Raw genomic sequence first — 230,686 nt, 5'->3', positions numbered from 1 at the left:
GACCAAGAAATGCAAACAATTTATAAAGAACAACTAATTCGTATTCAAGACCGCTTGTTTACCGTTGGTGCTATTTTGGCAACCGATCCTGAAAAAGCAGTTTTAAAAAACGGAAAAGAGCGCCTGAATATTCCAAAAATTTCAGAAGAAGATGTGGCTTTTTTAGAACAAGCAATAGACGAAATGGAAACGGAATTGCCACAAATGACCCACTTTGTTTTACCCGGTGGTCATACAACCGTGTCATATTGTCATATTGCGCGTTGCGTTTGTAGAAGAGCAGAGCGTTTATCAACCCATTTGAATGACATTGAACCGACAGATGCAATGGTTTTAAAATATTTAAACCGACTTTCTGACTATTTATTTGTATTGGCACGGAAGTTGACCTTTGACCTTAAAGCCGAAGAGGTGAAATGGATTCCCGAAAAAAGTTAGGCGATTAAAAAAACACAACGTTCTTTTATTTAGAAATATTTAATGAAAAAAAAATTGCTTTTTTCATTATAAAATTTATTTTTGCACAGAATTACTAAAAATATACAAAAAAGATGTATTGGACATTAGAATTAGCATCGTATTTAAGTGATGCCCCATGGCCAGCTACGAAAGATGAGCTTATAGATTATGCTATCAGAACTGGTGCGCCTTTAGAAGTTGTAGAAAACTTGCAGTCAATCGAAGACGAAGGTGAAATCTACGAGTCTATGGAAGAAATTTGGCCAGACTATCCTTCGGATGAAGATTATCTTTGGAACGAGGATGAATATTAGAAATATATAGCAAAAAAAGGTCTCGGTAATTAGGAGACTTTTTTTGTTACTAAATAGCACGGAATATTAATATTAAAACAACTTATTTATGAGTATCATAAATAGTATCTTAAAAGCATTTGTTGGCGATAAGTCGCAGAAAGACGTAAAAGCGATCCGCCCAATTGTTGATAAGATCAATCAATACTATAATTCGTTTGAAAGTTTAACAAACGACGAATTAAGAGCGAAAACCATTTCTTTTAAAGAAAAAATCAAACAATCGCGAGCTGATCAAGATGCTAAAATTGCATCATACCGCGATGAATTAGAAAAAACCTCTGATATTGACAAACGCGAAACCATTTATGCGTCTATCGATACATTAGAAAAAGAAGCTTATACCTTATCGGAAAAAGCATTGTTCGATATTTTGCCGGAAGCTTTTGCTGTGGTAAAAGAAACAGCACGCCGTTTTACAAACAACAGCGAACTGATTGTTACAGCTACCGAACAAGACAAATTGTTTGCAGAAACAAAAGGTCATGTTCGCATTGAAGGCGATAAAGCAATATGGTCTAATACATGGGAAGTAGCAGGCAAAATGCTAAGCTGGAACATGATACATTACGATGTGCAAATGATTGGTGGTAGCGTGATTCACCAAGGAAAAATAGCAGAAATGCAAACAGGTGAAGGTAAAACATTGGTATCAACCTCACCTATATACCTGAATGCATTAACAGGAAATGGTGTACACGTAGTAACAGTGAACGATTATTTAGCAAAACGTGACTGCCAATGGAATGCACCTTTGTTTGAATTTCATGGATTAAAGGTTGATTGTATCGATAACCATCAACCCAACTCTGAAGGCCGCCGAAAAGCTTATCAAGCCGATGTTACTTACGGAACAAACAATGAATTTGGTTTTGATTATTTGCGTGATAACATGGCACATACACCAGAAGAATTGGTGCAACGCAAACACAACTTCGCAATTGTGGATGAGGTTGATTCTGTTTTGGTTGATGATGCACGTACACCTTTGATTATTTCAGGTCCTGTCCCAATGGGCGATCGTCATGAATTTTTAGAATTGAAACCAAAAGTTGATGCATTAGTAGCACAACAACGCCAATTATCAAACGGATTTTTAACCGAAGCAAAACGTTTAATCAAAGCAGGCGACACCAAACAAGGTGGTTTCAATTTATTGCGCGCTTATCGTGCATTGCCAAAAAACAAAGCTTTAATTAAATTTTTGTCTGAGGAAGGCGTAAAACAAATCCTTCAAAAAACCGAAAACCATTTCATGCAAGACAACAGCCGTGAAATGAAAAAGGTTGACGAAGGTTTATTGTTTGTAATCAACGAAAAGAACAATCAAGTTGAATTAACAGACAACGGTATCAAATCACTTTCACAAGGGATGGATGAAAACTTTTTCATTTTACCAGATATTGGAACCGAAATTGCCAAGATTGAAAAATTGAACATTTCTGCTGAAGAAATGTCAGAGAAAAAAGAAATACTTTTCCAAGATTTTGGAGTGAAATCTGAACGCATCCACACATTAACACAGTTATTAAAAGCCTACGCGTTATTTGAAAAAGATTCCGAATACGTTGTTGTTGATAACAAAGTAATGATTGTTGATGAACAAACCGGACGTATTATGGACGGGCGTCGTTATTCAGATGGATTGCATCAAGCAATTGAAGCAAAAGAAAACGTAAAAATCGAAGCAGCCACCCAAACATTTGCCACCGTAACCTTGCAAAACTATTTCCGTATGTACAGCAAATTGGCTGGTATGACTGGTACAGCGATTACAGAAGCGGGAGAGTTTTGGGAAATTTATAAATTAGACGTAGTAGAGATACCTACCAACCGCCCTATGGCACGTGAAGACCGCGAAGATAAAATCTACCGCTCTATCCGTGAAAAATTCAATGCGGTGATCGATGATGTTGTAGAGTTATCACAAGCAGGTCGTCCGGTATTAATCGGAACCACATCGGTAGAAAACTCTGAATTGTTAAGCCGAATGTTAAAAATGCGCGGTATCAAACACAACGTGTTGAATGCAAAATTACACAAACAAGAGGCACAAATTGTAGAAGAAGCAGGAAATCCCGGAGTTGTTACCATTGCAACCAACATGGCAGGTCGTGGTACCGACATTAAACTAGCTCAAGAAGTTAAAGACGCTGGTGGTTTAGCAATCATTGGTACAGAACGTCACGATTCTCGTCGTGTGGACCGCCAGTTACGTGGTCGTGCAGGTCGTCAAGGTGATGTGGGATCTTCTCAATTCTATGTTTCATTAGAAGATAATTTAATGCGTTTATTTGGATCAGAACGTGTTGCAAAAATTATGGACGGAATGGGCTTAAAAGAAGGCGAAGTAATTCAGCACTCTTGGATGACCAAATCTATCGAACGTGCCCAAAAACGAGTAGAAGAAAACAACTTTGGTGTTCGTAAGCGTTTGTTAGAATATGACGATGTGATGAATGCACAGCGCGAAGTGGTTTATAAACGCCGCCGCCACGCACTTCACGGTGATCGTTTAAAAGTTGATATTGCCAACATGATGTTCGATTTGTGCGATTATTTGGTAGAAGGAAACAAAGTAGGTAGCGATTTCAAAAATTTTGAGTACGATTTAATTAAAATTTTCGGAATGGAATCTCCGTTTACAGTTGATGAATTCAATAAATTAAACGATGCAGAGCTAACCGATAAATTATACGAAGTTGTTTATAAAAGATATCTTGCAAAATGCGAAGAAAGTGCAGTTGAAGCTTTTAAAGTAATCAAAGGCGTGCATGAAAATGGTGGTTACGAGCGCATGGTTGTACCTTTTACAGATGGTCTAAAAACCATAAACGTAGTTACCGATTTAAACAAAGCATACGAAAGCGAAGGTAAAACACTTATCAACGATTTTGAGAAAAACATTGTACTTTCTATTGTTGATGAAGCGTGGAAAAAACATCTACGCAAGATGGATGAATTAAAACAATCGGTGCAACTAGCAGTTCACGAGCAAAAAGATCCTTTATTGGTTTATAAGTTCGAAGCTTTCAATTTATTTAAAGATACTATGCAAAGTATCAATAAAGATGTAATTTCGTTCTTAATGAAAGGTGATTTGCCAAAACAACCAGAGCAAGAACCAACAAATAACGAACCCCAAATAAGAACAAACGGTTCATTTACGATTTAATGTTGTAATAATTAAATCACAGCAATATTAAATAAACCGCCTCAATTTTAAAACTTGAGGCGGTTTTTGAATCAATTTTAAAACTAAAAAAATAGAAAATAAATCTATGAAAAAAGCACTTATTATTACTCTACTAGCATCCTTTGCAACAAATGCACAAATTAGAGAAAAAGGAGAAATGGAAATTTCACCTTTTATTGGAATTTCATCTGCTAATTATTATGGCGATGTTAGTATTATGAACGAATCTGTTTCAAACCCTTATTTTGGAGCGAATATAGACCTATACCTAAACAATAGATGGAGTCTAAAAACCGGATTAGAATATCAATCAATGGGGTCTCAAGGAGAATCTTATACATTCGAATATTTTGAAGAAAACTTAAATTTTATTTCTGTTCCTATTCATGCCAATTACCACTTTTCAAAAAACAGAAAATGGTACTTAAATTTTGGACCTACAATTAATTTTCTTACGGACGCAAAATCAAACACATTTAATATAAAAGAAGGAGTTACTCCTGTCCAAATGGGCTTAGGTCTTGGAATTGGATACAAAATTTTTATTAATGAACGATTTAGCATTGGTATTGACCATCAGGAATATATAGGTTTTAGTAATAATTTAAAATCTAAATATAATAATGATCTATTTATAGGAAATATTTTTGGTAGTTTTAGTGTGAAGGCTGTATTTAAGATATCTTCAACACAAACAAATAATGATTAACCTATGAGGAAAAAGCTTGTCGCTTGCTTATTGTTTACGTCTTTAATAGCAAATGCCCAATTAAAAGAAAAAAATGATATTGAAATTGCCCCATGTGTTGGTATCAATAGCTCTAATTATTATGAAAGTGTTTCTTATACTGGTGGTTCAAATAAAGCATTATTTACTCCTTTCTTCGGAATTACTGCAGATTTTTATGTAAATAACCGTTGGAGTTTACGAACTGGTTTAGAGTACCAAACATTAGGAAGTTCTGTATATACTAGTGAACTTATTAATAATCCGCAAGACAACTATTATTACAGATATTTTTACGAAAGCGAAAAATTGAATTTTCTTGTAATTCCTATTCATGCAAACATTCATATTGGGAAATCAAGAAAATGGCATATTAACTTTGGACCTACCGTTAGTTTTTTGACAGGAGCTAATTTTGGTGGAGAAAAAGTAGAAATAGATCATTTAAGAAAAGAACATCTTGGGTTTGGAGTAGGGTTTGGTTATCGTTTTAATATTCACGAGAATTTAAGTCTTGGAATAGAGCATCAGGAGTATATCAGCTTTACCAATAATTTGAATACATTCAATTCTAACGGTAGCTTTATTGGAAATATTGCAGGTAATTTTAGTGTTAAAGCGATTTTTAAGTTAGATTCAAAATCAACAAATGAAGAATAATAAATGAAAAAGGGTTTACTGTTTTCGATCTTTACCTCTTTTTTTATGTTGATGTATATAAAACTTAAACATTTAAAAATAACATATTGAAGTTCTTTTGTATTTGAAAAGTAAATCATCTTTAAACGATTCCAAAATAATTATCGTAATTAAACAAAAACAGTACAAATGTTTCCATTTGTACTGTTTTTGTTTTAAATTTTAATCTATTTATAAGACTTATCTCGAATAATTTGGAGCTTCTTTTGTAATAGTCACATTATGAGGGTGCGATTCACCAATTCCTGACGATGTAAGCTGCACAAAACGCGCCGTTTCTTGTAACGTTGGAATATCTTTTGCACCGCAATAACCCATTCCGGCACGCAAACCACCAATAAACTGTGTCATTGATTCGTTTAATTCGCCTTTGTAAGGAACACGACCTTCAATTCCTTCTGGAACTAATTTCTTAACATCGTCTTCCACATCTTGGAAATAACGGTCTTTAGAACCATGTTTCATAGATTCTACGGAACCCATTCCACGATATGTTTTAAATTTACGACCTTCGAAAATAATGGTTTCGCCTGGAGACTCTTTTGTTCCAGCCAACATAGATCCTAACATTACACAGTCTGCACCTGCACCCAATGCTTTAGGAATATCTCCTGTATAACGTAAACCACCATCGGCAATAACCGGAACACCTGTTCCTTTTAAAGCTGCAGCAACTTCCATTACAGCAGAGAATTGAGGAAATCCGACACCTGCTACAACTCGAGTTGTACAGATTGATCCCGGACCAATACCCACTTTAACAGCATCAGCACCAGCTTCAACTAAATACAAAGCAGCTTCTGCAGTAGCAATATTTCCTACCACTACATCAATTTCTGGGAAAGCAGCTTTTACTTCTTTCAACGTATTTACCACACCTTTTGTATGTCCGTGTGCTGTATCAATAATCAATGCGTCAACACCAGCCGCAACCAATGCTCTTGCACGGTCAACAGCGTCTGCGGTTACTCCCAAAGCAGCAGCCACACGTAAACGGCCGAATTTGTCTTTGTTTGCATTTGGTTTTAAGGTCAATTTGGTAATATCTCGAAAAGTGATTAATCCTACCAATTTGTAATCATCGTTTACAACTGGCAATTTTTCTATTTTGTTTTCTTGAAGAATTTGTTCCGCATCTGCCAATGTAGTTCCCTCTAGTGCAGTAACCAATTTATCAGCAGTCATTACCTCTAAAATAGAACGATTGTTTTTTTTCTCGAAACGCAAGTCTCTGTTTGTAACAATTCCTTTTAAAATTTGATTTTCATCAACCACAGGAATTCCGCCAATACCATTTTCTTTCATTGCCGTTTTCGCATCGCCCACAGTTGCTGTTAAAGGCAACGTTACAGGATCGATGATCATACCCGATTCTGCACGTTTCACTTTGCGAACTTCAAATGCTTGTTGTTCAACCGTCATATTTTTGTGCAAAACGCCAATTCCGCCTTCACGAGCCATTGCAATTGCCATAGCACTTTCGGTCACGGTATCCATCGCAGCAGAAATTACGGGAACGTTTAAGGTAATGTTTTTTGTAAATCTTGATTGAATGCTTACTTCACGTGGTAATATTTCGGAGTAAGCAGGTATTAAAAGTACGTCGTCATAGGTTAATCCTTGACCGACAATTTTAGTTGTGTGTGCTTTCATGTTGCAATTGTAGTTGAATTGCATGCGAATTTAATGATTTTTTGCGATATAATAAAATTTTAATGATAAAAATTAAATATCTTCAAGGCTTCGTTATAGGATGCTTCAAAAGAGGTCATTTGCACATTGGTATCGGCTTTTTCGGCTGTGAAATAGCTCAACATTTTTTCTGTAGGCATGTTTCCTGTTAAATCATCTTTAGCCATCGGGCATCCACCAAACCCTTTAATAGCTCCATCAAAACGGATACAGCCTGCTTTGTAAGCTGCATCAATTTTTTCAAACCAAGCATCGGGAGTGGTATGCAAGTGCGCACCAAATTCTATATGAGGGTATTTTGGTATCAAATTAGAAAACAAATACTCGATATCTTCAGCAGTAGAAGATCCAACGGTATCGGAAAGCGAAAGAATTGTTACACCCATATTTGCCAGTTTTTCTGTCCATTCGCCCACAATATCCACATTCCAAGGATCACCATACGGATTTCCGAAGCCCATAGAAAGATACGCCACCACTTCTTTATTGGTTTTTTGGGCGATTTCTAAAATTTCTTGTAAGGTAATGATAGATTCTGCAATGGTTTTATGCGTATTGCGCATTTGAAAATTCTCTGAAATAGAAAAAGGAAAACCTAAATACTGAATTTCGTTGTGAACTGATGCTAGTTCGGCACCTTTTGTATTTGCAATAATAGCCAGCAATTTTGTTTTGGTTTCCGATAGATCCAACTGTGCCAAAACCTCAGCAGTATCCTGCATTTGCGGAATGGCTTTAGGCGAAACGAAACTTCCGAAATCTAACGTATCAAAACCACAACGCAACAACGATTGAATGTATTGAACTTTTTGTTCGGTAGGAATAAACATTTTAATGCCTTGCATAGCATCGCGCGGACATTCTATTATTTTTACTGACTTCATAAGTTTCAAAGATAATAGAAAGATAAAATATCTGCAAAAAAATAAACAATTAATGTTTACCTATTTAATCCACATAAATACAATAAGGGCAATAAAAACGGCTATCTGAAAGTAATTCATATATCCTTGAATGTAGGTGTTTCTTTTTAGGAATTTACTTACATAACCACTCAAAACTGCAATTAAACAGAATACAATTAATGCTTGCAACATAAAAATACTGCCTAATGTATAAACTTGCATTTTGATGTTTCCGAATTCGGGATGCAAAAATGAAGGGAATAGTGACAAAAAGAACAACATGATTTTCGGGTTTAAAATATTCATGATTAAACCTTGCTGAACCTGCTGAAATACGTTGCTTCGTGAAATTGGTGTTTTATCAACTTCAACTGTAATAGGATCGATAGGTGCTTTATATAAAAGGTAGATAATTCGAAGTAAATACAATGTTCCGAAAACTTTTATGGCGATAAAAAGCCACGGAATGGCTACAATTAAGGTTGATATTCCAAATGCCAGCAATGTGGTATGAAACAGCAAACCGGAACTTAAACCTATTGCGGCTGCAATACCAAACTGTTTTCCTTTGGCTAAACTTGTTGATAAAACATACATTATATCGGGTCCCGGCGAAATGGTTAACGCCAAACTTGTAAGAAAGAACGATATAATGATTTCAAGTGTCATTATCTGCGTTTTAAAATCGCTTGGTTGATTTCTTTAATCAAAGCAGGACCTTCGTAAATAAAGCCTGTGTAAATTTGAACTAAAGAAGCACCCGCATCTAATTTCTCCAACGCATCAGCAGCAGAATGAATTCCACCAACTCCGATAATCGGGAACGATTTATTGCTTTTTTCTGATAGAAAACGAATTACTTCGGTTGATCTTTTTGCTAAGGGTTTACCTGATAATCCGCCAACTTCAACTTTATTTGCAGATTGTAATCCATCGCGCGAAATAGTAGTATTTGTTGCAATTACACCTGCAATTTTAGTATCGTTGATAATATCGATAATGTCCAACAAATGCTCGTTAGTTAAATCGGGAGCGATTTTTAAAAGTATTGGTTTTTGTTTAGGTTGCTTAAGATTCTTGCTTTGCAAAGTTGCTAACAATTCCGTTAACGGTTCTTTGTCTTGCAACGCACGTAAATTTGGTGTATTGGGCGAGCTTACATTCACAACGAAATAATCAACATACGGATACAAAGCATCGAAACAAATTAGGTAATCATTTACCGCTTCTTCGTTTGGAGTAATTTTATTTTTACCGATGTTCCCACCAATCAAAACACCTTTGTTTTGCTTTAAACGTTCAATTGCTAAATCGATTCCGCCGTTGTTAAAGCCCATTCGGTTGATAATCCCAGAATCTTCCTTTAAACGGAACAAACGTTTTTTTGGGTTTCCTTCTTGCGGTTTTGGAGTAATGGTTCCTATTTCTATAAATCCGAAACCAAACGCATCCAATTCATTATAAATTTTTGCATCTTTATCTAATCCAGCAGCCAAACCAACCGGATTTTTAAATTTCAATCCAAAAACTTCTCGTTCCAATCTTTTGTCGTTCACCTGATAAATCGATTTAAAAACCGATTTCATACCCGGAATGGCGTGCATGGCTTTTATCATTGAAAAAGTAAAATGATGCACTTTTTCTGGATCAAAATTGAATAAAAGTGGACGAATGATGGATTTGTACATGATTGCATAATTTAAAGCTTTGCAAAAGTAGTTTTTTTGAAATCAAATTAAAAGATTAGTAACGCTGTTTTCTTTCAATTTTTTTATTTATGTATAAATTTAAGATGAAAAAAAATAATTGAATACCAATTACTATTAAATCTACTTTCGTTGAGGAAAAACGCAATCCCCAGCTAATAAATGAAATAGGAATTGTTACATAAATACCAATATCAGCAAATTCATTATAGAATATATCTTTAGGATATAATCCAAACAACGAAATCAATGCCACTAAATGATAAACTATTGTAAAAACAAAAGTACTTTTATTTTCAGGACTCAATCTATTCCGATAAAAATTACTCACACCCATCAATTGTACACGAATTTCCTTCTGACGAGTTATTCACATTAGTTTCATTATATGTTTGTGTTAAAGCTTCCATAAATACATCGACAGGTTGTGCACCCGAAATGGCATATTTATCATTCAGCACAAAAAACGGAACGCCTGTTACTCCGATATTTCGTGCTTCTAAAATATCCTGTTTTACTTCGTAATCAAGCGAATCAGAATTTAAAACATACTGCGCCTGATCGGTATCCAAACCCAATTCTTCAGCAATATTCACCAGTACTTTTTTGTCTGCAACATTTTTTCCATCGATAAAATACGCATGAAACAACAATTCTTCCGCTTCGTTTGCTTTATTGCTTTTTGCTGCAAAATGAAGCAGTTTGTGAGCTGGAAAGGTATTTGCAACAATTGCATTTTCTATATTAAAATCAATACCCACTTGATTGCCCATGTCTTTTATACGCATTTGCATTTGATCGATCTGTGCAAGGGGCATTCTTTTGCGTTCGGCAAGGTATTCGTTAATTGTTTTTGAACCCGATGTTTCGCTCAATTCCGGATCTAACTGATAACTTTTCCATTCTACTTCTACTTCATCTTTAAAAGGTAATTTTTCTAAAGCAGCTTCAAAATTTTTCTTTCCTATATAACAAAACGGACACATAATATCCGACCAGATTTGTACTTTCATTTTAATAACTTTTACTCAAAAGTACACCTTACAGATTAATTTTTTGTGAAATTATTGGTAAATATTTGTGCTGAAAAATAAATGTGTACTTTTGTTAGCTGAACTTAGAATTGAAATAAACCCTAAATATTTTTAAATAAAGAGGTTTATGATTATATTTGAAAAAATCACAATAAAGTAAAAAAATCTATGAAAATCCTACGCATTAAAAACATGGTTTGCCCGCGATGCATTATGGCTGTTGAAAAAACAATGGAGGATTTAGGGTACGATGTAAACGATGTGGAACTTGGGTTGGTGGAATTTCACGATCCAATCACTCATGAAGACAGAAATAGAATTGAAGCAAAATTGGTAGCGCTTGGTTTTGAAATTTTAGACGATAAAAAAAGCCAAACGGTTGAACGCATTAAAAACCAAATTATTGAGTTGGTTTCTAAAGACATGAACGATTTAACCATTACGCTTTCTGAATATTTGGCTAGTAAACTGCAAACAGAATATCACACATTGAGCGCGCTTTTTTCAACGCAAGAATCGCAAACTATTGAGCAATATTACATTCTTCAAAAGATAGAAAAGGTAAAGGAATTGCTGGTTTATGATGAATTAACGTTGAGCGAAATTGCCTACAAAATGAACTATAGTTCGGTTGGCCATTTAAGCAATCAGTTTAAAAAAGTTACTGGTTTGGCGCCTACGCATTTTAAGGAAGTAAAAAGTGCCAAGGAAGAAGTCTTACAAAATACCGAAACTAAATAAACCTCTTTTCCAGAGGTTTTTGTTGATTATTATTGTATCCAAGCAAGTTTTTATGTGTAAATTTAACCATCCAAAATCATATCACTATAAGAAATAATCGTTTCGTATCCTTTATTTTTAAAATACTTTGAAGGGTTTTCTTCTGAAGCCACCATCACAAAATCGCCGCCCCAACCGCCAAGGCTTTTTACCAATCCGTTAAAATCTGGAAACAATTCTTTTTGAATGGTAGGGGTTTCTAAAATGGCACTCAGGTTTTGTTCGTATTTTTTGAAAAAATCTATGAACCACTGTAAATCTTGAATTTGTAATAATTCATCGGTCATTTGCGAAACCTGTTGTATTTCTGCTGATAAATTCTTTTGCTTTTTTTTGAAATTTGCAATCGCATCTTTACTGTCGCGTTTTTTATTCAGATACACAAAATAAATATGCTTTTTAAACGATGGATTAAAACGTACCTGATCCACAATAGGTTTATTGTTTACTATTTGATAAGTTACCGGTGTATTTTTTTGAGCACAAGCAATATCAAACCCACTGCCACCAAACGATTTTTGTAGCAATTCAAAAGCATCAATCTGAAACCATTGTGCGATATTGTTTATTAAGGTTGATGATGTTCCCAAGCCCCAATTCCGTGGAAAAGTCAATTTGGTTTCGACCAAAAAACCGTTATTTTCTAATATAATAGGATTCATTAAATGTGCCTGATGCAAAATATCAATCAACGTATTTCGAACTTTATCATCACTTGACTGATTGTTTGAAATGATATCGTTTACAGCAATTTCATCGTTATACCAAACCGAGCCATCGGCATCATAACTTTTCCAGCTTAGTGTTTTGCTTTTTAATGGAAATACATTTAGATATTGACCAAACTTTGTGGGCAATGCAAAAACCTTTGCGCCTTCCAACACATAATATTCGCCTAAAATAAACAGTTTGCCGTTGCTGTAAAATTCCATGATTATTTTTTATTGTATAATTTCCATTCTCTAACAAAAGGTTCTGCATATAAAAGTTTTTTGATGAATAAAGTATCCGTAGATGGTGTTTCAATCTTAGGATATTTATAATATAACGATTCACCATTTTCTTTTATAATCCAATGTTGTAAATCTTCTGATGCATAAATTGTATCCTTACATTTATGAACAAAAGCAAAATCATAAAACCCTGTTTGTTTATCAACTTTTTCAAGTGATTTTATAGATTTTACCATAGAAGGAAAATAAAAGTTAGGGGTTAAGCGTATCGCAAACTCTTGCATTTCTTTTCCATACATCCAAAATGTCTTTTCACTTATTTCAATCGGGTAATCATTATTGTATAAAAACCTATAAATTATGGTAGTGGTTTTATAATTAGGAACTAGTGCATTTTTATCTACTTTTTCAGTCGATTTACAACAAGTCAACAGAATTAGGAAACAAAATATAATAATTCTTTCAAGCATAGTGTCTCTTATTTATGAAGAAAATTGCATCTAAAAAATTTACTTTCTCAAACTATTTATATAATCAACAACTGCGCTGTGCGAAACCGTTTTTTCTGCGAAATACTGTAAAACTGTCGTTTTTTCATCTACCGAAGCATTCAACTGATTCAAAATATTCATCAAGTGCATTTTCATGTGTCCTTTTTGAATACCCGTTGTTGTAAGCGATTTTACAGCCGCAAAATTCTGTGCCAAACCTGCCACGGCAATAATTTGCATAAGTTCGTTGGCATCGGGTTTTTCCAACAACTGCAAAGCGAATTTTACTATTGGATGCAAGTTTGTCAATCCGCCCACTGTTCCCAACGCCAACGGAAGATCCATCCAAAAACGGAATTCGTCACCCACAATTTCGGCATGAGAAAGCGATGCATATCTTCCATCTTTTGCAGCAAAAGCATGCACACCAGCTTCTATCGCTCTAAAATCGTTGCCTGTTGCCAAAACCACCGCATCTACCCCATTCATAATTCCTTTATTGTGGGTCACGGCACGGTATGGTTCAATTTCGGCAATGCGCACTGCCTGCACAAATTTCTCTGCAAACTCTTGTGGATTCTCTATTTCATTTGATTGTAAGTCGGCAATTTTACATGAAACCTCAGCACGAACCAAACAATTGGGAACGTAGTTCGACAAAATAGACATTACAATTTGCAAAGATTCTTTTTCTTCGGTAGAAAACAAATCAAAATTGGACACTTCTTCACGCAACACATTGGCAAATTCTTCTAAACATGAATTGATGAAATTCGCCCCCATACTGTCTTTGGTGTCAAACGTAGCATGTAACTGGTAATAATTTTCAAGTTCTAACGTTTTGTCAATCAACTCAATACTTAAAATACCACCGCCGCGTTTTTCCATGTTTTTGGTAATTGTTGCTGTTCGCGTTCTAAAAAGCGGTTGTAGTTTCTCAATAAATTGTACTAATTTCTCGCCTGAACCAGCAAACATAAAATGCACATTGCCAATTTTTTCGGTTGACAAAACAGTTGCTTTAAAACCACCGCGTTTGCTCCAGAATTTCGCTGCATTTGCTGCCGCTGCAACCACCGAACTTTCTTCGATTACCATTGGCACCGCAAAGGTTTTACCATTGATTACAAAATTGGGCGCAATTCCCATTGGCAGATAAAAATTGGTAATGGTGTTTTCTATAAACTCATCGTGCAGTTTTTGCAGTTCTTCATTGCTGTTCCAATACTGTTTTAACAATTCAACCACCGTTTGGTCGTTCTTAAAATAAGTTTCAACCAGCCAATTTATTTTTTGCTCTTTTGTAAGTTTAGAAAAACCATTAACAATACTCATGCGGATTTTTTTTTGCAAAGATACATTTTTTTGTGTTGGGGTTTTATGTTTGATTTACCAGAGATTTTTTTGCCACAGATGCACGGATGATTTTACCATTTTACAAAACAGAAAAAATTAAATCTCAAATTTTTCATTTGTTCTAACTAAATCATCCTTTTCGCATACATCAATTAAAAAAGAAACTATCTCGATGGTTTTTTCGGAAGGAAACATTGTTTCAATCACCTTAATCTTTCCATTCTAATAAATTGAAATTGTTTTTAAAGATCCATCGCAACAATGATTTTCAATAGTTTTATTTTCATTGAAATCAATATCTTCCAACAAATTAATTAAGTATAAAAATTCTTTTTCAGAAAGTTTACCAGTAAAATAACCCATTCTGGATAAATCCTTTTCAAAAGATTGTTCAATATAAAACTCCTCAACAAATAACTTAATCTGTTTATCATTATTTATTTCCAAATGATAAATAGGACAAGTTCCTAAACACATTTCGGTATGTAAGATGACTTTTTCAAAAGAAATATTCGTTTTATTCTGATCACAACCATATATATTTAAAAGCAAAAAAATAAGCAATAAAAGTCTTTTATACATGAATCCAATTTTTCATAAATCTACTAAATTTAATATAATCAAATAAAAAACTCAAAAAAAATACCTAAATTCCCCTTTTTAATTTTCATTTTTATTTATGAAGAAATTTTTACTGCCGCTTATAATTATCGCAGCACCAATCACCACGATACAAGCACAACAAAAAATAGAAGTTGCTCAAATTTGGAACGGAACTTTTAGAGCCAACCAATTAAACGCTTTAAATACGTTGCATACCAAAAACCAATACAGCGTTTTGGATTATAACCGAAATACGGGTACGTTTACGATCGATGCGTTTGATTTTACTACATTGGAAAAAGTGCAAACGTTATTTTCTACTGCCGATTTTCCGGAAATCAATCAAATCTCAGATTATTCCATCAATAAAACCGACGATAAAATATTAATTGCAACGGACTACACTCCTATTTACCGTCATTCGTTTACATCGGTCTATTATTTGTATGATATTGCTTCAAAATCGTTAATAAAAATCAGCGATAATCCTATTCAAGAGCCTTTGTTGAACAAAAACGGATCGAAAATAGCCTATGCGTTTGAAAACAATTTATATGTGTTTGATGTGGCATCCAAAAAAACAACGCAGATTACCAAAGACGGTGAGAAAAACACCATTATAAACGGTATTACCGATTGGGTTTACGAAGAAGAATTTGCGTTTGTACGCGCGTTTGATTGGAATGCCGATGGAACAAAATTGGCATATATTCGTTTTGATGAAAGCGAAGTGCCTGTGTTCTCTATGGATGTTTATGGCGAAAGTTTGTATCCGCAGCAACAAGTTTTTAAATATCCAAAAGCAGGTGAAAACAATTCAAAAGTAAGCTTGCATTTGTACGATGTTTCCAAAGCATCTACTCAAAACATAGCTTTAAATGCCGAAACTGCTTATTATATTCCCCGAATAAAATTCACCAACAATGCCAATGTTTTAAGTGTGCAAACCCTGAACCGCCATCAAAATCAGTTGAATTTATTGTTTGTTGATGCCAATTCGGGCAAAACATCGACCATTCTTACCGAAAAAGACAAAGCGTATGTAGATATTACTGATAATTTGACCTTTTTGAATGATAACAGTTTTATTTGGACGAGCGAAAAAAGCGGGTACAACCATATTTATCATTACAATAACGATGGTTCGTTGAAAAAGCAAGTAACTAACGGAAATTGGGAAGTAACCAACTACTATGGTTACAACAAAAGCAACGAAACTATTTACTACCAATCGGTTGAAAACGGTTCTACAAAACGCGATGTGTACAGTATTCAGCTCAACGGATCGGGCAAAAAACAACTATCAAGCCAAAGCGGAACGAATAGCGCTACGTTTAGTCCCGATTTCAACTATTTTATAAACAATCATTCGTCAAGCACCAAAGCACCTTCTTACACACTTGTGGATGCATCGACCGGAAAAAATGTCAAAGAAATTTTAAATAATGCGGCTTTAGAAGACAAGTTGAAGAAATTTGATTTGCCTACAAAAGAATTTACCACTTTTAAAAACGAGGTGGGCAATGAGTTGAACGGATACATGATTAAACCTAAAAATTTCGATGCTAAAAAGAAATATCCGGTATTAATGTATCAATATTCAGGACCGGGTTCGCAGGAAGTAGCTGATTCATGGCACGATTTAAACGATTATTGGCACATGATGCTTGCCCAAAAAGGTTACATTGTGGTGTGTGTTGATGGGCGTGGAACCGGTTTTAAAGGGGCAGATTTTAAAAAAGTAACGCAGAAAGAATTGGGAAAATTTGAAGTTCAAGATCAGATTTATGTTGCCAAACAATTAGCGAAAGAATCGTTTGTTGATGCCAACAGAATAGGTATTTGGGGTTGGAGTTTCGGTGGATTTATGAGCAGCAATGCGCTTTTTCAAGCAAACGATGTGTTTAAAACCGCCATTGCGGTTGCACCGGTTACCTCTTGGCGCTTTTATGATTCGGTTTACACAGAACGTTTCATGACCACCCCGCAAGAAAATGCATCGGGCTACGACAACAACTCGCCAATTACACATGCCGATAAATTAAAAGGAAATTTTTTATTGATTCACGGAACAGCAGACGATAATGTACACGTGCAAAACAGTATGCTTTTAATCAACAAATTAGTTTATCTGAATAAAAATTTCGACTGGTTGATTTATCCCGATAAAAACCACGGTATTTATGGTGGCAAAACCCGCGAACAATTATATACAAAAATGACCGATTACCTATTAGAGAAATTGTAGTTCAAAAAATTTAACTTATTTTTACGAAATAAAATTACAAAACGCAACATATAATGAATAATTCAAACGATTTAGAATTAAAAGAACACAAAAGCCTATTTGGACATCCAGCAGGACTATTCGTACTTTTTTTCACTGAAATGTGGGAACGTTTCTCTTATTATGGAATGAGAGGAATTTTAGTACTCTATATGGCAACTTCTGCCACCGCGATTGATCCTGGTTTAGGTTGGTCTAATAAAGATGCTATTTGGCTTTATGGCTGGTACACCATGTTGGTTTATGTAGCTTCGATACCGGGAGGTTGGATTGCTGATAAATTTTTAGGACAAAAGAAAACCGTAATGTTAGGAGGCTTGCTTTTATGCATTGGGCACGGAGTTCTGGCAATACCTCAAAGTTGGGCCTTTTTCACTGGATTATTTTTAATTATATTAGGTGTGGGCGGTTTAAAGCCAAACATTTCTACAATGGTCGGAGGATTATATAAAGATGGTGATATTAGAAGAGATAGCGGCTTTACGATTTTCTATATCGGGATAAACATTGGTGCCTTTTTAGCCAGTATATCTGTTGGTTTAGTAGCCTATTATTATGGGTGGCATTATGGATTTGGCTTAGCAGGAATTGGAATGCTTTTGGGACAAATTGTTTATATCTGGGGGCAAAAATACTTAAAAGGTGTTGGTGAGTTCACAGGTGGTAAAGAAGCTTCGGCAGAAGAAAGATTAGCTGCAAAAAGACCATTAAACAAAATAGAAAAAGATAGAGTAATCGTACTACTAATATCGTTTCTGATAGTTGTTGTATTTTGGGGAGCATTTGAACAAGCAGGAGGATTAATGAATCTTTATACCGATGCAAAAGTAGATAGAAGCATAAGTTTGGGAGGTTTAACAGAAATTCCCGCAGCAGTTTTTCAGTCACTAAACGCTGGATATATCATTATTTTTGGAACAATTGTTGGTGGTTTTTGGATTCGATGGAAAAAATCAGGCAAAGAGTCTTCTTCTTTATTCAAAATGGCGGTAGGAACAATTATCATGGGATTAGGTTATATTTTTATGATGTTTGCTTCGAAAGAAGCCAGCGCCGAAACTTTTGGAAAAGCTGCTATGATTTGGATATTTTTGGCATATTTATTTCACACCATAGGTGAACTTTGCACATCGCCCGTAGCACTTTCGTTTATCACTAAATTAGCTCCGTTGAAATATGCATCTATAATGATGGGTATATATTTTGCAGCCACAGGATTTGGAAATAAATTAGCCGGAACCATTGGCGAGTCTTCTCAATTAGAAGCGTACAAAGGAAAAATGATTGTAAATAAGCAAGAAGTTCTTCCTTTTATTTCAAAAGATTCGATTGAAGTAAAAAACACAGATAAGAAAATTGTTAAAATTTTTGAATATCCAATTAATGAAGATAAAAATTTCAATATAAAAGCAGAGGTATATCAAGAAAATGGTAAAGTGATATATAAAGATATCGAAACAAAAAAAATAATCAACAATTTATTTGAACTATCAACAGATGAAGGTACCAATTCCCATGAATTATTAGAAACACTAAAAGACAAAAAAATCAATAGTGACAATCCTTTCCATGCCAATATTATTTTCGAGAAAGATAAAGATAAAGCCCAAATATTAGAAAATAAAGGAGATGGAAAAGACTATCAAGTTTCATTTGTTCTAGAAGAAGAGCAAAGCGCACAAGAATACAAAACGTTTATGTGGCTTACTATTTTTACTGTATCATTTGGTTTACTTTTAATCATTTTCTTGAAAAAGTTGAAAAAATTAACCCACGGTGCAGAGGATAACGAACATGAATTCGCAGATTAATGCACCAATTAAAATAAAAACATTAATTACTAATTCAAAAAGCGACTTTTTTAGTCGCTTTTTTTGTGCATCATTTTAAATATTTCACTTTATTTGTAAGATTAAAAATTTGTTAATTTATGTCAGATAATTCAAAATCATTTTTTCAAACCATAAAATCCTTAAATAGAAACTTTTGGTTAGCAAGTAATATGGAGCTCTTTGAACGCTGGGCTTGGTATGGAATGTTCAATATATTGGGGTTGTACTTGGTTGGATCTACAGATGATCAGGGTTTAGGCTTTAATCATATCCAGAAAGGAAGTATTATTGGAGATGTTACAGCAATTCTTTATTTACTTCCTATTTTTTTTGGTGTAATTGCAGATAGAATCGGTTATAAACTTTCTCTAGTAATATCCTATGTAATAATGATTTTAGGTTATTATTTAATGGGTGAAGTAAACACTTATTGGAGTGTATATATGATTTTTCTATTTCTTGCAATTGGAGCCGCCTTTTTTAAACCTGTTGCCTCTGCAATTGTAGCTAGAAACACCGATGAATCTACTGGAACAATTGGTTTTGGAATTTTTTATATGATGGTGAATATTGGTGGGTTTGTTGGTCCTTTTATGTCTTCTACATTAAGAAATGCATATGGTTATAAAATAATTTTTATTCAAGCTGCTATTGTAATAACGATTAACTTATTAATTGTTCTGTTTTTATTTAAAGAACCAAAAAGAGAAAAACCAAAAGATTCTATAGGTAAAGCTATTGGTGATTCGTTGAAAGGAATTTTAGAAGCACTAAAGGATAAACGCTTAAGCATCCTACTTTTATTAATGGTTGGTTTTTGGGTAATGTTTAACCAATTATTTTATACTTTACCTAATTTTATTGATGATTGGGTGAATTCAAGTGCAATTAGTAATTGGATTATTGAAAATATTCCTTTTTTAAAACAATCGTTCGTTAATGAAAACAACGGACAAATTAACCCGGAACAATTTACTAATTTGGATGCGTTAATGATTATTTTCTTTCAAATTCCAATTTCATATTTTGTAACTAAAATGCGTCACATTAATGCGGTGATTAGAGGTGCAATTGTTGCTACAATAGGTGTAGGGTTAACATTTTACTCTGGGAACGTTTGGTTTACTATTATAGGAACCGCAATTTTTGCTATGGGTGAAATGATGAGCAGCCCAACCGTATCTTCATTTATAGCCTTAATCACCCCGAAAGGAAAAGAAGGTTTGTATCAAGGTACTTATTTTCTTCCACAAGCGGCAAGTAACTTTTTATCAGGAATTATTGCCGGAAGTCTGTATCAATCATGGTCGGATAAATTATCCTTGTTGAAAAAAGAAATGGCAGGCCGAAACATTGAAATGCCCGAAGTGGTTACCAAAGAACAGTTTATTGAAGAAGGTTCCAGAGCATTAAACATGTCTATTGGCGATTTTGAAAAACACTTCCATCTAAAAGCCGAAACCATTGATTGGGCTGTTGTGAAACAATCATTCGCCGATTTAGCGGCATCAAAGAGTATAAGTGTCAGCGAAATACACTTTCCTTTTTCTAAAAACGAATATTTTGCATTGGCAGAACAAAAGTTAGGCATGACACATTGGGACATGACCAACATGCTTTGGGAAACATACAACCCCAATAAAATTTGGTGGGTGATTGTAGGAATTGGTTTATTTTCAATTGTTTCCTTATCAATTTATGACCGATTCATCATTAAACCTTTAGAAAACCGTCAAAGAGCACTTAAAAACTAAAACATATTTTTTTTACGAATGCGTAATAAATTAAATAATTTAAGTAACTTTCCGACTTTAATAAAAACAATAAAACAATATTAATGGCAACAGAAACAGCTAATCCAGATTTTTTTAAATCGAAAGTTTTAGGACATCCTTCAGGATTATTCGTTCTTTTCTTTACCGAAATGTGGGAACGTTTTTCATTTTATGGAATGCGAGTTCTATTGATTAATTTCCTAACAATGGCAATCATTGGGGTAAACCCTGGTTGGGAATGGTCTGCCGAAAATGCCGGTGCTTTATATGGTACCTATGCAATGCTACTTTACATTACCCCAATTTTTGGTGGAATTATTGCTGATAAATACATTGGCTATCGATGGGCTGTAGTTATCGGCTCAATTATTATGACATTAGGGCACGCATCGATGGCATTTGATACAGAAATTTCACTATACTTGGGATTAGGCTTATTAGTTATTGGTACCGGATTTTTTAAACCAAACATGACATCTATCCTATCCGAAATGTATAAAGCATTCCCTGAAAAGAAAGACGGCGCTTATACCATTTTCTATATGGGTGTAAATGCAGGTGCGTTTTTTGGAATGATGCTTTGTGGATATTTAGCTGAAAACGTTGGTTGGCATTGGGGCTTTGGTTTAGCAGGTATTTTCATGTTATTAGGTACTTTACAATTTTGGTTGGCTAAACCACTATTCGGAAATATTGGCGAAGTACCATCAAAAGAAGCGCGTTTAAAAGCAGAGGAAGATGCTAAAAATTCTACCAACGAAGAGGATAAAAGAAATCCTTTCACTATGTGGGATAAAATTTTAATTGTAATTACATCTGTTATAGGTTTGCTTTACGCAATTAACGACCCACTTGCTAAGATTGGAAATATCGATTTGTTCAAAGCTTTAGAAATTAATGAAAAATTTACAGGACAGAATGTAGCGATTATAATTGCATTAATCCTTTTCTTAGTTTTAGTTATTGGTCGTATGCTACGATATACAAAAGTGGTGCGCGATCGTATGATTGCTGTAATTATCTTTGCTTTTTTTGTAATTTTCTTCTGGATGAGTTTTGAACAAGGAGCTACTTCATTAGTACTTTTTGCTCGTGATAATACCCAAAGAATCTTGTCAGGAAATTCTGCGTTGATATTTAACATTGTAAACACCATACTTACAATTGCACCACTATTAATCGTTTCATGGGTACTATATCTACTTGCAAAACAAACCATTAAGAGAGTTTTTTGGTCAAATATTGTATTGATCATTTGTTTCTTAGGTGTTTGGGGGGTTGCAGGATGGATGTTAAACAAAGATTGGACATCACACGCTTATGAAATTAAATACAATGCATTAAAAGTCGCTGATATTGATGAAAAAACAAATCAACAAAAGAAAGACGAAAAAGGAGCACTTGTTTACAAATATATTCCTGTATCAGAAGCTTATGAAGCAAATCCAAACGACGTAATTGAAGAAAAAACTTTTGTTATTGCTACAAAAGAAACCTATGTTGTGGGCGATCAAATAAAAGTACACGAAGAAGCGGGTGGTAAATTTGTAAATTTAACTACTGAGCAAGAAAACAAAATACGCGCAGATTACAATTCAAAAAACAGAACATCTAAAATTGTTCAGGCTGAAATCAAAGAAGTAAGAGACAATCAGGTGGAAATAACCGTTTCGTGGTTCTCAATTCTAAACTCGTTTTTCATCATAGCATTTGCGTCATTTATTTCAAAAATATGGGATTCTAAATACAACCCACCTGCAGCTGTTAAATACGGAATGGGCTTAATTGTTATGGCAATCGGTTTTGGACTTTTAGCTTTTGGTTCCTATGGTGTTCAAGAAGGTGTAAAAGTTTCAATGATTTGGTTAATCTTAGCTTATCTCTTCCATACATTGGGTGAGCTGTGTTTATCACCGGTAGGTTTATCGTATGTTTCTAAATTGGTACCTGCCCGCATGATTGCCTTTATGTTTGGTATGTGGTACTTAGCAATTGCAATTGGTAATAAACTTGCCGCAATTTTAGGAGGTCAAATCGAAAATATCACTAAAGAATATTCGTTATCAACTTTCTTCCTTATTTTTACAATTGTTCCAATTGTAGCAGGATTAATAGTGATGTCGTTAAATCCACTATTAAAAAAATTAATGCACGGTGTGAAATAGGCACACTTTTTGAAAATAACAAATCCGGTAGTTTTTATGAACTATCGGATTTTTTTTTATATTTACATTCAAATATTATAACAATGAGAAAAAGCATTCTACTAGTTTTATTTACAATGACTTGTTTTTTAAGTCAGGCACAAGAAATTAAATGGATGAGCATGAAAGATGCTCTGGCTGCACAGAAAAAAAATAAGAAACCTATTTTTATCGATGCATACACTGTGTGGTGTGGTCCATGCAAAATGTTAGATAAAAACACATTTTCCGATCCAAAAGTTGCTAAAACAATCAACGAAAAGTTCAATCCTGTAAAATTTAACGCCGAAGGAAACGAAGAAATTCAATTTGGGGGTAAATTATTTAAGAACCCAGGTTATCAAGAAGCTCGAAAAAACTCCAGAAACGGATTGCATGAATTTGCACAATTTATTGGTGTTCAAGCTTATCCTGATATGATTATTTTGGATAAAGACGGAAAAAAAATTAAAGACATTTTGGGTTATCGTACCCCAGATCAGTTATTGTCTGAGTTATAATTGATATTAAAACTTCCCTTGTTGCGCATATCGTGGCAAGGGATTTTTATCTTCTTCAAATACGCAGCATACTCTTCGTTTAAATATCCATAGTTACTGCTGTGCAAAATTACTTGTTTTGGTTGGGTATAAGCAATTAACCGCTCTATGTTTACTTTGGCGTTCTGATGCAAAACCAAATAATCTACTTTTTTAGAGGGATAAACCGCTAAACTGTCAATAATAAGCCAACTGTTGTTGTTGATTGTAAAACTATTGCACAATGAGTCTGTTTTCTTTTGCTTGATTCCATTGTGCAGCAAATAGTTCTTAATGCTGGATTGTGCAATTGGTGAAGCATTTCCAATTTGTGCTATACAAGTTCCTGATCTATTCAAAAAAACCACATTTGTTCGATCTGCAACCAATACCAATTCACTTGTTGAATTGTTCCTATATACCTTTTGAATACTTGCTAATTGAAAACTAATAAGCAAACACATAGACAATAAAATCTTTCGATTTTGTTTATTTTGGAAATACCAAAAAACGCTCATGACAAACAAGAATGCAGTTATAGCCTGCAAACTGCTAAAATGCACATCGAATGCTTTCATTGGAAATAAAGTATTGAGTTTAGCCAATGTATTAAAACACAAATTGCTTACAAATTCCAAAACAATAGTTCCATAGCTTGCGAATTTCAACCAAATAAAACTGACTATTAATTGCGAAAACCACGAGGTCAACAAAGCGGTTGCAATTGGTACAGCTATTAAATTGCCCAATAAGAACAAAATAGGCACTTGGTTAAAATAGTACACACTTATGGGCAAAATACCCAATTGTGCCACCAAAGATATACCGATTAACTGTGTAAAATAATTGATGATGGGGTTATTAAATGTGAAAAAACGCTGAATAACCGGAAAGCAAAAAACAATTGAGAAAACAGCCGCATAACTTAACTGAAATCCGATATCAAACAAGTAATTAGGCGCTACCAATAAAATCAACAGCATACTGCTTGCTAAAATGTTATAAGTGATAACCCTTCGCTCAAAAACAGTACCAAATAACACTAAAATACACATAAGCGATGCCCGTACCACCGACCCTGCAAGCCCCGCCATGAAACTAAACATAATTAAAAACAACACTAAAACCAGCACAATTAACTTTGCTGGAACGCGCATTTGTTTTAAGACGTAGTTTAACGTGGAAAACAAAATAAACACATGCAAGCCCGAGACTGCCAAGATATGCATGATACCAAAATCTTTGAATTGGTTTTGCAAATTGGTATCTAAATTATTTTTAACACCAAAAAGCAATGCTTCTACAAAACCTTTTGTTTGATCAGCATAACCCATCTTGGAAAACTGTTCCATTAAAAGGCTTCTAAAATCGGCAATTTTTGAAATTACAGAATGCTCCTTTCCTATCAAAACTGCCGGATAATAAGAAGCTATTTGGTAATGAATATTTTTTTGTTTCAGATAGTTTTTATAATCAAAATCATAGGGATTTCTAGGGTATGGCACTTCTTTTATGGAGCCTACAATTTTGTAAACTTCACCCACTTTTGGCGTTTTTTGTTTGTTGGAAAATGTAACCAATACAGTAGGTTGCTGCGGGTGTGAAACTAAATCGGCATATATGCGATGCGAATAAGTATTCGATTTTAACACACGAATTGTTTTTACAGAAAATTCCGATTCATTTAATTGTTGCACCTCGATTTTCTTATTTGCCAAACGATGAAACACAAAACCCAAGGCAATAAAAAGGTTACATACCGCAATAAGTGTAAAAAAATTATAGTTTTTATGGAATCCTTTATTGTATTGCATCAAAATAAAGAACCCAAATAACAACAAAGCAATTGCACCAAAAATCAAGGCAAACTGAAGCGATAGCCCAGTATATAAGCTACAAAAAATCCCACTAACATATGAAAATGTAATGGGATAAATTGGATATTTCATTACTTTATTCATTAAAATAAAGATATGAAAAATTGAATATTAAATAACTAACTATAATACTTGTCTGTCGTACACACGGTTTATTTGCACAAACCCTCTGCTGTAATAGGCTTCTTTTGTTGAATTGATAGAAACACCTTTTGAAGTAGCCGAGTGAATGAATTTAATATCATCACCGTTTACTTCGATTACGATACCTACGTGATTTATTACGCGAGATCCTCCGTTTTTAAAGAAGATCAAATCGCCTGGTTTTGCTTCTGAAGCTGCCACACGCTCACCGCGCGATGCCATTTCTCTGGAAGTTCTTGGAAGGTTGATGTTGAACTGATCGAATGCAGATTTAACAAATCCCGAGCAATCCATACCCGAGCGTGACATGCCGCCCCATTGGTATCTGATTCCCTGATAATCATTTGCCACATTGAGCAATTGTTCCGTTAAATAGCAATACTTCTTTCTTTCAACTTTTTTTGATGGTTTGTCTAACTCATCATCAATTGCGTTCATTTTTTTGTTAATGTTTGCAATTGTAGCTTCTTCTTTTGCTTTTTGTGATGTTGTGGTCACAGTAGTGGTTTTTTTAGCTGTTTGAGCCGATACCTCTGTGGTTAAACATACAGCAATCAACGTTGCGAACGTTAAAGCCAAATTTTTCATTAATTAATATTTTGAAATAGAATTTATAATCTTTGCTTTGGTATATCACAAATATAGGCGATTTAATTTTCTTAACCTTCTTAAACAACTCTTAAAGTTTTCTTAATTATGTTGATAACTCGCTCACTTGCACCACCCCCTCCTAACCTTTCACTTAATTCACGGTACTTAGCGAGCATTTCATCTCTTTTAGGATTGTTAATAACTTTATCAAATTCTTTTTTTATGGTAGCTGTATTGCAGTTGTTTTGAATCAATTCGGTAACAATTTCCTCATCCATAATTAAATTTACCAACGAAATATATTTCAATTTAATAATTCGCTTTGCAATTTGGTACGATAGTTCATTTCCTTTGTAAACCACTACTTGCGGTACATGAAACAAAGCGGTTTCTAAAGTTGCTGTACCCGAAGTTACCAAGGCCGCATAGGCATTGTTCAGTAAATTATAAGTATCGTTTAAAATAAGTTTTACGTTTTCTTGCTTAATGAACTGCTTGTAAAAATCGATACTTAAACTTGGCGCGCCCGCAATCACAAATTGAAACTGAGGATAATCATTTACAATACGCAACATTTCAATAAGCAAACGTGAAATTTCTTGTGTTCTACTTCCGGGCAATAAAGCAATGATTGGGCGATCGTCTAACTGATGTTTTGCTCGAAAATCTATCGCTTCATTTTTTTTAAATTGCTCAATAGCATCTAAAAGTGGATGCCCCACATAATGTACCTTATATTGATGTTTTTGTTCATAAAAATCTTTTTCAAAAGGCAAAATAGTGTACATGTGGTCCACATCGCGTTTTATTGCTTTAATGCGGTTCTCTTTCCATGCCCAAATTTGTGGAGAAATATAATAATGAGTGCTGAAACCATGTTTTTTTGCCCATTTTGCAATACGCATATTAAACCCTGGATAATCAATAAAAATAAGCACATCAGGTTTAAAAGTAGCTATATCTTTTTTGCAAAGCGCAATATTTTTCAGAATGGTTCTTAAATTAGCAAGCACTTCTGCAAAGCCCATAAAAGCCAAGTCTTTGTAATGTTTCACCAAAGTGCCACCTACTTGTTGCATTAAATCGCCGCCCCAAAAACGCACTTCGGCATTGGGTTCTTCTTTGTAAAGGGCTTTCATTAAATTGGCGCCATGCAAATCGCCCGATGCTTCGCCTGCAATAATATAATATTTCATTACCCTAAAATAATATAGAAACCTATTATAATGAATGAAAAAATCACACCTCGGGCACTAAAATAGTTTTCCCGGTTCAGAAAAAAGTAAAAAAGGGCAATATTGGGTATCGATCCTAAAGAAAATGCTTTAGAAGCCACACTACTCATGCTAAAAATCACCATTTCTTGCAGCGGATTCATCCCTGTAAATAAGCGAAAAAGAATGCATCCAAAAACGAACGAAAGCAGCAATGCTACAAATGTTCCCAATAAAAATTTTAAAAACTTGTTCATTATAATTCCCATGTGTTTAGTTGCTGCATGGCGTGGTATGCAGTTAAATCGTATTGTACAGGCACTACCGCAATGTATCCGTTTGCCAACGCCCATTCATCTGTATCATTGCCTTTGTCGTGGTTTACAAATGTGCCGGTGAGCCAATAATATTTTTTTCCGTGCGGATTAACGCGTTCATCAAACTTTTCTACCCAAGTAGCTTTTGCTTGTCGGCAAATTTTTATGCCTTTAATGTTCTTTTCTGCCAATTTCGGAAAGTTCACATTTAAAACCACGCCTTCTGGCAAACCATTCTTAATGGTTTCTTCGGTGATTTGTTTCACAAATTTCTTAATAGGCTCAAAATCGGCATTCCAACTAAAATCGGCTAATGAAAACCCAATGGCTGGAACACCACTCATACCCGCCTCTACTGCAGCAGACATGGTTCCAGAATAAATCACGTTCGACGCCGAATTGGATCCATGATTGATTCCTGATACACAAATATCGGGTTTTGCTTTGATGATTTGGTCTATCGCAATTTTCACACAATCAACCGGAGTTCCCGAACAAGCAAATTCTTTAATTCCGTCTTTATCAATATAAACTTGTTCCAAAAAAAGGGTGTTATTTACGGTAATGGCATGTCCCATCCCAGATTGCGGACTGTCTGGTGCTACTACAATCACTTGCCCAATTTCTTTCATAACACTGATTAAGGTGCGAATGCCCGGAGCGGTTATTCCATCATCGTTTGTAACTAAAATCAACGGCTTTTTCATTGGATTGATTATTTGCTTTGTTGTTTGTTAAAATCCTTCTCAATTAATTCTTGTAAAAGTAATCATTTTAATCAAAAATCCGTGCATAATACCAACAGACGAATAATTGTTAACAAAATTTTATTTAAGCTTTAGTAGTTTTTATACACAGATTTTATTTACTTTAGTTGAAAATTTATTGATGACTGCTATTTGGCAATTTATGAAAAGAAATTATAAAGTATTAATACTTGTTGTGGCACTGGCTGCAGCACTATGGAGTTTTATGCCTTCTAAAAAGGCAAATACGCCTGATCCGGAAAAAGAAGCGTTTTTAATGGGAGTTTTGAATTTTGTGTTGACCAATGCACACTACCACCCTGCCGATTTGAACGATGCCTTTTCTGAAAAGGTTTACAATAATTATTTAAAAGTAATCGACGGAAATAAACGCTACCTTCTTCAAAGTGATATCGATGGTTTTGAGAAATACAAAAACGATTTAGACGACCAGTTTAAAGAACAGCGCATTACTTTTTTCAACGAAAGTTATCCGGTTTTTCAATCGCGCATAAAAGAAGCTAAAATCTATTACAAAGAAATCTTATCCAAACCATTAGATTTCACCGTAACAGAATCTATCGATACCGATTATGAAAAACAACCGTTTGCAAAAACCAAAGAAGAGCTTAAAGAACGCTGGCGCAAACAGTTAAAACTAAATGTTTTATCGAGCATTGAAGACAAAATGAAGCTTCAAGAAAACGATTCTATTGGCAAAGAACCGAAAAAATCGTTTGTAGAATTAGAAAAAGAAGCGCGCGAAACCACTTTAAAATCATTGAACGAATTTTTTGAATTTTTTGAAGAAATATCTCGCGAAGAATGGTTGTCGGTCTATATCAATACTATTTTAGAGCAATTTGACCCACATACCAATTATTTGGCTCCGGATGACAAACAAAAGTTCGATGAAAGCATGACGGGTTCTATGGAAGGAATTGGTGCACAGCTTCGCAAAAAAGATCAAAATACCGAAATTACCGAAATAATTCCGGGAGGTCCTGCAATGCGACAAGGCGAATTGGAAAATGGCGATATTATTTTGAAAGTAGCCCAAGGCGATGACGAACCAGTAGATATTGCTGGGATGCGTTTGGATAAAGTGGTTAAAATGATCAAGGGCAAAAAAGGCACAGTAGTAAAATTAACCGTGAAAAAAGTAGATGGATCGGTGAAAATTATTGCAATTACCCGCGATCAATTCGAAATTGAAGACACTTTTGCAAAATCATCGGTTATTGAAACTCCTGAAGGCAAATACGGAATGATTCATCTTCCCAAATTTTATATCAATTTTGAAAATAAAGAAAACCGCGATGCTTTTAAAGATGTTGCCAAAGAATTGGAATATTTAAAAGAACAAAAAGTGGAAGGAATCATTATCGATTTAAGAAACAACGGTGGTGGTTCGCTACAAACGGTGGTGGATATGGTTGGCTTGTTCATTCCGCAAGGACCTGTGGTGCAGGTAAAAGCAAAATCGGGCGAAAGCGATGTGCTTTACGACCGCGACAACAAAACGCAATGGACAGGACCTTTAGTGGTTTTAATCAACAATTATTCGGCTTCGGCATCAGAAATTTTTGCAGCTGCCATTCAAGATTACAACCGTGGATTAATTTTGGGGTCTAAACATTCATTTGGCAAAGGAACTGTTCAAAATTTATTAGATTTAAACCGATTTGGCAACAAGAAAATTGGCGATTTGGGTGCTATGAAATTCACAAGTCAAAAGTTTTATCGCGTAAACGGCGGATCTACCCAATTGCAAGGTGTGGAAAGCGATATTATTTTACCAGACCGTTTCTTGTATGTGGATACAGGCGAACGCGATAACGACAATGCTATGGAGTGGGATAAAATTGCAAAAGCAAAATACAATATTTTTGACTATAAATTTGCGCCGGTGATTGATAGAAGCAAAAAACGAATCGCAGCAAACAAAGAATTTAGACTGATTGACGAAAGCGCTAAATGGGTTAAAGCACAACAGGAAGACAATACGTTTCCGCTGAAATATGAAGATTATTTAGAAAAATCGAAACAATTAGAAGAGCATTCTAAAAAATTCAATGCCTTGAAAGACTATAAAAACAGTTTAATCTTTAAATCGTTGCCCCACGAAGAAGCGTTGGTTAAAAACGACACCGTGTTGCAAAACAAACGCAAGCGTTGGTTTAAAAACTTAAACAACGATGTGTATGTAGAAGAAGCTGTAAATGTTTTAAATGATATAAAGACTCTTAAAAAATAACGCAAAGTGTTTAAAAAATTTGTTGCGGCAAATAAAAAAGCGCTCCAAAAATTCAAACGAAATTCTTGGGGCGTTTTTTCATTAGCCTTTATAGTAATTTTAACGTTCATAGCCCTTTTTGCGTATGTGATTGCACCCGACAACACTATAAATGCAAACAATGGCGATGTGTCAATCAGTACCCAAAAACCTGGTTTCACCGTGCAAACCATCAATATTCCACTGCAAAACACTGCCAAAACATCGGTATTTGATTTTTTTACCGGCAAAGCCATAAAAGAGCAGTTTATCCCCATACTGTCGTATCAATTTAAAGGCGATACGCTTTATTACAACGAATTTTCGATCGATCCTGCCACCTCTCAAACAAAGTATATACTCACAAACCGCTTCCCTACGACCAATCATCAATTGATTGAAGAAAACCATATTCAAACCAAAAAATATTGGCTGGGCACCGATAACCAAGGACGCGATTATTTAAGCAGATTGCTTGTTGGTGCACGTGTTTCATTGGCAATTGGTTTTGTAGCCGTTTTTATTTCCTTGATTATTGGCATTTCATTGGGAGCCGTTGCAGGCTATTTCGGTGGAAAAACCGATGCCTTTATCCTATGGTTAATCAACGTGATCTGGTCTATCCCTACCCTTTTGCTGGTTATTGCCATTACATTGGCTCTTGGCAAAGGGTTTTGGCAAGTTTTTATTGCCGTTGGTTTAACCATGTGGGTAGAAGTAGCCCGAGTGGTTCGCGGGCAAGTAATGAGCGTAAAACAAATGCAGTATGTAACCGCAGCACGTGCGCTGGGTTTCTCTGACATGCGCATTATTTTTAAACACATTATTCCTAATATCATGGCACCAGTTATTGTGATTTCTGCAGCCAATTTTGCATCGGCAATTCTGGTAGAAAGTGGTTTAAGCTTTTTAGGTTTGGGCGCACAAGTACCCGTGCCAAGTTGGGGCGGCATGATTAAAGAACACTATAACTACATTATTTTGGGTAAACCGCATTTGGCATTGATCCCCGGATTGGCAATGTGTATGGTGGTTGTTGCTTTTATGATGATTGGCAACGCACTGCGCGATGCATTGGATGTGAAGGGGTAGGTTTTACAAAAGCAAAATGTTATTCTAGCAGAGGAATTTTAGAATTGATTTGTATATTTGATTTTCAAACATTTTTTTTAACAATGTATAAAGAACATAAAGAATTCAAAATTGATAATACTAAAGATTTACCTTTATGGAGATATATGGATTTTTGGAAATTCTTAAAGTTAATTAATTCTTCAAAAATTTTCTTTCCAAGTGTTGAAATGATGGGTGACCAAAACGAAGGTAAAATCCCTGAAAAAATTTATGAATTAATGGTTCAACAAGATAAGGCACTGCGTAGAGAAAATAATTTTGCACAAAATTACAAAGATTATATTGAACAAAGGTTACGCAAAAAAATTCTAATATTATCCTGGAACGCAAATCATAATGAATCATTTGCGCTATGGAAAATGTATGCAAAAGAAAAATTAGGAATAGCAATAAAAACAACCTTTGAAAGACTTAAAAAATCATTTGAAGATGCTGAGGAAAACATTTACATTGGAGAAGTAAGATACTATGATAATAACAATCCTTCATACATTACAGGCAACGCATTTTATACCTTCTTAAACAAACACAACTATTATGAATTTGAGAAAGAAGTTAGATGTATCATTCAAATTAAAAATGATGACACTACAACTTCAAAGAACATCAGAGTTGATTTGAAAGAATTAATCGAAGAAATTTATATAACACCCTTTGCTGAAAAAACAGGACTTATTGAAATAATTGAATACTTAAGAGATAAAAATAAATTAGATTTTAAAATTTCTATTTCTGGAGTAAATGACAATTGGATTTAATAAACTAATTCCCCACTACGCACGAATCTCCCGATACCGCACGAATCCTTTCGTGTGGTTCTAAACAAAACGTATTTTAATTATATTTGATAGAAATCAGATATGAGTAGAAATTATAAATTCTACAACCCGATCGCGCGGATTTGCAATCCGTGTGTTAAATAAAAAGTTCATTGAAATAAAAGTTTAGTATCCCCGATCGCGCGGATTTGCAATCCGTGCGTTAAATAAAAAATAAAAGTGTAGTATGTCAACAAAATACAAAGCAACAGATAGTAGCAGTGCCTATTTTATAACCATAACAACAGTAAAATTGTATAGATAAAGTCACGGATTGCAAATCCGCGACATCGGGGCAATACAACATTCCAAACTTTAGGCAAAGATTACAATGCTTTTAAATCTGCCAATGCTACAATTGATAATCAAATGAGAGCAATGTATAACACAGTTTCAGACGCAGATAATTTTTTACCAGGTGTTGTAAATTCAGGAAGCACGAATCCTGTTAAGGTTACGGCAAATCAAGGCGATAAATTTTATAAAATTGTTCCTAAAGGAAATAATATAAATAGCCCATCTCCTTATTATTTGAGCGAAGCAGAGTATCAATGGATAAAAGCAAATCCATCACAATTAGAGCAAAAATTAGGATTACCCTTGAGTAGCGTAAATGCTGAATATGATGTATTCACAATAACTTCAAAGGCAAACAATAATGTATTGTTTCAATCAACGGTAGCTCCAACCAAACAATTTGCAAATGCAACACCTAATGTTGTTTATAATACGACAGGCGGACGAACACAGTCTTTAATAATAAATAATGGGAAAACTAATTTGTGGGAAAAATCGACAGCACCTATTGAAACCTTAACCCCGAATAGTCTACCTCAAATAGGAAATTAAAATGTTAGAAGAAGTAAAAATTAAATTAGAACAATACGAAATTTTAAATGATATACATCAATTTAAATTAATACTTGACGCTTCAAAAATCTTTATAGATTGTTTGCCAAATGGCGTTACTAATACATCTGAATTGAATTTAGGAATTGAATTATTTAGAAAGTTGATGAGTATTACAATGGTTACATCACTGCATCAGTATGAATATAATTATGATTTACAAAACGATATTCTGTATAAAAAACTTGCTGTGTTTAGGCTTTGTATTCCTGAAAGTCATAAGAATTTACGAGGGCTGACTGAAATGTTAGTAGGTATGCGAGAAAATGAGATGGATGACATAATAAAAAAAATGAGGTAATGAGGGTGAACGTACCCGATCGCGCGGATTTGCAATCCGTGTGTTAAATAAAAAGTCCCGATCGCGCGGATTTGCAATCCGTGCGTTAAATAAAAAATAAAAGTGTAGTATGTCAACAAAATACAAAGCAACCGATAGTAGCAGTGCCTATTTTATAACCATAACAACAGTAGAATTGTATAGATAAAGTCACGGATTGCAAATCCGCGACATCGGGAATTGAGGTAGTGTTTATCGGGTAGATATAGGCACGGGTGGGCAAGCTCAAAATGCTTTTGGCACGCAAGAGTTTATTAACGGAAAGGCACAAATTCAATTAGAAACAGGTGTTGAGTTTTGGGTAAATACCAATAATACTGATTTTACACAATATTTAATAAGATCAAGAATAAAATAGAAGATGAATTATAGTGAAGTAAAAAAAGAACTTAAAAAAGAGTTTGAAAGTTTTTTAAAGCCTTTAGGATTTAAATCTAAAAGTGACCCGCAGGGTTATAATTTTTCATGTATAAATGATATTCAATTTCTAAAGGTAGGGTTTGGTGTAGCAAATTATATTGATGAGTTTAAAACATCTTGCTCTATTGGACTTGGAATTTTTCCCATTCAAAAAGTAATGTTTAAAATTTTGGATGAAAAACCAGTAATTGAAAATGATTATGGAAGTACTTTGGGAATTAGAATTGCCGATTATTTTAACGTTACAAATTATGATTACAAAATCCAAACCGTAGATGATGTTAAAGAATGGGGTAAAGTGGTAAAAAAATTTTATGAAGAATATGCAGTCCCATTTTTTAAAAAGTATAATTCGGTTGATGCAATAGATAAATTGTTAAACGAAAACCCAACAGAAAAAGTAATTTATTTGGATGATCTGGGTTGGCGAATTATAAAGGGTTTAATAGCCGCAAAGCTTAATAATAACCCTAAATATAATGAGCTAAAAGATTATTATAAAGGTGAAGTCGAGGACAAATTTCAAGGTTATTTTATGTATGAAAAATGTATGAAAACCATAGATTTTTTGGATAGTCATTGTCAAGAAGAATTATTAAATATTGCAGAAGGAAAACAGAAATTCATTTAGAATCCAACCCGATCGCGCGGATTTGTAATCCGATCGCGCGGATTTGCAATCCGTGCGCTAAATAAAAGTGTAGTATGTCAACAAAATACAAAGCAACAGATAGTAGCAGTGCCTATTTTATAACCATAACAACAGTAAAATTGTATAGATAAAGTCACGGATTGCAAATCCGCGACATCGGGAATTGAGGTAGTGTTTATCGGGTAGATATAGGCACGGGTTGCAAATCCGCGCCATCGGGTTATAGATACTAAAGGAGCTTCTCTAGAAATAAAATATTTAGATGAAGCAGGTAATTTAAAAACTCAAACAAAATTTATAAATGAATAATTATGAATGAACTTGAATTAGCAAAATATATTAATACCTCGCAACCATTAAATAGGTATAGAATTTCTGATGAGATTAAAGAAATGATAAGTCACTTAGATGCTAAACAAAAAATTAATTTATTGGTTTTTTCATTTCGGAATTATGATAAAAATTACAATAAAGAATTGTGTTTAACATATACTACCTTATGGAATGAATTAGAAGAATCAGATTGGAAAAAATTAATAATAGATATGTTTCCAAGAGATGTTGAATTTATTAAAGGTAATTTAAAGGAAATTAATACATCTTCCTATTTTGATGTTTTTTTACTTAATGGAATTATCGGTGTATCACCATTTGAATTCATTTTTAATGAGGCAAGAATTAATGAGGAACAAAAGAGATCATTTATAAATTATTTAAAGTTCTATGGAAATGATTCGTTTTTTTATAATGAAAGAGAAATGATAGAAGATATTGTTAATTTTTATGAATTAGGTGTGTTTTCTGATATAGTAAAAATGAAAGAAAAGTTAATATTATGTCAATGTTTTAATACACAAGTATGTCCAATTGATTTAGATAAAAAAGTAATGGATATGATTAACGATAGGAGTTTAATTCGTGAAATCCCTCAAAATATTATTGATAGCGAAACTGAACAAGTTATATCCTATTCAATAATTTCAAGAGGTGAAATGATTATCACTTACAACAATAATACAGTAAATTTTTCAATTAAAGTTACAGGAGAATTAATATTCCAGCCTTCTACTTTTTATGCAGATTTATCTGTTTTTGAACGAGAAGTAAATCTTTCAGAAGATGTCAAAAAACATATTATAAATTTTATTGAGAATGATAGTGAAAAGACTATTGGAACCAAAATAATATTCGATTAAATGAGATTTCTAAAACTCATATCCCCGATCGCGCGGATTTAACTTCGTTCAGTCGGCTAAAGCCTCGAGTGCAATCCGTGCGCTAAATAAAAAATAAAAGTGTAGTATGTCAACAAAATACAAAGCAACAGATAGTAACAGTACCTATTTTATAACCATAACAACAGTAAAATTTTATAGATAAAGTCACGGATTGCAAATCCGCGACATCGGGGATCGATTTTGTTCAAAGTTTTCCTTTAGAAAATGACGGACAATTTGATAAACCTGTTTTTCATCAAGGTAAAATATACCTGCATGATTCTAATAATGTTTTGTATGTTTTAGAGTAGGATTTTTAAATCTGTTATAAAAGTACCCGATCGCGCGGATTTGCAATCCGTGCGCTAAATATAAAGAATAAAGAAGTTCATTGAAATAAAAGTGCAGTATGTCAACAAAATATTAAGCAACCGATAGTAGCAGTGCCTATTTTATAACCATAACAACAGTAGAATTGTATAGATAAAGTCACGGATTGCAAATCCGCGACATCGGGGTAAGATTAATGGAAATTCCTTTAAAACAGACAAAGGCATCATTCCTTATAACCAAATGATTGTAGTAAAAGTAACAGGTAGTTTTAATTTCCTAGATCAGCAATTTAAGCAAGGAGACATCTTAGTAATGCCTATGATCCAAGCATTTGCTATGAGCAATAGCAACAGGAATATTGTTGCAGAAAACTCGGCTTGGTTAGCAGTAGACGTGGCGTCTTTATTTATCGGTGTAGGTGAAGTTAAAGTTTTATTTACAGCGGGGAACTATGTGCGCAAAGCAATAATTCTAAGTGATATAATTGGTAGCTCAACAGGAGCGATAGCAACTGGGTTGAACAATGATGCTATTTCACCAGAAATGAGATCAAAAATACAACTACTCTCAATTGTTGCTTCGACCCCTCAATTACTAAAGAGCTTTAAAAAAGTTGATAATTTAATTACAGAACTTGATGGATTATATGAAATAAAAGGAGCAGAACAAGCATGGTCTTATTATTACAAAATAAGACAAGTTGTAAGGGCAGCAGGAAAATTTGATGACATTATTGAAAAATACCCAGTATTAAAATCTTTTTATAATAGTTTGGATAGCAACAGCTTAAAAGATGCGTTTAAATTGGATATTGGTGCAAAAGCAGATGACATACTTCTAGATCTTAACAAAACAGAAAATGCAGATATTTTAGAAGCTTGGAAAACCTATAGAATAAACCATATTAATGGTATTATATGTAACTAAAAATTGTAAACATGACTATAAAGAAATATATCACTCTAATATTCTTACTTTTTTCATCTGTTTTATTTGCGCAAGGGTGTTGGTTTAACAGTATGATGAATGCCATGAAAAATGGTAATCAAGAGCTTAAAACACTATTAAAGACAGATAAAGACGGTGTGTATCCATTTCAGAAGTTGTACGAAGCTCGGAAATTAGAGCTTTGCAAAGACCCGATCGCGCGGATTTGCAATCCGTGTGTTAAATAAAAAGTTCATTGAAATAAAAGTTTAGTATGCCAACAAAATATAAAGCAACCGATAGTAGCAGTGCCTATTTTATAACCATAACAACAGTAGGTTGGGTAGATATTTTTACACGGCTAAATCAAAAAAATGTAATTATAGATGCATTAAGATATTGTCAAGAACATAAAGGTTTAGAAATCTATGCTTATATTTTAATGCACAGTCATTTGCATTTGCTTTGTAAAAGTGCAGAAATCTTAACATTAGCAGAAATAATGCGAGATTTTAAAAAGTACACAAGTAAAAGAATAATAGAAACCATAATAAATGAGCCCGAAAGCAGAAGAGAATGGATGTTAAAATATTTTACCGAATCTTGCGCACATTTAAAACGACCACAGCAATACAAAGTTTGGCAAGATGGCTACCATGCAGAATCTGTTTATTCTAATTCATTTATAAAAGAGAAGATAAATTACATTCATCAAAATCCGGTAAAAGAGAAAGTGGTTGTAAATGCAGAAGATTATTATTTCAGTTCGGCACGTAATTATGCTGGTTTAGATAATGATCTGGAAATTGAGGTAGTGTTTATGGGGTAGATATAGGCACGGATTGCAAATCCGCGCTATCGGGGTGGAAGAAGCAATTGAGGGTTTACATTGAATAATAAAACAGCCCAAAAATTTGGAAAAAATAATCCAGAAGAACTTAAGGATTTAATTTTAGATAATTTTGATAAAATATTTGATATAAAATGATAAATAAAAAAATAGATAATTGTACCTATGTAAGGATTGTAAACAATTTATTGTTTTGTGATATTGATGGTATTTGTTATATGAATTGGGAAAAAACGCAAATACCAGTAGACACCATCCTGAATTCTTTCGGTGATAAAATATTTTATTACGAAAACGAATGCTTGTACGAAGTATTACCAAGTGGAACAATATTAGAAAAATTTAAATATGAACCATCTTCATACATTGAACCTATTGAAGATTATTATTTAGTTTTTAATAGAATTTCACGAAAAGAGAAAAATTATAAATTGACTAACAACGAAAAAAAAGTTATTTGGTTAGACGATGTAAATTGGGGATATAAAATTATCAAAAATATGCTTTTTCTTTTTGAAGAAAATAAAGTTTCTAAAACGAGAATAGAAGTCAAAGATTTTATTTGGCACTTCACTATTCCCAAAGGATTCAAAATATTTGGTTCTGTACAGTTTATAGACGATGTGTTGTTTTGCATAGCATATAAAGACAACCATTATCAATTGGTAACAGGTTTGGATATTGAAACAGGAACTATTTTGTATCAAAACCAATATGAGGTAACCAATGAGCGAAAATTCATTTCTGCTCATGCCTATAATCCTGTAGATAAATTGTATTATGGTTTAGGCGATGTGTATCAAATATTCAACCCCAAAACAGGTGAAATAGTATTAGAAAAGGCACTAAACGAATGCGATTCTAAAGTCATTCGTCCTTATGTTAATTCTATGTATGAAAATAAGTTGTGGTTTGTAAGTGGTAAATATGATGATGTCAAATTTGGTTGTTTGGATTTAGACACACAAGAGGTAGAATTTATACAAGATTTTCCACAAGAAAATGATGAGATGTTTGAAGCTCCTATTTATCATGAAAACAAACTATATCTAAAAGGTATTCACTATAATCAGTTGTATGTATTTGAATAAAAGTACCTCCACCCCGATTGCGCGGATTTGCAATCCGTGCGCTAAATAAAAAATAAAAGTGTAGTATGTCAACAAAATACAAAGCAACCGATAGTAGCAGTGCCTATTTTATAACCATAACAACAGTAGGTTGGGTAGATATTTTTACACGGCTAAATCAAAAAAATGTAATTATAGATGCATTAAGATATTGTCAAGAACATAAAGGTTTAGAAATCTATGCTTATGTTTTAATGCACAGTCATTTGCATTTGCTTTGTAAAAGTGCAGAAATCTTAACATTAGCAGAAATAATGCGAGATTTTAAAAAGTACACAAGTAAAAAAATAATAGAAACCATAATAAATGAGCCCGAAAGCAGACGAGAATGGATGTTAAAATATTTTACCGAAGCTTGCGCACATTTAAAACGACCACAGCAATACAAAGTTTGGCAAGATGGCTACCATGCAGAATCTGTTTATTCTAATTCATTTATAAAAGAGAAGATAAATTACATTCATCAAAATCCGGTAAAAGAGAAAGTGGTTGTAAATGCAGAAGATTATTATTTCAGTTCGGCACGTAATTATGCTGGTTTAGATAATGATCTGGAAATTGAGGTAGTGTTTATGGGGTAGATATAGGCACGGATTGCAAATCCGCGCCATCGGGGTTCGAACTTGAAAAATAGTTTGAATATAATAGAACCAAGCGACTTGACTAGTTCTAAAATAGATCAAATTTTATCCAAATTAATTAAAACTGAGTAAAATGAAATATAAAAAGGTTTGTAAAGAAGTAAATAAAATAAAATCTTTCGCAATTGGTGAAAATAAAGTTTTAATAGGCAGGCCTCATGAAGTTATTGATTTCGAAACAAATAATGTAATCATGAGAAGTGATGTTCTTTTCCAAGAACTTTATTCTAATAATTTGATGTTTTGGATTAATGACTTGTATGGGAAAGGATATTTGTTGAAAAAATATTATGAGGTTATCTCCGTGGATGAATATATTTATACTATTAAAGACCAATATATAATAACATCAACAAAAATCGGTGAGGAAAGATTTACACTTATTAAAAACATCGAAAATGAATTAGAATCATATAAATTGTATGGTTCGTCAACTATCTATTTTGTCTCTTCAGAAAAGTTTTTTAGAAAAAATTTTGAAAATAATTTTATTGAATGCTTTTCCTTTCCACAGGGAGAGTTTCTTTGGCAATTTGATTTGACACAATTAGGAAAATGGAATTACGATTATGAAGAAAAAGAAGAAAGAAAAAAAGAGGTAAAACAATTTGTTGGGGCATATAACAATATACTTTGGATATATCTTAACTCAAAAGAATTTATCGGATTAGACATTCAATCAGGAGAATTAAAATATGATATTACTGGTGTTGAAAAATCAAATTTGATAGGGAATGTAGATAGTTATATTGATAAGGAAAACAATTTTATTTTCTATGATACTGAATACATTTTAGATGGTGAGAAAGGGAAAATAATTGGGTTAATAGCAGATAGATTTTTTGAAGTTGACTTGCAAAGCGAAAATATTGAACCCAAATTATTTGGGCTTTGAGATAAAATGAAGAGGGCTGGTGTAAATAAGGATGATGTAAATAGTAAGAATGTTTTATATGGTAATAGTTTATATTTTTATTTACAAAATCAATTGAAATTTTGCATTTTGGATATAAATACTAAGGAAATTTTATATGTATCACAAGTAATTGATGCAACTATTAGTGAGTATAATACAAAACAAATAAAAGATATGCAGATAGGTAATGAAAAAGTTTATTTACTTGATTCTGGTGGAACCTTACATGTTTTCGAAAAAGATATATAGAATACCTGATTTGACTAAACTAAGTGACTTAAAATATCTCTTTGATAAAAGAAAATTACTACAAGAGTTTGGTCCAGGCTCTTTTAATAATATTAATGAGGCAACAGATGCAGTGAAAGTAAAATTTAAGACAATATTTTCCGGATCTAAAAAAGAAGAGATTTTTGATGCAATCTGGAGCAATCAGAAATTGAAAAATGATTTGTTTGACGTTAATATTACAAAAGCAGATGCTAAACTTGATTTTGATGATTTAATAAATGATACAAAATCAATATTATATAATTTTATAAAAGTGGAATAATGAATTATAATTTGATAAGTACTTTCAAGCATGTTGGAGATATCCATATTGAAGGCAAGAATATATATTTTGTAAAAAGTGATAGCATACAGTTATACCCTAATTACGAAGTTTTAAAATTAAGTGAATATTGGGGGATTTATTTTAGCAAAGGATTAATTAATGTTTATACAAATAGGAGTTATAATATATTTTATGATTATAATGGAAATAGAATTGAATCTTTTGATAAGATAAATTTCTATCATATTTTTTCTAAGAATGATTTTATATACTTCGATAGAAATGAAAAAAAAACAAAATATAATTCAGTTATTCTATTTGATGATAAGCTAGGTGAAAATTTTGTAGAACAAAATCAATTATTTTTTACAAATAATAATTTTGTAAAATCTTGCGATTATAAAATTGGTAAAATTCTTTGGCAATTCGATATTAAATTAATACCAAACAATCCGCATAATGATAACTATGGCAAACATGCGGATTGGCAAGTAAAGAAATTTATAGGTGTTTTAGAGAATAAACTATGGGTAGCTTTAAATCATCACACCATTATCGCTTTGGATTTAGAAAATGGTGAATTAGTTCATCAAATTCACAATATACCTACCTTTAAAATTGAGTGGTTACCATCTGCAATTCCTTTGTCAGAGGCTACTGTTGTAGATGAGAAAAATAATAAACTCATTGGGTTTATGTGGGAGTTTTATTGGGAAATCAATCCACAAAATGGCGAAATTATTTTATTGGATTTTACAGAAGATTTTTTAGTACAAAAAGTTCGTAATGATTTAAAGAGTTTTGTTTTAACAGATAGCCACATATACTTTGCAAGTCATCACGATATAAAAGTTGCTGCATTCAATCGTGCGTTAAAGAAAATAGATTGGTTTTATGAATTTGATGATGACGACAACGGATATCAATCAAGAATTAATAAAATAGATGGCAATGATGAAAAATTAGGGGTTTTAACACAAGGGAATATTTTATACATTTTTGAAAAGTAATAAAATAACCCCGATCGCGCGGATTTGTAACCCCGACCCGATCGCGCGGATTTAACTTCGTTCAGCCGGCTAAAGCCTCGAGTGCAATCCGTGCGCTAAATAAATAAAGAAGTCTATTGAAAACAAAAAAACGCTTCTCAAAACCTACCAACTCTCAGCAACAATAAAAAACAAAAGTAAGCTTTAAAATCAGTATTAATTAATGAACAAAATTTTATCAATCATTTGCTTGGGCATTTATTTTTTATCTGTTTCATCATTTGCTCAAAAAAATATGGAACTTCAACAAGAGTTAAAAAATATTATTGCCACTAAAAATGCAACCATCGGTATTTCTATAAAAAACATAGAAACTAAAGACTCTTTGAGCATTAACGGAAATTTGAATGCTCCATTGATGAGTGTTTTTAAGTTTCATATTGCATTAGCTGTACTGAACTTTGTTGATGAAGGAAAATTGTCTTTAAATCAGAAATTCTACATTAAACAAGAAGATTTACATGAAAACACATGGAGCCCAATTCGTGACGATTATCCGAATGGAAATATGTTTTTAACATTAGACCAATTATTAAAATATACGGTTTCGCATAGCGACAACAATGGTTGTGACATTCTTTTAGAATTGATTGGAGGTACAGAAACGGTTCAACAATTTATTAATCAACAAGGCATCAATGATTTTACTATAAAAGTAAATGAACAAGGAATGCAAACATGGCAAAACGCATATATCAACACTTCTACACCCTTAGCAACAACAGATTTATTGGAAAAGTTTTACACAGGAAAAATTTTAAAAAAGAAAACAACTAAGTATCTTTATAAAATAATGGCTGAATGCTCTAGAGGAACAACGTGGATGAAAGCTGGGCTACCAAAAGGTACAGAACTGGCTCACAGAACCGGAATATCCAATACAAATCAAGAGCATTTAAGAGCGGCTATGAATGATGTGGGGATTTTTAAACTTCCGAATGGCAATCCTATCATTCTTTCTGTTTACTTAAAAAATATTACGGAAGAGCGGGCTGCTACTGAAAAAATTCTAGCCGACATTGCAAAAGCTACTTGGAATTATTACACCAAAAAATAAAAATTATCTACAAATAGGCATCATTCGTTCTGAAGTTTGTGTTTTGAATCTTCCAATATCTTAAAACCTTACTCACATCTAATAATAAAAAAATCACATTTCTACTGAATCACAAACTGCTTTAAATCGTGGCGGTCGCCTTTAAAAATATTCAAATCTACTTTGGTTTGAATACCGTTTACGGTGCCTTTGTCGGTAAACTGCCAAAAGTGCCAATCGTCGTTCATTTTTTCGCTGAACAAACTGTATTTGGCAATCCAGATTTTATGTTCCGGGAAGTGATCTTTTAAATGATGTTCGTAAAAATTGGCACCCGAATAAATTATGGGTTTCACGCCGTAATGCTTCTCTACAATAAGCAACCAATTTTTCAAGCCTTCGCGCATTTTTTCTTTGGATTGCTCTTTTGGAAGTTCCTCAATATCCAACACTGGAAAAAAATCTCCTGGTTCTAACTTGGTGTTTTTTATAAAATTTTGAGCTTGTTGCGTGCTGTTTTCATCAGGACGGTAGTAATGATAAGCTCCGCGAACCAATAATCTACTTTTGGCTTTTTTCCAATTGTAATCAAATTTGGTATCAACGCCATCGATTCCCATGGTGGATCTTAAAAAAACATAATCAACCGCAAATTTCCCATACAGTGAATCAATTTCTTTCCAATCGATCTCATATTGATAATGCGATACATCGAACCCAAATAAACACTCGCTGTGTTTGTCTAAAATTTCTATGGCACGGATGTCATGAACGGTAACTTCTTTGCTGTCTTCTTTCTTAAAAATTCGTTCATACAAATCTGTCACAAAATAGCCAATTCCATCGCGGTAATGAAAAACCAAAAACAGTAGCATAAGTAAAGCATATGCTAAAACATGCCACTTCCAACGCGGTGTTTTTTTGCGTTTTCGGGTTGTTTTCTTACGCACGTATTTTTTAGGTTTTGCAGCTGTCATTTAGAATGTTTATGCTGCAAATTACGTTTATATTTTTTAAACAAGCAACTGCTTTTCAGGGAACTATTTTGTGCGGTTGAATCCAAAAAGGCGCGCACGGTCATCGGGTTTTCCACTGATTAAATTGGCAATTACTTGTGCGGCAATCATACTAAAAGTGATGCCATTTCCACCATAGCCCAATGCAAAATACATGTTGGGTTTACCCGGATACAAGCCAATATACGGCAAACCATCTCTAGTAGCGCTAAAAGTGCCTGCCCAAGACATATCGGTTACAAACGGAATTTCAGGAAACATTTTTTGAAACTTTTTTTCTAAAATGTTTGTTTTTTTGGTAAGTGCTTTGTCTCTTTTTTCAGGATTATTGTAGGCTTCGTCTTCTCCCCCAACAATAATGCGGTTATCGGCTGTGGTTCGCACATACAAATACGGTGTTTTGGTTTCCCAAATTAAAGCGCGTTTTTCCCAAATGAAAGAGGCGTCAACCGGATGTGAAACGATTGCAAAGGTGGACAATAAATCCATTACCTTTTTGGGTAGAAAAGTACCGGCTTCATATCCGGCGGCAATCACCACATTTTTGCAATTAATGATGTTTCCGTTTTCAGCAACCAATTCATAACCGTTTTTGGTTTCGTTATAATCAGAAATTAAAGTGTGGGAGTATAACTGAAGTTCATTATTCTGCAAATGATGATCTAAGAGATATGTTGCGGCCTTATAACAATCTACCTGAGCCGAAGTTTCGTTGTACAAAGCAGCCAAGGCATCAACACCTAAATCTTTTTTTAATGGCTCTTTTTCCAAAAATGTTACCGGCAACCCAGCTTCTTTTCTTGCTTGAAATTCTTTTTGTAAAAGTTTTTTTCCTTTTTGGTTAGATGCTAAAAGATAAGTGGGCACGCGTTCAAAATCGGGATTTTTCCCTATTGATTTAAAAACATTTTCAATATCTGTGATAGATTGCAAACAGTATTTATAGGCATCCTCGGCATCTTTTTTTCCTACTTTTTCAATTAAATCACACAAGGGTTCATCAATTTCATATTGCAGTTGCGATGTAGATGCGGCTGTGCTTCCCGTTGCAATTGTTCGTTTATCAATCACCACGCAATCAATTCCCAAACTGCAGAGCGAATGAGCCACCAATGCGCCTGTGATTCCTGAGCCAATAATTACTGTATGGGTTTCTATATTCGTTTTTAATGGCTTATAATAATTGTATAATGGGTTTAAAACCACCCAAAAAGGCATTCCAGAATGTAGATCCATACTAATTGTTTTTTTACGAATTATCTAAAAATGATATGAAAACAACGAGATTGGCGTTCTTTCACAAAATATATTTTCCCCTGTGACTGGTATTTTTTTAATACCGTTTCTAAATGTTTTTCTAATTTTGAATTGCTTCCTAAATGATGATTGAACCGCACATACGAAATATCAATTGCCCCACCAAAAGAATGCGAACTATCGTTTGAAGATGCATTGGAATTTACACGTCGCAATCTTTTTTGATCGGCTTCGGTACGCGTTAAAGAAGTCACCACAAAAAAGTTTTGTCCGGCAGCTTTCACAAAATCGCGCGCCAATGCGTTTAAAACTGTTCTTCCTTTAGGCACCAAATAGGCATGACTGTGGGTTAACTTATCAATACGATAGCCGTAACCACGCTGTTTTATCGCTACCAATTTGCCTTGCTTCACCAACTTGTTTAAGTGTGTTTTATCTTTAACCAAGCCCACGTTGTGACTTTTTGCAGCATTCAAATGCGTAAGATATTCTTTTGAAGGTTTGGTTTGTGCTGTTGCAATAAAAGAGCACAGCAATAAAAACAGGACAAATTTTATACGATACATGAAGGGCTTAGTTTTGCACAAAAATAGTACTAATAATATGCTATCACAACAAAACAAATCAATTATTTTGCTATTTTATAATGATATACTTCTGTTAAAAAAGTCTTCTTACGATCGGCTGGTAAATTCTCAATCGATTTTAAAAGGATATTTTTACAGGCAATGGCAAAATCGGTATGAAAAATCATCAGATAATAGCTATTAAAATAAGTTTCATTAATTGATAAGCTGGATAAATACTTAAATAAAAACTCTTCTATAATTTCATTTTTGTCTTCTCCATTGTCAATCTCGATATTATAGCTTAAAAATTTAAAAACCGTATTTACATGAAAAACATATTCATCAATCACGTGTTCATCAAAATAAATTTGCTTTTCGTACACAAATAAGTCGCTTAATTGTAAATTTCTTATGGTGTGATGCGATGCTTTAAAATCCATAATTCCTACAAAAACGTTGGAAACTTGGTATTTTAATTTCATTAAATCACCTTGATTTTGTGGTTCGATATAATCTCCATTGTAGGTTATTTTTTTATTGGAATTGTTTTCTAGTTTAAACTTTTTCAAGCTGTCAATCAGATAGATAAAATAAGGTTCTAACGATTGACGGATGTTTATTTTTACTTGAAGTTTCAAAATTTCATTTTGGCGTTTGTTGAATTCATATTGAATATAAAAAGCCATAAAAGTAAAAACCACGCTGCAAATTCCAATAATTGGAGCAGTGGTTCCGCCGATGGCATCACCTAATTCATTTTTACCGGTTAAATCTATTATCCAACTTTTATGGGTAAACAAATAAGCTAAAAGCGGCACCAGTACCAACATAATCAGTGCCATAACCAATCCCATAAAAACAACGCTTTTTTTCATCATTTATTTTTTATTAAAGATACATATAATATTGGTGAATTTGGTAGATGGTTGTGTTTTGGTGGGAAGCAAAAAAGGCAAAGAAAATTCTTCGCCCCTCAAAATTTAAAATGGTGTGGTAGCAATACGACCTAACCCAACAAAGGTTTCAGTTTATTTCCTTGGTCAATAAATATCCAAATATTAATTAGAAATAAAATGCCTGCAATTGCCAAACCTTCGGGAGCAAATGTTGCGTTATGACAAAGAATACCAATCAAGACCGGAAAAATCATTAAAGCGCCTAATAATCTGGTTTTCGGTATCAACACCAACACACCACCTAATAGTTCAACAGCTCCCACCAACGGCAATAACCATTTTAATGCAACCATTGCTTTTGCTATTTCTTGCATGGCGCTGTCCATCTCAGGTATTGGCATATAATGAACAAATTTATCCAGACCTGCATTGGCAAACATCAACCCAAACAAAACAAAAACTATATTCTTGAAAATTTTCATATCAACTTATTATTTCATTGAATATAAACCAATTGCATTTCCTTCTGAATCTGCTACAATAGCACAGAAACCATAGGAACCAATTGAAAATTTAGGTTGATGAATAGCGCCACCAGCGGCAACTACTCTGCTCTGTTCTACTGCACAATCTTCACAGCCAAAATAAACCAGCGTACTATTTCCTCCGCATTTCATTCCATCCATTTTTACAAGTGCACCAGATGCTCCTAAACCCTCTTCGGAACCAGGAAAACACATCATTTGCATTGAAACACCTTCAGGAGTTTCCATATCTTCTAACTTAACGTTTAAAACCGTTTCGTAAAATTTCACTGCCCGTTCCATATCTTCTACATAGATTTCGAACCAAGCAACTGGGTTGAATTTTTTATGTTCCATATTTATCAGTTTATACCCAAAAGTACTTCTATAGCAGAAAAATTCACTTGCCATAAGACAAGAAATTTATTTTATGTTATTTTTTGGCATTATTTTCCCATTCCGCTTTTAGCAAACTGTAGCAATGTGAATCTTCATAATTGCCATTAAATAAATAATCTTGTCGTAAAACACCCTCTTTTACAAAGTTTAAACGTTGCAGCAATTTTAGCGATGGTGTGTTCCAATCTGCAATTAAAGCTTGTATTCTGTGTAAATTCATTTCATTGAAACCATAGGCAACCACTTTTGGCAAAGCTTCGCTCATAAAACCTTTTCCTTTGTAATTATCGTTTCGCAATGTATAAAATACTTCTGCTCGATGGTGTGTGGTATTCCAAGTGTGAAAGCCACATACACCAATGGTCTTTTGGCTCGCTTTTTCAATCAACAAAAAGAAAAAATGAGACAAACGATGCGTTTCCATTCCTTTTTCATGCATTCTTTTGTATTGATTAAATGCGATTTCATCTGCAATACCTAAAAAATCCATGATTTGCTCTTTTGTTTGCGTAGCAAATAGATTATTAATGAATTGTGGAGAAATCCCTTTTAAAAGAAGTCGGTCTGTATTGATTTCGGGTGTTGTGAACATACATTAATTTTCAACTAAAGTAAAAAAATATAACGAGTCATAAAATTGACACAGTTTAATGGACGAAAATAATTAAACACCTGCATATCCGTATTTCATTGATTGTTTTTAATCGAATTTAAACAACATAATTGAATTGAACGACAATAAAATGCTGTAAGACTACAATTTAATGATTTATCATCTTAAAAACCAAAAATAAAATTTTAAATACTATTTCTAAAAACATTCCTACCTTTATCGTTTTTGATATACAAACACAAATTGCATTATGATATCAAATTTACGAACGGTGACTGTTACCCGATATATTACTCCTTTGCGCGAAGGTGGTTCGTTACCGGCACTTGCTGAAGCTTGTGACGATTTTAAATATGTGATAAAATTTCGCGGTGCTGGTCATGGTGTGAAAGCCTTGATTTCGGAATTGCTAGGTGGCGTTATTGCGCAATACCTTGGCTTACCCGTCCCTGAATTGGTTTTTATTGAGTTAGATGAAGCTTTTGGGCAAACCGAAGCCGACGAAGAAATACAAGATTTATTAAAATTTAGTAAAGGACTAAACCTAGGACTACACTATTTGTCAGGTGCTGTAACTTATGATGTTGCTACTAACGACTGTGATGAACTATTGGCTTCAAAAATCGTTTGGTTAGATAGTTTTATCACCAATGTGGATCGTACCTTTCGCAATACCAATCTGCTGATTTGGCATAAAGAATTGTGGTTAATTGATCACGGTGCTTCGTTTTATTTTCATCATTCATGGGACAATTGGCAGCAAACATCACAAACGCCATTTGCATTGATAAAAGATCACGCACTGATAAAAAAAGCAACTAAATTGCAAGAGGTGCATGAACAATTCACTGCAAAACTAAACAATAACGTGTTACGTGATTTTGTAAATATTATTCCAGACGAATTTCTAAATTGGGAAGAAGGTCCCAGCAATGAAGAAATTCGAGAAGTGTATTATCAATTTTTGTTGAATCGATTGGCACATGCCGATATCTTTCTAAAAACTGCCCAAAATGCAAGATAAAGTTGTTTATGAATATGCGGTAATCCGAGTTGTTCCAAAAATGGAACGTGAAGAGTTTATTAATACAGGCTTGATTTTATTCAGCAAAAGAAAACGATACATTCGGTTTGAATATCATATTCATGAAGAAAAAATCAAAAGCTTTTGCAACGAATTTGATTTAGTTCAGCTAGAAGAGAATTTAGAATCGTTTGCTAAAATTTGTTCAGGTGCAAAAGACGCCGGACCAATAGCATCTTTAGAAGCTGATGAAAAATTCAGATGGATTACCGCTGTGAAAAGCTCCAGCATACAATCATCGCGCCCACATCCTGGTTTATCGGCTGATTTGGATGCCACTTTTGATAAGTTGTATTGTGAATTGGTTTTGTAATTGATAATGTTCTATTGGCACCAATTGTAAATTTTCTTATTTTGGAAACAAAGAAAAAAATCACTTAACCATCAAAAATCTATATAAATTATGAAAAAAATAATCACTCTTTGTTTTACATTAACAACAACTTTAATGTTAGCACAAAACACGCAATACAGCAAAATAATTGATAGTTTGTTACAAGCATCGATAAAAGAGAATCATATGCCTGCTATGGCTGCGGCAATCATAAAAGGAGACAGCATTTTTTACGGAACCGCCGGGACTATTTCTAATGAAAGCACTGAAAAAGTAACTGCTAAAACCTTGTTTCATATTGGATCAAACACCAAAGCTTTTACATCTTTTTTGGCATTTCAACAAATCGAGGAAGAAAAATTATCATTAGAAACTCCTTTTTTCGCACTTTTCCCAGAATTAAAAACCGATAAAAACTCCGCATATCATTCCATCACCTTAAAAGATTTATTGTCGCACAATGCACAAGTGCAACCATTCACCGCAGGTGAGGAGTTTCTTTCATTAAAAATATCAGCAAAAACAGCCGAAGCAAAACGAATTGAATTTGCGCAACAAGTTTTAGCCAAACCCACCACAGAAAAAGGAACTTATTCAAACGCGGGCTATGTTTTGGCAGCCATGATGATTGAAAATACTGCGAAAAAATCCTATGAAAATTTATTGGAAGATTTCATGAAGCAACAGAATTGGGAATACAGTTTTGGATTTCCAAACAAAAAAAACTTGAATAATGCTTGGGGACATTGGGTTGAAAATAACAAATTGATAGCTTTACCACCCACACATTCCTACAAATTAGAAGATTTTATGCTTTCTGCCGGCGATTTATCAATGAATATTGTTGATTATGCAAAGTGGTTGCAGATGCATTTAAAAGGATTTCATACAGAAACAGGCATACTAAAATCAGAAAACTTTAAAAAAATGCACTTTGGCATTGATAATTACGGTTATGGCTGGGGAAATGCCGTTCAAGGAACTCAAAAATTGAGTTTTCACGATGGATCCACAGGAACTTTTTATACCCACGCCATTTTAATCCCTGAAAATCAATTAGGAATCACGATTTTTGCAAACGCTGCCGATGAAAAACATGTGGAAGCTGTTTACAAAATGCAACAACAATTAATCGCTTACTTCAAAAAAATAGCAAATAGCAATCAAAATAAACATTGATATTCTGCTGACCAAATACAGCTGCAAAAATAAGCAGATGAAATAGTATTTTTCGAAAATTTCTTATAGCGAATGGAATATGTTTATTAACTTTAAAGAAAAATGTGTTTAAGAAATTTCCTAAAACTTAAAATCTTTTCATTTTTATTATTGAGTTATGCAAGTTATGGTCAAAGTTGCTATTGTAAGGATAAGGAAGAGTTAAGCACTATCATAAATTGCGAAAAATACTATTTTAGTAATGGTAATTCTATTAATTGGACTTATGATTGCAATGGATCGTATTTGATTTTTGAAGATAGAGAAGCAAGTAAGATTTTGTTTGAATTGGAATCTTCTTTAATAGAGTTGACAGGAAGATTGGGGTATTCAAGTTGGGAAGAATTTGATGATTTTTTCATAATTGAAAACAGATTAATATCAGGATGTTGTGATCCAGAAGAATATATTTTATTTGATAAGAACTCTGGAAAAAAGATTAAAGAGTTTGGAAGTCTATTGTATCACACAAGTGTTTATAATATATATTTAGAATCTTATTCACAAAAACAGATTTCCATATTAATGTTCAATAAAGAAAAATCTATTTATAAAGCCTATTCCTTGTCAGATGTTGATTTGATTTATAAAAGTTTAGAAAATTCAAAGTTCTTATTTCTTGAAAACTTATTTAATGTAAAAGAAATCAAATCAAATGAGTTCATTATCGAAATTGATATTTATGATTCAAATAAAAGAAAGTGTGATGTAATAAAAATTCCTATTAATAAAAATGTTTAAAGAAAACCAAAAGTTACATATTCCCGAAAACGACACCATTATTTGGAAGTATCTAGACTTGTCTAAATTTCTAGATTTATTGCTGTCTAAACGCATGTTTATGGCTCGGTCTGATAAGTTTGAAGATCAATTTGAAGGAACTTTTAGCGAACCAACATACGAAGAAATTAAAAAGCTTTTGGCCGATAATCCAGAATATTTAGATGCCTACAAATCAAAACGAAAAAATATTGTGATTAGCAGTTGGCACGCCAATTCCTATGAAAGTTATGCCATGTGGCAGGTTTTCACCAAAAACAACGAAGGTTTGGCAATACAATCTACAATTGGCAGCTTAAAAAAAGCGTTGATTGAACCAAAAGCCGATCAGTTTATTGGCGAAGTAAATTATATTGATTATAAAAAAGAACACATTCCGTTTGATGATGATTTTTTTCCTTTTCTCTTTAAGCGAAAAAGTTTTCAATACGAACATGAAGTGCGTGTTATTACCGATGTGACCCACTTAGATATGCAAGTAAACGAAGGAGTGAAGGTGTTGATTGATGTAAACGAAATGATTGAACGTTTGTACATTCACCCAAAATCAGAAAATTGGTATAAGAAACTGGTAATTGAAATAGTGGAACGTTTAGGTTTTGAATTTTTAATTGAAAAATCTGATTTAGAAAGTGATATTTTAATTTAAAATTTATGTCTTCGATCGTGCCTGCACTATATTTACAAAGAAAACAGTTTGCATTTTGCGGGCTTTGAATTTCAAAACTTCCTTATTAGGTCCTTCAAAAAGTTCGTCTAAAGTCTGCATCCAATAAAAAAGCCAAGTGCCAAAATTGTGTGCCGTAACATTATTTTTCATTCTAGCATCAACTTTATTGTGTACTTCAATGGGGTTACCTTTATACTTTTGAACACCGAAAAGATGTTGTTCCCAGAAATCGGTAATTTTTTGTAAATGAGGTTCCCAATCGGTGATAATCGAATTAAAAATCGGTGCCAATTCGGCATCACTTCGCACTTTATCATAAAAAATTCGAACCAATTGCTCTAAATCATCTCGGCTTTCAATATCGTGCTTCATTTTTATTTTCTTTGTATAAAATTACAAACTATTTACAATAAAATTGCTTATAATTTTATAAAATACTTATTTTTGCATCCAAATTAAACAAAGAAAAAAATGGCAGGTACAAGAACATTTACAATGATTAAACCAGACGCTGTAGAAGCTGGAAGTATTGGTGGAATATTGAACATGATTGCTGAAGGCGGTTTTAGAATCGTTGCAATGAAATTAACGCAATTAACAGTTGCTGATGCTAAGAAGTTTTACGAAGTGCATGCAGAGCGCCCATTTTATGGTGAATTAGTAGAATTCATGTCTAGAGGTCCGATTGTTGCAGCAATTTTAGAAAAAGAAAACGCGGTGGAAGATTTCCGTACATTAATCGGCGCTACCAATCCGGCTGATGCTGCTGAAGGAACAATCCGTAAAAAATATGCAAAATCAATCGGTGAAAACGCAGTTCACGGTTCAGATTCTGACGAAAATGCAGAAATTGAAGCTGCTTTCCACTTTGCAGGAAGAGAACAGTTCTAATCAACTGATACAGATAATAAAGATCCACCCGATATAGGTGGATTTTTATTTTATTAAATATAATAACTATATTTGCAATTCTTAAATATTAACTTAAACAAACACTTTATGAAAAAAGTCAGTATTTTACTGTTTATAGCAGTATTGGGTTTCACTTCGTTAACAGCTTGTTCGTCTGATGACAGCGATACTGATGCCGCAGTAGAGCAAGAAAAAAATCACTTATTAGGAAAATGGAATGCTACATCTACACACATGAAAATAGAAATGGATGGGAAAATTCTTATTGATAATTTAGATGAGGAAGAAGGTTCTACGTATGGAATTATTAAAACATATGAGTTTAAAGCCGATAATACGGTAAATTATTATACCTATATTCCAGCATCTGGATCAGATGAAGCATCAGAAAGTGAAGGTACAACAACTTATGAGAGAAAAGGCAATCAACTTATTTTAAAAAACTCCCCATATCCTTATACAATTTTAGTATTGAGCGAAAACACATTACATTTATATAATATGTTTGAAGTGGAATCTGAAGGGAGTTATATAAAATCAGAAAGTATTGACAAATTCGAAAGAGTGAAATAATTCATAAAAAAATCCGAAAGTTAATTTTCGGATTTTTCATTTCAAACTCTTTATAAAATCAGCATTAACTTTAAAAAAATCATCCACCAAAATACTAGCTCCTTCTAAATTTTGAAGTTTTGAGTTCTCGCTGTTGTATCCCAAACAATAAATTCCCGCAGCACAAGCCGCTTTTACACCGTTTGTGCTATCCTCTATAACAATACATTCTTCTTTCTTATTTTTAGATAAAGACGCTGCATGTATAAAAATAGTAGGGTCGGGCTTTGATTTCACAAAATCTTCTCCACTCACTTTATGCGAGAAATAGTCGTTCAAGTTAAAGCGATTAAAAACTCTGCTAATCGTACTTTTAGAAGCCGAAGATGCCAAAATTAATTCCACATCACTTGCGTGCAAATCTTTAATTAATTCTTCCACTCCGCTAATCAATTCCAAATCGGGTTTTGTGTCGAATGCTTCATTAAAAAGCGAACGTTTGCGTTGTATTAAATCTTCCACTTCTTGATCCAAGCCAAATTGATCTTTCAACTTTTGAAAAACATTTCGTGTAGAATTTCCAGTAAAAGTAGCATATAATTCTTCAGAAACATCAATTCCTAACTCTTCAAAATGCTTAAAGTAAGCATATTTATGCACAGGTTCTGTATCAACAATCACCCCGTCCATATCAAAAATAACGGTTTTAACCATATAATAAAAATTTATGCAAATTTACGCAAAGCTTATGTAAAAAAAGTATTTCACAACCAACATATAAATTGTAACTTTGTAGGCTTATTTTTCAAATAAAAAAAATGCGTTTACATAGAAATTTAGTTTTTGCTGTAATTGATTCACTTTTAAGCATATTTAACGATGGTGAATATGCCGATAAAGAAGTGGCAAAAGCTTTGAAAAGAGATCCTCGTTGGGGTGCAAAAGACCGCAAGTTTGTTGCTGAAACCATATACGAAATTGTTCGTTGGAAAAGATTATACACAGAAATTGCCGAGGTAAAAGAACCTTTTACCCGTGACGATGTTTGGCGCACTTTTGCTGTTTGGGCAGTTTTACGTGGGATTACATTACCTGATTGGAAATATTTTGAAAACACTCCCGTTCGAAGAATAAAAGGAAAATTCGACGAACTTTCTAAAATAAGAAAATACCGTGAATCGATTCCTGATTGGATGGACGAATTGGGTGTTAAAGAATTGGGCGAAGAAGTTTGGACTAAAGAACTAGCCGCACAAAACCAACAAGCGCATGTGGTTTTACGAGTGAATACTTTAAAAACCAATAAGCAAAAACTCCGTGCACAATTAATGGATTTGGATATTGAAACAACGTTCAATGACAAATATCCCGATGCTTTAATTTTAAAAGAACGTGCAAATGTTTTTATGACACCGCTTTTTAAGGAAGGATTTTTTGAGGTGCAGGATGCATCTTCGCAAAAAGTGGTTCCTTTTCTAGATGTGCAACCAGGAATGCGAGTGGTTGATACCTGTGCGGGGGCCGGTGGAAAAACATTGCACATTGCTGCCAAAATGGAAAATAAAGGGCAAATCATTGCTATGGATTTATACGAAAGCAAACAAAAGCAGTTAAAAATTCGTGCCAAGCGAAACGGTGTTTTTAATGTGGAATATCGTATTATAGATTCAACCAAAGTAATAAAAAAATTACACGACAAAGCAGACCGTGTACTGATTGATGCACCTTGTTCGGGCTTGGGCGTTTTAAAACGCAACCCGGATAGCAAATGGAAATTGCAACCAGAATTTATTGATAACATAAAAAAAACACAGCAAGAAGTTTTAGAAAATTACAGTAAAATGGTAAAAGTGGGCGGAAAATTGGTTTATGCCACTTGTTCTATTCTTCCTTCTGAAAATGAAAAACAAATAAACCATTTTCTAAAAACCGAATTTGGTCAGAACTTTAAATTTATTAAAGATGAAAAAGTATTGGCATCGCAAACTGGTTTTGATGGTTTCTATATGTGTTTAATGGAACGTGTTAAATAATTAAAAATATGAAAAAAATTATCTCCTTTATTGTAACTATTTGTTGTTCATTTACAATTTTTGCGCAGGCACCAGCAAATTATTACAATAGTGCTACTGGAACAGGATACGCTTTAAAATCGCAATTAAAAACAATAATTTCAGCAAACCATATCGACTTAACTTACGGTGGCTTATGGGATTTATACAGTGATAATGCCATTAAAAATGGCTTTCGCGATAAATATTATGAAAACGACAATACCATTTTAGATATTTATTCTGAAAAACCCGTTGCTGCTGACCCTTATAATTACACCGTAATTATGGATCAATGTGGAAATTACAACAGCGAAGGCGATTGTTACAATCGCGAACACTTAATTCCACAATCATATTTCGATCAAAACAGCCCGATGAGAACCGACGCTTTTCACGTTTGGCCAACCGATGGAAAAGTTAATGGAGAACGTGGAAACTTACCTTTTGGAAAAGTTGGTTCTGCAAGTTATACCTCACAAAATGGAACAAAACGAGGCACAAGTGCTGTAACAGGATATTCAGGAACGGTTGTGGAACCAATTGACGAATTCAAAGGAGATATTGCACGTGCTTACTTTTATTTTGCTACTCGATATGAGGACTTTATGGATGATTTTTATACTGATCACCCAAATGCTGAAATACGTGCTATGTTTGATGGATCTACTAATAAAGTATTTAGCAATAATTTTTTAGACATGTTATATCAATGGCATTTGCAAGACCCGGTGAGCATGCGCGAAACAAACTTAAACGATTTTATTTATAGCGAGCAAGGAAATAGAAATCCGTATATAGATAATCCACAATATGTAACTGCTGTTTGGTTTCCAAATTTATTAACTAACACTCAAGCAGAATTGGTTGAATTTAACGTGTATCCAAATCCAGCACCTAAAAACACCATTTATATCTCTACAAAAGAAAAAATTGATACGATTACTATTTACAGTTTAGAAGGTAAGCTTATTATGAAATTCTCTAATCCACAATTTCACGATGAAGTTTTTACTATCAACCATTTAAAATCGGGAACGTATATCATTAAATTAAAAGCTGGAAAAAACATCACTGACAAAAAAGTTATTGTAAAATAGATATTGATATTTACTCAAAAAAACTTTTCTTAAACAAACGTCCCCTAAATAGCTAGTTGCTTTTTTAGGGGATGTTTATTTAAATAAAATATATGCGATAATAGAATGACATTTCTAATTGAGTTTGTAAAATTGTATGACTCATTAATTACTCAGCACTTTGATTCAAATCGAGTTCATGCTCATTACTAATAAAATCCACCAACAGTGGCGGAATAATTCTGGTTTTTTATAAATTAGTGTTTTAAAAGTATGTATAATTTATGGCGAAACTTGTGGCATTTTTATGGTTGTTTTTATGCTTTATCTCTTGTAACAAAAAACCGATATCGGTTGTTAATTTTGACGAATTAATTCATTATAAGGTTGATTCTTTGGCTGCTAATAAAAAGGAACTGACTGCTATTTTATCTGGAGAAGCTATTGAAACTATTGCTGACACCTTGGTTATTAATCAATTTACAGAATTAGGTTTTGTAAGATCTTTGGTTGATAAATCTAGTCACAAAAAAGTAAAACAAGTGTTGACATCAAACCAAAACACAACTGACAACAGTAAATGTATGCCCATTTATCGGGACTTTTTAATTCTAAAGAAGCAAAATAAAACCGTAGGAATTTTTAAAGTTTGTTTGGAATGCTCACAGTTTAACTATATTGACGCTTTTACTCATGAAGAAAGATTGATGAATGATGAGAATAGTTTAATACTTAAAAAATTGCTTGAATAAAAAAAGCCTTCCCTTCCGGAAAGACTTTTAACAATATAAAAACAATAAAATATTATAACTCTAATGCTTTTTTAGGATCATTGTTCATTAACAATTCCATTGGGTTTTCTAAAGCCTCTTTAACAGCCACTAAGAAACCAACTGACTCGCGACCATCGATAATTCTGTGGTCATAAGACAGCGCAATATACATCATTGGTGCAATTACCACTTGTCCGTTTACTGCAACCGGGCGTTCAATGATATTGTGCATTCCTAAAATACCTGATTGTGGCGGGTTGATAATTGGTGTGGACAACATAGAACCAAATACACCACCGTTGGTAATTGTAAATGTTCCGCCAGTCATTTCGTCAACCGTAATTTGTCCGTCGCGTGCTCTGGTTGCCAAACGCTTGATTTCTGCTTCCACTCCACGGAATGATAATAATTCTGCGTTGCGAACAACCGGAACCATCAATCCTTTTGGACCAGAAACTGCAATGGAAATATCGGCAAAATCGAATTTAATTTGATCTTGACCATCAATCATTGAGTTTACATCTGGGTATAATGCCAACGCACGGGTTACTGCTTTTGTGAAAAACGACATATATCCTAACGACACATTGTGTTTTGCTTTAAAAGCATCTTTAAACTCGGTACGCAACTTGTTCACTTCTGTAAGGTTCACTTCATTGAAAGTAGTTAACATTGCAGTAGTGTTTTTAGCTTCCACCAAACGTTCTGCTACTTTTCTACGAAGCATCGACATTTTTTTACGTTCGGTTCCGCGAGGTCCGCCCGTTGGTGTTCCCATCGATGGTACTGCGTTCAAAGCATCTTCTTTGGTTACACGTCCGTCTTTACCAGTGCCTTGGATAGCTGTGGCATCGATGTTTTTTTCGTCTAATATTTTTTTAGCAGCTGGCGATGCCGAACCTGTTGCATAAGTTGCCGCAGCATTTGGTTCTGCTTTTGCGGGTGCTGCTTTTATTTCTTCTTTCTTCTCTTCTGCTTTTGGAGCTTCTGTAGCGGTATTGCCACTCCCCGATGGTTTTTCAGCACTTGTATCGATCAAACAAACTACCTGACCAACTGCCACCGCGTCGCCTTCTTCGGCTTTCAACGTAATGATTCCGCTTGCTTCTGCAGGTAATTCTAAAGTTGCTTTGTCCGAATCAACCTCAGCAATTGCTTGGTCTTTCTCTACATAGTCTCCGTCTTTTACTAACCAAGTAGCAATTTCCACTTCTGTGATTGACTCTCCTGGCGAAGGAACTTTCATTTCTAAGATACTCATCAGTATATTAATTTAATATTGTTGTTATTTAAAATACGTTCTAAAATTATAAATTTTTATCGAATACTTTGGCAATTGCACGTGCATATCTTGCTTTAGATCGAACAGATGAACCTGCTGCTGGTGCTGCCGATGCTGCTGGTGCTGCCAAACGGAATTTCACCAAATCAAAATTCATCAGCATGTAACCATAAGCACCCATGTTTTTAGGCTCTTCTTGTGCCCAAACATAATCCTCTACATTCGGGTAAGAAGCAATTATTTCTTTCAATTTGTCGTTATCCAATGGGAACAATTGCTCTAAACGAACAAATGCTACATCTTTTCGACCTAAATTTTCTTTCTCTGTTTGCAAATCGTAATAGAATTTTCCAGAAACAAATACCAATGTTTTTACCAATGATTTTTCTTCCACTTTTGGATCATCTATTATGGTTTGAAACGATCCATTGGTTAATTCTTCTATGGTAGATGTGGCATCTGGATGTCTCAACAATGATTTGGGCGACATTACAACTAATGGTTTTCTAAAATCGGTTACCATTTGTCTGCGCAACATGTGAAAATGATTTGCTGGCGTTGTGCAGTTTGCTACATACATATTATGGTTTGCACATAGTTGCAAATAACGTTCTAAACGAGCCGATGAATGTTCTGCACCTTGGTGCTCATAGCCGTGAGGTAGCAACATTACAATTCCATTTTGGTTGCCCCATTTGTCTTCACCTGCCGATATATATTGGTCAATCATGATTTGGGCTCCATTAGAGAAATCTCCAAATTGCGCTTCCCAAATGGTTAAAGCTTTTGGATTTGCCATTGCGTATCCATACTCAAAACCTAAAACGGCGTATTCTGATAAATGCGAGTTATAGATGCGCATTTGACCGTTTTGTGATTTAATATTGTTTAATGGTACATATTCATATTCTGTATCTTCGGTTTTCACAACTGCATGGCGGTGCGAAAACGTACCACGCTGCACATCTTGCCCCGAAAAACGCACGTCATATCCTTCTGAAATTAATGTACCATAAGCCAATAATTCGCCCATAGCCCAATCTAAACGATTGGTTTCATAGTACATGTTGTAGCGGTCTTTTATTAGTTTGGATACTTTATTGATAAATTTCTTGTCTGATGGCAAGGCGGTTAATGCTGGTGCAATATCGTCTAACATTTCACGAGAAACCTTTGTGTCATAACTTTGCAACATGCGATGAACATCTGCAATATGATATCCTTCCCACTCTTTTTCCATGAAAGGTATAACTACTGCTTTATCGGTTGCTTTAGCTTCGGCCAAATTTTCTTCTAAAACGGCTTTGTACTTTTCTTCTAAATGATCTACATACGAACTATCAATGATTTTATTTTCAACAAGTTGCGCATTGTAGATATTGCGTGCATTTTGGTGTTTAGAGATTAATTTGTAGAGAATAGGCTGTGTGAAACGAGGTTCATCTCCTTCATTATGACCGTATTTTCTGTATCCAACTAAATCTACAAAAACATCTTCTTTAAACCGCATTCTGTATGCCAAAGCAAACAACATTGCTTTTACTGCTGCTTCGGGATCATCGGCATTTACATGTACAACGGGTGCAGACACTACTTTTGCTACATCGGTTGCATAAACGCCCGAGCGTGCATCTTTATAGCTGGTTGTAAAACCTACTTGATTGTTCAACACCAAATGAATGGTTCCTGCGGTTTGGTAAGCACGCAATTTACTCATTTGCACAATTTCGTACACAATGCCCTGACCGGCAACAGCTGCATCACCATGCAAAGCTATTGGCAATACTTTTGAAAAATCGTTTGGATATACTTTGTCTTGTTTGGCACGAACCACACCTTCTATCACAGCTCCAACGGTTTCTAAATGCGATGGATTGGGTGCTAAATTCAATATAATTTTTTTACCCGAACGGGTTTCGCGTTCGGAGGTGTATCCTAAATGGTATTTTACATCGCCATCAAATGTATCGGCTACATCGGCATAATCCTTTCCATCAAATTCGGTAAAAATTTTCTTGGGCGGCTTTTGCATAATATTTGCCAAAATATTCAAACGGCCACGGTGTGCCATTCCTATCACCACATCTTCTACTCCGGCAGTTCCGGCTGCATCAATCATTGCGTCTATTGCAGGAATAGTAGCTTCTAACCCTTCTAATGAAAAGCGTTTTTGCCCCACATATTTGGTGTGGAAGAAATTTTCGAATGCGGATGCCTCTACTAATTTTTCTAAAATATGTTTTTGTTGATCGGTATTTAAATCGGAAACTTTAGATTCTACATATTTTGCAATCCATTGCACTTTTTCTTCATTTGGAATATACATATATTCAATACCAATTGTGGTGCAATATGTATTTTTCAAGTGATCTATGATTTGCTGCAACGTACTTTTTTCTAAGTGAATGCTTTTTGCAGCATCAAAAGTTACGTTTAAATCGGCTTGTGAAAGACCAAATTTTTCGATGGAGAAATCAGGAGCTTCGCCTGTTTTCTCTAGTAAAGGATTTGTTTTGGTTACTAAATGCCCATGGGTGCGGTATGCGTCTATTAATCTTAGAACTGCAAATTCTTTTTTAACCGTTTCAGCAATTGCTGCAGATTCGCCAGAACCTTGGTATGCATTTGATAATTGTTCTACCGGGCTGCCATTGTATTCATTTGCAAAATCGAAGCCTTGAAAAAAACTTCTCCAACTTGGCTCTACACTATCAGGGTTTGTTAGGTACTGATCGTATAAATCTGCAAAGAATGTGGTATGTGCAGCGTTTAAAAAGGAAAACCTATCCATAATATTTGTCTAATGACTCTTTTTTTTCGTTAAAAAATTTTCACAAAAATACAATAGTTTCCATTAATAATATAATATTTAGTACAGTTTTATCATTTAATTTTCAACTTATAGTACGTTTGTGCTATTCCATATTGGAGTGTATTTACTTAAATATTAACAATATCGTTTTTTAAAAGATTTTTTTTATTAATTTGCTAAAAAACATCTTTAATTGCTTTTAATTTTTAAAAATATATAAATCAAAAATAATCCTTATGTCAAAACAAATCATGTATTTTTTAGCGTTAAGAATGTTTTAACTGAATATTTAATATCTTAGCAAAAATACTTAAAACATGAAAAAAATCATCTTCGGAGTAAGCTTTTGTTTGCTAACTACTTTTAATTTATTTGCACAGCAAGATACGTATCAACCAAAAAAAACGAATTTTTTTAGCGATGTGCAGTTTGGTGGTGGATTGGGCGTGGGCTTTGGCAGTGGTTTTACCAATATTGCAGTTTCGCCTATGGCTTTAAAACCAATTACAGAACAATTTTCGGCTGGTTTGGGATTACAGTTTAATTATTTGCGTTCGAAAGGTTTTTACGAAAGTACTTCTTACGGTGCGAATATTCTGGGAATTTATAGTCCGGCAGAAATGATTCAGCTTTCAGCAGAATTGGAACAATTACGTGTAAATAATACGCTGTGGCAAGATTTCGGCGGATCTAGCAAAATAGCTCAAAACTTTTGGAACACCGCTTTGTTTTTAGGCGCTGGTTACACTACTCAAAATGTGACTGTTGGTGTGCGATACAATGTTTTGTATAATGAAAATGATTTGGTTTACAACCAAGCTTGGATGCCCTTTATAAGAGTATTCTTCTAGATAAAAAAAATCTGAAACGTAAATGTTTCAGATTTTTTATTTATACTTTTCTGCTCATTAAAGCCAAGGCAAATCCTTTTAATTCTTTTTTGAAATGTTCCAGAATTTCTAAGGTTTCTAATTGCAACAAAGCTTTTTGGGTATATGTTTCAATTAACTGCTGTGTATCAGTGGTTGCCTGTGTTTTTTCAAACAAGTCCTTAACGGCCGCTATCTTTTCTTGGCTGCCTTCTTTGTCTGTAAACCACTTTAAAAGCTGTTCTTTTTGTTCATCTGTTCCGTTTTCTAGCGCTTTCAGGTACAAATAGGTTTTTTTGTTTTCTAAAATGTCACCACCGATTTGCTTGCCAAAAGTGGCAGTATCGCCAAAAGCATCTAAATAATCATCTTGTAGCTGAAAAGCAATTCCCAAGTCGCGACCAAAATTATAAATCGCTCTTTTATTACTATCTGAAGAATTTGCTACAATAGCTCCCATTTCTAATGCAGCCCCCACCAAAACAGCTGTTTTGTATTCTATCATTGTGATATACTCAGAAATACTAACATTGTTTCGGGTTTCAAAATTAATATCTAATTGCTGCCCTTCACAAACTTGTAAAGCCGTTTTGCTAAAAAGTTTTGCTAAGTCTTTAAAAATAGGCGGCGGATAGTTTTCAAAATATTGATAAGCCAAAATCAACATGGCATCTCCTGATAAAATCCCGGTGTTTAAGTCCCACTTTTCATGCACGGTTTCCTTTCCTCGTCGCAACGGAGCATCGTCCATAATATCATCGTGTATCAACGAAAAATTGTGAAACATTTCTATCGCAATTGCCGCATGAATGGCATCTTTTGGAGCAGCTCCGAAAATATCTGCAGAGAAAAGGGTAAGTATTGGTCGCAAGCGCTTACCGCCCAAATTGGCAATATAGGCTATAGGCTCATAAAGCTCCTTAGGTTCTGTGCTAAAGTTTATTTGGTTGATATATTCGGCAACAGTGTTTTTATAATCAATGAAATTATTCATATAGTGGATCAACTTCGATTCGCGCTTACAAATGTAAACTAATTAATCTACTAAATAAAATTTTTTAAAAAACTTTGGAAACTTTTTTTGTATTCAAAGTTTCCTTTCTATCTTTGCCAAAATTTTTTTGAACGAATGAAAGAGACTGTATTAAAAAAATCTTTAGAATTATTCACCAAAAACGGCTTTAAATCGGTCACTATGGATGATATTGCTAAGGAGTTGGGAATATCAAAAAAAACAATTTACCAACATTTTTCATCTAAAAACGATTTGGTAAAAGCAACGGTAGATTATGTGTTTGAATCGGCTACAAACAGAATGAATAGCATCGCAGGAAATTGCGAAACGCCCATTCATGAACATTTTGCCATGAAAAACTGCATAGCCGATATGTTTGGCGGAAACGTAAAAGCAAGCACCATTTATCAATTTAATAAATATTACCCAAAACTGGCAGAACGCATCCAAAAAAAGAAACATGAAAACTATGATTTCACTATTTTAAGAAACCTGCGCGACGGTGTGGCACAAGGGTATTACCGAAATGATATTGATATTGATTTTGTTGGAAAAATCTTTTTTGCGAGTTCTACCGCATTTTTTAACGATGAAATGTTTATAAACCTGCAAAGCACACAATCTATAGACGAGTTAAACTACAAGTTTTTAGAATACCACATAAGGGGAATTGCAACCCCAAAAGGATTAGAAATATTAGAACAATTATTACAAAAATCATAAATACAAATGAAATATAAAGTTTCGATTTTATTAGCGTTTTTAGGATTCTTTGCCCAGGCACAAGAACAATTAACGCTTAAAGATGCGGTTAATTATGCTTTGCAAAATAAGGCCGAAGCCGTGAAAGCCCGTTTAGACGTGGAAAACAGCGAATACCAGATCGATGAAGTTCGGGCAAGTGCTTTACCACAAATCAGCGCAAACGGAGGCCTAACCTACAATGCCATTATTCAAAAAAGTGCTGTTCCAGGAGAATTTTTCGGGCAAGGCGATGGAATTGTAATGATTCCTTTTGGATTGCCTTGGCAAACAAATGCTGCAGTATCTCTGAATCAGCAATTATTTAACCAAGCCGTTTTTACGGGTTTAAAAGCTGCAAAAACCACCAGAGAGTTTTATAAAATAAACGCGCAATTAACCGAAGAACAGGTTATTGAAAAAGTGGCCAACAGTTATTACGAAGCATATAAAACCGATTCGCAGATAAAAACTATTGATAAAACTATTGCCAACACTACCCGCGTGCGCGATGTTATTAAAAGTTTGTTTGATAATGGTTTGGCAAAAAAAATTGATTTAGACCGTACAGAGGTTGCTTTGAACAATTTAAAAGGAACCCGCCAGCAACTTGTAAATGCATTGCAATTGCAAGAAAATGCGTTGAAATATTTAATTGGTATGGATATGAATCAGGATATTGAATTGCCAAACAACACCTTCGAGGTGACAAAACACGCTCTGGTGGACGAATCTGTAACGATTGAAAACAGAACTGAAATTCAATTATTAGAAAAGCAAACCGAATTATTAACACTAAACAAAAAAGCAATAGAAGCACAAGGCTATCCAAGTTTAAGCATGAATGCTACTTATGGTTATTTAGGTTTTGGTGAAAAACTGCCATGGTTTCAAACGCTTCCAAATGCAGCGTGGTCTAACTTTTCATCGATTGGTTTAAATTTAAACATTCCTATTTTTAATGGTGGATCTGTAAAAGCAAAAGTAAAACAAGCACAGGTTGCCCTTGATCGTTTAGAAGCAGACAAGCGCGATGTTCGTTTAGGATTGGATATGTCTTTAAAAAACGCAATAACGCAGCTAAACAATTCTTTAATCACACTCAACATTCAAAAAGAAAATGTGAATTTGGCTAAAGAAGTTTTAGACAATATAGAAAACAACTACAAATTTGGATTGGCAACTTTAACCGACTTGTTAGACGCAGAAACACAATATGCCGATGCACAAAACAATCACACCAACGCTTTACTAGATTATAAAGTAGCCGAAATACAACTAATTAAAGCAAAAGGAGCATTAAAATCATTAACAGAAGAATAAAACTAATTGCATTTAAACATGAAAAAAGTCATTATAACAGGAGTAATAATAATTGCCGCTTTAGCAGGGATTATGTACGTTTTAAATAATCACAAAAAATCAAACGAAGCACAAACCGCTGTTGTTGCAGAAAAAAACAATGCGGTAACAGTACGCGTTGAAACAGCAGATTTTAAAGAAGTAAACGGTGAATACATTGCAAACGGCGTTTTTGTTCCTAAACAAGAAGTAAAAATTTCTACCGAAGTACCGGGCAGAGTAACACGCGTTTTGGTTTCTGAAGGATCTCGCGTTAGTGCCGGACAAACATTAGCGGTTATTAAAGCAGACCAGCAAAACGTAAACCTTAGCAATGCGCAAGCGGTTTACAACAATGCAAAAGCAGAAGTTGCACGCTTTGAAAGTGCTTATGCAACAGGCGGTGTTACCAAACAACAGTTAGACCAAATGAAACTGCAATTGGTAAACGCTAAAAACAATTTGCAAAGCGCACAACTTACTGCAGGCGATGTAAACATTAAAGCATCCTTTTCTGGTATTGTAAACAAAAAAAGCGTAGAGCCAGGTTTTTATGCCAATCCGGGCGTAGAATTGTTTGAAATTGTAAATGTATCTACCTTAAAATTAAAAGTAAATGTAGATGAAAAAAACATTGCATCTTTAAAATTAGGTCAAAGCTATAAAGTGGAATCGCCAGTTGTGGCAGATAAAGAATTCACAGGAAAAATTACATTCATTGCTCCAAAGGCAGATGCCAGCTTAAATTTCCCGGTAGAATTAGAAATTCAAAACAATGCTGCCAACGATTTAAAAGCGGGTATGTATGGAAATGCCTATTTTGGAAACAGCCAAATGGCCAATGTGTTAATTATTCCTAGAAATGCTTTTGTGGGTTCTGTGAGTTCTAATAAAGTATTTGTTTACAAAGACGGAAAAGCCGTTTTAACCACAGTTGTTGCCGGAAGAACTTTCGGTGAATCTATCGAAGTGGTATCAGGAATTGAAAAAGGCACACAAGTAATCACATCCGGACAAATAAATTTAGCCGACGGAACGGCCGTTAAAGTCATTAAATAAATGAGCTGTAAGCTGTCTGTCATAAGCATTTTGCTTATTGCCCAAAGCTTATCGCCTAAAAAGCAAAAATATCAATGAAAATATCTGAAATATCAATAAAAAGACCCAGTGTAATCATCGTGATGTTCATGTTATTACTTTTGGGTGGAATTGGCTCCTACTTAAGTTTAGGTTATGAGTTGATCCCGAAATTCGACGTGAATGTAATCACCGTTCAAACCATTTATCCTGGTGCAGCTCCGTCTGAAGTTGAAACATCGGTTACCAAAGTGATAGAAGATGCGGTTTCTTCGCTGGAAAATGTAAAGAAAATTGAATCTAAATCAATGGAAAGTGTTTCGGTGGTGATGATTACCCTAAACACTGGTGCCGACGTAAACTTTTTGCTTACCGATGCGCAAAGAAAAATTAATGCGGTGGTAAACGATTTGCCCGATGATGCCGAAACACCGGCTCTGAGCAAATTCTCATTAGACGATGTTCCCATTATGAACCTTTCGGTGACATCAAACCTTACCGAAAAAGAATTGTATGATTTATTAGACCAAAAAATCCAACCGGTTTTTGCACGTACAACAGGTGTGGCAAAAGTAGATTTGGTGGGTGGTGAAGAACGAGAAATACAAGTAAGCATCAATCCAGAAAAACTGGCAGGTTATGGGTTAACTATTAATCAAGTGCAGCAAATTTTGGCAGCATCGAACATGGATTTCCCAACCGGAAATATTAAAACACGCAATAACCAAACCACCATTCGTTTGTCTGGTAAGTTCACTTCATTAGAACAAATGCGCAATTTACCGCTCACCACGCCAACCGGAACCATGATTCGCCTAAGCGACATTGCCGATGTGCAAGATGGTATTAAAGATGTGGAAAAAATTGCACGTATCAATCAAACCAACACCATTTTAATGCAGGTTTACAAACAGTCTGATGCAAATGCTGTGGAAGTATCTGATTTGGTGAAGAAAACTATTGAAACCGTTCAAACCGATTATAAAGAACAAAACGTTAACATATTAATCGCTTCCGATTCTACTGATTATACCATTAGTGCAGCAGACCACGTAATGCTCGATTTAGGAATTGCAGTTGCATTGGTAGCTTTTATCATGTTGTTTTTCTTACACAGTTTGCGCGATGCCGCTATTGCAACATTTGCCATTCCGCTGTCGTTAATTGCAACGTTTATTGGTTTAAAATTATTTGGATATACTTTAAACTTAATGTCGCTCTTAGGATTGTCGTTAGTGGTAGGTATTTTGGTGGATGATGCCATTGTGGTTATCGAAAACATTCACCGCCACATGGAAATGGGAAAAAACAAAGTACGCGCAGCGTTTGATGGTACTAAAGAAATCGGATTCACGGTTACAGCCATCACGTTGGTTATTGTGGTTGTATTCTTACCAATTGCTATGAGTAGCGGTTTAGTATCCGATATTTTACGTCAATTTTGTGTTACAGTAGTTATCGCCACCTTATTATCGTTGTTGGTTTCGTTTACCGTTGTGCCGTGGTTGTATTCTCGTTTCGGAAAATTATCACACATCAGTAAAAATTCGCTTTTTGGTAGAATTTTGCACGGATTTGAAGCCGGATTAACCAAATTAACCAACGGAATATCAGGTATTTTGGAATGGTCGTTAAAACATTGGTTCAATAAATTAATTACTTTACTAATAACTTTGGCTCTTTTTGTAGGATCAATATTACTTCTTTTTACAGGATACATCGGAGGAAGTTTCTTCCCTGGAAACGATAAAGAAGAATTATTTTTACAGTTTGAATTACCAAAAGATGCATCAATCGAGCAAACCAATTTACTTACCCAAAAAGCAGAGGCGTATCTTTCTAAAAAACCGGAAATAGAAAAAATGATTACTACCGTGGGTCAAGCTTCAGACGGTATGATGACTACTTCTGGAACCAAATATAAATCGGAAATACAAATTTATCTGCAAGACGGTCACAAGAAAAAAGAACCAACAAAGGTTTATGCTGCCAAATTAAAACGCGAAATGGAACGTGAATTGGTTGGTGTAAAAGTGAAAACCGTTGAAGTGGGCATCATGGGTGCTGAACAAGCGCCGTTAATGCTTACCGTAATTGCATCGAACCAAAAAGACGCATTAGAATATGCTGAAAAAGCAGCCGACTTATTACGAAAAATTCCAGGTTCAAACGAAGTACGTTTAACTTCTGAAGACGGAAACCCTGAAGTTGTGGTGAAATTAGATCGCGATAAAATGAATGCTTTAGGCTTAAACGTAGCCACAGTGGGTATGACCATGCAGACTGCTTTTGCCGGAAATACCGATACCAAATACCGCGCAGGTGACACCGAATATGACATTAACATTCGATACGATGAAATAGGCCGCGGCACTATGGAAGATGTAAAAAGCTTAAAATTTATCAATCAACAAGGACAAACCATTCAGTTGGAACAATTTGCAGATATCAGCTATGGCTCTGGTCCCACTTTATTAGAACGCCGCGATAAATCGCCAGCAGTATCTGTTCAAGCACAAGTTGTTGGTAAATCGGAAGGTGATATTGCAACAGAATGGGAAGAACAATTTTCTAAATTGAAATTGAAACCAGGTGTTGCTTTCAAATGGGGTGGTAACAAAGAAAACCAAGACGAAGGTTTTGGTACATTAGGTATCGCTTTATTAGCTTCGATTTTATTGGTATATGCAGTTATGGTGATTTTGTATGATAGTTTCTCTAAACCATTTATCATCTTATTCTCTATCCCACTTTCTTTTATTGGTGCTTTATTATTCTTAGCATTAACCAACGAAACCCTAAACATCTTTACCATTTTAGGTATTATCATGTTGATTGGTTTGGTGGCGAAAAACGCTATTATGTTGGTAGATTTTGCAAACCATAAAAAAGAATTGGGCTACAGTACTTATGATGCTTTAGTGGCAGCAAACCATGCCCGCTTCCGCCCTATTCTTATGACAACGATTGCAATGGTTATTGGTATGATGCCGATTGCATTGGCACAAGGCGACGGGTCTGATTTTAATCGAGGTTTGGCGATTGTAATTATTGGTGGATTGATTTCGTCTTTATTCCTTACCTTGATTATTGTGCCGGTGGTATATGCTATTTTTGATGGAATCGGAAGAAGATTAAGAAGAGGTCCGAAAACAGATTACGCTGAATTAATGGAAGCAGATTATGAAGCAAATGAAAATTATGTGGACGAATTTGGCGAAAAACAAAGCTAGTTAGTTTGGTGTTTGTTTATAGAAAACGATTCAAATGGATCGTTTTCTTTTTTTTAAACACATACTATTAAATGGCTAGAATGAGACAAAACCTAAGTGATATAGCTCTTAATAAATTAATTTAAAAAAAACAGCTTTTAAAACAATTACACAAACCTTTAGTTTAATCAATAACACCTAAACATTTAATTAAATGCATCTTGACGATTACTTATAGTTTTTGTCTATATGTTATTTTTTGATATTTTTTTAGTGTTAGGTTGATAAAAAGTTTCCAAAAAACAGCAACAATAAAAAAGCGCAATGTTGTTAAAAACATTACGCTTAGCACTTAAATTTATTTTATTATTTTAAATACTTGGAACTTGGACCATTTCATTTGTTTCAGCTTCGTAATCTATTGCATCAAAATTAAATCCAAACAAATTAAAAAAGTCATCTCTGTATCCTTGAATATCCGAAATTTGTTCTAAATTTTCAGTAGTAGCTTGGCTCCATAATTTAGCAACTTCTTCCTGAACATCTGCACGCATTTCCCAGTCATCTACTCTAATTCTTCCTTCATTGTCTAAAGGTATTGTGCCATCTGTGGTATATAATCGGTCATTAAATAAACGATACATTTGCTCAATAGTTCCTTCGTGAATGCCTTTTTCTTTCATAACCTTATACAAAAGCGAAATATACAACGGTACAACCGGAATTGCAGAGCTAGATTGAGTAACCAAAGCTTTGTTTACAGAAACGTATGCTTCTCCGTTCACATCTTTTAAAATACTGTTAATCGTAGTTGTTGTAGCTTCTAAATCATTTTTTGCCTGACCAATAGTACCATTTCTATAAATTGGAAAAGTAAGTTCAGGACCAATGTATGAATAAGCAACCGTTTTCACTCCGTTTGCTAGAACACCAGCGTTGTGCAAATCTTCCATCCAAAATTTCCAATCTTCACCACCCATTACAGCAATGGTATTATCAATATCTTCTTGACTTTCAATAGGATTTATAGAAATGTCTGAAACAACGCCTGTATGGAAATCAACTGTTTTGTTAGAAAAAGTTTGTCCGATTGGTTTTAAAACGGATGCATACGCCACACCTGTTTTGGGATGTGTTCTGCGAGGTGATGCCAAGCTATATACTACTAAATCGATTGTTCCTAAATCTTTTTTAATTAAATCGATTGTTTGCTGTTTAACTTCATCAGAAAAAGCATCGCCATTGATGGATTTTGCATACAAACCTGCCTCATGAGCTTCTTTTTCAAATGCGGCTGAATTATACCAACCGGCAGTCCCAGGCTTACCTTCAGCAGCAGGCTTTTCGAAAAACACCCCAATAGTTGCCGCTCCCGAACCAAATGCAGCTGCAATACGCGAAGAAATTCCAAATCCGGTAGATGCACCAATTACCAAAACTTTCTTAGGTCCGTTTTCAATAGTGCCTTTAGATTGCACATAGTCAATCTGGTTTTTAATGTTTAAAGCAGTTCCATCAGGATGCGATGTTAAACAAATAAAACCTCTTGTTCTTGGTTTTATAATCATTTTAAATCTATTTTATTATTATGTGTTGTTGAAATTAATGAACCAAATTTAGCTATTTATATCCTATTTTAAAAACAATATTTCTTTAACATAAAAAACATTTTCTTATACATGCTCCATCTAAAAATAGCTTTTAGTGATTTGATTGATTACTTGTTCAAAAAATAATTCTTATCTTTAAAGATACTAAATATTAATTTTTTAAGCTATGAGAAAGAATTTTAGTTTTATACCTGTTTTCATATTGTTAGGCATTTTTTCTTGCAATGATGATAATGCTAATACGGCAACCGATGAAACTGTTCAATTAGGGAATCCTGTGGAAACACAACCACCCCACACAACTTATAAACCAGCTTTTGAAGGGCAAACGCGCATTGGTAGTGTTAAAACCCAAACAAAGTTGTCTGTAGAAGTAATTGCAGAAAATATTGGCAGACCTTGGGCAATTGTAGATATGCCCAATGGAAATTTACTGGTGACAGATAAAAATGGATACATGAAAATTTTCACAGAGAATGGAATTTTACAATCACAAGTGAACGGCTTTCCAAATGTGGACAACAGCGGTCAGGGTGGAATGTTAGATGTTGCTCTAGACCCTGAATTCTCATCAAACCGAATGATTTATTGGTCTTTTTCAGAAGCTTATGGAAATGGTAATTTAACGGCAGTTGCAAAAGGAAAATTGAGTGCTGATGAAAAAGTTATTGAAAACCCTATGGTAATTTATAGAGCAGAACCTTCCTATGATGGCAGTTTGCATTATGGCAGTCGATTAGCTTTTGATGACGCAGGCAATTTATATGTAAGTACGGGTGAACGATCAGATTTAGTAACGCGTCCGCAAGCACAAGCACTTAATTCAGCATTGGGGAAAATTGTTCGAATTTCTAAAAACGGACAGCCTGTTTCGAGTAATCCTTTTGTTGCTGATGCTACTGCAAAACCCGAAATTTATTCGTATGGTCATAGAAATCCTCAAGGCATGGCTTTTCATCCCGTTACCAAGCAGTTGTGGGAAGCAGAGTTTGGTGCAATGGGTGGCGATGAAATAAACTTTATCGAAGCAGGTAAAAATTACGGTTGGCCAATAATTTCGTATGGTTTAGAATACAATGGTAGCAAAATTGGTGAGGGCATTACTCAAAAAGAAGGTATGGAACAACCGGTGTATTATTGGGATCCATCTATTTCGCCTAGTGGTATCGATTTTTATACAGGAAATGCTGTTCCAGAATGGCAAAATAATTTATTTCTTGGCGCATTAAGTGGTCAACACATTATTCGATTGGTTATTACTAATAATAAGGTAGCGGGCGAAGAACGTTTGTTAGCTGATAAGAACGAGCGTTTTAGAGATGTATTAGGACGACATCAAAATCAATCTTTATACGCCATCACCGATAGTGGTAAGATTTATAAAATATCTAAAGCAAAATAGTATATCATACTTTTTATTAAAAAATACCTAAAAATTAATTACGAACAACAAAAAATGATTGCATAAAGTGAGTTTTACTAGTTAGTTTATTTCTTTAGAATTTTTAAAATCACTTCCCGCACCAAAATTTTTTAAAAAATTAATTTAATTCCTTAAATTTGATTGACTTAATTAAAAAAGCACTTTGAAACAAAGAAAGTTATTAAGCCAAAGGCATCCTATTTTATATTTTTTGGCAGTTTGGACTAGACGTTTAAAACGCAAAGCTGAATGGTTTTGTAGCGGCAACACCTATTCTAAATTAAAACCTATTGATTCCTCTTTTCACAGAGTAAAAAAACATCAATCGGTATTGTTGCGAAAGTTGGGTGACGGAAACCAAGAGCTTCAAATAAACAAAGTTACTAATTTAAGAATTGCTCTAAAACAATTAAATGGTGTGGTGATTAAGCCCGGAGAAACATTCTCGTTTTGCAAATTGGTGGGTTTACCAACAAAAAAGAAAGGTTATTTATTGGGTATGGAACTTTCTTTCGGAAAGGCGAGAGCAGGAATTGGCGGCGGTATTTGTCAAATAGCAAATATGATTCATTGGTTGGCAACGCACAGTCCGTTAACAGTTACAGAGCGTTCTAATCATTCGTTTGATCCATTTCCCGACGAAGGAAGGGTTTTGCCCTTTGGAAGTGGTGCCGCAATTTTCTATAATTATGTTGACTTACAAATAAAAAACAATACTGATAATACATTTCAGTTAAATCTTTGGCTTACGGACACGCATTTGGAAGGTGAACTGAAAGCTAAAAATCCTTTGGGTGTATCGTATCATATATTTGAAAAAAATCATCAGTTTTTAAAAAAAGACACTCTCTTTTTTCGGCAAAATGAAATTTGGAGAAAGGTAATTGATAAAAAAACAGGAAATTGTTTGAAAAATGAACTTCTCAAGAAAAATTATGCCCGAGTGACTTATCAACCTGAAAATTATATCAACACTAACTTAAAAAATATCTAAAATGAACAAAATTTATTTCCTCTTTATTATTGTTGCTCTTTTTTGTAATTGTTCAAAAACTACACAACCAAACGACCCTATTCCAGCACATGAAACTATCGAAATTCAGTCTAAAAGTGTTAACGAGAAAAGAATAATTAATGTTTGGACACCCGAAGGTTACAGTCAATCCAAAGACAGTTTACCAGTAATGTATATGGCGGATGGTGGCATAAAAGAAGATTTTCCGCATATTGCCAACACTTTTGCAAAACTCATCCAATCTAAAAAAATACCGCCTATGATTTTGGTTGGAATTGAAAATACAGAGCGTCGAAGAGATTTATCTGGTGTTACTGAAGTTGAAAAAGATAAAGAAGTGGCTCCCGTGGTGGGTGGTTCGGAAAAATTCCGGGCTTTTATTAGTGATGAACTATTTCCCGAGATTGAAAAAAAATACCGCACATCGGGCAAAAAAGGTATTTTGGGAGAATCCTTATCAGGGCTTTTTGTAATGGAAACTTTTTTTCTAGAACCAGAACTATTTGATTATTATATTGCATTTGATCCATCTTTATGGTGGAACGATCACTATTTGGTAAAGACAGCGAAAGAACATCTAACTAAAATCCCAGCTGGTAGCGAGAAAAAACTGTGGTTTGCAGGCTCTAGTGCTACTGATATTTCACCCTATACCAATGAATTAGCTGAAATTCTAAAAACGGATAATCGAACTAATTTAAAATGGAACTATGCAGACGAACCTAAAGAACAACACACCACTATTTTTAGAGCTACAAAGGAAAAAGCCTTGATTTGGACTTTGGGCAACGAATAATCGAAGAAGAATAATTTAGAATAGAACGATGACAAAAGAAGAATATCAAAAAATCTACACCGAAGAAGATGCTGTGGGATGGTTGCAAATAGATGAGCAATTAGAAAAGCTATATCCCCAACAAGAACCTAAGCATTATGGTCCATTGTGCGGCATTCACTTTATGGTAGGCGGCACCGATCCTATCGATGGGGCAAGCATTTACAATACCAACAAACAAACTCCTCACAAACATTTGGTGAGCTACGGAATGTCGGAGCTTTATTACAACGAAGAAGCTTTAAACGGAGAATTTAGCAAATGGGGATTTGAGTTTACTTTTAGACTAAAACCTTTTGAAGGCGATACAGATGAACCTACTTGGGTGATTGGTTTGATGAACAACTTGGCGCGTTATGTTTTTAATTCGGGTAATTGGTTTGAAGAAAATCAATATATACCCACAAATGGCCCTATTAGAGCAAATACCGAAACCGAAATTGTGGGTTTGGTTTTTACATTAGATCCCGAATTGGGAAAAATCAACACGCCGCATGGTGAAGTTTCGTTTTTACAAATGGTAGGAATTACCCAAAAAGAATTAGAGCATTTAAAAGCTCATTCCACACGAAGTGAAGTTGAAAAATTAATCAACAAATTAAAAGAAGATAATCCGTTATTAATCACAGACTTAAACAGAAAATAAACTTAAAATAAAGCGTTTAATAAACGCTTTATTTTAATATTTGCTGGGTATGTTCTTTTGTTTTTACTTTATAAATAATATCTTCCACAATACCCTTCTCATCTATAATAAAAGTAGTTCTGTGAATGCCGTCGAACTCTTTACCCATAAATTTTTTTGGTCCCCAAACACCATATGCATTGATAATCTGTTTATCTTCATCGGCCAATAGCGGATATTGCAGCTTATTTTTTGTAGCGAAATTTAACTGTCGTTTTTGCGAATCGGCACTCACGCCAATCAATTGATAATTTTGAGCAATAAAGCGGTCAATGTTGTTTTGTAAATCACACGCTTCGGCTGTGCAACCAGGAGTAGAAGCTTTTGGATAAAAAAACAAAACTATTTTTTTTCCTTTGAAATCATTTAATGTTATGATGGATCCGTTTTGATCGACACCTGAAAAGTCAGGAGCCTTGTCGCCTATTTTTATTGTATTCATTATTATTTTTTTGTTTATTTGTTAAATCTAATAAATTCCTTACAAACATGAAAATATTTACACTAGTTACCTTATTATTTTCGTTAAATAGCATTGCACAAGTTTCAAATGCTACAAGAAAAGTAGATTATAAAGCCATTGAAAAAGAAATCACCAACAAAAAAAGTCCGTATTTTTTTGAGCATTTGAAAGAGCGTTTTATCGCTTTAGATACCACTTTAACAGTAGATGATTTTCATCACTTATATTACGGAAGTACTATACAAAACGATTACAATGTCAACAGAAGACATACTATTGATGAAAAAATTAATGGTTATTATAATTCAGAAAATATCTCTACTGAACAATGGAAAGAGATTGCCAAGTATAATGAAAAAGTTTTAAAGAACGATTTATTTATAGATTTAAACGTTTTTGATGCGTTAATAGCTGCTTATCATTACACCGGAGATTCGGAAAAAAATATAAAGCTATCCAATTTATTTGATAAATTATTAGGTGCAATGCTTGAAACTGGCAACGGTTTTTCACAAGCTACTGCAATGGATGTTATTTCCACTTCGCATGAATATTATATGATGAATATTTTAGAATTCCCGGTCAGTGGGCAGCAATTATTAAGAGATGATGAGGGCAGATCGTATGATCTTTTAACCATAAAACATCCAAATACAGCCTCTAATGCAGATGAAAATATTGATGAAGAACCGACGGAGGAAAAATTAGCAGAGAACGGAAAATTAAAAGGTTTGTATTTTGATGTTACTCGTTTGTTTGAATTATATGCAAAAATGTTCAATTAGTATACCCCTATGACCAAAAAAGAAAAAGTTGCTTTTGTTATTGATACATTAGAAAAGTTGTATCCCGAAGTGCCTATTCCGTTAGATCATAAAGATCCATATACTTTATTGGTTGCGGTTTTGTTATCAGCCCAATGCACTGATGTTCGCGTAAACCAAATTACCCCAAAATTATTTGCTGTAGCCGATAATCCCTACGATATGGTAAAACTTTCGGTAGAAGAAATTGCCGACATTATACGCCCGTGTGGCTTGTCGCCCATGAAATCGAAAGGTATTTATGGTTTAAGTAAAATTTTAATTGATCAATACAATGGCGAAGTTCCGGCAGATATCAACGCCTTAGAATTATTGCCTGCAGTGGGGCATAAAACAGCTTCGGTAGTCATGTCGCAAGCTTTTAATGTGCCTGCTTTTCCTGTTGATACGCATATTCACCGCTTAATGTATCGTTGGAATTTAAGTTCGGGGAAAAATGTAGTGCAAACCGAAATTGATGCTAAAAAAATTTTCCCGATAGATACTTGGAATAAACTGCATTTACAAATGATTTGGTACGGTCGCGAATATTCACCAGCACGCGGTTGGAAATTGGAAAAAGATCTTATTACGCAAAAAATTGGTAAAAAATCGGTCATTAACGAGCTGCTTAAAACCCATAAACAATAAAGAAAGGAACTTTTTATAGTTCCTTTCTTCAGTTTTGAAAAGTTATGAAATGAAATGATCCTTTTTTTACCGCTTTTGTACTTTTTGAATAGTTTAAAATAAAGTCAATAGTACTGGTTTTAGGCAAAAGTTTAGGTTTTTGTTTACTGTTGGTTTTGTAATTTTTTATCATAGAAAAGGTTTATTTTTTATGATATAACGCCACAGTAGATTTATTATTGTTTAATCGTTTAAAATTATTTGTTTGTTGGTAATCATTTTTCGCAGATTAATAATGGCATAACGCATTCTGCCCAAAGCAGTGTTGATGCTTATATCATTTAATTCGGCAATTTCTTTAAAAGTTAAATCGTCGTATAAACGCAAACGAATAATTTCCTGCTGATCTTCAGGTAGTTTCAAAACCAACAAGTGCAAGTCATCTTCAATTTGCCCTGCAATCATCTGTGCTTCGATATTCATTTGATTGTCAATCATTTTTCCAAAGATGGAATATTCTTCTTGATCGCGCTGCATTTTCACCTTAGATTGTTTTCTAAAATGATCAATAATCAAGTTGTGCGCAATACGCATTACCCAAGGTAAAAACTTTCCTTCTTCGTTATAATTTTCTTTTTTTATGGTATTAATCACTTTAATAAAGGTTTCCTGAAAAATATCATCTGATAAATCTCGGTCTTTTACTTTTGAAAAAATAAAACTATATATGCGTGATTTGTGACGCTCTATTAATTGCGCCAAAGCCATTTCATTTCCAGAAGCGTATTGTTGAACTAATACTGCATCTGACAAAATTTCTTTTGCCATCTTAACTTATGTTTTAGGTTTTTACTATAAGTATAGATATGTAATAGGCTTGTTTATTTAGAGTTATAAGAACAAATATATAAAAAAATAATTCTTAAAAAAAACTTAAAGAAAAAATCTTTCATTCAAATATGATTTTTTTGTGAATTCACAAGGTATAATCTTCGTTTAATAATTCGTAAATTTGTAGTTATTTTATGTACAAGCAATGAAAAAAACTGATTTTTCGAAAATCGACCCAAAACAAAATATCATAATCAAAGGTGCTCATTTGCACAATTTAAAACATATCGATGTTGTAATTCCGCGAAACAAAATGGTGGTAGTTACAGGTTTGTCGGGATCTGGCAAGTCCAGCTTGGCTTTTGACACCCTTTATGCAGAAGGGCAACGACGCTATGTGGAAAGCTTATCTTCGTATGCGCGCCAATTTTTAGGCAGAATTAATAAACCAAAAGTGGAATACATTAAAGGTATTGCGCCTGCAGTTGCGATTGAACAAAAAGTGAATACCACCAATGCGCGTTCTACCGTTGGTACATCAACCGAAATTTATGATTATTTAAAGCTTTTATATGCCCGAATCGGTACCACTTTTTCTCCCATATCTGGCAATGAAGTAAAAAAACATACCGTAACCGATGTGATTGATGCAGTAAAAAATTTCAATGAAGAATCAAAATGGTTGTTACTTGCTCCTGTATATGAAATAAAAGAACGCACCTTAATTGATCAATTAAAAATTGCATTGCAGCAAGGTTTTGCCCGATTATTTTATAAAAAAGAAACCAAAAGAATTGATGAATTTGTTGAAGAATTTGCATCAAAAAAGATCAAATCTGAAGATATACAGCTGATTATTGATCGTTTGGTGGTTCGGCATGATGAAGATTTCTACAATCGATTGTCTGATGCAGTAGATACAGCTTTTTTTGAAGGCAAAGGCGTATTGTATCTTCATGAATTGGAAACCGGCAAACAGCTGGAGTTTAACAATAAATTTGAATTAGACGGCATTACCTTTTTAGAGCCTAATATCCACTTGTTTAGCTTTAACAACCCTTATGGAGCGTGCCCTAAATGCGATGGTTTTGGAACCACAATTGGTATCGATGAAGATTTGGTTATTCCAAATACGGCTTTATCGGTTTATGAAAACGCCATTTATCCGTGGCGAGGCGAAAGCATGTCGTGGTACCGCGATCAATTGGTAAACAATTCCCATAAATTCGATTTTCCAATTCACAAACCTTTTTATGAATTAACCGACAGCCAAAAGCAATTAATTTGGGAAGGAAATTCATATTTTACGGGATTGAACTATTTTTTTAAAGATTTAGAAGAAAACAATTACAAAATACAAAATCGGGTGTTATTGTCGCGCTATCGAGGGAAAACCAAATGCAATCTTTGCCATGGAAAACGATTGCGTGCCGAAGCCAACTATGTAAAAGTGAGTGGCAAAACCATTTCTGATTTGGTTGATTTACCAATTAACGAGTTGCGTGATTTCTTTAAATCGTTAAAATTAAACGAATTTGAAAGCAAAGTTGCCAAGAGATTGTTGTTGGAAATTAACAACCGTTTGCAGTTTTTAAGCGATGTTGGTTTGGATTATTTAACCATCAACCGCAGGTCTGCTACGCTTTCTGGTGGTGAGTCGCAACGTATCAATCTAGCAACATCGTTAGGAAGTAGTTTGGTGGGATCGATGTATATTTTAGACGAGCCAAGTATCGGACTCCATTCGCGTGATTCAGAAAAATTGATCGAGGTTTTAAAAAACCTTCGGAATTTAGGAAATACTGTAATTATCGTGGAACACGACGAAGATGTGATGAAAGCTGCCGATGAAATCATAGATATTGGTCCCGAAGCCGGAGTTTTAGGCGGAAAATTGATGGCACAGGGAACTTTTAAAGAGATTTTACAAGCCGATACATTAACAGCAAAATATTTAAACGGCGATTTAGAGATTAAAGTTCCTAAAAAACGCCGTCCCGTTAAAAACTTTATCGAGGTAAAAGGGGCACGAGAAAACAATTTAAAAAACATAGATGTGGTGTTTCCATTAGATTGTTTAACCATGGTGAGTGGGGTTTCGGGTAGCGGAAAATCTACTCTAGTAAAAAAAATATTATATCCTGCATTAGAAAAGCACTTAATAGGTACCAGCGAAAAACCCGGGCAATTCAATGAAATTACAGGCTCTTTTTCGCACATTAAACACATTGAATATGTAGATCAAAACCCAATAGGAAAAAGTTCTCGTTCAAACCCTATCTCATACATCAAAGCATACGATGATATTCGCGATTTGTTTGCCAAACAAAAACTTTCAAAAATGCGAAATTACCAACCCAAACATTTCTCTTTTAATGTGGAAGGAGGACGATGCGAAGTTTGTAAAGGCGATGGAGTGGTTACCATTGAAATGCAATTTATGGCGGATGTGCATTTAGAATGCGAAGCATGTAAAGGAAAACGCTTTAAAAAAGAAGTTTTAGAAGTACAATTTGAAGGTAAAAGTATTTTTGACGTTTTAAATTTAACCGTTGATGAAGCAATGGCATTCTTCACAAACCACAATCAAGATAAAATTGCACAGAAAATTCAGCCATTGCAGGATGTTGGTTTGGGATATGTAGCATTGGGGCAATCCTCTTCCACCCTATCTGGCGGGGAAGCACAACGCGTAAAACTAGCGACATTTTTGGGAAAAGGAGCCGTAAAAGAGCGTGCTTTGTTTATTTTTGACGAACCTACTACTGGTTTGCATTTCCATGATATTCAGAAATTATTGCAATCATTTCAGGCACTCATTGAAAAAGGACATTCTATTATTGTGATTGAACACAATTTAGACATGATAAAATGTGCCGACTATGTAATTGATATAGGTCCAGAAGGTGGTAAAAACGGCGGAACTGTTGTAGCAACCGGTACACCAGAAGAAATTGTAAAAAATAAAAAATCAATTACAGGAAGCTATCTAAAAGAAAAGTTGAAGTAGTTGTAACAAAGCGTTTCCACTGTTAATAGTAGAAACGCTTTGCTTTTATAGTATAGTTGCTACCGTTTAACTCACAAATATTTATGGATGGAAAAAATTCCATTTATTGATCTAAAATTGATTATAACCCATTGGATAAAAACGATTACTGTATCAGTATTACTTCCAAAGTAATCGGGCTTTTTCTAAATCTTCTTTAGTATCAATACCAATACCGATATGGTTTGTAAGCACCATTTGTATGGTTCTTCCATATTCTAAATAACGAAGTTGTTCCAACTTTTCAGTGGCTTCTAAACCTTTCATTTGCCAAGTAGTAAAATCTAATAATGCATTTTTTCGATAGGCATAAACACCTATATGTTGGTAATAAGGCACATAAGCTTTTCCATCTCGCGGAAACGGAATGGTTGCTCTCGAAAAATACAAAGCTTTCAAGTTTTGATCTACTACCACTTTTACATTGTTTGGATTATTGATTGTCTCTAAATCATCAATCTCGAACATCAAAGATGCCAAATCTATTTTTTTTTCAAGATCGCTTTTAAAAATAGCAATTAAATTTTCTAAATTTTCTTTACTCACAAAAGGTTCATCGCCTTGAACGTTTACTACGACATCACAATCGATATTCTTTACCACTTCGGCAATACGGTCGCTACCACTTTTATGCGAATCACTGCTCATTACCACATTTACATGGTGCTGTTTTAATAAATTGAAAATAATCTCATGGTCGGTTGCCACTAAAACCTCATCAAAAAGCTGTGTGGCAACCGTTGCTAAATAAGTTTGCACTACCACTGGTTTCCCACCTAAATCTTGAACCAATTTAGCAGGAAAGCGTGTAGATGCATATCGTGCCGGTATTACGGCTATTATTTTTAAATTATTCATTTTATATTTTTTAACAACATAGAATTAGACATAACGAAGTTTCAATTTTAAGAGGACATAGTTTTTTATATGAACCTATACCGAAAAATCTACCCTTCAAAAAAATCATCGCTAAAGCCTATTAAATATACTTTTTCTTTTGCACGTGTAAGTGCGGTATATAACCAGCGCATATAATCTTTATTAATGCCGTTTGGCAAATAAGGTTGTTCTATAAAAACAGTGTCCCATTGTCCGCCTTGCGATTTGTGACAAGTTACTGCATACGCAAATTTAATTTGCAAGGCATTAAAATATTCATTGTTTTTCACCCTTTGCATTCTCCGAAAAGCAGTAGTTTCTTCTTGATAATCTAGCAACACTTCCTGATACAATCGGTTCGATTCTTCGTAGGTTAAACTTGCCGATTCGGAATGCAAGGTATCTAACAAAACAATGGTATCAAAGGCATCCATATCGGGGTAATCAATCATGCGGACTTTTACCGATGCAAACCGAAATCCATATAAATCGTGGTGTTTATAGATTTGTAAAATTTCCAAAATATCGCCATTTGCTATAAAATCTGTGGTTTTGGAATCTTTCAACCAAAAGTAATTATTTTTTACCACCATGATGTAATCGCCGGCACTCATTTCGCTTTCGTTGTCTAAAATTCGGGTTCTAATTTGCTGGTTGTATTGGTTGGCGCGTTTGTTTGATCGCACAATAAAAATAGTTTCTTCGGTTCCTTTCTTAGAATAGGCATCGTGAATGGCATCAAGCGTTTCATAACCATCTTGCAAGCGAATAATATCTTTGAAAGGCTTTACATCGAATTCAAAAAAATCGTAAAATTCTTGCTGCAACTGTTCGCGAAGCTCGGTGGCGTTGTATAAAATTCCTGAATCTTCTTCCTGACGCATCACTTCGGTCAATTCAATAAAATCGACTTTCATTTGGTAATTCAATGCCAATTTATCTTCGTTCAAGGCTGGGCTTTCGTCCATTCCAACAGGTGGTAATTGTGCAGTATCGCCCACAATAATGAGTTTGCAATTTTGCCCGGAATACACATAATACATTAAATCGTCTAACAACGAACCGTGCGTGTACATGGTTGCATCGGTTACATGATCGGAAATCATTGACGATTCATCCACAATAAAAATGGTGTTTTTGTGTTTGTTTGCTTGCATGGTAAATGCCACACCCGAATTTTTATCTTTTTTGGGATAATAAATTTTTTTGTGAATGGTATATGCAGGTTGCTTGGCGTAATTCGATATTACTTTGGCAGCTCTACCCGTTGGTGCCAACATTACATATTTTTTGTTTACAAATGGTAATTGATGCACCAAATTAGACAGCAATGTGGTTTTTCCGGTACCGGCATATCCTTTTAAAACAAAAATTTCATCGGGATTATCACTTAAAACAAACTGCGAAATCTTTTTTAAAAAGGCGTCTTGCTTTAAGGTTAATTCAAACGGAAAAGTGTTTTTTAATTGTTGATAAAATTGCGTAATGGTCATTATTTGTAATCGGGTTTTCACAAAGATACTATTAATCAACAAAAAAATTGTACTTTTGATTCTTATACATTTTATGATTATGTTGAACGAATCGTTTCAAAAATTATACATACAAGTATCGTTACAAAACTTTAGTTATTGCGTTAAAAATCAAGTAAGCAATCAGGTTTCGCATATAAAGTCGTTTACTTTAGATCCATACAAGACTATTGAACAGCAATTAGATGTTTTTTTTGATAAGGAAGAAGCTTTGCAAAGTGGTTTTCAAGACGTAGTGGTTTTGCACCATAATAATTTAAACACATTTGTACCTACGGCTTTGTTTGATGAAACTTCGCTGGGAAGCTATTTGCAGTACAATACCAAGGTTTTTCCTACAGATTATTTTGATTACGACAACTTGCCACAATCCGATATGAATAATATTTATGTGCCTTATGTGGCATTTAACAATTATTTTTTAGATGTTTTTGGAAGTTTTACTTTTCAGCACATAAACACCTCTTTGGTGCAGCATTTTTTGGCAAAATCTGGAAATGATGCAGTTACCAATCTTTTTGTACACGTGGGCGCTACCCATTTTGAATTGGTGCTCACGAAACAAAAAAAATTACTTTTTTTTAACAGCTACGAGTTTCAAACCAAAGAAGATTTTATTTATTATCTATTATTTGTTTTTGAACAACTGCAACTAAATCCAGAAACCCAAGCCGTTACATTTTATGGCAATATAAGCACCGAAAGTGATTTATACCAGATTGCTTATCGTTTTATACGCCATGTTTCGGTTGCCGATATGCAAACGCTTGCCCAAACACTTTCTGTAACATACGAAGAACTTAAACAACATTATATTTTATTGCACGCATGAGAATAGTTTCAGGAAAATTTAAAGGCCGACGCATCACAGCTCCAAAAAACCTGCCTGTGCGCCCCACAACCGATTTAAGCAAAGAAGCATTGTTTAACATATTGAACCATCAATTTTCGTTTCGTGAGCTAAGAGTGCTTGATTTATTTGCCGGAACCGGTAACATCAGTTATGAATTTGCCTCGCGGGGTGCCGAACCTATCACTTGTGTTGATACTGATTTTGGTTGTATTAATTTTATAAAGAAAACAGCTGCACAGTTTGAGATGGATATCACCACGATAAAAAGTGATGTGTATAAGTTTTTAGAACGAAGCAAAGTGAAATACGATATTATTTTTGCTGATCCACCTTATGATTTTTCGCAAGAACAATTTGATAAAATCTACCAATTGATCTTTGAAAATGAATTGCTCGAAGCTGATGGTTTATTGATTATTGAACACTCTACGCAAACAAAGATGGAGCATTTGGAGCGTTTTAGTAACAGCAGAAAATATGGCGGTTCTATTTTTTCGTTTTTTGAGTATGAACAAGAAGAAACAAATGACGATGATGAGGATTTTGATGAAGAGGATTGATTTTTTTGTGCTCACCAAACCAATCCCCTAAAAATACGTATTAGCAATTCTTTATTATAACATATTTATGTTACCAACTTTAAGTTAAAAGCGTATCTTTATGGATAACTAACCATCTCACCTTTTAACTATGGAAACAATTATCGGAACAATAGCAGGTATTTTAACATCTATATCCATGCTTCCACAACTCATTAAAGTTTTAAAAGAAAAAGAAGTGGAGAACATTTCCCACGGAACCATCATTGTTTTAATTTGTGGGGTTGCACTTTGGGTGGTTTATGGAGTTTTGAAAAATGAATGGCCCATTATTCTCTCTAACGGGTTTTCAGTCTTGGTAAATGTCACACTGCATGTTTATTATCATGTTTACAAAAAAAATTAACTGCATTATTCGTCTGTAAACCTTCTAAAAATCAAAAAGTTGGCTTTACCAATCAACCTCTATACGCCATCAAGTAACATAAATATGCTATAAAAAACCATTTTTTATAAATTTTATGATTATCTTTAATTATATAAAAATTGAAGCTATGAAAAAATATTTTTTATTTGGTAGTATCGGCTTTATGTGCTTGTTACTTACCAGTTGCGAAGCCGTAGAAACCATTTTTAAAGCAGGAATGTGGTGGGCTTTCTTCCTTGTTTTCCTTGTAATTGGAATCATTCTTTGGATTTTTTCTAAAATGAGAGGACGAAAATAACAATCATCTGCAAGTTTCTTTTAAAATAAGCTTGCAGATTCCCTTAAAATAAAGTAGCTTTAGGTATATTAAAGCACGCTAAAAAACACGCATATTACTTTTTAATACAAACGAAATGTTTTTCTTATGCGTTTACTAAATTTTACCGAAAATGGCATCTATTGCATACCCGGAAATTTCTATATTGATCCATGGAAACCCGTTGATTATGCACTTATAACACACGCGCATGCCGATCATGCCCGTTGGGGAATGAAACGCTATTTGTGTCATCATTTTACAGTACCTATACTTCACAGCCGAATTGGTAAAGATATTCAGGTACAAGGCATTGCTTACAATGAGTCGCTAACCATAAACGGGGTAAAAGTTTCTTTGCACCCCGCAGGTCACATTATTGGTTCGGCTCAAATCCGAATGGAATATAAGGGAAAAATAGCTGTAGTTTCGGGTGATTACAAGTTACAAAACGATGGATTGTCAATTCCTTTTGAACCAGTTAAATGCCACGAATTTGTAACAGAAAGCACTTTTGGTTTGCCTATTTACAAATGGTCGTCTGTGGAACAATTGAATCAATTGATGCGCGATTGGGTCATTGCCAACCAAAAAAACGGTAAAACTTCTGTCTTTGTGGGATATTCTCTTGGAAAAGCGCAACGTATCCTAAAAGCTGTAAGCGGTGTTGCCCCCCTATTCACTCATTATTCCATTGCAAAATTGAATGAAGCTTATAAAAGCGTGGGTGTTAATCTTCCCGATTATCAAATTGTTGACTTTCGTGAATCGGTGCAACATGTGAACCAAGCAGTTGTAATTGTGCCCCCTGCCTTAGTTGAAAGTACCGTTTTAAAGAAAATTCCTAATATGGTTTATGCCGTTTGTTCGGGTTGGATGCAAGTGCGCGGTGCAAGAAGATGGCGAAGTGCCGATGCAGGATTTGCGGTGAGTGACCATGCCGATTGGGACGGACTTTTAACTGCTGTGAAAGCTACAGAAGCTGAAAAAGTTTATGTTACCCACGGACAAACTGCTGCTTTTGCTAAATATCTTAATGAAAACGGGATGCATGCAGTAGAACTGCACACTGCTTTTGGAAATGAAGAAGAGGACGAACAAATACCGGAAAGCGTATGAAAGAATTTGCCCAGCTTATCCATACTTTAGACAGCACCAATAAAAATTTGCAAAAAATAGCAGCTATTGAATTGTTTATTAAAACAGCTTCAAATGAGGATAAATTATGGTTTTTGTCTCTTTTCACAGGCAAGCGCCCAAAAAGAAGCGTTACCACCAAATTGCTTAAACAATGGATTTTGGAAGAAACAAAATTGCCTGAGTGGCTTTTTGCAGAAAGTTATGCAGCTGTGGGCGATTTAGGCGAAACCGTTGCCCTTTTGCTACCCAATTATGAAACCCGATCCGAAAAATCGCTCAGCCAATATATGGATGAAATCACAGCTTTGAAAGATGCCACCGAAGACGAGAAACGAGCGTATGTGGTATCTAATTGGCATGCAATGAACAGTACCGAACGGTTTATTTTTAACAAACTGCTTGGCGGAAGTTTTAGAATTGGTGTTTCCTCTAAAACCGTTATAAATGCTTTGGCAAAACATTTCGATAAGGAACCAGCGGCGGTAACTCACAGTATTATGGGGGAATGGAACCGCGAGGATGTTGATTTTGAAGGATTAATCACCGGTGCATACACGCAAGTTAATAAAAGCAAACCCTACCCTTTTTGTTTGGCTTATGCGCTAGACAAAGACTTAGAGTCGCTGGGCAATATTTCCGATTGGCAAATTGAATATAAATGGGACGGTATTCGGGCACAAGTGATTAAAAGAGATGGTTCGTTTTTTATTTGGTCGCGTGGCGAGGAACTAATCACCAACCAATTTCCTGAAATCGAAGCAGCATTTGCCAATTTTACATATGATTTTGTGATTGATGGCGAACTTTTAGTGGTTAAAAATCAAGAAGTTTATAATTTTAGTGAACTTCAAAAAAGGCTCAACCGTAAAAACCTTCCTAAAAAAATGCTTGATGAACTACCTGTTTCGTTGTACATTTATGATGTGTTGGAATGGCAAAACCAAGATCTTCGACCAGAGCCATTAGCAAAAAGAAGAGCTGTTTTAGAAAGATATTTCAATAAACCGGGTCAAGAATCTATCCATTTGTCGCCTGTTATCAATGAAAAAAGTTGGGATCAATTAGCGGCAATTCGCAACAATGCAAGAGCCATAAATAGTGAAGGATTAATGCTAAAAAACCTACACTCGCCTTATCACACGGGCAGAAAACGCGGCGATTGGTGGAAATGGAAAACAGATCCATTAACCATTGATGCGGTTCTTATTTATGCACAAAAAGGAAGCGGACGAAGAAGCGGTTATTATACCGATTACACATTTGCTGTGAAAAACGGCAACGAATTGGTCACCATTGCCAAAGCATATTCAGGGCTTACCGATAAAGAAATTCAAGAAGTGAGTAAATTTGTAAACCAAAATGCCATTGAAAAGTTTGGTCCTGTGCGCACTGTAAAACCTGAATTGGTTTTTGAAATTGCTTTTGAAGGTATTGGTTTTAGCAGTCGGCACAAATCGGGAGTTGCTTTGCGGTTTCCCAGAATTTTACGTTGGCGCAAAGATAAAAACGCTACTCAAATTGATGACTTAGAAGATGTTAAAAGGCTAATTACCTAATATGAAAAACGTAAATACCACCGAAGGTTACCAAATTATTACCGATTGGATGCACCGCAACCAACAAACACCCTTTGAGTTTCAAGAACGCACTTGGAATTACTACCACAAAGGATACAGCGGTTTGGTAATTGCCCCCACAGGTTTTGGTAAAACATTTTCGGTGTTTTTGGCTGCTGCCATAGATTTTATGAATCGATATGATGGTACAAAAACCGGTTTAAAACTTATTTGGGTAACTCCCATTCGCTCATTAGCAAAAGATTTAGCAAGGGCTATGCAACATGCCGCTGATGAAATTGGCCTCGATTGGCAGGTTGAAGTGCGCAATGGCGACACCGATCCCAAACAAAAAGCAAAACAAACCAAGCAAATGCCCGATGTGCTCATTGTGACACCCGAAAGTTTGCATTTACTTTTAGCGCAAAAAAGTCGCAATCAATTTTTTAAAAATGTAGCCTGCATTGCTGTTGATGAATGGCACGAATTGCTGGGAAACAAGCGCGGCGTTATGGTTGAACTTGCTATTGCATATCTTAAAAGTACACTTCCCGCACTAAAAATTTGGGGAATTACAGCCACCATTGGCAATATAGATCAGGCAATGGATGTATTGCTGCCTCATTTTCCCCAAAAAATAAAAATTATATCGAAAGAAAAAAAGCAGATAAAAATAGTGCCTATTTATCCAGATCATGTGGACGTTTTGCCATGGGCTGGTCATCTTGGTAGTAAACTAACCAACAAAGTGGTACAACTTGTTTTAAAAAGTAGATCCACCCTTATTTTTACCAACACCCGCAGCCAAAGTGAGCTTTGGTATCAATTGTTATTGGATGCGCACCCCGATTTTGCTGGTCAAATTGCGCTTCATCATGGTTCCATAGATCATCATCTTCGTAAATGGATTGAAGAATCGCTAAGCAACGGGCAATTAAAAGCAGTTGTTTGCACCTCATCACTCGATTTAGGGGTTGATTTTAAACCTGTTGACACCGTGGTTCAAATAGGATCTAGCAAAGGTATTGCCCGGTTTCTTCAAAGAGCAGGCAGAAGTGGTCATTCTCCCTTTGAAACATCTACCATTTATTTTGTTCCTACCCATTCTTTGGAACTGCTTGAAGTTGCTGCTCTCAAAGATGCTTTTAAAAATAAAATCATCGAGAAACGAGAACCTTTGGTTTTAACATACGATGTGCTGATTCAGTTTTTAGTAACCTTGGCTTTGGGTGGCGGTTTTTATCCAGAAGAAACATTTTCAATCATTAAAAACACCCACGCTTTTCATTTTATCTCTGAAGAAGATTGGTTGTGGTGCTTGGCTTTTATCACAAAAGGCGGTAAATTGGGCGAACATTACGAGGAATTTCACAGGGTGTCTGTTGCCGATGACGGGAAATATGTGATTACCAAAAGAAGAATTGGCATGCTGCACCGCCTAAATATTGGTGTGATTGTGAGCGATGCCATGCTTCGAGTAAAATATGTTTCGGGCGGATATATCGGAATGGTAGAAGAATATTTTCTCACTAAATTAAAAGTAGGAGATAAATTTATATTAGCAGGAAGGGTTTTGGAATATGTTCGCATGAAAGAACTTACGGTTTTTGTACGCAACGCATCAGGAAAAGCCATCACGCCCAGTTGGTTAGGTGGCAGATTGCCTTTAAGTGCCGATTTAGGATCATTTTTGCGAAAAAAAATAGCCGAAGCAGCAAAAAGCGAATCAAAAGCGAAAGAAGTTGCTTTTTTAGGTCCTTTGTTGCAGTATCAAAAAACCTATTCCACATTGCCCACTGAAAAAGAATTTCTAGTAGAAAGCATTCATACACGAGAGGGGTATCATTTGTTTATGTATCCTTTAGAGGGAAGATTTGTGCACGAAGTGATGGCTACTGTAATTGCTTATCGTATAAGTAAACGTTTCCCGATTAGTTTTTCCATCGCAATGAACGATTTTGGTTTTGAGTTGTTTTCAGACCAACCCATTCCTATTAATGAAGAATTATTGCAAGAACTTTTAAGCAGTAACGGATTGATGGATGATGTGTTGGGAAGCATCAATGCAGCTGAAATGGCGCTGCACAAGTTCAGAGACATTGCCGTGATTGCAGGTTTGGTGATACAAACTTTTCCGGGTGCTCAACGAAACAACAAATCGCTTCAGGCATCATCGGGAATTATTTTTAAAGTTTTAGAAGAAAACGAGCCTACTCATTTATTGGTAAAACAAGCATACACTGAAGTTTTCAATCAACAATTAGAAGAAGTGCGGCTGCAAAAAACCTTTCAAAGAATTGCTGAAAGCACCGTGTTATTACAATTTTCAGACCGATACACACCATTAAGTTTTCCAATTAAAGCAGATAGTTTAAGGCAATCGCTATCAAGTGAAGATTTAGCAACCCGTTTGGAACGAATGATTGAACGAAATTTAAAGAAAAAAAAGAAATGAAAATTATCGAAAAATTGTTGCATTTTGGCGGGCAAGAATTTCTATTAAACAATCAGCGAAGCATGTTTTGGCCTGCGTTAAAAACATTGATTTTTTCGGATTTGCATTCTGGTAAAAGTGCCTACTTTCGGAAAAATGGCATTGCAATGCCTTCTTATTTGCACACACTTGATTTGCAGCGATTAAAAAATCTAATTTCGCATTATCAGCCAAAAGACATCCTTATTGTTGGCGATTTAATCCACGCCGGAAACAACAAAGAAGTAACTGATTTAAAACTACTTATCGCAGAAAATTACACTATTAACTTTCAATTAGTGAAGGGAAATCACGACCGTTTGTCCGATTCGTTCATAAAAAATTTAGGTTTTAAAAATATTTACCAGCATTTGGAAATTTGCGGTATTTTGCTGGTTCATGAACCTTTAGAAAATCAAAAGTTACCCACCATATCGGGTCACTTTCATCCGGGAGTTCAAATTCCGTTGTTAAAAAATAAAAGCAAAAGATTGCCATGTTTTGTGGTTCAAAAAAATCAGTTGATTTTACCTGCATTTAGCGGATTTACTGGAATGGCCGTACAAAAAACAAAAGGCGCTACTACTTACTATGGGTTTTATGAATCAGGTTTTTTTGTTGTTCAAGAAGATTGAATTTGCCTTTGCTTTACTCCAACAATTTTAGCAACTTATTTTTTTAATTGCTCTTTAAAAACCTTTTTGAATTTTTCCAGTTTTGGTTGAATCACCAATCGGCAATAAGCTTTATCCGGATTGTTTTCATAATAATTTTGATGGTATTCTTCGGCCGGATAAAAAGTTTTGAACAATGACACTTCTGTAACGATGGGCTGGTTGTATGCTTTTTCTTTGTTTAATGCATTAATATAAAATTCAGCCAATTCTTTTTGTTCCGAATTATGGTAAAAAATTGCCGAGCGGTATTGCGTACCAATATCATTTCCTTGTCGATTCAATTGTGTGGGATCGTGAGCTACGAAAAAAGCTTGCAACAATTCTCTGTATGAAATCACTTGTGGATTAAAAACAATAGCACACGCCTCTGCATGCCCCGTGTTTCCTGAAGTTACTTCTTCGTAAGTTGGATTAGAAAGCGTTCCACCAGTATATCCAGATGTAACCGAAAGCACCCCATTTAACTGCTTAAACTGTTCTTCCACACACCAAAAACATCCTGCCGCAAACGTTGCTGTATCTGTAACCACTTGCATAGATGGCTTATTAGAGGCGGTGTTTCGGGTGGCAAATTCAGTAGTTTTCTTGTTGCAACCCAAAATAGGCATAATGAAAAAACTAGCTAAAATGATGCTGAACGTATTAATAAAAATCGATGATTTCATGTTTGCTTTCTTTTTGTGAATTATAAAATTACAAAGAATAAACTGTTTGGCGATTAAAGAATTCCCTAACAACACGTTAAAAATATTTCTTTATTTTAACATTAATTCCAAATTACAATAAAAAAAATCTACTTTGCTAATCGAATTCCTGTGAATTGCGACCTTAAATTGGGATAGAAAAAATTGCGGTATGTTTTACGGCTGTGGTTTGCTGGTGTAGCAATCGAAGCTCCGCGCAAAACCATTTGGCTCACCATAAATTTGCCATTGTATTCGCCCACAGCTCCTGCTTCTTTTTGAAACCCTGGATAAGGTAAATAGGCCGAATTTGTCCATTCCCAACGACTTCCCCAATCTAATTCTTCGGCTGCAACCTCCCACTCTGCTTCGGTTGGCAAACGCATTTCTTTCCATTGGGCAAAAGCTGCTGCTTCGTAAAAGCTTACATGACAAACCGCTTGCTGCCTGTTTATTTCCTGCAATCCATTGAAGGTGTAATACATCCATCTGTCATCAATAAAATGCCAATAAAGTGGTGCTTCTATTTGATGCTTTTGCACCCAATCCCAACCTTCTGCATGCCAATACTTAAAATCACGATAACCTCCCGATTCTATAAATTGCAGAAACTCTTCATTAGTAACGGGCGATGTTGCAATCTGAAAGCGATTCAAAAAAACCTTGTGTCTGTTCTTTTCATTGTCAAAACAAAATCCGTCACCGTTATAACCAATTTCATAAATACCTTCGTTAATAGTACACATTGAATCATCTAAAAACACTTTGTTTTCTGGCATTTTTTTAGATTCGTAAACAGGAAAAAGCGGGTTGTGTCCCAAGATATATTTTATATCCGCCAAAAGTAGCTCTTGGTGTTGCTGTTCATGATTTAATCCCAATTCCAATAACGGATGTAAATGCTGCGTAAAGTGGATACTTTGTAAAAAAAGCGCCATTTGCGCATCTACATACGCCCTGTACTGATAAATTTCTGCAACAGACGGACGGCTTAAATTACCTCTGTCGGTACGAATTACACGTGCTCCAATCGTTTCGTAATAGCTATTAAACACATAATTATAATTGGCGTTAAAAACTTGATAATCTGGCAAATGCGGCTGCAACAAAAACGTTTCAAAGAACCAAGTAGTATGTCCTAAATGCCATTTCGGCGGACTCACATCAACTATTGGTTGCACCACATAATCTTCAGTTTGCAAGGGTTCGCAAATAGTTTCTGTATGCGTGCGAATGTGGCGATACATTGCCAGCCAATCTGTTTTTTTGGTTGCATTTTTACTAGAAGTGTTTTGATTCATTTTTTTCTTTTTTTTAAGCCATCCAAATAGCATCAATAAACCATTTTTTGGAATCACTAATATTTTTTAATGACTGAAAGCCCGCGCGATTCATTAAATGATGGATTTGTTCGATGGTGAATTTCTGTGAAATTTCCATGTCAATCAACTCATTTGCTTCAAAATCAATCACTTCATCATCAATTGTCACCTTTTGTTTGCAAATGCTGACCAAATAACTGCGGCATGCACCTGAAACAGGATCATAAACCGGATAATGTTGAAAATTTTCTATTTTGAAATCAGCATGCAATTCACGATTGATACGGTTTAAAAGATTCACATTAAATGCTGCCGTAATTCCTTCAGAATCATTGTATGCAGCAAGAATGGTATGCGGATTTTTCTTTAAATCGAACCCCATAAGTACCATATCCCCAGGATGCAACTTGCTGTGCAGTGTTTTACAAAAAAGCAAGGCTTCGTCTGCTTCCATATTGCCGATATTTCCTCCTAAAAAAAGAACCACTTTACGGTTTTCGGATTGTTTGGTGGCTTGTTCTAGCATTTCAAAATAATCACCTTCCATGGGAACTACGGATAGCTGGGGCAATTTCGTTTCCATTTGCTGCACCAATTCCGACAAAATATTTTCGGAAATATCGATAGGAAGATAACTAAAAGCCGCGTTTTTTTCCAATAAATGTTGCAATAGATAAACCGATTTTGTGGCATCTCCGGCTCCTAATTCTATCAAATCGAACGGTGTGTGATTGTGCATTATCACTTCGGCAATTTCACTGGTTTTGTTTTTAAAAATGTCTAGTTCACAATTTGTGAGATAGTATTCAGGCATTTTCATAATGGTTTGAAAAAGTCGGTCGCCAATTTTATCATAAAAATATTTCGATGGAAGTTTTTTATTTTTTTGGTTTAATCCCCTCAAAATATCAGTTCGAAAAGTGGAAGAATTTTGATTGATTTGATCAGGAGGATTAACAGCATTTTCAGATTTCATAATAATTTATTTTAGAACAATCACGCAAATACCTTGCCCCAAAATAGAAACTTCGAGCATGCAATTAATAAATTCGAACCAAGACTTATACATTAAAGAAAGATAATGACCATTCAAAGAGCTTTTTCTTTAATAAGAGTAAAATATGCCGATTTTTGTTTAAAAATTGGCAGCAACAAACGCTTTAAAATATTTACAATAAAAATGACTGACCTAAAATTAGTCTATAAACAAACCATTACTAGAAAAAAGTAGCATATAAAAATCCCTTTTTAAGGTTTTTTTATACAATGTGGGGATTTTTTTACCATAATTTTTTGATAAAAAGTGGGTGGGTTTTTATGAAAAAAAATTATTTTTAAAAATAAACAATTGATTTTAAGATTATTACATTGCACATCTATTTATTTGGCATTTAAATTGTTTGATACATTATGCTTTGAAATAGAAATGACACCTTTGGTGTAAAAACGCCCGATATTAAGTTATTGGGCGTTTTATTAAACTAAACTTACTATGTTATCCGCAATAAAAAGTATTTACGTCGATCGTGAAATCAAAAAAGATTTAAGTAGCTCACAAATTTTCAACCTCGGTATCGTATCTGTAAATCTGGAAGATTTTAACAAAAGATTTCAATCAAACATTGTTTTGGAATTTGACAGTTTTACGAATACGTTTTCATGTTTATCAGACGAAAATGATTTAGGCGCTTGGTTTTGCGACGGAATTGGCGAATTATTAGCGTTTGCCAATAATCCCAACCACCAAACAAAAGATATTATTGATCAGTACATAAACAGCAGAAAAACAGAAGTTGATCATTTGCGAATTTCATCCTTGTTTGAATCGTACCGAAAAAGATATATTCACTATACACCGATTGGTTTTTTAAATGATGCCAATGAGATGTATATTAAAAATCAAATGGATGTGCTATTAGATATAAAGGTAGTGGCCTAATTATTACATTCCTAAACCCATGATAAATAAGAACTAAAAAATTGATAATCAGTACTTTTATACCGTTATACTGATATGATTTTGCATTTTAGCATTCTTTACAATAAAATCTTCACGGCAGATAAACGAACTACATACAAATAAGTTGATTCCTATTTTTATTACTTTAAAACCATGGATAAAATCATTTTGTCTAGGTAGCATTATATCAAAACATTCTCACACTCTTAAAATTAGTTAAAAAAAATACTTAACTAAGTAATTTCAATAAACAAAAAAGATGGATTTTTTCTACAATTTGATGAAATAAGCCGCAATTTGTTGCCAAAAAATAATGTATACAAATCAAAAATGGTATATAAATATACTTTTTTTTCAAAATCTAAAAAAGCAATATGTACCATTTATAATTCGGAATTATAGAATCAACACATATCGCTTAATAAATTAAAAATCAATGTTTTTTATAGGAAAAACATACAGTATTTCAACTTCACTCTCTCAAACTATCTGTAAAAACTAATTCAATCACAGCAATTTCTATTGTAAATAATTCATTTTAACTAACCGAATTAGATCCATTTAATTTAAAAAGCACACATTTTGCTTTAAAAAATAGTATAAAAAAATACTTTATAAAATTTTGTTAAAAATTAAGTATAAAAATATACAATATTGAATACAATTAGTATATTTACATACTAATAATTTTTAGAGTAACCGATTTTATATAACTTATTTTAAATCATTATGAGTAAAAAAGTAATAATATATCTAAATTTTATTAGCCTTTTGGCAACCATATTGGTGAATTATTTGCTGAACACAGGAACAATGAATAGCAATACAATGAAAAGTATATCAGACCGCTATTTCAACATGTTTACACCCGCAGGGTACGCATTCAGCATTTGGGGCATTATTTATTTGTTATTGATTGCACATACCATATATAGTTTTTATCAGTTAACAAAAAAAAATAATAGCTCCATCATAGATTCCATAGGGCTCACGTTTATAGCCACCAACGTTGTTAATTGTTTATGGGTTTATTTTTGGTTGAACGATGCAATTCTTGTGTGCCTGATTTTGATGATTGTGTTATTGATTTTATTGCTAAGCATTCTACTCAACAGTCAGCAATTGCAACCTAAAATTGCAGTGAGAAACCTATTCATTACATGCCCATTTGCTTTATATGCCGGTTGGGTTTCAGTAGCGCTCATTGCAAATACAGCCGTTTGGCTTACAAAAATAGAATGGCAACCAATAATTTTCACAGAGGCGGGTTGGGCAATGTGCTTAACTATCATTGCAGGAATCATTGGGGTATTCATTAGTTGGAAGTACAATGCAATTGCGTTTGGTGTGGCCGTTGCTTGGGGAGTTGCAGCAGTAGCGGTAAGTAATTTTAATGAAAATTTTAATATTGTAATCACAGCCGTTATTGTATGTATAGCCATATTATCAGTTTGTTTGTACCGTTTAATGCACAAAATAATACCCACAGATTAAGTGAAAAAATGTTTAGTGAATACTTAAAATCCTTATAAATTATATAACTATTAAATTGATTAATTATGAAAATTAGAACATCCTTAAAAAAGTTTGCTGGTGCAACATTTGCATTCGCATTCCTTGCATTAACCACTTCGTGTAACGACGATGAGTCAACACCAATGATGCCTCAGCAAAAAACAATCGCAACCATTGTAAGCGAAAATGCTGATTACAGTTTATTGAAAGCCGCTGTAACAAAAGCAAATTTAGGAGAAACACTTAATGGCACCGGACCTTTCACCGTGTTTGCGCCTAACAATCAAGCATTTGCAGCTTCGGGTATTTCCCAACAAACCATTAACAGCCTTTCAGAAAACGCATTAAGCGATATTTTATTATACCATACATTGGCAGCAAAAGTAATGGCAGCAGATGTACCCGCAGGACCGAACGCCGAAGTTACAACTGTTGGTGGCGACAAAATATACGTTACTAAAGACAGCAGAGGGGTATTTGTAAACGGTTGGAAAGTAACCGCTGCCGATATGGCCGCATCAAACGGAGTTATCCATTCAATTGAGCGTGTATTAATGCCGCCAACACAAAATATTGTGCAAATGGCACAAGCAAATCCCAACCTATCCTACTTAGTAGCAGCCGTATTGCGTGCAAGTGAAGGTTCAGTAAACGTTGCAAATATACTAGCAACCCAAAACAACATTACTGTATTTGCACCTACCAATCAAGCATTTATAGACGCTGGTTTTCCAACCATTGCCTCAATAGAAAGTGCAGACCCCGCAACTTTAACATCTATCCTTACTTACCACCTAATCGAAGCGCGTGCGTTCTCATCTGACCTATCAAACGGTCAATCACTAACCACAGCAAACGGTGGAACATTAATGGTAGCTTTAGGAAATCAAGCAACCGTAAAAGGCAATGGAAACAGCACATCTTCTGTAATTACATCAGTAAATATGCTGGCAACAAATGGCGTAGTTCATTTAATTGACCGAGTTTTACTTCCATAATAATAGTTAAATGTTATTTTATTGAGTGTTCAAACCGTCTCACAAGTTGAGGCGGTTTTTTTATGCAAATAGCCAGTCTATATTTTATTTTTTAAGGGCAATTCCTTCCACTAACGTTTCAGGTCGGGCTTTCCGCCGTCGCTTTTGTTTTCTATCAAAAACAAAGAGCTCCAACAAGGCTGCAATCCCTATTGCGGTTAGCTGATGATTGCTGTATGATGTAGATTGTATTACTGTATATTGTAAAAAAAGAAATCTGAGTAAATCTATATATCTGTGGTAAAACTAAATTCTACAAAACAAAAAAATCTAGCCTTTTGATTGTGATCACATAAAGCTTCAACGTGAAAATCAAGAACTTCAGAATACAACTCTGAGGCGTAAAAGACAAATCATTTTTTCCTCTTCAAGCTATCAAAACTTTTTTCCTAATCCTCAGGTTTTGATTGGGATACTTTTATATATGAGTTTTACTTACCAGAATAAAAAAAGAGAATCACTTTCGTAATTCTCTTTTTAGTAGCGAAGACGGGAGTTGAACCCGTGACCTCAGGGTTATGAATCCTGCGCTCTAACCAACTGAGCTACCTCGCCGTTTGGTTTCTTATTTCGGTTGCAAATGTATAAATAATTTTAATGCCTGCAAAGAAAAATGAAACTAAAAAAACGCTTTTTTTTTACAACTTTTATACTGTTCTGTTTTTGAACAACTTAATTCTCTTTCTTTATTGCTTTTCCTTCTCCGTTCTCGGTTACATTCACTGTTTTTGTGAAGCGATAGTACAAATTTCCACTGCCGCTTATCGTTCCATCGATTCCGTTTACTGTATTGGTATAAATGTCGCCAGCACCTGTAGATGTTACTTCAGTAAAAAAGTTCGACAAATCTTTCATGTCTATTTCACCGTTTCCTTTATGATCTATTTTAACAGTGTTTGCATTCCCTTCTACTCGAATACTGCCTTCATTTTCGGTGTTTAAAATCAATTTTTCGGCTTTCACTCTTAAATCCATCGTTCCAGAACCTGCATTTGAAAGGGTTAATTCACCTGATTCAATTGCTCCTAAATTGCTAATACTCCCTTTATCACCCATCATGGAAATTGCTTCTATATCTTTGCTTGTAAGCGTGATTTTTAATGGTTCTGTTTGGCTTATTACTACAAATCCGGGCTTGCGTTTTAAAGTCAACACCTGATTTTCCACTTTTACCTGAACCAAATGATGCAAATTACCATCGCCAGATGTTCGGATGGTGTTTTTAAAAGGATTGTTTAGCAATTCAACGGTTAAATCACCATCTATCACTACTTTGGTATATTTTTGCACTCGGCGATTTTTTTCTTGAACCACGCCGTTTCCTTTTATTTTTCGATCTTGAGCATAGCTTGTTACCGTTATCAACGATACAAAAAACAGTGCTAAAATTTTTTTCATAATTAAAATATTTGTTAGGTTAGAATACTTCCTCTGGTAACATTTCAAACACATCTTCGGTAAAATCTAATACTTCTGAGCGTATGAAATTGTTTTTTAAATCGTTCAATCCTTTTTCCATTAAAAGCGGCGTGGTAAACTTTCTACTTACGCCCAAAATATGGTCGTTTAGGTTTACTTTAAAAAACAATTTCCCCGAAGGTGTTTTGTAATGTATGAATTGAATAATTGTAAAATTTCTTTTTAATATATTGATTTCGCTTAAGCAATGTGCTTTTGAAGCATAGCTGTTGCTGGTAAAAACCACATTTCCTTTGCGATTGTTATAGGTGTATTTATACGTGTTGTTTTCCTTTTTGCTAATTACTAATGTGCCCATATTTGTTTTTAATGCAAACAAATCTATTTATAAAATTACGGAAATGAAAATTGGTTTTGTTGTTTTTTTTAATAAGGATTTACGCTTCCAATGCCCGATACTTTTTGCTTTATTTTTAATCCTTTGTGGTTTTTGTAATCTAAATTGCCCACTCCCGATATTTTAATATTTATTTCTTCCGAGCTGTTTACTTTGGCATTTCCTGCTCCTGAAATTTCTATGTCTGACAATTTATTGGTTAAATCTTCGGCAATTAAGTTCCCTGCTCCCGACATATTAGCCTTTAGCTCATTACTAACCCCACGCAAGCGAATATCGCCCGCACCCGTCACAAAAACCGCAGTGTTGTTATTGAATAACTTCACATTTACTTCGCCGGCACCTGAAATGTGGAATTCAATATCATTTGTAAGAGTGATATTATTGGTTGCAATAGAGCCCGAACCTGCTATAACCATTTTTTGTAAATGGGGATTGTTCATTTTTATAATCAATGGTGCTTTTTCACCTTGATAGGATATCGATTCTTTATTAGAAATACTTAATAAACTGCCCTTGTTTTCAATGAGCAAATTCTCTACCAATGATTTATCACCGGTGACTAACAACTCGTTTGGAGCAACAGAGGTGTCTAATTCGATACTTGCTGAAGAATTATTTACTACACTTTCATAAGAAACCAATTGCTTCTTTTGATTAATGATTTCGCCAGAAAGCCCTATTTTCTTGGAACACGACCACAAACAAACGCTTAAAAACACTATGATTACCTGTTTTTTCATATCTTTTTTTGTTTAAAGCTACAAAAAACAATTTATATTTTGAAATTCTTACCAAACAAAACCTCTTCCTTTTTTTAATGCGTTCCTTATAATAATCTATCATAGAAAATTGGCTGTGGAATGATATCAAAACCTTACTAAAGCTTTATTGTGTTATAGAATGATTGCAAATGAATAATTTTTTATACGATACTCCACACTATTATAGAACTCATGCATCTTATTACATGATAAAAAAATCCGATAAATTCTATTTTTAGTAATTTAATCAGCAAAATCAAGAATATATCTTCGTAAAAAACACAATTAACAGACCTCTAGTTTATTAATTCACGTATGATGATGTAGTGCGGATTTTTATTTAAATAAAAGCTATTTCAATATAAAAAATGATTTGAGCCTATCAAACATTAGCATATCCCCATGCAGTGCAGCATGGGTGGGGGTTATTCACCCGACCTGCGAACTATATTGCAAGCCCATGTAAACACCTTTAAAGCAGCCCGTGACTTGTTGATATAGAAGGAAACCACAGATGCAGAGATTACATATCTGTGCATCTGTGGAAATGCTATAAGTCACTACCGATTTTTGTTTCAGAAAAACAGCACTTCGCTGATTACAATTTCGGTAATGCTGCGCTTGATGCCCTCTTTATCCTCGTAGGTGCGATAAGTAAGTTTACCCTCCACGGCAATTTCTTTACCTTTTTCAACATATTTTTGAATCAGTTCAGCGGTTTTGCCCCATGCAACGATGTTGTGCCATTGGGTGGTTTCCACTTTTTCTTTTTTATCGTTGTAATAATAATCGCTGGTTGCAAGCGATAAGGTTACTTTTGTACCATTGTCAAAAGTTTTGGTTTCTGGTGTGTTGCCTACTCTCCCGATTAAGCGAACGTTGTTGCGTAATGTACTCATGGCGTATAAAATTTATGATTAAATAATGATTTGGTACAAAGTTGCGACAGCTTGCAAATTTTATTCGGTTGTTAAACATTTGTAGTCGATTGTAAATGTTTGTTGTCGAATATATAATTTATTTACAGATATTTATGGCTTCGTATTTTATTTTTTGTTAATTAAGAAACTTTCGTATATTTGGGTGTTAGCCGATATGTTTCAAAAAATCGTGTGATTTACTGAGTCAAAAATTTTGTAAATTTGTAAAAATTGCTTGAATGAATTTACCTAAATATGCATTAAGTTCCAGCGAAAGAATGATGACCTTTGAATTTACAAGCGAAGGAACGAAAGGAACAATTCAGAAACTGGTAAAATATCAAGAAACCAACCTCAAAGATTTGTATAATCTTGCATTTGGAGATAAAAATCACGAAACGGGAGAAATTGATGATAAAGTGATTTCAAACAATGGAGATAGTGAAAAAGTTTTAGCAACCGTTGTTGCGACACTTTATGCTTTCACAGATAAATATCCTAATGTTTGGATTTATGCAACTGGAAGTACAAAAGCAAGAACAAGACTTTATCGGATGGGAATTACAAAATTTCTAAACGAAGTAAAAAGAGATTTTGAAATCTATGGAGAATTAGAGAATGATTGGGATAAATTCAAAATTGACATTGAATATAACGGATTTTTAGTAAGAAGAAAATAAAGTATTATGAAAATTGAAAAAGAATTAAAAAAAAGGAAAATACCAATAGTTGCAATTGACAAATCTTTGGACAAATTTGACAATAAAGTTATGTTTCCTGAAAAACTTGAAAAGGCAAATGAGATGCTCAAAAGAATTGGATTGCCCAAAAAAGTTGTTGCAAAATAACACATCGGCTAACATCGTGTATGTGCAAGAGCGGCTAAAGTCTAAATCGAATTTTCGGTTATCTATGTCGCAAAACCATTTTTTATTCGCTGGAAAAGTGTAAATTAGCAAATAGAAAATGGTTTTGCTTGCGTCAGTCAATAATCGAAAGTTTAGGCTTTCTTATCCGCTCCTGACACATACACGCGGACCGTTAGCAGAAACCGTAGAAAAAATTGTGCGTAAAAATAATAATCAAACTAAATTAACGTTTAATATAAATAACTTTTAAAAATTAAAATTATGAGTAAAAAAAATTTAAACATTCTAATAGTATCTATCGGAATTACAATTTTTGGTTTTTTAATGGACGGAGATGCAAAAGAACCTAGTGCAACAATGAGATTTGTGGAATTTTTTGCAATGATTGGAATAATTTTTATTATTTCTTTTTCAATTACCAATATTTTCAGTTTCGCAAAAAACAGAATAAACTTATTACGAAGATAATTTTGTAATAAAAGCTCAAATATAAGTCTATTTTAAAAGCTATAAATATATTTTAAAATAGACTTTTTATTAAGAATTAACACGAATGATTTCAAAATAACAAAAAACTGATTTCTAAATGATACTTAAAAAGAAATCATTTAGAAATGTTATATAATTCAAAAAACGGCATCTGCTAATCGAGTAGACTGCCCTGCCAGAAACTGACAGGGAGAGCCTCTCACACCACCGTACGTACGGTTCTCGTATACGGCGGTTCGTAAATCATCAATCAAAAGCTCTTTACACCTTTTGAGCTATCCATAATTTACTTTAAGACTAGGCTAAGCTAACTTTCCTAGTCGAATTTCTTGGAGATTTACGTTCAGTCCTTCCTTGTTTGTGAGGCCTATGCGGTATCTATTCGCATCTCGTTACTTTCAAGTACTATGACCTCTGCTGACTTCTTGGCTTGATTAACTCGTAATTGCCAAGACCTCCCCTGGTAAATGCTTTTTCCTTCCGTCTATCGCCGGTACATCTACATAACAATAATCTGATTTAATAGCATGTTCAGAACACTGTTTTGGACTTCGTATTGCTGTGGATACTCATCCTTATTGTTATGCCTCTTATGTACTTTCTGTTCGTCGGTACAGACTTTTGCAGTCCTGCTTCCTTCAGTGCATACCTCACGATAAACCACCTTGCAGCTTGCTAACGATTCGGGGTTCAATCCGCTCGTAAGGGACTCACACCCTCTGGAAAAATAACACCCCGAAAACTTGGTTCTTAAAACTAAATTTGTATTTTTGAACTATTTGAAAAGCTTTCGGGGTGTGTCCTGCATATGCAGGGCACACACAATGGCTATAAGTAATTGCTTGTTCTCACCTACTTCTGAAAATCCTTGCGGATTTTGCTTCGCCAGTTCGCACTGCGTGCTCGTGTCAGTTTGGTGTGTACTTGCAAAGTTGAGTGCTAAACCACGCAACTACTCATAGCCGAAACCGATGTGCGCAAGCTGAAAAAAATCGTAAATAAATGACAAACAAAACGATAGACATAAATGAATCCAGTATAAAAAGGTATGTGGAATCGTTACGTCCCGAAAATCCTGAAATTAGAAAACAAGTTGATATTGGATATTCATACGATGGAAAAGTTATAATTCTGTTTGAAATTCGACCAGATTGGCAAGACGAAAAAAAGAAACAACAATTTGATTTCGCCAAAATCCGATATTATAAATCAAGAAAAGAATGGAATTTATATTGGATGAGAGCAAGTGGGAAATGGGAGATTTATAAACCGTTTTCCAAATCTACTTATTTAGATAAAATTATAGAAATTATAAAAGAAGATAAACACGCTTGCTTTTTTGGATAATTCTAGACAAAATATAATCAAAAAAATTGCGCAGGAATTAGATTGCGGATTTGATTGTTATTACAATTCTAAAACTAATGAAATTGTAACAATACCCAACTTTTTCCATATTGCAGACGAAGATGATTTTAAAGAGGCTTTTCGCGAGGATTTAGAAAAAGTAAAGAAGCATCAAGCGGATTTTATCAAAATCGAGGTTTTACAAAGTTTTGAGAATTTTAAAATAATGGAACTTTTTGTTGAGCGGTTACCCGACAAAAAGCTTCAATCTGAATTAGAAAACGTGTTGGCAAATAAAAAACCGTTTCAGAATTTTAGGTATAAAATTGACCATTCCGATTTTAGACAAAACTGGTTTGATTTTAAACAAAGAGAGTTAGAAAAAATAGTAAAAAATCAATTAGAAAGTAGAAAAGCCAGCGCACGACACCGTGTATAATTAATGGCTTGTTCTCGCCTACTTACGAAAACCCTCGCGGATTTTATATTCGGTTTTTATTTACTAAATTAGGTGCTGCAACACGCCACTAATCATACACAAACACGATGTAGCGAAATCCGCTTACGCTTCTTTCGCTACATTGGGGCGGCGCCTGCACCGCACGATGCGCTTGTCGCTTCGCAAACTTCGCACATCATGCGGTTTTGCAAAATCCTTTCCCCGAGCAAGCTCGGAAAAAGAACTTCGCAAAGCCGCCGCCCCGTTGTGCGACACTCTAAAACTGACTCACGTTTAATCTTCCTTATCTCAACCGATTTTTTCCTGTATTCATTGTTTTGTTCTTGAGAAAGAAATAACTACAAAATACTTTTGCTTCATCAAACTTTAAAATTTAAAAAGATGAACAAAGAACTAGTGTTTTTAAGAACTTTTGCAATTGCTACTGTTGTAGGAATTACATTTATTACATCGACTGCATTTAAAAAAACAGGCAACCAAAAATTTAGTGAAATAGATGTCGAGAGAATCAACATCGTAGAAAAAGACGGAACGGTAAAAATGATCATTACAAATGTAGAACGCTTCCCTAACGGAACTGACATAATAAATGACAGACCGACCAATGAGGGAAGAAAAAAACGTTCAGGAATGTTATTTTTTAATGAAGATGGTATTGAATGTGGTGGATTTATCTATGATGGGCAGAAAACTGAAAATGGACATTCTTCTGGACTTTCATTAACATACGACCAATATGATGGAGACCAAGTGATGCAACTACTTACACAGGATGCAGGGCAAGGCGATAATAGATTTGTGAGCAGTACGTTAGCTTTTAACGACCGACCAAGTAAAGAATCGCAATTAAAAACTGCAGAAATTATGAAAGAACTGGAGGAACTTGGTAAAAAGGATCCTAAAGCAATGCAGGAAAAATACAAACAATATGAGCAACAGGGTTTGATAGGTGGAGTACCACGTGTGATGCTCGGAAAATCAAGAAGCCAAAACAACGGTCTGTTTCTCTTTGATGATAAAGGAATGCCAAGAGCAATGTTTTATGTGGACAAAGAAAACAATGCAAAGCTCGATTTCTTTGATGATAAAGGAGACACAATTGCTTCTTTCCCTGAAAAGGCAAATTAAAATTAAGACTAAAATAGCTCTATCATACTATAGGGCTATTTTTTTGTAAATTGCAACATCAAAATTAGATGAAAAATTTCACTCAAAAAATATATCAAAACCGTTTTTTTCTACTGTTCATTTTGCTATTTGCCTATGTACAGTCCATCTACATACGCGTCATTGTAAGGAAACAAATCAATGCGTATGCATTTACACCCGATGCGGCCTTAGCTTCATTAATAGGTTCTGGAGTTTTGTTTTTAATTCTACTTTTTTTTATCAAAAAATGGAACAAATCTGAAACGTTCAGCTTCCAAGTGCTACTCAAAATATTTGGAGCTTCACTTTTTGTTTACCTACTCGCCACAAACACTTTGGGACTGTTAATTGCTGTTCTTTTTGATAATATAGAGCGAAATTTTAATCAACAAACATTTATCCTATCGCTATTTTCAAATTTTTTGGATGGTCTGATTTATGGCGGTTTTTTTCTTGCTTATTATTACTTTCTAATCAATAAAAAACAGCAAAAAAAAATAGCAATGTACAACAAGGCGATGACAGAAAGTAAAATCAATCAATTGAAAACACAACTCAATCCGCATTTTCTGTTCAACAACCTGAATGTATTGGATCAGCTGATCGAAGAAGATAAAGAAAAAGCATCTGATTTCCTCAATGAATTTGCTGAAATTTATCGTTATGTTTTGCAGTCAACAGATAAAGAATTAGTCCGCATTGAAGACGAAATTGATTTTGCCCAGCAATATTTTAAGCTCATTCAGCATAAATACAATAATGCTTATCGACTGCAAATCGAGTACAAAAGCATAAAAGGTTTTATCATACCGATGACCTTACAATTGCTCGTTGAGAATGCCGTAAAACATAATCTGGGAACAGAAGAAAATCCGGTTTGTATCCAAATAAAAATTGATGAAAACATCGCTGTTTCTAACAATGCAAATCTGAAGCGAAACAGTAAAACTGTATCAGGAAGAGCATTAAAGAACCTGAAAGAACAGTACAGTTTACTTTCTGAAAAACCAATACAAATTCATCAAATGGAAAATTATTTTTCGGTTGAAGTTCCCATCATCCATAATCAAAACGTATGACAAAAATACTTATCATAGAAGACGAAATCCCGGCAAGGAAAAAACTGAAACGTTTTATTGAAGAATTGGATTCACAAACTGAAATCATAGCGAAATTAGACACGGTACAATCCGCTGTTGAATTTTTGAAACAGCATCAACCCGACCTTATTTTTTCAGACATTGAATTGCTGGACGGTAATGCTTTTGAAGTTTATAGTCAGATTTCCGTTAACTGTCCTATTATTTTTACGACGGCTTATGACCAATACTGGATGGATGCTTTTGAAGAAAACGGCATTGATTATCTGCTAAAGCCCTTTTCTAAAGAACGTTTTCAAAAAGCTTGGAATAAATTTCTGTGGTACAAAAACACGTCTTCAGATGCAAATCATCAAATTCAGGCACTTACAAAACTTATCACACAAAATTTTCAGAAAAATGAATATAAAGAGCGCTTTACCATTCACAAAAATAAAAGTATTTATTTCTTAGAAACAAAAGATGTTCTTCTCTTTGAAGCGAATGAAGGGGTGATTTTTGCATATGATGAAAAGGGTAATAAGCATTTACTTTCCGAAACGATTTTGACAGCAATAGAAAAACAGCTCAATCCAGCCGATTTTTTTAGAATAAATCGTGGTGAACTTATCCAAAAAAAATATATTGAAAAAATAGAACGATACAATAAAAATTCTCTTTCAATAAAACTAAAAGGATATAACAATTATGTAAAAACAAGCCAAAGCCAAACGGCATTATTTAGGGAATGGATGGAAAAATAAGAGCGATCGCACAACAAGGGTTTTGCAAAAGCGGGGCTGAAGTGCTTATTTAGAAATTTTTGCATATATTTGGCTTAAGGTATTTCTATTGAGCTTGGTTGCAAAAAATCCAGCACTTGTCATAGCCAGAACCTTTGTGCGTAATTTCCGAGTCAAATCTGAAAAATTTGAATATTTACCAAAATTTGGTATATTTGAATAAATTTATTACGATATGAAAAACACATCAATATCATTAGGAAATTACTTTGACCAATTCGTTCAGAATCAAGTTTCTGCAGGACGATACAAAAATGTGAGCGAGGTAATACGTGCAGGACTTCGACTTTTAGAAAACGAAGAGAGTAAAGTAATTGCGTTACGAAATGCAATTCAAGAAGGATTAAATAGTCCGCTGGTAGAAGACTTTGACTTTGATGAAAATCTTAGAAAACTAAAAGCTGAAAAGAAAAAGAATGGCTAAAGTTATATTGAGACAAAAAGCCATTAATGACTTGAATGACATTTGGGACTATACTTTTGAAAAATGGTCTGAAAAGCAAGCGGATAAATATTATGCAACAATAAAGTTAATTTGCAACGGAATTGGCGAAAATCCTGAAGCAGGAAAAGAATATGACGGAATAAGCAAAGACTTACTCGGACTAAAAGCTGAAAAGCATGTCATTTTCTACAAGTCAATTTCAGAAGATAGAATTGAAGTTGTAAGAATTTTACACGAAAGAATGGACTTGAAAAACAGACTTGACGAATAAAAAAACTGCCACTAACATCGGTTTGGCAATATGGCGGATGAAGTGCTTCTATGAAACATTTGTGCAAGGTTCAACGGCAGTAATTCTATTGGACTTTTGTGCTAAAAATCTCCAACTTCGGCAATACCCGGAACATTGTGTGTCATTTAAGAAAAACTTTGGAGAATAGACAAACCCAAATAGAAATATTAGCAGGAGATGGCAATTTGATCAAACTGAAAAAAAAACTAAAAACGAAAGCATAAATGTACAAAACAATAAAAAAATTAAGCGTTTTATTCTTAATCGTCGTTGGATTAAACTCTTGTACTGAAGACAAATTTGTGGAATATAGACCTCATTATTTAAGTGGAAATAACGAGCGCAAATATTTTGGAGAATCTGAATTAGACTCTGTCGAATTTAAAAATACAATTCAAGTACTTGAATTTTATAGAAATGAGTACAAAACAAAAAATGGGAATGTGATTTTGATAACTAAAGAATTGAATAAAGATTGGACACTTTTATGGAATTATACCACGAAAGCAAATGATAATGAATGGTTAAAAACTGATAAACCTGAATAAAAAACGAACGCTTAATAACTAAACTTTCGTCTTGCCCAGAGGGACACAAGATGAATTGAAAATCACAGAACACCAAAACAATTAATAAATAAGTGAAGTAAAGCCCGTTGAACGGAACCGGAGTAGCTTAATACGTATTATGGAGTTTTCGAAGGGTGGTTTTAAGATATACCAGCAGTAATTTTAGGATTACTGCTTTTTTTGTGATGAAACCTGTACGTTTTAGCTTATTTTGCATGCTTTATTAGCGAACTAGCCACAAGTTCCCTTACCCGTAAACCTAATTCACAGGTGCAAGTGTGTTTTCGATAAGATAGACTTTTGGCGGACCTCTTTGCACAAAAAAGTGTAACGTAACCAAATTACCAACTTTGCAACAATAACATTTTCGATGTTTACGTGCCAAAGTAGTAAACTGTTCCTGCTCTTCAGAAGGCATGTAAATTCCTTTGAGTAATCCTTGTTTCAGTTCGTTCGATAGATTTTTAGAATCTAAGACATCTGTCTTTTGATAACGTTCTTTATCGCCTTTCTTCACATCCGCTGGATTAACAACCAAAACAAGCCAGCCTAAATTTAAAAAATAACTCGCCACGGAAAATCCACTACAACCTGTTTCATAAGCCAAATGCACCATGATTGGAAAAGGTTCGCTCAACGTATTGATACAAACCTCCAGATTCAGAAGGCATCGAATACGTTTTGTGAAAAAATAAATCGGTTTGAATGGAAACAATTCAACTTTTTTTGTGAATGTATAATCCAATGAATATCTTTGATGTAGCAGTAATTTAAGTATTCATAGTAAATAAAATTTCGGTAGAGCAGTTTCTGTACTACAGGCTTAATAAAAGGACTATAATTTTAAGGATACTCAAAGCTACTGCTTTTACATAGATGCTTTGCGTCAGGCGAGGTTGATTCGCTAATAAAAAAAACCAAGCATTTAGTCGCAAATACTTTTCCCGTTAGCTGTGATTTTAAAAAGACGACCGTAACAGAATGAAGATAGCAATATTGACACTTGGAACTCGTGGAGACGTTCAACCTTATGCGGTCTTGGGACAAGCACTCAAACAACGTGGACACCAAGTAACTTTATCTACTGCCAAAAACTTTGAGCAACTTGTAAAATCATAAGGCATTGACTTTGCACCAGTAGAAGCAGACTTTCAAGAACTCTTGAATTCGGACGAAGGGAAAAAGATGATGAAAGGAAACCCCTTTGCAGTTAAGAGAAATCTAAACACTTGGGTTTACCCTTTAATTATAAAATCGTTGACAGAGTTTTACAAATTGGCAAAAGAAAGCGATATCATTCTTTATCACGTAAAGACATTGGCAGAAAGTTTTGCTGACCAATTTCCGCACAAAATGATTAAAGCGAACGTTTTACCTATCGTTGAGCCGACAAGCGCATTTGCAAATCCTGCATTTAGTGGCTTGCCAATACCAAATTTTCTGAACAAACTGACATATAAATTTTCCAACCTGAGTATTAAACTTTTATCAAAGCCCATCGGACAATTTAGAGCAAAGTTTGATTTACCTAAAAAGTTTTCAGTTCCGACAGTGAAGAATATTTACGGAATAAGCTCTCATTTTTTATCAGTTCCGCAAGACTTTCCACCTCGTTCAAAATTCACAGGATTTTGGTTTGGAACATCATCAACCGAACTTACAACAGACCTGACAGACTTTATCAATGCAGGAGAACCACCATTGGTATTGACATTTGGGAGTATGCCGTTTAAGTGCAAATTTGACATACAGACAGCCATTGTTAAGCTAACAAAACAATTTGACACAAGAATAATTGTGGTAAAAGGCTGGGGGCTTGACCAAACTGAAAGACTTGAAAACAATCCAAGCATTAAAGTTATTTCGTCAGCACCTTACGAAAAACTATTCCCATTGACAAAAGCAATTATTCATCACGGTGGCATAGGAACAACAGCAGAATGTTTGAGAGCAGGAAAACCATTCCTAATTTGCCCAATACTTTACCCTATTGGCGACCAAAAGTTTTGGGGAAATCACGCTTACAAAAAAGGACTTGCAGTTAAACCTACACCTATTAGTAAAATGACTGAAAAAATTTTTTTGCAAAGCATAAACGAACTTTTGACAAACAAACAACTTTATGACAATGCAAAACAGATACAAACATTAATTAAAAACGAAAACGGACTTGAAAAAACGATTGACGAAATAGAACAAACAATTGGCTTAAAACAGATATTTTAAGTTTATAACCAAAAGATTTTGTAAAAATATAGCCCTAATTCAAGATAAAACTTTGACTAAAACAATGGTTTTTGAATATCAAGCGTAAATATTTCTCCAAGTTTTATGATAAATTATACATTAAAACGGGTCTGTGGATTTGTGCTGAGAGATCCGGTCTTAGATGGAGCAAATCCATATAGAGTTAGTTCCTAAAAAGTTACTGTTTGAATTTTTTTTCGCCCTTGCGTACAGCAAGATACTATTTTTTTTCTATTTTTGAGTATAGCAACAAGTATAAGGGTTTTGTAAAATCCTTATCACTACGCAAGCTCGGAAAAAGAACTTCGCAAAGTCGCTGCTCCGTTATACGGTAGCTTAAAGACAACATGCGTGTAATTGAGAATTTACATATTGACAATTATAATCTTGACTTTTTTTCGTTTGTTCGACAGGCAAAAAAACGACTACAGAAACATCTAATGGTATGCTAAAACTCTATAAACAAATTGACAACGAACTTCATTATTGGGAGACTTGGGACAAAGACGAAAAAACGGCAATAGTTCATTGGGGAATTGTCGGGCAACGTGGACAAGACAAGGAAGTTAAAAGCGGATTATTTTCAAATTTTCGCAAGAAAGTACAAAAGGAAATCCTCGAGAAAATAAATGAGGGATTTACAGAGTTTAGCGAAGACGAAGTTTCATTTTTAGAAATTGAATATGAAATTAACGGATTTGGAACAGACCAAGACTTAGACAAACGACACCGCCTTGAAGAAAAAATGGACGAGGTTTTAGGTTGGACAGGACTTGGACACACAAACGGTGGTTGTATTGGTAGTGGAACAATGGAAGTTGGTTGTGTTGTAGTTGATTTTGATATCGCCAAAAAAGTTATTGAAGAAAAACTAAAAGACACAGAATTTGGCGACTATTCACGAATATTCAAAATGGACTGCATATAAAAAGCACAGCCACCAACACAGGCAACCACTGCACAACGCCCAATTTCTGATCTTCAACAAAACCAATAAAAAAACTCCTTATACTCAAAAGCAAAACCCTTTCAAAAAACTGAAAGGGTTTGTTTTTTATGAAACTGTTAAAGCCAATCGCTTCATTAAGTTTTTGTCTAAAGCATGCTTAACAAAGTCTTGGTCAATCTCAAAACTTGTTTGGTCAGAGCCTGGTAAATCATACATAGGGTCGGTTAAAACGGCTTCGCATAGCGATCGCAATCCACGTGCTCCTAATTTGTATTCCAATGCTTTGTCCACAATGTACCAAAGAGCATCTTCGGTAAATGTCAGCGATACGCCGTCCATTTCAAAAAGTTTTTGGTATTGTTTTACCAAAGCATTTTTAGGTTCTGTTAAAATAGAACGCAACGTGTCGCGATCCAGCGGATCCATGTGTGTTAAAACGGGTAAACGACCTATAATTTCAGGGATTAATCCAAAATCTTTTAAATCTTTTGGAATAATGTATTGCAATAAATTGTTTTTATCGGCTTTTTCGTTATCCTTTGATGAACCAAAACCTACGGCATGAAAGTTCAAGCGTTTGGTGATGATTCGTTCAATACCGTCAAAAGCACCACCTGCAATGAATAAAATATTTTGGGTGTTTACTTCGATAAACTTCTGGTCGGGGTGTTTTCTTCCGCCTTTTGGTGGAACATTCACCACAGAACCTTCTAAAAGTTTTAACAACGCTTGCTGCACTCCTTCTCCACTCACATCGCGGGTAATTGATGGATTGTCGCTTTTGCGGGCAATTTTATCAATTTCATCGATAAAAATGATGCCTCTTTGAGCTTTCTCCACATCATAATCGGCTGCTTGTAATAATTTTGTGAGAATTCCTTCCACATCTTCGCCCACATAACCTGCTTCTGTTAAAACGGTTGCATCAACAATAGCCAAAGGCACGTTTAACATGCGGGCAATGGTTTTGGCAACCAAAGTTTTTCCTGTTCCGGTTTGCCCCACCACGATGATGTTACTTTTTTCAATTTCAACATCGTTTTTGGAATCTTGTTGCAACAAACGCTTGTAGTGGTTATAAACGGCTACGGCCAATACTTTCTTGGTTTGTTCCTGACCTATTACATATTGATCTAAAAATGCTCTGATTTCCTGTGGTTTTCTCAATAAAACCTCATCAGACAGTCCTGATCCGTTTTGCGCTTTTAATTCTTCAAGAACAATTCCGTGAGCCTGTTCCACGCAGTTTTCGCATATATGTGCATCTATACCTGCAATTAAAATAGTGGTCTCGGCTTTTGGTCTTCCGCAAAAAGAACAGCTATATCCTTCTTTCATTCTACTTATTCTCTTATTAAAACTTCATCAATCATTCCGTATTCTTTTGCCTCGTCTGCACGCATCCAATAATCGCGTTCTGAGTCTTTATATACTTTGTCATACGGTTGATTGGAATGTTTTGCAATGATTTGATACAGTTCTTCTTTTAATTTCAACATTTCTTTTAAGTTGATTTCCATATCGGTTGCAACACCTTGAGCGCCACCTGATGGCTGGTGAATCATTACTCGCGAGTGGGGCAATGCCGAACGCTTGCCTTCTGCACCGGCACATAGCAATACTGCTCCCATTGATGCTGCCATTCCGGTACAAATTGTTGCTACATCTGGTTTCACGAACTGCATGGTATCGTAAATTCCCAAACCTGCATAAACACTTCCGCCTGGTGAATTGATGTAGATGGAAATATCTTTTGATGCGTCAACGCTTTCTAAAAACAGCAATTGTGCTTGAATGATGTTTGCTACATAATCATCCACACCTGAGCCTAAGAAAATGATACGATCCATCATTAAACGCGAAAACACGTCCATTGATGCAATGTTCATTGGGCGTTCTTCGATAATATATGGCGTCATGCTTGCTGCGGGTGTCATGGCAGTAATCATTTTGTCGTAATACAAATTGTTTACTTTGTGGTGTTTGGTAGCATATTGTCTAAATTGCTGCGCAAATTCGTGCGTAGCTTTCGGGTCTTTACCGTATTTCATATTATTTCTTTCTAAAAAATTGTTATAAAAAATAAGCGTCGAAACTTTTTGTTCGACGCTCAAATATACTTGTTTTTTTGCTAAAAATTATTCTCCGTAAACCTCTTTAACAAAATCTTTGTAAGTTACTTCTTTTGTTTTAGCATTCACCTTTTCAGCAAACAATTTCATCATTTTTTCGTTCATCAATTGCTCTGAAATACGTTTTACTTCTTCTTGGTTCGATAAAACGCGTGATACAATATTGGTTACATCGTCTTCTGATGGTTCTAACTGACCAAATTGTGCCATTTGATCTTTGATTAAATCTGAAGTGTAATCTTTAATTTCATCGAATGTGATTTGCAAGTTATTATCGGTAATGATTTTACCTTCGATTAACTGGTAACGCAATCCTTTTTCAGATTTTGCATATTCTTCTTGCGCTTGCTCTTCTGTTAAAGTAGTTTCACCTGCTGTTTGTAACCATTTAATTAAAAATTCTTTCGGCAGATCGAATTTGGTGTTTTCAACCAATGCCTCAACTGCATCGTTCATGAATTTTTGATCGGCTTGCTGAGCAAATTGTTTTTCTGCATCTTCTTTGATACGTGTTTTTAATTCGTCTTCAGAAGTTACTTTTCCTTCGCCAAACAATTTATCGAAAAATTCTTGGTTCAATGCTGCTTTTTCTTGTGTTGAAATTTCTTCAATGGTGAATGCCACTTCCACATCTAAACCATGTACTTTATCGTGATCTACTTTTAAAACATCCATTAATTTATGTTCGTCTTCAAATAAACCTTTTGTAGAAACGGTTACCTCATCGCCTACTTTTTTACCGATAAATTTCTTTTGATTGGTTTTGGTTCTAATGTTGGAAACATTGAAGGTTGTTTCATTTTCGATTCCTTCTGCTGTATTAGCAACTTTCACACGAATATCATCACCTTCTTCAACTTTATCTTTAGAAACCAACTTTCCATATTGCTTTTGAATATATTCAACCTGCTCGTTTACCATTTCTTCATCGGCTACGATTTGGTATTTTGTTGCGTTTTTAGCAGCAGCTAAATCAACGGTAAATTCTGGTGCTAAGCCTAATTCAAAATCAAAGCTTAATGTATCTGCATCCCAATTGATATCTTTAGCCACAGGAAGTGGATTTCCTAAAATATCAATTTTTTCGTCATTCAAATAATTGCTTAAACTTTCTTGCAACAATTTGTTTACTTCGTCAAACATTATTGCTTGTCCGTATTGTTTTTTTACCAATGCAGCTGGCACTTGTCCTTTTCTGAATCCTGGTATATTTGCGTTCTTTCTATAATCTTTTAGAACGTTTTCCACCTTTGCTGCATAATCTTCTTTTGCTACATCAATTGTAATAACTGCGTTTAAAGCATCTACATTATTTCTTGTGATATTCATTATAAATTTTATTTTCTAACTAAAATTGGCTTGCAAAAATACATTATTTTTACAAGCCAATCAAATTTTTAAATAATTGAATATTAATTATTAGTAAAAATTAATCGTTATTCATTAATCCGCCTACAATTGATTGCACAATAGACAAAACCAAACTGAATAATAGCGCGGGAAAAAAGCCATTTACTTGAAAACCTCCTACGATATAGCTGCACAGCATAATGATTAATGCGTTAATCACAAATAAGAACAGCCCCAAGGTTAAAATAGTAATAGGAATAGCTATTAATTGTAAAAGGGGTTTTACTAAAAAATTGAGCAACGCCAATACAATAACCACTATTATTGATGAACCAAAACCATCTACATGAACGCCCGGCAGAAAGTTTGCAAGCAGGTAAACGATTACTGCTGTTACGATTAAATTGATTATCATTTTCATAGCTTATTTATTTTTTAGTTGGATGCTTTAATAGTCACCCCAGGATAATTTCCAGGAACAATTAAAGGCAATTGTGCTTTGTAATGTTCGTTGATAACTTTCACAATTTCATTTGCGACAAAAGCGTATCCACGAGGATTTGGATGAATTCCATCTAAAGAAAACAATACTTTATTCACATTTTGCCCGTTGAAATAGTTTGCTGTATAAAATTGTCCATCACCTAAACGAATACCGGTTGTTAAATAACGCATAATGGCATTCATATCGGCAACAGCTAATTTTTTTGAACGCGCGGTTGACCAAATAATATCGTTGAACTTATCGGTTGCTTCTTTAATATTTTCTTGTTCAGAAGGAATTAATACATACTTATCTTCTAAAGGAAATGTTACTCCTAATTTATCAAACGGAGCCGGTAATGCACTTGCCTCACCAATTACACCGCTTGTTCCTAATACAAATAAATCATTTCGTGTTGCATGGCGTGCTTTTCCAAAAACCTGACCAATTACCGTTGCTTGTTGTGCCGGAACATTGTTTGCAATTAAAGCGCCCGTAATTATTGCTGACATGTCGGTTAAAGTTTCATCTGCAATTAATAGCGGGTTTTGCCCCGTAGATGAATACAACTGAATACGATCTCCTTGGCCTGCTGCTGTTAAAATTTGCTTCACAGGACCAAACAATTGGGTGTTTAATTGATTCACCACTGTTTGTCCGCCCAAAGCTTCAGCCGTTAAAGGATTGTATGGAACGGTTGTAAAATGCGGAATAGAAGTTACATAAGGAATGGTTGCAACCACACCTTTTGCACCATTACTTGTTAAGGTATTGATGATGGTGCTGTAAGCCGATGCAAACACTTGCGGATCAGTGATATCGTTACTGCCATAGGTAGCCGGATTTAAGTTTCCTTCTTGATTTACGCCTACACCACCAGAGGTTGCGTATGACAATACATCGTTTGACCCAATCCAATTGGTAAAAAATGTAGGATTTAAACTCATTGCATCACTCAAAATGGTAGTATTTGGACTGGTTGCATGACGCACAAAATAAGGATTTGCAGTTCCTGATGCCATATTTGCCAAATTTCCATAGCCAGGTGCCAATAGGTGAAATGATTTTGCTAATGGAACGCCCATGTTGTTGTAAGCTTTTGCTTGCAGCTCGCTTACTTCGATTGTTGGAGTTCCTGTTAAGCTTTCAGGGCCACCAGCCGACATGTTTAGAATTAATCGGGTATTTGCAATTTTTTGCCCCATAAACAACAATCCACCTAAATCGTTGGTATCATCACCAAAAGATGGTTGGGTAAAAGCACCACCGCCTACAACAGCAAACTGCTTTGCCAACAAATTAGGGAAAGAATACTGCTGACCAGAACGATACATGGTTCCATCCATAAAACCTGCTGTGAGCGAGTTTCCTAGAGCCACATAACTTGAAAAATCGGCCTCGCCTTTTGAATAGCTTGTATTTGAAACTTCGTTGTCGAATTCTGGTTCACAGGCAACAAGCCCCACAGCGCAAGCTGCTAATAATATTGATTGATATTTTTTCATGATGTTCAATTAAAAGTTATACGATAAACCTAAACCTAAAGAATAAGCTGCAGAACGATAGTCTCCACCAAATGAAACATGCGTACCATCTTCTATGTAGTGGTCGTATGAATTTTTAGTTTCTTTAAAGTGTAAAGCACTTGCTGCAAAGTCAATTCCAAATTTAGGCGACACTTGGTAAGTAAAACCTAATGTTCCGGCAATTGCATCATTTCTTGGTGTTTCAGGTGCAAAATATCCGTCTTGAACAGGCGATATATCGTAGTATCCACCTACACGTGCCGAAAATTTTTCAGATGGTGCAAATTGCATTCCCCCGCGGATTGTTCCTGAACTTTTATAATTTCTTGGGTTAACAGAAGTGCCTATTTGCGGATTATCAAATTCAATCACTAAATTGTCATAGGCTTTCCAAAAGGTGTAGTTATAATCAACTGCTGCCAACCATTTATTGTTGATTTGGTATGAAAAACCAATCGTTAACTCTGCTGGTAAAGGCATGGTTGCATCGAATTTTCCGTTAGGATAGGTGCTGCTTAAGAAACTTGGTAAATCATTAAAATTAGCAGCGCCACCTTCCACTTTCATGTCAATTTGTGAGCGGTAATTTGCTCCAAAGGTAACATAATCGTCTAAGCGAGCAGTAAGTCCCACATTGTATCCCCAAGCGCTAACACCTTGTGCATCGATGGTAACATCAGAGCGGTTTCCGTTTTCGTCAACCAAACTGCGCGATAGGTTTCTATTAAAGGTTACTGCACCATTTACATAGATTAAACCAGCACCAAGGCTAATATTATCTGTAATTTTGTAGGATACAGTTGGTTGTACAAAAATAGCTTGTAAATCGATATTGTTCACTAAATGCGACCCTGGCCAATCTTGTTTCCATTCCACAGAACTTCCGTAAGGTGTATATACAGCTAATCCCACAGAAAATCGATCAGAAACCTGATAATTTCCGTATAAATAAAAGGGAGTTCCCATATTATCTGAGGAGTTAGACCAATTGTATAAAGAGTTCTGAAACTTTACGTTTGAAAACAACGCAGTGGCTCCTGCAGAAAAGCTCCATTTGCTTTTTAAGAACGTACCACTGGCAGGGTTAAAAAACAAACTTTCGGCATTTTGACCAATGACAGCAACTCCGGTGTGCCCCATTGCTAATTGGCGCTGACCTTGCATACTAATGCGGTAGCCACCAGCAAACGAATTTGCTGCTATTAATGACAATAAAGAAATAGATAAAATTTTCTTCATAACTAAACTTTTATTAATGTTAGTATTCCAAATATAAAACATTTTACAAAAGCATAAAAACTTGTTCAGAAAATTATCACATTCTTAATTTTTTGTTAATTAAATACACATTTTAATACTATGCACGCATATTATTTTAAAAAAACCATTGATTTATCAAAGAATTCGTCCGGATTATCGGCGTGCAACCAATGCCCTGCATTAGAAACAGTCTGGATATTTGCCTGTGGAAAGTGTTTTTTTATTAAAACTTCATCGTTTTCTGTTATATAGGTAGATGCACTTCCTTTCAAAAAAAGAGTAGGTTTATCAAAAACAGTTCCGGCTGGCAACGCCTCTCCTATTGCATCTTCCTCCTTATTAAAGACTTCTAAATTAAAACGAAAACCTAATTGTTGAGGAGTTACCCGATACACATTTTTCATTAAAAATTGCACCACTCCAGGTTCGTTTACATGCTTTTCGATAGTTTCTTGCACTTGGTTTCTCGAAGGATTGTTCGAAAAATCTACCGCGTTTAAAGCAGCCATCACATCTTGATGGTGTGGTGCATAATACTTAGGAGCAATATCGGCAACCAACAATTTATCAACCAATTCAGGATGCTTAACAGCCAAATACATAGCAACCTTTCCGCCCATAGAATGACCAATAACAGCTATTTTTTTTAAATCATGGGCTTTGCAATAAGCAACCACATCTGCAGCCATTGCTTGATAATTGAATAAATCGGAATGAAAACTGCGCCCGTGATTGCGCAAATCTAGCAAATGTGCTTCAAAACCGTTCTCGGCATATCTGCTTCCTAAAGTTTTCCAATTGTCGCTCATTCCCAAAAAACCATGTAAAATTAACAATGGTGTTCCCGTGCCTTCTACTTTTGTATATAAAATATCGTTCATTATCGTAATTTTTGATTGTATAAACACACCACATTTTCTAATCCCAAATAAATCGATTCAGAAATTAATGCATGCCCTATAGAAACTTCTAACAAACCGGGAATATGTTGTTTGAAAAATGCAATATTATCCAAACTTAAGTCGTGTCCGGCATTGATTCCCATTCCTAATTCGTTTGCCAGTTCGGCAGCTTTGGTGTAGGGCTCAATTGCTTTAAAATTTCCCAAGCCATATTGGTGTGCAAAAGCTTCGGTATATAATTCAATACGGTCGGTTCCTGTTTCTTTAGCACCTGCTACCATTTCCAAAACCGGATCCACAAAAATCGAAGTTCTAATACCGTTTCGTTTAAATTCGGCAATCACCTCTTTTAAATACGCTTGATGTTTTACAGTATCCCAACCAGCATTAGATGTAATGGCATCAACAGCATCGGGCACTAAAGTAACTTGCGTGGGTTTGCATTCTAATACTAAATCCACAAAATTGTCCATAGGATTTCCTTCTATATTATATTCTGTATGCACCACATGCACCAAATCACGTGCGTCTTGATAGCGAATATGGCGCTCATCGGGTCTTGGATGAATGGTTACGCCTTGCGCTCCAAACCTTTGCACATCGGCAGCTACTTTTAATAAATCGGGAACATTACCACCGCGTGCATTCCGCAAGGTGGCTATTTTATTGATATTTACAGATAATTTTGTCATTTAAAAAGTAATTTATCAACAAAAATACAAAGTAAATTGGGTGTAAAACCGATTATTTTAATTATTTTGCAATGAATTTTTTTGATATGAAATCGATAGAAAATCTTATAAAGCAAAAACCGAAACCTTTTTCGTTCCAAACAAAATTTGAAGATGTTTTCGAATTTTCGGAAGAAAATCAATACAGCCATTTTCCAGTGGTTGAAAACGGCGTTTATATGGGATCTATTGCCACAGTAGATATCATCCCGTCTAAAACAAAAGCCGTGGGCGATTACCGCTATTCTCTTTTGCCTTATTTTGTGAGAGAAGACGCAGGTTGGTTTGAAACACTTGAAAAATTTGCACAATTCGATTGCAATTTACTCACTGTTTTAAACGAAAACAACCAATATATAGGATATGTGTTGTATGAAGATGTGCTGCCGTTTTTCAACGAAACGCCTTTTATGAAAGATGCCGGATTGGCAATTGTGGTAGAAAAACATTATTTGGATTACAGCATTAGCGAAATTGCACAGATTGTAGAAACCAACAATTGCAAACTGTTGGGTGTTTTTGTATCGGAAATGAAAAACAATAACGCGCAAATCACCATAAAAGCGTCTGCAGGAAATATCAACGAAATCATTCAAACATTTCGCCGGTTTGGCTATGAAATTGTTTCGGAACACAACCAAGATTCTTATTTGAACGAACTAAAAGACCGTTCGGCTTATTTAGATAAATTTTTAAACATTTAAAATGTATATGAAATTTGCCATTTACGCACAAAATTTCAAACCCAATTATAAAGAAATTGTAGAAAAAATTGTTCGTGCGGTGAAAGCCCACAACGCCACTGTTATTTTTGAAAAAGATTTTTATCAACTTTTAAAAGAAAACAATGTTTTAAACTTTTCTTACGAAACCTTTTCATCGCATACCGATATTGATGACGACACCAATTTCTTTGTGAGTATTGGTGGCGATGGAACGTTGTTGCGAGCTGCAAACTTTGTAAAAAGTAAAAACATACCTATAGTGGGTGTAAACGCAGGTAGATTAGGTTTTTTAGCCAATGTGCAGCAAGAAGCGATTGATTTTTTAATTCCGCTTTTATTTTCCAATCAATATACCTTGTCACGAAGAACATTGTTGCAGCTAAATGGACCGAATGAAGCGACTTCTAAATTCAACGTGAATTTTGCATTGAACGAAATCACAGTGACCAGAAAAAACTCTACCTCAATGATCACGGTGGAAACCTATATCAACAATGAATTTTTAGCCACTTATTGGGCAGACGGTATCATTATATCAACCCCCACAGGAAGCACCGGTTACAACCTTAGTTGTGGTGGACCCATCATAACACCCGACAGTAATTGTTTAGTAATCACACCTATTGCCCCGCATAATTTAACAACCCGTCCGTTAATCATCAACGACCGCAGTAAAATTAAAATGAAAATTGGTAGTAGAGAAACGCAATTTTTATTATCGTTAGATTCTGAAATGGCTGCAATAAGCAACGATTCTGAAATTGAAATTGCATTGGCAAACCATACCGTAAACATGGTAGAATTTCCTTCGGTAACTTTTTTAAGAACCTTAAGGAGCAAATTATTGTGGGGTGAAGACAAAAGAAATTAGCCACAATTTTGTAAAATGCACCATAAATTTAAAATATATTCGTTTACATTAGTATATTTGCAAATTATCCATACAATGAAAAGAAAACTTTTTACCATATTAACTATTTTAGGTGCTTGTACCGCTCAAAGTCAAATTCACGAACTTGGGCCAACTGTTGGTGCAACCAATTATATTGGCGATATTGGATCAACAACATACATTAACCCAACCGATATGGCGTATGGTTTTCAATACAGATGGAACCGCAGTCCAAGGCATTCTTGGAGAATCAACTACACCTATATGCCCATTTCGGGCAAAGATGCCGATTCGGATATGCCTTTGCGACAAGCGCGAAATTTAACTACTAAAAACAACCTAAACGAATTAATGCTCGGGTTAGAATTCAATTTTTTTGAGTTTGATTTGCACAATGATTGGTTTGCTTTTACGCCTTATGTACACACTGGTATTGCGGGTATTTCGTATAAAGAAACCTATTTTAACAACTTTAACCGACAAATTGAAAAAGACACCGAATATGCGTTGGCACTGCCCGTAACTTTAGGTGTGAAAGCCTTACTAAACAAACGTTTTGTAATTAGTGCCGAAGTAGGTGCCCGTTATGCGTTTACTGATAATTTAGATGGAAGCAATCCTGCAAACCCGTCCACCACTATCGCTGCGTTTGGAAACACAAACAGCAACGATTGGTATGTTTTTTCAGGTATAAGCCTTTCCTATACGTTTGGTAAAAACCCTTGCTATTGTGCCCCAAGATAAAATGAAAGAACACACGATAATTCCCGAAAAATTACCTCAACATCTGGCTATTATAATGGATGGAAATGGCAGGTGGGCAAAACAAAAAGGCTTTTTAAGAACAATTGGCCATGAAAATGGTGCAACAGCCGTGAAGCGTGTGGTGGAGCAATGCACCCGTTTGGGAATTCCTTTTTTAACATTATACGCTTTTTCTACAGAAAACTGGAACAGGCCACAGTTTGAAGTAGATATGCTTATGAAATTATTAGTAAAGGCTTTAAAAAAAGAAGTGAAAACTTTACAAAAAAACAACATAAAACTAAATGCAATTGGCAATTTAAATCTTTTACCTACCAATGTTCGTAAAGAATTAACAGAAGTTTTAGAAAAAACCAAAAACAACAACCGCCTTACACTTTCCTTAGCTTTAAGCTATGGCTCTAGAAATGAGCTTATTGAAGCCACAAAAGAAATCTGTAACAAAGTTAAAAATAATATAATTTCGATTGATGCTATTGATGAATCTATTATTAATGAGCATCTTTACACCCATAATTTACCCGATGTTGATTTGCTGATTAGAACAAGTGGCGAACAACGCATAAGTAACTTTCTTCTGTGGCAAATTGCCTATGCAGAGCTGTACTTTTGCAATGTGCTTTGGCCCGATTTTTCTAATGAGCATCTTTTTCAGGCACTAGAGGTTTACCAAAACCGCGAACGCCGATACGGTAAAACAAGTGAACAAATCAATAAATAATTTTTAAAGATAATGCATCGCAAAAAATTAAAATACCTTTTTCCATTATTAGTAAGTTTTGCTGTTGCAAATGCACAAGAGCAAACAGTAAACAATACCACAAACACCAATGATGCTGCAAAAGAAACAGTAAACCCCAACTCTGAAACAAACCCAGACGCCCCTAAAAGATATCGTCTAGGAGCCATTAAGGTTACTGGTAACTATCATTTTAACGAGCTTACCATTTTTACCTATGCTGGTTTAGAAAAAGGTCAGGTAATCACCCTTCCTGGTGAAGAAATTTCGAATGCCATTAAAAAATTATGGAAAACCGGTTATTTTAGTGACATCAATGTGTATGAATCATCGATTGAGGGCGATGTGTTGAATTTAGAAATTTACTTAAACGAATTGCCTCGTTTAAAAGATGTTCAAATAACAGGTATCAAAAAATCTAAAAAAGAAGAAATTTTAAAAGATTTACAATTAGCGATACCTGCAACATCAACCACTGCAGGAAAAGAAGACAAAAAAATAAAAATCGTTGAAGGAAAAATCATCAACGACAACCTTATATCGACCACAAAAAACTATCTTACCAATAAATACCGCAAAGATGGTTTTTACAACACAAAAGTCACCGTTAGCAGACAATTACATAGCGATAAAAAAACGGCAGACTTATTGATTGATATCAACAAAGGCAGCAAAGTGCGTATTTCAGACATCGATTTTAATGGAAACAACCAGCTTAGTGATGCAAAATTGCGCAAAGCAATGAAAAAAACCAAGCAAAGAAGTCCGTTAAACCCGTTGCGAATCTTTAAACCTTCTAAGTTTATTGAAAACGAATATAAAAACGATTTAGCAAACATTATCAATGCTTACAAAGAAAAAGGCTACCGAGATGCGAGAATTATTTCTGAAAAAGCAACGTATGATGCAAAGAAAAACACAGTTGCTATCGATATTGATTTAGAAGAAGGAAAAAAATATTACATTGGCGACATTCGTTTTATTGGGAACAGTGAATATACAAGTCAAGGTTTGCGTACAATATTAGGTATGCAAAAAGGAGAAGTTTACAACGGTGTTTTGTTGGAAAAACGCGTAAAAGATCCTACAAACCCTGATGCGATGAATATAGAAAACGTGTATCAAAACGCAGGATATTTATGGTCGCAAGTAAACTTAATCGAAACTGCTACTAACAACGATACCATTGATTTTGATGTGCGTATTTTTGAAGGTCCGGTGGCACATTTTAACAACGTTACCGTTTCGGGCAACGACAAAACCCACGATTACATTATTCTTCGTGAATTGCGTACGTTACCCGGACAAAAATGGTCTAAAGCCGATTTAATCGAAACAATACGCCGCTTAGGTAGTATGGGTATTTTTGATGCATCGGCACTAAACCCCGATATAAAAAATGCCGATCCTGAAACCGCAACCGTAGATGTGGATTATCCTGTAGTGGAAAACGGTCAATCGCAAGTAGAAGTTCAAGGTGGTTACGGTGGTGGAACCTTTATTGGTACATTGGCTTTATCATTCAATAACTTTTCTGTTCGAAATCTTTTCAATAAAGAAGCCTATAAACCATTCCCAATGGGTGATGCACAAAAAATGTCGTTGCGTTTGCAAGCAGCCACCTATTTTCAAACCTACAGTTTAAGTTTTTCTGAGCCGTGGTTTGGTGGTCGCCGTCCTATTTCATTGTTTGGATCGATCTCTTATACCAGCCAAAAGTCTTTTAACTTTAGAACACGAGATATAGACAGAAGCCAAGGTTTGAACATTACAACTGCTACTTTGGGTATGGCAAAACGTTTATTGGTACCAGATGATGCCTTTACGTTGTCTCACTCATTAAGTTTTCAGTACTATGAGTTGAACAACTATTTTTCAAACTTTTTTGCTTTTAAAAATGGTTCATCACGCAATTTAGCCTACACCATTGAACTTTCACGTGACAACCGTGGAGGTATCATGCCAGCAATTTATCCACAATCGGGTGCTTTCTTAAGTGTTTCGGGTAAATTTACCGCTCCATATTCTTTATTCAACAATGTAGATTACAAGAATTTAGAAAATATGGAAGAATATAAATACAAAACCACAAGCGTGCAAACAAATCCTGTAACAGGAGCAGATATTCCAGTGGGTACTTATCTAGATAAAAACGGAATGCCTGTAACAGATTATCGCGATGCCCGTGTGGATCAAGATAAAATAAACCAAAAGAAATTTAATTGGTTAGAATACTATAAAATCAACTTTAAAGCCGATTGGTACACCACATTGTTTGATAAATTGGTGTTGCGTTCGCAAGGACAATTTGGTTTCTTAGGTGCATATAACAACGACCGCGGCATTATCCCGTTTGAACGTTTTTATCTAGGAGGAAGCGGAATGATGATGAATGCAATGGACGGAAGAGAAAATGTGGCCCTTCGTGGATACACCGATAACTCACTGAGTCCAAGCAGATACGACGATGAATTGGGGTATGAAAGAGAAGTTGGTGGTACCGTGTACAATAAATTCTCCTTAGAATTACGTTATCCTATATCATTAAAAGGACAAATGAGTGCGTATGTTTTAACTTTCTTTGATGCAGGAGCAGCTTATGAAGGTTTTGCAAACTACAATCCATTCAAATTGCAACGCTCAGCAGGTGCTGGTGTTCGTGTACACATGCCAATGTTTGGTTTGTTAGGTATTGACTTTGGTTATGGATTCGATAAAATTCCGGGTCGTAACGAAAAAGGTGGCTGGCAAACGCACTTTATATTGGGCCAGCAATTTTAATGGCACACATTTTGAATAAATATATTATATGAAAAAATTAGTTTCTATTTTACTTGTTTGCTTGTGCAGTTTTGGATATGCTCAAAAAGGTCGAATTGCTTATATCGATTCAGACTTTATTATGAGTAAAATGCCCGAATACGAGGAAGCAAATAAAGAATTAAAGAAACGTACTGCCGAATGGGAAGCAGTTATTGAACGTAAAAAAAAGGAAATAAAAGATTTAAAAGATCAATTAAACGTGGAACGCCCTTTGCTCACCCAGCAGTTGATTGATGAAAAAGAAGAAGACATCCAAATTATCGAAAAAGAGCTTTTAGACTTTCAGCATGAAAAATTTGGTAAAGACGGCGATTATTTCAAACAAAAATTGAATTTAGCAAAGCCGCTTCAAGATCAAATTTCAACAATTGTTGAAGAAATAGCAAAACGAAAAAGATATTCTTCAGTGATTGATAAATCGGCAAGTAGTGAAGCTGCTTTGTTATATGTGAATTCTGCTGATGAAATATCCGATCAGGTGATTCGAAAATTAGAAATAACACGAAACAAAAGCAAACTTTCCAAAAAAGAAATTGAACAGTTAGAATTGGCCGAACGCCAAAACGAAATTAAAGAACGTCAGCGCTCCAAACGCGATGAATTGGAAGAACGTCAACGTTTGCTAGAAGAAGAAAAGGAACAACTTTCGCAGCAAAATGCACAATCAGCAGAACCAGTTCCAACGGAAACACCTGAAGAGAAAAAACGCCGCGAAATTCAAGAAAGAATAGAAAAAGCTAAAGCAGAACGCGAACGTATCAGAGAAGAAAAAATTAAAGAAATAGAAAAACGCAAAGCGGAAATTCTTAAAAAACAAGAAGAAGCACGTTTGGCAAAAGAAAAAGCGCGCGAAGAAGCATTGAAACGTAGAGAGCAAGCACTCAACAAAACACAACAAAGCACTTCTACGACTTCAAAACCTGTATCAGAGCGCGTACAACAAATAAAAGCGCAGCAAGAACAACGCAGAAAAGAAGCGGCTGAGAAAAAAGCAAAAGCTATAGAGGCGCGTAAAAAACTTATTGAAGATCGCAAGAAAAAAGCAGAAGAAGAAAGGCAAAAGCGTTTAAAAGAAATAGAAGAGCGTAAGAAAAATAAATAAAAATTAAAAAAAATAAGTACCTTCGCAAAGGTTTTATAAGTTCAATTAAATTAAAAATCAAAAATGAGAAAATTAAGAAAATTGTTTTTGGCAGCAATAATGGTTGTAGGTTTTAATGTAGCTACACAAGCACAAGAAGTTGCCCACATTAATGTATCAGAGTTAATTCCGTTAATGCCTGAATCTAAAGCAGCAAAAGACGAATTAACAAAGTTGCAAGAAAAATACAAAAAAGAATTGGAAACCATGCAAAAAGACTACCAAACCAAAGGTCAAAAATACCAGGCAGAGGCAGCAACAGCAGGTGACGCATTGAACCAAACCCGTATGAAAGAAATGCAGGAAATGGAAGAACGTATGAGTTTATTTGCACAAAATGCACAACAAGAAATGGGTAAAAAAGAATTGGCTTTATCTGAACCAATTTTAACAAAAGCACAACAAGCGATCCACAAAGTAGCTCGTGCAAAAGGTTACAAATATGTTTTAGATTCTACTATTGGTTCGGGAGTAATCTTAGCAGATGGTCCAAATTTAATGGCAGAAGTTAAAAAAGAATTAAAAATAAATTAATCCCTTTTTTAGAAATAACATGAAAACTACCTAATTTTTTTAGGTAGTTTTTTTTTACTTTTGTTTATATGAATGATACGCGACCTATTGGCTTATTCGATTCGGGAATTGGCGGCACCACTGTTTGGCAAGCCCTACACTATCTACTACCCCATGAAAACACATTGTTTTTAGGCGATAGCATGAATGCACCCTATGGTCAAAAAACAAAACAAGAAATAATAGCACTTTCTAAAAGAAATACGGCTTGGCTTATAGAACAAGGTGCAAAAATAATTATTGTAGCGTGCAACACTGCCACAACAAATGCAATTGCCGAATTGCGAAACACTTTTGAAGTACCAATCATTGGCATAGAACCAGCAATAAAACCAGCAGCAATGCTCACAAAAACTGGCAAAGTGGGTGTGTTGGCAACACAAGGAACGCTGTTAAGTAAAAAATACAGTGAAGCTCAACTTTTATACCCAAACGTTACTTTTATTAATCAAATAGGATATAAAATTGTTCAGATTATTGAAGAAGGAGGTTTGTACTCAACCGAACTAGAGCTACTTTTAAAAGAATATATGCAACCAATGATTGAAGCTAAAATAGATCATTTGGTTTTGGGCTGTACCCACTACCCTTACCTGAAACCCATTTTGAACAAGTTGCTTCCTTCCAACATAAAAATTATTGATTCTGGAGAGGCAGTTGCAAAACATACCCACCGCATATTAGAAGCAAACAACTTACTTAAAACCGATAAAAAAATGGGCGAAACAAAATTTTACACAACAAAAAATGTGGCTGTTATGCAAAGTTTTATTCACCCATTTGGTACCGCTGAATTGCTGGAATTCTGATTTATTTCTTAGTTAATTTAATCTCTAGAATTCCATCTCCATTTATTTTATCAAAAGTAATAATAGATGTTTCAACATCAAAAACACTCAATTTAAGTGCTTCCGCTTTTGTCACCTCTTTCCCTTCGATCAAAACTTTTTTAATACGTGGATTATTAATACTTTTTTTGAAATCTTGTTCCAGTTTATTAATAAAATCTGCATTTAAAGCTTCTTTATTTTTCATATCTTCCACCTCTTTCAAAGCCTGATTTCGTTTTTCATCGGCTTCTCGTTTGGCTTTAGCTTCTGCTTCTAAACGCGCTTTTTCCTCTGCTTCACGTTTGGCTTTAGCTTCCGCTTCTAATCGCGCTTTTTCCTCTGCTTCTCGTTTGGCCTTAGCTTCCGCTTCTAATCGAGCCTTTTCCTCTGCTTCTCGTTTGGCTTTGGCTTTCGCTTCTAATCGAGCCTTTTCTTCTGCTTCTTTTTTAGCTTTGGCTTCCGCTTCTAGACGTGCTTTTTCTTCCGCTTCTCGTTTGGCTTTGGCTTCCGCTTCTAATCGTGCTTTTTCCTCTGCTTCTCGTTTGGCTTTGGCTTCCGCTTCTAATCGGGCCTTTTCCTCTGCTTCTCGTTTGGCTTTGGCTTCCGCTTCTAATCGTGCTTTTTCCTCTGCTTCTCGTTTTGCTTTAGCTTCTGCTTCTAATCGGGCCTTTTCTTCTGCTTCTCGTTTGGCTTTAGCTTCCGCTTCTAGTCGGGCTTTTTCCTCTGCTTCTCGTTTGGCTTTGGCTTCCGCTTCTAATCGTGCTTGCTCATCGGCTTCTTTTTTAGCTTCGGCTTCTAAACGTTTTCTTTCTTCAGCCTCTTTCTTTGCTGCAAGAGCTGCCTCTAATCGGGCTTGTTCATCGGCTTCTCGTTTTGCTTTGGCTTCGGCCTCTAATCGGGCTTTTTCTTCTGCTTCTTTTTTAGCTTTGTTAGCTGCTTCTAATCGGGCTTGTTCTTCGCTTGCTCTTTTGGCATCTGCTTCCGCTTGCAATTGCGCTTTTACCTCAGCTTCTTTCTTTGCTTTGGCTTCTGCCTCTAATCGTGCTTGTTCATCGGCTTCTCTTTTTGCTTTTGCTTCTGCAGCTAAACGGGCTTTTTCTTCGGCTTCTTTCTGAGCTTTTGCTTCTGCTTCTAATCGGGCTTGTTCCTCGGCTTCTCTTTTTGCTTTTGCTTCTGCAGCTAAACGGGCTTTTTCTTCGGCTTCTTTCTGAGCTTTTGCTTCTGCTTCTAATCGCGCTTGCTCTTGTAATTTGGCTTGCTCTGCATAAAAAGCTACTTTTTCAATAAGGCGGTCATCAATTTTTGCTCCTTCAACAGAAAACGATTTAAAACTATCAACCAACTTGATGATAATGGCTCCGTTACTTCCGATTTCGCCAAACACTTCCACCGCATCTTTTGGTTCTAATTCTACAATACTTTCAATGTACTCGACTTTTATCTTGGCATAATCCACATAACGAATTTTGTAACCATTCACAATAACCAAAGGATTGTTGTAATTGATTTCATTGACATAAGACAACGTTGGTTTTGCCTGTATGGCTACCATGGTAAAAGCACAACTAATAGATATAAATATTTTTTTCATTTTAAATTTTAGAAATAATTGAAGCAAATTGCTCCATTGAATACAAACGTTTTTCTACCGAATATATTGGGCACGACATCATGATTTCATCTATTTTATAACGGTCGATGAATTGTTGCAAATTTCGAGCCACAGTTTCTTTGTCACCAATAAAACTTCCTGCGGTCATTTGGCTTAACTGCGCTTCTTCAACCACTGACCAATCATTATAAAAATTTAGATCGGGCTGTTTCATTTTAGAGCGCTGGTTGCGAATCAATCCTAAAAACATTTTATAAAAGGTGGAAGCTTGCAATTTCGCTTCTTCGTTTGTTTCACCAATAATTACATTTACACAAGCTATTTTATAAGGTGATGCTATTCCGCTGTTTGGTTGAAATTCATCGGTGTAAAACTTAAATGCCGCTCCCAATTGTTGTGGTGCAAAGTGTGATGCAAAAGCGTAGGGCAAGCCATAGGCAGCAGCCAAAACGGCACTATCGGTACTGGAACCCAATATATAAATAGGAATATTGGTTCCTTCTGCAACATACGCACGTACTTTAGCTTCGGTGTTTTCTGCAGAAATATATTGCTGGATTGCGGACACATTTTTTGGAAACTCGTGTACATTTTTCATAAAGCTTTCATTCATGTGTTGCGCAGTTAGTCCGTCGGTTCCTGGTGCTCTTCCCAAGCCTAGATCAATTCTGTTGGGATAAATCTGAGCCAAGGTACCAAACTGTTCCGAAATTGCTAAGGGCGAGTGATTGGGCAACATAACACCACCTGATCCCACTCGAATTTTCTGCGTGTTTGCGGCAACATACCCCATCAAAACCGATGTAGCATTACTAGCCACACCTTCCATATTGTGATGTTCGGCAAGCCAATAACGTGTAAACCCCAACGCATCTGCCTTTTGCGAAGTGGTTTTGAGCTCGTTGAATGCCTGCTGAACCGTTTGATTTTCTTTAACGTAAACTAAATCAAGAAAAGAATAGTTCATATTTTTTTTATAAAAATACTCATTTTATTTAAACTGTAATTTGATTTTATTTTTTAGCTTTAAAAAATCTTTCTACCTTCATTGTATGGATCTATTTTTAATAACATTTGCAGCTTTATTTTCGGTAATTAATCCATTGGGTTCTGTTCCTATTTTTCTTGGATTGACTCAAGACGATTCTAAAGAAATTAAAAACAAAACCGCTTTTTGGGCGTCGGTGAATGTATTCATTATTTTGGTTATATCGTTTTTTATTGGCAAAATAATTTTAAATTTTTTCGGAATTAGTATCGATGTGCTACGAATAGCCGGTGGTGTGGTGATTTGTTCATCAGGTTTTGGCCTTTTATCTGGCAGTTTTAGTAAACGCAGAGGTGTAAATAAAAAAGTGGCCGATGATGCCCAACAACGAAATGATATTGCATTGACTCCATTGGCAATTCCTATGATGGCAGGTCCGGGTTCTATGTCGTTGCTCATTGCGATGGAGCAAGACAACCCTGAACTAATGAACAAACTTTTAATTGTTGCTGCTATTTTTGCAGTTGCGATAACTGTATTCTTAATTTTAAGGAGCGCCAATTATATATCTAAACTTTTGGGAGCAGCTGGTATTGTAGCTATTTCAAGAATTATTGGTTTCTTGGTTTTGGCAATTGGTATTCAATACATTATTAATTCGCTGCTTATTATCTTTAAAATTTAAGAAGGTATATACAAAAAAACGCATTGATTGCTCAATGCGTTTTTTTGTATAAATTTTATTTTATTCCTGAGGTAAAAACACTTCTGCCAGCATACAACGAGCACTTCCGCCGCCGCAAGCTTCGATAGTATAAAGCGGTGCGTGGAGAATGGCACAGTGTTTTTCTATGGCTTTAATCTGAGCATCGGTTAAACTTTCATAAGCCTGTGTACTCATTACCATATACAGTTGCTCGTCTTTTCCTTCAACCTGCAACATGTTTCCTGCAAAGTGGTTTACTTGGTCTTCGGTAATGTAAATAATTTCTTTGCCGTCTTCTTTCAGGCTGTTCACCACCAATTTGCGTTCTTGTTTATCATCGATACTATCTCCACAAATCACTGCAAAAGTTTCGGCAATACTCATCATAACATTGGTATGGTAAATGGGTAAACGTTTGCCGTCAACTGTTTGATATGCTTCAAAAATCACCGGGTGCATATCGTTGTCTTCGCAAAACTCTATAATCAATTCTTCGTCTGCACGAGGCGATAATGCGGCATACACTTTAGCATTTTCCCGATCGATAATCATGCTTCCGGTTCCTTCTAAAAAGATATTGTCTTCTTCTGCCGATGTGTAATCGTTTATTTCGTTAATCTTAAAACCTTTCTCTTCCAAAATGTCCAAAATATCTTCGCGGCGTTCTAATCTGCGGTTTTCTGCAAACATGGGATACAAAACCACTTCGGCATTGTCGTGAAAAGAAATCCAGTTGTTTGGAAAGATGCTATCAGGTGTATCGCTTTCTTTGGTATCATCTACCACCACCACGTTTACACCAACCGAACGCAAACGCTCTACAAATCCATCAAATTCTTCTTGAGCTTTTTGGTTTACGTTTGCTGGGGTTAATCCTTCTAACCTCTTTTGATAGTAATTATTTACTGCCGTTTGTTCGTTCATACGGAATTGCACTGGACGAATCATTAATACGGTATTTGCTGCTTGTTGACTCATATTTTTTTGTTCTATGTTGTATGTATTAAGTTGTATGTTTTGTGATGTTATATGTTTCTATTTCCAATTATTTTCAACGTATTTAATAAAAGTATAAATTTTAGCACTTAAAATCTCATAATTCTGAATAAAGTCATCTCTAAATAAGTTACCGTACAAATGTTTAATCTTTTCAAGATGATTAATTGTCTCTGAACAACTTGCCCATGAAAAGGTTAGGAATCTCACAAACTCTGCTTTATAAGCACTTCGCCCGTAGCCTTCTGCAATATTTGTTACAATGCTATCAGACGATCTTCTTAATTGACTTCCTAATTCGTATAATTCGTGTTTAGGCAATTTTAAAGACATTGGGTGCACTTCGTAAAACAAAGACAAACTAATTTTGTAAATGTCTAAATCTCTATAACTACTCATGATTAAAACCTAAAACATATAACGTAAAACTTATTCTCTTATTAATGGTAAAGTGGAACAGCGTAAAAGGCCTTCTTGTTTGGAAATTTCTGCATATGGAATTTCTTCCACGGTGAATCCGTTATCGCGCAACCAATTGTTTAATCGGGTGAAATTGCGTTCGGAAACTACCACATTTTTATCAATTGAAAAAACATTAGAATTCATGTGATACATTTCTTCGCGTTCAATATGAAACAGATTTTCTCTGCCAAAAAGATTCACCAAATACATATAATCTGCTTCTTCACGGAAACCCGATTTGTAGATAATTCCTTTATTTTCTCCTACAGGCTGAAAACAACAGTCTAAATGCAGTGCGTTATCGCGTGGCTCAATTTTAGATTTTACCAAATCAAATTCCTTTACAATTTTGTGTGGAAACAATTCTTTGATATAATTGACACCTGCCATATTGGTACGCGCTGTTATGAAATCTTTATAATCACTTCCCTTATATGTTCCGATGAAAATATGATCGTTGTGCAGCATTACATCACCCCCTTCGATATGAACTTCTTCTGGCGGACGTACTACTTTTGCAGGATCTATTTGATCAATCACATATTGAATGGCATCTAATTCGCGCTCTCGATCAGGCAAAATATTTGCTTTTATAAAAATATCATCAATCACAAAACCAATATCTCTACTAAATATTTGGTTGTAATTTTCGATAGTTTGCGGGCGGTAAACCGTAACGTTATATTTTTTAAAAACTTCGTTAAATGCTTCCATTTCGTCAATCATATCTTTTTCCACAGGATATGTACCTGCCTTGATATGTTCTAGTGATTTTGGATCGTAAGCTTCTTCAATACTGGGCGTTGGCCCATTGCTTACTGCTGTTCCAAGTATTACTGCTTTAAGCCTTGAAGTTTCGTTTTTTACATGTAATTGTAACATAAAAATTGATTTTCACAAAGATAAAAAACCTATAAAGATTTGTTCACTATATTATTAAAAAAACTACATTTGAGAAAAAATTAATATCTATGGGATTTTTTAGTAAATTATTTGGTAAAGCTAAAGAAGCTACCAATGAAGCATCGGCTGAAATTAGCGAGTTTGCAGACAAAGCAATGGACAAAGCCGAAGAACTGGTTGATGATGTAAAAGAAAAAGCGACTGAATTTTCGGAAACCGTTTCAAAAAAAGTAGAGGAAATGAACATTTCTGAGAAACTTGAAGAAGCGAAAGCTACAGCTGCCGAAAAATTTGAAGAGGTAAAAGCTACTGCTAGTGAAAAGTTTGAAGAAGCGCAAGATTGGGTAGAAGAAAAAACTACACAAGCAAAAGAAGCAGCAAGTGATTTAGCTGACAAAGCGGAAGAAAAATTTGATGATTTAACCGGAAACGCTACTGAACACGAAAACAAGAGGCTGTCCAAAAAGGGCAGTCTTTTTTTTATGCGGCTAATTTTTGATAGTGAAAATTTTGATGATTATTTTTAGTTGAAGAAAATTCTTGATGCTTAAAAATGAAAATTTCAATTTCAAAAATCATTTTTGAACCTCGTTTTGCGGTTTTTACAACAATTTTCTTAGAAGTCGCTCCTTTAGCCACCATTTTTCTAAAATTATGTCCAAGAGCCATCAGTAGAAATTCTAATTCTACTTTTTCTAATCCTTTGAATGTAAATCTGTTAAATTTATTATTGCTTTTGAGTTGACCAAAGACAGCTTCTACTTCTATCGGGCGTTTGCTTCGGTGTTTTAAACCTTCTTCGCTAGTTAATAATGTTTTAGCCTTGTGTTTTAATTCATTTAATCGGTGGTTGACTTCTATTTTTCGGTTGCCTTTTGCATTGAAACATTCCCCTCGAAGCGGACAATTGTTGCAGTTTTTAGCTTGATAATAAGACACTTGCGATTCGTATCCGTTGCTCGAAATTCGTTTGCCTTTGCCTATATTTTCCATTCGTTGACCCATCGGACAAACGTAAAAATCTTGTTCTTGGTTATAGAATAAATTCTGAACCAAAAACGGATTGTTTTCCATCTTCTTTTTCTGTTCTGCATGAAAATAATTATACTTCACATACGCTGTAACGCTCTTATTTTCAAGCATTTCGTAATTCTCCTCACTTCCGTATCCTGCATCGGCAACCACTTCTTTGCTTTGTTTTTTGTAAGCATTTTCAAAACCTTCCAAATGAGATTCTAAAGTGGTGGTGTCACCAGGTTTTTGATGGATAGAGATGTGTGTAATAAACTGGTTTTCAGTTGAAATCTGCGTATTATAAGCCGGTTTAAGCTGTCCGTTTTTCATGTGATCTTCCTTCATCCGCATAAAAGTAGCGTCGGGGTCGGTTTTGCTGTAAGAATTCCTATCGCCTAAAGTTTCTAGGTCTTTTTCGTATTTTTCTAATTTTGGAAGATGCTCATCCTGAAGTTTTTGTAGCTCTTTTGCCTGTTTTTTGGTAGGTTCTTTTAGTTTTTTGTTCAATTCAGATAACTTCTCTTTAGTTCTTCGGAATTGATTTTTTTGGGCAGTTCTTCCTTGTTAAGTTCTTGATTATCTGATTGAATACTGTTTTCAATATCTGAAAGAATCGTATTGATTTTAACTTCTAATTTTTCTTTGTACTTTTCCACAGAACCCCGCCAAACGAAGGTGTATTTATTGGATTTTGCCTCTATTTTTGTGCCGTCAATATACTGAATATCAAGGCTGATGTAGCCCAATTCTACCAGCATTTTCACCACTTCGGCAAACAAATCTTTGATTTTCTCCTTCAAAATTTTCCCTCTAAATTCGTTGATGGTTCTAAAATTTGGCGTAGAATTTCCCGAAATGTACATAAAATGAATGTTTTCGGTAAGGGCTTTGGCGATTTTTCTACACGAATAAATGTTGGACAAATAGCTGTAAAACAACACTTTAATCATCATTCTCGGATGATATGCAGAGCAACCTCCGCCTAAGTAAAGATTTGTAATATCGCTGATATCCAATTGATTAACCACCGAATCCACCAACCGAACGGGGTGGTCTTCTGGAATCAAATCAAAAATATTGATAGGGAAAAGTTCTGGAGAGTTGCCTGTTTGATTTTTAAATGTTACCTTAGCCATAGTTGGGTTTTTTGTTCAACTCTAAAATACGAATTTTTTAGAGAAAACACAACAAAAAAAGGGCTGCCCAAACTTTTTGGACAGCCTCTTTTTATGATGAAAACAGATTTTTATTATCTGTTTGCTATTTCTTTGAACGCACGTAATTGCTCTCCTACATATACTTGACGTGGACGACCAATTGGTTCTTTGTTTTCACGCATTTCTTTCCATTGAGCCACCCATCCCGGTAAACGTCCAATTGCAAACATTACGGTGAACATTTCGGTTGGTATTCCTAATGCACGGTAAATAATACCTGAATAGAAATCTACGTTTGGATATAAATTACGAGACACGAAATATTCGTCTTTTAACGCCATTTCTTCTAAATCTTTAGCGATTTTTAAGATTGGATCGTTCACGCCTAATTCTGCCAAAACTTCGTCTGCTGCTTTTTTGATGATACGTGCACGAGGATCGAAATTTTTATACACACGGTGTCCAAAGCCCATTAAACGGAATGGATCGTTTTTGTCTTTTGCCTTTGCAAGATATTTATCTGCATCGCCACCATCTTTCTGGATTTCTTCTAGCATTTCTAGAACAGCCTGATTAGCACCGCCGTGAAGTGGTCCCCAAAGCGCCGACACACCAGCAGAAATAGATGCAAACAAACCTGCATGCGAAGAACCTACCATACGCACAGTTGATGTAGAACAGTTTTGCTCGTGGTCTGCGTGTAAAATGAATAATTTATCAATTGCGTTTAAAACTACCGGGTTTACTTTGTAAGGACCTGTTGGTAATTTAAACATCAATTGTAAAAAGTTATCTACATACGGCAATGTGTTATCGTAATAATTTAATGGATAACCATTTATTTTTCTGTATGTCCATGTTGCAACTACTAAGAATTTACCCATTATTTTGCAAACAGCATCATACATTTGCTGATCGTCTTCCACATTTACTACTTTTGGATTAAAAGCAGTTAAAGCGCATGTTAAAGATGCCAAGATACCCATTGGATGTGCGTGTTTTGGAAAACCATCGATGATGCCTTTCATTTCCTCGTTTACCAACGTATATTTACGGATATCGTTTTCAAATTTTTCGATTTGTTGCGCAGTTGGCAACTCGCCAAAAATAACTAAATAAGCTACTTCTAAAAAGTTTGATTTTTCAGCTAAATCTTCAATTGAATATCCTCGGTATCTTAAAATTCCTTCTTCCCCATCTAAAAAAGTAATGGCACTTTTACAAGAACCAGAGTTTTTATAACCCGGATCTAATGTAATTGCACCGGTTAAAGCTCTTAACTTTTCAATATCAATAGCCACCTCGTTTTCTGTACCAACAATTATAGGTAATTCTAACGTTTTGTCATCTATAGATATAGTTGCAGTTTTTGACATATATTTTTTAGTTTATTTTTTATTTTGTTTGAAGCGAATTTAATAAAAATGTTTCACTTAATAAAGTATAAATATATAAATAATTCCTATGAATTATATAAATTATTTATAATAAACACAACAGCCACATCGCTATAAGCCGTTTTATTCACACCAATTTAAGATTAAATTTTAATATTCCTAATTTTTAAGGAATGCTTTGTGTTTTTTTGAGATAAAATAGCTAAAAAAGCAAAAAAGACGCATAAGCGTCTTTTTTACAAAATATTTAAAAATATTAGCTTTTTACCTTAAAAGCTTTGTTTTGCGGATAGTATGCCACAGCGCCCAACTCTTCTTCAATTCTAAGTAATTGGTTGTATTTACTCATACGGTCTGAACGCGAAGCAGAACCTGTTTTAATTTGTCCGCAGTTTAATGCCACAGCCAAATCGGCAATTGTATGATCTTCTGTTTCGCCCGAACGGTGGCTCATTACTGATGTGTAGCCTGCATTATGTGCCATGTTTACAGCCGCAATAGTTTCGCTCAACGTACCAATTTGATTTACTTTAATCAAAATTGAATTAGCTGTGTTTTCAGTAATTCCACGCTCTAAACGTGCTACATTTGTTACAAATAAATCGTCGCCAACTAACTGCACTTTATCGCCAATTTTTTGAGTAAGTAAGTTCCAACCATCCCAATCGTCTTCATACATTCCGTCTTCGATTGAAATAATTGGATATTTCTCGCATAATTCAGCTAAATAGGCTGCTTGTTCTTCTGATGTACGAACTTTTCCTGCATCACCCTCAAATTTTTTGTAATCGTATGCACCGTTTACATAAAACTCCGAAGCAGCACAATCCAAAGCAATCATGATGTCTTTTCCAAAAACATAACCTGCTTTTTCCACAGCCAATTTAATGGAATCTAACGCATCTTCTGTACCGCCAGCTAAATTTGGTGCAAAACCACCTTCGTCGCCAACTGCAGTGCTTAAATTTCTATCGTGTAATACTTTTTTCAAATTATGGAAGATTTCAGTTCCCATTTGCATTGCTTCTGTAAAATTAGCAGCAGAAACCGGCATAATCATAAACTCTTGAAATGCAATTGGTGCATCAGAATGCGAACCACCATTAATGATGTTCATCATTGGAACCGGCAAGGTGTTTGCAGAAACTCCACCAACGTAACGGTATAAAGGCATCCCCAATTCGTTTGCTGCCGCTTTTGCAACTGCCAACGAAACACCTAAAATAGCATTTGCCCCAAGGTTTGATTTGTTTGGAGTACCATCTAATTCATTCATTGCCTGATCGATTGCGTTTTGTTCAAAAACACTAAATCCTACAATATTTTCTGCAATTACTTCATTGACATTCTTAACAGCTGTTAAAACGCCTTTTCCCATCCATTCTTTGCCACCATCACGCAATTCTACGGCTTCGTGTTCACCTGTTGATGCACCTGAGGGCACCGCTGCGCGACCCAAAACTCCGTTTTCTGTAACCACATCTACTTCTACTGTTGGATTTCCACGAGAATCTAAAATCTGACGTGCATGAATTCTTACAATTGTACTCATATCTTTAATTGTGTTGTTTAATTTGTTGTTGCAAATGTACTTATTTGATTGATAAAAAAAAAGAAGCGATTAAGCTTCTTTTCATAATACGTACTGACTTAATAGATAGAATAAAACGATCCAGATTATTAACAAAGATATTCCTGCCACTTTTGTATAAATATTTGGTTTTATAGTTCTTTTATTCAACCTTACAATATAAGCCCAAACTATAATAATTAGAATGGTATTTATTGGAATAAGTATTTTGTAAAGCAGTTCTTCAAAACCCATATCTTTAATTGATTTGTTTAATTTGTTGTTGCAAATGTACTTATTTGATTGATAAAAAAAAAGAAGCTTATACAGCTTCTTTTAAATTTTTGTTTTCACTGTTCCTTAAATTTTCAATAAAGAAAAAAACTAACAAAACAGTGAATATTAAAATAACCCAGTGTAAAAACATGTAACTATTGTCAAGAAAATAAACTGATAAAACAAAAAGCATCACACTTGAAATTATCCTCACCTTGTAAGTATTTCGTTCAACTTTTTGTTCCTTATAATAAACCAGGGATGTTATTAAGGAAGAAATACCAATTAAAAAAGCGAAGGGCGCCAAGGTATTATTTTGTTGAACAACAGAAAAAACTAAAATTATTAATGAAATAAGCAACATTAATAGTGATGTCCTTGAATTTTTAAGTACTATTAATTCTGTATTTATATCCGAGTTACCAAATGTGTTGTATTCTACAATTGTTAATTTTCTACCTTTTAAAAAATCATTTTTTAAACTGTCGTATAAAGAAAGCAACAAGCCTCTGTAATTAAGATATAAACCAACAAAAATTTCACCTTCTTTAGTATCAGTAGGTGTTACTGAAACAACAGTCTTATACGGATAAATACTACCTAGCTGAAAGCTGATTTCTTTTACATTATTTGGTATTTCGATACTGTGGTTACCATTTGCATTGATACTCGTACAAAAATTATTATCTGTATAGACATTGATAGTACGTAAAGAAGACCAATTATATGCAAAAGACACTTTTACATTTACAACCATAGTGCTTAAGTTTTAAGTTTCATAAATATACAAAAAAAAGAAGCTTATACAGCTTCTTTTTGTTCTTTCATATAAGATACAAACTCGTCAAACAAATATTTTGAATCGTTTGGTCCTGGTGATGATTCCGGGTGGTATTGCACAGAAAACACTTGCTTATCTTTTAAGCGGATACCTGCAACGGTATTGTCGTTTAAATGATAATGCGTCATTTCTACATTTGGATGCTGTTCTACTTCTTCACGATCTACTGCAAAACCATGGTTTTGAGAAGTAATTTCGCCTTTTCCAGAAAGCGTATTCATAATTGGGTGATTGATTCCACGGTGCCCGTTAAACATTTTATAGGTATTTATCCCTTGCGACAAAGCAATGATTTGATGCCCTAAACAAATTCCGAAAACCGGTTTGTTGGTCGCAATAATGTCTTTAGCCGTTTGGATCACTTCGGTTAACGGTTGCGGATCCCCAGGCCCGTTTGATAAGAAGTATCCATCAGGGTTAAAAGCGTTCAAATCTTGAAGGGTTGCGTTGTAAGGATACACTTTCACATAGCAGTCGCGCGCTGCCAAGCAACGCAAGATATTTGTTTTGATACCAAAATCTAAAGCTGCTACTTTGTATGTTGCATTTTCATCGCCATAGAAATAAGGCTCTTTTGTAGAAACTTTTGAAGCCAATTCTAAACCATTCATATTGGGTACGGCAGCCAAAATTTCCTTTAACTCATCGATTGATTTGCCGTCTGTTGATATAACGGCGTTCATAGCTCCGTTGTCGCGAATGTAACTGACCAATGCGCGTGTATCAACATCCGAAATGGCTACCAGATTTTTCTTTTCAAAATAATCATACAGCGAACCACTTGCAGCAGGACGCGAATAGTTGGTGCTAAAATTTTTACAAACCAATCCCGAAATTTTAATTCCGTCTGAATCAACTTCGTCTTCATGCACACCGTAATTACCGATATGTGCTACTGTTGAAAGCATGATTTGACCAAAGTAGGAAGGGTCAGTAAAAATTTCTTGATAACCGGTTACCCCTGTATTAAAACAAATTTCGCCAGTAGTTGTTCCTTTAATCCCTACAGATTTTCCATAAAAAATAGTGCCGTCGCTTAAAAGTACGATTGCTTTATCTTTAGAAGTATATTTCATTGTTTGTTGATATTTCGGTGTACAAAATTAATATAAAGTTTAAAAAAAAGTATAAAAAAAAGGACAAACTTTAAAAGTTTGTCCTTTTAATATATTAGAATAATGTATGTTTAATAAACTATTCATTTGTTTCATTAGCTTCAGTAGAAGTTTCTGTTGCAGGGGTAGCTTCCGCTTTTGGTTCAGCTTTTTTTCTACCTCTTCTAGTTGATGCTTTTTTAACTTCATTTTTACCAGCATTATAAATTTCATTGAAATCTACTAATTCGATCATTGCCATTTCAGCGTTATCTCCTAAACGATTTCCTAATTTAATAATACGGGTGTATCCTCCCGGACGGTCTCCTACTTTAGGTGCTACTTCTCTGAATAATTCAGTAACAGCGTATTTATTTCTTAAGTAAGAAAAAACAACACGACGGTTGTGTGTATCGTCTGTTTTAGATTTAGTTACTAAAGGTTCCACAAATTGTTTTAATGCTTTTGCTTTAGCAACTGTAGTATTAATACGTTTGTGTTCAATTAAAGAACAAGCCATATTAGCCAACATTGCTTTTCTGTGACCTGCTTGTCTTCCTAAGTGATTTACTTTTTTTCCGTGTCTCATGACGTTGTCTTTTTAGCTTCATCTTGCTTCAATCCGTCTATTCGGAGCGCAAAATATGAAGTAATTTATTCTTTATCTAATTTGTATTTTGATAGATCCATTCCGAAAGTTAAACCTTTTACTTGTACTAATTCTTCTAGTTCTGTTAAAGATTTTTTTCCGAAGTTTCTAAATTTCATTAAATCGTTTTTGTTATAAGAAACCAAATCGCCTAATGTATCTACTTCAGCCGCTTTTAAACAATTTAATGCTCTTACTGAAAGGTCTAAATCTACCAATTTTGTTTTTAGAAGCTGTCTCATGTGTAATGATTCCTCATCATAAGATTCAGTTTGAGCAATTTCATCGGCCTCTAAAGTGATTCTTTCATCAGAGAATAACATGAAATGGTGAATCAACGTTTTAGCAGCTTCTGTTAAAGCATCCTTAGGGTGGATAGAACCATCTGTAACGATATCAAAAACCAATTTTTCGTAATCGGTTTTTTGCTCCACACGATAGTTTTCTATGGCATACTTCACATTTTTTACAGGTGTATAAATAGAATCTGTATAAATGGTACCGAAAGGTGCGTTGGGCTTTCTATTTTCTTCTGCGGGTACATAACCTCTACCTTTTTCAATAGAAAGCTCCATGTTTATGGTTACTTTGCTATCAAGGTTGCAAATTACCAAATCAGGGTTTAAAACTTGAAAACCTGAAATGAATTTTTGGAAATCACCTGCTGTTAATTGATCTTTTCCTGTGAATGATATGCTAACAGATTCATTATCCACATCTTCAATTTGACGTTTAAAACGCACTTGTTTAAGATTTAAGATAATTTCTGTTACATCCTCAACAACACCAGAAATAGTAGAAAACTCATGCTCAACACCTTCAATACGTACCGAAGTAATTGCGTATCCTTCTAATGATGACAGAAGTACTCTTCTTAGTGCATTACCAATGGTTAATCCGTAACCTGGTTCTAAAGGGCGAAACTCGAATTTCCCTTTAAAATCGGTGGAATCAATCATGATAACTTTGTCGGGCTTTTGAAAATTAAATATTGCCATGTGTATTTCGACTGAATGTCAATTATTATTTGTTGTACAACTCTACGATTAACTGTTCTTTGATGTTTTCTGGAACTTGAAGTCTAGCAGGAACACTAACGAATGTACCTTCTTTTGTATCATTGTTCCAAGTAATCCATTCGTAAACAGCGCTAGAATTAGATAATGAACGTTCGATTGCATCTAAAGATTTTGACTTTTCACGAACGGCTACTTTATCACCAGCTTTTAATTGATATGAAGGAATGTTTACCAATTCTCCGTTAACGGTAACGTGTCTGTGAGAAACAATTTGACGAGCTGCACGACGTGAAGGGGCAATACCCATTCTGTACACCACATTGTCTAAACGAGATTCACATAACTGTATTAAAACTTCACCTGTTACACCTTTTGATGCAGAAGCTTTTTTAAACATGTTACGGAATTGTTTTTCTAAAACACCATAGATGTATTTAGCTTTTTGTTTCTCCATTAATTGGATTGCATACTCAGATTTTTTACCTCTTTTCTTTGCTAAACCATGTTGCCCTGGAGGGTAATTTCTTTTTTCGAATGCTCTGTCATCTCCGAAGATTGCTTCTCCGAATTTACGAGCGATTTTTGTTTGTGGACCAGTATATCTTGCCATTTTAAAAAAATAAAAAAGGTAGGGATTATGAATTCAGGTCTCATCCTCCGATAATCGTCTCCTACCTTAGGTTATACTATTACTATAAATTAAACTCTTCTTCTTTTTGGAGGACGACATCCGTTGTGAGGAATTGGTGTAATATCGATGATTTCTGTCACTTCAATTCCACTGTTGTGGATAGAACGAATTGCAGATTCTCTACCATTTCCTGGTCCTTTAACGTAAACTTTCACTTTTTTAAGTCCAGCTTCTAACGCTACTTTTCCACAATCTTCTGCTGCCATTTGTGCTGCATAAGGTGTGTTCTTTTTAGAACCACGGAATCCCATTTTACCAGCTGACGACCAAGAAATAACTTCACCTTTTTTGTTTGTTAAGGAAATGATGATGTTATTAAAAGTTGCGCTGATGTGAGCCTCTCCAGTAGATTCAACTATAACTTTACGTTTTTTTGTATTTGCTTTAGCCATACTACTTATTATTTAGTTGCTTTTTTCTTGTTAGCAACAGTTTTTCTTTTACCTTTTCTTGTTCTAGAGTTGTTTTTGGTTCTTTGTCCTCTTAATGGAAGACCAGCTCTATGACGGATTCCACGTTGACATCCGATATCCATTAAACGTTTGATGTTTAAAGATACTTCTGAACGCAATTCACCTTCAATTTTGTAATAAGACATTGCCTCACGAATAGCACCGATTTCTTCATCGTTCCATTCAGACACTTTTTTGTCTTCGTTTACGTTAGCTGTTGCCAACACCTCTTTTGCTCTACTTAAACCTACACCAAATATGTAAGTTAAAGCAATAATTCCTCTTTTATTTTTAGGTATATCTACCCCTGCTATTCTTGCCATAATTATCCTTGTCTTTGTTTAAATCTAGGATTCTTTTTATTAATAACGTATAATCTTCCTTTTCTACGTACAATAATGCATTCTGCACTTCTTTTCTTTACTGATGCTCTTACTTTCATTTTAACAGCCTTTAATATCTATAAGTAATTCTTGCTTTAGACAAATCGTAAGGGCTCATTTCTAACTTCACTTTATCACCAGGTAATAATTTGATGTAATGCATACGCATTTTTCCAGAAATATGAGCAATTACAATGTGTCCGTTCTCTAATTCTACACGGAACATTGCATTTGATAATGCTTCAATGATAGATCCGTCTTGTTCTATTGCTGATTGTTTTGCCATATATTAAGCGATTGCTTTTCTATTTTTTCCGCTCTTCATTAGTCCGTCGTATTGTTTGTTTAACAAATACGCATTAATTTGCTGTATTGTGTCAATTGCAACACTCACTAAAATCAATAAAGAGGTTCCACCATAAAACATTGCCCAACCTTGTTGCACGTCTAATAATGATACAGCAACTGCAGGTAAAATTGCAATAACTGCTAGGAACAACGAACCTGGGAATGTGATTAATGACATCACACGATCTAAGAAGTTTGCGGTTTCTTGTCCGGGTTTAATTCCAGGGATAAAACCTCCACTACGTTTTAAATCGTCTGCCATTTTATTGGTAGGTACCGTAATCGCGGTGTAAAAGTACGAAAAAATTATGATTAACAAAGCAAAAACTAAATTATACTCTAAACCAAAAATGTTATTGAACATTGTTGCTACGGTTTGTGCACCGTCTGAAGAGGATAATCCAGCAATTACTGGTGGTATAAACATAATTGCTTGTGCAAAGATAATGGGCATTACACCTGATGCATTCAGCTTTAATGGAATCCATTGGCGGTTTCCAGATACAGATGCTGCGTCGTATTCACCCGCTACGCTTCTACGAGCGTATTGAACTGGTATTTTACGAACGGCCATTGTTAAAAGAATACAAGCAATGATAATGACTAACCAAATAATCACTTCAATTACGATCATCATAGCACCTCCATTACCTGCTACCATACGAGATTGTGTTTCTTGTAAGAAAGCCATTGGCAATTTTGCGATGATACCAACCATAATTAATAGTGAAATACCATTTCCAATTCCTTTATCAGTAATCTTTTCTCCTAACCACATTGCGAAAACTGTTCCTGTTGTTAAGATTAATACTGAAGAGAACAAGAAAGAAAAAGAATCAAAGCCTAATAAAAATGCATCAGGCGGTAATTGTTTGTACAAATTATAGATATAACCTGGTCCTTGTACTAAGGTGATACCAATGGTTAACCATCTTGTAATTTGGTTCATTTTCTTTCTACCACTTTCACCATCGTTTTGAAGTTTCTGCAAATAAGGTACAGCTATACCCATTAACTGAACTACAATTGATGCAGAGATATACGGCATGATACCCAATGCAAAAATAGAAGCCTGCGAAAACGCACCTCCTGTAAACACATTTATTAGCCACCCTATCCCTTGATCAGTTTGATCTGATAAAGCATGTAATTTTGTAGCGTCAATACCTGGTAAGGTTACTTGTGCACCAAAACGATACACAAGCAACATACCTAAAGTTATTAAGATTTTATTCTTAAGTTCTTCAATATTCCAAATATTGGCTAACGTTTCAAAAAACTTCTTCATAACTAGTTAGTGATTTTTATAAAGATACGGCTTCACCGCCAGCTGCTTCGATAGCTGCTTTTGCTGTTGCTGTAAATTTGTGAGCAGTTACTTTTAATTTTGCTTTAAGCTCTCCTCTACCCAAAATCTTAACTAAGCTATTTTTTGAAACTATTCTATTTTCAACTAATGCGTTGAAATCAATCGCATCAGTAATTGTTCCGTTGTCAACTAAAGTTTGTAAGGTGTCTAAGTTGATACCTACATACTCTACTCTATTGATATTTTTAAAACCAAATTTAGGAACACGTCTCTGCAAAGGCATCTGTCCACCTTCAAAACCAATTTTCTTAGAATAACCTGAACGAGATTTAGCCCCTTTGTGTCCACGTGCAGCTGTTCCGCCTTTTCCAGAACCTTCTCCACGACCTACTCTTTTGTTTTGATTATGTACAGAACCGTTTGCCGGTTGTAAATTACTTAAATTCATAACTCCCTTTTAAATTAGTTAATTTCTTCTACAGAAACTAAATGTTGAACTTTTTTTACCATTCCTACGATAGCTGGTGTATTATCATGCTCAACAACTTGTCCTAATTTGCGAAGACCTAAAGCTGCTAACGTTCTTTTTTGATTTTCTGGACAATTGATTTTGCTTCTAACTTGTTTTACTTTAATTTTTGACATACTACTCAAAATTAAGATTTAAATACTTTCTCTAAAGAAATTCCTCTTTGTTTTGCAACTGTAGCAGCACTTCTCATGTTTAATAAAGCATCGAATGTTGCTTTAACAACGTTATGAGGGTTAGAAGAACCTTGAGATTTTGATAATACATTGTGAATACCTACAGACTCTAATACTGCACGTACGTTACCTCCTGCAATAACTCCGGTACCTACCGATGCTGGTATTAAGAATACACGAGCACCGCCAAATTTACCTTTTTGTTCATGCGGAATAGTTGTTCCATATAATGGGATACGAACTAAGTTTTTCTTAGCATCTTCAACTGCTTTGGCAATAGCTTCAGATACATCTTTCGATTTTCCTAAACCATGACCAACTACACCATTTTCGTCACCAACTACAACTACAGCAGAAAAGCCGAAAGCTCTACCTCCTTTAGTTACTTTGGTAACACGATTAACTGCAACCAAACGATCTTTTAATTCAAGACCCGCTGGTTTAACATATTCTACGTTTTTATAATTTTGATACATAACTAATTACAATTAGAATTTTAATCCAGCTTCTCTTGCGCCTTCAGCTAATGATTTCACACGACCGTGGTATAAATTTCCACCTCTATCAAAAGAGATTGTTTCTACACCTGCTTTTAAAGCCTTCTCTGCAATTAGTTTACCAACTGATGCAGCAGTTTCGATTTTAGTTCCTTTTGCAACACCTGCTTCACGAGAAGAAGCCGCTGCTAAAGTTACACCGTTTACATCATCTATGATTTGTGCATAGATTTCTTTGTTACTTCTATATACAGACAAACGTGGTCTAGCAGCTGTACCGCTAACTGTTTTTCTAACTCTGTATTGAATTCTTTGTCTTCTTTCAGATTTGTTTAATGACATGGCTTTAATTTTTAAGCTGATTTACCTGCTTTTCTTCTTAACTCTTCACCAACAAACTTGATTCCTTTTCCTTTGTATGGTTCTGGCTTGCGGAAAGAACGAATCTTTGCTGCTACCTGACCAACAAGTTGTTTGTCTGCAGATGTTAATTTTACGATCGGGTTTTTACCTTTTTCAGAAACTGTTTCCACTTTTACTTCAGGAACAATTTCTAGAACGATATTGTGAGAGAAACCTAAAGCTAAATCAAGTTTTTGTCCTTGATTAGATGCACGGTAACCAACACCAACTAATTCTAATTCTTTAGTAAAACCTTCAGATACACCAACAACCATATTGTTGATTAAACTTCTGTATAAACCGTGTTTTGCTCTTTCATCTTTAATATCTGATGAACGCTCAACGATTACTTGTCCGTCTTCTACTTTCACATCTACTTTTTCAAAAGTTTGTGAAAGCTCTCCTAATTTTCCTTTTACTACAACTACTGCGTCTTTAACTTCAACAGTTACGCCAGCAGGAATTGAGATTGGATTTTTACCTATTCTTGACATTTCGCTCGTCTATTTTATTAGTATACGTAACAAACTACTTCACCACCCACGTTTAAGGTTTTTGCCTTTTTACCTGTCATTAAACCTTTAGATGTTGACACAATAGCAATACCTAAACCGTTTAAGATACGTGGTAAATCTGCAGATGATGCATATTTACGTAAACCTGGTTTACTAATTCTTTGGATATCTTTGATAACAGACTCTTTGGTGTCTTTATCATATTTTAAAGCAATCTTGATTGTTCCTTGAACAGAAGAATCATCGAATTTGTAGCTTAAAATATATCCTTGGTCGAATAAAATTTTTGTGATTTCTTTTTTAAAGTTAGATGCTGGAATCTCTACCACTTTGTGGTTTGCACGAGATGCATTTCTAATTCTTGTTAAAAAATCTGCGATAGGATCTGTATACATATGTATAAAATTGCGATTATGGTTTTCAGGAAACACTCGTTTCCTGAACCTTTAATCAATTAAAATTATTTTTACGTTGGCAAAAGTACTACCTTTTTTCGAGATTACCAACTTGCTTTTTTAACGCCTGGTATTAAACCTTGATTTGCCATTTCACGGAATGTTACACGTGAAATACCAAATTGGCGCATATAACCTCTTGGGCGTCCTGTTAATTTACAACGATTGTGTAAACGTACAGGAGAAGCGTTTGCAGGTAATTTTTGTAATGCTTCATAATCTCCAGCTTCTTTTAAAGCTTTGCGTTTTGCAGCATACTTAGCTACCAATGCTTCTCTTTTCGCCTCGCGGGCTTTCATTGATTCTTTAGCCATACTAGTTCTTTTTAAAAGGTACTCCTAATTCTGCAAGTAATGATTTTGCTTCGGCATCTGTGTTTGCAGAAGTTACAAAGGTAATATCAAAACCTGCGATTTTGTTTACTTTATCAATATCGATTTCTGGGAAAATGATTTGCTCAACTACTCCAAGGTTGTAATTTCCTCTACCATCAAATCCGTTTGATTTAACACCAGCGAAATCGCGAACACGTGGTAATGCAGATGTTACTAAACGGTCTAAGAATTCATACATTCTTTCACCACGTAAAGTAACTTTTGCACCAATTGGCATTCCTTTTCTTAATTTAAAAGAAGCAACGTCTTTTTTAGAAATGGTAGATATTGCTCTTTGTCCGGTAATTTTTGTTAGTTCTTCCACAGCGTGGTCCACTAATTTTTTATCGGAAACAGCAGCACCTACTCCACGGCTTACAACAATTTTTTCAAGTTTAGGAACTTGCATTACATTCTTGTAACCGAATTCTTCTTTTAAAGCAGAGATTACTCTGTCTTTATATTCTTGTTTAAGTCTTGGTATATAAGTCATGACTATAATGCTTGATTAGATTTTTTAGAAACGCGCACTTTCTTATCTCCTTCTACTTTGTATGCCACTTTCGTAACTCCGTTGGTTTTTGGATCAACCAAAGCGATGTTTGAAATATGAATTGCTGCTTCTTTTTTTACAATACCACCTTGAGGGTTTGTTGCACTTGGTTTCACGTGTTTAGAAACCATGTTCACTCCTTCAACGATTGCTTTGTTTTTTTCGCGCAATACGCGTAAAACTTTTCCTTCAGATCCTTTGTGATCTCCAGCAATAACGCGAACGTTATCTCCTGTTTTTATTTTTAGCTTTGTCATCTTTTAACGAATTAAAGCACTTCAGGTGCCAATGATACAATTTTCATGAATTGTTTTTCACGAAGTTCTCTTGCTACCGGACCAAAAACGCGTGTACCTCTCATTTCACCTGCAGCGTTCAACAATACACAAGCGTTATCGTCGAAACGGATGTAAGATCCATCAGCTCTTCTCACTTCTTTTTTGGTGCGTACCACAACAGCTGTAGATACTGCTCCTTTCTTAACGTTTCCGTTTGGAGTTGCATCTTTAATCGCTACTACAATTTTGTCTCCAACAGAGGCATAACGACGTTTCGTTCCTCCTAAAACACGGATAGTCAAAACTTCTTTTGCTCCTGTGTTATCTGCTACTTTTAATCTAGATTCCTGTTGTACCATAATTATTTCGCTCTTTCAATGATTTCAACTAATCTCCAACATTTGTTTTTAGATAATGGGCGTGTTTCCATTATTCTAACTGTGTCACCAATGTTACAGTCGTTTAATTCGTCGTGTGCAACATATTTCTTTGTTTTTAACACGAACTTTCCGTATAATGGGTGTTTTACTTTACTTGTTTCAGACACAACGATAGACTTAGTCATTTTGTTGCTAGTAACTACACCGATTCTTTCTTTTCTTAAATTTCTTTTTTCCATCTTTCAGCAGATTACAATTATTGTAAGGCTTTTTTGCTAATCTCAGTGTTTACTCTTGCGATAGCTCTTCTTACTGTTCTTAATTGCAAAGGGTTAGCAATAGGCGAAATAGCGTGAGCATTTTTCAACTCAGCATATTGTTTTGTTAATTCACCAAGTTTAGCTTGTAACTCAGCTACAGATAGATTATTTATTTCTTGTTTTTTCATAATGATCTAAAATTAAGCTTCGAAATCTCTAGCGATGATAAACTTGGTTTTTACTGGAAGTTTTTGAGCGGCTAATCGTAATGCTTCTTTTGCAACTGCTAAAGGCACACCACCTACTTCAAACATAATTCTTCCTGGCTTAACAACTGCAGCCCAATATTCAACTGCACCTTTACCTTTACCCATACGTACCTCTAGAGGCTTTTTAGTGATAGGTTTATCTGGGAAGATTTTAATCCATAATTGACCTTCACGTTTCATAAAACGAGTTGCAGCGATACGTGCAGCTTCGATTTGACGAGAAGTAATGAATGAGTAATCTAAAGATTTAATCCCGAACATTCCGTTAGAAAGTTCGCTTCCTCTTTGAGAAACCCCTTTCATTTTACCTTTCTGTACCTTACGATACTTCGTTCTTTTAGGCTGTAACATTTTTCTTTAGTTTAAAATTACTTTCTTTTGTTGCGTTGGTTTGGTCTTCCATTTGGTTTTCCAGATCCTGATGGTTTAGACGATTTTTGTTTGTCCATACCAGCTAACGGAGAAAGATCTCTTTTACCATAAACTTCACCTTTCATGATCCATACTTTGATTCCCATTCTACCGTAAGTAGTGTGAGCTTCAGCCAAAGCATAGTCAATATCAGCGCGGAAAGTAGATAGAGGAATACGACCATCTTTAAAGTTTTCTGAACGTGCCATCTCTGCTCCGTTCAAACGACCTGAAATTTGCACTTTCATACCTTCAGCATTCATTCTCATTGCCGCAGCGATTGCCATTTTAATAGCTCTACGGTAAGAAATACGGCTTTCGATTTGACGTGCGATGCTTGTTGCAGCCAAATAAGCATCTAGCTCGGGTCTTTTAATTTCAAAGATATTGATCTGTATCTCTTTGTTAGTAATTTTCTTAAGTTCTTCTTTCAACTTGTCTACTTCCTGACCGCCTTTTCCGATGATGATTCCCGGACGTGCAGTAGTAATAGTAACGGTTACAAGCTTTAAAGTTCTCTCGATAATGATTTTAGATACACTAGCTTTTGCTAAACGAGCATGGATGTACTTTCTGATTTTTGCATCTTCAGCAAGTTTATCTCCATAGTCATTTCCACCGTACCAGTTAGAGTCCCATCCTCTGATGATCCCAAGGCGATTTCCGATTGGATTAGTCTTTTGTCCCATACTGTTTATTAATTGCTTTGTGTGTTATTGTTTGATCCTAATACGATTGTAACGTGATTAGAACGTTTTCTAATTCTGTGTGCGCGACCTTGTGGTGCAGGACGTAATCTTTTTAACATTGCGCCACCGTCAACACGGATTTCCTGTACAAATAATTCTGCTTCTTCGATATTTGCATCAGCGTTTTTTGCCTGCCAGTTAGCGATTGCTGATAACAATAATTTTTCTAATCTGCCTGAAGCTTCTTTTGTATTAAATTTTAATATGTTAAGAGCATTCTCAACTTTCTGTCCTCTTACTAAATCTGCAACTAAGCGCATTTTGCGAGGTGAAGTTGGGCAATTGTTTAGCTTAGCAAAAGCAATTTGTTTGTTAGCTTCTTTTATTTGCTCGGCTCTTTCTCTTTTACGAACTCCCATAGCTTCTTATTATTTTTTACCTTTATTTTTCGCACCAGCGTGTCCACGGAATGAACGTGTTGGTGAAAATTCTCCTAATTTATGTCCTACCATGTTTTCTGTTACGTAAACAGGTACAAATTGACGACCGTTGTGTACTGCGATTGTTTGTCCAACAAAGTCTGGAGTAATCATTGATGCTCTTGACCATGTTTTAACAACTGCTTTGTTACCGTTTTCTGCGTTCTCTACAACTTTTTTCTCAAGTTTAAAGTGAACATAAGGTCCTTTTTTTAATGAACGTGCCATACTTACTTAATTATTTCTTTCTACGTTCTACAATATATTTATTACTTGCTTTAACACTAGAACGTGTTCTGTAACCTTTTGCCGGTAAACCTTTTCTTGAGCGTGGGTGACCTCCTGAAGAGCGTCCTTCACCACCTCCCATTGGGTGATCTACTGGGTTCATTGCTACTGGTCTAGTGCGTGGTCTTCTACCTAACCAACGAGATCTACCTGCTTTACCTGAAACGATTAACTGGTGATCTGAGTTAGATACTGCACCAATTGTTGCCATACATGTTAATAAGATTAAACGAATCTCACCTGAAGGCATTTTTATGGTTGCGTATTTACCATCACGAGCAACTAATTGTGCAAAAGTTCCTGCAGAACGTGCGATAACAGCACCTTGACCTGGACGTAACTCGATACAAGAAATAATTGTACCAAGAGGAATATTTGCTAAAGGCATTGCATTACCAACTTCTGGAGCTGCTTCTGGACCTGAAACTACTTTCTGACCCACTTGCAATCCTGCTGGAGCAATGATATAAGTCTTTGCCCCATCTGCATAAGCTAATAATGAGATAAAAGCTGAACGGTTTGGATCGTATTCGATTGTTTTTACTGTTGCTGGAACTCCAACTTTAGTTCTTTTAAAATCGATGATACGATATTGTTGTTTATGACCACCACCGATATAACGCATGGTCATTTTTCCTTGACTATTTCTACCTCCAGAGTTTTTTTTCGGTGCTAATAATGAACGCTCCGGCTTATCAGTTGTAATAGCGTCAAAACTATTAACAACTCTAAAACGCTGACCCGGGGTAATAGGTTTTAATTTTCTAACTGACATTGTTATTAGATATTATTATAAAAATCGATTGAATCTCCTTCTTTCAATGTAACAATTGCTTTCTTGTAAGCAGATGTTTTACCAGTAATCATTCCGCTTTTTGTGAATTTTGTAGTTCTATCTGCTCTGTAAATCATTGTGTTTACATCTAAAACAGAAACGCCATAAGCTTTTTCAACTGCTTTTTTAATTTCTACTTTATTCGCTTTCTTAGCTACCACAAAACCAAAACGGTTAAATAATTCACCGTCTTTTGTTATTTTTTCGGTAATGATAGGTTTAATAATTGTACTCATTTCCCTACTTATTTACTTAAATTTTCTACAATTCCCTCTACTGAACCTTCAGTTAACACTAACGAATTTGAATTCAAAATACCGTAAGTATTTAACTCTGAAGAAGTTACAACAGAAGCTCTTTTTAAATTGCGTGACGACAAATATACGTTTTTATTTGATTCACCCAACACAAATAATGATTTTTTATTTTCTAAACCTAAAGCTTTCAATACGTTAATGAAATTTTTAGTATTTGGTGCTTCGAAAGTAAAATCTTCAATTACAAATAAATTCGACTCTTGTGCTTTGATTGTGAAAGCCGATTTACGAGCTAAACGTTTTAACGCCTTGTTTAATTTGAAAGAATAGCTACGAGGTCTTGGTCCAAAAATTGTACCACCACCTTTAAAAACAGGTGATTTAGCAGATCCTGCACGTGCAGTACCTGTACCTTTTTGTTTTTTAATTTTACGTGTAGAACCAGCTACTTCTGCTCTTTCTTTTGCTTTATGTGTACCTTGGCGTTGGTTTGCCAAATACTGTTTAACATCTAAATAGATAGCGTGTTTATTAGGCTCAATTGCGAAAACTGAATCAGCCAATTGTACTGATCTACCAGTTTCTTTTCCGTTGATATCTAAAACTTTTACTTCCATTACTTCTGTACGATTACATAAGAGTTATTATGACCTGGTACTGCACCTTTAACAACTAATAAGTTTTTATCGGTTACCACTTTTAAAACTCTAAGGTTTTGAACTGTTACTTTTTCTCCTCCTGTTCTTCCTGCCATACGCATTCCTTTGAATACGCGTGAAGGGTACGATGATGCACCCACAGATCCTGGAGCTCTTAAACGGTTATGCTGACCGTGCGTAGCCTGACCAACACCACCAAATCCATGACGTTTAACAACACCTTGGAATCCTTTTCCTTTAGAAGTACCTTGTACATCAACAAAGTCTCCTTCAGCAAATAAATCTACAGTGATTACATCACCTAAATTATACGTGCTTTCAAAATCTTGAATTTCAACAACTTTTTTCTTTACAGAAGTTCCTGCTTTTTTAAAGTGACCTGCAGCCGCTTTTGTTGCACTCTTTTCTCTAGCGTCATCGAAACCAAGTTGATAAGCTTCATACCCGTCAACCTCTTTGGTTCTGACTTGGGTAACGACACATGGACCTAATTCGATTACTGTACAAGGAATGTTTTTCCCTTTTTCATCGAAGATTGAAGTCATGCCGATTTTTTTTCCAATTAACCCAGACATAAATTTTAATTAATAATTAGTAAATATAAAAATTTCAAGCATCGGCAAAAGTAATACCAATGCTTGAAATATACAAGTATTTTCTAAAAAAAGTTTATTATCACACTTTTATCTCTACTTCTACTCCTGAAGGAAGCTCTAATTTCATTAAAGCGTCGATCGTTTTTGAAGATGATGAATAGATATCTAATAATCTTTTGTACGAACTTAACTCGAATTGTTCTCTTGATTTTTTGTTAACGTGCGGAGAACGTAAAACAGTAAATATTTTTTTGTGTGTTGGTAACGGAATTGGCCCGGTTACTACTGCACCTGTACTTTTTACAGTTTTTACGATTTTTTCAGCTGACTTGTCAACCAAAGCGTGATCGTAAGATTTTAATTTTATTCTGATTTTTTGACTCATTTTCTTAATTATTAAGCGTTACCTTTTGCTTTTTTAATTACTTCTTCTTGAATGTTAGAAGGTGTTTGCTCATAGTGAGAGAACTCCATTGTTGAAGTTGCACGACCTGAAGACAATGTACGCAATGTGGTTACATATCCGAACATTTCAGATAACGGCACAGATGCTTTCACAACTTTTGCTCCGTTACGATCGTCCATTGAGTTGATTTGTCCACGACGACGGTTTAAGTCACCAACAATATCACCCATATTTTCTTCTGGTGTTAACACTTCTAACTTCATGATTGGCTCAAGGATGATAGCACCTGCAGCTTTTGCAGACTCTTTATATCCCATTTTTGCTGCTAATTCAAATGATAAAGCATCTGAATCCACCGCGTGGTATGAACCATCAACTAAAGTAACTTTTAATGAATCCATCTCGAATCCTGCTAAAGGACCTTGTTTCATAGACTCACGGAAACCTTTTTCAACAGCAGGAATATATTCTTTTGGTACGTTACCACCTTTTACTTCGTTCACAAACTGTAATCCTACGAATGGTTTTCCATCCACTTCGTCTGCCGGACCGATTTTAAATACGATATCACCGTATTTACCACGACCACCTGACTGTTTTTTGTAGGTTTCTCTGTGATCTGCAACACGTGTAAAAGCTTCTTTGTACTCTACCTGAGGCTCACCTTGGTTTACCTCTACTTTGAACTCACGACGCATACGATCCACAATGATATCTAAGTGTAACTCACCCATACCAGAGATGATTGTTTGCCCAGAAGCTTGGTCTGTACGAACGGTAAATGTTGGATCTTCTTCTGCTAATTTAGCTAAAGCCATACCCATTTTATCTACGTCTGCTTTTGTTTTAGGTTCGATAGCGATACCGATTACTGGATCAGGGAAATCCATAGACTCTAACACGATTGGGTGTTTTTCGTCACATAAAGTATCTCCTGTTTTAATATCTTTAAAACCAACAGCCGCACCAATATCTCCAGCTTCAATTCTTTCGATTGGGTTTTGCTTGTTAGCGTGCATTTGATAGATACGAGAGATACGCTCTTTGTTTCCTGAACGTGTATTCAACACATAAGAACCTGCATCTAATCCTCCTGAATATGCACGGAAGAAAGCTAAACGACCTACGAATGGATCGGTAGCAATTTTGAATGCTAATGCAGCAAAAGGATCGCTTACAGATGGTTTACGTGTAATTGGCTCGTCTGTGTTTGGATTAGTACCTTCGATCGCTTCTTTATCTACTGGAGATGGTAAGTAACGACAAACAGCATCCAACATAAACTGAACACCTTTATTTTTGAAAGATGAACCACATGTCATTGGAATGATACTCATATCTAAAGTTGCAGCACGCAATGCTTTGTGTACTTCTTCTTCAGTGATAGAGTTTTCATCTTCCATGTATTTCTCTAACAAGTTTTCGTCATAAGCAGCAATTTCCTCGATTAATTGACCACGGTATTGTTTTACCTCATCAACCATTTCTGCAGGAATTTCTACGATATCGAAAGTAGCTCCTTGTGTTTCATCGTGCCATACAATTGCACGGTTTTTCACTAAATCTACTACTCCTTTAAAATCCGCTTCGTCACCAATTGGTAAAACAATCGGCACTGCGTTTGATTTCAACATATCTTTAACTTGCTGACAAACTTTTAAGAAGTTAGATCCTTGACGATCCATTTTGTTAACAAATCCCATACGTGGAACTTTGTAGTTGTCAGCTAAACGCCAGTTAGTTTCAGATTGTGGTTCAACTCCGTCAACTGCAGAGAATAAAAACACTAATCCGTCTAATACACGCAATGAACGGTTTACCTCAACGGTAAAGTCAACGTGTCCTGGAGTATCGATAATATTGAAGTGGTAATCTTGCGATTCTGCAATTTTCTTACCTTGATCGGTTGGGAAAGACCACGTACAAGTTGTAGCAGCAGATGTAATAGTGATACCACGTTCTGCTTCTTGCTCCATCCAGTCCATTGTTGATGCACCATCGTGCACTTCACCAATCTTGTGGTTTTTTCCTGTATAAAAAAGGATACGCTCTGTTGTAGTGGTTTTACCCGCATCAATGTGAGCAGCGATTCCTATGTTTCTAGTAAATTTTAAATCTCTAGCCATTTGTGTTGTTCTTTATGAAAAATTAAAATCTAAAGTGAGAGAATGCTTTATTAGCATCAGCCATTTTGTGAACATCCATTCTTTTCTTAACAGCTGCACCTTCTTCTTTAGCCGCAGCTAAGATTTCAGCAGCTAATTTAGAAGCCATAGATTTATCGTTTCTTTTTCTTGCATAAAGAATCATCCATTTCATCGCCATAGAAATTTTTCTATCTGGACGAATGGGCATTGGAATTTGGAATGAAGCACCACCTACACGGCGAGAACGTACTTCAACGTGAGGCATAACGTTTGTTAATGCATCTTTCCACACTTCCAAAGATGTTTTTTCTTCATCTTGCTTTTTCGTTTCAACGATTTCTAATGCATCGTAGAATACTTTGAAAGCAGTAGATTTTTTACCATCCCACATTAAGTTGTTTACGAAACGTGTTACTAACTGATCGTTGAATTTTGGATCTGGTAAAAGAGGTCTTTTCTTTGCCTGTCTTTTTCTCATTTCTTTGTTACTTTTAAAAGTTTCTAGTTTAAGGTTTCAAGTTTAAAGCTTTGCATCACCCAAAAAGCAATGCACAAATCTTTACGACTTTTAACTTTTGACTATTCTACTTAAATTAAATTACTTTTTTGCGTCTTTAGGGCGTTTAGCACCATATTTAGATCTTCTTTGGGTACGACCGTTAACACCGGCTGTATCTAAAGCACCACGAACGATGTGGTATCTAACTCCTGGTAAATCTTTTACCCTTCCACCTCTAACTAATACTATCGAGTGCTCTTGTAAATTGTGTCCTTCTCCTGGGATGTAAGCGTTTACTTCATTACCGTTTGTCAAACGTACACGCGCTACTTTACGCATTGCAGAGTTTGGCTTTTTAGGCGTTGTAGTATAAACACGCGTACACACACCACGTCTTTGAGGACATGAATCCAAAGCAACCGATTTACTCTTCTTAGTCAATTGGGTTCTCCCTTTTCTTACTAATTGTTGAATTGTTGGCATAATGTTTATTAAAAATTTTCTACATTCAATTTTGTTTCCCGTGTATTTTCGGGGATGCAAATATATAAATTATTATATTCAAAACAAACGTATTTCGTTTATTTTCAAAATATTTCTATTTTTACCATTTAATCTCATTCCCTATTCATGCGTTTTAAAAAAACATACCTTTTATATATAGTCCTTTTTTTGATTTTTTGTTTTGCAAATAATCACGCAGTTTATGGGCAGCAAATTTATTTAAAAGTAAACGGTAAAAACGCTAACGAAACATCTTTTTTAAAACAAAATATCAAAGACAGCATTTTTAATAACGGGCAAGAGGTGGAAAATCAATTGCAAACGTTGCAAGGTTTTTTAAAAACTAACGGTTATTTATACCACCAAATTGTATCGGCAGAAAAAACGGACAGCCTGTATTGGGTGCGTTTTGATTTGGGCAAAAAAACGGATAGTTTAAAAATTAATTTCAACAAGCACCAAGAGCAACTGCAATCTATTTTAAATATTGACGAATCAAGCAAAACCATTGCCATACAAAACACCGAAACTTATTTAAAAAACATCGTTGACCAATTAGCAAAAAAAGGATATGCTATTAGCACGGTACGGCTAACGAATCATCAGTTTCTAAACAATATAATTAGTGCCGATTTAGACCTGACATTGGATCAACAAAGAAGAATTGATCAAATTGTTTTTACCCCTTACAATAACTTCCCTACCGGAATTAGACAGCGATTGATAAAAAAATACGAAAAAAAACCGTTTACCGATGCTGTTACGCAAGAGTTGCAGAAAGAAATGCGCCAATTTCCGTTTATAAAAACCAAGAAGCAACCTGAAGTGCTGTTTACAGAAAGCAACACTGCATTGTATTTATATGTGGAGCGACAAAACATCAGTCAGTTTGATGGGTTGATTGGTTTTACGAACGACGACAACGGCAAGGTGCAGTTTAACGGTTATGCCGATTTGCAATTGATGAATATTTTGAACAAAGGCGAGCAGTTGAAACTGTATTGGAAAAACGATGGCAATCAGCAAACGCAGTTTAATCTCTCGGGCGAAGTGCCTTATTTGTTCAACACGCCATTTGGGTTGAAAACTTCGTTGGAATTGTTCAAACAAGACAGCACCATGCTCAATACCAAGTTCAATGCTGCGGTTTTGTATTATCTGAATTTTAACCACCGTATTGGCGTTGGTTATCAGTCCACAGCTTCTGTGGCGGGAACAGAGAATTTTTATCAGGCAGCCGATTACAATAATCAATTCATCACACTGAATTATTTATTGAACAATTACCAAGATCATCCGTTGTTTCGACAAAAGTATCAGGTGACAGCGTTGGCTGGTTTTGGATCGAAAACCGAAGAAAAAGATAACCGCAAAGGTTCGCAGCAATTTATAAACTTTAACGCCCATTATTTGTGGCAACTAAACAACAGGTGGTATATCCATCAACAGTTAGAAAGTTCGGCACTTTTAAGCGCCATTCCTTTATTATATAATGAATATAATCGTTTTGGAGGCATTAACTCGCTCCGGGGTTTTCAGGAAAATTCGTTGCTTGCAAAAACTCAGTTAGGACTTTATAATGAAATTCGCTATTTGTTAGCACCCAATATGTATTTACACAGCATTACCGACGCCGCTTATTACGAAGGCGAAAACACCAGCGATTTTTTATATTCGTTTGGTTTGGGATTTGGCATACAAACTGGCGGCGGCTTGTTCAACATTATTTACGCAAACGGCGTGCAACCCAACACCGACTTTAAACTATCGAATGCTATTTTTCATTTAAGTTATAAAACGCAGTTTTAAAAAAATTGTTATATTTAAAAAACCAAATTTTAACTGATATGAATAACATAATTTTATCCTTTATTCTATGTATTAGTACTTCTTTAGTTGCGCAAACAGCCGAAGATAAAGCACTCATTAACGAAATCATTCAAAAATACAATAGTCATAGCAGCATGATGTTTGACATTAATTACATGATTAAATTTTTTGATGAGGAACAACCAATCTATTTAAATTCATCAGTAAAAATAGAAAGAGACCTAAGTGATAAAGTTTTTAGAAGCAAATTTGCATATACAAGAAACGATTCTATGTTTCAGTTAATAAAATATTACGATACTAAAAACTTATATGTTATTGAGCATAAAAATAAAAAAATAACCCAATACAACACAAAAAAGAAAGAAACTTTCCCTGTAACTGGTAATATTGATGGCAGAGTGATTGACGTTTATTTTTCTAAAATAGCTAATGTCCCTGCCGTTATTAATAACCAAAAAAACATTAAAACATATACCGATTCTGCCAATTATATTATCGTTAAACTTCAATTTCCTGACAAGGATGATTATTACGACGAAACAGAACAATTGTATTTCAACAAAGAATTAAAAGTAATTGATAAAATCACATATTCAGCAAAATATAAAGATCAAATTCAAAAAAACCAATGGCTTTTAAGTAACATTACTTTTAACACATTTAATAGCAACGATTTAAAAGAAAGTTTACAACAATATTTCGATACTTACACATTGGAAGATTACAAACCTTTAACAGAAGAAGACTATAAATTATTGTCTAACAAAAGTAAAGCTCCTGAAATAAAAGGTTTTCTATACCCTGATTACACAAAAGAAACAGATTTAAAATTTAATAAAATAAAAGTAATCGATTTTTGGTATACCTCATGTATGCCATGTATTCAAGCCATTCCTGCTTTAAATCAAATTCATAAGGAATTTAAAGATTACGTTGATGTTATAGGTATAAATCCTATGGAAACTAAATTGAAAGATCAACAGCGAATTGAGAAATTTTTAAAAAGGACTCCTGTAAACTATGATATTTTACTAGTTAACGGCACAATCCCTAAAGCTTATAACGTTCGTGTCTATCCTACTGTTTACATTATTGGAACTGATGGTAAAATAAAATATTCTGCAATGGGTTATTCTGAAACGTTACATAATGAGTTGAGAAAAGAACTAAAAAAATTGATTAAAAAACACAGATAGATTTTCATGTCTTTTATTATATTTTCACTTATGAATTGAATCATCTCTAATCAAAAAAATTACAAACAAAATTGTAAATATTACAGATAAATAACCCTATAATTTTAAGAGCTTCATACTTAATAAATTTTAGTCTCAACAATCATACGCATTATAATACTCTTTTTCTAACGCTTCTTCTAACTTTTCAATTTGTGCTTCAGTGGTTTTTACTTTTTTAAGATGCACAGGAAGTTGCTTTTTACCATCGGGCGAAATCCAAATTCCTTTTAATTGATTGTCAATTCTTTTCAGCAACATCAGCCCAGTATTGTAATGCTCTACAAATGTATATTGCTGTTTTTGTTCAGAAAATGTGGTTTCTAAAAGAATCCAATTGTCTTGCGTATTCTTTTGGTATTTATAGATTGCCGAAACCACTGTTCTGGGGCAACCGTCTTCTTCTATTTTCAAATAAAAAGATACTTTTAAATCGTTTGAAACAGTTCCTTCATAAAGTTCTTGCAAAATAATTTCCTGCCCAAAAGAAAAGTTTGCTACAAAAAGCCCAAATAACAACAGTATTTTTTTCATTATTGATTTTTAATTAAATATAGTAATATCTTTGCAACATGCAAAATGAACATCAAATATTTGGAATTCGTGCGGTTATCGAAGCGATCAACGCAGGAAAAGAAATAGATAAAGTATTTATACAAAAAGAAGCTCAGGGCGATTTAATGCAAGAGCTTATGAAAACGCTGAAGAAAAACAACGTAAATTTTTCGTATGTTCCAGTTGAAAAACTGAACAAATTAAGCAAATTCAACAACCATCAAGGTGCCGTTGCATCTATCGCACCTATTAAATTTGTTTCGATGGAAGAATTGATTGAAGGTGTGTTGGAGAAAAAAGACAAACCGCTTTTTTTAATTTTAGACCAGTTGAGCGATGCCCGCAATTTTGGTGCAATTATTCGTACGGCAGAATGTACCGGTGTGGACGGAATCATTATTCAAAAACAAGGTTCGGCTCCCGTAAATGGCGATACGGTGAAAACATCGGCTGGAGCGGTTTTTAATATTCCCATTTGCAAAGTAGATCACATTAAAGATGCTGTCTTTTATTTGCAAGGTTCGGGAATTGCAACCGTTGCTGCAACCGAAAAAACCGAAAACAATATTTACGATATTGATTTTAACCAAGGCATAGCCATCATCATGGGTTCTGAAGACAAAGGAGTAAATCCATCGGTTCTAAAAATCATTGACCACAAAGCAAAGCTCCCTATGTTTGGAACCATTTCTTCCTTAAACGTTTCGGTGGCTTGTGGTGCTTTTTTATACGAAGCAGTGAGGCAACGTCTATAATCCGTTATCCTTTTCAAAATACAACAGCCTCTTTACTTCTGTACAGAGGCTGTTTTTTTAAATTCTTTCAAAAAACCCATCACCGCAAAAACTGCCAAAAAGGCAGGCTTTTTTATTTGGGTATATTTTTGATTGATGGCTTTTATGGAAACAGAACAATTAAAATACCGCCCAGCCGTTTTTTGGGTGCCTTTTATAGCAATACTCGCGCTGTGGATGGTTTATTATTTAAACTGGCGTTACTTTTTAGAATGGAATCATTTTGGCATTGTACCCCACACCGTAAAAGGCTTGCGAGGAATTGTTTTTTCACCATTTTTACACGGTTCTCTGCAACATTTATGGAACAACACCTTAGCACTTTTAGTGCTGCTTCCACTCATTTGCTACTACTATTACAAAAATTGGCAAACATTAATTATTGGAGGCATTTTATTGTCCGGATTTGGCACATGGCTCATCGCTACCAGCGGAACCCACATCGGTGCAAGCGGTCTGATTTATGTGTTAACCGCCTATATGTTTTTCACAGGAATCCGCAGCAAACAATACCGCTTAATGGCCATTTCTTTCCTAATGATTATTCTATACGGAGGTTCGGTTTGGTATATGCTGCCCGATATTGAAGAAGGCATTTCATGGCAAGGTCACCTTGCGGGCTTTATCTCCGGACTGCTGCTTTCATATCTTTTAAAGAAACCACAACTAGAACCGCAGTACAAATACGATTGGCAACACCCTAATTTCGATGAAAGCAAAGACGATTTCATCAAACAATTCGATGCAAAAGGCAACTACAATCCCCTGCCCTTATTACGAAAAGACCCAAACGGATATGTGTACAACGACACCTTTCACCGCAAAAACGGCACGCATAACCACCGTATCATTATAAAAAGCTCTTAAACCCAAAAACGCTTTTTGGGCACATGCTTCGCACCGGGCTATTCGCTACAAGTCCTCGCTGTTGCGGCTTTCACCGCAACAGCTGTGGGCTATCCGCTGCTATCCCTTGTGCAAAATTCGGCACGCCATTAAAATTCCAAATAAAAAACAACAATACAGCAAATCAAAGTCAAAAATATCTTCTAGAAATTTCTTCATTGTTGATTGGTTTAGCAAAACAAATCAAAATACACCTACAAGGTCTTAAAAACCTCGCAGGAGTTATGTAGCCTTAAATTAAGTTATGAATTTACCAAGTTGCACAATTACTATAATAGAATTGTTGTGCTTGAGCTAGGTAAAACGAATCAGTAATGTCACTATATATTTTATCTATCAATTCAAAAATTTCTTCTTTTAAATCACTCTTTCTCTTTTCATCATCAAAATACTCATTATCCAATCTGTCTATAACAACTTGTTGTAATGTTTGTTTAAATAAATCTTTCTGTTTAGTAATATCATATTTGACCGAAAAATCATTCTTTGTTAAATAATATAAATAGATTGAATATTCTGTATAACCATGGATGCGAGCATATAAATGTGCAAATCCTGTACCTCCACCTTCCAACAAGCTTGACATTTTATTCAACCTACAATATATATACATTAATCTATTCCGTTGCTCTTCAAAATTTTCATCTTTATATAATTGTCTTAAAAAATAGGCATAATAAATATAGTAGTTATCCTGCCCTGCTTCACTTGTAAATTGTTCATCTGAATTTTTTGAATAAGTTGTCTCTGGATCATTTGGAAATTCTACAAAAAATTCTGGATGATTTCTCACCACGTCATTAAAATCATCTTTTAAAACATTTACCGTATCTCCTTCAAACGAAGCAAGCAAAACAGATTCTTTGGTTGTGTAATATTTTTCTGGATTGAATGAATCAGTCGCTTGCTCTTCTGACTTTTCTGAATTGAATGGATTAGCTACTGGGTTTTCTATTTTGCTTTGACCGCAACTAACCAATAAAACACAAGAAAAGAACCCTATTTTTAAAAAGTTTTTCATAAGTAAAATTTAGAAAACCAATATAATAAATTTTCAGTTAGCTTTAATAGTTCTTTAACGATATAATCCTTAATTTTAGGCTTTAACTTTTAAGCAAATTATGGAAAATATATTATTGTCGGCTTTTGACACGGCTCCGTTTTCACAAATAAAAAACAGCGACTACGAACCAGCTTTTAACGAAGCCATTAAGCAGGCAAAAGCAGAAATACAAGAAATCATAAGCAATACCAATGCACCCACTTTTGAAAACACAATAGAAGCAATGGCTTTTTCGGGTATGCAATTAGACCGTATTTCGAACATTTTTTTTAACTTGAATTCGGCAGAAACCAACGAAGAATTGCAAAAAATTGCTCAAATTGTTGCTCCGAAACTATCGGCTTTTAGCAACGATATTTCGCTAAATCCGGAGTTGTTCAAACGCGTAAAACAAATTTTTGACACGGTTGATAAATCTACTTTAACTACTGAACAAACCACTTTATTAGAAAAAACCTACAAAGGATTTGTGCGTAACGGTGCCTTGCTAAACGAGGAACAAAAAGCGGCATTGCGTGAAATTGATGCCCAACTATCGGTACTTTCATTGCAATTTAACGAGAATGTGTTGGCAGAAACCAATGCCTATGAACTGCACATTACCAACGAAGACGATTTAGCCGGATTGCCCGATGGTGTAATCGAAGCTGCTAAAAATCGTGCCACACAACAAGAAAAACAAGGCTGGATTTTTACTTTAGATTTCCCAAGCTATCTGCCATTTGTAACTTATGCTAAAAACCGTGAATTACGCAAGGAAATTGCGATTGCAAATGGCAAAAAAGGTTTCCAAAAAAACGAATACAACAATGAAGACATTGTGCTTAAAATTGTAAAATTGCGGAATAAACGTGCGCATTTATTAGGTTATAAAAACCATGCAACCTTTGTTTTGGAAGAACGCATGGCACAAAATCCGGAGAAAGTATCGACTTTTTTAAATGATTTATTGGTAAAAGCTAAACCCGCTGCTCAAAGAGAATTTGATGAATTAACGGCTTATGCTAAAAAATTAGATGGTATTGACCGATTAGAAAAATGGGACGGAAGCTATTACAGCGAAAAATTGAAACAAGAACGTTTTAATTTAGACGATGAAGCGTTGAAGCCTTATTTTAAACTGGAAAACGTTTTAAACGGCGCTTTTACCGTTGCCGAAAAATTGTTTGGTTTGCATTTTACCGAAGTTTTTACGGTTGATAAATACCACACCGATGTACAAACTTTTGATGTAACCAATGAAAGCGGAGAAAAAATCGCGTTATTATACACCGACTTTTTCCCAAGGAAAGGTAAACGGAACGGTGCATGGATGACATCGTTTAAATCGCAATGGATTAAAAACGGTGTTAATGAACGGCCGCATATTTCTATTGTATGCAACTTCACTCCTCCTACTCCATCAAAACCTTCCTTACTAACTTTTAACGAGGTTACTACGCTGTTCCACGAATTTGGTCATGCATTGCACGGAATGTTAGCAAACACAACTTATCCTTCCTTATCGGGCACATCGGTTTATTGGGATTTTGTTGAACTTCCAAGTCAGATTATGGAAAACTGGGTATATCAGCCTGAAACTTTGGCATTGTTTGCAAAGCATTACGAAACCGGCGAAACCATTCCACAACAATTCATCGATAAAATTAAAGAAAGTGCCAACTTTTTAGAGGGAATGGCAACCTTGCGACAACTGAGTTTTGGCTTGTTGGATATGGCGTGGCATTCCAAAAACCCAGAATACATTGACAGTTTAAAAGCGTTTGAAAACCAAGAATTCGAAGCCACGAAATTGTATCCCGATGTGGCTGAAAATGTAATGAGTACTGCTTTTTCGCATATTTTCGCTGGTGGATACGCCGCAGGATATTACTCCTACAAATGGGCAGAAGTGTTAGATGCCGATGCCTTTGATTATTTTGAACAAAACGGCATCTTCAACAAAGAAATTGCTACCAAATTCAAAGATTTTATTTTATCGCAAGGTGGAACCGACCACCCAATGACGCTATATAAAAAATTCCGCGGTCAAGAACCATCGCCAAATGCACTGCTTAAACGTGCTGGATTGATATAATTAAAAAGAGGCTGTCCAAAAAGTTTGGGCAGCCCTTTTTTAGTTGTGTTTTCTCTAAAAAATTCGTATTTTAGAGTTGAACAAAAAACCCAACTGTGGCTAAGGTAACATTTAAAAATCAAACAGGCAACTCTCCAGAACTTTTCCCTATCAATATTTTTGATTTGATTCCAGAAGACCACCCCGTTCGGTTGGTGGATTCGGTGGTTAATCAATTGGATATCAGCGATATTACAAATCTTTACTTAGGCGGAGGTTGCTCTGCATATCATCCGAGAATGATGATTAAAGTGTTGTTTTACAGCTATTTGTCCAACGTTTATTCGTGTAGAAAAATCGCCAAAGCCCTTACCGAAAACATCCATTTTATGTACATTTCGGGAAATTCTACGCCAAATTTTAGAACCATCAACGAATTTAGAGGGAAAATTTTGAAGGAGAAAATCAAAGATTTGTTTGCCGAAGTGGTGAAAATGCTGGTAGAATTGGGCTACATCAGCCTTGATGTTCAGTATATTGACGGCACAAAAATAGAGGCAAAATCCAATAAATACACCTTCGTTTGGCGGGGTTCTGTGGAAAAGTACAAAGAAAAATTAGAAGTTAAAATCAATACGATTCTTTCAGATATTGAAAACAGTATTCAATCAGATAATCAAGAACTTAACAAGGAAGAACTGCCCAAAAAAATCAATTCCGAAGAACTAAAAGAGAAGTTATCTGAATTGAACAAAAAACTAAAAGAACCTACCAAAAAACAGGCAAAAGAGCTACAAAAACTTCAGGATGAGCATCTTCCAAAATTAGAAAAATACGAAAAAGACCTAGAAACTTTAGGCGATAGGAATTCTTACAGCAAAACCGACCCCGACGCTACTTTTATGCGGATGAAGGAAGATCACATGAAAAACGGACAGCTTAAACCGGCTTATAATACGCAGATTTCAACTGAAAATCAGTTTATTACCCACGTTTCCATCCATCAAAAACCGGGGGATACCACGACTTTGGAATCGCATCTCGATGGTTTTGAAAATCTCTACGGAAAACAAAGCAAAGAAGTGGTTGCCGATGCAGGATACGGAAGTGAGGAGAATTACGAAATGCTTGAAAATAAAAACGTTACAGCGTATGTGAAGTATAATTATTTTCATGCAGAACAGAAAAAGAAGATGGAAAACAATCCGTTTTTGGTTCAGAATTTATTCTATAACCAAGAACAAGATTTTTACGTTTGTCCGATGGGTCAACGAATGGAAAATGTTGGCAAAGGCAAACGAATATCGAGCAACGGGTACGAATCGCAAGTGTCTTATTATCAAGCTAAAAACTGCAACAATTGTCCGCTTCGAGGGGAATGTTTCAATGCAAAAGGTAATCGCAGAATAGAAGTCAATCACCGTTTGAATGAGCTTAAAGAAAGAGCGAGAAATTTATTAACGAGCGAAGAAGGTTTAAAACACCGAAGCAAACGCCCGATAGAAGTAGAAGCTGTCTTTGGTCAACTCAAAAGCAATAATAAATTTAACAGATTTACATTCAAAGGCTTAGAAAAAGTAGAATTAGAGTTTCTACTGATGGCTCTTGGGCATAATTTTAGAAAAATGGTGGCCAAAGAAGCGACTTCTAAGAAAATTGTTGTAAAAACCGCAAAAAGAGGTTCAAAAATGATTTTTGAAATTGAAATTTTCATTTTTAAGCATCAAGAATTTTCTTCAACTAAAAATAATCACCACAATTTTCACTATCAAAAATTAGCCGCATAAAAAAAGACTGCCTTTTTGGACAGCCTCTTGTTTTTTATAAAAACCTAAGCATTTTTTTTAATAACTGAAAAGCATCTTCTGTATAAGGTGGATATTTTATTTTACTGTCAAACCATGTTTTTCGGTAAACCACCGCTTTGGTTTGTGAAAAAGCTTCAAAACTATATGTTCCGTGGTAATTCCCAAAACCACTGGCGCCAATTCCACCAAAAGGCAGTTTATTGTTGATAATGTGCGACAAACAATCGTTTACACACGCACCGCCATATTGACAATGTTTCAAAAGAGTTTCTATTTCCGTGGTATCATCTCCAAAAACATAAAAAGCCAAAGGTTTTTCGTTTTCTTGATTATAGGCAATAATTTCGTTTATATGATTATAAGTCAAAAGAGGCAATACCGGACCAAAAATTTCGGTTTGCATCACTTCATCGGTTGTCTTTTCAACTTTTAGAAGTGTAGGCGCGATATAACGGGTAGCATCATTCGTTGCTCCACCCATCAATATACTTCCTTCTAAAAGATATCTTTTAATTCTGTTATGGTGTTTCTCATTAATAATCCGAGCGAAATAAGGAGATTTCTCCGGATCTTTTCCATAAAAATCTATTAAAACCTTTTGCATTTCGGCAATAAATTCTTTTTCTACGCTGGGATGTATAAAAATAAAATCGGGTGCAATACAAGTTTGTCCGGCATTTACAAATTTGGCATAGGCAATCCGTTTGGCAGCTAACGAAATATTCGTACTTGGCGTGATGATACAAGGCGATTTTCCGCCCAATTCCAAAACAACCGGTGTGAGATTTTTAGCCGCAGCTTGATGCACAATTTTACCAACAGCGGTACTTCCCGTAAAAAAAATCTTATCAAACTTTTGTTCTAAAAGTGCTGTTGTTTCTTCCACACCACCTTCGATTACTTGCACCAAATCTTTCGTGAAATATTTAGGGATTAATCCCGCCAATAATGCAGAAGTATGTACAGTTAATTCCGAAGGTTTCAAAACGGCACAGTTGCCCGCCGCCAAAGCTGCTAAAAGTGGTTGCAACGCCAAAAGAAGCGGATAATTCCACGGAGCAATAATCAAAACAACTCCATAAGGCTGAAAAGATACTGTTTCCTTTGCCGGAAAATTCAATATGGTTGATGAAACCCGTTGAGGAGTAACCCACTTTTTTAAATGCTTTTTGAAATAATTCAACTCTTTTTGCAACATCGCAATTTCGGTAGCCAAGGTTTCAAATGCTGGTTTATTGAAATCGGCTTGTACTGCAGCAATCATTTCATCTTTGTGGTGATCCAGCATCGATTGAAACTGTTGCAAACAATGCTTTCTGTGTGCAAAGCTTCTTGTTTTGCCTGTATAGAAATGTGTGCGTAAGTTTTTTATCGTTTCCAAATGATTTCTTTTTGTTGAAGTTATGAAAAATCCTTCGGAAAAAAGTGGTTTTAAAAGAAAAGTATTGCGAAAGATGAATTATTTTTTTAAGTTCGGAAAAAAAATCCATGTTGCTCCACGTTATACAAAAGTGTTACCACAACGAACATTTAACTGCTGCCGATTATGAAACAATTTTAAAAAAGCATCATTTGGTTGATTTTGAAAAAGGTTCGTTTTTGTTGGAACAAGCACAAACCTTGAATTGTTACTATATTTTATTAGAAGGTGCTGTGCACAGTTTTGTACACGACAGCAATGGCAACCCCATTACCATAAACCTTTATACCGAAGGAGAGGTGGTTATTGATGTAAATGCTTTGTTTCAAAAAAAGAAAACGCTAGAAAACTGGCAATGTGCCACCAATTGCACCATGCTTTGCATTATGTTTGACGATTTTCAAGAACTTTTTCATGCCATTTATGGTTTCAGAGAATGGGGACGCGCATGGATGGCAAATGCTTTGTTTGAACTAAAAGAACGCAGCATGGAAATGCTTACCCTTTCGGCAAAACAACGCTACGACAAATTGCTTCAACAAAAACCACAACTTTTTCAATTAATCCCTTTAAAACATATTGCGTCGTATTTAGGAGTTACCGACACCAGTTTAAGCAGAATTAGAAAAGAATATAAAACATAAAAAAGCGAATCTATGAACAATCCCAACACGATACAGGACTATTTAGAGCAAGTTGCTCCAGAACGGCAAGAGGCCTTTCACCAATTATATGAAACTATTAAAAACAACCTTCCCGAAGGTTTTGAAGAACGGTTTATTTATAACAACATTGGCTTTGTTGTGCCTAAAAGCATCTTTCCGGCTGGTTATCACTGTTCGCCCGAATTGCCTTTGCCTTTTATAAATATTGCTTCTCAAAAAAGCCATATCGCATTATATCACATGGGTATTTATATGCAACCTGCTGTTTATGATTGGTTTGTAAACGAATATCCCAACCACAGCAAAAGAAAATTAGACATGGGAAAAAGTTGTATCCGATTCAAAAAAACAGATGATATTCCTTTTGATTTAATTGCAGAATTAATGCAGAAAATTTCGGTGAACGATTATATTGCGCTTTATCAATCAACTTTAAAAAAATAAGTTTATACGGTTTCAAATCTTGTCATAAGGCAAGTTTATTTAGTATATACCGCACTATTTTTGAAGATATAAATCTTAAAAACTGAAATATTATGGCAAGAATTCATGCATACTTAAATTTTAATGGCAACTGCGAACAGGCTTTTTCGTTCTATGAAAAAGTGTTTAAAACACCAAACATTGGAATCAATCGATTTGGAGATATGCCCGAAAACCCTGAATTTCCAATAAACGACGAAGACAAGCAAAAAATCATGCACACCGCAATTATGCTAAATGAAAACACCATGATTATGGGGTCGGATTGTTTAGAGCGTTTTGGACATCAATTAACACACGGCAACAGCACCTATGTAATGCTAGACACCGATACAGCACAAGAAGCAAAAGATTTATATGCTTCGCTGTCTGAAAATGCAATGAACATTGAAATGGAACTTGGCGAGCAATTTTGGGCAGAATTATACGCTTCCTTTCAAGATCAATTCGGAATTTGGTGGATGATTCATTTTGAAGGAAACAAAAAAATGGAGTAAACTTAAAACTTTTTATACTATGAAATTTTTAAAATATACCTTACTTACACTGTTAGGATTAGTAGCTTTAGCATTGATTGCAGCGGCCATTCTTCCCAAAACATTTCATGCAGAAGGTTCGGCGGTTATCAACAAACCCAATGCAGAAGTTTTCAACTATGTGAAACACATTAAAAACCAAGAAAATTTTGGTGTTTGGTTTGAGTTGGATCCAAATATTATAGCTACATCAGAAGGAACAGACGGTACCGAAGGTTTTAAATACAGCTGGAAAAGCGAAGAAGTGGGCAACGGATCGCAAGTAATTACCAAAATCAATGAAAACAGCCGTGTGGACATTGATTTGTTTTTAATGGACAGTACCGAACCTGCAAAATCGTATTTTATCACCGAGGCTGTTAGCGATAACCAAACCAAAGTTCGCTGGGTGGTTGATGGCGAAATGCCTTATCCATTTAACCTAATGAGCCTTTTTTACGACATGAACAAAGATTTTGAAAAAGGAACAGCCAATTTAAAAGCCGTTTTAGAAAAACAGTAAACCATTAATCTTTGCCAAAGTTCCAAACTTTGGCAAAGTTGTTTTTAACATACGCTAAAACAATACAAAATACACTATACAGAAAAATAAAGCTATTGCTTAGTTAGCCTTTTTAAATGAATTGAGATTTCATTGTGAAATAACTGTTTGCTTTCAGTGTTATAATTAATAACAGAAAATCTTAAAAATTAGTCAGGTACCCATTTATCTTTTTATTTTTGTGCATTATTATATTTGTATGAAACTGAAAGTAAATAAATACTTGGCTTTTATAGCACTCGCCTCTTTATCTTTAATTTCGTGTGCGGTGCAACAGCAGCAAAAACCTAAAGTTACGGTTGTAAAAAAATCAGAAGTAGAAGCTGAAACTCCTACTCCGCAACCTATTGAACAACCTTCGAAAACAGCAGCGCCAAAAATAGAACTCCCAGAAGTGAAACGGGAATTTCGGGCAGCTTGGGTAGCTACGGTTGCCAATATCAACTGGCCCAGCAGAAAAAATCTATCTACCGAAGATCAAAAACGAGAGGCAATACAATTGCTCGATTTATTGGAAGATGCCAATTTTAATGCGGTGATTTTTCAGGTGCGTCCGGCTGCAGATGCCTTGTATAAAAGCAATTATGAACCGTGGTCGTGTTATTTAACCGGCGAAACAGGCAAAGCACCTGCACCTTATTACGATCCGTTGGAATTTTGGGTTGAAGAAGCTCACAAACGCGGTTTGGAATTACATGTTTGGCTGAATCCGTATAGGGCACATCATTTAAGTGGTGGTTCGGTGAGCAGCGAATCAATGGTTAAAAAATCGCCCAGCAATATCGTGAAACTTAAAAACGGTATGTATTGGTTTGATCCGGCGAGTATTAAAACACAAGACCATGTGTCGAATGTGGTGAAAGATATTGTTTCGCGTTATGATATTGATGCGGTGCATTTCGATGATTATTTTTATCCGTATGCGTCGTACAATGGCGGTGCCGATTTTCCTGATACTGCCTCATGGAACACCTATAAAAATTCCGATGGAAGTCTTTCTAAAGCTGATTGGCGCAGAAATCATGTTAATAAATTCATTGAACGTATCCACAAAGAAATCAAACAAGAAAAACCATATGTTAAGTTTGGAATCAGTCCGTTTGGAATTTGGAAATCGGGTTATCCTATAGGTGTGGTGGGTTCTTCACAGTTTGATGAATTGTATGCCGATGCCAAATTGTGGTTGAACAAAGGCTGGATCGACTATTTTTCGCCTCAATTGTATTGGCCTATCAATTCCCCACGACAAAATTTTCAGGATTTATTGGAATGGTGGCAAGAGGAAAACACTTTAAACCGCCATTTGTGGCCAGGATTGAACACCGTGGAAGTGAAAGCAGCCAACCGCGCATCGGAAATTGTAAATCAAATCAAAATTACCAACAAAGTGTTGAACAAAAACAGCGTGGGTGCCATTCATTACAGCGTTGCTGGATTAACCAACAACAGCGAAATGATCCCTGCCTTGAAAAGCGACCCGTATAAAGAAAAAGCATTGGTACCATTGAGCCCGTGGATGAAAACCAGCAAAATAGCAACGCCCCATTTTAATACTAGCGATGAATATTCATCTGTAAAAATCGATTGGTCAAACAGCAACCAAACCAATGTTTTTCAATGGGTTTTGTATGCGCAATATGGCAACGAATGGCAAATAGAGATCTTTCCAAAAAAACAATTAAGCAAAATCATCAATCGATCTAAAAACGGAAAAAACTGCCAAATGATTGTTTTAAAAGCCGTTGACCGTTTGGGCAATGAAAGTGAGTATGCTGCAAAAAAAATATAGCTGTTTATGAATACATACATCATTTTCCTGAGAGCTGTAAATGTTTCAGGCAAAAACATCATTAAAATGGCCGATTTGAAAGTTGCTTTAATTGAAATTGGTTTCAAAAGTGTGATTACCTATATTCAAAGCGGAAATGTGGTCTTAAAAAGCAATGCGGAAAAAGCAGTTGTGGAACAGCAAATAAAGCAGCTTATTCAAGAACGTTTTTTACTGGATATTGCTGTATTTTGTTTGGATGTGCAGGAAGTGGAAACCGCTTTGCAAAACAATCCATTTCCGGCTGATGCTCCCAACAACAAAGTATTTATTACATTTATGAAGAATATTCCTTCGGAAGATGCGTTGCATGCCTTAACCACCGCCTTTCAACTTGGAAACGACGCTTTTAAAATACTGCATAAGTTGCTTTATTTTTATGTGGTTGATGGAATGGGTGCTTCGAAAATGAACACCAACTTTTTTGAAAAAAAACTGCAAACAATTGCCACAGGCAGAAACCTCAACACCATTCGAAAGGTAATTGCATATGCACAATCCATCTAAATAGTGTTGCATTTATGCACACTTTCCACAATTAAATGTTTGCATAAACACAGCAAAACCGTTTGAAAACTTTGTTATTAAAGCAATAGCGGTTTTTGGCATTTTTATTGTATATTTAGGAATAAATCATTTTAAAATTCCAATTATATGAAAAAGATTATTTTTACTATTAGTTTATTGGGCGGTGTGTTGATTTCTTGTAATAAAGAAAAAACTACAGACACTACAGTTACCACCGACACGCTTCAACAACAAACAACTGCTTCTGATACCATGAACCATGATGGACACAACGCCAACAATTCATTGGATTGGGCAGGAACTTACGAAGCGACATTACCTTGTGCAGATTGCCCGGGAATTAAAACAACTATAACACTGAAAACCGATGGAACCTATGAATATACCGCAACATATTTAGACAAAGATTTTGTGAATAAAAGTACGGGTGAAATCATGTGGCACAACAACGGCTCAGTGGTTCACTTAAAAGACAAAGACAATAAAGAAAACGATATGCAGCTGAAAGTTATTGAAAATGGCTTGATTGGTTTAGATACCGAAGGCAATGAAATAGAAGGTGCATTGAAAGAACATTACAATTACAAAAAAGTGATGTAATGTAGCTACAAACCCGAAAGCTTTTTAGTTTTCGGGTTTGTTTTAATCATCATCTTCCAACTCAAAAAGATTTTCAACAGGGATATTGAATATTTGGGCTATTTTTAACGCCAAAACAGCAGATGGAATGTATCTTTTTGTTTCGATTGAATTTATGGTTTGACGTGAAACTCCTACTTTTTCTGCTAAATCGCCTTGAGTGAAATTGTGTCGGGCACGTTCTATTTTTATGTAATTCTTCATTCTTCTTTTTGTTTAGATAATGAATATATTTGCTGTCCAAAATTGGATAATATTATAAGTAAAATGAAAAACATTAATCCAAATCCATTATAATGACTATAATCCAAATCTAACCAATCAATCAAACTAAAAAGTGAGCTAATTAATAATGTAGTAATACCTGTAATTATTCCCAGAAGAACAGCAGACAAAGGCATTTGTAAATACATTTCATCTCCATCATCTTTTGTCCATTGGGTCATAAAAAGTAAGAACATACCTACCAATGATATACTGGCAACAATTTTTGATAGTTTACCGAAATCTAACGATTCAGAAAAACCTGCGAGTTTTAGAAGTAATAATATTAATACAGGGAGTAAAATGATTGCTAAACTGATCCACATTCTCTTTTTCGGAATTAATCTACTTTTGTTATTCATCATTAATCGTTTTTAGTTAGTTCTTTTCTTAATTTATATACCTGACTACCAAAAACAAATAATTGCCACCACAAGATCATAAACATTAAAAAGAAACTATTATGTATTCCAAAATCTGTAAAAGACAAGGTTACTAAATCCCAAATAGAATTTACCAAAAGGAAGCCAACTCCAAAGAAAACAATACTCAAACTGGAAATCAATCTAAACTGTAAATACATTTCGTCTCCATCATCTTTTGTCCATTGAGTAATGAAAAGCAATAACATTCCTAATAAAATTGTAGATGCTATCAAATTTGTAACAATTTTACCATACGTTTCAAAATCAAGAAAATTAAATATTCTTAATAGAACTAAAAATATGATAGGAATAATAATAAGAGACATACTAATCCATAAATTACGCTTTGGAATTAAAATTTTTCTAGTTTTCATATTAGTTAAGTTTATTTGCTACAAATATAAACAAACTTTTCAATTTGTAAAACAAACTTTACTTTATGAAATAAAAAAAACCGATCTACTTCAAAAGTAGCTCGATTTTTAAAACAGTTCTGGCAAATTGTTTTTATACGGCAGGTAAATCTCGGGTTAACCAACCTCTGCGACTTGCTGTGGCAATGGCATACGGCGTGATCCAAAACAATGTGAACAAATAAAAAACGCTGTAGGTATATGCCAAAAATGCTTCTGAAATATTGTATTTTTTTGCGTAGAAAAACATTTGAATGCTAGAAAACACAAAAATTCCGGCTAAACTGGTGCATACAAACAAAACAGGATGCGTCACCACAAAAAATAAAAGTAACAACAATAATGGATATGCCATGATGACTTTTACCCATTGCATTACCAATAAAATGCGAGGTCCAATGGTTGATTCTTTTCTGAATTTGGTAAAAGCAAATTGGCTCATCATGATGTTTTCACGCACATTGCTGCGTTCCCAACGAATAAACATTTTGTACAGACTTTTATATTTCTCAGGAATATTGGTATAAACCAACGCATTTTTTTGAAAAAGCACATGTTTGCCTTGCTTTAAAATCATATTGGTCATGGCGCGGTCTTCGCCAATATCGCTTGGTTGCCCCATAAAAGTCTGGTTCATCCAATCTTCTAAACAATTCATCACAGCATCTTTTCTGTAAGCTGCCAAAGCACCGGGTGTACACAAAACCGAACCAATGGCACTTTGAGCCGAGCGAACAAATTCAAAACTAAATACAAAACTTACGTTTAACATTTTTGGTATCAAACCCTTTTCTTTGTTCAATACACGGACATTTCCTGCCACAGCGCCGCATTTTGCATGCACTGCAAACGGACTTACCAAATTGCGCAACGTATCTTCTTTTACAATTGAATCACTGTCAACCGTTACAAAAACATCGCCCGTTCCTTCTTTAAACCCAAGATACAGTGCATGGCGTTTCCCCATATTTTTTGGTTGCTGATAAATGGTCAATCGGTTGCCCAAAATTGCTTTTGCACGCAGCATCCATTGCCAAGTATCGTCTTTGCTTCCATCATCAATCGATAGAATTTGTAGTTTTTCATGTGGATAATCGCTATCAGCCAAACTCAATAACGTTTCATAAACTAATTTACCTTCATTATACGCTGGAACAATTACGGTGCAAGTGGGCAATTGTTCATTGCTAACTGCTTTTACCGCTTTGTATTTAACGTACAAAAAAAGTAGATAAGCAAGGAAACTTAACTGCAAAACCAATAAAGTCAATGCAATATAGCTTATCGTAACACCCCACCAAGTGGTCATCCGTTCAAAATGAATTTTCTCGATATCTGCTTGAAAGTTAACAAAAGCAAAAACCGACATAATCATGAAGAATAAGGTGGCGGCAATAACTACGTAATCTTTGTTTTTTAGGGAATTTAACGACAAAGCGTCTAGGAATTCTGAACGACGCATTTTTTTTGCGTCTTGTGGCTTTTCTGTGGGCAATTGCTCTTTTAAACAATCCTGCGTAAGAGCGGTTTTGGTTTTTAAAAATTGATTGGGCATAAAAATGTACTTTGAAAATAAACTGTTTGTTTGGTTAGATGAAAACAAACCTTTATTTGAATTGATAGAAAAGCAAATTTCAAGTATTATACCACGAAGAATTTTAAGAAAAATAAGGGGTAATTTAACATAAAACGGTCATTGATTGCTGATTGACATACACATATTGGGGAGAACTGCCGTGCCAAAAACCCCAACTGAAATTATTTTTTTAACCCTTTTTTAATCTTTGTTAAGAAGTGTTTAAAATGTGGAAAGCAAAAATCCGCTACCAAATGATAACGGATTTTGAATTAGTTTAAAGTAAAATTTGTTATTTCGGCATTGTAACCACCTCCACCTGCCATATTTTCATTTTTAAATGAAACCGAATAATTAATTTTCTCTGGATAATGAAATTCTTTGTTATATTCTACATTTATTGATACACCATACAAATCTCTATTGTCTCTAGTTTTAGCGTAAATAAAATCATTTTCAATCATTTTATAAATATCATCAATCGTGTAGCTACCCGGCGTTTCTTCTTCGTTAATTTGAATACCATTCTCTACAATTATATCTGCAATAATTGGTCCAGTAGAAGATGCATAACTATATTGAAATGAATAATTTTGATTTTTTGCATGCTCCCATAATGCTCTTTGTTCATTAAATGTACTTTCATCAAAACGAATATAATAATCCTCCTCATTATCACAACTCATCGTTATCGAAATGAAAATTAATAAACCTAATAAGTATATTTTTTTCATAAAAAGTAATGTTTTAGTTTATCAAATATACACAAAAATCCGTTACCAAATGATAACGGATTTTGCGTTTTTATTTCAGAATAAATGATTCTAATTAGCGTTCTCTACCAGCTGATGTTGAACTACAATACAGTCAGGGTTTTACTTTTTATAGTTGGCAAAGAATGTATGCAATGCACGCACTCCGGTTCCTGTTCCGCCTAAACCTTTATAATTTTCGGCAGCAGTTGTAAATGCAGGTCCGGCAATATCGATATGCACAAACGGAGCTTTCGCAAAATGCTCTAAAAACTTACCTGCTGTAATGGTTCCGGCGGTGCTTCCACCAATATTTTTTAAATCGGCACATGTAGATTTTAGCTGTTCTTTATAATCGTCCCACAATGGCAATTGCACCATGCGTTCGTGTACCTTTTCGCCCGCATTTAAAATAGCTTTTGTTACTTTTTCATCTGCATTACTCATTAAACAAGCTGCTCGCGTACCCACCGCAACCAAAGCCGCGCCAGTTAAAGTGGCTGCATTAATGATTAGTTGGGGATTGTATTTTGTGGCATAAGAAATGGCATCGGCCAAAATCATACGCCCTTCGGCATCGGTATTTAGTACCTCAACTGTGGTTCCATCCATCATGGTAATAATATCGCCCGGAGCATAGGCATCACCTCCCGGACGGTTGTCTGTTGCAGGAATTAAACCAATTACATGAATATTCAATTTGTTTAAAGCCGTTGCATACACAGTTGCCGCCATCATTGCTGCACCACCCATATCCGATTTCATTAAATCCATAGAGTTGGCAGTTGGTTTAAGCGACAATCCACCCGTATCATACACCACACCTTTTCCCACTAGCACAATAGGCTTTTCATTGATTGGGTTTGCCGGTTTGTATTCCATCACCGTGAAAGTTGGCGGTTGCACTGAGCCTTTATTAACAGCCAATAAGCCGCCCATTTTTAAAGCTTCGATTTCAGGTTTGCGAAACACTTCTACATGAAAATGGGCTTCATCGCCAATTTCCTGAATTTCTTTTGCCAATTGATTGGCTGTTAAGTACGAAGTGGGTTCGTTTACCATATCGCGTGCCCAAAAAACCGCTTTTATAATGTTGTTCATGTGGGTTATTTCTTCGGCTGAAATTTCGCCCAACATAAAAATATGTTCTAGCGTATATTCGCGGTCATCGGCATCTTTAAAGTATTTTAAAAACTGATAGTTTGATAATGCCAAACCTTCTGCCAACGCCAATGCGGTTTCGCCCGATCCAATAATGGTGATATCGGTTGTTTTTTTATCTAATTTTTGACGGATATTAAAACCCGACACACGCATTTTTTCTAAATCGTTGTTTTCTTTTACAAAAAAGAAAAATTGATTGCCGATTTTCACAAAATCTTCTTTAGTTTCTTTGGCTTGAAAGGTTGTAAAAGCTTGATTAACGTAGTCTGGAGTTTGCGTATTTAAAGTAGTGTGTTCGTTTACAACATAAACAAAAGCAGTTCCTTTAAGTTCTTGGGTTAATTGTAACATTGTTTGTTTTTTTATTGAATTTCAAAGGTAGGAAATTGAACAGACAATAAAAAAAATGCGTTTAACATATTTGCTAAACGCATTTTATTTTTAATTCGCAGGTGCAGGTATCAAAAATCATCAAACACCCTTCATCAATCATCAATCATCAATCATCAATCATCAATCACAAATCACCAATCAAAAATCATCAATCAAAAATCATCAATCAAAAATCATCAATCAAAAATCATCAATCAAAAATCATCAATCAAAAATCATCAAACACCCTTCATCAATCAAAAATCAAAAATCAAAAATCATCAATCAAAAATCACCTCATCTGCCTAAATGTTAAACTAATTCTTGGTTCGGTTACTTTTTTTGTTGGGGCGATACGGTGCAGCCAATGTTTCTGGGTTTCGCCTTTCATTTCGATTAACGAACCATTGGGTAAATCGAACAGTTTTTTCTGTGCCGATTGTTTGTGTTTAAAATCAAATCGGCGTTGTGCACCCAAACTTAAACAAGCGATTGAACCGTTATCAACCAAATCTTTTTCGCCGTCGCTGTGCCACGCCATGCCTTCTTCGCCGCTGTGGTACAAATTCAGTAAACACGAATTGTACATACTGTTGGTATATAATTCAATTAATTGTTTTAAAGCCAATAATTCTTCCATCCAAGGCAATGCCACACGCGTATAACCGGAATAAGTGTACGAAAAATCTTTTGATCCGTACCAAGCAACCTTTCGTTTGGTAGTGATTTCCTTGCCATAAATAACCGATTTATCATGGTACCATTCTATTTTCTGCATCAATACATTAAAAAAATGATTGGCCTCATGGGTATCCAACAAAATTCCATGGTAAACAACTTCGCCATCAAATGGCAATAAATTATCTTCGGTTGTTTCGTTTGTAAATAAATCCATAGCATTACTTTTTTGTAAAAATACAACTTCTTTATTTTTTGCATAACGACAATCAACGTCATTTTAAATAGTGACTTTTGAAGAAAAACAAAGCATATGATGACTTTTTTAAAACACCGGGCAGCCTTGTTGCACATAGAAAGCCAAATGGTGGAATGCAGCATTCAGAAATATACTTGGATGGAGATCAATGATAAAGACGCTCAAAAATTTTATCAAGAACAAATTAATGAGTGGGCTTTTAAAAAAGAAAACTATTTAAACCGTTTATTGGTATCGCTAACCAAAACCGAGATTACCACCCACAATATTATGGAAATAAAAAAGTGTTATGAATTGGTTGAAGCTTACAGCAAGAACCATTACAGCCAACTTTTTAAAACGCATTTAAACCGAACGATTGAAAATCATCAGAAAAAATACGGCGATTTTTTGCTGAGCAATCAATTAAAAAAAGCGGTTGAAGTAGAGCAGCTTATTATGAATCTAGAGCGTATTGCCTGATTTTGTTGCTTACAAACAAATGCACGAACTACTGCAACTATCAAAAATAGTTGTTGAGTGCTTCTGTAGATGGGTTTGGAAACTTATCTATTTAATGATTGTAATAGCGTGCATCAGCTCGCTGTTAGGTTGTTGCAATTCTTGTTGCACCCCATTTATCTTTAACTGCACAAGCGGATCAACCTCTGACCGATCGGTTGTTTTGTATTTTGCAAAAATGGTGTCGTTGGGATACAAACCATTGTAATCAATTACATAATTTCCTTCTTTAAAACCATTTTCGTCGGGCATATACCAGCTGTAATCCATTCTTAAATAACCATTATCAAATAAGGCATCGGCAACAAAATCTTGAATAATAGAATTATTTGATTGCTCATCTGTAAGATTGATTGTTTGGTTTTTGGTAATTAAATAAAAAGTAAATTGTTCGTTAGGAATGTGACCATCCGCAGCAGGGTTTAGCAAATTGCTGCCTCCACTATTTTTTAAGTGCACGGCTAATATTTCATCAGGCTCTGGTGGTGTTACACATCCGCAACTGTCATCACCAACACATGCAGTGAATGCCAAACCGCTCAAAATTAGTACAACTATTTTTTTCATAAGAAATCTATCTTTATTACCCGCCTATCGCATTATAAAATTCCCAATGATGCACAGATTTTTATTCATCTTTAAAGCTATCTATAAAATGCAAAACAATTAAAACCTGTGTGTGTCTGTGGCAAAAAACAAGTTACTGAATATCATGTTTTAAAATTCAATAAATAATGCAGAGCGCGTTTTTATAGATACTAAAATACACTTTTTTTTGTAACGCCACCATCTATTTTATAATTTTACCTTATGAAAGCACCATTAGCAGAACGCATACGCCCCAAAAACTTAGACGAATACATTAGTCAATCGCATTTAGTGGGTTCCCAAGGTATTTTAACCCAAAGTATTAAACGTGGCATTATCCCCTCTATGATTTTTTGGGGACCGCCAGGCACGGGCAAAACTACTTTAGCCGAGATTATTGCTCAGGAAAGCAACCGCCCTTTTTATGTGTTGAGTGCTATTAATGCAGGTGTGAAAGATGTGCGCGAGGTGATTGAAAAAGCCAAAGGAGACGGCGGTTTATTTACCCCTAAAAATCCTATTTTATTTATTGATGAAATACACCGTTTCAGCAAATCGCAGCAAGATTCCTTGTTGGCAGCTGTTGAAAAAGGCTGGGTAACACTGATTGGTGCTACAACCGAAAACCCGAGTTTTGAAGTGATTCCGGCTTTGCTTTCACGCTGCCAAGTATATACCTTAAATGCGTTTACAAAAACAGATTTGGAAGCCTTGCTGAACCGAGCTTTGTTGGTGGACGAAGTTTTAAAAACTAAAAATATAACGATTATAGAAAACGAAGCGCTGTTTCGGGTTTCGGGTGGCGATGGTAGAAAATTGTTGAATACTTTTGAATTGATTGTGAATGCCATTGGTGATGAAACAGTGGAAATTACCAATGAAAAAGTAATGCAAATTGTTCAAAAAAACACGGTTTTGTATGATAAAACGGGCGAACAACATTACGATATTATTTCGGCTTTTATTAAATCGATTCGGGGAAGTGATCCCAACGGAGCGGTTTATTGGTTGGCACGAATGATTGAAGGCGGCGAAGATTTAAAATTCATTGCTCGCCGTTTGCTTATTTCTGCTTCTGAAGATATTGGCTTGGCAAACCCCACCGCTATTATTATGGCAAACAATATTTTTCAGGCGGTATCGGTGATTGGCTACCCAGAAAGTAGGATTTTATTAAGTCAGTGTGCTATTTATTTGGCAACATCGCCCAAAAGCAACGCCAGCTATATGGCAATTGGCAAAGCACAAGCAGCAGTGAAACAAACCGGCGATTTGTCGGTTCCGATTCATTTGCGAAACGCGCCTACCAAATTAATGAAAGAATTGGGTTATGGCGAAGATTATAAATACAGCCACGATTTCCCTGGCAATTTTGCTTATCAGGAATATTTACCCGATGATCTGGCAAACACCGCTTTTTATGAACCGGGTGAAAATGCACGAGAAAAACAAACCAAAGATTTTCTACAGCAACGCTGGCAAGGTAAATACGGATACTAAGTATGCAATTGATTGAAACTAATTTTTTATCCTTAAAAATGCAATGCCTCGAAGTGAATTTCGAGGCATTTCATTTTACATTTTAAGCAAAAGATGCAATAACCTTATTGCTTTTTATAGAATTTACAGTAAAATAACTATTGCTTTTGTTTGTTTAAAACCGAATATTCCAAAGCATTTTTAATGGCATCGGTATAAGATTTAGCATGCAGTTTCAATCGGCTTTCTCCGTTTGCAGTAAAAACCGCATTTCCTTTACAATTCACTAAAGTGATTTCCAATTTGGTTGCAAGCATTGATTTGTCGCGCGTCACCTCGCATTTTAGTAACTTACACGGATCTGCTTTCACTTCTGCCGGTACTTCTTGATTGTCGTAAAAAACAGTATAACCCGCTTCTTCTAAACGGTATTTTAGGTAAGAGTTCACTCGGAATTCATTAAAGGTGTCTTGAAAATGATACACTTGTTTTATTTGAACATATTTGGTGTTCAATCCTTGTGCTTTTGCTGCGATAGACAAGCAAACAAAAAGCGTTAAAAATAGAATCTTTTTCATATTATAAAATATCTAAAAGTTGATTTAATTTGTAAATTTCTGCCACACCCAATGGGTTTTCTAATTTGGCTTCGTTGAACCAAACTGCTTGCATACCCGCATTTAAAGCTCCGTGAATATCTGCTTGCAGGCTATCGCCAATCATCACACTGTTTTCTGCTTTCACATAGGCTTTTTTCAAAGCATATTGAAATATTGCTGTATGTGGTTTTTTCACACCTGCCAATTCCGAATTGGTTATCGTTTGAAAATAAGACGTTAAATGCGCATTTTTCAGCTTGCGTTCTTGCACCACATCAGGTCCGTTTGTAATGATGTGTAAGCGGTATTTTTTGGTAAGAGCAGCTAAAGTGGTGTGTGCACCATCGAACACGTGGTTGTGATTGGGTAAATGCATCACAAACTGATCGGCAATATGGTAAATATCCTTATCTGTTAACTGTATTTGAAGCGCGTTAAAAGTGTCTTTTAATCTGCCGTAGCGCAAAACATCTCGCGATATTTCTTCTTTTGAAAAGCGCTCCCAATAGGAATCGTTAATCGGTTTAAAATGAATCATAAAATCATGCACATTTTCCAACTGCATTTCGGTAAAAATTGCATCAAATGTTAACGCAGCATTTTTATCAAAATCATAAATGGTATGATCCAAATCGAAAAACAAATCAGTAACCGTTGCTTTAGCGCTCATTATTTTTGATGTGTAATTACAGCATTTTCAATATGGTAAATCCAATCGTCGATATCGTCTGCATTGTATCGAAAAGTACCTTCAATTGTTACATAAGTATCGGTTTTTAAACGCGGAGTGCTGCCCTTAAATTGAATGCCCATAATGGTTTCTGGTCCGGCGTTTCCGCAGAAAAAACATTGTGCAAAAACATTTTTACTCAACGCATACGATTTGCTATCAATGGGAACAATAAAGCCCGAAGCTTTTATTTTTTTCCCTTGCAAAGCTTTTAAAGTGCTGTTTACCATAGGATACATCACTTCGCCGTAATGTGGATTTTTTCTTTTTACAAAGTCAATCTGCCCCAACAATTTCCATGAAACCTCGGTTATATTTTGGTAGGCAGTTGTTGTGGGCACTATGGATGAATGAGTGGAAAAACTCATTAAAAAAACAGCTAATCCGGTATAAATGCCTATGATGATTTTTTTTAACATATTTTATTTCTTTTTTTTATGAATGATGATACAAAATTAATCAATTGTATTTACTTTTTCGAGACAATCACAGCTTCATGCACACTAAAAGTCCAATCGTCTTTATTGGTATCGTTATAGAAAAATGTTCCTTCTAAAGTTACATACGTATCGGTTTTTAATCGCGGTGTTTTGCCTTTAAATTGAATACCCATAACCGTTTCGATACCCGCATTGGTACTACAAAAAAAGCAGTGCGAATATACATTTTTACTTAAAACATACGATTTGCTATCTACCGGAATAATATAGCCGCTGATTGTTATTTTCTTTCCATGAAACGATTCTTTAATCGTGGCACCATAGTTCGCCATTACCCGCACACTGTTGCTTATATTTCCCAACACTTGCCAGTTTAGTGCTATGGGTTGGTTTTGCGTGTTGGTATTCGAAAAAGAAGTACCTTGCTGAACCGAAAAGCTCATTAAAAAAAGCGCCAATCCGCAATAAATTCCTATAATTCCTTTTTTAAGCATTTGCCAATGTTTTTGAAATGTTTAACGAATACGCTTTTATAGCTGGAATGATGGCTGCTATTATACCAACCCCCAATGTGGCTGCAAATAGCATTCCTTCTTCTTTCCACAAAAACTCTAACGGATTAAATGCCATCTTGAATTCTTCTTGCGACGAAATGGACAAGAAATACAAACCAATTCTACCAAAAACAATACCAAGAATAAATCCTATGGTGCATAAAAAAATACTTTCTAACAAAACCAACCACAACAATTGCAGTTTAGTGGCACCGGTAATTCGCAACAAGGCAAACTCGTATTTACGTTCTTTTAAGGTGTTGTACAATGCTACAAAAATACTGATGCCCGATATAAGCATAATGCCATACGCCAAATATTTTAAGGCCGAAATACCCACGCCAAACAAAGCAAAAAGGCGGTTCACCTCTAGAGCGGGCGACGCTGCCTGCATTTCGGTGTTTTGCGGAATGATTCTGGGCCAAGTCATTTTTGCCATATTATTGCGCAATTTTAAAAGTACTGCGGTGATTTCTTTTCCTTCGTGTGGATTTATTTCTTCGTGATGATGTGCCTCGTCTTCGTGGTGGTGATGCTCTTCTCCTTCGACATGAACATGGGGTTCACTTGCTTGCGGCTCGTGTTCATGGTCGTGGTCGTGCATTCCCCAAACCGATTCTATATTTGAAAGAATTAAATTATCGGCTACTTTGCCCGATGCCGCTAATATTCCAACCACTTTATAGGCATGATGGTCATGCACTTCACCTTCTTGGGCATCGCCATGCGTTCCAAAAAATGTACTTCCTATCTTTAAATTGGTTTTTGCTGCAATTGTAGCTCCGATAACTACTTCGTAATCATTCGCAAACAGTTTTCCTTCTTGCATTTGCAAACTAAAATGTTTTATATAATTATCAGTGGTTCCTACAATTTTATATCCTAAATAATTATCACCATACGCCAATGGAACAGCGCTTTCTACCATTGGTTTGTTCATCCACGCTTCGGCTTCGGTATAGGAAATGTTCCCCGGAGGTGCATCCATTTGATAGACCGATGACAGAATCAATTGCAACGGACTTCCTTTTGCTCCTAAAACCAAATCGATATTGTCCATTGACGAGGAAAATTTTTCTTCGAATTGCTTTTGTAAAAGGATAAGAATGGATATGATAGAAACCGAAGCAGTAAGCAAAATAATACTTAAAAAAGTGTTGAGCGGTTTAAACCACGTGTTTTTCCATGCGATTTTACTGATCATGACAAAATGATTTGGTGGTTAAACAAAGTTTTTAAACGTTGGTCGTGGGTTACAATAATCAATGATGATTGATAGCTTTCTGCCAAGTTACTCAACAAACGTGCTACAATTAAGGCGTTTTCGTCATCTAAACTCGATGTGGGTTCATCAGCCAAAATAACCGACGGATTATTAATCAAAGCCCGGGCTATGTTTACCCGCTGTTGCTGACCAATACTTAACTGGCTTGGCAACTTGTGCACGTGGTCTTTTAACCCTAAATTATCTAAAATACTTAAGGCTTTTTCTTTATTTTTTTCTTTGTTTGCAATCCACGATGCAAGAACCACATTATCTAATACTGAAAGAGCTTCAATGAAAAATGATTTTTGAAGAATCATGCCTATCGATGCGCCCCGAAAAGCATCTAGTTGAGCGGCACTCAAACTTAAAACATCTTGATTATTTATTTGGATTGATCCTTCGGAAGGCTTTAGCAATCCACCCAACAAATGCAGTAGCGTGGTTTTTCCGGTACCTGAATTTCCTGTAATTAACAAGGTTTGTCCGTTGGGACAATTGATATCAGGAAAATGAAATTTTTGTGTATCCGAATAGGAAAAAATGAGATTATGGGTTGTAATCATTTGCTTGTATCTTAAACGGTATGCAAGATAGTGATTTTTCTACGGATTTAATAATTGTTTGGCGGGGGTTGATTTGGTGATTTGGTAATTTTATGAATCGTTGATTTGTTTATAGTTTTGTTGAGATCTCTCGTTACCTCGGGATGACAAAGTGTATGGTTATTTGGTTTTGGTTGGTTTAAAATGTTGTTTGTTTGTCATGCTGTAAGCATCCTTTTAGACTCCTTCGGAGTGACAAACTGTTGTGTGTAGTTTATTTTTCATAGTTATGTATGTTGTTGAATTGGTGATTCGATAAATTTACGCTATTCTCTTCTTTGAAACACCAAAGAAGCAAAGTGTTTTAATTGCGGTGCATTTTTAATCGGTTGAAATTCACTTGTGAAGCTAACACATCGAAACCATCGCTGCGCTCGCCGATGCGTTTACGCTTCATGCTGTGTTTCAACGTTCGATTGAAAGTGCATACCGCTGTATTTAGGCTATTTGTGTTTTTCATTCATTATTCCACTTGTATATAGTTTTGTTGAGATCCCTCGTTGCCTCGGGATGACAAACTGTATGGTTATTTGGTTTTGGTTGGTTTAAAATGTTGTTTGTTTGTCATGCTGTAAGCATCCTTTAGACTCCTTCGGAGTGACAAATTGTACATATATTTTGTTTGATGAGATCCCTCGTTGCCTCGGGATGACAAACTGTATGGTTATTTGGTTTTTACATCCCCCTTAATCCCCCTTCAAAGGGGGAGTGTTGGGAGGTTATAAAAATAGCATTTATAAGTTATATATTATACGTCATACATTATACAATTTACATTATACAATTTACATTATGCAATTTACATTATACACTATACAACATAACACATAACACATACAACATAGAACATACAACATAGAACATACAACTTCAAAAAACCTACTTCTTAACCACTTTTACCGTGGCGGTGCTGCCTTGGGTGGTGGTGATTTTTATAAAATACGTTCCGGCTGTGGCACCATGCAGGTTGATTTGGTTGTTGCCGTTAAAAATGCCTTGTTGTATTTGCTGCCCCAATACATTGTACACCTCATAGTTGTACAGGGTTTCTTGCGTTTCTATGTTTACTAGATCAGTGGTTGGGTTGGGGTACACTTTAACATTTAGTTTGTTAAATTTTTCTGTGCTTACTGCTGTACCGCAGGTACTTGCACCAAGCTTTGCTACAAAAAAATCGTATTTACCAATAGCGCCTAATAAACCAACACTACCGCCGCCCGTAAACAAATTACCTTGATAGCACCCACCTACCACATAATTACCATCGTTATCTACAGCTACAGCTGTAAGCATGTGGTTGTTACCTGTACTTCCCTGAATATCGTGCATGCCTACTACCGCACCGGTTTGTTTGTTAAAACGCATTAATAACGGGTCACTTTGGTGGCCTTGCGGGCGGTTGATGCTAAAGCCGTCCCAAATGGTATTACCTCCCATAGTAGCAAAAGCCACTTCTTGGGCATTATTTCGCAATGCCATACCAAAACCCCAATAATCTCCTGTCTGGGCTGTACTATTGTGGTATCCAGTAGGGGTACGTGCCCATTGAGTGATCCCGTTGCTGTTTAATTTAGCAATAAATGGCATGTTGCCCCAAACAGAAATATTAAATGTATAGGGTGTTGCAGACGAGTTTTTTGGATCTTTTATTCTAATATATTCACCTGCTTGACCTGTTGCAACAAGTTTACCGCTTATATAAATATCACCGTTAGCATTGTCAACTACCAAATCGTAGATGCGATTATCTTGGAAAACTGGTTCACTAGATTCCATTTCTCTGCGCCATAGTTCGTTGCCGTTGGTCGCATTTATGGCTAATATATAGGCATTTTCTGTAAACGCGGTGCCATCGTACGTTAATGGAATGTCTTCATTGGCATTTACCCTTGAACGAAAGCCACCTATAAGATAGCGGTTGCGGGGCTCGTCGTATCTAAAAGTATAGCTTGAACCTACAAAACCGGTACCATCCACTATCGGTAACATCATACTGCTTACGTAATTACCTGATGCATCATACTTTGTTAAATAATATTGAAAAGCAGTTATTGTGCTGGGTACTGTTACATTATTGTCTAAATGTGTACCACCTGTAAACCCAACAATAAAGTGGATAACATCATTACTATCTATCAATATCTTTAAAATCTCAGACCTATCCAAAATATCATCAGTAATACCTTGCATGGCTCTTTTCCAAACAAACTGTCCATTGTTATTGTATTTTACTAAAAAACTTCTTTTGTAATAATCACTTGGCGAATTTATTGGATTGGGTTGTGTGGGCATTGTTTCTGTAGGACTGAAATGGACAGGATACGTACCGCCAGGGGGTACTACATTCGCCCCCACATATACATTGTTATTACTGTCTAAGGCTATGTTATAGGCTGCATCAGATAACCCCCCCCCCCAATTGCCTGGCTCCAGCGTACTTGTCCGTCGCAGGTAGTGGAGAAAATAAAAATATCGTTACCGCCCATTTGGTTGCCATAAACCGTTACCGGCTGACCGCCTAATTGCGGCGTGCCGTTTTTTATTTTGGCTACAAAGTAGTAATTATCATCGGTTCCTACTTGTATGTCAAATATCTGTTCTACCTGGTAGTACCAACCGCTTTCACCTAAACTGCCGCCGCCATTCACAGCCCATTGCCAATTGTAGTTTTGAGCTGTAGCTGATATAGAGAAGAGAGAATAGACAATGGAGCATAGAACATAGAAAAGAGTAGGAAATTCTTTGCTTTTTGAGACTCCTTCGGAGTGACAAACTTTATGTTGTTGTAATTTATTATTCATAGTTAGGTATGTTGTTGAATTGATGATTTGTTGAATTGTTTAGAGACTCCTACGGAGTGACAAACTTTATGTTGTTGTAGTTTATTTTTCATAGTTAGGTATGTTGTTGAATTGTTGAATTGTTCAGAGACTCCTACGGAGTGACAAACTGTATATTTTATTTTATTTGGGTTGTTGAGATCCCTCGTTACCTCGGGATGACAAACGGTGTATGGTTATTTGTTTTTTTACATCCCCCTTAATCCCCTTCAAAGGGGGAGTGTTGGGAGGTTATAAAAATAGCATTTATACGTTATACATTATACACTATACAACATAACACATACAACATAGAACATACAACTTCAAAAAACCTACTTCTTAACCACTTTTACCGTAGCGGTGCTGCCTTGGGTGGTGGTGATTTTTATAAAATACGTGCCGGCTGTGGCACCATGCAAGTTGATTTGATTGTTACTATTAAAGTTGCTTTGTTGTATTTGTTGACCCAATACGTTGTACACCTCATAGTTTTGCAGCGTTTCTTGGGTTTCTATGTTTACAATATCGGTAGTTGGGTTGGGGTATACGTTTACGTTGAGTTTATGGAACTTGTCGGTGCTTACTGCTGTACCGCAGGTACTTGCACCAAGCTTTGCTACAAAGAAATCGTAATAGCCAATGCTGCCTAACGCACTTACTGTTCCGCCACTTGTAAATAAACTGCCTTGGTAGCCACCGCCTACCACATAGTTGCCATCGTTATCTACTGCTACGGCTGTGAGCAGGTGGTTTTTACCTGCGCTGCCTTGAATATCGTGCATACCAATTACTGCACCGGTTTGTTTGTTAAAACGCATTAACATAGGATCACTTTCATGACCTTGTGGGCGGTTGATGCTAAAACCATCCCAAATGGTATTACTGCCCATAGTGGCAAAAGCCACTTCGTTGGCATTATTACGCAGTGCCAAGCCATAACCGTAGTATTGTCTGGTGTCTGCTGTGGGTAAGTTATAACCGCTGGGTGTGCGTGCCCATTGCACCGTACCGCTGCTGTTTAACTTGGCAATAAAAGGCATGTTGCCGTTTACTGAAAGACTAAAAGCATACGGGTTTAGAGTTGGATTTTTAGAATTGATTATCTTAATATCTGTGCCGCTTTTTCTGTTTATTTTACCGCCTATATAAATATCGCCGTTGGCGTTATCTAATACCAAATCATTTATACTGTTACCGTCTAAAGAACCATCGATTTCCCGACGCCAGATTTCATTGCCGTTACCTGCGTCTATTGCTAATATATAGGCATTTTTGGTAAATGCTGTACCACCATAACTTAATGGAAAAGGGGTATTGAAACCACCTTCTGAACGAAAGCCTGCCATGTAATAGCGATTATTATTTTCGTCTAACCTAAAGCTAGTATAAGAATCTACCAATTGAGAACCATAATCAAAAGGCAATGCCATACTGCCCAGCAATTGCCCGCTGCTGTTGTAACGCACCAAATAATATTTTAACTTGTCTAGTGCATTATATTGCGAGGGTACCGTTACGGTGTTGTTTAAATGCGAACCGTATAAAAACCCTGCTATAAAATGGATGTTATCGTTACTGTCTATTAATATATCGCTTCATTACTGTCCCATTAAAATTTGGAATTGTTCTTAGAAATATTTGAAATTTAGTTAATTGCATCGGTTTTACTAGCGAACGGACTTGAATTTATAGTTTTGGATTTAGATAATCCAATAGCATATGTTTCAAGATAAATACGTTTTTGCTCAACTTGTTTCGTTTTTCAATCGAAGTAAATTTAATCGTATTGTTGCCAAATATAATGGAGACAAATACGTAAAACATTTCACTTGCTGGAATCAGTTACTTGCTTTGATGTTTGGGCAATTGTCGAATCGCGAAAGTTTGAGAGATTTAATAAACGCTCTTGATGCTCATCACTCAAAATGTTATCATTTAGGAATGGGTAAAAACGTTTCAAGATCTTCTTTGGCAAGAGCTAATCAAGATAGAGACTACCGCATTTTCGAAGAGTATGCCTATTATTTGGTAAGCCAAGCCAGAGCGAAACGTATTTCTGAAATCTTCAAACTCGGAGGGAATGTTTATGCTTTTGATTCAACCACGATTGACTTATGTCTTTCTGTATTCTGGTGGGCAAAGTTCCGAAAGAAAAAAGGAGGGATAAAAGTGCATACATTATACGATGTGGAAACACAGATTCCAACATTTTTCCATATCACCACAGCTTCTGAACATGACTCTAAAGCAATGAACGAAATACCGTATGAATCAGAATCGTATTACGTCTTTGACCGCGCTTATAACAACTTCAAGATGTTGTATAAAATTCATCAGATCGGAGCCTTCTTCGTTATCAGAACAAAGAAGAATCTTCAATATAAGTCTATTAAATGGAAGCGTAGATTGCCTAAAAACATACTTTCAGATGCAACAATTGAATTGACAGGATTTTATCCCAAACAATACTATCCTAAACACTTACGATTGGTCAAATATTGGGATGAGCAACAAAATCGAGAATTTGTTTTCTTAACCAATGCTATGCAAATTTCTGCGCTTCAAGTTGCAGAACTTTATAGAAATCGCTGGCAAGTCGAGCTCTTTTTTAAATGGTTAAAACAACATCTTAGAATTAAAAAGTTTTGGGGAACTACTGAAAATGCAGTTCGCATACAACTCTATGTCGCAATATGTACTTATTGTTTGGTTGCAATCGTCCAAAAAGATATGCAACTTGATAGAACCACATATGAAATTTTGCAAATACTGAGTATATCATTAACCGACAAAACAAAACTTAGAGACCTTTTTGATAAAACTAAATTTCAAAATGACAATGAACGAAATAGGCTTAATGAGCCAAGTTTGTTTAATTTTTAATACGTCACAATTTTAATGGGACACTAGTGATATCGCTTATTGATGAATCATCTGTTACATCTGATACATCTCCCTGCAACGCACGTTTCCATATAAACTGCCCGTTGGTATTGTATTTTACCAAAAACGTGGTTTTATAATAATCACTTACGGTAGTGGGTGTAGCAGGGGGTCCGGGTAGGGCTTCGGTAGTGCTGAAATGTACCGGATAATTAACAGAACCATGCATTACACTTGCCCCTACATATATATTATTGTTACTGTCTAATGCTATTTTAAAAGCTCTATCAAAAGCTGCCCCCCCCCAATTGCCTGATTCCAGCGCACTTGTCCATCGCAGGTGGTTGAAAATAAAAAGATATCGTTGTTGGTAGCGATGTTGTTATATACTATTACCGATTGCCCGTTTAGTTGTGGGTTGCTACCGGCTATGCTGGCAACAAAATAGTAATTGTTGTTGTTGTCTATTGCAATATCATAAATTTGCTCTGCATAAATGTGCCACCCCCCACTAGACACGCCTGCGCCGCTACTGCCTCCTTTGATTGCCCATTGCCATTGGTAGGGTTGGGCGGTGACTGGGAGGGAGCATAGTATTAAGAGAATAGCATATAGAACATAGAAAATAGTTGGTGACTCTTTGCTTTTTGAGACTCCTTCGGAGTGACAAACTGTTGTGTGTAGTTTATTTTTCATAGTTGTATGTTGTTGATTTGTTGATTTGTTGAATTGTTTAGATACTCCTACAGAGTGACAAACTGTGTGTTTTATTTGGTTTTGCTGAGATCCCTCGTTGCCTCGGGATGACAAACTGTATGGTTATTCGGTTTGGTTGGTTTAAAATGTTTATTGTTTGTTTGTTATGCTGTAAGCTTGTTTTAGACTCCTACGGAGCAACAAACTGTATGTTTAATTTAATTTTATTTTGGTTTTATGGTTTATTTGTTGAATTGATGATTTTGTTGCTGAGCTCGTCGAAGCATCGGTTTTTTACATCCCCCTCCACCCTCTTCAAAGGGTAAATAGGAAAGTGTATCGATGATTTAATTTTCAAAAAAACCACGTGTGCTTTTAGACCAAACCTAAGGTGCTTTTGAATAAAACCACGCGTGCAACTAACTAAAACCACGCGTGGTTTAAACAACAAATACATAGGTGTTCTAAAAATTATTTTACTCGTTGCAGTGTGGCTGCTTTTAACGCATCGGTAATACGCTTGCCGGGACGGTAGTTTGCTTTTACGTTTTTAATATGCTTCTGAGCAGTAAACTCTTCGGGTGTTGCGATGCCTTCACTTGATAAAGAAGGATATAAAGAACCTAATTTATCTAAACGGACAATTTTACTGTTTGTAAGCGCATCTTGTATCACGTTTTCAAGCGCTATGATAACCCCACGGATATCGGCTTCGCTGAGTGCACTGAATTTTTCAATAGCTTTCACTATGTCATCAACCGTTTGCTCGCCATCGGTTGCCATATTTGCATACCATTTCTTTGTACCGCCACCTACTACACCCGGCTCTCCTTTCTGAATTAATTTGTACTTAATTGCCATAATTTATTTGTTTTAAAGGGTTTATATTTTGTGTTTTTAAATTTTTAAGAACCCACACGCAGAGGTGCTGCATGTGGGAAAGGGCAAATAATTAGGGATTTTCTTTTTCGCTTTTCTTTTAATTTTTTGCTATTTCTACTAAAGCCACATTAAACAATGCATTTGCTGTGCTTTGCTCAAAACCTTTTACAGCAGCTAAAATTTTTCTCTTTTTCCAAATATCTACTTCAGGAGGAGTTGTGGTATCAACTAGCCACATTGCAATAAACCGCAGTTGCTTTTTTTCGGTGAGCGTTAACAAAATATCACGTTCTATGGTGGTTAAAAGTATATCATAGTTGGGGTTTTCTTGTAAAAAGGCTGTTAAATAACTTTTCATAGTTACCGAAACATCTAAATTATTGTACGCTGTTTCATAGTTTGTTAAAAATACTTGTGCTTCGCTAGTGGTTGGTGCAGAAAAGTTTAATGGTTTTAAATCGTTATAAAGTACCACTTGCATAGAAGCCGAATCTAACCGCACTATTTTTTCAGCTAGGGTACTGTTACTCGTGGTACTATAATTATTGGTATAGCTTTGCACCAATTGTCCGGCAATAAATGCCCAATCGGTACGTGCAGGTTTTGCTGTATGATTGTTGTTTACCACTATTGATGGATTGACAAATTGTTCTTCGTCAGTAAACGAACATGCTGCGATGCAGATTAAAAAAACAAAATAAAAAAGGTGGGTAATTTTATTCATAATATATAGTTTTTAAAAATGATTTATAGTTGGGTTGATTTTGTACGTGGTAGGAAGTAATCAAATGTACACCCATGGTTTCGTATGTGCAAAAAGTTGTTGTGCACTTTGATCAAAATGCAGTTGCAAAATCGTAAAAACCATTAATTAACAAGGTTTTATGTTTCAAAAAAAAAGTTGTACATTTGGATAAACCAATCCCATATACCTGAAAAATGCGCTTTTTACACCTGCTTTTTTATCTATTTACAGTGTCATTTTGTGCCACTGCCCAATCTGATACCAAAAAAAATATCGCCCATCATTCGTTAAATGAGATGCGCGAAAAACTAAATGTGCTTACTAAAAAAGATTCGGTTACTTATTACAATTGGTTACATGCTTACATAAAAAAAGGGAAGGCTTCGCAAAATACCGAGCATTTATTTAATGCGTACAAGCACTTTGTTTTTACTACCGATGATCCGAAAGTGATGCATCTTTTTACCGATAGTTTAACCCAACAAGCTTTAAAAATTAATGAACCTTTACATCTTATTGATACCTATCAAATACGTTCAACCGTTTTTTATATCGAGAAAAATTACCAACAATCTTTAGCATACGAATTAAAAGCGTTGCAGCTAATTGATCAAAAAAAACACGCATACGAATACCACCGATCCCTCTATGCTGTTGGGCAAACCTATTTTTATTTGCAGCAATATGAAGATGCTTTGGGGTATTTTGAAAAAGCCCGTATGTTTTTTGATGGTTCTAGCAGCTACAAATATCAGTTAGGCTTCATGAATTCGATTCGGTATGAAGCGCTCACCCATACCTATTTAAAAAACTATTCGTATAGCAATGAACTTATTGATAAAGGTTTTTCGCAACTCCCTAAAATTACACCCGATGAACAAAATTTTGAGAAAGCTTATATCAATTACGTATATGCTTTAAACCTGCACTTTTTAAACGACTACCAAAAAAGTATTGCCACGTTTAAAAGTGCTTTACCCGAAATTAAAACGAATGAAGATTATGCCAACGAAAGTATTGCGTATTATTATATGGGTGTAAACTATTGGAAATTGGACAAAAAAGAAGATGCAATTGCGTATTTTAATAAAGTGGATGCCTTTTTTCAGGAAAAAAACTATGCAAACTTGGAAACGAAAGAGGCCTATACTTATTTAATGGATTATTACAAACAGCAAAAGAATGAAGAGAAACAGTTGTATTACACCAATCAATTGCTAAAGGTGACCGTGTTTTTGCAGAACGAATACCGTTTTTTAAGTACCGCTTTGCACAAGCAGCTCGATATTAAACATTTAGAAAGCGAAAAAGCGCGTTTGGAATATTCATTGCAAACCAAAAGCCGATTATTTACAGCAGCTATTGTGGGTGGATCGCTTCTTTTAATAGGATTTGCTGTGGCACTGCTATGGAACTACCTCAAAAAGAAAGAATATTCTAAAAGATACAACGAACTGGTTGCCCAACGCAAAAACGCAAAAGCGGAAGAAAAAACGCAACTTACAGAAATTGTAAAACCAACACTTGTTGTTTCAGATATTCCAACTAATGTACCAGAAGCTTCTACAACAGTGGATTTGAACGCTCAAGAAGAAGTTAAGGAAGCAGAAGTCCCTGCTTCTACAGACGCATTGACTGCAACGCCTGAAATTTCACAACCCACTGAAAAAGAAATAAATAGCATTTCTAAGAAAAACGAACGCTCAACTGTTACCGGAGCAAGCAATAAGGCGTGGGAAAGTATCACGCAGTATTTAGAAGTTTTTGAAGAAAATCAAGGTTTTTTGGACCCAAATGTAAATTTAAATCAATTGGCCGTTTTGTTTGAAACCAACCGAAGCTATCTTTCAAGTTATATCAATGCAAGTAAAGGAAAAACTTTTACAGATTATGTGAACCAATTGCGTATTGATTATTTGCTGGCACAATTTGAGACCAATCCGCAATGGATTCATTATAAAATCAGTCACATTGCTAAATTATTGGGTTTTCCAAGCAGTAGAAGTTTTTCAAACGCTTTTCTTAAATGCACGGGCATTTCGCCGTCTTTTTATATTGGTCAACTAAAAGAAGAAGTGCAAACATAACTCGTAGTATATTGCCCTTAAAATTTGCCTGCACGATATGTTTTTATTTTTTACAACAAATCATCATCGGCAAAACTAAAATAACCGTTTTGGGTGATGATTAAATGATCTAAAAGCTGAATGTCTAAACTTTTTCCCGCCAATTTTATTTTTTGAGTAATGTCTTTATCTGCTGTACTGGGCGTTAATTGTCCCGATGGATGGTTGTGCACAATAATGATAGAAGTAGCTAAATACTCTAAAGCGGTTTTGAAAATTAAACGAATGTCAACTACAGTTTGAGTGAGTCCGCCCTTGCTTAGTTGCAGTTTATAAATCACTTTGTTGCTGTTATTGAGCAATAAAACCCAAAACTCCTCGTGTGGCAAATCGCCAATAATGGGTTGCATGAGTTTACACACATCGCCGGCACTGCCAATTTTGGTAAGCTGTTTTGTTTCTGAAATTTGCAATCGTTTTGCCAGTTCCAATGCCGCTACAATGGTGATTGCCTTTGCCTCGCCAATGCCTTTAAACTGCATTAATTGTTGAATGCTTTGCTTTTGAAGTTGATGCAATTGATTGTTGTTTTGCTGCAAAATGCGTTTACACAAATCCACAGCGCTTTCATTGCGACTGCCCGATCCTATCAAAATAGCAATCAATTCGGCATCGCTCAATGCATTTTTGCCTTTATACAATAATTTTTCGCGTGGTTGATCGTCTTCGCTCCAATTTTTTATAGAGAAATGTTTATCTTCGTTACTCATGCCCAAATAATTAACGCTTATAAATATATGAAAGTATTTTTATTTTTTTTGATTTTAGTTGGATTTAGTTCGTGCACTTTGAAAAGTCAGGAAAGTTTTAATGCTGCTTTAGTTTCTTCTGATGAAACCACCACACAGAAAGATACCATTACCGATGATGTTTCTGATTTCAGAAAAAAACTATCTGAAAAAGCCCTTTCTATCATTGATGCTTCGGTTCGATACACACCCGATTATGTTGCTATTGACTATCCAAATGGTGATGTCCCTGCAAAAACCGGAGTTTGTACCGATGTGGTGATTCGATCGTACAGAAAATTAGGCATCGATTTACAAAAAGAGGTGCATGAAGATATGCGCGCTAATTTTAGCATCTATCCGAAAAATTGGGGAGCAACAAAAACCGATACCAATATTGATCATAGACGCGTGCCTAATTTAGAAACTTTTTTCAGTAGAAAAGGAAAGAAACTACAAGTAACGCAAAACCCTGATGATTATAAAACGGGAGCTATTGTCACGTGGATGATTAACGATAAGCTGCCACATATTGGCATTGTGACCAACCAACTTTCTAAAGACGGTAAACGCCGATTGATTGTTCACAACGTGGGCGGCGGACAGGTATTGGAAGATTGTTTGTTTAAATACACCATTGTGGGTCATTTTGTTTATGAGGGGTAATTGTTGTATTTTGGATTATGTTTTCTAAAATCACTTTTGCTTTCAAAACTATGATTACCTAGAATATCATGAAGATTCAATTCACGAATTAATCCCAATTTATAATAGTGAATTAATTCTTTTCTAAAAGAAAACATGTGAATTTCGTTCAATAGTTTAAATTGATATTTAGTAACTGTTCCATCTTTAAAATAAACAGTCAAAAAATTATTGATTCCTAAAGAATATAAAGGATCATATAAAGTATTACTTGGTCTTCTTCTATCTTCAAAATCGTAACAAATAATTTCTATTGATCTAAATTCAGAAAATTCAATTCGATTGTTCATGATTTCTAAAAAATCATTATGAAAATGTATTTTTCCAATTACTTGATAGGCTATGTTTTCACTTCTATACAAATTACCTATTTGAATATAAAAAAAATAAAATAGGATATATACAAAAAGAAAGATTCCAAGGAAGATTGCAACAAAATCCGGAAGATATTTGTGAAAGAGTAAAGCAATTATTGGAATTAAAATTACTACATATAGTCCTTTATTAACAAAAACATAGAATTTATTTGGTGGTTTGGGCAGAACCTCAACAATACTTAAACCTTCTTCAGCATACGCTCTCATAAAATCACTTTTTACGAATATACTAAATTGTTGGTATGCTCTTATTTATTCAAACAAAAAATCCTACAAAGCTTTTAAAAACCTTGTAGGATAAATTATAATTATAAAGTCTCTTTAAATTATTCTATAATACTTTGAACTTCATCAAAATTCAGTCCGCCGTAATTGCCGGAACTCATCAATAATAAAACCGAATCGGTGAAATCTTGTACCAATAAAAACGATTTAAACGCTTGGGGATTGGTGTAAACAATTAAATTTTCACGATTAAACGCTTGTTCAATCTGTTCTTTTGTTACTTCTTCCAACTTTTTAATAGCAACCGCATCGGGCGAATAAAACACCACCGCCACATCGGCAGCATCTAACGCACCTTGATATTCCGTTAAAAACTGGGCGTTTAAACTGCTGTATGTATGCAGTTCTAAACATGCAACTAACTTTTTGTTGGGATATTGCTTTTTAACCGCCTGTGTAGTTGCCGACACTTTACTTGGCGAATGTGCAAAATCTTTATAAGCAACTGCGGTTTCTGTTGCAGCAATTTTTTCTAATCGTTTGCTGGCTCCTTTGAACGATGCAATGGCTTCGTAAAACTCCGCTTCATCGATTCCCATATTTTGACAAATCCATTTAGCACCTGCTAAATTACTTAAATTATGTGCACCAAAAACTTCAATAGGCATGGCTCCGTCTAAGGTTTCTAAATACGTAATTCCGTTGTCAATGGTGTATTCTGGTAACGAATAAGGCATTTTGCGGATTGGTTTTTCGGCTTCTTCGGCAATTTGTTTTACAACCGCATCGTCTTCGTTATAAACCAAAATGCCGCCGTTGGTGATTTTATCGATAAATATTTTAAACTGTTCTACATAGTTTTCAAACGTTGGAAACACATTGATATGATCCCACGCAATTCCGCTTATCAAGGCGATATTTGGTTGATACAAATGAAATTTCGGACGTAAATCGGTGGGTGATGACAGGTATTCATCGCCTTCAATCACCATAAAATCATTTTCTTGGGTTAAATGCACCATATTGGTAAACCCTTCCAACTGTGCACCAACCAAAAAATCTACTGCTACATTGTGATAGTTCATCACGTGCAGAATCATGGAAGTAATGGTTGTTTTTCCGTGCGATCCACCAATAACCACGCGGGTTTTGTTTTTTGAATGTTCAAAAATAAATTCTGGATACGAATAAATTTTCAATCCTAATTCTTGCGCTTTCAGCAATTCTGGATTATCTGCCTTTGCGTGCATTCCCAAAATTACGGCATCAATTTCATTGGTGATTTTTTCTGCAAACCATCCTTCTGCTGCCGGAAGTAAACCTTTTGCCTGCAAACGCGATTTCGATGGTTCAAAAATAGCATCATCGCTGCCTGTAACCACATCGCCTTTATCGTGTAAAGCCAAAGCCAAATTGTGCATGGCGCTGCCGCCTATTGCTATAAAATGTACGCGCATTGTTTTTTGTTTTTTGATAATCAAAAGTACGTTTTTTTAAGGGAATTGGAAAACAGAATCAAGAAGAAAGAAAAGAGATTTTATTGCTCTACAAAAAAGTCTTCATCTAAATGTTTTACTTCGTAAGTCTGTTTAATTTGCACTCCGATATTGATTTTTTTTCAATAAACTATTAAACATAAAACACCCAACCGAAACACTTCAGTCTCTTAATCTAACTAAATCACTTATACTATGGTGTATTTTTTTACTCTTCAGTTTGACTTAAAATCCAATTTGTCCAACCTATAATTGTTGATGCTCTTCTGAAATATGTCGATTCTGAACCAACATTATACAACTTGTAGCGCTTCATTATTTCTACGATCGTTTCTTTGTTTGGCATTTCTCCGTTGTCAAGATAAAGTTTCAATGTTTCTTTAAATGCTTTGTGAGAAACAATTAGTCTTACAAATTCCTTTTGTCTGTCAATAAGGTTTAAATTAAAAACTTGCTTTCCTTTTGTTGTTAAGAAACAACCTGTTTGTCCTGTTAATGGATCTCGCCCTGTAGCAATTAATCCTAAATATTTTCCTGCGTTAGAATAATAGTCGGTTTGTCGTCCGTCAAAGTCATAGTTTTGAGTAATATCCTCTTTTGAAATAAACTCTTTTTGCTTCAAAAGTTCACAAAGATTGATTACCCTTTCAAAACTATCAGCTTGTGGAAAAGGAATTTCAGGTTCTTTTACAGTTTTTGTAGTGTCAATAATTTGGACTAATGCTTCAAGGTTAAAACTGCCTTCCTGAACAACATATTTTCTGTGTCTGACAAGGACAAGAGAGTTGTAATGATTTACGTTAGAAAACGCATATTCTCTTAAATGAAAAACTCCATTTGAATAAGTCAAAAATATTGGGCGAACTTGTTTTTGGATTTTACTACTCCAAAGTTTAAACGGATAATAAAGCTGTCTTACAAGAAAATCGTCCGAGATATAATTTTTAGCTTCAATTAGATTTAACGAATTGTCTCCCTCATAACCTCCATCAATTTCTACCTGTGAATTACCTACATTGACATTAAATAACCCTTTAGATGAGTTAATACCAAAGTTAAATGTAGACGAACTCATTCGTCCACTAACAGTCGGTAATAAATTTTCTTCTTCTGTAAAATTGTGAAGAATTTTTGATACAAAAGCACAGTTGATAGCTGTGGCTTCACTTGTTATATCACGATAATCAAGACTTTCTAAAAATGTAGGAAATTCAATTGGCGAAACTTCAATTTCGTCTGTGTTGAAGTCGCAAAACGTTTCAAACTCTCCAATAACATAACCACCTCTTGAAGTTGATAAGATTGAAAGTTTGTTGTCTGCAAAAAGTTTTGGGCGTGTCCCTTCGGGTCGGGCTATCCGCTACAAGTCCTCGCTCGTTCCTCGCTGTGGGCTTTTCGCTACTATCCCTCACGCAGAAAGCGTATGAAATTTTGAATAGTAAATATTGTCTTTTGAAAAGTATTGTAAATGTCCTTCATTCGGAATATACAGTAAATCATTGCCTATTTTTTGTACATTGAAATCTTCTTTTTCTGATATTTCAAAAAAATCTTCAATCCAACAAATTGCCATTTCCTCAGTAGTAAATTCTTCAACCCAACAATCTTCGGTATAATTATCAAATGCTATCCAAACATCTCCTTCTAGAAAATAACCACTACAAATATGGCTTTCTCTGTTTTCTAAATTTTGTTTAAGAATTTGACTTGCTTTTTCGCCTGTATAAATCATCATGTTTGGTTTAATTTTTTTTCTTATAAGTTCCTCTTGAAACAAATTCGATAACACCTTTATCCCGTAATACTTGAAGTTGCTGTCTAATTTTATCTTTGATAAAGTGATTATTTGGATATTTTAATTTCAATTCAGCTTCAAATTTATATACATCTTCAAGTCTAAAATTTCTATTCGGAATTAAATCAACACAATTTAAAATATCAATTAGCCAGCCTCGAGATTTCTGGTTTACACTTTTTAAAAATTCTGTTTCTTTCCATTTCTCTATAACTAAATCTCTATCAATTATTTCTGAATTTTTAATGAGAAAAATTCTTCCAGAAGAAGGGATTTTATCTAATAAAATATTACAACCAGTCCAACCCGCTCTCCTTGCGTTTTCAGAAAGTGGTTTTCTCTTTTCAATAAAATCAGGAACAAAATAGTGTTTAGGAATTATTAAAAAATCACGTACACTCCAGTTTAATTTATCGTAAGTTAAAAAGAAAAAATTGGGATTGTTATCTGCTTCAATACGATTTATCATTGTGTGATAAGCTCCATCAACAATCTTTTTTGATAATAATCCATCTTTACTTTTTAATTCATATTCTTGAGAGCAATTTTTGCAATAAAAATCTGCAACAGGTGAATTGTTACTAAATTGTTCTAAATATGGATTATTGCAATTAGGGCAAAAAGAATTTTTTTTAACCCAACTTTCAGTCAATACTCTTGAGATTTGAGATTTGCTTGTATAATTACTTGCTAAAGTTAAATCAAACTTTAAATCCATTACGCAACCATATTTAACACTTCATCAACTTCACCTCGGTCTGCACCGTTAGAGTTAATTGCTCTGTTTGCTTTTACAATAGTTATTTTATAGTCTTTATATAGGTCTTTAATAAACTCTGCTGATGAATTTGAAAGCAGGAATTTTACTCCTCTTTTATGTAATTCATCACAAGCAGTTTTTAGGTCAATTTGGTCATATATATTCCAACCGCCTTGAACGTAGCCAGTAAAATTTGAACTTTCAGAAATTGGATGATACGGTGGGTCTAGATACACAAAACACTTTTTATCTACTTGTTTCAAAATTTCAGAATAGTCACCGCTCTTGATATCTATATTATTACTATTAAGAAATTTATTTACAGCCTTTAAGGTTGGTTCATTTACAATATTTGGATTTTTGTATCTACCAAAAGGCGAATTAAATTCGCCTGCATTGTTTACTCTATAAAGCCCATTAAAGCAAGTTTTATTTAAAAAAATCACTCTCGACGCTCTTTGAACATCAGTAAGTTTTTTAAACTCTCCGTTTCTGTCTAAACTTCTTATTGAATAAAAATATTCAGCTTCGTTTTTATGTTTTTTAAGATCAGCAATTAGTTCGTCTAGATTGCTTTTAATGACTTTATAAACATTAATTAATTCATCATTATAGTCATTAATAATTGCGTTTTTGGGTTGCAAATTAAATAACACAGCACCTCCACCAATAAATGGCTCAATATATTTGTAATCCTTAATATTTTCAGGCAAATGCTCAACAATTGAAGGCATAAGTTGTCTTTTGCCTCCAACCCATTTTAGAAATGGTCCTACTAATTTATTGTTCTTTGCCATTTTAGATTACTCCTGTTATTAATTTTATGTGTGCTAATTTAATGATTTTTCGATAATTCTTGAGCGACATTTCTCTCGAAAAAAATTATTTTATATTATATATAACGCAATAACAATCTTTTTAAGAAAAACTATTACTGCAATATACATTTATTTTAACAAAAATTAAATCTTCTTGAGATTCCTCCTTCGTCGGAATGACAAACTATGTGAAATTTTGTGAGTGATTTAAACAATGACAAGCTGAAATAACAAAAAAGAGTAAAAACATAATACTCTTAATCTTTTATCTATCTTCTATTTTCTTAATTAGTTCACACTAGATATTCTGCCAGCTTTTAGGATTTTGAGAAGTATGGAAAACAGAGTAAACAACTATCTTTATTATCTTTTATTTGATAAATGATTAAATAAGGAAATTTACTTACTAATGCCTCTCTAAAAGGAGGTTTTTTCTCTGAAAATTGAAAAGGATTTTTTAAAATTATATTGAACAATTTGTCAACACATGAAATAAAACGCTTACCTAATTTAGCTTGTTGCAGTTCATACCAATCAACAGCATCAGCCATTTCTGCCTGCGCTTTAGGTAAAATTACTAAACGATAATTCATTTGCTAACTCGTTCTAACAACTCCTTTTTACAATCATCCCATGACAAACCTTGAACTTTTCCGTTTTCATACTCTTTTTGTCTTTCTTGAAGTTCTGTGATAAAATCTTCTGGAATTAAAGATCCGTTATCAGTTGGAATTTGAAAATCTTCTGTAACTGTTATAGACACAGGCTTTCCGTTATAGAAACTTTTTAGTTTTTCTATAAACTCTTCTGTAATATCGTTTGCAGATGAAAATCGAAATGTAGTATCCATAGCTTCCGTATATTTCTATCAAAGATAATGATTTTTTTAGAGAATTGATAAAATTGGGAGTTGGAGATTTTTATCAATTTTATAATTACAAATATATTAAATTTACTAGATTTGATCTTTATTTATAGCTCATGAAATATTCAGACTTTTTATTTTGGATTTCTATTGGAATTGTATTTATACCAGTTTTATTACAATTATCAATGGGTTCAAGTCTGTTAAAAAAAGATAAAAGGATCCTTTTTGATTGGCTTTTTTGTATCAATCTAGTTCTTCAAATAATAGTTACTATTTTATCATTTCTAATTCAGGGTACTTCGTTTTATGAAAAAGCATTAGAGAACGGTTGGACTAATCCTCCTTTCAATTTACCTCCTCCAATAATTGGGCTGCCTATAAGCTTTTTGTCAGGTATAATATTGATAATTACTATTTTAATTCAATTAAAACAAAAAAAAGAGTAAAAACATGATGCTCTTACTCTTTTAATTTATAAATTGCTTTTATTATACTTCTTTAGGATCTGGGCCGTATTCATTAGTTCCTCTTTGTCCTTCTGTGAAAAACCAAACTAATAAAAGGATTGATCCAACCAATGGAATTAATCCTACAAAGTAAAACCAACCGCTTCTGCCTGTATCGTGCAATCTTCTGACTGCAACTGCCAATGACGGAACAAGGATAGCTAAACTATAAATCATGATAAGTGCGAAAAATAGGTAAAAGAGCGCACCGGGCTGTTGCTCTCCAGATACCCCCATTGAAATTATCATGGGAATGTATAGACACATAGTGATTAAAAAGTTACACAAAACAAAATACCAATATTCTGATCTTCGCGCTCTTCCATTAAAATTTGCGTAGTTTTCAAAAACTACTTTTTTGTACCAATCAATCATAAATTTTTTTTAAAACTTTTTCTACTCTTTTCTCATTTGGATTTTCGATTTCTCCATAACAACAAAAATATATTTTTAATTTAATTATCCCGTATAAAAACATAAAAAAAGAGTAAAAACACGATGTTTTTACTCTTTCATCTATTTTCTTTTATCTTAATTATTGCAATCCTAAATATTTACGGAAATAACCGCATTCTGCAATTACGTCTTGATAGTATTTAGTGTCGCTGTAATTATTTTTTAAATCTACAAAGCCTTGCCATTTCTGAATTACAGGACCGTCGGGATAACCCCAATAACTTGTTGTGGAGAAATATTTGTTGTAGTAAAAATCATTGCGCTGTGTTTTTGCCAACATATATGCCATTTTTGCTTTTTGCTCGTTATCGGCTGCTGCTTTTTGGGCTATATTGTAATATTTTCTAACGTTTTCCATACTGTACAACATTTTGCTGTGTTCGTTGCTGATACTGTTTCCGTATTCGTCAATGATGCTGTTGTAATAAAAAAATCGGGCGTTTCCAAAGTAAGATGTATTGTAAAAAGCATTACCAACCAACAGTGCATTGTTATACACATCTTCACCAGCCGCAATTTTTGCTTTCATTTCTTTAACCTTGTACAGAAAATCGAGCTGCGAATATTTCACCGATTGTTTGGCTGCATGATCGCAATCGTTGCAATCTTTAATTTTTCCATTGAACGGATTTCCTGGCAACTGTGCTTTTTTATAATCCACCATTTCGGTTTCATATTTGTCTTTTTGCCAATTATAGGTTTTGCTTTCAAAAGGCTTGATTTTTTCGAACTCGGCAATTGCTTCATCAATTTTATCTTGATAGAACAAATAAATGCCACGGCTTTCATAAATATCTGCCAATTTATACGGATAAACCCCTACAAAAAGATCTTGCCAAGCAGAACGCTCACTGCTCAACAACAATTTTTCCATGGCGATGCTTTGCTTTTGATCTTTATAAAAACCTTTAATTGAATAGGTTAATTCCGACATTAATCCATTGCCCTGTTTTTTGTAAAGCGAACTAATGTATTTTTTTGTAAACGAATTTAAATAATCAATTCTTCCTTCGGTCACATAGTCTTTCACAGGAAATTTATCTTCATAAAACAACCAATTTACATCTTCTATCAATTTCCCTTCGGCTTTTTGATTCATTTCATCGGTGCTTAAAAGGTTGTTGAACAAGCGCAAACTGCGTACCTGATTTTTTTGATTAGCATTTTGTGATAAAGTATGTGCTTCTTTCAATAACTTATCGGCTTTAGAATAATCGCCAATCAATGAATTAAAATAAGCCGCGGTGGTTTTCCAAATATACGGATTGTGCACTTTTGCATCGCTTGCCACGTCGTTGATCCACTTAACCTCAGCCGCACTTACTTTGTCTTTCAACTCTTTTTTGATTTTCCCAGCATCGATATCCAATTTTTCGTATGCCGTGTAGGTGTTGATATTTTGCTCATTGATATTCACCCAGCGCGACAACAGAAAATCAATATGCGGCGAATTTGGATTCAACTGATACAAATCTTGCATGGCACTGAATTCATTGGTATAATATCCTTGCAATGCATATAGGGTTTCTTTGGTGTTTTGGTTTGATGCCTGATTTAAAGATGTTTTAAAAGCAGCTTCATCTAAAGGTTTATAATCAAACAAAGCCGATGCCATTAAAGGTTTGCATTGATGAAAAACTTGTGCAAACGTAGCATTTGCTTTTTCGTAATTTTTTAAATTTTTATACGCTCCGCCCACATAATTCATGGCTTGATAATACAAGTTGTTTTTCGGTTGCTCGTTTTGGGTTTCATTAAAAAAAGGAATTACTGAACCGCGATCTGATGAATAAAATTTTGATCGAACCACCTGAAACCACATACGGTTTTTAAAGAATTCGTCTTTCTGAGTCACATCTTTTTTGTACAGACTTTCCACTTTTGTGGTAAAATCACTGTCGGCATTGAGTTGTTTTCGGTTGTCGTAATCCCAATAATTATAGGTTTGGTTGGAATAGGTTTCAATACCGCGTGCCAACATGATAAATAACACGAATTTTTGTGTTTTCTCGTCGGAAGTATCCAAACTGAATTTAAAATTTTGCTTTTTAAACTCGGCTTCTGCATTCTTAGACTGGCTAATGGTGCGCAAAGGAGCATCTAAACTTTCATCATACAAGAAATATTCCACCGTTTCGGGCGAGTATTTTTTTAAATATTTTGTCCAATCTGAAACGTTTTCTGCTTTAAACAAATCGGTGGTCGATTGCACATTGTAGCCATTGTAAAATATAAAATAATCATCGTAAAAAAACGGTTCATATTCTTTGTTGTTCACTGTGATTTCGGGCGAAAAAAGCGAAGTGTAACCTGCACCCCACTCACCTCCTGCACAAGCGTATATATATGCGCCGTAACTTAAAACAGCCGTTAAACTACCAGCTGCTAACAGTTTTAAAATCTTTGTTTTCATAAGCTTTTAAATTATTTTCATTCAAATCGTAAAATATAATTTCGTTGGGTTTGTTTTTGCTGTTCTTTTTAATATCGCGCATCATTTCTTTTAACTGATTGGCACTTACAGCTTCAATTTTAATTTCATCGTCTTTCGCCAGATATCTGCCTTTAAAAACAACATCTTTCAATACTTTAAATCGATTTTCACTGATTTTTTTGAATTCATCTCCCGTTAAATCGTTCACTCGCAAACCACCTATTAAATTGGTTATTTGATTATTTCGCACATGAACGCCCCAACTAAAAACGGGCAATGCAATGTTTAAAGGTAGTTTATAATTTTGTAAAGATGCTACATATTTTTGTGCTATTTTTTGAGAATAGATGGAATTTTCGTCATCCGAACCAATAACTCCCATATTGTAATACATTAACACACCGTTTTTTACAGGTGGAATTCCGGTTTTTTCGGGATATTTTATTTGATGCAAGCGAATGGTAGCCGATACGTTGGGATGTAGTTTTTTAAATTGATCTATAAACTGAAAATAGTTTTGTTTGGATTGAAGACTCCAATCGCAATCAAACTGAATTTCATTTACCGAAACATCTGCCGATTGATTGATTTGTTGGATATAATGATACACCTTTTCAGCCAAGCTGTCGGTTTGCGTTGTTTGCAAAAAAACTTCATTTTTAATATAAACAACCGGCACCACTTGATATTTTTTTGGTGATTCATTAAAAACAATAGGTGCAACGGGAATGGCTTCGCCCTTTTGTAAACCGATGTCAAAATAGCGAATGTACAGTTTTTTAACCTGCAAATCGGTTAAAGAATTTTGTTCAGCAGGCGACAGTGCAAAAGTGGTTCGCCAAAAATAAAAAGCAGTACTTACGGGTTCGGTTTTAGCCGTACATGCCATTACTAAAGCCATAAGAACCACCAACAATCCTATTTTTTTCATAGTGCAAAGAAAAAACTATTCTTGCAAAGTAGCGTTATCTTCGTTTAACAATTTAATTTCGTTTGTTTGTAAAGCATCTTCGTATCGAACAAAAACCGGTGTTGCACCTAAGCCTTTACAGGTAAAAAACACAGTGTAGCCTTTTTTGTCATCGCCCGAAACATTTATGGCTTTTATCATTAATTTTTTATTCATATTATCGGCACGCAGATAGGAATCGTTTTGCGTGATGTACATATAACGTTCAAAATTGCTTGGATTGTAAATCTGTAACGTGTCGCCCACCTGAACCGTAGCACCCTCTTTAGAAACATATTCGGTATAAGTACCCGCTTTGCCAAAATTGCCGTATTCGGTGCGTTTCACCTTTTTTTGTGCCCATACATTTTGACCAATTACTATTAAAAGAAGAAGAATTAGTCGTTTCAATTGGATGTTTTTCATAATGAACAGCATTTAATTTCAATTAAAAGTAATGAAATTTAATGTGAAAATATTATTTTAGATGAAAATTTGTAAGGCAATGATTATTAAAAATTACCGTTCAAATATCATTTTTATCTTAAGTGTTATTCTAATAAATGCCTGTAGTTCCAGTTTAGACACTAAAGAATACCCCATTGTTTATTCATCAAAAAACACGCAATTTAATATGTTTTTTTACAATGGAAATTTTCCTATTGACGCAAAACTAATTCTTAATAAAGATAAAAGCTATTTTTCTGAAACATGCGTTTTAAATGAAAAAGGAATATGGAATATAAAGGGTGATTCAATATTTTTATCCTGTCATGAAAGAAGCTTTAAAATCGAAAGTATGAACAATGTTGATTCATTAAAACAAGCTCTAGTTTGCAGAGAAACACCTACGATATGGATAATAAAAAGTAATCGTATAAAACAAGTTGGTAGTAACGCTCTTTTATTTGAATAAAAAAAACAGAGTTCTGACTATCTGAGTTTTTTTCTAAAAATAAAAAAAATCCAAAAACATAATTGCTCTTGGATATTTTATTATTCATATTCATAAAGATATTCTAACTGGTTGCCATTTCCAAAGCTTCTAAGTTTTTTTTCAGGGAAATCATCTTTGTCATAAGTAATTACATCATCATAACTTGCATTAGGGTTTTGGTCATCAAAATATGAAATGATGTTATTAACATTATAGCCTTTTATCATTAAATAACTCTTTGGAAACAAGTTATATTCAGGATTTACTTTCGTATCATATGTGTAAGTTACAATTTTGGATCCTGGAATATAAGCTCCATTCTCAAAAAGTTTACTTTCAGCAGATATTAATTTATTATTTGAATAAGTATAAAATGTATGAATATTATAATAATTATTGAAAGAGTCAGTAGTTTCTTCTATCTTTTTTACCAAATTTCCATTGTTATATTCATACGTAGATTTAACTTCATTCCTACCTGTTTCTTCTAAATAACCAAAATACTCAATTGACGATATTAATATTTCATTGCTATATTGATAATTTATGTTTACAACAAAATTTTTAAATGTTCCATCAACTTCTTTATTTTTACTTTGTTGATTTATTTCAATTATCTGATTTTTGGAATTATATATATATTCTACCGTACCCACAATTCTATCCCCCCCATAATTCACATGCTCTTTGGAAATAAAATTGTTTGAGCCATATTCATAAAAAAAAGCAGAGGTAAAAGTTTTAATACTTTTCAATCTTTTATTAACGTTTTTAGTTGTTCCGCCTTGATCATCATTATTACATGAAACTAATAAAAAAATTAAAGCAAAAGTGGTGGTTATTATTCTCATAATGAATTGATTTAAACTTATTTTGTAAATAATAAAGGGTTGACGAAATTTGTGTTGCAAAACATATTCATTTCAAAATCAACCCTTATGTACAGTGTACTGAACAAAGATATAATAAAAAAAGAAATAGTACCTTATTTACCATTAGCAAAACGAGGTTTTCAGGCAACAGTTCCTTTGGAAGAAATAGTAAATGCTGTACTTTACAAACTTAAAACAGGAGTTCAATGGCATCAACTTCCAGTTAAGGCATTATTTGAAGAAAATGTATTAAGTTGGGAATCGGTTTATTATCATTATCGAAAATGGTGTAAGGCAGATATTTTAAAAAAAATCTGGACAAGCATTTTAGAAAAAAACAAATCAAAATTAGACCTTTCGAATGTAGATTTTGATGGTAGTCATACCTCTGCAATTAGGGGTGGTGAAGAAGTAGAATATCAAGGTAGAAAGAAACGTAAAACCACTAACTCATTGTATTTAAGCGACAAACAAGGAATTCCATTAGCCATTTCAGAGCCAGTAGCTGGTAATCATAACGATCTTTTTAACATAGAAGTTCAGTTTGAAGTGATAACGGGAACTTTAGAGCAAGCAAAAATTCCAGTTGAAGGACTTTTTTTAAATGCTGATGCGGGCTTTGATTCTAAAGAATTTAGGTTGTGTTGTGAGAAAAAAGAAATACATGCAAATATTTGTTTCAATAAAAGAAATGGCGATACAGATAGAGATGAATATTTTGACCAAGAACTTTATAATGAGAGATATAAAATAGAAAGAACAAATGCTTGGATGGATAGTTTTAGATCCATATTAAATAGATTCGACACAACAGTTATAAGTTGGCTAGGCTTTAATTATTTAGCATTCATAGTAATTGCTCTAAGAAAATTTAATAAAATAAAAGTTTAAATCACTTCAATATAATTTTTGTAAATATAATAAAAAACACTTTGTATTCAAATAAAAAACCCCAACAGCGTTAAAACTCCGTTGGGGTTATTAAATTATTAATCAATTCAGACTATTTAATAATCTTTAATTCATTAATTAAGTTGGTTGCACCTGCATATTTATCAATGATAAACAAAATATAACGTGCATCAACGTTTATGGTGCGCTGTAATTTAGGATCAAAAATCACATCGCCTGCCATCGCTTCAATGTTACCATCGAAAGCCAAACCAATCAACTCGCCTTTTCCGTTTAGAACCGGTGAACCAGAGTTACCACCTGTAATATCGTGATCGGTTAAAAAGTTTACAATTAGTTCGCCGTTTTCATCGGCATATTGTCCGTAATCTTTTGCGTTGTACAAATCAATTAATCGTTGTGGGTTTTCAAACTCTTCATCGCCTGCTTTGTGCTTTGCAATGGTTCCCTTTAAAGTAGTGTACCAGTTGTCGGTAGCATCGTTCGGACGGTCTGCACGGCGTGGTAAATCAATTACTTTTCCATAAGTTAAACGCAATGTTGAGTTTGCATCTGGATAGTATTTTACTTTTGGATTAGCTTCGCGTAAACCTGCAACCAATTTGCGGAACGCCACATCGTATTTTTCTTTCAACGGCGCTAAATTTGCCGGTTGTTCGCGGTATTTCGTTAATAAATCGCCAGAAATTTTGAACAACTCATCATTCTCAATCATTGATTTATCTGGATTTTTCAAATACTTCATCAATAAATCTTTTGATGAAAACACGCTTCCTTCTAATGCTTTATTAACAAGCTTTGTGTAATCGTAATTATTTTTTTCTCCTAACGATTTCACATACGGTGCCACAGCATAACCTTTTGATTTTGTAGCATATAAATTTAATTGGCGCGCCAACATTTCTGCTTCTAACGGACTGTGAAATTCTTTGTAAACATCGTTAATTGCTTCCTCTAATCTTGGACGCATTTCTGCGCGTTTTGCTTCGTTTTCATTGGCATATTGAATCAATGCATTTCCAAAACTATAAGGAATTGTAGCTAAATTAGACGTGCGCAAAACCGTCATTAAATAATTATCATGACGTGCTTTTTCGTTTGTTGCTGCATAATAGGCATTGATATCGGCAATTACGTTTCCGTATTCGTCTTTATTCTTTTTCTTGTTGGCCCATTTGTTGAATTTTGCTTCGTTTTTGCGTTTGGTGTCGGCGGTTTTCTGAGCGGTTAACGCATCAATCATTCCTTGACGGTTTTTCCAATAATTGGCAACACCTGCATATTTACTTGCATACGCCAAACGAACTTCATCGCTTTTGTCCATGTATTTTTTCATGACATCTAAACCTAAACGAGATCCTTCAACCCAAGCCGGATATGAAAATTCTACATTTTGCTGAATACCTTCTGCCGGCATCCAACGATTGGTTCTTCCTGGATAACCCAAAATCATAGAAAAATCACCTTCTTTTAAACCTTGGATATTAATCGGCAAGAAGTGTTTAGGTTTTAAAGGCACATTGTTTTTTGAATATTCTGCAGGATTTCCGTTGGCATCGGCATATACACGAAACATTGAAAAATCACCAGTGTGGCGTGGCCATTCCCAGTTATCGGTGTCTCCACCAAACTTCCCAATAGATGCAGGTGGTGTTCCCACTAAACGCACATCGGTATAATCTTGATACACAAAATAATAATATTCATTTCCTTGAAAAAACGAACGAACCGATACGGTGTATTTACCGCCTTCGTTGTTTTCTTTTTCAATTTTTGCAATTTCTTGGTTGATTGCTTTTTCACGCTCGGCTTCGGTCATGTTTTTGTTTACCACGCCCAAAATGCGTTTAGAAACATCGTCCATTCGCACAAAGAAGCGCACCGAAATATCTTTAGGTTTGCGTTCTTCTGCTTTTGTTTTTGCCCAGAAACCGTTGGTTAAAATATCGTCTTGTGGTGTGGAAAGCTCTGCAATTTTATCGTAACCACAGTGGTGATTGGTTAAAACCAAACCTTGATCTGAAATGATTTCTGCTGTACAACCGCCATCAAACTGCACAATGGCATCTTTTAATGAATGGTTGTTGATACTATAAATTTCTTCGGGCGTTAATTGCAGCCCCATTTTTTGCATATCGCGGTAATTTAATCGTTCAATGAACATTAAAAACCACATTCCTTCGTTTGCAAACATACCCAAAGGCATGGCAAGCATAAACAAAGAAAGAAATAAGCTTAATTTTTTCATTATTTTGCTGATTTATGATCTGAATGCGAAGATACTAAATTGTTTTGAGTTGTGGGTGATTAGAAAATTGTAAAGTACGATAATTATACAATTTTGAATATGGTGCAGTAATATGTTTATGTTGTTTTAAAAAGGTTAGAGTAATAAATAGCGCTCGTTTTTTTTAATGTTTCAAATTTTTACTACATTTATATAAATTTAAAAATTAAAAACAGATATGGGATTATTTTCATTTATTAAAGAAAAGGGCGCTAAAATTTTTGGCAAAAAAGAAGAAGAAGCTCCTGCTGAAGAAAAGCACAACTTGCAGGCACAAGCTTTGTTAGACTATGTGAAACAACTAGGTTTGGCATACAACCGCTTAAAAATTTCGGTAACGGAAGACGACGTGAAAGTGGAAGGAGAAGTAGCTTCGCAGGAAGACGCTGAAAAAATTATTTTGGCTCTTGGAAATGTGGAAGGTGTGGATCAGGTTCAAAACTTAATGATTGTGATGGTACCGATGATGCAAGCACAGTTTTACACAGTTGAAAGCGGTGATACTTTATCAAAAATTTCAAAAGAATTTTATGGCGATGCCAACAAGTACAACACCATTTTTGAAGCAAATAAACCCATGTTAAGTCATCCTGATAAAATATATCCGGGTCAGGTTTTAAGAATACCAAATTTATAAACTACAAGAGGCTGTCCAAAAAGTTTGGGCAGCCCTTTTTTTGTTGTGTTTTCTCTAAAAAATTCGTATTTTAGAGTTGAACAAAAAACCCAACTATGGCTAAGGTAACATTTAAAAATCAAACAGGCAACTCTCCAGAACTTTTCCCTATCAATATTTTTGATTTGATTCCAGAAGACCACCCCGTTCGGTTGGTGGATTCGGTGGTTAATCAATTGGATATCAGCGATATTACAAATCTTTACTTAGGCGGAGGTTGCTCTGCATATCATCCGAGAATGATGATTAAAGTGTTGTTTTACAGCTATTTGTCCAACATTTATTCGTGTAGAAAAATCGCCAAAGCCTTACCGAAAACATTCATTTTATGTACATTTCGGGAAATTCTACGCCAAATTTTAGAACCATCAACGAATTTAGAGGGAAAATTTTGAAGGAGAAAATCAAAGATTTGTTTGCCGAAGTGGTGAAAATGCTGTAGAATTGGGCTACATCAGCCTTGATATTCAGTATATTGACGGCACAAAAATTGAGGCAAAATCCAATAAATACACCTTCGTTTGGCGGGGTTCTGTGGAAAAGTACAAAGAAAAATTAGAAGTTAAAATCAATACGATTCTTTCAGATATTGAAAACAGTATTCAATCAGATAATCAAGAACTTAACAAGGAAGAACTGCCCAAAAAAATCAATTCCGAAGAACTAAAAGAGAAGTTATCTGAATTGAACAAAAAACTAAAAGAACCTACCAAAAAACAGGCAAAAGAGCTACAAAAACTTCAGGATGAGCATCTTCCAAAATTAGAAAAATACGAAAAAGACCTAGAAACTTAGCGATAGGAATTCTTACAGCAAAACCGACCCCGACGCTACTTTTATGCGGATGAAGGAAGATCACATGAAAAACGGACAGCTTAAACCGGCTTATAATACGCAGATTTCAACTGAAAAACCATTTTTACACACATCTCTATCCATCAAAAACCTGGTGACACCACCACTTTAGAATCTCATTTGGAAGGTTTTGAAAATGCTTACAAAAAACAAAGCAAAGAAGTGTGTTGCCGATGCAGGATACGGAAGTGAGGAGAATTACGAAATGCTTGAAAATAAGAGCGTTACAGCGTATGTGAAGTATAATTATTTTCATGCAGAACAGAAAAAGAAGATGGAAAACAATCCGTTTTTGGTTCAGAATTTATTCTATAACCAAGAACAAGATTTTTACGTTTTCGATGGGTCAACGAATGGAAAATATAGGCAAAGGCAAACGAATTTCGAGCAACGGATACGAATCGCAAGTGTCTTATTATCAAGCTAAAAACTGCAACAATTGTCCGCTTCGAGGGAATGTTTCAATGCAAAAGGCAACCGAAAAATAGAAGTCAACCACCGATTAAATGAATTAAAACCACAGGCTAAAACATTATTAACTAGCGAAGAAGGTTTAAAACACCGAAGCAAACGCCCGATAGAAGTAGAAGCTGTCTTTGGTCAACTCAAAAGCAATAATAAATTTAACAGATTTACATTCAAAGGATTAGAAAAAGTAGAATTAGAATTTCTACTGATGGCTCTTGGACATAATTTTAGAAAAATGGTGGCTAAAGGAGCGACTTCTAAGAAAATTGTTGTAAAAACCGCAAAACGAGGTTCAAAAATGATTTTTGAAATTGAAATTTTCATTTTTAAGCATCAAGAATTTTCTTCAACTAAAAATAATCATCAAAATTTTCACTATCAAAAATTAGCCGCATAAAAAAAAGACTGCCCTTTTTGGACAGCCTCTTTTTTGCTTAACCCAAAAAGGTACTGTAAAATTCCACAGATGCACAGATTTTTATGCCTTATTCTAAACAATATTCTAAACAAATCATAAAAATTAAGCAACTTATTGAATGCAACGCATTCAAAATCTGTGAAATTTTAACTATTAATAACTTTAATATGTTGAATAAGATCTGTGTATCTGTGGCAAAAAAACAAATCAATGAATAATTTATACTTGATAATATAGGATAGCTTTCTAAATATCCAATATTTGGCATAATTATAACTTTGCCATTCTGAAAGTAACGAAGTGTAATGAAGACCGGAGCTTGCGAACTGGCGTAGCAATCTCAGGATTATTAAAGAGATTGCTCGTTCCTCGGAATGACACATTATAGGTTAAAAAACATCCTTATCAACAGCTGACAATCATAATTGTATATATTTCATTTTGGTTATTGCTTCCATAATCCGCGATTATTTTCACGTGCCTCTTTTTGTAGTTTGAAAAAATAGTCGGCGTGTTGCACATTGGGTGGCACGGTCATTATTACGGCGTAACCTTCTTTTATCATAATGGCATTTACAAACGTGTTGTCTTCTAAATACACATAAGACAACGTTCTACCGTATCGGTCTAAAGAATCAATATCTGTTTCTAAACGAACTTTTTTTCCTTTTATCAACTGGGTTAAATAGGCTTTCGATTCTTTTCCGTAATAACCTTCTTCTCTTTTCCAACGTTTTTGCGATTCGGGCGCATCTATTCCTGTCAACCGAATTTTTATTCCTTTCGATGTGCCGTTATCCACCCAAAAAGTATCGCCATCTACCACTTTTGTAACCAGATACCATTCTTTATTGGCTGCTGAAGTATCGTGAAACTCGTTCTTGTTAGAACCGCAAAAGGTAAATGTTGCAAGAAAAAAGAGGGAAATAAGGTGTTTCATGGGGTTTGTTTTAAAATTTAAAATTAATTATTTTTTTTGTTAATTTCCATATCAAATTGTTGTCTCAATTTTAGGAGTATTATAAAATAGAGCTCCTTAGTCATATTTACTAATTGTAGCAGATGTGTTTAGTGTAAGTAAAATGTTATAATCATGTTAATTGTTACTGTTAAATAGGTTATTATCATTTTAAAAAATGTATATTGTTGATAATTAAATTTTTAAACATTTTATTATGCAAAAAGTACCACTAACACAAGAAGGTGTAGAATTAAAAAGAAGAGAATTAGAATCCCTTCCTGAAGCTGAATTTAGAAACCAATTGAAAGAAATTCAATTTAATTTTAGAGAGTGGGGACTTTCAAATTTTAAATTAAATGAAGACCAGATTGCCTATTTCAAGGAAATGCCTCAAGAAATAGTGGATCAGCAAGGATTGGGAATTGCAATAGGATTTGATTACAAATTAGAAATTAGGTTAACTACTCCTGAAACCTATAATGCTCCTTTGGCTTCAAAACGTAGAACCCGAGTTATTGCAGAAGGGAGCGGAACTTGGACACCGGGTGAACCTGTACACATCAATAAATACTACATTGGTGTAAGTTATACAATACCACTTTAATTATAAATTAATTTTTATACAAAAAAGTGTTTCATCATTTTTTATGGAACACTTTTTCTAATTTTATTACTATGAAGAAGTTTTTTGTTTTATTATTAATGTTTTTTTGTATAAAATTAAAGGCTCAGAACGCTAGTGAGTTGATTTATTCTGGCAAATTGTCTGCTACAGTAAAAAGTACTAATATTTCTGGTATTTTTTTAGAAGACGGTTGGATTTTTATGAAAGGCAGTATTGATGGTAAAGAGAGGTTGTTTTTGTATGATACAGGAGCAATGATTACTGTTTTGTCAAAGGAACTTGTAAGTAATAAGGGAAGCGACAATAAAATTTCATTGGAAGACCCTACAGGTACAACAACGGATAGCAGTCTAATCTTGACAGATATCCGTTTTAATGATTTTAATTTTGAAAAAATTGTATGCGCAGTAGCAGATCTGTCTTCTTTTCAAAATCAGTCTTGTAGAAAAATAGACGGTATTATTGGCGCAAATTTATTAAAGTTGGCAAATTGGAAATTAGAACCTTCTAATGGTAAAGTCACTTCTTCAAAAGAACCTTTCATTCCAGCTTTTAGTAGTTCTGGAATTGATATCGAATATTATAATAAACTGTTGCCTTTAATAGAAATCTCTTTAGATAATAAAAAACAGTGGGTTTTAATAGATACAGGAAGCACTTCGTATTTAGAGTTGAATAATGATTTTATAAAAAGTAGCAAGTTTAAAAAGCAAAAAAAAATTACAGTAGAAGGTATCAATATAACCATAAATGGAGAAGATAGGAGAACAACAGCTTTGATTTATGTAGAAGAATTTACTTTACAAGGAATATCTTTTAAAAACCTACCTACTTTAATATCAAAAGATAAACCTATTATAGGTTCAAAGTTTATTAATGGAGTTACTACAATCTTTAATTTTTCGGAGAATAAGCTATACTTGGATTCACAAAAAGAATCGGTGGTATTCAATTCTTTGAAAAATTTCGATATGAATTTCTGCCTGAATGAAAAGAATCAGTTGTCAGTTTGCTTTCTGTGGGATAAATCAAATTCGGGAATCAAGTATGGTGATCAGGTAATTAAAATCAATGGAGAGTCAATAGATATTTTAAGCGATGAAGATTATTGCCGTATAAAACAAAATATCTTAGAGCAAGATAATATCAATGTAACTATTAAATCAAACAGAGAACAACTAAACTTCAGTTTGACTAAAAAAAATAGATAGTCTTTGAACACATTCATAATCTCTCAGCTAATATTTTCAAACTTACAAACTAAATTGATGAGACATATTGTTTTTCTTATTTCAGTCTTATTTCACCAGATAATGTATACCCAGTCGCAACAAAATGATTTAGCTGTGACTATTGGAGCATCCGCGATTCCTAATTTTGCTACTCATAAAGTAGGTGTAGATGTTTCAGCACGTTATTTCTTTGCAGATGCTTTTTCTGTTGGGGCACATTTTTCTACAGTGAATCCTAAATTTAACGATGGTTTCGGTTTTGATACTGATCGAACACTTATAAATATTTATTCATTCAGTATTCCATTGCAATACGATATTGTGAATACAGATAAACTTATATTAGGTTTTGGTCTTTCAAACGGTTTACTATTGAATGTACTTCGTAATAAGAACCAGTCAAAAGAAGTGATACAATATGACCCTGATACTGGTACGGGAATATCGATCCAGTTACCTAACCGTTTAAAGAACGACAGCTATTATACATTAACACCTTTCGCTGAAGTTTCTGTAAAGTTTCTTGAAATTGATCAAAAAGAATCAATACAATTTTTCGTTACAGGAAAGGTTGGCTATCAAAATGCGTATGGTGATGGGTACTTTTCTAACGCAAAAGATTTTTCTAATTTTGTTTTTTCGTTAGGTTTTACTGTTAAAAGTACGTTTGATTAGATTAAAAAATCTTTCAAGGGTTCGTATTTATTTGAATCACTCCAATAGGTGAGACTCAATTTTATTTAAATAAATACACATTCCAAAAACCAATTCCTTACGGGTTTCCACATTCTGATAAAAAATAGTTAAAAAAAAATCCAACCTTGGTTAAAAGCCGGATTTTTAAATGTTTCTTAGAAACAAACAACTCTAAGAAAGCAACAACAAAGTGTTTTAATATACTATTTTAAAAACATTCTTATATTAAGCCAATGTCTTTGGTTTGGCTTACCAAATGGGTGATGTTTCGGGAATTAAAATGAATTTTCAGCCGATTGATGCGTTTTTCAACACTGCTTAAACTTGCCGATGCATAATTTTTAGTGTAAAAAACTTCTGAAATTTCATCGCGCGAATAGCCTTTTGCCAATAGTTGTAAAAGTTCTATGTCTTGGGCTTCTATTTCAAAAACCGATGTTTCAAGCAGTTTGCTTTGCAAGCTTTCAGGTATGTATTTACCGCCTTTTTCATACAGATTTGCTAAGGCTTTTTTGAGTTCTTGTGTGCTGTTTCGACCTTTAGAAATATAGGCATTTATCAAATTATTATCAAACATACTTTTAATTTTTGCCATGCGTTCTTCTATCGAATAAATGATGATTTTAATTTCGGGTTGTAGCTCTTTTGCTGCCTGCACCAGCTCTTCGCCCGATTTTAATTCGGTTTTTTGATGATCGGTTTTAAATGACAAATCGGAAATCAATAAATCGAATGGTTGGTTGTCTTGCAATGCTTTTTTGATTTTTAACAGCGCATCGTCGCAATATTTTGAATGGTGAATTTCCATTTCGGAATAGTTTTCCAAAGCGGTTACCACACCCAAACTGATGCTGTCGATATCTTCTGCTATTAAAACTTTTTTAAACATTTTTTTGATTCTTATAAAGGAAATTGAATGATGATTTTGATTCCTTTTTTTATTTCTGGGTCAAAACTAATACTTCCGTTTATGGTTTTTATGCGGGTTTCCACATTTTGAAGTCCATTTTTTAATTTTTTTTCATTTTTATCCAAGCCAACGCCGTTATCGGTATATTGTATTTCGGCATATTTATTTGATTTTAAAAACTTTAAAACCACTAAATCTGCCTGACTGTGTTTTTTCATATTCACCAATAATTCTTGAATAATTCTGTATAAAACCATTTTTTTTATAGCATCTAAATCATCAAAAGGAAAATTTTCAACACCTGCTGTAATAATCTTTACCTGCGTATCTTGAAATTCTAAAAACAAATTTTTTAAATAAGGCAGATACTCTTTTTCGGTGGGAATTACGCTGTTTTCTTTTGATATATTGCGGGTGCGGTGGTACACATCTTCTAAATAATCCAACAACTTTTCTTTGTTGTTTTCATCGGACAAATTGGTGTGTTCTGCAAAGGAAAGCGTTTGATACACATCGTTTGCCAATTCATCGTGAATCCGTTCTGCAATGCGTTGTTCGGTTTTGTAATTTTCGGTAATTTTTTCTTTTTGGTGTTTGTTTCTGAGGTAATAATATATAAAATAGAAAGCGATGGTCACAAAAACAATAATGCTGCACAATATCAATTGATTGTTTTTTTGTTTTTGTATCACCAATTGATTTTCAATTGCTCTCGACTTCAACACTTGGTTTTGCTCTAATTCTTTTGAATAATCAAAACGCATTTTAGCAAATTGGTTTTTTGCTTGATTTCGCACTGAAGTAATACTATCATTCAAGCGAATATATTCTTCGGAATATGTTTCTGCATTTTTTTTATTTAAAGAAATCAGCCTTTTTAAAGCCAAAATTTTATTGTCGATACTTTTGTGCTTGGTTGCTAATGCCAATGCTTTTTTTAGATAATTTGTGGCAACAGATGGATCTTTTAACGCAAAATAATCAGCTATTTCAATATAGTTTTCAATCGATAATAGCTCCAAATGTGCTTTTTCTCTTATTTGTAAAGATTGCGACAACTGTGGTAAACCATCGTTATGATCTTGACTAAACAAAGCATTTCCTATATTTAATAAAACAGCCGATTTTAGATTTTCATCATTATTTACTAACTCAGAGTCTAATAAATTATAAAGTATGTTTTTTGCTTTTTCATATTGGTGTGAAGCTATATACAATGAAGCAATATTATTTCTTAAATAACTTTCTTCTAAAGATTTTTTATCTGTAAGTGCTATTGCTTTTTGGTAATAGGTAATGGCTTCGTCATATTTATCCGATTTCTTATAAATACTTCCTAAAATATTATATGTTTCAATTATATAAGAGTTGTTTTTTTTCTTTAGATATTCCAAAGCCTGCGTAGCCAATTCTTCACTTGTATTATAATCGTTGTAAAAATAGTGAATGCGTGCCATCATTAATTGGTTGTATGCCAGCGATAAACTGTCATTAAAATCAAAATAAACCACATTGGCATTTTTAAAATAATAATACGCACTATCGTATTGCGCATTGTTGTAAAAAGAATTTCCTTTTAAAGTATAGGAATACGCCAAGTATTTTTTATTGTTTTTCTCTTTTGAAGTTGCAATGAGTTGGTTGATGTAATAATCTGAACTATCTGGAAAAATCGCCATAAAATGATAGGCTTTGTTGCTGATTCCTTTTAAAAGCAACGAGTCAATAGCTTCTTTTTCTGCAAGATACATTGCTTTATTTGTTAACTGAATTTGATCATTTATAGAACGATTGTCAGAAAACGATAAATTATAAAGGGAATCAATTGTTTTTACAGCAGTTTTTTTCTCATTAAAAACCATTTCTTTCTTTTGACAAGAAAAACAGAACCATGCAAAAAGCAATAAAATAGGGTATTGAAACTTCATTATTTTTAGTAAAGAAATAAGAACACCCTAAATTATTACTTTTATTTAGTTCACCAACAACTTATTTAATAATTACCGGTGGTTTTGGTGGTTTTATAGGAATAAGTACCGTGCCGCTGTTACTACCGCCGCCGCTTTGATCAACCGTTTCTATTCCTTGCGCAATAGGTTTTGCAATTGATATCTTATTTTCTATTTTAACTGTTTCGTTACTTTTTGCAAAAGCAGTTGCTGAAATCCCAAGCAAGAACAAACTTGCTATGAAGCTAATTTTTTTCATTTTAATTACATATAAAAGATTAAACCATAGTGTTGCCTTTTGGTACATACCAATGAATGGGGCACACTTTCAAAAAAAAACAGAGCGCTCTGTGTTGGGAAGTTTTATTGCACAGCTCACAAAATTTTGCTACTCCCCAGAGAAAGATTTTGCAAGCCATGCATTTATTTTGTAACAATTAGTTTTGTATTTTTGTGACATTCACAGCCATACACATCCTAATTCTGAAGCAAAGTAACGGCGTGTTTTTCGCTTGATTATCAAGGAATTCCGATGTTTCCGATAATTCCGATATATGTGGAAGAATTCCGAAAATTTCCGATATAAAATAGTTCACTTATGACTGATTTCTATAAAAAAGCACTGAAAGCGTATTACGAAACTGAAAAAGAAAAAGCACATAACACGGCATTGATAAACCCTACTCCTGCCGGTTTGCGAGATTTATTTGTGTATCAAATGGAAAAATCAACCCATGCATCGGATCGTGATACGTTTGAGCAATTCTTAGGTTTTAGTTATGAAAAAAATGCAGTGAATAAGATAAAAGCCGAGATTGATAAATTTCGTCCTATTGTTAATTTCTTGAAAGATAAAAGCGATTTAACCGAAATTAAAAGATTAAATGCCTTGGCGGTTCTTTTGAATTATCCCAACCGCCCGTTTACTAAATTTTCCCATCTGCAAAAGAAAATAGCGGAAGTAAAGGAATCGGAAAATGAAGAGGTTATAGAAAATCCGGCTGCTTCTTATAATGTTGTAGTACCAGAAAGCCCCGAAAATGATGAAACGGAAACAAATGTGGAAGAAAAAACTCCGGAAACAGTAAATGAGCCCGTTGTTTTTGATAAAATTGCTGTGGTTAGTGAAGAGATCCCAAAAAAATCCCGCAGAAATAATCACTTTAAAAAAATCGGAATTGTCGGAATTTTGAGTATTCTGATCTTAATTTCAGTATTTATGAATATCAAAAACCTTACTGCAAAAGATTGTATGGTGTGGAAAGAGGAAAAATATGTAGCAGTTGATTGTAAGGAAGTAGTAAACAGTTTTACGGCAACAGCGGTTCCAAAAGATGATCAATTGATAAAGGAATTCAGGAAATTGAAAGTGGATACGAAGACTTTATTTTTCGACAAAAAGGGAAATCCAAAAATTTGGTATATTAAAAACCCAAATGGAACTTTAGAGTTTTACAACAAACCTGGCTTGCAACCCGAAACTGGAAAAACATTGAAACCTGTTTCACGATATATCATCCAAGAATATGTATTAAACGAAAATAAGTAAACAAAAAAAGGAGCTTATCTTTACAGATAGCTCCTTTATTATTTATAGAAACAAAAAGCAAAAGCTGTTTTTGTACTATATTACAATTAAATTTGGAAACGAATTTTACTTAAAACTTATAAAATAAACGTAAATCGATATTGAAATTAAAATTATTTTGCACTCCTTTTTCATGGTACAAACTTTCGGTTGATATAGGAAAACATCCATCGCTATCTTTGTCAACCACCACTGCGTTTTTTATGTTGGAAAAATTTATTTGGCGATGTTTAAAGCCCATACCGATTTCTGGAATGATACCAAATTTTTTACTTTTCACAAACGAAGCAATAATTCCATAATTTAGATTGAATCCCATTTTATTACGGGTATAATTTGCATCATCAAACACTACTTTTTCTCTTCCGTTGTAAAAATATCCATTAGAAAAACGGTCGGTATGGTGTATATAAAAAAACTCTGCGGATAAATAATGTGGAGACTTTTTTTCAGTTCTTCTAAGCAACATGATTTCCGGACGCATTTCAAATAACTTATAATGCGTTGTGTTTTCCACTCCCTTATAAGTCATCAATTCGTAAGTTCCATAGCCTAGGGTAATACCTGCTGTGACTTGCTCATTGAGCGCTCGAAAATACCCTATATCAAATCTTGGTATAAGCGCAATTTGATTAATAAGTCCAAGTGTAATTGTATGCTTATTAGCAAACTCTTGTGCAAACATATTACAAGAAAATAAAACAAAAAGCAGTGTTTTTTTTACCATGTGCCCCCAATTAAATAGTTCTTAAACAATGGTGTTTTAATTCAACATTTGCCACAGTTTATCTTTCAGTTCGGTTAAACCTTGTTGCGCAACCGATGATATAAAAATATATGGAAGTCCATTAAAATCTTTATCCAATTGGGTTTTCAGTTCCGCTTTTAATTCATCGTCTAACATATCGCATTTAGAAATGGCAATTAAACGGTCTTTATCCAGCATTTCGGGGTTGTATCTTCTTAATTCATCCAATAAAATATCGTATTCTTTCTTGATATCGTCTGCATCGGCAGGAATTAAAAACAGTAACGTAGAGTTTCGCTCAATATGTCGCAAAAAATAATGCCCCAACCCTTTTCCTTCGGCAGCACCTTCAATAATTCCTGGAATATCGGCAATTACAAATGATTTAAAATCGCGGTATTCCACAATTCCTAAGTTTGGCTTTAAGGTTGTAAACGGATAGTCGCCAATTTTTGGTTTTGCCGATGTTAAAACCGACAATAAAGTAGATTTTCCTGCATTGGGAAAGCCAACCAAACCAACATCTGCCAACACTTTTAATTCTAGAATAATATCGAGCTCTTCACCGGGAATTCCTGGTTGTGCATAGCGCGGCGTTTGATTGGTTGATGAGCGAAAGTGCCAGTTACCCAAACCGCCTTTACCACCTTTTGCCAAGATTTTTTCTTCGCCGTTTTCAGTGATTTCAAACAAAAACGCTCCGGTTTCTTTATCCTTTACAACTGTTCCCAACGGAACATCGATGTAACGGTCTTCGCCATCGGCACCTGTGCTTCGAGAGCTTCCGCCATCGCCACCGTGTCCGGCTTTTATATGTCGTTGAAAACGTAAATGATGCAGCGTCCATAAACTTTCATTGCCGCGAATAATTACGTGACCTCCACGACCGCCATCTCCTCCATCGGGTCCGCCTTTTTCAATAAACTTTTCGCGGTGCAAATGCGATGAACCTTTACCACCTTTACCCGATGCTACATATATCTTTACGTAATCTACAAAATTTCCTTCTGTCATTGTTTTAATCTTTTAATAGGTAATTCCTATTTTTTATTCTTAAACTAGCGCAAACTGTTGCTTACAACTGTCTGCATTATTTCGCAAGGCATTTATTACCTCATCCTCTCGCCTTTTAACAAGCTTATTGTGTGTTATTAAATGCAAATAATCTTACCCTAAATTACAAAAAAGGATAAGATTATTTAGAACTATTTTGTTTATTATTAAAATTGATCAATTACGGCGCTTAATCTTTCGGTAATTTCTTGGATAGATCCTATACCGTTTACAGCGTGGTATTTGTTTTGCTTTTTATAATAATCGATCAATGGAGCTGTTTTTTCGTTGTATTCTTCATAACGTGTACGAATCTTTGCTTCGTCTTGATCGTCTGGTCTGCCCGATGTTTTTCCGCGTTCTAAAATGCGTTGCACCAACACTTCATCGTTTGCTTCTAAAGCAATAGTTGCTGTTACTTCTAAATGAATCGATTGTAGAAAAGCATCCAACGCTTCGGCTTGTGCAATGGTTCTTGGAAAACCATCAAACAAAAACCCGGCTTTGTCCATATTTTTTTTCACTTCGTTCTTTAGCATATCAATAGTAATTGAATCGGGAACCAATTCGCCATGATCCATGAATTCTTTTGCTTTTTTTCCTAATTCGGTTTCGTTTTTAATGTTATATCTAAAAACATCGCCCGTTGATATGTGCGTAAGGTTGTATTTATCTTTTAAAAATTCTGCCTGTGTACCTTTTCCGGCACCTGGCTTTCCGAATAAAACTATTGCAATCATTTTCTTTACTATTATTTTATTTGATAAACTTCCGGTAAATTTCTGCCTTGTTTGTTGTAATCCAACCCATATCCCACAATAAATTTATTGGGAATGCGAAAACCCACATGGCTAATTTCCACCGTTTGTGTGTAGGCTTCGGGCTTAAAAAACAACGCAGCAACCTGCATACTTTTTACTTTTTGTGTGTTTATTACTTGTTGAATTGCGGTAATAGTAGTGCCTGTATCTACTATGTCTTCTACAATTACCACGTGTTTGTTGGTAAGATCCACATCAAGCCCCAGTAATTGATTTACTTTGCCTGTGGTTTCTGTTCCTTGATAAGAAGCCACTTTAACAAACGAAACTTGTGCGGGGGTTGTGTAATGCTTCAATAAATCGGCTGCAAACATAAATGCACCGTTTAACACTACTAAAAAAACCGGAACTTCGTTTTGAAAATTGTTGTGCAAATCTTTAGCAATACGCTGAATTTCCTTATCAATTTCAGCAGCAGAAATAAAAGGCACGAACGTTTTATCTAATATTTGAAGTTCCATATTTAA

The 230,686-nt window shown here is 34.8% G+C and carries 244 protein-coding genes, 1 tRNA gene and 5 pseudogenes (1 of these 250 only partly in view); 111 read left to right on the top strand and 139 right to left on the bottom strand.

Going from position 1 to position 230,686, the window contains the following annotated elements; translation table 11 throughout:
- The 5 genes from NPX36_RS08845 to NPX36_RS08825 all read left to right on the top strand — a co-directional run.
- On the top strand, positions 1–438 hold the 3' portion of the coding sequence (locus tag NPX36_RS08845) for a cob(I)yrinic acid a,c-diamide adenosyltransferase (protein WP_257498375.1). It extends 135 nt beyond the left edge of the window; only the last 438 of its 573 coding nucleotides appear in the window; its start codon lies off the left edge, out of view; the stop codon is at positions 436–438.
- A 113-nt stretch (positions 439–551) separates the two neighbouring features.
- Positions 552–773: a DUF2795 domain-containing protein gene (locus NPX36_RS08840; protein WP_014166495.1), complete on the top strand. Its 222-nt coding sequence runs from the start codon at positions 552–554 to the stop codon at positions 771–773.
- Positions 774–861: 88 nt separating this feature from the next.
- Entirely contained in the window at positions 862–3,987 is a 3,126-nt protein-coding gene (gene secA, locus NPX36_RS08835) for a preprotein translocase subunit SecA (protein WP_257498374.1), read from the top strand.
- A gap of 106 nt (positions 3,988–4,093) precedes the next feature.
- A complete protein-coding gene (locus tag NPX36_RS08830; RefSeq protein WP_257498373.1) occupies positions 4,094–4,717 on the top strand; it encodes a PorT family protein in 624 nt (207 codons plus the stop codon).
- 3 nt (positions 4,718–4,720) lie between these two features.
- Entirely contained in the window at positions 4,721–5,395 is a 675-nt protein-coding gene (locus NPX36_RS08825) for a PorT family protein (RefSeq protein WP_257498372.1), read from the top strand.
- 219 nt (positions 5,396–5,614) lie between these two features.
- Here the strand turns inward: NPX36_RS08825 and guaB are convergent, their stop codons facing one another.
- Genes guaB through NPX36_RS08795 form a run of 6 tightly spaced genes read right to left on the bottom strand, consistent with a single transcriptional unit; the run spans position 5,615 to position 10,750 of the window.
- Entirely contained in the window at positions 5,615–7,087 is a 1,473-nt protein-coding gene (gene guaB / locus NPX36_RS08820) for an IMP dehydrogenase (protein WP_257498371.1), read from the bottom strand.
- Between the two features lie 59 nt (positions 7,088–7,146).
- The gene (locus NPX36_RS08815) at positions 7,147–8,010 is read right to left on the bottom strand and encodes a hydroxymethylglutaryl-CoA lyase (RefSeq protein WP_257498370.1); all 864 of its coding nucleotides are present in this window, start codon (positions 8,008–8,010) and stop codon (positions 7,147–7,149) included.
- A 60-nt stretch (positions 8,011–8,070) separates the two neighbouring features.
- Positions 8,071–8,700, bottom strand: a complete 630-nt coding sequence (locus NPX36_RS08810) for a LysE family translocator (RefSeq protein WP_257498369.1) — start codon at positions 8,698–8,700, stop codon at positions 8,071–8,073.
- Positions 8,700–9,719: a quinone-dependent dihydroorotate dehydrogenase gene (locus NPX36_RS08805; protein WP_257498368.1), complete on the bottom strand. Its 1,020-nt coding sequence runs from the start codon at positions 9,717–9,719 to the stop codon at positions 8,700–8,702. The genes NPX36_RS08810 and NPX36_RS08805 overlap by 1 nt, the downstream gene beginning before the upstream one ends.
- Before the next feature lie 55 nt (positions 9,720–9,774).
- Entirely contained in the window at positions 9,775–10,068 is a 294-nt protein-coding gene (locus tag NPX36_RS08800) for a hypothetical protein (RefSeq protein ID WP_257498367.1), read from the bottom strand.
- Entirely contained in the window at positions 10,061–10,750 is a 690-nt protein-coding gene (locus tag NPX36_RS08795) for a DsbA family oxidoreductase (protein WP_257498366.1), read from the bottom strand. Before NPX36_RS08795 ends, NPX36_RS08800 begins: the two co-directional genes overlap by 8 nt.
- A 189-nt stretch (positions 10,751–10,939) precedes the next feature.
- Here NPX36_RS08795 and NPX36_RS08790 point away from each other — a divergent pair, with 189 nt between their 5' ends.
- Positions 10,940–11,512: a helix-turn-helix domain-containing protein gene (locus tag NPX36_RS08790; RefSeq protein ID WP_257498365.1), complete on the top strand. Its 573-nt coding sequence runs from the start codon at positions 10,940–10,942 to the stop codon at positions 11,510–11,512.
- 62 nt (positions 11,513–11,574) lie between these two features.
- Here the strand turns inward: NPX36_RS08790 and NPX36_RS08785 are convergent, their stop codons facing one another.
- The 4 genes from NPX36_RS08785 to NPX36_RS08770 form a co-directional block, all read right to left on the bottom strand.
- Positions 11,575–12,483, bottom strand: coding sequence for a GYDIA family GHMP kinase (locus tag NPX36_RS08785; protein WP_317618253.1), 909 nt, complete (start codon positions 12,481–12,483; stop codon positions 11,575–11,577).
- A 2-nt stretch (positions 12,484–12,485) separates the two neighbouring features.
- On the bottom strand, positions 12,486–12,974 hold the full coding sequence (locus NPX36_RS08780; RefSeq protein WP_257498364.1) for a hypothetical protein: 489 nt from the start codon (positions 12,972–12,974) through the stop codon (positions 12,486–12,488).
- A 39-nt stretch (positions 12,975–13,013) separates the two neighbouring features.
- Positions 13,014–14,348, bottom strand: a complete 1,335-nt coding sequence (locus NPX36_RS08775) for a hydroxymethylglutaryl-CoA reductase, degradative (RefSeq protein WP_257498363.1) — start codon at positions 14,346–14,348, stop codon at positions 13,014–13,016.
- Positions 14,349–14,573: 225 nt separating this feature from the next.
- Positions 14,574–14,933 carry a DUF6438 domain-containing protein gene (locus NPX36_RS08770; protein ID WP_257498362.1) on the bottom strand — a complete coding sequence of 120 codons (360 nt, stop codon included), beginning with the start codon at positions 14,931–14,933 and terminating at the stop codon, positions 14,574–14,576.
- A 97-nt stretch (positions 14,934–15,030) separates the two neighbouring features.
- Between NPX36_RS08770 and NPX36_RS08765 the strand changes: the two genes are divergently transcribed.
- The 5 genes from NPX36_RS08765 to NPX36_RS08745 all read left to right on the top strand — a co-directional run bounded on the left by NPX36_RS08765 (position 15,031) and on the right by NPX36_RS08745 (position 23,552).
- A complete protein-coding gene (locus NPX36_RS08765; RefSeq protein ID WP_257498361.1) occupies positions 15,031–17,202 on the top strand; it encodes a S9 family peptidase in 2,172 nt (723 codons plus the stop codon).
- 53 nt (positions 17,203–17,255) lie between these two features.
- The gene (locus NPX36_RS08760) at positions 17,256–19,052 is read left to right on the top strand and encodes a peptide MFS transporter (protein ID WP_257498360.1); all 1,797 of its coding nucleotides are present in this window, start codon (positions 17,256–17,258) and stop codon (positions 19,050–19,052) included.
- A 119-nt stretch (positions 19,053–19,171) separates the two neighbouring features.
- Entirely contained in the window at positions 19,172–20,827 is a 1,656-nt protein-coding gene (locus tag NPX36_RS08755) for an MFS transporter (RefSeq protein WP_257498359.1), read from the top strand.
- A gap of 83 nt (positions 20,828–20,910) precedes the next feature.
- Entirely contained in the window at positions 20,911–23,013 is a 2,103-nt protein-coding gene (locus NPX36_RS08750) for a peptide MFS transporter (protein WP_257498358.1), read from the top strand.
- Positions 23,014–23,096: 83 nt separating this feature from the next.
- Positions 23,097–23,552 carry a thioredoxin family protein gene (locus NPX36_RS08745; protein ID WP_257498357.1) on the top strand — a complete coding sequence of 152 codons (456 nt, stop codon included), beginning with the start codon at positions 23,097–23,099 and terminating at the stop codon, positions 23,550–23,552.
- Here the strand turns inward: NPX36_RS08745 and NPX36_RS08740 are convergent.
- The 5 genes from NPX36_RS08740 to surE all read right to left on the bottom strand — a co-directional run bounded on the left by NPX36_RS08740 (position 23,531) and on the right by surE (position 28,420).
- The gene (locus NPX36_RS08740) at positions 23,531–25,519 is read right to left on the bottom strand and encodes a ComEC/Rec2 family competence protein (RefSeq protein ID WP_257498356.1); all 1,989 of its coding nucleotides are present in this window, start codon (positions 25,517–25,519) and stop codon (positions 23,531–23,533) included. The two genes, NPX36_RS08745 and NPX36_RS08740, sit on opposite strands and share 22 nt — an antisense overlap.
- A gap of 51 nt (positions 25,520–25,570) precedes the next feature.
- Complete coding sequence (locus NPX36_RS08735; RefSeq protein ID WP_257498355.1) at positions 25,571–26,179, bottom strand: C40 family peptidase; 609 nt, start codon at positions 26,177–26,179, stop codon at positions 25,571–25,573.
- Between the two features lie 80 nt (positions 26,180–26,259).
- A complete protein-coding gene (gene lpxB / locus NPX36_RS08730; protein WP_257498354.1) occupies positions 26,260–27,378 on the bottom strand; it encodes a lipid-A-disaccharide synthase in 1,119 nt (372 codons plus the stop codon).
- Entirely contained in the window at positions 27,378–27,653 is a 276-nt protein-coding gene (locus tag NPX36_RS08725; protein ID WP_257498353.1) for a hypothetical protein, read from the bottom strand. Before NPX36_RS08725 ends, lpxB begins: the two co-directional genes overlap by 1 nt.
- The gene (surE, locus tag NPX36_RS08720) at positions 27,653–28,420 is read right to left on the bottom strand and encodes a 5'/3'-nucleotidase SurE (protein ID WP_257498352.1); all 768 of its coding nucleotides are present in this window, start codon (positions 28,418–28,420) and stop codon (positions 27,653–27,655) included. Before surE ends, NPX36_RS08725 begins: the two co-directional genes overlap by 1 nt.
- 202 nt (positions 28,421–28,622) lie before the next feature.
- On the opposite strand from surE, the gene NPX36_RS08715 reads away from it, so the two are divergent.
- The 16 genes from NPX36_RS08715 (at position 28,623) to bla (ending at position 43,683) form a co-directional block, all read left to right on the top strand.
- Positions 28,623–30,716: a carboxy terminal-processing peptidase gene (locus tag NPX36_RS08715; protein WP_257498351.1), complete on the top strand. Its 2,094-nt coding sequence runs from the start codon at positions 28,623–28,625 to the stop codon at positions 30,714–30,716.
- 6 nt (positions 30,717–30,722) lie between these two features.
- Positions 30,723–31,826: an ABC transporter permease gene (locus tag NPX36_RS08710; protein ID WP_257498350.1), complete on the top strand. Its 1,104-nt coding sequence runs from the start codon at positions 30,723–30,725 to the stop codon at positions 31,824–31,826.
- A gap of 83 nt (positions 31,827–31,909) precedes the next feature.
- Positions 31,910–32,626, top strand: coding sequence for a hypothetical protein (locus NPX36_RS08705; RefSeq protein ID WP_257498349.1), 717 nt, complete (start codon positions 31,910–31,912; stop codon positions 32,624–32,626).
- A 429-nt stretch (positions 32,627–33,055) separates the two neighbouring features.
- Entirely contained in the window at positions 33,056–33,535 is a 480-nt protein-coding gene (locus tag NPX36_RS08700; protein WP_257498348.1) for a hypothetical protein, read from the top strand.
- A 1-nt stretch (position 33,536) separates the two neighbouring features.
- On the top strand, positions 33,537–33,896 hold the full coding sequence (locus tag NPX36_RS08695; protein WP_257498347.1) for a hypothetical protein: 360 nt from the start codon (positions 33,537–33,539) through the stop codon (positions 33,894–33,896).
- A 400-nt stretch (positions 33,897–34,296) separates the two neighbouring features.
- The gene (locus tag NPX36_RS08690) at positions 34,297–34,986 is read left to right on the top strand and encodes a hypothetical protein (RefSeq protein WP_257498346.1); all 690 of its coding nucleotides are present in this window, start codon (positions 34,297–34,299) and stop codon (positions 34,984–34,986) included.
- A gap of 332 nt (positions 34,987–35,318) precedes the next feature.
- Positions 35,319–36,203 carry a hypothetical protein gene (locus NPX36_RS08685; protein WP_257498345.1) on the top strand — a complete coding sequence of 295 codons (885 nt, stop codon included), beginning with the start codon at positions 35,319–35,321 and terminating at the stop codon, positions 36,201–36,203.
- A gap of 594 nt (positions 36,204–36,797) precedes the next feature.
- Positions 36,798–37,484, top strand: coding sequence for a hypothetical protein (locus NPX36_RS08680; protein ID WP_257498344.1), 687 nt, complete (start codon positions 36,798–36,800; stop codon positions 37,482–37,484).
- Positions 37,485–37,758: 274 nt separating this feature from the next.
- Positions 37,759–38,313 carry an REP-associated tyrosine transposase gene (locus NPX36_RS08675; protein ID WP_257498343.1) on the top strand — a complete coding sequence of 185 codons (555 nt, stop codon included), beginning with the start codon at positions 37,759–37,761 and terminating at the stop codon, positions 38,311–38,313.
- A 155-nt stretch (positions 38,314–38,468) separates the two neighbouring features.
- Positions 38,469–39,425, top strand: coding sequence for a hypothetical protein (locus tag NPX36_RS08670; protein WP_257498342.1), 957 nt, complete (start codon positions 38,469–38,471; stop codon positions 39,423–39,425).
- Between the two features lie 65 nt (positions 39,426–39,490).
- Complete coding sequence (locus NPX36_RS08665) at positions 39,491–40,045, top strand: REP-associated tyrosine transposase (protein WP_257498341.1); 555 nt, start codon at positions 39,491–39,493, stop codon at positions 40,043–40,045.
- A gap of 133 nt (positions 40,046–40,178) precedes the next feature.
- A complete protein-coding gene (locus NPX36_RS08660; RefSeq protein ID WP_257498340.1) occupies positions 40,179–41,000 on the top strand; it encodes a hypothetical protein in 822 nt (273 codons plus the stop codon).
- 6 nt (positions 41,001–41,006) lie between these two features.
- Positions 41,007–41,270 carry a hypothetical protein gene (locus NPX36_RS08655; RefSeq protein ID WP_257498339.1) on the top strand — a complete coding sequence of 88 codons (264 nt, stop codon included), beginning with the start codon at positions 41,007–41,009 and terminating at the stop codon, positions 41,268–41,270.
- 10 nt (positions 41,271–41,280) lie between these two features.
- Entirely contained in the window at positions 41,281–41,574 is a 294-nt protein-coding gene (locus tag NPX36_RS08650) for a hypothetical protein (protein ID WP_257498338.1), read from the top strand.
- Positions 41,574–42,587, top strand: a complete 1,014-nt coding sequence (locus tag NPX36_RS08645; RefSeq protein WP_257498337.1) for a hypothetical protein — start codon at positions 41,574–41,576, stop codon at positions 42,585–42,587. The genes NPX36_RS08650 and NPX36_RS08645 overlap by 1 nt, the downstream gene beginning before the upstream one ends.
- A 202-nt stretch (positions 42,588–42,789) precedes the next feature.
- Positions 42,790–43,683 (top strand): class A beta-lactamase, subclass A2, encoded by an 894-nt coding sequence (bla, locus tag NPX36_RS08640; RefSeq protein ID WP_257498336.1) that lies wholly within the window; start codon positions 42,790–42,792, stop codon positions 43,681–43,683.
- A gap of 101 nt (positions 43,684–43,784) precedes the next feature.
- Here bla and NPX36_RS08635 read toward each other — a convergent pair whose 3' ends face one another.
- The 7 genes from NPX36_RS08635 to NPX36_RS08605 form a co-directional block, all read right to left on the bottom strand.
- A complete protein-coding gene (locus tag NPX36_RS08635) occupies positions 43,785–44,639 on the bottom strand; it encodes a GH25 family lysozyme (protein WP_257498335.1) in 855 nt (284 codons plus the stop codon).
- A gap of 63 nt (positions 44,640–44,702) precedes the next feature.
- The gene (locus tag NPX36_RS08630; protein ID WP_257498334.1) at positions 44,703–45,914 is read right to left on the bottom strand and encodes an NAD(P)/FAD-dependent oxidoreductase; all 1,212 of its coding nucleotides are present in this window, start codon (positions 45,912–45,914) and stop codon (positions 44,703–44,705) included.
- A 20-nt stretch (positions 45,915–45,934) separates the two neighbouring features.
- The gene (locus NPX36_RS08625; RefSeq protein ID WP_257498333.1) at positions 45,935–46,501 is read right to left on the bottom strand and encodes a DUF5715 family protein; all 567 of its coding nucleotides are present in this window, start codon (positions 46,499–46,501) and stop codon (positions 45,935–45,937) included.
- A gap of 62 nt (positions 46,502–46,563) precedes the next feature.
- On the bottom strand, positions 46,564–47,382 hold the full coding sequence (locus tag NPX36_RS08620) for a hypothetical protein (protein WP_257498331.1): 819 nt from the start codon (positions 47,380–47,382) through the stop codon (positions 46,564–46,566).
- 128 nt (positions 47,383–47,510) lie between these two features.
- Positions 47,511–47,882 carry a DoxX family membrane protein gene (locus NPX36_RS08615; protein WP_257498330.1) on the bottom strand — a complete coding sequence of 124 codons (372 nt, stop codon included), beginning with the start codon at positions 47,880–47,882 and terminating at the stop codon, positions 47,511–47,513.
- A 9-nt stretch (positions 47,883–47,891) separates the two neighbouring features.
- Positions 47,892–48,281, bottom strand: a complete 390-nt coding sequence (locus NPX36_RS08610) for a VOC family protein (RefSeq protein ID WP_257498329.1) — start codon at positions 48,279–48,281, stop codon at positions 47,892–47,894.
- Positions 48,282–48,357: 76 nt separating this feature from the next.
- On the bottom strand, positions 48,358–48,915 hold the full coding sequence (locus NPX36_RS08605) for a GNAT family N-acetyltransferase (protein WP_257498328.1): 558 nt from the start codon (positions 48,913–48,915) through the stop codon (positions 48,358–48,360).
- A 271-nt stretch (positions 48,916–49,186) separates the two neighbouring features.
- On the opposite strand from NPX36_RS08605, the gene NPX36_RS08600 reads away from it, so the two are divergent.
- The 5 genes from NPX36_RS08600 (at position 49,187) to NPX36_RS08580 (ending at position 53,001) form a co-directional block, all read left to right on the top strand.
- Positions 49,187–49,960, top strand: a complete 774-nt coding sequence (locus NPX36_RS08600; RefSeq protein WP_257498327.1) for a HipA family kinase — start codon at positions 49,187–49,189, stop codon at positions 49,958–49,960.
- Complete coding sequence (locus NPX36_RS08595) at positions 49,950–50,333, top strand: DUF3037 domain-containing protein (protein ID WP_257498326.1); 384 nt, start codon at positions 49,950–49,952, stop codon at positions 50,331–50,333. Before NPX36_RS08600 ends, NPX36_RS08595 begins: the two co-directional genes overlap by 11 nt.
- A 90-nt stretch (positions 50,334–50,423) precedes the next feature.
- Positions 50,424–51,533, top strand: coding sequence for a serine hydrolase domain-containing protein (locus tag NPX36_RS08590; protein WP_257498325.1), 1,110 nt, complete (start codon positions 50,424–50,426; stop codon positions 51,531–51,533).
- Positions 51,534–51,635: 102 nt separating this feature from the next.
- Positions 51,636–52,313 carry a hypothetical protein gene (locus tag NPX36_RS08585; RefSeq protein WP_257498324.1) on the top strand — a complete coding sequence of 226 codons (678 nt, stop codon included), beginning with the start codon at positions 51,636–51,638 and terminating at the stop codon, positions 52,311–52,313.
- The gene (locus NPX36_RS08580) at positions 52,306–53,001 is read left to right on the top strand and encodes a hypothetical protein (RefSeq protein WP_257498323.1); all 696 of its coding nucleotides are present in this window, start codon (positions 52,306–52,308) and stop codon (positions 52,999–53,001) included. The genes NPX36_RS08585 and NPX36_RS08580 overlap by 8 nt, the downstream gene beginning before the upstream one ends.
- A 3-nt stretch (positions 53,002–53,004) precedes the next feature.
- On the opposite strand, the gene NPX36_RS08575 is transcribed toward NPX36_RS08580, so the two are convergent.
- Positions 53,005–53,394, bottom strand: a complete 390-nt coding sequence (locus NPX36_RS08575; protein ID WP_257498322.1) for a group III truncated hemoglobin — start codon at positions 53,392–53,394, stop codon at positions 53,005–53,007.
- 99 nt (positions 53,395–53,493) lie between these two features.
- Between NPX36_RS08575 and NPX36_RS08570 the strand changes: the two genes are divergently transcribed.
- Positions 53,494–53,913, top strand: a complete 420-nt coding sequence (locus NPX36_RS08570; protein ID WP_091521677.1) for a nucleoside-diphosphate kinase — start codon at positions 53,494–53,496, stop codon at positions 53,911–53,913.
- A gap of 108 nt (positions 53,914–54,021) precedes the next feature.
- The gene (locus NPX36_RS08565) at positions 54,022–54,507 is read left to right on the top strand and encodes a lipocalin family protein (RefSeq protein WP_257498321.1); all 486 of its coding nucleotides are present in this window, start codon (positions 54,022–54,024) and stop codon (positions 54,505–54,507) included.
- 36 nt (positions 54,508–54,543) lie between these two features.
- Here NPX36_RS08565 and NPX36_RS08560 read toward each other — a convergent pair whose 3' ends face one another.
- Entirely contained in the window at positions 54,544–55,200 is a 657-nt protein-coding gene (locus tag NPX36_RS08560) for an HAD family hydrolase (RefSeq protein ID WP_257498320.1), read from the bottom strand.
- 104 nt (positions 55,201–55,304) lie between these two features.
- On the opposite strand from NPX36_RS08560, the gene NPX36_RS08555 reads away from it, so the two are divergent.
- The 3 genes from NPX36_RS08555 to NPX36_RS08545 all read left to right on the top strand — a co-directional run bounded on the left by NPX36_RS08555 (position 55,305) and on the right by NPX36_RS08545 (position 58,368).
- Entirely contained in the window at positions 55,305–56,519 is a 1,215-nt protein-coding gene (locus NPX36_RS08555; RefSeq protein WP_257498319.1) for an RsmB/NOP family class I SAM-dependent RNA methyltransferase, read from the top strand.
- Positions 56,520–56,527: 8 nt separating this feature from the next.
- Positions 56,528–57,637: an endonuclease gene (locus NPX36_RS08550; protein WP_257498318.1), complete on the top strand. Its 1,110-nt coding sequence runs from the start codon at positions 56,528–56,530 to the stop codon at positions 57,635–57,637.
- A 275-nt stretch (positions 57,638–57,912) separates the two neighbouring features.
- Positions 57,913–58,368: a hypothetical protein gene (locus tag NPX36_RS08545; RefSeq protein WP_257498317.1), complete on the top strand. Its 456-nt coding sequence runs from the start codon at positions 57,913–57,915 to the stop codon at positions 58,366–58,368.
- A gap of 52 nt (positions 58,369–58,420) precedes the next feature.
- Here the strand turns inward: NPX36_RS08545 and odhB are convergent, their stop codons facing one another.
- The gene (gene odhB / locus NPX36_RS08540) at positions 58,421–59,650 is read right to left on the bottom strand and encodes a 2-oxoglutarate dehydrogenase complex dihydrolipoyllysine-residue succinyltransferase (protein ID WP_257498316.1); all 1,230 of its coding nucleotides are present in this window, start codon (positions 59,648–59,650) and stop codon (positions 58,421–58,423) included.
- A gap of 46 nt (positions 59,651–59,696) precedes the next feature.
- The gene (locus tag NPX36_RS08535; protein WP_257498315.1) at positions 59,697–62,462 is read right to left on the bottom strand and encodes a 2-oxoglutarate dehydrogenase E1 component; all 2,766 of its coding nucleotides are present in this window, start codon (positions 62,460–62,462) and stop codon (positions 59,697–59,699) included.
- 338 nt (positions 62,463–62,800) lie between these two features.
- Here NPX36_RS08535 and NPX36_RS08530 point away from each other — a divergent pair, with 338 nt between their 5' ends.
- Positions 62,801–63,334 carry a hypothetical protein gene (locus tag NPX36_RS08530; protein ID WP_257498314.1) on the top strand — a complete coding sequence of 178 codons (534 nt, stop codon included), beginning with the start codon at positions 62,801–62,803 and terminating at the stop codon, positions 63,332–63,334.
- A gap of 40 nt (positions 63,335–63,374) precedes the next feature.
- Here the strand turns inward: NPX36_RS08530 and NPX36_RS08525 are convergent, their stop codons facing one another.
- Entirely contained in the window at positions 63,375–64,346 is a 972-nt protein-coding gene (locus NPX36_RS08525) for a polyprenyl synthetase family protein (RefSeq protein ID WP_257498313.1), read from the bottom strand.
- A 135-nt stretch (positions 64,347–64,481) separates the two neighbouring features.
- On the opposite strand from NPX36_RS08525, the gene NPX36_RS08520 reads away from it, so the two are divergent.
- The 4 genes from NPX36_RS08520 to NPX36_RS08505 all read left to right on the top strand — a co-directional run bounded on the left by NPX36_RS08520 (position 64,482) and on the right by NPX36_RS08505 (position 70,759).
- A complete protein-coding gene (locus NPX36_RS08520) occupies positions 64,482–65,090 on the top strand; it encodes a TetR/AcrR family transcriptional regulator (RefSeq protein WP_257498312.1) in 609 nt (202 codons plus the stop codon).
- Between the two features lie 6 nt (positions 65,091–65,096).
- Positions 65,097–66,431 (top strand): TolC family protein, encoded by a 1,335-nt coding sequence (locus NPX36_RS08515; RefSeq protein ID WP_257498311.1) that lies wholly within the window; start codon positions 65,097–65,099, stop codon positions 66,429–66,431.
- Positions 66,432–66,449: 18 nt separating this feature from the next.
- Positions 66,450–67,508, top strand: coding sequence for an efflux RND transporter periplasmic adaptor subunit (locus NPX36_RS08510; protein WP_257498310.1), 1,059 nt, complete (start codon positions 66,450–66,452; stop codon positions 67,506–67,508).
- 74 nt (positions 67,509–67,582) lie between these two features.
- Positions 67,583–70,759, top strand: coding sequence for an efflux RND transporter permease subunit (locus NPX36_RS08505; protein WP_257498309.1), 3,177 nt, complete (start codon positions 67,583–67,585; stop codon positions 70,757–70,759).
- 350 nt (positions 70,760–71,109) lie between these two features.
- Here the strand turns inward: NPX36_RS08505 and fabV are convergent, their stop codons facing one another.
- Positions 71,110–72,306, bottom strand: coding sequence for an enoyl-ACP reductase FabV (fabV, locus tag NPX36_RS08500; protein ID WP_257498308.1), 1,197 nt, complete (start codon positions 72,304–72,306; stop codon positions 71,110–71,112).
- 208 nt (positions 72,307–72,514) lie between these two features.
- Between fabV and NPX36_RS08495 the strand changes: the two genes are divergently transcribed.
- The 4 genes from NPX36_RS08495 to NPX36_RS08480 all read left to right on the top strand — a co-directional run bounded on the left by NPX36_RS08495 (position 72,515) and on the right by NPX36_RS08480 (position 76,267).
- Positions 72,515–73,750 carry a PQQ-dependent sugar dehydrogenase gene (locus NPX36_RS08495; protein WP_257498307.1) on the top strand — a complete coding sequence of 412 codons (1,236 nt, stop codon included), beginning with the start codon at positions 72,515–72,517 and terminating at the stop codon, positions 73,748–73,750.
- Between the two features lie 184 nt (positions 73,751–73,934).
- Positions 73,935–74,765, top strand: coding sequence for a VanW family protein (locus NPX36_RS08490; RefSeq protein ID WP_257498306.1), 831 nt, complete (start codon positions 73,935–73,937; stop codon positions 74,763–74,765).
- A gap of 1 nt (position 74,766) precedes the next feature.
- Positions 74,767–75,582, top strand: a complete 816-nt coding sequence (locus NPX36_RS08485; RefSeq protein ID WP_257498305.1) for an alpha/beta hydrolase — start codon at positions 74,767–74,769, stop codon at positions 75,580–75,582.
- Between the two features lie 28 nt (positions 75,583–75,610).
- On the top strand, positions 75,611–76,267 hold the full coding sequence (locus tag NPX36_RS08480) for a suppressor of fused domain protein (protein ID WP_257498304.1): 657 nt from the start codon (positions 75,611–75,613) through the stop codon (positions 76,265–76,267).
- Between the two features lie 28 nt (positions 76,268–76,295).
- Here NPX36_RS08480 and bcp read toward each other — a convergent pair whose 3' ends face one another.
- Positions 76,296–76,748: a thioredoxin-dependent thiol peroxidase gene (gene bcp / locus NPX36_RS08475; RefSeq protein WP_257498303.1), complete on the bottom strand. Its 453-nt coding sequence runs from the start codon at positions 76,746–76,748 to the stop codon at positions 76,296–76,298.
- 47 nt (positions 76,749–76,795) lie between these two features.
- Here bcp and NPX36_RS08470 point away from each other — a divergent pair, with 47 nt between their 5' ends.
- Together NPX36_RS08470 and NPX36_RS08465 are read left to right on the top strand one after the other, a co-directional pair.
- Positions 76,796–77,554, top strand: a complete 759-nt coding sequence (locus NPX36_RS08470) for a DUF4919 domain-containing protein (protein WP_257498302.1) — start codon at positions 76,796–76,798, stop codon at positions 77,552–77,554.
- A 9-nt stretch (positions 77,555–77,563) separates the two neighbouring features.
- Entirely contained in the window at positions 77,564–78,223 is a 660-nt protein-coding gene (locus tag NPX36_RS08465; protein ID WP_257498300.1) for an endonuclease III domain-containing protein, read from the top strand.
- 222 nt (positions 78,224–78,445) lie between these two features.
- On the opposite strand, the gene NPX36_RS08460 is transcribed toward NPX36_RS08465, so the two are convergent.
- Positions 78,446–79,030: an RNA polymerase sigma factor gene (locus NPX36_RS08460; RefSeq protein WP_257498299.1), complete on the bottom strand. Its 585-nt coding sequence runs from the start codon at positions 79,028–79,030 to the stop codon at positions 78,446–78,448.
- 208 nt (positions 79,031–79,238) lie between these two features.
- On the opposite strand from NPX36_RS08460, the gene uvrA reads away from it, so the two are divergent.
- Positions 79,239–82,043, top strand: coding sequence for an excinuclease ABC subunit UvrA (gene uvrA / locus NPX36_RS08455; RefSeq protein ID WP_257498298.1), 2,805 nt, complete (start codon positions 79,239–79,241; stop codon positions 82,041–82,043).
- Positions 82,044–82,202: 159 nt separating this feature from the next.
- Here the strand turns inward: uvrA and kdsB are convergent, their stop codons facing one another.
- Complete coding sequence (gene kdsB / locus NPX36_RS08450; RefSeq protein WP_257498297.1) at positions 82,203–82,940, bottom strand: 3-deoxy-manno-octulosonate cytidylyltransferase; 738 nt, start codon at positions 82,938–82,940, stop codon at positions 82,203–82,205.
- An 89-nt stretch (positions 82,941–83,029) separates the two neighbouring features.
- On the bottom strand, positions 83,030–84,454 hold the full coding sequence (locus NPX36_RS08445) for an ATP-dependent DNA helicase (RefSeq protein WP_257500732.1): 1,425 nt from the start codon (positions 84,452–84,454) through the stop codon (positions 83,030–83,032).
- Positions 84,455–84,509: 55 nt separating this feature from the next.
- Here NPX36_RS08445 and NPX36_RS08440 point away from each other — a divergent pair, with 55 nt between their 5' ends.
- From NPX36_RS08440 to pdeM, 8 genes are all read left to right on the top strand, one after another.
- Positions 84,510–85,325: a DUF3822 family protein gene (locus tag NPX36_RS08440; RefSeq protein ID WP_257498296.1), complete on the top strand. Its 816-nt coding sequence runs from the start codon at positions 84,510–84,512 to the stop codon at positions 85,323–85,325.
- Positions 85,322–85,906 (top strand): 16S rRNA (guanine(966)-N(2))-methyltransferase RsmD, encoded by a 585-nt coding sequence (rsmD, locus tag NPX36_RS08435; protein WP_257498295.1) that lies wholly within the window; start codon positions 85,322–85,324, stop codon positions 85,904–85,906. Before NPX36_RS08440 ends, rsmD begins: the two co-directional genes overlap by 4 nt.
- Positions 85,907–86,036: 130 nt before the next feature.
- Positions 86,037–86,291, top strand: a complete 255-nt coding sequence (locus tag NPX36_RS08430; RefSeq protein WP_257498294.1) for a SemiSWEET transporter — start codon at positions 86,037–86,039, stop codon at positions 86,289–86,291.
- A gap of 148 nt (positions 86,292–86,439) precedes the next feature.
- On the top strand, positions 86,440–86,610 hold the full coding sequence (locus NPX36_RS08425; RefSeq protein ID WP_257498293.1) for a phosphatidate cytidylyltransferase: 171 nt from the start codon (positions 86,440–86,442) through the stop codon (positions 86,608–86,610).
- A 126-nt stretch (positions 86,611–86,736) separates the two neighbouring features.
- Complete coding sequence (locus tag NPX36_RS08420) at positions 86,737–87,747, top strand: ligase-associated DNA damage response exonuclease (RefSeq protein WP_257498292.1); 1,011 nt, start codon at positions 86,737–86,739, stop codon at positions 87,745–87,747.
- On the top strand, positions 87,744–89,324 hold the full coding sequence (locus NPX36_RS08415) for an ATP-dependent DNA ligase (protein WP_257498291.1): 1,581 nt from the start codon (positions 87,744–87,746) through the stop codon (positions 89,322–89,324). The genes NPX36_RS08420 and NPX36_RS08415 overlap by 4 nt, the downstream gene beginning before the upstream one ends.
- A gap of 1 nt (position 89,325) precedes the next feature.
- Positions 89,326–91,779, top strand: a complete 2,454-nt coding sequence (locus NPX36_RS08410; RefSeq protein ID WP_257498290.1) for a ligase-associated DNA damage response DEXH box helicase — start codon at positions 89,326–89,328, stop codon at positions 91,777–91,779.
- Positions 91,776–92,432, top strand: a complete 657-nt coding sequence (gene pdeM / locus NPX36_RS08405) for a ligase-associated DNA damage response endonuclease PdeM (RefSeq protein ID WP_257498289.1) — start codon at positions 91,776–91,778, stop codon at positions 92,430–92,432. Before NPX36_RS08410 ends, pdeM begins: the two co-directional genes overlap by 4 nt.
- Before the next feature lie 35 nt (positions 92,433–92,467).
- Here the strand turns inward: pdeM and msrA are convergent, their stop codons facing one another.
- The 3 genes from msrA to egtD form a co-directional block, all read right to left on the bottom strand.
- Entirely contained in the window at positions 92,468–93,139 is a 672-nt protein-coding gene (msrA, locus tag NPX36_RS08400; protein ID WP_257498288.1) for a peptide-methionine (S)-S-oxide reductase MsrA, read from the bottom strand.
- 128 nt (positions 93,140–93,267) lie between these two features.
- Entirely contained in the window at positions 93,268–94,458 is a 1,191-nt protein-coding gene (gene egtB, locus NPX36_RS08395) for an ergothioneine biosynthesis protein EgtB (RefSeq protein WP_257498287.1), read from the bottom strand.
- Positions 94,459–94,471: 13 nt separating this feature from the next.
- A complete protein-coding gene (gene egtD / locus NPX36_RS08390) occupies positions 94,472–95,455 on the bottom strand; it encodes an L-histidine N(alpha)-methyltransferase (RefSeq protein WP_257498286.1) in 984 nt (327 codons plus the stop codon).
- Between the two features lie 516 nt (positions 95,456–95,971).
- Here egtD and NPX36_RS08385 point away from each other — a divergent pair.
- The 3 genes from NPX36_RS08385 (at position 95,972) to NPX36_RS08375 (ending at position 98,952) form a co-directional block, all read left to right on the top strand.
- Positions 95,972–96,418 carry a hypothetical protein gene (locus NPX36_RS08385; RefSeq protein ID WP_257498285.1) on the top strand — a complete coding sequence of 149 codons (447 nt, stop codon included), beginning with the start codon at positions 95,972–95,974 and terminating at the stop codon, positions 96,416–96,418.
- Between the two features lie 750 nt (positions 96,419–97,168).
- The gene (locus NPX36_RS08380; RefSeq protein ID WP_257498284.1) at positions 97,169–97,933 is read left to right on the top strand and encodes a tryptophan-rich sensory protein; all 765 of its coding nucleotides are present in this window, start codon (positions 97,169–97,171) and stop codon (positions 97,931–97,933) included.
- 65 nt (positions 97,934–97,998) lie between these two features.
- Positions 97,999–98,952 (top strand): fasciclin domain-containing protein, encoded by a 954-nt coding sequence (locus NPX36_RS08375; protein ID WP_257498283.1) that lies wholly within the window; start codon positions 97,999–98,001, stop codon positions 98,950–98,952.
- 520 nt (positions 98,953–99,472) lie between these two features.
- Here the strand turns inward: NPX36_RS08375 and NPX36_RS08370 are convergent.
- From NPX36_RS08370 to NPX36_RS08355, 4 genes are all read right to left on the bottom strand, one after another.
- Positions 99,473–99,546: transfer RNA gene (locus NPX36_RS08370), tRNA-Met, on the bottom strand.
- 117 nt (positions 99,547–99,663) lie between these two features.
- Positions 99,664–100,389: a head GIN domain-containing protein gene (locus NPX36_RS08365; RefSeq protein ID WP_257498282.1), complete on the bottom strand. Its 726-nt coding sequence runs from the start codon at positions 100,387–100,389 to the stop codon at positions 99,664–99,666.
- 19 nt (positions 100,390–100,408) lie between these two features.
- Complete coding sequence (locus NPX36_RS08360) at positions 100,409–100,768, bottom strand: hypothetical protein (protein WP_257498281.1); 360 nt, start codon at positions 100,766–100,768, stop codon at positions 100,409–100,411.
- A 68-nt stretch (positions 100,769–100,836) separates the two neighbouring features.
- Complete coding sequence (locus tag NPX36_RS08355) at positions 100,837–101,550, bottom strand: head GIN domain-containing protein (protein WP_257498280.1); 714 nt, start codon at positions 101,548–101,550, stop codon at positions 100,837–100,839.
- 417 nt (positions 101,551–101,967) lie between these two features.
- Between NPX36_RS08355 and NPX36_RS08350 the strand changes: the two are divergent.
- Positions 101,968–102,072, top strand: a pseudogene (locus tag NPX36_RS08350) (histone deacetylase); the annotation flags it as partial.
- A 74-nt stretch (positions 102,073–102,146) separates the two neighbouring features.
- Here NPX36_RS08350 and NPX36_RS08345 read toward each other — a convergent pair.
- Positions 102,147–102,470 (bottom strand): single-stranded DNA-binding protein, encoded by a 324-nt coding sequence (locus NPX36_RS08345; protein ID WP_257498279.1) that lies wholly within the window; start codon positions 102,468–102,470, stop codon positions 102,147–102,149.
- A gap of 260 nt (positions 102,471–102,730) precedes the next feature.
- On the opposite strand from NPX36_RS08345, the gene NPX36_RS08340 reads away from it, so the two are divergent.
- The 11 genes from NPX36_RS08340 (at position 102,731) to NPX36_RS08290 (ending at position 109,972) form a co-directional block, all read left to right on the top strand.
- Positions 102,731–103,171 (top strand): DUF6934 family protein, encoded by a 441-nt coding sequence (locus NPX36_RS08340; RefSeq protein ID WP_257498278.1) that lies wholly within the window; start codon positions 102,731–102,733, stop codon positions 103,169–103,171.
- A 6-nt stretch (positions 103,172–103,177) separates the two neighbouring features.
- Positions 103,178–103,339: a hypothetical protein gene (locus NPX36_RS08335; RefSeq protein WP_257498277.1), complete on the top strand. Its 162-nt coding sequence runs from the start codon at positions 103,178–103,180 to the stop codon at positions 103,337–103,339.
- Positions 103,340–103,621: 282 nt separating this feature from the next.
- Entirely contained in the window at positions 103,622–103,828 is a 207-nt protein-coding gene (locus tag NPX36_RS08330; protein WP_257498276.1) for a hypothetical protein, read from the top strand.
- 1,023 nt (positions 103,829–104,851) lie between these two features.
- On the top strand, positions 104,852–105,196 hold the full coding sequence (locus NPX36_RS08325) for a DUF3024 domain-containing protein (RefSeq protein ID WP_257498275.1): 345 nt from the start codon (positions 104,852–104,854) through the stop codon (positions 105,194–105,196).
- Positions 105,189–105,635, top strand: coding sequence for a UPF0158 family protein (locus NPX36_RS08320; protein WP_257498274.1), 447 nt, complete (start codon positions 105,189–105,191; stop codon positions 105,633–105,635). Before NPX36_RS08325 ends, NPX36_RS08320 begins: the two co-directional genes overlap by 8 nt.
- Before the next feature lie 402 nt (positions 105,636–106,037).
- A complete protein-coding gene (locus tag NPX36_RS08315; RefSeq protein WP_257498273.1) occupies positions 106,038–106,784 on the top strand; it encodes a hypothetical protein in 747 nt (248 codons plus the stop codon).
- 68 nt (positions 106,785–106,852) lie between these two features.
- Entirely contained in the window at positions 106,853–107,884 is a 1,032-nt protein-coding gene (locus NPX36_RS08310) for a sensor histidine kinase (protein ID WP_257498272.1), read from the top strand.
- Entirely contained in the window at positions 107,881–108,648 is a 768-nt protein-coding gene (locus NPX36_RS08305) for a LytR/AlgR family response regulator transcription factor (RefSeq protein ID WP_257498271.1), read from the top strand. Before NPX36_RS08310 ends, NPX36_RS08305 begins: the two co-directional genes overlap by 4 nt.
- Before the next feature lie 214 nt (positions 108,649–108,862).
- Positions 108,863–109,111: a type II toxin-antitoxin system ParD family antitoxin gene (locus NPX36_RS08300; RefSeq protein WP_257498270.1), complete on the top strand. Its 249-nt coding sequence runs from the start codon at positions 108,863–108,865 to the stop codon at positions 109,109–109,111.
- Entirely contained in the window at positions 109,104–109,403 is a 300-nt protein-coding gene (locus NPX36_RS08295; protein ID WP_257498269.1) for a type II toxin-antitoxin system RelE/ParE family toxin, read from the top strand. The genes NPX36_RS08300 and NPX36_RS08295 overlap by 8 nt, the downstream gene beginning before the upstream one ends.
- 245 nt (positions 109,404–109,648) lie before the next feature.
- The gene (locus tag NPX36_RS08290; RefSeq protein WP_257498268.1) at positions 109,649–109,972 is read left to right on the top strand and encodes a hypothetical protein; all 324 of its coding nucleotides are present in this window, start codon (positions 109,649–109,651) and stop codon (positions 109,970–109,972) included.
- 439 nt (positions 109,973–110,411) lie between these two features.
- On the opposite strand, the pseudogene NPX36_RS14395 reads toward NPX36_RS08290, so the two are convergent.
- A pseudogene (locus tag NPX36_RS14395) lies at positions 110,412–110,609 on the bottom strand (IS110 family transposase); the annotation flags it as partial.
- 365 nt (positions 110,610–110,974) lie between these two features.
- On the opposite strand from NPX36_RS14395, the gene NPX36_RS14390 reads away from it, so the two are divergent.
- The 3 genes from NPX36_RS14390 to NPX36_RS08275 all read left to right on the top strand — a co-directional run bounded on the left by NPX36_RS14390 (position 110,975) and on the right by NPX36_RS08275 (position 113,168).
- On the top strand, positions 110,975–111,112 hold the full coding sequence (locus NPX36_RS14390; RefSeq protein WP_397376448.1) for a glycosyltransferase: 138 nt from the start codon (positions 110,975–110,977) through the stop codon (positions 111,110–111,112).
- A gap of 156 nt (positions 111,113–111,268) precedes the next feature.
- A complete protein-coding gene (locus NPX36_RS08280; RefSeq protein ID WP_257498266.1) occupies positions 111,269–112,219 on the top strand; it encodes a glycosyltransferase in 951 nt (316 codons plus the stop codon).
- 466 nt (positions 112,220–112,685) lie between these two features.
- Complete coding sequence (locus tag NPX36_RS08275) at positions 112,686–113,168, top strand: hypothetical protein (protein ID WP_257498265.1); 483 nt, start codon at positions 112,686–112,688, stop codon at positions 113,166–113,168.
- 126 nt (positions 113,169–113,294) lie between these two features.
- Here the strand turns inward: NPX36_RS08275 and clpX are convergent, their stop codons facing one another.
- The 8 genes from clpX to NPX36_RS08235 all read right to left on the bottom strand — a co-directional run bounded on the left by clpX (position 113,295) and on the right by NPX36_RS08235 (position 121,535).
- The gene (gene clpX / locus NPX36_RS08270) at positions 113,295–114,527 is read right to left on the bottom strand and encodes an ATP-dependent Clp protease ATP-binding subunit ClpX (protein WP_257498264.1); all 1,233 of its coding nucleotides are present in this window, start codon (positions 114,525–114,527) and stop codon (positions 113,295–113,297) included.
- A gap of 5 nt (positions 114,528–114,532) precedes the next feature.
- Entirely contained in the window at positions 114,533–115,240 is a 708-nt protein-coding gene (gene clpP, locus NPX36_RS08265) for an ATP-dependent Clp endopeptidase proteolytic subunit ClpP (protein ID WP_257498263.1), read from the bottom strand.
- 87 nt (positions 115,241–115,327) lie between these two features.
- A complete protein-coding gene (gene tig, locus NPX36_RS08260; RefSeq protein WP_257498262.1) occupies positions 115,328–116,650 on the bottom strand; it encodes a trigger factor in 1,323 nt (440 codons plus the stop codon).
- Between the two features lie 100 nt (positions 116,651–116,750).
- Positions 116,751–117,092 carry a phage holin family protein gene (locus NPX36_RS08255; RefSeq protein ID WP_257498261.1) on the bottom strand — a complete coding sequence of 114 codons (342 nt, stop codon included), beginning with the start codon at positions 117,090–117,092 and terminating at the stop codon, positions 116,751–116,753.
- A gap of 14 nt (positions 117,093–117,106) precedes the next feature.
- Positions 117,107–118,660: an SGNH/GDSL hydrolase family protein gene (locus NPX36_RS08250; RefSeq protein WP_257498260.1), complete on the bottom strand. Its 1,554-nt coding sequence runs from the start codon at positions 118,658–118,660 to the stop codon at positions 117,107–117,109.
- A 9-nt stretch (positions 118,661–118,669) separates the two neighbouring features.
- Positions 118,670–119,920, bottom strand: coding sequence for an OmpP1/FadL family transporter (locus tag NPX36_RS08245; protein ID WP_257498259.1), 1,251 nt, complete (start codon positions 119,918–119,920; stop codon positions 118,670–118,672).
- Between the two features lie 131 nt (positions 119,921–120,051).
- On the bottom strand, positions 120,052–120,822 hold the full coding sequence (locus NPX36_RS08240; protein WP_257498258.1) for an alpha/beta fold hydrolase: 771 nt from the start codon (positions 120,820–120,822) through the stop codon (positions 120,052–120,054).
- Positions 120,822–121,535: a pyridoxine 5'-phosphate synthase gene (locus NPX36_RS08235; RefSeq protein ID WP_257498257.1), complete on the bottom strand. Its 714-nt coding sequence runs from the start codon at positions 121,533–121,535 to the stop codon at positions 120,822–120,824. Before NPX36_RS08235 ends, NPX36_RS08240 begins: the two co-directional genes overlap by 1 nt.
- A 71-nt stretch (positions 121,536–121,606) precedes the next feature.
- Here NPX36_RS08235 and NPX36_RS08230 point away from each other — a divergent pair, with 71 nt between their 5' ends.
- The 8 genes from NPX36_RS08230 to murI all read left to right on the top strand — a co-directional run bounded on the left by NPX36_RS08230 (position 121,607) and on the right by murI (position 130,041).
- Positions 121,607–122,278, top strand: coding sequence for a CBS domain-containing protein (locus tag NPX36_RS08230; RefSeq protein ID WP_257498256.1), 672 nt, complete (start codon positions 121,607–121,609; stop codon positions 122,276–122,278).
- Between the two features lie 7 nt (positions 122,279–122,285).
- Complete coding sequence (locus tag NPX36_RS08225) at positions 122,286–123,170, top strand: NAD kinase (RefSeq protein ID WP_257498255.1); 885 nt, start codon at positions 122,286–122,288, stop codon at positions 123,168–123,170.
- Positions 123,171–123,245: 75 nt separating this feature from the next.
- Positions 123,246–123,935 carry a type IX secretion system protein PorG gene (gene porG / locus NPX36_RS08220; protein ID WP_257498254.1) on the top strand — a complete coding sequence of 230 codons (690 nt, stop codon included), beginning with the start codon at positions 123,246–123,248 and terminating at the stop codon, positions 123,933–123,935.
- Position 123,936: 1 nt separating this feature from the next.
- Positions 123,937–124,677, top strand: a complete 741-nt coding sequence (locus NPX36_RS08215; protein WP_257498253.1) for an isoprenyl transferase — start codon at positions 123,937–123,939, stop codon at positions 124,675–124,677.
- A gap of 12 nt (positions 124,678–124,689) precedes the next feature.
- Positions 124,690–127,476, top strand: a complete 2,787-nt coding sequence (locus tag NPX36_RS08210; RefSeq protein ID WP_257498252.1) for a BamA/OMP85 family outer membrane protein — start codon at positions 124,690–124,692, stop codon at positions 127,474–127,476.
- Between the two features lie 28 nt (positions 127,477–127,504).
- A complete protein-coding gene (locus NPX36_RS08205; protein ID WP_257498251.1) occupies positions 127,505–128,620 on the top strand; it encodes an OmpH family outer membrane protein in 1,116 nt (371 codons plus the stop codon).
- 63 nt (positions 128,621–128,683) lie between these two features.
- On the top strand, positions 128,684–129,193 hold the full coding sequence (locus tag NPX36_RS08200) for an OmpH family outer membrane protein (protein ID WP_257498250.1): 510 nt from the start codon (positions 128,684–128,686) through the stop codon (positions 129,191–129,193).
- Positions 129,194–129,261: 68 nt separating this feature from the next.
- Positions 129,262–130,041, top strand: coding sequence for a glutamate racemase (murI, locus tag NPX36_RS08195; protein ID WP_257498249.1), 780 nt, complete (start codon positions 129,262–129,264; stop codon positions 130,039–130,041).
- A 1-nt stretch (position 130,042) separates the two neighbouring features.
- Here the strand turns inward: murI and NPX36_RS08190 are convergent, their stop codons facing one another.
- Both NPX36_RS08190 and NPX36_RS08185 read right to left on the bottom strand, forming a co-directional pair.
- Positions 130,043–131,653: a coiled-coil domain-containing protein gene (locus tag NPX36_RS08190; protein WP_257498248.1), complete on the bottom strand. Its 1,611-nt coding sequence runs from the start codon at positions 131,651–131,653 to the stop codon at positions 130,043–130,045.
- Between the two features lies 1 nt (position 131,654).
- Positions 131,655–132,641 (bottom strand): LLM class flavin-dependent oxidoreductase, encoded by a 987-nt coding sequence (locus NPX36_RS08185; RefSeq protein ID WP_257498247.1) that lies wholly within the window; start codon positions 132,639–132,641, stop codon positions 131,655–131,657.
- Positions 132,642–132,726: 85 nt separating this feature from the next.
- On the opposite strand from NPX36_RS08185, the gene NPX36_RS08180 reads away from it, so the two are divergent.
- Positions 132,727–133,347: a MarC family NAAT transporter gene (locus NPX36_RS08180; RefSeq protein ID WP_257498246.1), complete on the top strand. Its 621-nt coding sequence runs from the start codon at positions 132,727–132,729 to the stop codon at positions 133,345–133,347.
- A 60-nt stretch (positions 133,348–133,407) separates the two neighbouring features.
- Here NPX36_RS08180 and ctlX read toward each other — a convergent pair whose 3' ends face one another.
- The 3 genes from ctlX to NPX36_RS08165 are packed head-to-tail and all read right to left on the bottom strand — an operon-like array spanning position 133,408 to position 135,708.
- Positions 133,408–134,346, bottom strand: a complete 939-nt coding sequence (ctlX, locus tag NPX36_RS08175; RefSeq protein ID WP_257498245.1) for a citrulline utilization hydrolase CtlX — start codon at positions 134,344–134,346, stop codon at positions 133,408–133,410.
- Positions 134,347–134,403: 57 nt separating this feature from the next.
- Complete coding sequence (locus NPX36_RS08170; protein ID WP_257498244.1) at positions 134,404–134,763, bottom strand: four helix bundle protein; 360 nt, start codon at positions 134,761–134,763, stop codon at positions 134,404–134,406.
- A 30-nt stretch (positions 134,764–134,793) separates the two neighbouring features.
- Entirely contained in the window at positions 134,794–135,708 is a 915-nt protein-coding gene (locus NPX36_RS08165; protein WP_257498243.1) for a dimethylarginine dimethylaminohydrolase family protein, read from the bottom strand.
- Positions 135,709–135,797: 89 nt separating this feature from the next.
- Between NPX36_RS08165 and NPX36_RS08160 the strand changes: the two genes are divergently transcribed.
- Positions 135,798–136,256 (top strand): apolipoprotein A1/A4/E family protein, encoded by a 459-nt coding sequence (locus tag NPX36_RS08160; protein WP_257498242.1) that lies wholly within the window; start codon positions 135,798–135,800, stop codon positions 136,254–136,256.
- Between the two features lie 49 nt (positions 136,257–136,305).
- On the opposite strand, the pseudogene NPX36_RS08155 reads toward NPX36_RS08160, so the two are convergent.
- From NPX36_RS08155 to rpsL, 37 genes and pseudogenes are all read right to left on the bottom strand, one after another.
- Positions 136,306–137,879 (bottom strand): annotated as a pseudogene (locus NPX36_RS08155) (IS1182 family transposase); the annotation flags it as partial.
- A 113-nt stretch (positions 137,880–137,992) separates the two neighbouring features.
- On the bottom strand, positions 137,993–139,276 hold the full coding sequence (locus tag NPX36_RS08150; RefSeq protein ID WP_257498241.1) for a citrate synthase: 1,284 nt from the start codon (positions 139,274–139,276) through the stop codon (positions 137,993–137,995).
- Positions 139,277–139,553: 277 nt separating this feature from the next.
- Positions 139,554–140,849, bottom strand: a complete 1,296-nt coding sequence (gene eno, locus NPX36_RS08145; RefSeq protein WP_257498240.1) for a phosphopyruvate hydratase — start codon at positions 140,847–140,849, stop codon at positions 139,554–139,556.
- Between the two features lie 340 nt (positions 140,850–141,189).
- On the bottom strand, positions 141,190–141,900 hold the full coding sequence (locus tag NPX36_RS08140) for a hypothetical protein (protein ID WP_257498239.1): 711 nt from the start codon (positions 141,898–141,900) through the stop codon (positions 141,190–141,192).
- A 44-nt stretch (positions 141,901–141,944) separates the two neighbouring features.
- The gene (carA, locus tag NPX36_RS08135) at positions 141,945–143,060 is read right to left on the bottom strand and encodes a glutamine-hydrolyzing carbamoyl-phosphate synthase small subunit (protein WP_257498238.1); all 1,116 of its coding nucleotides are present in this window, start codon (positions 143,058–143,060) and stop codon (positions 141,945–141,947) included.
- 118 nt (positions 143,061–143,178) lie between these two features.
- Complete coding sequence (gene rplQ / locus NPX36_RS08130) at positions 143,179–143,667, bottom strand: 50S ribosomal protein L17 (RefSeq protein ID WP_257498237.1); 489 nt, start codon at positions 143,665–143,667, stop codon at positions 143,179–143,181.
- Positions 143,668–143,732: 65 nt separating this feature from the next.
- Positions 143,733–144,725 carry a DNA-directed RNA polymerase subunit alpha gene (locus NPX36_RS08125; protein WP_257498234.1) on the bottom strand — a complete coding sequence of 331 codons (993 nt, stop codon included), beginning with the start codon at positions 144,723–144,725 and terminating at the stop codon, positions 143,733–143,735.
- A 25-nt stretch (positions 144,726–144,750) separates the two neighbouring features.
- On the bottom strand, positions 144,751–145,356 hold the full coding sequence (rpsD, locus tag NPX36_RS08120; protein ID WP_257498233.1) for a 30S ribosomal protein S4: 606 nt from the start codon (positions 145,354–145,356) through the stop codon (positions 144,751–144,753).
- An 89-nt stretch (positions 145,357–145,445) separates the two neighbouring features.
- On the bottom strand, positions 145,446–145,829 hold the full coding sequence (rpsK, locus tag NPX36_RS08115) for a 30S ribosomal protein S11 (RefSeq protein WP_091522117.1): 384 nt from the start codon (positions 145,827–145,829) through the stop codon (positions 145,446–145,448).
- 8 nt (positions 145,830–145,837) lie between these two features.
- Complete coding sequence (gene rpsM, locus NPX36_RS08110; RefSeq protein WP_257498232.1) at positions 145,838–146,212, bottom strand: 30S ribosomal protein S13; 375 nt, start codon at positions 146,210–146,212, stop codon at positions 145,838–145,840.
- Between the two features lie 2 nt (positions 146,213–146,214).
- The gene (gene ykgO, locus NPX36_RS08105) at positions 146,215–146,331 is read right to left on the bottom strand and encodes a type B 50S ribosomal protein L36 (protein ID WP_002987490.1); all 117 of its coding nucleotides are present in this window, start codon (positions 146,329–146,331) and stop codon (positions 146,215–146,217) included.
- Positions 146,332–146,342: 11 nt separating this feature from the next.
- Positions 146,343–146,558: a translation initiation factor IF-1 gene (infA, locus tag NPX36_RS08100; protein WP_007136545.1), complete on the bottom strand. Its 216-nt coding sequence runs from the start codon at positions 146,556–146,558 to the stop codon at positions 146,343–146,345.
- A gap of 3 nt (positions 146,559–146,561) precedes the next feature.
- A complete protein-coding gene (gene secY, locus NPX36_RS08095; protein WP_257498228.1) occupies positions 146,562–147,908 on the bottom strand; it encodes a preprotein translocase subunit SecY in 1,347 nt (448 codons plus the stop codon).
- Between the two features lie 16 nt (positions 147,909–147,924).
- Entirely contained in the window at positions 147,925–148,377 is a 453-nt protein-coding gene (rplO, locus tag NPX36_RS08090; protein WP_257498227.1) for a 50S ribosomal protein L15, read from the bottom strand.
- Between the two features lie 14 nt (positions 148,378–148,391).
- Positions 148,392–148,574, bottom strand: a complete 183-nt coding sequence (rpmD, locus tag NPX36_RS08085; protein WP_257498226.1) for a 50S ribosomal protein L30 — start codon at positions 148,572–148,574, stop codon at positions 148,392–148,394.
- A gap of 11 nt (positions 148,575–148,585) precedes the next feature.
- Positions 148,586–149,110: a 30S ribosomal protein S5 gene (rpsE, locus tag NPX36_RS08080; RefSeq protein ID WP_257498225.1), complete on the bottom strand. Its 525-nt coding sequence runs from the start codon at positions 149,108–149,110 to the stop codon at positions 148,586–148,588.
- A 12-nt stretch (positions 149,111–149,122) separates the two neighbouring features.
- Positions 149,123–149,473, bottom strand: coding sequence for a 50S ribosomal protein L18 (gene rplR / locus NPX36_RS08075; RefSeq protein WP_257498224.1), 351 nt, complete (start codon positions 149,471–149,473; stop codon positions 149,123–149,125).
- Positions 149,474–149,484: 11 nt separating this feature from the next.
- Positions 149,485–150,027: a 50S ribosomal protein L6 gene (gene rplF / locus NPX36_RS08070; RefSeq protein ID WP_257498223.1), complete on the bottom strand. Its 543-nt coding sequence runs from the start codon at positions 150,025–150,027 to the stop codon at positions 149,485–149,487.
- A 17-nt stretch (positions 150,028–150,044) separates the two neighbouring features.
- Positions 150,045–150,443 carry a 30S ribosomal protein S8 gene (gene rpsH / locus NPX36_RS08065; protein ID WP_257498222.1) on the bottom strand — a complete coding sequence of 133 codons (399 nt, stop codon included), beginning with the start codon at positions 150,441–150,443 and terminating at the stop codon, positions 150,045–150,047.
- Between the two features lie 104 nt (positions 150,444–150,547).
- A complete protein-coding gene (gene rpsN, locus NPX36_RS08060; protein WP_091100340.1) occupies positions 150,548–150,817 on the bottom strand; it encodes a 30S ribosomal protein S14 in 270 nt (89 codons plus the stop codon).
- A 1-nt stretch (position 150,818) separates the two neighbouring features.
- Positions 150,819–151,370 (bottom strand): 50S ribosomal protein L5, encoded by a 552-nt coding sequence (rplE, locus tag NPX36_RS08055; protein ID WP_257498221.1) that lies wholly within the window; start codon positions 151,368–151,370, stop codon positions 150,819–150,821.
- A 2-nt stretch (positions 151,371–151,372) separates the two neighbouring features.
- On the bottom strand, positions 151,373–151,687 hold the full coding sequence (gene rplX, locus NPX36_RS08050; protein ID WP_257498220.1) for a 50S ribosomal protein L24: 315 nt from the start codon (positions 151,685–151,687) through the stop codon (positions 151,373–151,375).
- A gap of 11 nt (positions 151,688–151,698) precedes the next feature.
- Positions 151,699–152,067: a 50S ribosomal protein L14 gene (gene rplN / locus NPX36_RS08045; RefSeq protein ID WP_014166275.1), complete on the bottom strand. Its 369-nt coding sequence runs from the start codon at positions 152,065–152,067 to the stop codon at positions 151,699–151,701.
- 2 nt (positions 152,068–152,069) lie between these two features.
- Positions 152,070–152,327, bottom strand: a complete 258-nt coding sequence (gene rpsQ / locus NPX36_RS08040) for a 30S ribosomal protein S17 (RefSeq protein WP_091522155.1) — start codon at positions 152,325–152,327, stop codon at positions 152,070–152,072.
- Between the two features lie 17 nt (positions 152,328–152,344).
- Positions 152,345–152,536: a 50S ribosomal protein L29 gene (gene rpmC / locus NPX36_RS08035; RefSeq protein ID WP_257498219.1), complete on the bottom strand. Its 192-nt coding sequence runs from the start codon at positions 152,534–152,536 to the stop codon at positions 152,345–152,347.
- 12 nt (positions 152,537–152,548) lie between these two features.
- The gene (gene rplP / locus NPX36_RS08030) at positions 152,549–152,968 is read right to left on the bottom strand and encodes a 50S ribosomal protein L16 (protein WP_091522162.1); all 420 of its coding nucleotides are present in this window, start codon (positions 152,966–152,968) and stop codon (positions 152,549–152,551) included.
- A gap of 17 nt (positions 152,969–152,985) precedes the next feature.
- Entirely contained in the window at positions 152,986–153,717 is a 732-nt protein-coding gene (gene rpsC, locus NPX36_RS08025; protein WP_257498218.1) for a 30S ribosomal protein S3, read from the bottom strand.
- Between the two features lie 8 nt (positions 153,718–153,725).
- Complete coding sequence (gene rplV, locus NPX36_RS08020; protein ID WP_257498217.1) at positions 153,726–154,136, bottom strand: 50S ribosomal protein L22; 411 nt, start codon at positions 154,134–154,136, stop codon at positions 153,726–153,728.
- 9 nt (positions 154,137–154,145) lie between these two features.
- Complete coding sequence (gene rpsS / locus NPX36_RS08015; RefSeq protein WP_257498216.1) at positions 154,146–154,424, bottom strand: 30S ribosomal protein S19; 279 nt, start codon at positions 154,422–154,424, stop codon at positions 154,146–154,148.
- Positions 154,425–154,434: 10 nt separating this feature from the next.
- Complete coding sequence (gene rplB, locus NPX36_RS08010) at positions 154,435–155,259, bottom strand: 50S ribosomal protein L2 (RefSeq protein WP_091100308.1); 825 nt, start codon at positions 155,257–155,259, stop codon at positions 154,435–154,437.
- Positions 155,260–155,264: 5 nt separating this feature from the next.
- Entirely contained in the window at positions 155,265–155,555 is a 291-nt protein-coding gene (gene rplW, locus NPX36_RS08005; RefSeq protein ID WP_257498215.1) for a 50S ribosomal protein L23, read from the bottom strand.
- Between the two features lie 8 nt (positions 155,556–155,563).
- Positions 155,564–156,193, bottom strand: a complete 630-nt coding sequence (rplD, locus tag NPX36_RS08000) for a 50S ribosomal protein L4 (protein ID WP_257498214.1) — start codon at positions 156,191–156,193, stop codon at positions 155,564–155,566.
- Positions 156,193–156,810 carry a 50S ribosomal protein L3 gene (gene rplC, locus NPX36_RS07995; RefSeq protein WP_257498213.1) on the bottom strand — a complete coding sequence of 206 codons (618 nt, stop codon included), beginning with the start codon at positions 156,808–156,810 and terminating at the stop codon, positions 156,193–156,195. Before rplC ends, rplD begins: the two co-directional genes overlap by 1 nt.
- Positions 156,811–156,910: 100 nt before the next feature.
- Positions 156,911–157,216: a 30S ribosomal protein S10 gene (rpsJ, locus tag NPX36_RS07990; protein WP_091522187.1), complete on the bottom strand. Its 306-nt coding sequence runs from the start codon at positions 157,214–157,216 to the stop codon at positions 156,911–156,913.
- 11 nt (positions 157,217–157,227) lie between these two features.
- Complete coding sequence (gene fusA, locus NPX36_RS07985; RefSeq protein WP_257498212.1) at positions 157,228–159,363, bottom strand: elongation factor G; 2,136 nt, start codon at positions 159,361–159,363, stop codon at positions 157,228–157,230.
- Positions 159,364–159,385: 22 nt separating this feature from the next.
- The gene (rpsG, locus tag NPX36_RS07980; RefSeq protein WP_091522195.1) at positions 159,386–159,862 is read right to left on the bottom strand and encodes a 30S ribosomal protein S7; all 477 of its coding nucleotides are present in this window, start codon (positions 159,860–159,862) and stop codon (positions 159,386–159,388) included.
- Between the two features lie 120 nt (positions 159,863–159,982).
- Entirely contained in the window at positions 159,983–160,366 is a 384-nt protein-coding gene (gene rpsL / locus NPX36_RS07975) for a 30S ribosomal protein S12 (protein WP_091100281.1), read from the bottom strand.
- A gap of 189 nt (positions 160,367–160,555) precedes the next feature.
- On the opposite strand from rpsL, the gene NPX36_RS07970 reads away from it, so the two are divergent.
- Together NPX36_RS07970 and NPX36_RS07965 are read left to right on the top strand one after the other, a co-directional pair.
- Positions 160,556–162,196, top strand: a complete 1,641-nt coding sequence (locus NPX36_RS07970; protein WP_257498211.1) for a BamA/TamA family outer membrane protein — start codon at positions 160,556–160,558, stop codon at positions 162,194–162,196.
- A 38-nt stretch (positions 162,197–162,234) separates the two neighbouring features.
- On the top strand, positions 162,235–163,416 hold the full coding sequence (locus NPX36_RS07965; protein WP_257498210.1) for a TlpA family protein disulfide reductase: 1,182 nt from the start codon (positions 162,235–162,237) through the stop codon (positions 163,414–163,416).
- A gap of 135 nt (positions 163,417–163,551) precedes the next feature.
- Here the strand turns inward: NPX36_RS07965 and NPX36_RS07960 are convergent, their stop codons facing one another.
- On the bottom strand, positions 163,552–163,989 hold the full coding sequence (locus NPX36_RS07960; RefSeq protein ID WP_257498209.1) for a hypothetical protein: 438 nt from the start codon (positions 163,987–163,989) through the stop codon (positions 163,552–163,554).
- A gap of 38 nt (positions 163,990–164,027) precedes the next feature.
- Here NPX36_RS07960 and rlmB point away from each other — a divergent pair, with 38 nt between their 5' ends.
- On the top strand, positions 164,028–164,765 hold the full coding sequence (gene rlmB, locus NPX36_RS07955) for a 23S rRNA (guanosine(2251)-2'-O)-methyltransferase RlmB (protein WP_257498208.1): 738 nt from the start codon (positions 164,028–164,030) through the stop codon (positions 164,763–164,765).
- A gap of 144 nt (positions 164,766–164,909) precedes the next feature.
- Complete coding sequence (locus NPX36_RS07950) at positions 164,910–165,671, top strand: rhomboid family intramembrane serine protease (RefSeq protein ID WP_257498207.1); 762 nt, start codon at positions 164,910–164,912, stop codon at positions 165,669–165,671.
- 289 nt (positions 165,672–165,960) lie between these two features.
- Here NPX36_RS07950 and NPX36_RS07945 read toward each other — a convergent pair whose 3' ends face one another.
- Positions 165,961–166,731 carry a hypothetical protein gene (locus tag NPX36_RS07945; protein WP_257498206.1) on the bottom strand — a complete coding sequence of 257 codons (771 nt, stop codon included), beginning with the start codon at positions 166,729–166,731 and terminating at the stop codon, positions 165,961–165,963.
- Positions 166,732–166,831: 100 nt separating this feature from the next.
- Between NPX36_RS07945 and NPX36_RS07940 the strand changes: the two genes are divergently transcribed.
- Together NPX36_RS07940 and NPX36_RS07935 are read left to right on the top strand one after the other, a co-directional pair.
- Positions 166,832–168,850 (top strand): M3 family metallopeptidase, encoded by a 2,019-nt coding sequence (locus NPX36_RS07940; RefSeq protein WP_257498205.1) that lies wholly within the window; start codon positions 166,832–166,834, stop codon positions 168,848–168,850.
- A 95-nt stretch (positions 168,851–168,945) separates the two neighbouring features.
- Positions 168,946–170,520: pseudogene (locus NPX36_RS07935) on the top strand (IS1182 family transposase); the annotation flags it as partial.
- Positions 170,521–170,650: 130 nt separating this feature from the next.
- On the opposite strand, the gene NPX36_RS07930 reads toward NPX36_RS07935, so the two are convergent.
- Positions 170,651–172,018, bottom strand: coding sequence for an aldehyde dehydrogenase family protein (locus NPX36_RS07930; RefSeq protein WP_257498204.1), 1,368 nt, complete (start codon positions 172,016–172,018; stop codon positions 170,651–170,653).
- 107 nt (positions 172,019–172,125) lie between these two features.
- Between NPX36_RS07930 and NPX36_RS07925 the strand changes: the two genes are divergently transcribed.
- The 7 genes from NPX36_RS07925 (at position 172,126) to NPX36_RS07895 (ending at position 177,238) form a co-directional block, all read left to right on the top strand.
- The gene (locus tag NPX36_RS07925; protein WP_257498203.1) at positions 172,126–172,701 is read left to right on the top strand and encodes a Crp/Fnr family transcriptional regulator; all 576 of its coding nucleotides are present in this window, start codon (positions 172,126–172,128) and stop codon (positions 172,699–172,701) included.
- Positions 172,702–172,713: 12 nt separating this feature from the next.
- Positions 172,714–173,166, top strand: coding sequence for a DUF1801 domain-containing protein (locus tag NPX36_RS07920; RefSeq protein WP_257498202.1), 453 nt, complete (start codon positions 172,714–172,716; stop codon positions 173,164–173,166).
- Positions 173,167–173,258: 92 nt separating this feature from the next.
- Complete coding sequence (locus NPX36_RS07915) at positions 173,259–173,702, top strand: VOC family protein (protein WP_257498201.1); 444 nt, start codon at positions 173,259–173,261, stop codon at positions 173,700–173,702.
- 19 nt (positions 173,703–173,721) lie between these two features.
- Positions 173,722–174,243 (top strand): SRPBCC family protein, encoded by a 522-nt coding sequence (locus NPX36_RS07910; RefSeq protein ID WP_257498200.1) that lies wholly within the window; start codon positions 173,722–173,724, stop codon positions 174,241–174,243.
- A gap of 238 nt (positions 174,244–174,481) precedes the next feature.
- Positions 174,482–176,071, top strand: a complete 1,590-nt coding sequence (locus NPX36_RS07905) for a glycoside hydrolase family 10 protein (protein ID WP_257498199.1) — start codon at positions 174,482–174,484, stop codon at positions 176,069–176,071.
- 6 nt (positions 176,072–176,077) lie between these two features.
- Positions 176,078–176,617: a DUF1697 domain-containing protein gene (locus NPX36_RS07900; protein ID WP_257498198.1), complete on the top strand. Its 540-nt coding sequence runs from the start codon at positions 176,078–176,080 to the stop codon at positions 176,615–176,617.
- Positions 176,618–176,764: 147 nt separating this feature from the next.
- Positions 176,765–177,238, top strand: coding sequence for a copper resistance protein NlpE (locus NPX36_RS07895; RefSeq protein WP_257498197.1), 474 nt, complete (start codon positions 176,765–176,767; stop codon positions 177,236–177,238).
- Positions 177,239–177,280: 42 nt separating this feature from the next.
- Here NPX36_RS07895 and NPX36_RS07890 read toward each other — a convergent pair whose 3' ends face one another.
- From NPX36_RS07890 to NPX36_RS07860, 7 genes are all read right to left on the bottom strand, one after another.
- A complete protein-coding gene (locus NPX36_RS07890; RefSeq protein ID WP_257498196.1) occupies positions 177,281–177,481 on the bottom strand; it encodes a helix-turn-helix transcriptional regulator in 201 nt (66 codons plus the stop codon).
- Positions 177,478–177,906, bottom strand: a complete 429-nt coding sequence (locus NPX36_RS07885) for a hypothetical protein (RefSeq protein ID WP_257498195.1) — start codon at positions 177,904–177,906, stop codon at positions 177,478–177,480. The genes NPX36_RS07890 and NPX36_RS07885 overlap by 4 nt, the downstream gene beginning before the upstream one ends.
- On the bottom strand, positions 177,906–178,340 hold the full coding sequence (locus tag NPX36_RS07880; RefSeq protein WP_257498194.1) for a hypothetical protein: 435 nt from the start codon (positions 178,338–178,340) through the stop codon (positions 177,906–177,908). Before NPX36_RS07880 ends, NPX36_RS07885 begins: the two co-directional genes overlap by 1 nt.
- Positions 178,341–178,473: 133 nt before the next feature.
- Positions 178,474–179,841 (bottom strand): glycosyltransferase, encoded by a 1,368-nt coding sequence (locus NPX36_RS07875; protein WP_257500731.1) that lies wholly within the window; start codon positions 179,839–179,841, stop codon positions 178,474–178,476.
- Positions 179,842–180,227: 386 nt separating this feature from the next.
- Positions 180,228–180,689, bottom strand: coding sequence for a DUF6174 domain-containing protein (locus NPX36_RS07870; protein ID WP_257498193.1), 462 nt, complete (start codon positions 180,687–180,689; stop codon positions 180,228–180,230).
- A 141-nt stretch (positions 180,690–180,830) separates the two neighbouring features.
- Positions 180,831–182,222, bottom strand: coding sequence for a leucyl aminopeptidase family protein (locus NPX36_RS07865; protein ID WP_257498192.1), 1,392 nt, complete (start codon positions 182,220–182,222; stop codon positions 180,831–180,833).
- Between the two features lie 313 nt (positions 182,223–182,535).
- On the bottom strand, positions 182,536–183,138 hold the full coding sequence (locus NPX36_RS07860) for an alpha-ketoglutarate-dependent dioxygenase AlkB family protein (RefSeq protein WP_257498191.1): 603 nt from the start codon (positions 183,136–183,138) through the stop codon (positions 182,536–182,538).
- Between the two features lie 96 nt (positions 183,139–183,234).
- Here NPX36_RS07860 and NPX36_RS07855 point away from each other — a divergent pair, with 96 nt between their 5' ends.
- Positions 183,235–183,642: a hypothetical protein gene (locus tag NPX36_RS07855; RefSeq protein WP_257498190.1), complete on the top strand. Its 408-nt coding sequence runs from the start codon at positions 183,235–183,237 to the stop codon at positions 183,640–183,642.
- Positions 183,643–183,729: 87 nt separating this feature from the next.
- Here the strand turns inward: NPX36_RS07855 and NPX36_RS07850 are convergent, their stop codons facing one another.
- Entirely contained in the window at positions 183,730–184,248 is a 519-nt protein-coding gene (locus NPX36_RS07850; protein ID WP_257498189.1) for a hypothetical protein, read from the bottom strand.
- Positions 184,249–184,491: 243 nt separating this feature from the next.
- Here NPX36_RS07850 and NPX36_RS07845 point away from each other — a divergent pair, with 243 nt between their 5' ends.
- On the top strand, positions 184,492–185,769 hold the full coding sequence (locus tag NPX36_RS07845; protein WP_257498188.1) for a replication-associated recombination protein A: 1,278 nt from the start codon (positions 184,492–184,494) through the stop codon (positions 185,767–185,769).
- A 137-nt stretch (positions 185,770–185,906) separates the two neighbouring features.
- Here the strand turns inward: NPX36_RS07845 and NPX36_RS07840 are convergent, their stop codons facing one another.
- From NPX36_RS07840 to NPX36_RS07795, 10 genes are all read right to left on the bottom strand, one after another.
- Positions 185,907–186,326, bottom strand: coding sequence for a hypothetical protein (locus tag NPX36_RS07840; RefSeq protein ID WP_257498187.1), 420 nt, complete (start codon positions 186,324–186,326; stop codon positions 185,907–185,909).
- A 1-nt stretch (position 186,327) separates the two neighbouring features.
- Positions 186,328–187,017: a YjjG family noncanonical pyrimidine nucleotidase gene (locus NPX36_RS07835; RefSeq protein ID WP_257498186.1), complete on the bottom strand. Its 690-nt coding sequence runs from the start codon at positions 187,015–187,017 to the stop codon at positions 186,328–186,330.
- Positions 187,017–187,496: a hypothetical protein gene (locus NPX36_RS07830; protein WP_257498185.1), complete on the bottom strand. Its 480-nt coding sequence runs from the start codon at positions 187,494–187,496 to the stop codon at positions 187,017–187,019. Before NPX36_RS07830 ends, NPX36_RS07835 begins: the two co-directional genes overlap by 1 nt.
- A 50-nt stretch (positions 187,497–187,546) precedes the next feature.
- Complete coding sequence (locus tag NPX36_RS07825) at positions 187,547–188,011, bottom strand: hypothetical protein (protein WP_257498184.1); 465 nt, start codon at positions 188,009–188,011, stop codon at positions 187,547–187,549.
- A complete protein-coding gene (locus tag NPX36_RS07820; protein ID WP_257498183.1) occupies positions 188,004–189,275 on the bottom strand; it encodes an ABC transporter permease in 1,272 nt (423 codons plus the stop codon). Before NPX36_RS07820 ends, NPX36_RS07825 begins: the two co-directional genes overlap by 8 nt.
- Positions 189,272–189,901 (bottom strand): ABC transporter ATP-binding protein, encoded by a 630-nt coding sequence (locus NPX36_RS07815; RefSeq protein WP_257498181.1) that lies wholly within the window; start codon positions 189,899–189,901, stop codon positions 189,272–189,274. Before NPX36_RS07815 ends, NPX36_RS07820 begins: the two co-directional genes overlap by 4 nt.
- Before the next feature lie 343 nt (positions 189,902–190,244).
- Positions 190,245–190,400 carry a hypothetical protein gene (locus tag NPX36_RS07810; protein ID WP_257498180.1) on the bottom strand — a complete coding sequence of 52 codons (156 nt, stop codon included), beginning with the start codon at positions 190,398–190,400 and terminating at the stop codon, positions 190,245–190,247.
- A 419-nt stretch (positions 190,401–190,819) separates the two neighbouring features.
- Positions 190,820–192,232 (bottom strand): T9SS type A sorting domain-containing protein, encoded by a 1,413-nt coding sequence (locus NPX36_RS07805; RefSeq protein ID WP_257498179.1) that lies wholly within the window; start codon positions 192,230–192,232, stop codon positions 190,820–190,822.
- 89 nt (positions 192,233–192,321) lie between these two features.
- Positions 192,322–192,741: a hypothetical protein gene (locus tag NPX36_RS07800; RefSeq protein ID WP_257498178.1), complete on the bottom strand. Its 420-nt coding sequence runs from the start codon at positions 192,739–192,741 to the stop codon at positions 192,322–192,324.
- A 353-nt stretch (positions 192,742–193,094) separates the two neighbouring features.
- Positions 193,095–194,228 carry a T9SS type A sorting domain-containing protein gene (locus NPX36_RS07795; RefSeq protein WP_257498177.1) on the bottom strand — a complete coding sequence of 378 codons (1,134 nt, stop codon included), beginning with the start codon at positions 194,226–194,228 and terminating at the stop codon, positions 193,095–193,097.
- Positions 194,229–194,481: 253 nt separating this feature from the next.
- Between NPX36_RS07795 and NPX36_RS07790 the strand changes: the two genes are divergently transcribed.
- The gene (locus NPX36_RS07790) at positions 194,482–195,645 is read left to right on the top strand and encodes an IS4 family transposase (protein WP_257498176.1); all 1,164 of its coding nucleotides are present in this window, start codon (positions 194,482–194,484) and stop codon (positions 195,643–195,645) included.
- 4 nt (positions 195,646–195,649) lie between these two features.
- Here NPX36_RS07790 and NPX36_RS07785 read toward each other — a convergent pair whose 3' ends face one another.
- From NPX36_RS07785 to NPX36_RS07770, 4 genes are all read right to left on the bottom strand, one after another.
- Positions 195,650–195,874 (bottom strand): hypothetical protein, encoded by a 225-nt coding sequence (locus NPX36_RS07785; protein WP_257498175.1) that lies wholly within the window; start codon positions 195,872–195,874, stop codon positions 195,650–195,652.
- Positions 195,875–195,915: 41 nt separating this feature from the next.
- A complete protein-coding gene (locus tag NPX36_RS07780; RefSeq protein ID WP_257498174.1) occupies positions 195,916–196,341 on the bottom strand; it encodes a hypothetical protein in 426 nt (141 codons plus the stop codon).
- 471 nt (positions 196,342–196,812) lie between these two features.
- Entirely contained in the window at positions 196,813–197,202 is a 390-nt protein-coding gene (locus tag NPX36_RS07775; RefSeq protein ID WP_257498173.1) for an HU family DNA-binding protein, read from the bottom strand.
- 118 nt (positions 197,203–197,320) lie between these two features.
- Positions 197,321–197,947: a hypothetical protein gene (locus NPX36_RS07770; protein WP_257498172.1), complete on the bottom strand. Its 627-nt coding sequence runs from the start codon at positions 197,945–197,947 to the stop codon at positions 197,321–197,323.
- 215 nt (positions 197,948–198,162) lie between these two features.
- Between NPX36_RS07770 and NPX36_RS07765 the strand changes: the two genes are divergently transcribed.
- A complete protein-coding gene (locus NPX36_RS07765; RefSeq protein ID WP_257498171.1) occupies positions 198,163–200,055 on the top strand; it encodes an AraC family transcriptional regulator in 1,893 nt (630 codons plus the stop codon).
- A gap of 50 nt (positions 200,056–200,105) precedes the next feature.
- Here the strand turns inward: NPX36_RS07765 and radC are convergent, their stop codons facing one another.
- Entirely contained in the window at positions 200,106–200,804 is a 699-nt protein-coding gene (radC, locus tag NPX36_RS07760) for a RadC family protein (protein ID WP_257498170.1), read from the bottom strand.
- Between the two features lie 27 nt (positions 200,805–200,831).
- Between radC and NPX36_RS07755 the strand changes: the two genes are divergently transcribed.
- A complete protein-coding gene (locus NPX36_RS07755; protein ID WP_257498169.1) occupies positions 200,832–201,488 on the top strand; it encodes a DUF1287 domain-containing protein in 657 nt (218 codons plus the stop codon).
- Here the strand turns inward: NPX36_RS07755 and NPX36_RS07750 are convergent.
- The 12 genes from NPX36_RS07750 to NPX36_RS07695 form a co-directional block, all read right to left on the bottom strand.
- Entirely contained in the window at positions 201,476–202,111 is a 636-nt protein-coding gene (locus tag NPX36_RS07750; protein ID WP_257498168.1) for a hypothetical protein, read from the bottom strand. The genes NPX36_RS07755 and NPX36_RS07750 overlap by 13 nt on opposite strands.
- A gap of 119 nt (positions 202,112–202,230) precedes the next feature.
- Entirely contained in the window at positions 202,231–203,586 is a 1,356-nt protein-coding gene (locus NPX36_RS07745; protein WP_257498167.1) for a UDP-N-acetylmuramate--L-alanine ligase, read from the bottom strand.
- Between the two features lie 247 nt (positions 203,587–203,833).
- Positions 203,834–204,898: a DUF6997 domain-containing protein gene (locus tag NPX36_RS07740; RefSeq protein ID WP_397376468.1), complete on the bottom strand. Its 1,065-nt coding sequence runs from the start codon at positions 204,896–204,898 to the stop codon at positions 203,834–203,836.
- A gap of 135 nt (positions 204,899–205,033) precedes the next feature.
- Positions 205,034–205,360, bottom strand: coding sequence for a hypothetical protein (locus NPX36_RS07735; protein WP_257498165.1), 327 nt, complete (start codon positions 205,358–205,360; stop codon positions 205,034–205,036).
- Positions 205,361–205,367: 7 nt separating this feature from the next.
- Positions 205,368–206,138, bottom strand: a complete 771-nt coding sequence (locus NPX36_RS07730) for a DpnI domain-containing protein (RefSeq protein ID WP_257498164.1) — start codon at positions 206,136–206,138, stop codon at positions 205,368–205,370.
- A complete protein-coding gene (locus tag NPX36_RS07725) occupies positions 206,138–206,977 on the bottom strand; it encodes a DNA adenine methylase (RefSeq protein WP_257498163.1) in 840 nt (279 codons plus the stop codon). Before NPX36_RS07725 ends, NPX36_RS07730 begins: the two co-directional genes overlap by 1 nt.
- Before the next feature lie 338 nt (positions 206,978–207,315).
- Positions 207,316–207,591 carry a type II toxin-antitoxin system RelE/ParE family toxin gene (locus tag NPX36_RS07720; protein ID WP_257498162.1) on the bottom strand — a complete coding sequence of 92 codons (276 nt, stop codon included), beginning with the start codon at positions 207,589–207,591 and terminating at the stop codon, positions 207,316–207,318.
- Positions 207,588–207,848, bottom strand: a complete 261-nt coding sequence (locus NPX36_RS07715) for an addiction module protein (protein WP_257498161.1) — start codon at positions 207,846–207,848, stop codon at positions 207,588–207,590. Before NPX36_RS07715 ends, NPX36_RS07720 begins: the two co-directional genes overlap by 4 nt.
- A gap of 506 nt (positions 207,849–208,354) precedes the next feature.
- The gene (locus tag NPX36_RS07710) at positions 208,355–208,747 is read right to left on the bottom strand and encodes a DUF805 domain-containing protein (RefSeq protein ID WP_257498160.1); all 393 of its coding nucleotides are present in this window, start codon (positions 208,745–208,747) and stop codon (positions 208,355–208,357) included.
- Between the two features lie 160 nt (positions 208,748–208,907).
- Positions 208,908–211,241, bottom strand: a complete 2,334-nt coding sequence (locus NPX36_RS07705; protein ID WP_257498159.1) for a DUF677 domain-containing protein — start codon at positions 211,239–211,241, stop codon at positions 208,908–208,910.
- The gene (locus tag NPX36_RS07700) at positions 211,204–212,193 is read right to left on the bottom strand and encodes a hypothetical protein (protein ID WP_257498158.1); all 990 of its coding nucleotides are present in this window, start codon (positions 212,191–212,193) and stop codon (positions 211,204–211,206) included. The genes NPX36_RS07705 and NPX36_RS07700 overlap by 38 nt, the downstream gene beginning before the upstream one ends.
- 15 nt (positions 212,194–212,208) lie before the next feature.
- A complete protein-coding gene (locus NPX36_RS07695; protein WP_257498157.1) occupies positions 212,209–212,637 on the bottom strand; it encodes a hypothetical protein in 429 nt (142 codons plus the stop codon).
- A gap of 61 nt (positions 212,638–212,698) precedes the next feature.
- On the opposite strand from NPX36_RS07695, the gene NPX36_RS07690 reads away from it, so the two are divergent.
- Complete coding sequence (locus NPX36_RS07690; protein ID WP_257498156.1) at positions 212,699–213,127, top strand: hypothetical protein; 429 nt, start codon at positions 212,699–212,701, stop codon at positions 213,125–213,127.
- Positions 213,128–213,207: 80 nt separating this feature from the next.
- Here NPX36_RS07690 and NPX36_RS07685 read toward each other — a convergent pair whose 3' ends face one another.
- Complete coding sequence (locus NPX36_RS07685) at positions 213,208–213,999, bottom strand: hypothetical protein (protein ID WP_257498155.1); 792 nt, start codon at positions 213,997–213,999, stop codon at positions 213,208–213,210.
- A gap of 87 nt (positions 214,000–214,086) precedes the next feature.
- Between NPX36_RS07685 and NPX36_RS07680 the strand changes: the two genes are divergently transcribed.
- Positions 214,087–214,911, top strand: coding sequence for an IS5 family transposase (locus NPX36_RS07680; protein WP_257498154.1), 825 nt, complete (start codon positions 214,087–214,089; stop codon positions 214,909–214,911).
- A 112-nt stretch (positions 214,912–215,023) separates the two neighbouring features.
- Here NPX36_RS07680 and NPX36_RS07675 read toward each other — a convergent pair whose 3' ends face one another.
- The gene (locus tag NPX36_RS07675; RefSeq protein ID WP_257498153.1) at positions 215,024–217,180 is read right to left on the bottom strand and encodes a S46 family peptidase; all 2,157 of its coding nucleotides are present in this window, start codon (positions 217,178–217,180) and stop codon (positions 215,024–215,026) included.
- A 217-nt stretch (positions 217,181–217,397) separates the two neighbouring features.
- On the opposite strand from NPX36_RS07675, the gene lysM reads away from it, so the two are divergent.
- Together lysM and NPX36_RS07665 are read left to right on the top strand one after the other, a co-directional pair.
- On the top strand, positions 217,398–217,856 hold the full coding sequence (lysM, locus tag NPX36_RS07670; RefSeq protein ID WP_257498152.1) for a peptidoglycan-binding protein LysM: 459 nt from the start codon (positions 217,398–217,400) through the stop codon (positions 217,854–217,856).
- Between the two features lie 95 nt (positions 217,857–217,951).
- Positions 217,952–219,519 (top strand): annotated as a pseudogene (locus tag NPX36_RS07665) (IS1182 family transposase); the annotation flags it as partial.
- A gap of 562 nt (positions 219,520–220,081) precedes the next feature.
- On the opposite strand, the gene NPX36_RS07660 reads toward NPX36_RS07665, so the two are convergent.
- On the bottom strand, positions 220,082–220,576 hold the full coding sequence (locus NPX36_RS07660) for a thermonuclease family protein (protein WP_257498150.1): 495 nt from the start codon (positions 220,574–220,576) through the stop codon (positions 220,082–220,084).
- A 235-nt stretch (positions 220,577–220,811) separates the two neighbouring features.
- On the opposite strand from NPX36_RS07660, the gene NPX36_RS07655 reads away from it, so the two are divergent.
- The 3 genes from NPX36_RS07655 (at position 220,812) to NPX36_RS07645 (ending at position 223,129) form a co-directional block, all read left to right on the top strand.
- Positions 220,812–221,201, top strand: coding sequence for a hypothetical protein (locus tag NPX36_RS07655; protein ID WP_257498149.1), 390 nt, complete (start codon positions 220,812–220,814; stop codon positions 221,199–221,201).
- 71 nt (positions 221,202–221,272) lie between these two features.
- Positions 221,273–222,433 (top strand): retropepsin-like aspartic protease, encoded by a 1,161-nt coding sequence (locus tag NPX36_RS07650; protein ID WP_257498148.1) that lies wholly within the window; start codon positions 221,273–221,275, stop codon positions 222,431–222,433.
- Between the two features lie 102 nt (positions 222,434–222,535).
- Positions 222,536–223,129 carry a hypothetical protein gene (locus NPX36_RS07645; RefSeq protein WP_257498147.1) on the top strand — a complete coding sequence of 198 codons (594 nt, stop codon included), beginning with the start codon at positions 222,536–222,538 and terminating at the stop codon, positions 223,127–223,129.
- A gap of 241 nt (positions 223,130–223,370) precedes the next feature.
- Here the strand turns inward: NPX36_RS07645 and NPX36_RS07640 are convergent, their stop codons facing one another.
- The 3 genes from NPX36_RS07640 to NPX36_RS07630 form a co-directional block, all read right to left on the bottom strand.
- Complete coding sequence (locus NPX36_RS07640) at positions 223,371–224,039, bottom strand: helix-turn-helix domain-containing protein (protein ID WP_257498146.1); 669 nt, start codon at positions 224,037–224,039, stop codon at positions 223,371–223,373.
- 11 nt (positions 224,040–224,050) lie between these two features.
- Positions 224,051–225,988, bottom strand: a complete 1,938-nt coding sequence (locus NPX36_RS07635) for a tetratricopeptide repeat-containing sensor histidine kinase (RefSeq protein ID WP_257498145.1) — start codon at positions 225,986–225,988, stop codon at positions 224,051–224,053.
- Positions 225,989–226,049: 61 nt separating this feature from the next.
- Positions 226,050–226,268 (bottom strand): hypothetical protein, encoded by a 219-nt coding sequence (locus NPX36_RS07630; RefSeq protein WP_257498144.1) that lies wholly within the window; start codon positions 226,266–226,268, stop codon positions 226,050–226,052.
- A gap of 339 nt (positions 226,269–226,607) precedes the next feature.
- On the opposite strand from NPX36_RS07630, the gene NPX36_RS07625 reads away from it, so the two are divergent.
- Entirely contained in the window at positions 226,608–227,558 is a 951-nt protein-coding gene (locus tag NPX36_RS07625) for a hypothetical protein (RefSeq protein ID WP_257498143.1), read from the top strand.
- 109 nt (positions 227,559–227,667) lie between these two features.
- Here NPX36_RS07625 and NPX36_RS07620 read toward each other — a convergent pair whose 3' ends face one another.
- From NPX36_RS07620 to hpt, 4 genes are all read right to left on the bottom strand, one after another.
- The gene (locus NPX36_RS07620) at positions 227,668–228,324 is read right to left on the bottom strand and encodes a hypothetical protein (protein WP_257498142.1); all 657 of its coding nucleotides are present in this window, start codon (positions 228,322–228,324) and stop codon (positions 227,668–227,670) included.
- 36 nt (positions 228,325–228,360) lie between these two features.
- Complete coding sequence (gene obgE, locus NPX36_RS07615) at positions 228,361–229,359, bottom strand: GTPase ObgE (RefSeq protein WP_257498141.1); 999 nt, start codon at positions 229,357–229,359, stop codon at positions 228,361–228,363.
- A gap of 206 nt (positions 229,360–229,565) precedes the next feature.
- Positions 229,566–230,138, bottom strand: a complete 573-nt coding sequence (locus NPX36_RS07610) for an adenylate kinase (protein WP_257498140.1) — start codon at positions 230,136–230,138, stop codon at positions 229,566–229,568.
- An 11-nt stretch (positions 230,139–230,149) separates the two neighbouring features.
- A complete protein-coding gene (gene hpt / locus NPX36_RS07605) occupies positions 230,150–230,680 on the bottom strand; it encodes a hypoxanthine phosphoribosyltransferase (protein WP_257498139.1) in 531 nt (176 codons plus the stop codon).
- Positions 230,681–230,686: the final 6 nt, after the last annotated feature.

Source organism: Paenimyroides aestuarii, assembly GCF_024628805.1.
Taxonomy (GTDB): Bacteria; Bacteroidota; Bacteroidia; order Flavobacteriales; family Flavobacteriaceae; genus Flavobacterium; species Flavobacterium aestuarii_A.
Note: the sequence above shows the minus strand (reverse complement) of the source record. Positions and strands in the feature narration are given on the sequence as shown.

Coding starts and splice junctions, on each gene's coding strand:
- NPX36_RS08840 (WP_014166495.1), top strand. CDS start 552: ATGTATTGGACATTAGAATTAGCATCGTATTTAAGTGATGCCCCATGG.
- secA (WP_257498374.1), top strand. CDS start 862: ATGAGTATCATAAATAGTATCTTAAAAGCATTTGTTGGCGATAAGTCG.
- NPX36_RS08830 (WP_257498373.1), top strand. CDS start 4,094: ATGAAAAAAGCACTTATTATTACTCTACTAGCATCCTTTGCAACAAAT.
- NPX36_RS08825 (WP_257498372.1), top strand. CDS start 4,721: ATGAGGAAAAAGCTTGTCGCTTGCTTATTGTTTACGTCTTTAATAGCA.
- guaB (WP_257498371.1), bottom strand. CDS start 7,087: ATGAAAGCACACACAACTAAAATTGTCGGTCAAGGATTAACCTATGAC.
- NPX36_RS08815 (WP_257498370.1), bottom strand. CDS start 8,010: ATGAAGTCAGTAAAAATAATAGAATGTCCGCGCGATGCTATGCAAGGC.
- NPX36_RS08810 (WP_257498369.1), bottom strand. CDS start 8,700: ATGACACTTGAAATCATTATATCGTTCTTTCTTACAAGTTTGGCGTTA.
- NPX36_RS08805 (WP_257498368.1), bottom strand. CDS start 9,719: ATGTACAAATCCATCATTCGTCCACTTTTATTCAATTTTGATCCAGAA.
- NPX36_RS08795 (WP_257498366.1), bottom strand. CDS start 10,750: ATGAAAGTACAAATCTGGTCGGATATTATGTGTCCGTTTTGTTATATA.
- NPX36_RS08790 (WP_257498365.1), top strand. CDS start 10,940: ATGAAAATCCTACGCATTAAAAACATGGTTTGCCCGCGATGCATTATG.
- NPX36_RS08785 (WP_317618253.1), bottom strand. CDS start 12,483: ATGGAATTTTACAGCAACGGCAAACTGTTTATTTTAGGCGAATATTAT.
- NPX36_RS08780 (WP_257498364.1), bottom strand. CDS start 12,974: ATGCTTGAAAGAATTATTATATTTTGTTTCCTAATTCTGTTGACTTGT.
- NPX36_RS08770 (WP_257498362.1), bottom strand. CDS start 14,933: ATGTATAAAAGACTTTTATTGCTTATTTTTTTGCTTTTAAATATATAT.
- NPX36_RS08765 (WP_257498361.1), top strand. CDS start 15,031: ATGAAGAAATTTTTACTGCCGCTTATAATTATCGCAGCACCAATCACC.
- NPX36_RS08760 (WP_257498360.1), top strand. CDS start 17,256: ATGAATAATTCAAACGATTTAGAATTAAAAGAACACAAAAGCCTATTT.
- NPX36_RS08755 (WP_257498359.1), top strand. CDS start 19,172: ATGTCAGATAATTCAAAATCATTTTTTCAAACCATAAAATCCTTAAAT.
- NPX36_RS08750 (WP_257498358.1), top strand. CDS start 20,911: ATGGCAACAGAAACAGCTAATCCAGATTTTTTTAAATCGAAAGTTTTA.
- NPX36_RS08745 (WP_257498357.1), top strand. CDS start 23,097: ATGAGAAAAAGCATTCTACTAGTTTTATTTACAATGACTTGTTTTTTA.
- NPX36_RS08740 (WP_257498356.1), bottom strand. CDS start 25,519: ATGAAATATCCAATTTATCCCATTACATTTTCATATGTTAGTGGGATT.
- NPX36_RS08735 (WP_257498355.1), bottom strand. CDS start 26,179: ATGAAAAATTTGGCTTTAACGTTCGCAACGTTGATTGCTGTATGTTTA.
- lpxB (WP_257498354.1), bottom strand. CDS start 27,378: ATGAAATATTATATTATTGCAGGCGAAGCATCGGGCGATTTGCATGGC.
- NPX36_RS08725 (WP_257498353.1), bottom strand. CDS start 27,653: ATGAACAAGTTTTTAAAATTTTTATTGGGAACATTTGTAGCATTGCTG.
- surE (WP_257498352.1), bottom strand. CDS start 28,420: ATGAAAAAGCCGTTGATTTTAGTTACAAACGATGATGGAATAACCGCT.
- NPX36_RS08715 (WP_257498351.1), top strand. CDS start 28,623: ATGAAAAGAAATTATAAAGTATTAATACTTGTTGTGGCACTGGCTGCA.
- NPX36_RS08705 (WP_257498349.1), top strand. CDS start 31,910: ATGTATAAAGAACATAAAGAATTCAAAATTGATAATACTAAAGATTTA.
- NPX36_RS08700 (WP_257498348.1), top strand. CDS start 33,056: ATGAGAGCAATGTATAACACAGTTTCAGACGCAGATAATTTTTTACCA.
- NPX36_RS08695 (WP_257498347.1), top strand. CDS start 33,537: ATGTTAGAAGAAGTAAAAATTAAATTAGAACAATACGAAATTTTAAAT.
- NPX36_RS08690 (WP_257498346.1), top strand. CDS start 34,297: ATGAATTATAGTGAAGTAAAAAAAGAACTTAAAAAAGAGTTTGAAAGT.
- NPX36_RS08685 (WP_257498345.1), top strand. CDS start 35,319: ATGAATGAACTTGAATTAGCAAAATATATTAATACCTCGCAACCATTA.
- NPX36_RS08680 (WP_257498344.1), top strand. CDS start 36,798: ATGATTGTAGTAAAAGTAACAGGTAGTTTTAATTTCCTAGATCAGCAA.
- NPX36_RS08675 (WP_257498343.1), top strand. CDS start 37,759: ATGCCAACAAAATATAAAGCAACCGATAGTAGCAGTGCCTATTTTATA.
- NPX36_RS08670 (WP_257498342.1), top strand. CDS start 38,469: ATGATAAATAAAAAAATAGATAATTGTACCTATGTAAGGATTGTAAAC.
- NPX36_RS08665 (WP_257498341.1), top strand. CDS start 39,491: ATGTCAACAAAATACAAAGCAACCGATAGTAGCAGTGCCTATTTTATA.
- NPX36_RS08660 (WP_257498340.1), top strand. CDS start 40,179: ATGAAATATAAAAAGGTTTGTAAAGAAGTAAATAAAATAAAATCTTTC.
- NPX36_RS08655 (WP_257498339.1), top strand. CDS start 41,007: ATGAAGAGGGCTGGTGTAAATAAGGATGATGTAAATAGTAAGAATGTT.
- NPX36_RS08645 (WP_257498337.1), top strand. CDS start 41,574: ATGAATTATAATTTGATAAGTACTTTCAAGCATGTTGGAGATATCCAT.
- bla (WP_257498336.1), top strand. CDS start 42,790: ATGAACAAAATTTTATCAATCATTTGCTTGGGCATTTATTTTTTATCT.
- NPX36_RS08635 (WP_257498335.1), bottom strand. CDS start 44,639: ATGACAGCTGCAAAACCTAAAAAATACGTGCGTAAGAAAACAACCCGA.
- NPX36_RS08630 (WP_257498334.1), bottom strand. CDS start 45,914: ATGGATCTACATTCTGGAATGCCTTTTTGGGTGGTTTTAAACCCATTA.
- NPX36_RS08625 (WP_257498333.1), bottom strand. CDS start 46,501: ATGTATCGTATAAAATTTGTCCTGTTTTTATTGCTGTGCTCTTTTATT.
- NPX36_RS08620 (WP_257498331.1), bottom strand. CDS start 47,382: ATGATGAAAAAAAGCGTTGTTTTTATGGGATTGGTTATGGCACTGATT.
- NPX36_RS08615 (WP_257498330.1), bottom strand. CDS start 47,882: ATGAAAATTTTCAAGAATATAGTTTTTGTTTTGTTTGGGTTGATGTTT.
- NPX36_RS08610 (WP_257498329.1), bottom strand. CDS start 48,281: ATGGAACATAAAAAATTCAACCCAGTTGCTTGGTTCGAAATCTATGTA.
- NPX36_RS08605 (WP_257498328.1), bottom strand. CDS start 48,915: ATGTTCACAACACCCGAAATCAATACAGACCGACTTCTTTTAAAAGGG.
- NPX36_RS08600 (WP_257498327.1), top strand. CDS start 49,187: ATGATATCAAATTTACGAACGGTGACTGTTACCCGATATATTACTCCT.
- NPX36_RS08595 (WP_257498326.1), top strand. CDS start 49,950: ATGCAAGATAAAGTTGTTTATGAATATGCGGTAATCCGAGTTGTTCCA.
- NPX36_RS08590 (WP_257498325.1), top strand. CDS start 50,424: ATGAAAAAAATAATCACTCTTTGTTTTACATTAACAACAACTTTAATG.
- NPX36_RS08585 (WP_257498324.1), top strand. CDS start 51,636: ATGTGTTTAAGAAATTTCCTAAAACTTAAAATCTTTTCATTTTTATTA.
- NPX36_RS08580 (WP_257498323.1), top strand. CDS start 52,306: ATGTTTAAAGAAAACCAAAAGTTACATATTCCCGAAAACGACACCATT.
- NPX36_RS08575 (WP_257498322.1), bottom strand. CDS start 53,394: ATGAAGCACGATATTGAAAGCCGAGATGATTTAGAGCAATTGGTTCGA.
- NPX36_RS08570 (WP_091521677.1), top strand. CDS start 53,494: ATGGCAGGTACAAGAACATTTACAATGATTAAACCAGACGCTGTAGAA.
- NPX36_RS08565 (WP_257498321.1), top strand. CDS start 54,022: ATGAAAAAAGTCAGTATTTTACTGTTTATAGCAGTATTGGGTTTCACT.
- NPX36_RS08560 (WP_257498320.1), bottom strand. CDS start 55,200: ATGGTTAAAACCGTTATTTTTGATATGGACGGGGTGATTGTTGATACA.
- NPX36_RS08555 (WP_257498319.1), top strand. CDS start 55,305: ATGCGTTTACATAGAAATTTAGTTTTTGCTGTAATTGATTCACTTTTA.
- NPX36_RS08550 (WP_257498318.1), top strand. CDS start 56,528: ATGAAAAAAATTATCTCCTTTATTGTAACTATTTGTTGTTCATTTACA.
- odhB (WP_257498316.1), bottom strand. CDS start 59,650: ATGAGTATCTTAGAAATGAAAGTTCCTTCGCCAGGAGAGTCAATCACA.
- NPX36_RS08535 (WP_257498315.1), bottom strand. CDS start 62,462: ATGGATAGGTTTTCCTTTTTAAACGCTGCACATACCACATTCTTTGCA.
- NPX36_RS08530 (WP_257498314.1), top strand. CDS start 62,801: ATGAAAAAAATCATCTTCGGAGTAAGCTTTTGTTTGCTAACTACTTTT.
- NPX36_RS08525 (WP_257498313.1), bottom strand. CDS start 64,346: ATGAATAATTTCATTGATTATAAAAACACTGTTGCCGAATATATCAAC.
- NPX36_RS08520 (WP_257498312.1), top strand. CDS start 64,482: ATGAAAGAGACTGTATTAAAAAAATCTTTAGAATTATTCACCAAAAAC.
- NPX36_RS08515 (WP_257498311.1), top strand. CDS start 65,097: ATGAAATATAAAGTTTCGATTTTATTAGCGTTTTTAGGATTCTTTGCC.
- NPX36_RS08510 (WP_257498310.1), top strand. CDS start 66,450: ATGAAAAAAGTCATTATAACAGGAGTAATAATAATTGCCGCTTTAGCA.
- NPX36_RS08505 (WP_257498309.1), top strand. CDS start 67,583: ATGAAAATATCTGAAATATCAATAAAAAGACCCAGTGTAATCATCGTG.
- fabV (WP_257498308.1), bottom strand. CDS start 72,306: ATGATTATAAAACCAAGAACAAGAGGTTTTATTTGTTTAACATCGCAT.
- NPX36_RS08495 (WP_257498307.1), top strand. CDS start 72,515: ATGAGAAAGAATTTTAGTTTTATACCTGTTTTCATATTGTTAGGCATT.
- NPX36_RS08485 (WP_257498305.1), top strand. CDS start 74,767: ATGAACAAAATTTATTTCCTCTTTATTATTGTTGCTCTTTTTTGTAAT.
- NPX36_RS08480 (WP_257498304.1), top strand. CDS start 75,611: ATGACAAAAGAAGAATATCAAAAAATCTACACCGAAGAAGATGCTGTG.
- bcp (WP_257498303.1), bottom strand. CDS start 76,748: ATGAATACAATAAAAATAGGCGACAAGGCTCCTGACTTTTCAGGTGTC.
- NPX36_RS08470 (WP_257498302.1), top strand. CDS start 76,796: ATGAAAATATTTACACTAGTTACCTTATTATTTTCGTTAAATAGCATT.
- NPX36_RS08465 (WP_257498300.1), top strand. CDS start 77,564: ATGACCAAAAAAGAAAAAGTTGCTTTTGTTATTGATACATTAGAAAAG.
- NPX36_RS08460 (WP_257498299.1), bottom strand. CDS start 79,030: ATGGCAAAAGAAATTTTGTCAGATGCAGTATTAGTTCAACAATACGCT.
- uvrA (WP_257498298.1), top strand. CDS start 79,239: ATGAAAAAAACTGATTTTTCGAAAATCGACCCAAAACAAAATATCATA.
- kdsB (WP_257498297.1), bottom strand. CDS start 82,940: ATGAATAATTTAAAAATAATAGCCGTAATACCGGCACGATATGCATCT.
- NPX36_RS08445 (WP_257500732.1), bottom strand. CDS start 84,454: ATGACCATTACGCAATTTTATCAACAATTAAAAAACACTTTTCCGTTT.
- rsmD (WP_257498295.1), top strand. CDS start 85,322: ATGAGAATAGTTTCAGGAAAATTTAAAGGCCGACGCATCACAGCTCCA.
- NPX36_RS08430 (WP_257498294.1), top strand. CDS start 86,037: ATGGAAACAATTATCGGAACAATAGCAGGTATTTTAACATCTATATCC.
- NPX36_RS08425 (WP_257498293.1), top strand. CDS start 86,440: ATGAAAAAATATTTTTTATTTGGTAGTATCGGCTTTATGTGCTTGTTA.
- NPX36_RS08420 (WP_257498292.1), top strand. CDS start 86,737: ATGCGTTTACTAAATTTTACCGAAAATGGCATCTATTGCATACCCGGA.
- NPX36_RS08415 (WP_257498291.1), top strand. CDS start 87,744: ATGAAAGAATTTGCCCAGCTTATCCATACTTTAGACAGCACCAATAAA.
- NPX36_RS08410 (WP_257498290.1), top strand. CDS start 89,326: ATGAAAAACGTAAATACCACCGAAGGTTACCAAATTATTACCGATTGG.
- pdeM (WP_257498289.1), top strand. CDS start 91,776: ATGAAAATTATCGAAAAATTGTTGCATTTTGGCGGGCAAGAATTTCTA.
- msrA (WP_257498288.1), bottom strand. CDS start 93,139: ATGAAATCATCGATTTTTATTAATACGTTCAGCATCATTTTAGCTAGT.
- egtB (WP_257498287.1), bottom strand. CDS start 94,458: ATGAATCAAAACACTTCTAGTAAAAATGCAACCAAAAAAACAGATTGG.
- egtD (WP_257498286.1), bottom strand. CDS start 95,455: ATGAAATCTGAAAATGCTGTTAATCCTCCTGATCAAATCAATCAAAAT.
- NPX36_RS08385 (WP_257498285.1), top strand. CDS start 95,972: ATGTTATCCGCAATAAAAAGTATTTACGTCGATCGTGAAATCAAAAAA.
- NPX36_RS08380 (WP_257498284.1), top strand. CDS start 97,169: ATGAGTAAAAAAGTAATAATATATCTAAATTTTATTAGCCTTTTGGCA.
- NPX36_RS08375 (WP_257498283.1), top strand. CDS start 97,999: ATGAAAATTAGAACATCCTTAAAAAAGTTTGCTGGTGCAACATTTGCA.
- NPX36_RS08365 (WP_257498282.1), bottom strand. CDS start 100,389: ATGAAAAAAATTTTAGCACTGTTTTTTGTATCGTTGATAACGGTAACA.
- NPX36_RS08360 (WP_257498281.1), bottom strand. CDS start 100,768: ATGGGCACATTAGTAATTAGCAAAAAGGAAAACAACACGTATAAATAC.
- NPX36_RS08355 (WP_257498280.1), bottom strand. CDS start 101,550: ATGAAAAAACAGGTAATCATAGTGTTTTTAAGCGTTTGTTTGTGGTCG.
- NPX36_RS08345 (WP_257498279.1), bottom strand. CDS start 102,470: ATGAGTACATTACGCAACAACGTTCGCTTAATCGGGAGAGTAGGCAAC.
- NPX36_RS08340 (WP_257498278.1), top strand. CDS start 102,731: ATGAATTTACCTAAATATGCATTAAGTTCCAGCGAAAGAATGATGACC.
- NPX36_RS08335 (WP_257498277.1), top strand. CDS start 103,178: ATGAAAATTGAAAAAGAATTAAAAAAAAGGAAAATACCAATAGTTGCA.
- NPX36_RS08330 (WP_257498276.1), top strand. CDS start 103,622: ATGAGTAAAAAAAATTTAAACATTCTAATAGTATCTATCGGAATTACA.
- NPX36_RS08325 (WP_257498275.1), top strand. CDS start 104,852: ATGACAAACAAAACGATAGACATAAATGAATCCAGTATAAAAAGGTAT.
- NPX36_RS08315 (WP_257498273.1), top strand. CDS start 106,038: ATGAACAAAGAACTAGTGTTTTTAAGAACTTTTGCAATTGCTACTGTT.
- NPX36_RS08310 (WP_257498272.1), top strand. CDS start 106,853: ATGAAAAATTTCACTCAAAAAATATATCAAAACCGTTTTTTTCTACTG.
- NPX36_RS08305 (WP_257498271.1), top strand. CDS start 107,881: ATGACAAAAATACTTATCATAGAAGACGAAATCCCGGCAAGGAAAAAA.
- NPX36_RS08300 (WP_257498270.1), top strand. CDS start 108,863: ATGAAAAACACATCAATATCATTAGGAAATTACTTTGACCAATTCGTT.
- NPX36_RS08295 (WP_257498269.1), top strand. CDS start 109,104: ATGGCTAAAGTTATATTGAGACAAAAAGCCATTAATGACTTGAATGAC.
- NPX36_RS08290 (WP_257498268.1), top strand. CDS start 109,649: ATGTACAAAACAATAAAAAAATTAAGCGTTTTATTCTTAATCGTCGTT.
- NPX36_RS14390 (WP_397376448.1), top strand. CDS start 110,975: ATGAAGATAGCAATATTGACACTTGGAACTCGTGGAGACGTTCAACCT.
- NPX36_RS08275 (WP_257498265.1), top strand. CDS start 112,686: ATGCTAAAACTCTATAAACAAATTGACAACGAACTTCATTATTGGGAG.
- clpX (WP_257498264.1), bottom strand. CDS start 114,527: ATGAAAGAAGGATATAGCTGTTCTTTTTGCGGAAGACCAAAAGCCGAG.
- clpP (WP_257498263.1), bottom strand. CDS start 115,240: ATGAAATACGGTAAAGACCCGAAAGCTACGCACGAATTTGCGCAGCAA.
- tig (WP_257498262.1), bottom strand. CDS start 116,650: ATGAATATCACAAGAAATAATGTAGATGCTTTAAACGCAGTTATTACA.
- NPX36_RS08255 (WP_257498261.1), bottom strand. CDS start 117,092: ATGAAAATGATAATCAATTTAATCGTAACAGCAGTAATCGTTTACCTG.
- NPX36_RS08250 (WP_257498260.1), bottom strand. CDS start 118,660: ATGAAAAAATATCAATCAATATTATTAGCAGCTTGCGCTGTGGGGCTT.
- NPX36_RS08245 (WP_257498259.1), bottom strand. CDS start 119,920: ATGAAGAAAATTTTATCTATTTCTTTATTGTCATTAATAGCAGCAAAT.
- NPX36_RS08240 (WP_257498258.1), bottom strand. CDS start 120,822: ATGAACGATATTTTATATACAAAAGTAGAAGGCACGGGAACACCATTG.
- NPX36_RS08235 (WP_257498257.1), bottom strand. CDS start 121,535: ATGACAAAATTATCTGTAAATATCAATAAAATAGCCACCTTGCGGAAT.
- NPX36_RS08230 (WP_257498256.1), top strand. CDS start 121,607: ATGAATTTTTTTGATATGAAATCGATAGAAAATCTTATAAAGCAAAAA.
- NPX36_RS08225 (WP_257498255.1), top strand. CDS start 122,286: ATGAAATTTGCCATTTACGCACAAAATTTCAAACCCAATTATAAAGAA.
- porG (WP_257498254.1), top strand. CDS start 123,246: ATGAAAAGAAAACTTTTTACCATATTAACTATTTTAGGTGCTTGTACC.
- NPX36_RS08215 (WP_257498253.1), top strand. CDS start 123,937: ATGAAAGAACACACGATAATTCCCGAAAAATTACCTCAACATCTGGCT.
- NPX36_RS08210 (WP_257498252.1), top strand. CDS start 124,690: ATGCATCGCAAAAAATTAAAATACCTTTTTCCATTATTAGTAAGTTTT.
- NPX36_RS08205 (WP_257498251.1), top strand. CDS start 127,505: ATGAAAAAATTAGTTTCTATTTTACTTGTTTGCTTGTGCAGTTTTGGA.
- NPX36_RS08200 (WP_257498250.1), top strand. CDS start 128,684: ATGAGAAAATTAAGAAAATTGTTTTTGGCAGCAATAATGGTTGTAGGT.
- murI (WP_257498249.1), top strand. CDS start 129,262: ATGAATGATACGCGACCTATTGGCTTATTCGATTCGGGAATTGGCGGC.
- NPX36_RS08190 (WP_257498248.1), bottom strand. CDS start 131,653: ATGAAAAAAATATTTATATCTATTAGTTGTGCTTTTACCATGGTAGCC.
- NPX36_RS08185 (WP_257498247.1), bottom strand. CDS start 132,641: ATGAACTATTCTTTTCTTGATTTAGTTTACGTTAAAGAAAATCAAACG.
- NPX36_RS08180 (WP_257498246.1), top strand. CDS start 132,727: ATGGATCTATTTTTAATAACATTTGCAGCTTTATTTTCGGTAATTAAT.
- ctlX (WP_257498245.1), bottom strand. CDS start 134,346: ATGAGTCAACAAGCAGCAAATACCGTATTAATGATTCGTCCAGTGCAA.
- NPX36_RS08170 (WP_257498244.1), bottom strand. CDS start 134,763: ATGAGTAGTTATAGAGATTTAGACATTTACAAAATTAGTTTGTCTTTG.
- NPX36_RS08165 (WP_257498243.1), bottom strand. CDS start 135,708: ATGTTACAATTACATGTAAAAAACGAAACTTCAAGGCTTAAAGCAGTA.
- NPX36_RS08160 (WP_257498242.1), top strand. CDS start 135,798: ATGGGATTTTTTAGTAAATTATTTGGTAAAGCTAAAGAAGCTACCAAT.
- NPX36_RS08150 (WP_257498241.1), bottom strand. CDS start 139,276: ATGTCAAAAACTGCAACTATATCTATAGATGACAAAACGTTAGAATTA.
- eno (WP_257498240.1), bottom strand. CDS start 140,849: ATGAGTACAATTGTAAGAATTCATGCACGTCAGATTTTAGATTCTCGT.
- NPX36_RS08140 (WP_257498239.1), bottom strand. CDS start 141,900: ATGGTTGTAAATGTAAAAGTGTCTTTTGCATATAATTGGTCTTCTTTA.
- carA (WP_257498238.1), bottom strand. CDS start 143,060: ATGAAATATACTTCTAAAGATAAAGCAATCGTACTTTTAAGCGACGGC.
- rplQ (WP_257498237.1), bottom strand. CDS start 143,667: ATGAGACACGGAAAAAAAGTAAATCACTTAGGAAGACAAGCAGGTCAC.
- NPX36_RS08125 (WP_257498234.1), bottom strand. CDS start 144,725: ATGGCAATATTTAATTTTCAAAAGCCCGACAAAGTTATCATGATTGAT.
- rpsD (WP_257498233.1), bottom strand. CDS start 145,356: ATGGCAAGATATACTGGTCCACAAACAAAAATCGCTCGTAAATTCGGA.
- rpsK (WP_091522117.1), bottom strand. CDS start 145,829: ATGGCTAAAGCAAATACAAAAAAACGTAAAGTTATAGTTGAATCTACT.
- rpsM (WP_257498232.1), bottom strand. CDS start 146,212: ATGGCAAGAATAGCAGGGGTAGATATACCTAAAAATAAAAGAGGAATT.
- ykgO (WP_002987490.1), bottom strand. CDS start 146,331: ATGAAAGTAAGAGCATCAGTAAAGAAAAGAAGTGCAGAATGCATTATT.
- infA (WP_007136545.1), bottom strand. CDS start 146,558: ATGGCAAAACAATCAGCAATAGAACAAGACGGATCTATCATTGAAGCA.
- secY (WP_257498228.1), bottom strand. CDS start 147,908: ATGAAGAAGTTTTTTGAAACGTTAGCCAATATTTGGAATATTGAAGAA.
- rplO (WP_257498227.1), bottom strand. CDS start 148,377: ATGAATTTAAGTAATTTACAACCGGCAAACGGTTCTGTACATAATCAA.
- rpmD (WP_257498226.1), bottom strand. CDS start 148,574: ATGTCAAAAATTAAAGTAAAACAAGTTAGAAGCAAAATCAATTGTCCA.
- rpsE (WP_257498225.1), bottom strand. CDS start 149,110: ATGTATCAAAATTATAAAAACGTAGAATATGTTAAACCAGCGGGTCTT.
- rplR (WP_257498224.1), bottom strand. CDS start 149,473: ATGTCATTAAACAAATCTGAAAGAAGACAAAGAATTCAATACAGAGTT.
- rplF (WP_257498223.1), bottom strand. CDS start 150,027: ATGTCAAGAATAGGTAAAAATCCAATCTCAATTCCTGCTGGCGTAACT.
- rpsH (WP_257498222.1), bottom strand. CDS start 150,443: ATGTATACAGATCCTATCGCAGATTTTTTAACAAGAATTAGAAATGCA.
- rpsN (WP_091100340.1), bottom strand. CDS start 150,817: ATGGCTAAAGAATCAATGAAAGCCCGCGAGGCGAAAAGAGAAGCATTG.
- rplE (WP_257498221.1), bottom strand. CDS start 151,370: ATGACTTATATACCAAGACTTAAACAAGAATATAAAGACAGAGTAATC.
- rplX (WP_257498220.1), bottom strand. CDS start 151,687: ATGACAAAGCTAAAAATAAAAACAGGAGATAACGTTCGCGTTATTGCT.
- rplN (WP_014166275.1), bottom strand. CDS start 152,067: ATGGTACAACAGGAATCTAGATTAAAAGTAGCAGATAACACAGGAGCA.
- rpsQ (WP_091522155.1), bottom strand. CDS start 152,327: ATGGAAAAAAGAAATTTAAGAAAAGAAAGAATCGGTGTAGTTACTAGC.
- rpmC (WP_257498219.1), bottom strand. CDS start 152,536: ATGAAAAAACAAGAAATAAATAATCTATCTGTAGCTGAGTTACAAGCT.
- rplP (WP_091522162.1), bottom strand. CDS start 152,968: ATGTTACAGCCTAAAAGAACGAAGTATCGTAAGGTACAGAAAGGTAAA.
- rpsC (WP_257498218.1), bottom strand. CDS start 153,717: ATGGGACAAAAGACTAATCCAATCGGAAATCGCCTTGGGATCATCAGA.
- rplV (WP_257498217.1), bottom strand. CDS start 154,136: ATGGGAGTTCGTAAAAGAGAAAGAGCCGAGCAAATAAAAGAAGCTAAC.
- rpsS (WP_257498216.1), bottom strand. CDS start 154,424: ATGGCACGTTCATTAAAAAAAGGACCTTATGTTCACTTTAAACTTGAG.
- rplB (WP_091100308.1), bottom strand. CDS start 155,259: ATGTCAGTTAGAAAATTAAAACCTATTACCCCGGGTCAGCGTTTTAGA.
- rplW (WP_257498215.1), bottom strand. CDS start 155,555: ATGAGTACAATTATTAAACCTATCATTACCGAAAAAATAACAAAAGAC.
- rplD (WP_257498214.1), bottom strand. CDS start 156,193: ATGGAAGTAAAAGTTTTAGATATCAACGGAAAAGAAACTGGTAGATCA.
- rplC (WP_257498213.1), bottom strand. CDS start 156,810: ATGTCTGGGTTAATTGGAAAAAAAATCGGCATGACTTCAATCTTCGAT.
- rpsJ (WP_091522187.1), bottom strand. CDS start 157,216: ATGAGTCAAAAAATCAGAATAAAATTAAAATCTTACGATCACGCTTTG.
- fusA (WP_257498212.1), bottom strand. CDS start 159,363: ATGGCTAGAGATTTAAAATTTACTAGAAACATAGGAATCGCTGCTCAC.
- rpsG (WP_091522195.1), bottom strand. CDS start 159,862: ATGAGAAAAAGACAGGCAAAGAAAAGACCTCTTTTACCAGATCCAAAA.
- rpsL (WP_091100281.1), bottom strand. CDS start 160,366: ATGCCAACAATTCAACAATTAGTAAGAAAAGGGAGAACCCAATTGACT.
- NPX36_RS07965 (WP_257498210.1), top strand. CDS start 162,235: ATGAATAACATAATTTTATCCTTTATTCTATGTATTAGTACTTCTTTA.
- NPX36_RS07960 (WP_257498209.1), bottom strand. CDS start 163,989: ATGAAAAAAATACTGTTGTTATTTGGGCTTTTTGTAGCAAACTTTTCT.
- rlmB (WP_257498208.1), top strand. CDS start 164,028: ATGCAAAATGAACATCAAATATTTGGAATTCGTGCGGTTATCGAAGCG.
- NPX36_RS07950 (WP_257498207.1), top strand. CDS start 164,910: ATGGAAACAGAACAATTAAAATACCGCCCAGCCGTTTTTTGGGTGCCT.
- NPX36_RS07945 (WP_257498206.1), bottom strand. CDS start 166,731: ATGAAAAACTTTTTAAAAATAGGGTTCTTTTCTTGTGTTTTATTGGTT.
- NPX36_RS07940 (WP_257498205.1), top strand. CDS start 166,832: ATGGAAAATATATTATTGTCGGCTTTTGACACGGCTCCGTTTTCACAA.
- NPX36_RS07925 (WP_257498203.1), top strand. CDS start 172,126: ATGTTGCTCCACGTTATACAAAAGTGTTACCACAACGAACATTTAACT.
- NPX36_RS07920 (WP_257498202.1), top strand. CDS start 172,714: ATGAACAATCCCAACACGATACAGGACTATTTAGAGCAAGTTGCTCCA.
- NPX36_RS07915 (WP_257498201.1), top strand. CDS start 173,259: ATGGCAAGAATTCATGCATACTTAAATTTTAATGGCAACTGCGAACAG.
- NPX36_RS07910 (WP_257498200.1), top strand. CDS start 173,722: ATGAAATTTTTAAAATATACCTTACTTACACTGTTAGGATTAGTAGCT.
- NPX36_RS07905 (WP_257498199.1), top strand. CDS start 174,482: ATGAAACTGAAAGTAAATAAATACTTGGCTTTTATAGCACTCGCCTCT.
- NPX36_RS07900 (WP_257498198.1), top strand. CDS start 176,078: ATGAATACATACATCATTTTCCTGAGAGCTGTAAATGTTTCAGGCAAA.
- NPX36_RS07895 (WP_257498197.1), top strand. CDS start 176,765: ATGAAAAAGATTATTTTTACTATTAGTTTATTGGGCGGTGTGTTGATT.
- NPX36_RS07890 (WP_257498196.1), bottom strand. CDS start 177,481: ATGAAGAATTACATAAAAATAGAACGTGCCCGACACAATTTCACTCAA.
- NPX36_RS07885 (WP_257498195.1), bottom strand. CDS start 177,906: ATGATGAATAACAAAAGTAGATTAATTCCGAAAAAGAGAATGTGGATC.
- NPX36_RS07880 (WP_257498194.1), bottom strand. CDS start 178,340: ATGAAAACTAGAAAAATTTTAATTCCAAAGCGTAATTTATGGATTAGT.
- NPX36_RS07875 (WP_257500731.1), bottom strand. CDS start 179,841: ATGCGTCGTTCAGAATTCCTAGACGCTTTGTCGTTAAATTCCCTAAAA.
- NPX36_RS07870 (WP_257498193.1), bottom strand. CDS start 180,689: ATGAAAAAAATATACTTATTAGGTTTATTAATTTTCATTTCGATAACG.
- NPX36_RS07865 (WP_257498192.1), bottom strand. CDS start 182,222: ATGTTACAATTAACCCAAGAACTTAAAGGAACTGCTTTTGTTTATGTT.
- NPX36_RS07860 (WP_257498191.1), bottom strand. CDS start 183,138: ATGGATTTATTTACAAACGAAACAACCGAAGATAATTTATTGCCATTT.
- NPX36_RS07855 (WP_257498190.1), top strand. CDS start 183,235: ATGATGACTTTTTTAAAACACCGGGCAGCCTTGTTGCACATAGAAAGC.
- NPX36_RS07850 (WP_257498189.1), bottom strand. CDS start 184,248: ATGAAAAAAATAGTTGTACTAATTTTGAGCGGTTTGGCATTCACTGCA.
- NPX36_RS07845 (WP_257498188.1), top strand. CDS start 184,492: ATGAAAGCACCATTAGCAGAACGCATACGCCCCAAAAACTTAGACGAA.
- NPX36_RS07840 (WP_257498187.1), bottom strand. CDS start 186,326: ATGAAAAAGATTCTATTTTTAACGCTTTTTGTTTGCTTGTCTATCGCA.
- NPX36_RS07835 (WP_257498186.1), bottom strand. CDS start 187,017: ATGAGCGCTAAAGCAACGGTTACTGATTTGTTTTTCGATTTGGATCAT.
- NPX36_RS07830 (WP_257498185.1), bottom strand. CDS start 187,496: ATGTTAAAAAAAATCATCATAGGCATTTATACCGGATTAGCTGTTTTT.
- NPX36_RS07825 (WP_257498184.1), bottom strand. CDS start 188,011: ATGCTTAAAAAAGGAATTATAGGAATTTATTGCGGATTGGCGCTTTTT.
- NPX36_RS07820 (WP_257498183.1), bottom strand. CDS start 189,275: ATGATCAGTAAAATCGCATGGAAAAACACGTGGTTTAAACCGCTCAAC.
- NPX36_RS07815 (WP_257498181.1), bottom strand. CDS start 189,901: ATGATTACAACCCATAATCTCATTTTTTCCTATTCGGATACACAAAAA.
- NPX36_RS07810 (WP_257498180.1), bottom strand. CDS start 190,400: ATGAAAAACACAAATAGCCTAAATACAGCGGTATGCACTTTCAATCGA.
- NPX36_RS07805 (WP_257498179.1), bottom strand. CDS start 192,232: ATGCCCACACAACCCAATCCAATAAATTCGCCAAGTGATTATTACAAA.
- NPX36_RS07800 (WP_257498178.1), bottom strand. CDS start 192,741: ATGAATAATAAATTACAACAACATAAAGTTTGTCACTCCGAAGGAGTC.
- NPX36_RS07790 (WP_257498176.1), top strand. CDS start 194,482: ATGTTTCAAGATAAATACGTTTTTGCTCAACTTGTTTCGTTTTTCAAT.
- NPX36_RS07785 (WP_257498175.1), bottom strand. CDS start 195,874: ATGCATGGTTCTGTTAATTATCCGGTACATTTCAGCACTACCGAAGCC.
- NPX36_RS07780 (WP_257498174.1), bottom strand. CDS start 196,341: ATGAAAAATAAACTACACACAACAGTTTGTCACTCCGAAGGAGTCTCA.
- NPX36_RS07775 (WP_257498173.1), bottom strand. CDS start 197,202: ATGGCAATTAAGTACAAATTAATTCAGAAAGGAGAGCCGGGTGTAGTA.
- NPX36_RS07770 (WP_257498172.1), bottom strand. CDS start 197,947: ATGAATAAAATTACCCACCTTTTTTATTTTGTTTTTTTAATCTGCATC.
- NPX36_RS07765 (WP_257498171.1), top strand. CDS start 198,163: ATGCGCTTTTTACACCTGCTTTTTTATCTATTTACAGTGTCATTTTGT.
- radC (WP_257498170.1), bottom strand. CDS start 200,804: ATGAGTAACGAAGATAAACATTTCTCTATAAAAAATTGGAGCGAAGAC.
- NPX36_RS07755 (WP_257498169.1), top strand. CDS start 200,832: ATGAAAGTATTTTTATTTTTTTTGATTTTAGTTGGATTTAGTTCGTGC.
- NPX36_RS07750 (WP_257498168.1), bottom strand. CDS start 202,111: ATGAGAGCGTATGCTGAAGAAGGTTTAAGTATTGTTGAGGTTCTGCCC.
- NPX36_RS07745 (WP_257498167.1), bottom strand. CDS start 203,586: ATGCGCGTACATTTTATAGCAATAGGCGGCAGCGCCATGCACAATTTG.
- NPX36_RS07735 (WP_257498165.1), bottom strand. CDS start 205,360: ATGATGATTTATACAGGCGAAAAAGCAAGTCAAATTCTTAAACAAAAT.
- NPX36_RS07730 (WP_257498164.1), bottom strand. CDS start 206,138: ATGGATTTAAAGTTTGATTTAACTTTAGCAAGTAATTATACAAGCAAA.
- NPX36_RS07725 (WP_257498163.1), bottom strand. CDS start 206,977: ATGGCAAAGAACAATAAATTAGTAGGACCATTTCTAAAATGGGTTGGA.
- NPX36_RS07720 (WP_257498162.1), bottom strand. CDS start 207,591: ATGAATTATCGTTTAGTAATTTTACCTAAAGCGCAGGCAGAAATGGCT.
- NPX36_RS07715 (WP_257498161.1), bottom strand. CDS start 207,848: ATGGATACTACATTTCGATTTTCATCTGCAAACGATATTACAGAAGAG.
- NPX36_RS07710 (WP_257498160.1), bottom strand. CDS start 208,747: ATGATTGATTGGTACAAAAAAGTAGTTTTTGAAAACTACGCAAATTTT.
- NPX36_RS07705 (WP_257498159.1), bottom strand. CDS start 211,241: ATGAAAACAAAGATTTTAAAACTGTTAGCAGCTGGTAGTTTAACGGCT.
- NPX36_RS07700 (WP_257498158.1), bottom strand. CDS start 212,193: ATGAAAAAAATAGGATTGTTGGTGGTTCTTATGGCTTTAGTAATGGCA.
- NPX36_RS07695 (WP_257498157.1), bottom strand. CDS start 212,637: ATGAAAAACATCCAATTGAAACGACTAATTCTTCTTCTTTTAATAGTA.
- NPX36_RS07690 (WP_257498156.1), top strand. CDS start 212,699: ATGAAAATTTGTAAGGCAATGATTATTAAAAATTACCGTTCAAATATC.
- NPX36_RS07685 (WP_257498155.1), bottom strand. CDS start 213,999: ATGAGAATAATAACCACCACTTTTGCTTTAATTTTTTTATTAGTTTCA.
- NPX36_RS07680 (WP_257498154.1), top strand. CDS start 214,087: ATGTACAGTGTACTGAACAAAGATATAATAAAAAAAGAAATAGTACCT.
- NPX36_RS07675 (WP_257498153.1), bottom strand. CDS start 217,180: ATGAAAAAATTAAGCTTATTTCTTTCTTTGTTTATGCTTGCCATGCCT.
- lysM (WP_257498152.1), top strand. CDS start 217,398: ATGGGATTATTTTCATTTATTAAAGAAAAGGGCGCTAAAATTTTTGGC.
- NPX36_RS07660 (WP_257498150.1), bottom strand. CDS start 220,576: ATGAAACACCTTATTTCCCTCTTTTTTCTTGCAACATTTACCTTTTGC.
- NPX36_RS07655 (WP_257498149.1), top strand. CDS start 220,812: ATGCAAAAAGTACCACTAACACAAGAAGGTGTAGAATTAAAAAGAAGA.
- NPX36_RS07650 (WP_257498148.1), top strand. CDS start 221,273: ATGAAGAAGTTTTTTGTTTTATTATTAATGTTTTTTTGTATAAAATTA.
- NPX36_RS07645 (WP_257498147.1), top strand. CDS start 222,536: ATGTATACCCAGTCGCAACAAAATGATTTAGCTGTGACTATTGGAGCA.
- NPX36_RS07640 (WP_257498146.1), bottom strand. CDS start 224,039: ATGTTTAAAAAAGTTTTAATAGCAGAAGATATCGACAGCATCAGTTTG.
- NPX36_RS07635 (WP_257498145.1), bottom strand. CDS start 225,988: ATGAAGTTTCAATACCCTATTTTATTGCTTTTTGCATGGTTCTGTTTT.
- NPX36_RS07630 (WP_257498144.1), bottom strand. CDS start 226,268: ATGAAAAAAATTAGCTTCATAGCAAGTTTGTTCTTGCTTGGGATTTCA.
- NPX36_RS07625 (WP_257498143.1), top strand. CDS start 226,608: ATGACTGATTTCTATAAAAAAGCACTGAAAGCGTATTACGAAACTGAA.
- NPX36_RS07620 (WP_257498142.1), bottom strand. CDS start 228,324: ATGGTAAAAAAAACACTGCTTTTTGTTTTATTTTCTTGTAATATGTTT.
- obgE (WP_257498141.1), bottom strand. CDS start 229,359: ATGACAGAAGGAAATTTTGTAGATTACGTAAAGATATATGTAGCATCG.
- NPX36_RS07610 (WP_257498140.1), bottom strand. CDS start 230,138: ATGATTGCAATAGTTTTATTCGGAAAGCCAGGTGCCGGAAAAGGTACA.
- hpt (WP_257498139.1), bottom strand. CDS start 230,680: ATGGAACTTCAAATATTAGATAAAACGTTCGTGCCTTTTATTTCTGCT.